The sequence below is a fragment of the Ruegeria sp. C10 genome (genome assembly GCF_056537805.1).
Map to the genome: position 1 here is coordinate 170111 of NZ_JBQFSC010000002.1, position 221577 is coordinate 391687.

The following is a 221577-nucleotide window of genomic DNA, read 5'->3' on the forward strand; positions in this document are numbered from 1 at the left end:
TTGGCCTTGCTTTGTCGCTCGATGAAACCGTCGGCTGAAAAATGCTCCATGATCGCGCGCCCGGCATTGTCAGGCACGGCGCGGCAGATGCGTTTGACCTCGGCCTCGGGCAGGTCTGGGCAGGTGAGTTTCAGGTTGCGGCGCACGCGGGTTCGAAACCCGACAATAGGGGCAAGCCAGCGCACAATCGCGCCCATCGCTCCGATGCGGCGCTCATATGGCAGCAGGCGCATGCCGCGGATTACGCCGGTCAGAAACAGGTTGGCGACGTAGTATTTTCCAAGCTCAAATCGGCTTAGTTCCGACTTTTCGACGGGCATGGGGAGAGACACCTGAGCGTTGTGAACTGCGCGACGAGACATACAGGCCCCATCGTGCGATCACAAGTGGTCGCGCCTTGCCGGACTATTCTGCATTCTCCTCCGCCTCGACCAATGCGATCGCGCCCTCGTCCAAAAGCGCGCGGATGGCTGCAACGATCTGCGACATCGCGTCTTCACTGTCGGATTGTTTGACCTTGCCACGATCGGCCATTTCTTCCCGTAAGTTGTCCGCCATGCGAGAGGACATGTTGGCTAGGAAGAACTCGACCGTGGCGAGGTCTTCGTCGCTATTGGCTCCGGCCAACGCCGTGATGAGAACGGGTTGATCCACACCGCGCAGAATCGCTGGAACATCGCGGGGTTGGATGCGCGAGGGCACATGCGAAAAGATGAAGATCGATTGCCGGACGGTATCGGCAAAATCGGAGTCTTCTTCGTCCAGCGCGGTCAGCAAACCATCACGCGTCGCCGCGGCCGACTGGTTGAGGATCGCGCCCACACGCTCACCCGGCCCATCCCGAAAGGCGGGCTCGGGGCGTTGATCCAGCTGAGCGGCCAAGGACCATCCGATCCGCTCTACCGCCTCGGGCGTCACGTTGGCCGTTTTCGATACAGCATAGGTTATCCGTCGCGCTGTGGGGCCGGGCAGGTGGCCCAACAACTGGGCAGCCTTGGCGGTTTCGAGTTTCGACAGCATAACGGCGGCGACTTCGGTGCTTTCAGCTTTGGCCATCTCGGCCAGATCTTCTGAGGGTACTTCGCGCAAACGCTGCCATGGGTCACCGATCTGCCTCACGCCAGCTACCTTGCGCAGCCGGGCGGCGGTGGCTGGGGCGATCTTGCCGTTCACCGCGTCCAGAGCACCGGCTAGCCCATGGGGAAATGCAAGCCCTACGCCATCCAGCGCATCGGCAAATTCCTGCGCGACGGCGGCCAGCGTTACCCGGTCAACCAACCCCATCTGTCCAAGTTGGTGGGTAAGTTGTTCCTGCAGTGAATCAGGAAGCTCTTCCAGCGGGATATCCGCCCCCTCGTTCAGCAGCAGCCGAACCACAACTGCGGCTTTCTCTCGGTTGCTGAGGGCGCGCGGCACAACACGTGGCGCATCATCGTCCTGTTCAACGACCGGGGGGTGCGCGCCCGGCGTCATCTGCACCATTAGTTTCGTGTCCTGCATCTGCCTGCAATGCCTCATTCGCGTTGCAGGCAGAATATAGAGAGTCGGGTAAAGAAACCCTGAAACTCAGTAGCTATATGTCAGCCCTGTTCTGATCGCTTCGCGCAGCGATGTCTCAGCCCATGTGCCTTCGCCACCACGCGCCTTGATCTCGCGCCATTGTGCGATGGCCAATTCGGTCTTGCCCTCTGTAACAAATCCCTGACCCATGTAGCTGCGGGCGAGGATGTTGTCGGGATTGGATTCAATTGCTTTCTGGTAAAATGCGTCAGCCATTTTCAGCTCACCCATCTTGCGATAGGTGAACCCCCAATAGGTCTGCACCCGATCATCATCTTGATCCATGATACGCAGAATGCCCTGAGCATTTTCGTACTGCCCGTCGTAAGCCAACTCGCGCACGGCATCATACAGTTGGTCTTCGGTGAAATTCGTCTTGTTGGGTTTGACGCAGCGCCCGGCTGCCTCGTCATAGACGCGGCCAAACAGGCATTTCTTGGTGGTGTTGGTGGGCTTGGGCGGGCTGCTGTCCCCACCACCCGCAGCAATGGCCATGGGCGCGAAGGTAAAGGCCTGAAGAGCGATGGCCGAGGCTAGTACAAGACGCATTTTCCTACTCCGTTGTCAAAGAGACTTGTTACAATCATAGCTTGATCTTCAAAAAAGCTAACGATTGACTGATCGCTTTTATTCACAAGCAGGAAATAAAAATGTCAGCTATTGACGATTTTCATGCAGCTTTGGCTTTCGCTGTCCCAAATTGTGCCTTCAGCACAGGACTGGGTTTGCTTGGTGTTACCGTTACAGGCAAATCCGGCGGTGCCCGCACAGATAAGAGCAATTGCGCATAGAGCAGTTCGTAGCATCGAGTTTTCCTTTCGCGGAAACTGTGCCAACAGATTAACCGATTTTTGCCAATCTGGCAAAGACACAAGGCCCGGCTGCATTGAGCAAACCGGGCCAAGTTTTTAGCACTGTTTGAGTTTGAATTATTCGCCGAATACGCGGGCGAAAATCGTATCTACATGTTTGGTATGGTAGCCGAGATCGAATTTCTCTTCGATTTCTTTCGGGCTCAGCGCGGCGGTGACATCGGCGTCGGCCAACAGTTCCTCTTTGAAGTCGGTGCGATGCTCCCAGACTTTCAGTGCGTTGCGCTGAACCATGGCATAGGCATCCTCGCGGCTTACACCGGCTTGGGTCAACGCCAACAGCACTCGTTGGCTCATGACAAGACCGGGGAACTTGTTCATGTTCTCGATCATGTTCTCGGGGAAGATCAGCATCTTGTCGATTACACCGGTCAATCGCGCGAGTGCAAAGTCCAGCGTGATAGTGGCATCCGGCCCGATCATGCGTTCGACCGAGGAATGCGAGATATCGCGCTCGTGCCACAGCGCCACGTTCTCCATCGCCGGGATCACGGCCGCACGCACCATGCGTGCAAGACCGGTCAGGTTCTCGGTCAGCACCGGGTTCTTCTTGTGCGGCATCGCGGATGAGCCTTTCTGACCCATCGAGAAGAACTCGGCCCCCTCCAGCACTTCGGTACGCTGCATGTGGCGGATTTCGATAGCGATGTTTTCGATGCTGCTGGCGATAACACCCAGTGTGGCGAAGAATGCGGCGTGACGGTCGCGGGGAATGACCTGCGTACTGATCGGTTCAGGCACCAGACCCAGCTTGTCGCAGACATGCTCTTCAACCTGCGGGTCGATATTCGCAAACGTCCCGACCGCGCCGCTGATCGCTCCGGTGGCGATTTCCGCGCGGGCATCGCGCATCCGGGACAAGTTGCGGTCCATCTCGGCATAGAAGCGGGCAAAGGTCAGGCCCATCGTGGTGGGTTCGGCATGGATACCGTGGCTGCGACCGATGCGAACGGTGTCTTTGTGCTCGATCGCGCGGCGTTTCAGGGCAGCCAACAGACCTTCGAGGTCTGCAATCAGCAGGTCGGCGGCGCGGGTCAGTTGCACATTGAAGCAAGTGTCCAGTACGTCCGAGGAGGTCATGCCCTGATGCACGAAGCGGGCTTCCTCGCTACCCACATGTTCGGCCAGATGGGTCAGGAAGGCGATGACGTCGTGTTTGGTGACGGCTTCGATCTCGTCGATACGGGCGACATCAAACTCCACATCCTTGGCTTTCCACACGGCCTCGGCGTTTTCACGCGGGATCACGCCTAGATCGGCCATGGCGTCGCAGGCGTGCGCCTCGATCTCGTACCAAATGCGGAACTTGCTCTCGGGTGACCAGATGGCGACCATATCGGGGCGTGAATAGCGGGGAATCATTGGCGGCAGCACCTTTTTATGATTGGGATGAGGCGTTGGCGCGGGGTTTAGCCGCGCATTGACCAAGGAACAAGGCGCGAGTGCTGGGATGAGACGGTTTGCCCTGATTTTATTGCTTTGGCCCGGATTTGTGGCCGCCGACGAGTTTCAGCAACTGACGGGTGATGAGATTCTGATGGCGCTTGCTGGCAAGAAGCTCGACTATGGCGAGGGGATCACCCAGACCTTCGATAGCAATATGCAAACGCAGTACTTTTCAGGCCGCCCAAGTTCGGGACGATGGGCCGTTCGTGATGATCGCTATTGCTCGGTCTGGCCGCCTTCGGATTTCTGGGCTTGTTATGATGTTGAGCAAAGCGGTGAAACCATCCGGTTTGTGGATGATTCAGGCAATACAACTGACGGAATCTATTTGAAGTGAGCCTGCCCAGAAATATTTATGATTTCCAGGGGGTTTGGGACCTGAGCCGCCTCATCCGGGACGAGCGTGCAGGCCAGATCATTCAGGCCGAGGGTAAGGCAGAGCTTCGGCAAGATACCCAAGGGTTGGTCTATGATGAGACGGTCACGCTGCGTGTTCCGGGGCAGCCTGCAATGACGGGAACGCGTCGATACCTTTGGCGCGACGCCGGTGATCGGATCGCCATTCACTTTGATGATGATCGGTTTTTTCACGCACTTAAACTTGGCCAAACCCGGGTCAAGGATCATCACGATTGCCCGCCGGACAGCTATGATGCAGACTATGATTTCTCAGGATGGCCGCGCTGGACAGTCCGCTGGACTGTATCAGGACCGCGAAAATCCTATGAAATGGAGACCAAATACGCGCTGCGATAGCGTAATCATCTTGCAGCAACGGCCCGGAACGGGCATTGCTGCATGTGCAAATAAGTCCGAATGTGGAGAAATGAGATGAACGCAAACGTACTGGCCAATGCTTTTGGCCCGCGTGAGGGGACGGCGCTGCGCGTCAAGCAGGTGGCTCTGGTTGCCCTGGGCATCGTTGCTCTGGCCGTTGCAGCCAAAATCAAAGTGCCGATGTGGCCGGTTCCGATCACCATGGGCACATTCGCCGTTCTGACCATCGGCACCGCCTATGGCGCGCGCCTTGGCCTGATCACGATGCTGGGTTACCTGCTGGTTGGTGCTCTGGGCTTTGACGTGTTTGCAGGTTCCTCGGCCGAAAAATACGGCCTGACCTACATGATGGGTGGCACCGGCGGCTATCTGGTTGGTTACCTGATGGCGACCATTCTGCTGGGCGCACTGGCCGCGCGCGGCTGGGACCGTTCGGTCGGCAAGCTGGCGCTGGCGCTGGTACTGGCCAACGTGCTGATCTACGTGCCGGGACTGCTGTGGTTGGGTCAGCTGTATGGCTGGGACAAGCCGATCCTGGAATGGGGTCTGACACCGTTCCTGCTGGGTGACGCGATCAAGCTGGCGCTGGCCGCTCTGCTGATCCCTGGCCTGTGGAAGCTGCTGGGCGACGCACGCACCTGATAGCGCGCTCTTGCGCAAGACACACCCGCGTTCGGAGCTTTCCGGACGCGGGTTTTTTATTGTCTGCAGAACAGGATACTGGACAAAGTCAAACTGCATGGGCAACCTGACATCAGAAAACTGATCAGGTTATTGAGATATGCGTATTTTGTTAAGCTTGGTGCTTGCTGCAAGTGCCGTGACTTGGTTGGCTGTAACGCCTGTGCAAGCCGACACGCCCGTGACTTACACCGATGAAGGACGCGCCCTGTTCCGCTTTGAGGTTCCCGACTTTTGGACATTGCGTACCGGTGGCCCGCGTGAAATCGAGGATACCAATCTGGGCGATGCCCGTGCGGTTTCGCGCGTCATGGGGATCAGACCGGTGACCGACGATAATGTCTGGATGGGCTTCGTCTCACCATCACGGGTTTCCAGCATTCAGGGCGGGCTGAGCTATCTTGAGGATATCGACAAATTCCTCGTCAAAGACCCGACCGTGACCAGCACCAGCAATACAAGGATTGGTGGGCGGCCAGCCCACGTTATTCGAGGCACCGGCAATCGGGATGGGCGAGGCGTAAACTTTACCGCCACTGTGATCGACCTGCCGCGAGACCGTGTTGCGATTGGGGTTGCGATCCTGCGTGACGGGGCCGACCCGTCTTATGTTGATGCCTTGAACGCCGTTTTCGCGTCGTTCCGGTCTTTGCAGTAAGGAGGCTCGGATGACTCGCAAACTGTTAAAACGGTCTGTTCTGGCGCTGGGGTTGGGTACTGCAACGTTTACATTGTCCGCCTGCGATGGCGTGTCCGTCGGGGTAGGGTATGGCGTTGGGTATGACCCGTTCTACGACTCGATGCTGTGGAATGATTACTACCACGACCGTAACGTGAATGTAGATGTTGACATAAACCGCCCAGACCGGCCCGACCGCCCCGATCGACCGGTTCGTCCAAACCCTCCACCGCGGCCAAAGCCACCGATCGCCAAACCGCCGTCGCGTCCGCATCCCCCGGTGGCGCGTCCTCCGACGGCACGGCCACCAATTCACCGACCCTCACCGAGGCGCCGTTAGAAAAAGGGGGCAAAAGCCCCCTTCAATCATTATCATAAGCTGACAAAGGTGGTTTTCAGTCCAGCAGCTCAGTCGTGATATGGGCCGAGCCTTCAAGGGTTCGGTGCACGGGACATTTATCTGCGATCTCCAATAGCTTAGTACGTTGCGCGGCATCCAGCGGCCCTTGTAGCCGTATCTTGCGGCGGAACTGATCGACCTTGCCATCGCTGGCCAGTCCGGCGTCCTGCGCGTGTACCTTGTCGTGGCAGACATCGACGGTGATACCCGTCAGAGGCCATTTCTTGCGCCGCGCATACATGCGAATGGTCATCGAGGTACAGGCGCCCAATCCCGAGGACACAAATCCATAAGGGGACATGCCTCGGTCCGTTCCTCCGTACGAAGCGGGCTCGTCAGCGACCGCATGGTGGCGCGGGCCGGACTGGATGTCTTGCAGGAACCCTGCCGGGTCTGCCTCGGTCACGCGAACAACACCTTCCGGGGCACCGGGTGGTGGGGCGGGCGGGCACAGTTTGACGTATCTCGACACCCAAGCCGCAATGACATCCGCCGCGTAATCCGCATCAGCGGCGCGCGTGATCAGATGGTCGGCATCGTCCAGCGTGACAAAACTTTTTGGATGCTTCGCAGCCAGAAAGATGGTGCTGGCGTTGTCAATGCTGACCGTGTCATCGCGCGGTGCGTGCAGGATCAGAAGCGCTGCTTTCAAATCTGAAACGGCAGGGCTAAGCGCGGCCTCTGAAATGTCATCGACAAAAGCTTTGCCAATGCGGAACGGGCGACCGCCAAGCGAAACCTCTGCGCTGCCTTGCGCCTGAATCTGGGGCAGGGCGGCCTCGAAATGGTGTGATACGTGGCCCGGGTCAGCAGGCGCACCCAATGTGACGACCGCCTTGACCGACGGTATGCCAGCGCGTGCGCGCAGTACCGCAGCGCCGCCAAGTGAATGGCCAATAAGCAGGGCGGGGGCCATGTTGCGGCCGGACAGGTAGTGCGCTGCAGCGATCAGATCTTCGACATTTGAGGTGAATGTCGTATTCGCAAACTCTCCATCCGAGTGGCCAAGGCCTGTAAAATCAAACCTGAGCACGGCGATGCCCATCGCCGCCAAACGCGCCGAAATGCGCCGTGCGGCAGGTATGTCCTTAGAGCAGGTAAAGCAATGCGCAAACAAAGCCGTTGCCAGTACCGGCCCGTCCGGCAGATCAAGGCGCGCGGCCAATTGGCTGCCGTCGTGACCGGCGAAAGTAATGCGTTCGGTGGGCATGATGAATCCTTGGTGGTCCAGGTTTCGACAATACTGTGTGCTGTGTGCGGTTCTCTCAACCCCTGTGTCAGTGGCGTAACAGGAAGGTGAGGGGGTGGGACCACGTAGCCCTTGGCGCGTCGCATCAATGCATTGTTGGGGTTGGTATTTGAGCAATCAAAAAATGTGATGATAATTCGGATAAACATTCATTTTACTTATTTATACTTGAACCCCAACTTGCAATCATCCTTCTTATCCAAAGCAGAGGTCAAAATGGCACATACAACATCTGCACCGCTAAGCCCGACACTCCACGCCGGAGTTCTGTTGGCAATTCTCGTGACTGGCGCAATTGGTTTTGCACTGGGACAAAGCTGGCCGCTGACGAATACGTCTGAGGACACGCCAACTCTCACAGTGCCTGAGGATTGGCACGGTAATGTCAGACGGTCCCACTGGTCGAACTAGGCGATAGCGCTTAGCCAGACCCCATCAACTGTGCGTCGAACGGATACTTCGTGAGGTTTTCATAGCCGTCTTCGGTGATCAGCACCTGATCTTCCAGCTTGATCGAGAAATCGCCGCCAACCTCGCCAACTGCCGCTTCGACGCACAACACCATTCCGGGTTCAAGTGGATAATCATAGGATCCCTCGACCGCCTTGTCGGGATAGGCTACCAAGGGCCATTCATCGCACAATCCAACTCCATGCATCAGGCAGCCGTATTTCTGTGCCTGAAACTTGTCATCCAGCCGATGGGCATTCGCAGTTAGTTCCGGGATCATGACGCCGGGCTTCAGCATTTCCATATTGGTCATGATATGCTCATGCGCGTGCTGCATGGCATAGATCATGTCGGGGCGCGGTTTTTGATCGCCGATCCACCAGGTTCGTGAGATGTCGACGCAAATGCCGTAAGACCCGATCAGGTCGGTATCGAACGCGATGATTTCATTTTGCCGCGTGATGCGCGGGCCGCATTCCTGAAACCAGGGATTGGTGCGCTGGCCCGAGGCAAGCAAGCGGGTCTCGATCCATTCACCACCGCGCCGGATGTTTTCAGCATGTAGCACTGCCCAAATGTCATCCTCGGATGTCTTCCCGTCTCCGACATTGACACGTGCGAAGCGCTCCATTTCGGCCACAGCGGTCTCGCAGGCGTGGCTGGCGCAGCGCATGGCGAGGATTTCATCGGGGCCTTTGATGGCACGGGTTTTTTCGGTAAGCTCTTCGCCCTCCATCACCTCGAAGCCCTGCGCCTCGAGCGCGCGCAGGCCGTGCAGCATGATCTTGTCGACCCCCAGCCGCATGTTGCCGCCGCCGTGTTCATCAATCAGGGCGCGCACCTCGTTCGAGAACACATCTGCTGCGATGTCAATCTTGTCACCCCGATCGAAATAGAACAGATCCGCGCCCGAGCGCTGCTCGCGTACCAGCGGGTTGAATTTCGACAGGAACGGAGAGTTCTTGTAATCCCAGATCACCATATACCCGTCAGCGCAAACCAGAACGGCCCGGAACGGGTTATGGGTGTTCCACAGCTGCATGTTGGTGCTGTCGGTCGCGTAGCGAATATTCAGGGGGTCAAACAGCAAGATCCCGCCCCAATCGCGTTGCACGATGGCCTGGGTCAGGCGTTTCCAGCGATACTCACGCATCCGCTCCAGATTGGGCAGGCTCAACCCAGCTGCGGCCCATTCGTCAAAGACAAGCTGTGTCGGTCCGATCTCGATCCTGTCATTGTCGTTCGGTGTCCCGTCCCCGAGGGTGGCGCCCCGGGTCGGGTCAATCTTACGGGTGTCACGATATGGTGTGTTCACGGTTGGACCTTTCTGCTTGCCTGCCCAACCTGCAAATCCAGATGCGCTGCGTCTTCTAGGTTTGCGACCGTCTTCTGGTCGCTTTTTGACCGACAGCGCCAGAGCAGGGTGTTATGCCTCGACTATGACCGTGATATTACAGCAAGCCATTCCCTATGATCCACTCGCCCAAAACCCGCTGCCTGGCATTAAGCCCGCGGACCCCAGGGCTTGGTTGCATCGCGACGATGCATTTTCTGCCCAGATGCAACGACGCGCGGCGCTGTTGGCGCAGCAAAAACAGGATGTCTTGGCGCAAAGCCCCGAGGCGTTGGCACCCGCGCAGGAGTTGCTGGAACTGGTCATTCAGCAAGTTTATCCGAATGTCTCCGATCACGTTGTGCGGCCCGACGGTGTACGGGTTGAGGTTGACCGGGAACGCCCGTTGGAAACGCTATGCCATTTGGTGCAAGAGGATTTCTGCATTCTGCAGAAACACGATGACGAGCATGTTTTGACTGGCGCGATCCTGTGCTTTCCTGCAAGCTGGATGCTGTCGGAAAAGTTCATGCGCCCGTTGATTGGGATCCATGAACCGGTTGATGCCTACGACGCCAATATTGCCCGCAGAGTTCAACGATTGTTTGACGGCATTCAGCCCAACCGGCCACTCTGGCGGTTCAATGCGCTTTGGTACAATGATGCCGAATTGTTCCAACCGCGTAGTCTCATGCAGCGACGCACACCGCGGGATGAAAATTCGGCCCGATATCTGCGTAGTGAACGTCAGACTCTCTTGCGTTTACCTGAGACAAACGCAGTGGTGTTCGCGATCCACACTTATGTAATGGCCGCTGATCAGGTCCTTAAAATGGAAAACCCCGCCTGACGGCGGGGCCTCCAAGGAGGGTCTTGGGTAATTTGATTACATGCCAATCGCGCTGGCGACCTCGGCAAAAGCATTCGTAGCGTTCAGGCCAAAAATCGCTGTGGTAAAAGCCAGAACCTGAGTGTTGAGGCGGAAATCCTCACCCCGGATCAGATTGACTGCTGCCAGGGATATGGCAATCGGTGTCGATATGCTTGCCACAGCACCAGTCATGCCCCAGCTGGTCAGTCGCAGAATATCGCTTGGGCGTTCCGTTTCGTCCTCGGACTGGTGAATGTTGCCGGCGGGCAGGGGAGCATCAGCCTCGGTCCGGAAGGCGATACTGAGCAGTTGGTCGTCACTTAGCTTGATCGGACGCGGCTTGGCGTGTTTGGTCTGTGTATTTTCCGCATCAGGATCGGGCAGATCAAGCCCCGCAAATGGGCCGCTGACTGCTTCGAATATCTGCTTTCGGTTCCGGGCGTTGCGCGGCGCAATTGAATCAAAGGCACTCATGAATTGTTCGATGGTCAGAACCGTTTTGGGCGACAACCATTCGACACGACGGGTCGTACAGATGTCGACCATTCGGTACAGGATCACCACAAGCATCAACTCGGATATTTCACTGTCATCGAGCAGTTTTGACACCGGACAAATCGAGATCGTCAGCCGGTTTCCCGGCAGCGTAACCGCAGCACGCGGCATAGTTTTGAGACCAGCGGTTCGATCCATCCGCTCATGGTGATTGTGATCTACTTGGGTTGGTTCCGAGTCCAATGTCAGACGCACGAGATATTGGCTGCTGACGATACTGGCCTCCGATGCGCTAAGAAGCGTCTTGCGCTCGACCAGATGGCCATAGTCACCCAGCGTCGTCGAGACGACCTCGCACAGACGCTCAAGCGCGCCATCTGCCGACCCGTCAAACTGGAGGCCACCGTGGTAACTATGCTTTGCAGTCACAGCATGTTCCTTTGCTGTCATAATCTTCACAACAAATTAACAGGCGAAATGGCGCAAATTTTGACCAAAATGGAAAAAAGTCGAAATATTCCAAGATTGATTACGCTTTGGAAACCAAGAAAATCGGGGTTTCCTTAAATCTATGTGGCAACAATGTGGCCGAATTCAGGTGCTCTGACGTCAAGCCTATGACTGCCCTAGTTGTCGATTCGCGCCGCCATGATTGCAATGGATTGCTGGTAGACCGAGGCCGCATTCCATTGCTGTATGACCGCAAAATTCGGCTCTCCGGGTTGATAGCCGCGACCGGGCTTCCACCCTTTCTTACGTAGAAAATTCGCGGTCGAGGCGAGCGCGTCGGTCATGTTATAAAAATCGACCCGACCGTCACCGGTGGCGTCCACACCATAGGTCAGGGCGTTGCCGGGCAGGAACTGTGTATGCCCCAGCTCGCCATGTTTTGCCCCTTTTGTCGCCATCGTAAGGGTACCTTGGTCAACCAGTTTTAAGGCGCCGATAGCGTGCGGGATGAAGAATTCGGATCGGCGACAATCATAGGCTAATGTCGTGATTGCGGAAACAACCTGACTATCTCCCATGAAACCTCCAAAGCCGGTTTCCATGCCGTGAATGGCAATCAGCACACCCGCCGGTACGCCATATTGACGCTCGAGCGTGGCGTAAAACTGCGGATTGCGAGCTTTGCGCTTGCGCCCTTGCGCAACGATGGTGTTTGCCCCGCGCACCTGCATGAATTTGTCTAATGAGTATTTAAAGCTCTTCTGATTGCGATCCGCGGCAATCGTACGTGTTGCATATTGCGTCTGCGCGAGCGCTTGCAGACCCTTCTTTTTCACACCCGCCCGTTTGGCGGTTTTGGCAAAGTCGGCTTTCCAGGCCTCAAACCCGCTGCTGGTATTCCCACAAGGGGCGGACAGTGCCACTGAGGGCAGAAGGAACGCGAGTGCAGCGTAAAGGCGAAGACGAGGCATAGAGGAAATCCGAGTGCAAAAAAAAACCATGCTCAGCCTAAGCCGAGTTCGACCTACCGCAAAGTGGTTTAATAGAGATCAAGCTCGTCTGTGCCTTTCAGGGATTCGAACCATTCATCCGGGGTTTTGTCGATCTTGGCATGTTTGACCATCATCGCGTTCATATTTGGCAGACTGGATGAGTCCGGCCATTCATCGGGTTGCCACAGGTTTGATCGAATGATGCATTTGGGACAGTGCGCAAAGACGGTTTCGACATGGATCAACAGGGCCAGCTTGGGCACGCGTCCACCAACGGCCATGTTTGAAAGAAGTTCGGGATCTGCGCTAATTCTCGCGGATCCCCGCAGGCGCAGAGTTTCCAATTTTCCGGGGACAAAGAATATCACGCTGACGCGCTGATCTTTCAGCACATTATGAAACGTATCCACGCGCTTGTTCCCAGGCCGGTCCGGGATCGCAATCATCGAGTTCGAGAGCACCTGCACAAACCCCGCAGGATCGCCACGAGGCGAAATATCGAGATGCCCATCGGGATTGGCCGAAGCGATCAGGCAGAACGAGGACATGCCGATGAAGTCTCGACACATCTCATCAAGTGCAGGCAATTCCTTTGCAATGATCTGCGGCAAGGGTTGCCCGCAAATGCGTTCCAGATCTTTCTCCGAGGTTACAAGTCCTGAATACTCAGAAAAGGGTTTGTCGCTTGCGGGCATGTGCTCTCTCCGCCTGATGTTGAGCTCAAATTTTGAAAGATCATCATCGATCCGTCAAATCTCGCGGAGATACAGAAAAAGGGGCGCCCGATGGGCGCCCCCTGAGAATTTTCGTCGAAAATTCTTAATCAGCAGCTGTAGTACATGCCGTACTCAACCGGGTGAGGTGTGTGCTCGTAGGTTTCTACCTCTTCCATCTTCAGCGCGATGTAGCCGTCGATCTGGTCTTTGGTGAACACGTCGCCTTGCAGCAGGAAGTCGTGATCAGATGCCAGTGCTTCCAGAGCTTCGCGCAGGCTGCCGCAGACGGTCGGGATGTCGGCCAGTTCTTCGGCAGGAAGATCGTACAGGTTCTTGTCCATGGCTTCGCCCGGATCGATCTTGTTCTTGATGCCGTCCAGACCGGCCATCAGCAGCGCGGCGAACGCCAGATAGGGGTTTGCGGCCGGATCGGGGAAGCGGGCCTCGACGCGCTTGGCTTTCGGGCTTTCGGTCCACGGAATACGCACGCAGCCTGAACGGTTGCGGGCCGAATAGGCGCGCAAGACGGGGGCTTCGAAACCTGGGATCAGACGCTTGTAGCTGTTGGTCGCCGGGTTGGTGAAGGCGTTCAGCGTTTTGGCGTGCTTCAGGATGCCGCCGATGAAGTACAGCGCCTCATCAGACAGGTCGGCGTATTTGTCGCCCGCGAACAGCGGCTTGCCGTCTTTCCAGATCGACATGTTCACGTGCATGCCGGTGCCGTTGTCACCTGCGATTGGCTTCGGCATAAAGGTCGCCGATTTGCCATAGGCATGTGCAACGTTGTGGATCACGTACTTGTATTTCTGAAGCTCGTCGGCCTGCTTGGTCAGGCTGTCGAAGATCAGGCCCAGTTCGTGCTGACACGATGCAACCTCATGGTGGTGCTTGTCGACCTTCATGCCCAGACGCTTCATGGTCGACAGCATTTCCGAGCGCAGGTCCTGCGCTTCGTCAACGGGGTTTACGGGGAAGTAACCACCTTTGACGCCTGGACGATGGCCCATGTTGCCCATCTCGTATTCGGTGTCGGTGTTCCACGATGCATCAGTCGCATCAACTTCGTAGGATACCTTGTTGATACTGTTAGAGAAACGAACGTCATCAAAGAGGAAAAATTCGGCCTCCGGACCCATGTAGGCCACATCACCAATACCGGAAGCCTTCAGGTACGCTTCGGCTTTCTGAGCGGTGCCTCGCGGGTCACGTTCATAGGCTTCACCAGTGTCAGGCTCCACAACCGAGCAGTGCAGGCAGATGGTCTTTTCCGCATAGAACGGATCGACATAGGCGCTGTCGGTGTCGGGCATCAGTTTCATGTCGGAAGCTTCAATCGACTTCCAGCCCGCGATGGACGAACCGTCGAACATAAAGCCCTCTTCCAGGAAGTCCTCATCGACCTGATCGGACATGATGGTGACGTGCTGAAGTTTGCCGCGCGGGTCGGTAAAGCGGATGTCGACGTATTCGGCGTCTTCATCACGGATCAGCTGAAGAACTGCGTCCTTGCTCATACTATTTGTTCCTCTGATTTGAAGATTGCTGTGTTACAGGGCTTCCGAACCGGTTTCGCCGGTGCGGATACGAATGGCTTGTTCGATAGGTGAGACAAAGATTTTTCCGTCCCCGATCTTGTCGGTCTTTGCGGCGCCAACGATGGCTTCGATCGCAGCGTCAACCTGATCATCATCCAGGACGACCTCGACCTTTACCTTGGGTAGAAAGTCGACAACATATTCTGCGCCGCGATAAAGTTCGGTGTGACCTTTCTGGCGACCAAAGCCTTTCACCTCGACCACGCTGAGGCCCTGGACTCCCACGTCCTGCAGCGCCTCTTTCACTTCGTCCAGTTTGAACGGCTTGATGATCGCTTCGATCTTTTTCATTCCGGTTCACCTTGTATGGTTGTCTTGATGGCAATGATCACGTCTAAGATCGGGCGGCAATGGAACCGCGAATTTGGTCGCCTTGTGGTGCTGCGAAATCGTGCAACGGGTTAAATTTTGATCGATGTGCACAAAATGTAATCAGAATTGAATCGCGTGAGGGCGCAATATGGCAGAGTTGCTGACAGCGGCACAGATGCGGACGATCGAAAAGTCCGCGATTGAGTCCGGTGACGTGAGCGGGCTGGAGCTGATGGAGCGGGCGGGGCGCGGTGTTCTTCAAGCCGTATTTGAAGAATGGCCAGAGCTGCAGCGGGGGCCAGCCCCCGCACCCCCGAGGTATTTGGGGCCAGATGAAGAGGATCCGCTGCGTGCGGTAATTCTTTGCGGGCCGGGAAATAACGGGGGGGATGGATTTGTTGTTGCACGCTTGCTGCGGGAGCGCGGCTGGGAGGTGGCGGCATTTCTTCTTGGTGATCCGGCGAAGCTGCCACCAGATGCGCGTGTGAATCATGACAGGTGGGGCGAATTGGGGGAGGTTCAACCATTTTCCGAAGTGTTTGCCGCGCATCAAGGGGCTGACCTTTATGTCGATGCGTTTTTCGGGACGGGCTTACAGCGACCGCTTGAGGGTGATGTTCTAAAATGGGCAGAAATGACTGCCTCGGATCCAGCCATCGCCGAAAAGACAGTATCCGTTGATATGCCGTCTGGCCTGTGTTCCGATAGTGGGCGTGAGCTGGCCCCGGGGACCGCGACGGTTCAGGCCAGGCTCACGGTATCGTTTCATACTGCAAAGCTGGGGCATTATCTGGGGCTGGGGCCGGTCAGAAGTGGCCGATTGGTCGTCAAGGACATTGGTTTGGAGGAGGGAGTTCAGGGTGCGGTCAAACTGGTGACCGCCCCGGATGCTGATTTTTCGAAGGCAACTGCCTTACACAAATATGCGCATGGGCATGCCTTGATTATTAGCGGAGGTGCGGGGGCAACCGGCGCAGCAAGGCTGGCGGCACGTGGTGCATTACGCATCGGGGCCGGATTGGTGACGCTGGGTGTTCCACCCTCGGCTCAGATGGAGGTTGCCAGTCACATCACTGCGCTGATGCTGCAGCGGGTCCAGAGCGGCGATGATCTGTTGGAAGTCCTGATGGATGCGCGGTTGAATGCACTATGCCTCGGTCCTGGTTTGGGGCTGGCGCGTGCGCAGGAGCTGGTTCCTGCGGCGCTGGCCTCGGGGCGTCCCGCGTTGCTGGACGCGGATGCTTTGACGGCTTTTGCTGATGCGCCAGAGGTGCTGTTGGACATGCTCCATGACAGATGTGTTCTGACACCGCACGGGGGCGAGTTTGCGCGATTGTTCCCGGAGATCACCGAAAAGCTCTCGGTCAAGCCGGGCAGAGGGCCGGCTTATTCCAAAGTGGATGCCGTGCGTGAGGCGGCCAAGCAGGCTGGCTGTGTGGTACTATACAAGGGCCCTGACACGGTGATTGCTGCACCGGATGGGCAATGTGCGATCAATGCGGCGTTGTATGACCGGGCGGCACCCTGGCTGGCGACCGCAGGATCGGGTGATGTGCTGGCCGGGTTCATAACGGGGCTTTTGGCGCGTGGGTTCAGCCCGCTGCGTGCTGCCGAGGCTGCAGCTTGGTTGCATGTGGAATGCGCCAGGCAATTTGGTCCGGGGCTGATTGCCGAAGATCTGCCGGAACAAGTGCCAGCGGTATTCGCACGGCTTGAAATAAATGGGTCATAGGCAAATATTGGCCGATCGCGGGTCAAAGCGGCAATGTTTCGCCTTATGATTTACCTGTGCGCATAACGGGTGTTTGCAAGCTGCAACACGCAGCGCAAGAATTGTCTTGCAGGTTAGCAGGGTGCTGCTTTCGAACTAGGTCAAAATATTGATTATAAAACGCTTTCCCTGAAGGCCCCCGCTTCCGCCTGTGGCAGAAATGCAATGCCGGGCTAATAAGCTTTAGCAATCATTGGAACCGTTAATCCAGGTGCGCATATCGGCAATATCAAAAAAACTGACCCATCTATGGTGAATGACATGACAGTGAATTTTAAGCTGACTTCGATAGCCGCGGCGCTTGTCGCAACAACGGCAATCCCCGCCGCCGCCGAACTGAAATACGAAAACAACACGGGCGGTTATGTCCTGCTTTATGGTCAGTTGCACCCGGCCTTAATCTCGGTTGACGACGGTGAAGAGACCGAAACGCGCGTTCTGGACAATGACCTGTCAAACAGCCGCGTCGGTTTGGAACTGTTGCAGCCCTTCGGCAACAACGATTTCACCTTCCGTTTTGAAACCGGGCTTGGTCTGCCGAGCTCGAGCGAGTGGAACCAGCTGGGCACAGATTTCAGCGGCTGGACCCGTGAAGATATCCGTCACGTGGATTTCGCACTTGCCGGTGACTGGGGTAAATTCTCGGCCGGTCAGGGCAGCATGGTGGCCGATGGCGCTGCCGAAGTGGATCTGTCTTACGTTGGAACTGCGCTGTATTCCTTTACCAACGATGAAAATGGCGGGTTCTTCTATCGCGGTACTGACGGTTTGCTGAGCGACATCACCGTTGGCGATTCCAGCAGCAACTTTGACGGTGCGCGCCGTGGCCGCGTTCGGTATGACACGCCGGAGTTCAGCGGTTTTAAGGCCGGCATCGCCTATGGTCAGAACATTCTGTCCAGCAGCGATGACGATGACTATTACGATATCGGCCTTCGCTATAACAACACCTTCGGTGGCGGGGTCGAATTTGCAGCGGCGGTTGCATACTCGGTGCGCTCGGCTGACGATGGATCGGGGGACCGCAAGGATACGATCGGGTCGGCCTCGGTTATGCTGCAAAACGGCCTGAGCTTCACCGTAGCCGCCGGGACGCGGGACAATGACGCGGATGGTGCGTCTGACCCGAACTACTTCTACGGCAAGATTGCCTATGAGGATCAGTGGGTATCCTGGGGTAAAACCGGTATCGGGATCGACTATTACTCGGGCTCGGACTTCGTAAATGACGGTTCCAGCACCGATGCTTGGGGCATCGCTGTTGTTCAGCGTATCGACAGCATCAACACAGATGCGTATCTGAAATACCGCAATCACGATTTCGAAGATGGCGCTTCGTTCGACAACAACGAGGCGTGGGTGCTGGGGGCCCGCTGGAGGTTCTGATTTCTCAGCTTTCGATGATCGAACGCTCCGGCCTGTGCCGGGGCGTTTTTTCGTCTGTAATAGGGGTAAAACCAGCCTGAAAGGGCCTTTGCCTCTTGCACGCAGGCGGCTGTGCAAATAGAAGGCGTCAAATTTGCCCGGCGCGCCCGTTTTGCGCGCCCCGAATCCTATGGGGACTACCAAAATGCAGGTTACCGAGACGCTGAACGAAGGTCTGAAGCGCGGCTACAACATCGTTGTGACCGCAGCCGAGCTGGACGACAAGGTCAACGAGAAACTGACCGAAGCGCAGCCCGAGGTTGAAATGAAGGGTTTCCGCAAAGGCAAGGTGCCGATGGCTCTGCTAAAAAAGCAGTTCGGCCAGCGCCTGCTTGGCGAAGCGATGCAAGAAACCATCGACGGTGCGATGAACAAGCACTTTGAGGACAGCGGCGAACGTCCTGCTTTGCAGCCCGAGGTCAAGATGACCAACGAGGACTGGAAAGAAGGCGACGACGTAGAAGTTGCGATGTCCTACGAAGCGCTGCCCGAGATTCCGGAAGTTGACCTGAAATCGGTCGAACTGGAGAAGCTGGTTGTCAAAGCGGACGACGCAGCCGTGGAAGAAGCGCTGAACAACCTGGCTGAGACCGCGCAGAACTTCAAAGCGCGTCGCAAAGGTTCGAAAGCCAAAGACGGTGACCAGATCGTGTTCGACTTTGTTGGTAAGGTTGACGGCGAAGAGTTCGAAGGCGGTTCGGCTGAAGATTACCCGCTGGTTCTGGGCTCGAACAGCTTCATCCCCGGCTTTGAAGAGCAGTTGGTTGGTGTGAAGGCCGAGGAAGAAAAAGACGTCAACGTCACCTTCCCCGAAGAATACGGTGCTGAGCATCTGGCCGGCAAAGACGCCGTTTTCACCTGCACCATCAAAGAGGTGAAAGAGCCGGTCGCGGCTGAGGTCGACGACGAGTTGGCCAAGAAATTTGGTGCCGAAGATCTGGCTGGGTTGAAGGCACAGATCGCCGAGCGTCTGGAAGCCGAATATGCTGGTGCGTCCCGTGCAGTTATGAAGCGCGCTTTGTTGGACGTGCTGGACGAGAAAGTCTCGTTCGACCTGCCGCCGTCACTGGTAGAAGCCGAAGCCAAGCAGATCGCACACCAGCTGTGGCACGAGGAAAACCCTGACGTTGAAGGTCACGATCACGATCCGATCGAACCAACCGACGAGCATAACAAGCTTGCCGAACGCCGCGTGCGTCTGGGCCTGCTGCTTGCCGAACTGGGCCAGAAGGCCGAGGTTGAAGTGACCGACTCGGAAATGACACAGGCGATCATGAACCAGGCGCGTCAGTACCCGGGCCAGGAGCGCCAGTTCTTTGAATTTGTGCAGCAGAACGCCCAAATGCAGCAGCAGCTGCGTGCGCCTATCTTTGAAGACAAGGTTGTCGACTACGTCTTCGAACTGGCTCAGGTTGCGGACAAAGAAGTCAGCAAGGACGATCTGCAAAAAGCCGTTGAGGCACTGGAAGAGGAATAATCCTCTTCCTTCCCCCTTTAGGGGTCAAAAAAAAGCGGAGCCGTCTCGAATTAGACGGCTCCGCATGGGTGGCTTTGTACTATGAGGTGAGGGGGTCAGGCCTCATGAGCAAAAGCACGGGGGGTCTGTAACAGAGCGGTCTTCTGCTCTGGGGTGAATGTGTCGGACAGCGCTTCGATCAGTTTCAGCACTGCCTGCCTTTCTTCTTCCGTCTTGGCCGCACTCATCTGTTCGACAAAGTACTTCTCAAGATCGGTGAGCGGCTTGTGGTCACGATTTGCCGGGCTGAGTTTGGAGGCCTTTTGGGCCTCGAAGAACTCCAACGCCTTTTCTTCTTCGATAAAGACATCGTGGTGAATGTCTGCGAATTCGCGAAGACCCGAAATCCTCTCTTCTGTGCAATCCAGCAACGCCGCCATGGCCGGTACCTTGCCCATCGGAACGGTTTCGCCCACATAGTCGTAAGGCGCACAGTTCGAGCGTTTGAGAACGCGGTTCATAACCGGGTCAATCACGGTGATGATGTCCTGGATACCCGCGCTGCGGCAGTATTCCAGAGATCCGATCATCAGCTCACAGGTCGCGTAAGAAACCGAGTTCTTCTCTTTTCCTCGGGTCAGTCGCTGCGTGTCGACGCAGAAGCGGGTGGATTCCCACATGGTCGCGCTGCGCATTGGCGCTTCGCCGCATAAGATATCCGAGAACACATCTGAAAGCATGTGCGGGCCGGTTGTCTGGAGTGCACGTACTGCGGCTACGACGTTCCCCTCATCGTCGAGACCAATTACGTATGCAGGATCCAGATGATCGAACTGATCGATTTCTTTGCCGTCTTCGATGTGGACGTCCCATCCAAGTCGCCCGCCAAAAACCCGAGCGCGCAGTTCGAACATATCGTCAAGAACTTCGGTGAACAGATGTCTGTTCAGCCCATCAACTACCAAAATCATGTTAACCCCCTTCGAGTGATCTGTCTGTGGATAAGACGTTACCCGGTTTCCACAGCGAATCTATTGGGGGTTTCCCGTAATATTGGCTTTTTTTAGCCCAATTTCGGCAAAATTTGGCTTTATCCTGGGTAGATTAAGCCGATTCCGATGGCCCGACCGACAGCCTGCGGAGTCGTCAGTGCATTAAGCTTTTCGCGAGAAGAGCGCAAGTGCACCTCAACCGTGCGGTGCGAAATCGACAGTATATCGCCGATATCTTGTTGCGATTTACCCGCTGCGGCCCATTGCAAAATCTCCAATTCTCGGCTGGAGAGGGTCGGGTGGTACAGCATCCGGCTGATCGTATCCGATGTCATGACATTGTCATGGATGTGTACGGCCAATGATTGCAGGTCACTTATCACGTTGGGCACCAGTTTCTTCCACTCATCCCGGCTGCACTCGCGCACTGCGCTAAGCAAGCCGATATCTCCGTACGGCCCGCGAACCGGAATCGTAATGCCTTGATCTGGAATGCCAAAATCATGTGCATCGCGAAAAACGCGCTGGAAATCTTTACCGCGTTCCAGACGGCTCCAGTCGACCGGAGCGATACTGCGCTGGCTCATGTGCAGCGTCGGATCGATCAGGTGCAGGCCTTGCTCTTGATAGTGGGTTTTCCAGTCGTCCCCATAAGTCACATGGCCGTGAATCGTACCTGCAGCAGGATTCATACCCGCATAGGCTGCGTGGTCCATTTCATATTTGTCACAGACCTGACGCAGGAACTCGTCATACCGAGTATCCTGTTCGGGAAGAGTGCTGAGATCAACAATATCCATACGGTAACGACCAGTTAGACCCGAGTGAGCGGGCGGATCCCCTTGGCCAGGAAAATGATACTGTCTTCCCTGACGTCAAGCAGGACACCACATTTCGCTTGTAAAGACAAGAAGATGTGGGAAATGTCTGCCTTTTATAGGTAAATGTGCCTTTCGGGCACACAATTACGCACCTTTAAAAGATTTAACGTCAGAGTTGTGCAGTAGGTCATGGGATTCGCCGTGGCATTTCGAAGGTTATGTATGTGCATTACAATCGAAATGCGAATTAAACATGCCTATTCTGTGGCAGAAACCAGACCCGTCTCGACGAGCATGCCCCTGGCCTTTGCTTCGGGCCAATATCCTTTGGCATAAAGAAAGATGGCACGCTGCTGATCTCCATCAGACAAAAGCCAGGCGCCTCGCAGGTATTTTCCGGCAAACTCCAGATTGGTATCGGCGTCCAGCAGGCCTTTGGCATTTCCAGTATAACCCATTGATCGCGCAGTGGCCGGGAGGATTTGCAGAAGCCCATAATAGGGGCGGTTCACCGCCCACGGCCGATGTGTGCTTTCACGGATCGCCAGCTTGTGCACCAACTCCCGCGGGAGCTCGTAGTGGTCAGCCCATTTATTGATCGAGGCGCGAAGCTCGGGTGTTTCATTGGGGTAGAGGGGGGGATCGAACGTATCGCCGGAACCCGAGCTGCCAGGACTGCCACAAGCTGCAAGCGGTGCCATAAGCAACAAGGTTAAGACGCGGCGACGAAGGAGGGGGGTCATCAAAATACTCCTGATTGCGAATGGCGATGATATGAAACCCTCGCCGGTCTGCAAGGCCAGGCGAACAATCGGGCCGAATTTTGCTTGCGATGTAACAAAAAGAAAAAGGGCCGCGTAAAAGCGCGGCCCTTTGATATTGGATATGCAGCCAGATCAGGCTTTTGCTTCGTCTTCTTCGACCGGAGCTTCTTCGGCAACCAGATCTTCGTCTTCCGAAGCGGCAGAGCCTATGTCGTCGAACAGTTCGGCGATTTCGAATTCGGCAGCGGCTTCTTCTTCAGCAGCCAATTCCTGGATCGATTTGCCCGATGCCTGCAGTTCGGCTTCTTCTTCCGAACGTGCGACGTTCATCTTGATCTCGACTTCTACCTCGGGGTGCAGGTTGACTGCGACCGAGTGCAGACCCAGTTCCTTAATCGGAGCGATCAGGGCAATCTGTTTCTTGTCGACGGTGAAACCAGCTTCGGTTGCAGCGTCTGCGGCGTCACGCGGGGTGACCGAACCGTACAGAGCGCCGGCATCCGATGCCGAGCGAATCACGATGAACTGCTGACCGTCCAGCTTTTCAGCCAGCGCTTCAGCTTCTTTCTTAGTTTCCAGGTTGCGTGCCTCAAGCTGCGCTTTCTGGGCTTCGAACGACGCGATGTTGGCGTTCGATGCGCTCAGCGCTTTGCCTTGGGGCAGCAGGAAGTTGCGGGCGTAGCCGGGCTTGACGTCAACGACATCGCCCATCTGACCCAGTTTCGCAACGCGTTCCAGAAGGATAACTTGCATGTCAGTCTCTCCTTACTTCACGGCGTAGGGCAGCAGGGCGAGGAAGCGGGCGCGCTTGATAGCACGGGCCAGTTCACGCTGCTTTTTCGCCGAAACGGCGGTGATGCGCGAAGGTACGATCTTGCCACGCTCAGAGATGTAGCGCTGCAGCAGACGAGTGTCTTTGTAGTCGATTTTCGGCGCGTTCTCACCCGAGAACGGGCAGACCTTGCGGCGGCGGAAAAATGGTTTTGCGGCCATGGTTTATGTCCTTTCGTCAGGCGTTGATCAGCGGCGCTCGCGGCGGCCTTCGCGCTCATCGCGCTTCTGCATCTGGACCGAAGGGCCCTCGGCATGCTCGTCGACCTTGATGGTCAGAACGCGCATCACGTCATCATGCAGGCGCATCAGGCGTTCCATTTCCTGAACCGCACCCGAAGGGGCATCGGTTTTCAGGAAGGCATAGTGGCCTTTGCGGTTCTTGTTGATCTTGTAAGCCATCGTCTTGACGCCCCAGTACTCGCTTTCGACGACGTTGCCGCCGTTGTCAGCCAGAACGGTGCCGAAATGTTCGACAAGGCTTTCTGCCTGCGCGTTGGACAAATCCTGACGCGCGATCATTACATGCTCATACAGTGGCATGTGCACTCCTGTTTATATCAAGGCGCATTTCAAAGGCGGGGCCATATGGTCCTTCGCGACCCTGCCACGAGAGGCTGCGCGATTCATAACTTCTGCGAAGGATGGCCCCGTATACACGTTTGAGCGGGCGGGGCAAGCCCTGCCACATATGCCTTTGTGAAGTCGCCCTATTTCCACTGGTGCGCCCAATTCCTGACGCTTTTCGCCCCGAGGTTGTTCATGAAGCCGGGAGAACCCGGTAGATTGGAAAACATAGACAGGGCAAGACAATGGCCGTCATGAACACAAACACTTTTGAACAATCGACGCCTGCTGCGGTATTTGATAAATCCGTCCCCGTTCTGATTACGTTTGCGCCGAATTGGCGGGCTCGGATGTTTCTTCTGCGTGCCGTTGGTGTCTTTCTGATCGTGTCGGCCTTTTCGATGTGGTTGATGCCGGGTTCGGTTATGGGGGCCGAGGTTTGGCCTATCAAGTTGGTCGCTTCGCTGATGTTCCTGATTGTTGGCGTCAGCCTGCTGACCATCGAGGTGATGGATGCGCGCCCAGACGCCTACTTTGACCCAATCCGCCGCGAGGTTCGCATTCTTCAGAAAAACGAAAACGGTCGGCCGCAAACGGTATTGCGCCGCAGCTACGACTCGCTGGGTGGCGCGCGTTTCGCTGACGACCAGGTCGAACTGTACGATGTAGACGGAAGCCTGCTGATGAAGCTGCCACTGGAATCGGCGGATGTTGGCTCAGCGCTCAAAGGTCAACTCAGCCAAAACGTAACAATTTTCGCCTGACTTTTATTCTGTTCAAAAAGGCACAGAAGTTGTGAATCAAAAAAACTTGTGTGCTGCCCTTGGGCAGCACATTTTTGTTATCGAGCAACCCATTCGGTTTGCATTCACAAATTTGCGGAGATTGTCATGAAATCCACCCTTCTTGCTGCTGCTTTGGCCGTATCAGCGACCTCGGCGTTTGCCAGCGCCGAGAAATACGTTCTGGACCCCAGCCACAGCCAGGTCATCTTCAGCTATAACCACCTTGGCTTTTCGACCACCACGGGCATGTTTTCGGGCTTTGAGGGCGAAATCATGTTTGATCAGGAAGACCCGGCAGCATCGAGCGTGACTGTTTCGATGCCGGTCGTTGAGATGATCACCGGTTGGAAACCGCGCGAAGATCACTTCATGACCGAAGATTTCTTTGGCGCAGCCGAAGGTGATCTGGTGACCTTCACTTCAACTGGTATTGAGGTCACTGGCGAAAACACAGCCAACATCACCGGTGATCTGACCATGAATGGTGTCACCAAATCCGTGGTTCTGGATGCCAGGCTTAACCAGGTGGGTGAGCACCCGATGGCGGGCAAGCCATGGGCCGGATTTGACGCCACCACAACGCTGGTGCGCAGCGATTTTGATTTGGGCCAATTCGCTCCATTCGTGGGTGACGAGGTCGAGGTCAAGATTTCGATCGAGGCACAGAAGGCCGACTAATCCCTTCATGATCCCAAAAAGAAACCGTCGGGGTTATGCGCCCCGGCGGTTTTTTATTTGTTGTCGCGTTCTGCCGTCAATTCGACTGCCACGATAACCGTGAACCCCAACGAGTCTTCGGTGGGTTGCGATGTTCCAACGTCGAAATCCATTCGGTTGAGTTCCAGTTTCCCCGACATCGTCGCTGCATCGTCGGCCAGTTCCAGCGTAAATGGCAGGACGACATCGATAGATTTGTCCCGGATTGTCAGAGGTCCTCGCGCCTCATAACCCGCATCCGTTTTGAACAGGTCGGCCTTAAATTGAGCCGTAGGAAACTGCGCACTGTCAAAGAAATCCGTACCCATCGCTTGGTCGGTGACTGTGCCGAGGCTGAGTGAGCCAATGGCAATCGTTACATCGACGGAACCGGCCAACCCCGGCTCGGCGGGATCCTCAAACGCTATCGCTGCAGTCCAGTCAGCAAACTCGCCGCTTACGGGACTGCCCAATTGCGAGATAGTAATCGACAGGGATCCGTCTTCGACCTCCCATTCCGATTGAACTTGCGCAAGTTCGGCCGTTTCTTCGGTTGCTTTGGACTGGTCGTCAAAGACACCGGTGGACCAACCTCCGACCAGCACCGCGCCCCAGATTGCCAAGGCGGCGAAGGCGGGAACAATGGAATGGTGCTGTGCCGGGGGTTCCGGCGCGTCCGATTGGCCGGGCAGCATACGGCGCAGGGTACTGTCTTTGTCCACGACATGGTGTTTCAGCGCGCCCGCTATGTGCAGCACGAGTGCCACACCCAGGGCCCAGACGAAAAGCCAATGCAGGCTGGCGCTGATGTCGGCAAGGAAAGCTGACTTCGGAATAAGCGGCAGGTTCTGACCAAGGGGCCATAGGATCGGCGCGAAGCCGTCGGTGGCGGCGTGGTGGATCCAGCCGCTGAGCGGAGCCAGAACAAGCGAGCCGTACAGCAGCCAGTGCACAGTTTCGGCGGCGAAGGCCTCGGGTTTGTTTTCAGCGTTCAGCAAGCCCGGCTTCTTCTGGGTAACAGCCCAAAGGATTCGGGCCAGTGCGACGAAGAACACGGTAACTCCAATGGTTTTGTGCAGTGAAAACAGCTGGGCGGCGCGGGCGATGTCATCCTCGGTCGTGGGAATGCTCGGATCGTAAATCGCATGGGCCAATTGGTTCGCGAACCAGCCCAGCGGCAGAGCCGTCAGGATCAATAGCGCGGTCAGCCAGTGAAATGCTTTGGTTACACCACCATAGCTGGACCGGGTGTTGGTAAGGGGCATCGATTGGCTCTCCGAGTTTCTGAATTGAGGGTAAGTTAAATGGATGCCGTGTGGACACAAGACAGAGAAATGCACAGTAAAGGTGTCCTGATGCAGAATGCATGCAATGCTTGTGCCGCGCCGATTGTCAGTTTAAACCCCGCCGAAATCTGACGTCACGCAAGAGGCACCAATGACACGCGCGTTTGTTTTCCCCGGGCAGGGCGCCCAGACCATCGGAATGGGCAAGGCCTTGGCTGAGGCATATCCAGCCGCCCGCGCCGTTTTCGATGAGGTCGATGAGGCCTTGGGCGAAAAACTGAGCGATCTAATCTGGGACGGCGATATCGCAGAGCTGACCCTGACTCAGAATGCACAGCCCGCGCTGATGGCAACCTCGATGGCCGCAATGCGCGCACTTGAGGCCGAAGGCGTTTTGATTTCAATGGCATCTTATGTGGCGGGTCACTCGCTGGGTGAATACTCGGCGCTGGCTGCGGCCGGAGCCTTGACGGTTGCCGATACTGCCCGCCTGCTGCGGACGCGCGGGCAGGCGATGCAAAGTGCAGTGCCGGTGGGCGAGGGCGCAATGGCCGCCATTCTGGGGCTCGATCTTGAAGCGGTGCGCGCCGTTGCAGAAGAGGCCGCGCAAGATGAGGTCTGTCAGGCTGCCAATGACAATGACCCAACCCAAGTAGTCGTTTCTGGTTCAAAAGCCGCTGTTGAGCGCGCAGCCGAGATCGCCAAGGAAAAAGGTGCCAAGCGTGCAATTATGTTGCCGGTAAGTGCTCCATTTCACTGTGCGCTGATGCAGCCAGCGGCAGATGTAATGGCAGAGGCATTGGCTTCGGTTGAAATCAAAGCGCCTGCCGTGCCTTTGGTTGCGAATGTTCGCGCCGAAGCTGTGGCTGATCCAGATATGATCCGTCAGTTGCTGGTGGAACAGGTCACCGGCTCGGTTCGGTGGCGTGAGAGCGTACAGTACATGGTCGCGCAGGGTGTGACCGAAGCGTGGGAGATCGGCGCGGGCAAAGCTCTGTCGGGAATGATCCGCAAGATCGATCGAGCATTGGCGTGCACAGCGGTCGGGACGCCTGAAGATGTACAAAAAGCCGTTAACCCCGGCGCATGAACAAGGGACAGCCGCCGGATTCGGCGGCCAGAGAGGAAACATAGATGTTTGATTTGACAGGTAAGAATGCGCTAATCACCGGTGCTTCGGGTGGTATTGGCGGCGATATCGCCCGCGCGCTTTACGACGCTGGTGCAACTGTTGGCCTTTCCGGAACGCGCGTGGAGCCTCTGCAAGCTCTGGCCGACAGCCTTGGCGATCGTGCGCATGTCTTGCCGTGTAACCTGAGCGATCCCGAAGCCGTCGAGGCCCTGCCGAAACAAGCGGCTGAGGCGATGGGCTCGGTTGATATTCTGGTGAACAACGCAGGCATCACACGCGACAACCTGTTCATGCGCATGTCGGATGAAGAATGGCAGAGCGTGATCGACGTGAACATGACCGCAACGATGAAGCTGTGCAAAGGCGTGATCCGGGGCATGATGAAGGCGCGCTGGGGTCGGATCGTCAATGTCTCGTCCGTTGTGGCCGCGATCGGAAACCCAGGCCAGGCGAACTATGCTGCCTCCAAGGCCGGCATGATCGGCTTTTCCAAGGCGCTGGCGCATGAGGTTGCGACCCGTGGCATTACCGTTAATGCGGTTGCGCCGGGCTTTATCACAACCGCGATGACCGAGAAGCTGACGGATGAGCAAAAGAAGGGTCTGCTGCTAAAGGTTCCGGCCGGTCGTATGGGTGATCCGCAGGAAATCGCAGCCGCTGTGCTGTATCTGGCAAGCCCTGAAGCAGGTTATGTTACCGGAAGCACCTTGCATGTGAATGGCGGTATGGCCATGTTGTAATCGCAATTCAGGGTGGGCGCGAAAGCGTTTGCCTTGTGCGTTGTCTGTGCTATAGGCGGCGCATATGCGCAGGAACCGGTCCAAGGGCCGGTTCTCTGATTTCCCGGGGACCCGGGACCCAAACCGCCCGGAAAGGGCAAAACAAGTCCACCCCGAACGGGCAAGGGCAGAACCGGGCGGACAGCCCTGAAATTGAAATGAGGAATAGACATGAGCGACGTCGCAGATCGCGTAAAGAAGATCGTTGTTGAGCACCTGGGTGTTGAAGAGGACAAGGTTGCCGAAAACGCCTCGTTCATCGACGATCTGGGCGCAGACAGCCTGGACACCGTTGAGCTGGTAATGGCGTTCGAAGAAGAGTTCGGCATCGAGATTCCGGACGACGCAGCCGAGACCATCCAGACCTTTGGCGACGCGGTCAAATTCATCAGCGAAGCTTCCTAAGCTGACCTGACTGAGACAAAAACGGCGCTTCCGGGCAACGGAAGCGCCGTTTTTTTATGCTCTGCCACATTTCGCGCTTGCTTTGAGGCGTTGAGGCTCCGCACTCTGACACCTGAGGCAAGTTTCTGAGCGGGCAAGGGCATGATAAGATCCACCCCGATGATCAACACGGCGCGTCTGACCTTGTGTGCAATGCGCCCCGAGGATTTCAACCGGTTCGCCGAAATCTGGCGCGACCCCGAAGTTGTACGCCATATCGGAGGCACCCCGAAAACGCGCGGCGAGGCGTGGGATTCTTTCCTGCGCAACGCTGGACATTGGCAGATGACCGGGTTCGGTCAATGGGGCGTGATGCTGCAGTCGAGTCGTACTCTGATCGGGCAAGCCGGGTTCTTCTATGGCAACCGGTCTCTGGGCGATGATTTCGATGGTTTTCCCGAAGCCGGGTGGGTTCTGGCCCCGGACATGCAGGGGCAAGGATACGGGTGTGAGGCCGCGCAGGCGGCGCACGACTGGTTCGACCGGATCATTCCGGGCCCGTTGGTTGCGCTGATCGACGCGGACCATGAAGCCTCACAGCGATTGGCTGAAAAGCTGGGCTACAAGCTGTTGCGCGAAGCTGAATACCGCGACACCCCCGTTCATCTGTTTCGCCGTGACGGACCTCCTACACGGGTGTGAAACGCATTAGGCAATGCGATGCCGCAAAATGGACGAGCTTTGCCGATCTTGTGAAATAAAGCGGCAAACTGAGACTCTATGCTATCGTGGAATTACGGAATGATTCAGCGGAGGATATGAATCATGATGATTTACCCCACGATGGAGTTGCAGAACGGTCGGTGCGTTACGCTGGACAAGGGGCGTCTGGATGAAGCGATGATCTGGCATGTCGATCCGGTCGAGACCGCGCGCGGCTGGTCTGCGGCTGGAGCGGAATGGATGCAGCTTACGGATTTTGACGCGATCGAAGGTCGGGATACCAATTCCAACCTGATCGAAGAAATCATTCGCTCCTCTGAAATGTCAGTACAGTTGGCAGGGGGGATGCGGACCCGCGAGCATGTTGAACATTGGATCAACAAAGGGGCTGGCCGAATCGTGATTGGCACACTTGCGGCTTGGGACCCACAGTTGGTTAAGGAATTGGCTAAGCTTTATCCCGATCAGATCGTGTTGGCGGTCGATGTTTGGCAAGGGCAAGTGATGACCGAAGGTTGGCGTAGCCAAAGTGCGTTTACCCCGGAAGCCTTCATCGAAGCTTTCGCGGATACGCCTCTTGCAGCAATTTTGGTGACCGATATCGATAGTGATATGGAAGATGTCGAGGCGCAGCTGGGTCTGATTTCAGGACTGGCCGAAAAATCGCGTACACCGATCATAGCCAGCGGTGTCGTGCGTACCAGCGACGATATCTCTCGTCTCGCCTATATCTCGAATATTTCGGGTGCGATCGTTGGCCGGGCACTGTTCCGCAAGTCCGTCGATCTGTCCGAAGCATTGGAAGTCGCCCAATCGGCACACGAGCCAGTCGCCGAGTTCCAGTAAACTTCAGTACCAGACGACCCGCCTTTCCCGTTGAAGGAAGGGCGGGTTTTTGCTTTTCAGGCATCGTTCAACTCAATCGACAGAGGATTTGAACAGGTTACGGCACAAGGATGCCGGTTCAGAATATGCCGTTGCTCTTGCCCCCGCACCCCGGGCCGGGGTATGAGCGGTTCTCATAACAGGAAGCAGGCAAGAGGCACTTCATGCGCAGAGTCGTTGTAACCGGTCTTGGATTGGTCACTCCTTTGGCCAGTGGGGTTGAGGAAACATGGTCACGGCTGCTGGATGGAGAATCCGGCGCAGGACCAATCACGCAGTTTGATGCCGAGGCAAGCGGGGTCACCACGACCTATGCCTGCGAAGTGCCGCGCGGAGATGGCACCAATGGGACATTCAACCCCGACGACTGGATGCCGCCGAAAGAACAGCGCAAGATCGAGGATTTCATCCTATATTCCATCGCTGCAGCCGAGATGGCTTGCAAGGATGCCAATTGGCTGCCCGAAGACGAAGAAGACCGCCTGCGCACTGGCGTTCTGATTGGGTCCGGTATCGGTGGGCTGGGATCAATTGCCAACACGGCCAACCTGATCCGCGACAAAGGTCCGCGCAGGGTTTCTCCGTTCTTTATCCCGGGCGCGCTAATCAATCTGGCCTCGGGGCAGGTTTCGATCCGTCATGGGTTCAAGGGGCCGAACCACTCGGTCGTGACTGCTTGCTCGACCGGTGCCCATGCGATCGGTGATGCCAGCCGCATCATCCGCGCCGGGGATGCAGACGTGATGATCGCAGGCGGCGGCGAGGGCTGTATTTGCGAAATCGGTATCGCCGGCTTCAACGCCTGCAAGGCGCTGTCGACCAAATACGCCGATGATCCGAAGAAAGCGAGCCGCCCCTATGACATCGACCGCGACGGTTTCGTCATGGGCGAAGGTGCAGGCATTGTAGTTCTTGAGGATTACGAACACGCCAAAGCGCGCGGTGCCAAGATTTACGCCGAGGTTCTGGGCTATGGCATGTCGGGTGACGCTTATCACATCACCGCGCCGTCCGAGGATGGCGATGGGGCCGAACGCTCGATGAAAGCAGCGCTGCGTAGTGCGGGGCTTGAGCCGAAGGATCTGGATTATATTAACGCGCATGGGACCTCGACCATGGCGGATACGATTGAGCTGGGCGCGGTAGAACGCCTGCTGGGGGATCACGCCAGCAACGCGACGATGACTTCGACCAAATCGGCCACTGGTCACCTGCTGGGCGCCGCTGGCGCGATTGAGGCGATCTTTTCGATCCTTGCGATCCGCGATCAGGTTGCACCACCGACGATCAATCTGGACAATCCAGCAGTTGAAACTCCGATCGATTTGGCCCCGAATGCCAAGCGCGAGCGTGAGATCAACGTGGCCTTGTCAAATTCGTTCGGCTTCGGCGGCACCAATGCAAGTGTGATCTTCGGAAAGGTCAGCTAAATGTGGCGAGCGCTCGCTTCGAATGCGTTGACAATACTGATCGTTGGGCTGTTCCTGATGGGCGGTGTCGTCCTGTGGGGGCAGTCGCAATACAAGTCCGAAGGACCGCTGGAAACCGCGATCTGCCTGCAGGTAAAGCCGGGCTCCAACATGACACGGGTCAGCCGTGACCTCGAGGATCAAGGTGCGATCAGCAGCGGGTTGATTTTCCGCTTAGCTGCTGATTACACAGACAAATCTCAGCAGCTGAAAGCGGGTAGCTTTCTGGTTCGCGAAGGCGCGTCGATGGAGCAAATCGTCGACGACATAACTCATAGCGGCGCCAGCACTTGCGGGACCGAGATCGAATACCGCATTGGCGTGACCCGTATGCAGACCCGCGTGCGTGAGCTGAACCCGGCGACTCTGGATTTTGATGAGGTGGCTTCCTTTGTGATCGGCGATGAGGACGCCCCGGAAGTTTATGCAGAAAAACGCGGTGAGGCGGATACGCGTTATCGCATCTCCTTAGCTGAAGGCGTCACCAGTTGGCAGATTGTCGAGTCGCTGAAGGCGATGGATTTGCTAACCGGCGAAGTAGCCGAATTGCCAGCTGAAGGGATGTTGGCCCCTGACAGTTATGAGGTCAGACCCGGTGAAGATCGGAATGCAATTCTTGCTGAAATGCAGGAAAAACAGCAGCTTAGAATCAACGCGGCGTGGGAGGGGCGTCAGGATGGTTTACCTCTGAACAGCCCCGAAGAGATGCTGATTTTGGCTTCGATCATCGAAAAAGAAACAGGTCAGCCGGAAGAGCGTGGCCAGGTAGCCAGCGTTTTCGTTAACCGTCTGAACCAAGGTATGAGGCTGCAGACAGACCCGACGGTGATCTATGGTGTAACCAAAGGGCAGGGTACTTTGGGTCGCGGTTTGCGGCAAAGCGAACTGCGCCGTGCGACGCCTTGGAACACCTATGTCATCGAAGGGCTGCCACCCACCCCGATTGCCAATCCGGGTCTCGCGAGCCTTGAGGCTGCGGTGGCACCTGACAACACGGATTTCATCTTCTTTGTTGCGGACGGAACCGGTGGTCATGCCTTTGCCGAGACCCTGCAAGAGCACAATCGCAACGTCGCAAAGTGGCGTGAGATCGAGGCTGAGCGGAATTCCGGGAACTGATTCAATCGTCCGTGTTGTACAGGTTTGAAACGGCTCTTTGTCCGACTTGTACAACACGAACCTCTGACCCCGATAAAGCAACGGCCCGGTCAATCGACCGGGCCGTTTCTCATTCAGGCCGCTTTCGCGCGACGCGGTCGGCGGCGTTTCTGACCGCCCGGTTTGGGCGCACCAGAGTGCTGAGGTTTCGGGCCGCGACGGCGGTTGCTTGGGCGGCGCGGGGTTTTCTTTGGTGAGATTGCTTCAGGCATCTCACCGCTGGCGACCGGGATTTCGATCTTCATCAGTTTCTGAATCTGACGCAGCAGGTCGACCTCTTCCGCCGAGCAGAAGGCAATGGCCTCGCCCTCGCGGCCTGCACGAGCGGTGCGGCCGATGCGGTGGACATAGTTGTCCGGTACCTCGGGCAGGTCGTAGTTGATCACATAGGCCACGCCCGGAATATCGATGCCGCGCGCGGCGACGTCGGTAGCGACCAGAACATTGACCTCACCGGCGCGGAACGCCTTGATGGCGCGGTCGCGTTGGCCCTGACTTTTGTTGCCGTGGATCGAGGCTGCATTGTAGCCATCGGCGACAAGCCCCTTCATCAGCTTTTCGGCCCCGTGTTTGGTGCGGGAGAAGACCAACGTCAGCGCGTCCATGTCAGCCGAGAGGATCTCGCGCAGTTTGGCGGGTTTTGCAGGCTTTTCAACAAAGTGGATCGACTGCGTGATCTTGTCGGCTGCTTTGCCGGGGGGCGAGACCTGCACCCGTTGCGGGTTGGTCAAATAGGCACGGCTGAGCTCTTCCATTTGCTTCGGCATGGTGGCTGAGAACAGCATGGTTTGGCGCGGCGTGCCCAGTTCCGGCGCGATCCGACGCAGGGCATGGATGAAGCCCATATCGAGCATCTGGTCAGCCTCGTCCAGCACAAGGTGCTTGACTGAACCCAGATTAACCGCACCGCGATCCATCAGGTCGATCAGGCGACCGGGGGTGGCAACAAGAATGTCGGTGCCGCGCGCCAGAAACATGATCTGCTTGTTGATCGACTGACCGCCAACCACGGTCGCGACGCGGATCTTGGTTTTCTTGGTCAAGTTGCGAAGGCTGTCGGCGATCTGGTTGACCAACTCGCGGGTGGGCGCAAGGATCAGCGCCTTGGCGGTTTTGGGATCGGGCTTGCCGGGCTGGGCCAGCAGATGGTCGATCAGCGGCAGGCCAAAGGCCAATGTCTTACCTGTACCGGTCTGGGCGAGGCCAAGGATATCGTGACCATTCAGGGCCAGCGGGATCGCCTGGTTCTGGATCGGGGTCGGTTGAGTGAAGTTGGCGCGTTTGAGCGCATCATTTAGAGCGGGCGCAAGGCCCAGCATATCGAAGTCGAACAAATATCTATCCTTTACAGCCCGAGGCAATGGCCCACGGGCAAGTCGTGATGGGCCGCATCCGCGACCGGCAGGGGTTGTGCGAAACCTCAGGACGTGCAGGCGTTCCCTGCAGCATCTGGTTGTCGCGTCAAGAACCCTGCGTGATGGGGAACTATGGGTGAATCGGGCGCTGTTGGGGGCGGTGTCGCCCACGTGCTCACGCGGTAGCGCTGTTTGAGGGGCACATGCGCCTTGCGGTCGCGATTGTCAAGCGCCGTGTCGGCCATAAGCTTGCGCGGGTTGCGCGTTTGCCAGATACGGTTCGGAAGGTTTTATGAGTCGGGTCATGACATTCAGAGCTTTACACGGAGCGGATTTGAGGACCGCCAGCGTCGCCCTTGTCATCGGCGGGATGATGTGGGGGCTGTACTGGATTCCGGTTCGCTACTTTGTCGACCAAGGACTGGATGGCCCATGGCCCGGTATTGTGATGTACACCTCGGCGTTGATCGTACTGACGCCTTTCCTGATGCGCGAACGGCAAGCGCTTTTGAAAGACTGGCGCGGGCTGATCTTGAGCGGGATGTTCACCGGTGCTGCGTTCAGCTTGTTTACCATCAGTCTGGTTTACACAGATGTCGTCCGGTCAATCCTGCTGTTCTATCTGACACCGGTCTGGGGAACGATCCTTGGAATGGTGTTTCTGGGTGAACGTCTTGGCCCGGCGCGCGTGCTGGGCTTACTCTGCGGTCTGGGTGGCATGTTCATCGTGCTTGGCGGAGAACAGGGGTTTCCCTGGCCGCGCAATACTGGAGACTGGCTGGCCCTGATCTCGGGGATCACTTGGGCGATGGGATCTCTGGGGCTTTATCGGACGTCCGGTATCTCTGTTCCGGGGCAGGTTTTTGCCTTTGTTTCAGGCGCTTTGGTGTTGTCTCTGCTGAGCCTTCCATTCGGCGGCGGTTTGGCGTCATCAGAGGCAGTCGGCGAGATGGTTATACGAATCGGCCCGGTCGCGTTGCTGTCGGTCCTGTACACCTTGCCGATGTTTTTTCTGACGATTTGGCCCGCAACCAAGCTGACCCCGGCACGCGTTGGTCTACTGCTGATGAGCGAAGTTGTGGTGGGCCTGATCTCGGCGGCGGTCTTCTCGGGCGAGCCGTTTGGGATGAGAGAAGTATTGGGTGCGGCTTTGATCGTAAGCGCTGCGTTTCTTGAGGTCATGCGGGGCTGATCGTTAACGGATCGGACGCCGGGTGTTGCGTCCGCGTTGCGTAACGCATTGACTTTGCGCGCTTTTCTTGGTATGAATTGTGTCATGCTAGAAGAGGTGGGCAACGGCCCCGGGGCGACCCGGCGGCCGTTTTTCGTTTCTCTCGTGCGGAAAAACTCACGCATGAGGTCACAGGCAAACATGACTTTGATTACCCCGGAAGAGCGGATTTCTCAGACGGCTGATTTATTGCAGTCGCTTGAGAGGTCCATTCGCGATCTGCGTCAGGCAGCGGAAGAACTGCGAAAACAGATCGGTGCCGGGGAGGATGCAGACCTTGCCGGAACAGGCAAGCAACTGGGTCAGCTAGAGGGGCTGATCCGCAGTTGCCAGAAAGTGGAGACAAGCTTTGTCGAACAACATCACAGACAAGCCGGAATTGCCCAAGGGGGCTATGCGCTCGACCTTGATCGGGCACGATCTGAGATCGGGTGCAGGCTGGCTCGCCTCCGCGCCTGCTGCGGTGCAGGACAGATTTCTGAGTGAGATCGGGGAGGGGGGGCTGTGTGCCCTCCCTTTCCTGTTCGAGTTCTGGGCACTACCGCATCAGTTGCCGCCCGAGGGTGACTGGCGCTCGTGGGTGATCATGGGCGGGCGCGGGGCCGGTAAAACGCGGGCGGGGGCCGAATGGGTGCGGTCGGTGGTCGAGGGGTCATTGCCTCTGGATCGGGGGCAGGCGTGTCGCGTGGCTCTGGTCGGTGAGACATTCGATCAGGTGCGCGATGTGATGATCTTTGGGGATAGCGGGATATTGCAGTGTTCACCGCCGGATCGGCGGCCTGTTTGGAAGGCGTCTGAACGCAAGCTGGTTTGGCCTAACGGAGCTGAGGCGCAGGCGTTTTCGGCGCATGATCCCGAGGGGCTGAGGGGGCCGCAGTTTGATGCGGCCTGGGTGGATGAGCTGGCCAAGTGGAAGAAGGCTGGAGAGACCTGGGATATGCTGCAATTTGCACTGCGTTTGGGGGAACGGCCGCGGGTCTGTGTGACGACGACGCCGCGCAATGTGAAGGTTTTGAAGGATTTGCTGGCGTCGCCGTCGACCGTGCAGACCCATGCGCCGACCGAGGCGAACCGGGCCAATCTGGCAGAGTCCTTCTTGGACGAGGTGCGCGCGCGTTATGCAGGTACGCGGCTGGGGCGGCAGGAGTTGGACGGTGTGTTGCTGTCGGATGCCGAAGGGGCGCTGTGGACCGGCTCGATGCTGGAGGCGGCGCGCTGTGCGCAGGTGCCCGCATTGGACCGGGTTGTCGTGGCGCTGGACCCGGCGGTGACGGCGGGGTCGGATGCGGATGCCTGCGGGATCGTGGTCGTTGGTGCTCAGCTACAGGGGCCACCCGAGGACTGGCGGGCCTATGTACTGGCTGACAGGACGGTGCAGGGCGTTGGCCCGGCTGGCTGGGCGCAGGCGGCGATTGACGCGATGGATGAGTTCGGGGCCGAACGGTTGGTGGCCGAGGTCAATCAGGGCGGGCAACTGGTGGAAGAGGTCGTGCGGCAGGTGGACCCTCTGGTGCCTTATCGCGCAGTGCGAGCGTCTCGCGGCAAGGTCGCGCGGGCCGAGCCGGTGTCGGCGCTGTACGAGCAAGGGCGGGTGGCGCATGTCGCCGGACTGGATTCGCTGGAAGAGCAGATGTGCCAGATGACCGCGCGCGGGTTCGAGGGGCAGGGCTCGCCCGACAGGGTCGACGCGCTGGTCTGGGCGCTGCATGAGTTGGTTGTGGGGCCTGCAGGGGCATATCGGCGGCCCAGGGTGCGGAGTTTGTGAGTACTTTGAGGATTGCTCTACAGACAATCATATTTCGCCTAAAGGACTGATCTTTCGCTGAGCGCATTCAGGTTCAGGACGTTGGGTACTCTTGATTCCAACTGTCCTCGTATTCGCCGAGCAACCTCGACAACGTCAGCAGCGAAGAAAACAGCCTTGCGTGGACATCCGGCGACATCATGGTTTTGTAGTCATCAAGTAGCTGCACAAGAACGACTACGTTGGAGGCAAACACCTCGTAGACGTGTTTGTCGGCAGCAGTAGGTTCCTTGGTCCAGTTATTGTTCGTATCGGAGTGTCCGGACGGTGCAGGTTCGTTTTCAGTCATCGGGTGGCCTCTTCAATTTGAAGCACACGTGGGGGCATGTGAAACGCAGACAATTGCCGTGGCATGAAATCACAAGAACTTGGCGGCGATTGCAAAGGAATTTGGTCGGACGTTGAGCGCGCCGCGGCTATTGTAATAGTCCAAGCTGGAGTCAGGGCCAGGGCTCGCCCGACAGAATAGATGCGTTGGTATGGGCGCCGCATGAATTGATTGTGGTGCCTGCGGGAGCGTATGGTCGGCGTCGGGTGCGAAGTTTGTGATTAAAACGCGTATTTCGAAGCTAGTGGCTCTACGACAATGCTTAGCCTTTAGCAGGCCTGTTTCCAGACCAACGGAAAAGAACAATAGGTCAAACCGGCGTGCTAACCGCAGACCAACGATCAAATTGCGACACTGGTTTGAAGTTTCAATTCATGCCAATACCAGCCGATACTACTTGAGAGTATGGAGAAGGCATTTGAGCAAATACCCCAAATTAAACATAGCTCTCGAGTACTTAGAAGCAGCTATTGAAGAAAGAGAGTTGCGTCAAAGATATTTCGCCGCAATGAATTTGGCCGGAGTGGCAGAGGAGCTTCTTGGCAAGCTTATTCGTGCAAATGGCGATGTGGACCAAATGACTGAAACAGTTAATCGTTTGAACGTCATCCAAAAAGTGGGCGTGGAGCAACTCGGCTGGAAGAAGTTGAGTGAAAAAGAGCTCAGAAAATTACTTGTGCGCCCCAAAAACAGCATCAAGCATATGGATAGTGTTGCATCTGAGAATAGTGCTGAGTTGTTCTTTGAGGTGGAGGATGAGTCAAAGTGGCTCATTCAATCAGCTATCCGCAATTTGGACATTCTCAATATTGATTACTCAAACGTCGTAAAAGAGTTTGTAAATAAGCACGCAGCAGACGTATGAAAGCTGCAACAATTGCTCTTTGGGATCGATACCCACCCTAGTGATTTAGCCAAAATGTCGTGGACATCACATGTCGGTCATGTTTGTTTTCGAGGCGTGGGCAGTGCAGATCGTAAACTTCGAAAGTCCGGAGCTGCCGATTAATTGTCTTGTTGCCTGATGGCAGTCGGAGAATGGTCGCTGACCCGTTGCCCACCCCCCGAACGCCCCATTCCCAAGGCTTAAACTTCTTTCCCTCATAACTCCTTTCAACAAGCCGGGCAGAGCGGCGGCAGAAAGGAGCACAGATGGTATTCGATTTCTTGCGTCGTGGATCGGCTGAGGCAACGCCCGAGGCGAAGGCGAGCACGGCGGGGCCTGTGGTGGCGTGGCAGACGGGCGGGCGCGTGGCGTGGAGCCCTCGGGATGCGGTGTCGCTGACGCGGACGGGGTTTTCGGGGAACCCGGTGGGGTTTCGCTCGGTCAAACTGATTGCTGAGGCGGCGGCGGCGTTGCCTTTGGTGTTGCAGGATCAGGCGCAGCGGTTTGATATGCATCCGATCCTGTCCCTGATGCGCCGTCCGAATGCGGCGCAGGGGCGGGCGGAATTGATGGAAGCCTTGTTTGGGCAGTTGCTGCTGTCGGGCAATGCCTATGTCGAAGCGGTGCAGGCCGAGGAAGGGCTGCCGGTTGAGCTGCATGTCTTGCGCTCGGACCGGATGAGCGTGGTGCCGGGGGCCGATGGCTGGCCCAAGGCCTATGACTATGCGGTGGGCGGCAAGAAGCACCGGTTTGAGGCGGAAAATATCTGCCATATCAAGTCGTTCCATCCGCAGGATGACCATTACGGGTTCTCGCCCATGCAGGCGGCGGCGATGGCGATTGATGTGCATAACAGTGCGTCGCGGTGGTCTAAATCGTTGTTGGACAATGCAGCGCGGCCTTCGGGGGCGCTGGTGTGGAAGGGTGACGGCCATGGGGTGATGGCCGAGGATCAGTTCCGGCGTTTGTCGGATGAGATCGAGCAGAACTATCGCGGGGCACGCAATGCCGGGCGTCCGATGGTTCTGGAAGGGGGCTTGGATTGGAAGCCGATGGGGTTCTCTCCGTCCGATATGGAGTTTCAAAAGACCAAGGAAGCCGCCGCCCGCGAGATCGCGCTGGCCTTTGGGGTCCCGCCGATGCTGCTGGGGATCCAGGGCGATGCGACCTATTCGAACTATCAGGAGGCCAACCGGGCGTTTTATCGCCTGACCGTGCTGCCCCTGGTGACGCGGGTGGCGGCGGCGGTGTCAGAATGGCTGGCGGGCTTTATCGGTGAGGATCTGATGCTGAAGCCTGATCTGGATCAGGTGCCGGCGCTGTCGGCGGAACGGGATGCGCTATGGGCGCGGGTCAACGGGGCGGATTTCCTGACGGATGCGGAAAAGCGCGCGTTGCTGGGGCTGCCGGAGCGTGGCGATGGGTGACGGTTATCCTCCGTTCGACTGCGCGCCGGGCTTGCGTCTGGCCGCACATGAGCGGGTGGCCGAGATCCAGCACGCCCACCTGTGTCGGCGGTTGGATCAGATCGAAGAGATGATGGAGCGGCTGGAGAAGCGGTTGTGGCTGACGGTTTACGGCGTGGCGGCGGTGATTTTGGCGCAGGCGTTTCAGTCATTCCTTGTGGTAACACCATAATGTCAGTGGGTTACATGGAGAAGTTCATGGATTTGGAACACAAATTCGCACAGTTCGGAGACAGCTTGTCGGTAACCGACAATGCGGTGATCGAAGGGTATGCCAGCCTGTTTGGGCAGGTCGATCAGGGCAGCGATGTGGTGCAGCGCGGGGCGTACAGGGGCTCGCTTGACGGGCTGTCCAAGGCGGGCCAGCGGGTCAAGATGCTGTGGCAGCACGATCCGGCGCAGCCAATCGGCGTCTGGGATGAGGTGCGCGAGGACGACAAGGGCCTGTGGGTCAAAGGGCGTCTGCTGGAGGCCACGCAAAAGGGCCGTGAGGCGGCCGAGTTGATCCGGGCGGGCGCTATGGACGGCCTGTCGATTGGTTATCGCACCAAACGGGCCGTGAAGAATGACAAGGGCCAGCGGGTCCTGACCGAACTGGAGCTATGGGAGGTGTCGCTGGTGACTTTCCCGATGCTGCCCAGTGCGCGGGTGGCGGCGAAGGGCGTTGAGCCTGACGTTGAAAACACCTGGCGCAGTATTGCTGAGGTGTTCAACGACGCCCGGCAGGAGCTGGCGCGGACCTAGCGCGCCTCAATACCCACCCAAAAAGGAAGTGCTGATGAGCAAGACCGAGACCCCGGCCTTGACCGGAGAGGGTGCGCCCCTGGTTCAGGAGGTGAAGCAGGCGATGGCTGGCTTCGTGAATGAATTCAAGGACCTCAAGGCTGAAGTTAAAACCCAACTGCAACAGACAGAAGAGCGACTGACCATGCTGGATCGTAAATCAACCATCGCGGCGCGTCCGCATCTTGCGGCCTCGATCGAGGACGGCGCACCGCATCAGAAGGCCTTTGACGCCTATGTGCGTTCGGGCGAGGATGACGGGTTGCGCGGGCTGGAGATGGAATCGAAATCTTTGTCGACGGCGGTGAACAGTGATGGCGGATTTCTGGTTGATCCGCAGACCGCTGAGGCGATCAAATCGGTACTGAATTCAACCGCTTCGATCCGTTCGATTGCGTCAGTGGTAAATGTCGAGGCGAACTCATTTGACGTTCTGATTGACCACACGGATGTGGGTGCGGGCTGGGCTGATGAAAACTCCGCCACAGCGGAAACTGGTACGCCGTCGATTGATCGGATTTCGATCCCGCTGCACGAGCTGAGCGCGCTGCCCAAGGCGTCGCAGCGTCTGTTGGATGACAGTGCGTTTGACGTCGAAGGCTGGCTGGCCGGTCGCATCGCCGACAAGTTTGCACGGGCCGAGGCGGCGGCGTTCATCAATGGTGATGGTGTGGACAAGCCCAAGGGTATCCTGACCCACCGCATGATGGAAAACGGCAGCTGGGGCTGGGATAGCCTGGGTTATGTCGCGTCGGGCATTGATGGTGGCGTCGATGCCGATGCGATTGTGGACGTGGTCTACGCGCTGGGCGCGCAGTACCGGGTGAACGGCACTTTCGTGATGAACTCGAAAACCGCTGGTCTGATCCGCAAGCTGAAGGACAGCGATGGCCGCTTCCTTTGGTCGGATGGCTTGGCCGCTGGTGAGCCTGCGCGTCTGATGGGCTATCCGGTACTGATCGCCGAGGACATGCCGGATGCGGCGACCGACAGCTATTCGATTGCCTTCGGTGACTTCCAGTCGGGCTACACCATAGCCGAACGTCCCGATCTGCGCGTGCTGCGCGATCCGTTCAGCGCCAAGCCGCATGTCCTGTTCTACGCGACCAAGCGCGTGGGCGGCGACGTAAGCGATTTTGCTGCAATCAAGTTGGTGAAATTCGGCACCGCCTAAAGCGGGCTGAATCCGGGGGGCCTTGGGGCCCCTCGGGCGGCGGGCGCGGGCCGGGGTGAGATTCCCCGCGTTGTCTAGCTGCTCCCCTCCGTCCGAGCAACGTGGGGCGGCGCGTGCCCGTCATTTTCCAAGGATACGGCCCCGGAGGGGTCCGAGATTGCGGAGTGAATGGATGATGTTGATCGAAGAAACCGCCATCGCGGATGCGGCGCTGCCGGTGGATCAGTTCAAGGCGCATCTGCGGCTGGGCACGGGGTATGCCGAGGGCAATGTGCAGGACGAGGTGTTGAATGGCTTTCTGCGTGCGGCCATTGCGGCGATTGAGGCGCGCACCGGTAAGGTGCTGATAGAACGGGATTTCTCGTGGAGCCTGAACGGTTGGCGCGATCCAGCAGGTGAAGTGCTGCCGGTGGCCCCGGTGGTCTCGGTTGCTGCGATCACGCTGACGGATGCGGCGGGGACCGACACGGTTGTGGATGCCGAAGCTTACCGTTTGGAGCGCGACATGCAGCGCCCTCGGTTGCGTCCGGTTGGGGCCTGCTTGCCAAGGGTGCAGACCGGCGGCTCGGTGAAGATTGCCTTCACTGTCGGGATGGCCACGGATTGGGGCGGGCTGCCCGCTGACCTTGGGCAGGCGGTGCTGCTGCTGGCGGCGCATTACTACGAATATCGCGATGAGACGGCGCTGGGCGCGGGGTGCATGCCATTTGGTGTCACCAGTCTGATCCAGCGTTATCGAACTGTGCGCTTCGGGGCAGGGGTGACGCAATGAGCGCGCCGCGATTGAACCGCAAGCTGGTGCTGGAGGCTCCGATCCGTAGTGCCGATGGTGCGGGCGGCTATACCGAGACATGGGCTGCGCTGGGCGCGCTTTGGGCCGAGGTGACGGCACGTAGCGGGGCGGAACGCGCGGTCGGTGGCGCCTCGGTGTCGCGGGTTGGCTATCGGATCGTAGTCCGGGGCGCACCTGAGGGATCATCCATGCGGCCTGCGCCGGATCAGCGGTTTGCAGAAGGGACGCGCCGGTTTGTCATCCGCGCGGTGGCCGAGCGTGATGGGCGCGGCCAGTACCTGACCTGTTTCGCAGATGAAGAGGTGGCGGCATGAGCTATGGCGTTGCAGCCGCGTTGCAGGCGGCGGTGTTTCAACAGCTATTGGGGGATGTGCAGGTAAGCGCCCTGTCAGGCGGTGCGATCTATGACGCGGTGCCATCGGGAGTGCTGCCTCAGACCTATGTGACGCTCGGGCCGGAGGAGGTGCGGGACGCCTCGGACCGGTCGGGCGCGGGTGCGGTGCATCGCTTCACGGTGTCGGTGGTGTCCGAGGCGGCGGGCTTCAGTGCGGCCAAGACATTGGCGGGCGCGGTGTGTGACGCGCTGGAAGGTGCGGCGCTGAGCTTGGACCGGGGCCATCTGGTGGGGCTGTGGTTCGAACGCGCTAGCGCCCGACGCACGGGAACCGGCGGCGCGATCCGCCAGATCGATCTGAGATTCCGCGCCCGCGTGGAAGACGACTAAGCAATCAACGGAGAGAGCATATGGCTGCCCAGAACGGAAAAGACCTGTTGGTCAAAGTGGATATGAACGGCACCGGCCTGTTCGAGACCATCGCGGGGCTGCGCGCCACGCGTATCAGTTTCAACGCGGAAAGTGTGGATGTGACCAGCCTGGAAAGTCAGGGCGGGTGGCGCGAGCTGCTGTCGGGGGCCGGGGTCAAATCGGCCGCGATTTCGGGCTCGGGCGTGTTCAAGGATGCGGGCACAGATGAGCGTGCGCGCCAGCTGTTCTTTGACGGTGAGACGCCCGGCTTTCAGGTGATCATCCCCGATTTCGGTATTGTCGAAGGCCCGTTTCAGGTCAGCAGCATCGAATATGCGGGCTCGCATAACGGTGAGGCGACTTATGAGATGAGCATGGCAAGCGCCGGTGCACTGAGCTTTACGGCGCTCTGATGGCCAATCCGTGGACGGGCGAGGTGGCGCTGACCATCGATGGGGAGCAGCGGGTACTCAAGCTGACATTGGGTGCTTTGGCGGAATTGGAACAAAAGCTGCAGGCCGGGTCTCTGGTCGAACTGGTGCAGCGGTTTGAAGGCGGGGCTTACTCCAGCGGTGATGTGCTGGCGCTGCTGGTTGCCGGGTTGCGGGGCGGCGGAGCGCAGGTCACGCGCGATGATCTACTGCATGCCGAGATTGCGGGCGGGCCGATGGCGGGGGCCAAGGCGGCAGCCGAGTTGCTGGCGCGGGCCTTCATGGTGCCCGAGTGAGCGGGTTTGACTGGCCCGTACTGATGCGGGCCGGGTTCCTCGGCCTTCGCCTGACGCCGGATCAGTTCTGGCGTCTGACCCCGGCTGAGCTGCGGCTGATGCTGGGGCAGGGCGCCGGGATGCCCGCGATGAACCGGGCAGGGCTGGATGCGCTGCTGGCGGCCTATCCGGACAAGACACAAGGAGAGCGTAATGACGGATCGTGATGGTTTTGACGACCTGCAGGAGCGGGGAGAGGCGCTGGGTGATGCGCTGGGCGATGCGGCGACCATGGCCTCGGCATTTGATGGCCAGATGCGGCGGATCAAGGCCGCGTTTGAAGAGACCGGCAAGGATGTGGCCACGCTCGAGCGTGGCATGTCCGGCGGGTTGCGCAAGGCGTTTGATGGCGTGGTGCTGGACGGAATGAACCTTTCAGGCGCGCTGGATGTGCTGAAGAACTCGATGATCCGCACGGCGTATTCGGCGGCGATCAAACCTGTGACGGATCATTTTGGCGGCATGCTGGCCAACGGGGTTGGTGGGTTGGTTCAGGGGATTCTGCCCTTCGCGGATGGCGGCAGTTTTTCTCAGGGCCGTGTGATGCCGTTTGCCAATGGTGGGGTCGTTAGCAGTCCAACCATGTTCCCGATGCGAGGCGGCACCGGGTTGATGGGTGAGGCGGGTCCCGAGGCGATCATGCCACTGGCGCGCGGGGCCGATGGCAAGCTGGGTGTGCGGTCACAGGGCGGCGCGCGAGCGGTCAACGTGGTGATGAATATCTCAACACCGGATGTGCAGGGGTTCCGCCGCTCTCAAGGCCAGATCGCGGCGCAGATGAGCCGGGCATTGGGCCGCGGCAATCGCAACAGATAAGGGGAGCAGGCGATGAATTTCCACGAGGTGAGATTTCCCGCCAGCCTGAGCTTTGGCTCGGTCGGTGGGCCGGAACGGCGCACGGATATCGTGACGCTGGCCAACGGGTTCGAAGAACGCAACACGCCCTGGGCGCATTCGCGCAGGCGCTATGATGCCGGGCTGGGGATGCGGTCGCTGGACGATGTCGAGACGCTGATCTCGTTTTTTGAGGCGCGGCAGGGCCAGATGTTTGGATTCCGCTGGAAGGATTGGTCGGATTTCAAGTCGGGCGCAGCAAAGGCTGAAGTCGACAAGGGCGATCAGGTGATTGCGCGCGGGGATGGCGAGACGACCGATTTTCAGCTGATCAAGAGCTACAGCTCGGGTGGATTCAGTTATGTAAGGCCGATTTTGAAGCCGGTACTGGGGACCGTGACGCTGGGGCTGGATCAGGACGCGCAACGCGAAGGCGTGGACTTTGAGGTCGATCTGGCGACCGGACGCGTGATGTTCTCGGCCCCGCCGCCTGAGCAGGTCGAGATTACGGCCGGGTTTGAGTTCGACGTTCCGGTACGGTTCGACACCGACAAGATCCAGACCAGCGTGGCCAGCTTTCAGGCCGGTGACGTCCCGAACGTACCGGTGGTCGAGGTGCGGGTCTGATGAGCGGGGACAAACAGGCGCTGCAGGCGCATTTGCAAAGCGGGCTGACCACCACCTGTCGTTGCTGGGCAATCACGCGCAGCGACGGGCAGGTCTATGGTTTCACGGATCACGATATGGAGTTGCGCTTTGACGGGCTGGTGTTCAAAGCCAGCACCGGTCTGACCGCTGCGGCGATCGAGCAGGCAACCGGCCTGTCGATCGATAATACCGAGGCGATGGGCGCGCTGTCTGATGCCTCGGTCCGGGAAGAGGATATCGAGGCGGGGCGCTTTGATGGGGCCGAGGTGCAGGCCTGGCTGGTCAATTGGGCCGATCCTGAGCAGCGGATGCTGCAGTTTCGTGGTTCGATTGGTGAGTTGCGTCGCGCTGGCGGGGCGTTTCATGCGGAATTGCGCGGGTTGACCGATCTGCTGAACCGGCCTTTAGGGCGGATTTATCAGAAGCCCTGTACGGCAGTGTTGGGGGATAAGGCGTGCCGCTTTGCCCTGGAGACGCCGGGTTATCGCGCTGAGGCTGAAATTGTCGCGCTGGACGGCGCGGCTTTGCGTTTGCAGGGCGCGGAGAGTTCTGATGCGGGTTGGTTTGAACGCGGCAGGCTGGATGTGCTGGATGGGGCTGCGCAGGGCCTGTGGGCCTCGATCAAGCTGGATGAACAGGTCAGAGATGGCCGCTATGTCACGCTGTGGTCGGCGATTGGCGGCGGACTGGCGGTTGGGGACCGGGTCCAGCTGATCGCCGGGTGTGACAAGCGTATGACCACTTGCCGACTGAAGTTCAACAACATGCTGAATTTTCAGGGCTTCCCTGACCTGCCGCACGAGGATTGGGTCATGGCCGTACCCAAGCGCAGTAGTCAACACAAAGGGGGAAGCAGGCGATGATGCGGACAAAACAAGATATCTTGGACGAAGCGCGCGGTTGGCTGGGCACACCTTATGTTCATCAGGCCTCTGTTCGGGGTGCAGGCGCTGATTGTCTGGGCTTGCTGCGGGGCGTTTGGCGCGCGGTGATGGGGCATGAGCCTGAGGCGGTGCCGGTCTACAGCATGGATTGGTCCGAGCCGCAGCGTGAGGAACGCATGTGGGCCGCAGCCCGTCGCCATCTAGTCGAGAAATCGCCCGATGATTTGGCCCCGGGGGATGTATTGCTGTTTCGGATGCGGGATGCGGCAGTGGCAAAGCATCTGGGCATCGTCAGCGCCCAAGACCCGATGCGATTCATCCACGCCTATACCGGGCATGGTGTTGTTGAAAACACGCTGAGCGAGCCTTGGCGTCGCCGCGTGGTCGCTTGTTTCGAATTCCCGCTGGAGGGTTTCTGATGGCCACAATAGTTCTGTCTGCTGCAGGTGCGGCAATAGGTGGTTCGATCGGGGGCTCGGTTGCGGGTCTGTCCACGGCGGTGATTGGCCGCGCGGTCGGGGCGACGCTTGGGCGGGTGATCGACAACCGGCTGATGGCCAGCCAATCCGTAATGGGTGGCGGTAGCGAGGTGGTCGAGACCGGGCGTCTGGATCGTTTCCGTCTCACCGAAACCGGTGAGGGTGCGACCGTCGCGACGGTCTACGGCCGGATGCGAGTTGGAGGACAGGTCATCTGGGCCTCGGACTTTCTGGAAACCCGATCGACCTCGACGACGACGCAAACATCAGGCGGGGGCGGTGGCGGCAAGGGGAAACCCAAGCCCGTTGAAGTGACGACGACCACGACGACGCATAGCTATAGCTATTCGGTATCTCTGGCGATTGCCGTGGGCGCAGGCAAAGTTGCGGATATCACACGCATCTGGGCCGATGGTGAAGAGGTCGAGCGCCGAACGCTGAACATGCGGATATATCGTGGCGATCACGAGCAACTGCCCGATCCTCTGATGGAAGCGGTTGAAGGCACAGGTACGGTGCCCGCTTATCGCGGCACGGCTTATGTGGTGATCGAAGATCTGGCGCTGGGCCCCTTTGGCAACCGTGTACCGCAATTCTCGTTCGAGGTGGTGCGGCAGGAGCAAGATGAGATGCCGGATGCGGCGGGCGCGCTGTCTCGGATCATCAAGGGGGTGGCCTTGATGCCGGGTACGGGTGAATTCGCGCTGGCTTCATCTCAGGTTAACTACACCAAGGGCCGGGGGCGCAGTTGGGCGGCGAATGTCAATTCACCATCGGGCAAGTCCGATCTGGTGACCTCGACGCGGGCGCTCGGCCAGGAATTGCCGGGCTGCGAGGCGGCTTCGTTGATCGTGTCGTGGTTCGGCGATGATTTGCGCTGCGGAGAATGCCAGATCCGCCCCAAGGTTGAACGCAAGAATATCGAGGGCGCAAACATGCCCTGGAGTGTTTCAGGTCTGTCCCGAACTGCGGCGGGGCAGGTGAAATGGCAGGATGGGCGTCCGGTTTATGGCGGCACACCGGCTGATGCGGCCGTAGTGCAGGCGATCCGGCACCTGAAGAACTCGGGCAAACGGGTTATGTTTTACCCGTTCATTCTGATGGAGCAGTCCGAGGGCAACGGCCTGCCTGATCCGTGGTCCGATGCGCCGGATCAGCCGCATTTGCCATGGCGTGGGCGGATCACTTTGGATGTTGCTCCGGGACGGCCAGGCTCGCCGGATCAAACTGCCGATGCGGATGCGCAGGTGGCGGCGTTCTTTGGTACGGCGCGCGCGTCACATTTCTCGACCAGCGGCAGCAAAGTGGCCTATCGCGGCCCAAGTGAATGGGGATTACGGCGGTTCATTCTGCACTATGCGGCCCTGTGCAAGGCGGCGGGCGGCGTGGAGTCCTTCTGCATAGGGTCCGAGATGCGCGGGCTAACGCAAATCCGCGGCGCGTCTGGCTTCGCTGCAGTTGCGGGGCTGCGGTCTCTGGCCGCGGAAGTACGCGCGATATTGGGGCCGGAAACTAAGATCGGCTATGCCGCAGACTGGACCGAGTATTTCGGGTATCAGCCGCAAGACGGCACCGGAGACCGGTATTTCCACCTCGACCCGCTTTGGGCCGATGAGAACATAGATTTTGTCGGCATCGACAACTATATGCCGCTGTCCGACTGGCGGGACAGGGCCTCGCATCTGGATGCCGAGGCGTCGAACGGGTCGATCTACGATCTGGACTATCTGCGCGGCAATATCGAAGGTGGCGAGGGGTATGATTGGTACTATGCCTCACCGGAGGAAGCTGAAGCGCAGATCCGAAGCCCGATCACTGATGACGATCATGGCGAGCCGTGGGTCTGGCGGTACAAGGACCTGCGCAACTGGTGGGCGAACCGACATCATGAGCGGATCGGGGGCGTGCGGCAGCAAACACCCACGGGTTGGGTTCCGGGGTCCAAGCCAATCTGGTTCACCGAACTGGGCTGCGCGGCCATCGACAAGGGCACGAACCAGCCGAACAAATTCTTGGACCCAAAGTCGTCTGAATCGAATTTGCCGCGCTATTCCAACGGAGTACGGGATGATTTTATCATGGTTCAGTACCTTCGGGCCGTCCTTGGCTATTGGGGTGATGCTGAGATCAACCCGGTTTCAGATATCTATGACGGCCCGATGGTGGACCTTTCGAACGCCTTTGTCTGGGCTTGGGATGCGCGTCCGTTCCCGACTTTCCCGAACCTGCGGACGCAGTGGTCGGACGGCGATAACTATGCACGTGGGCATTGGCTGAACGGGCGGTCCGGGTCGCGGACTCTGGCCTCGGTCGTGACAGAAATCTGCCATGAGGCAGGGGTGACGGCGATTGATGTGTCCGAGCTCTACGGCGTGGTACGCGGTTACGCGGTTGAGGACGTAATGAACGCTCGGCAGGCCTTGCAGCCGCTGATGCTGCGCTATGGGTTCGACGCGATCGAGCGGGACGGGGTGCTGAGGTTCAGAACCCGCGACGGGCGTCGGGCCGTTGACATCGACCCCGAGCAGATCGCCATCAGCGCGGATATCGACGGGCCAGTGGAACATCGCCGCGAGGCAGAGGCCGAGATGACCGGTCGCGTGCGTCTGCGGTTCGTCCAGTCGGATGCAGATCACGATGTGGTCGCGGAAGAGGCTGTTTTGCCGGATGACAAAACCCATGCGGTTGCGGTCAACGAAATGCCCCTGTCGATGACCCGCGCCGAGGGGCGGCAAACGGTCGAGCGCTGGCTGAGCGAATCCCGCATTTCGCGAGAGACGGCGCGTTTTGCGCTGCCGCCGTCGCTGTTGAACGTTGGGGCCGGGGATGTGGTGCGTCTACCGGATGCCGGGGACGGAGCTCTTTATCGGATCGACCGGTTGGAACAGGCCGAGATGCAGCTGGCGGATGCGGTACGCATCGAACCCGGCGTTTATACCCCTTCTGATGTGCTGGATGATGTGGCGGTGGCCAAGCCGTTCATCGCTCCGGTGCCAGTTCTGCCGGTGTTCATGGATCTGCCGCTGATCACTGGATCCGAAGCGCCCCATGCGCCGTATCTGGCGATATCGGCCGAGCCCTGGCCCGGTAACGTGGCTGTCTATTCGGCTGCACAGGATGAGGACTATACCTTGCATCAAGTGATCGCGGGGCAGGCGGTGATTGGCTTCACCGAAACACCCCTGCGACGCGCAGGCGCTGGGATCTGGGACGAAGGGGCCGCGTTGCGTGTCAACCTGATCGATGGCGTGTTGGAGTCGCGTCCACGCTCGGCGTTGCTGAGTGGTGCCAATCTGGCTGCCATCGGTGACGGAACACCGGGCAATTGGGAAGTGTTCCAGTTCTCGGATGCGGTCTTGCAGGAGACTGGCGTTTACAATTTGTCAGGCCGCTTGCGTGGTCAGCTGGGTACGGATGCCCTGATGCCGGATGTATGGCCTGAAGCGTCTACCTTTGTCCTACTGGATGAACGTGTTTATCAGACCGGATTGCTGCGCACCGAACGCCGCGTGGCCAAGCATTACCGTATCGGCCCTGCAACGCGCGGCTACGAGGACCCGGCATATGTGCATCTGGTTGAAGCGTTCGTTGGCAATGGGCTGAGACCTTATGCGCCAGTGCATTTGCAGGCTTCTGCGTCGGCTACCGGGGACAAGATCTCGTGGGTGCGCCGCACCCGGATTGATGGCGATGACTGGAGCGCATTGGATGTGCCTCTGGGCGAAGAAAGCGAATCCTATCTGATCCGCGTCTTCACTGAGGGTGCTTTGTTGCGCGAAACTGTCTCCAGTGATCCGGTTTGGCAGTATTCTGCCGCGATGAAAGCCGATGACGGGCTGGCCGGACCCTACGATATCGCAGTCGCGCAGGTTTCGGCTACCTATGGACCCGGGGCGTTTGCGCGCCTTTCGGTCGGCTAGCCGTGCGGCCAGTCCTGCACGGAGATCTCAGCGCGGCGGCGCGGGCTTTGCTGGCCGCGCCGCGAACCGACCGCGATAGGATAAGCACCCTCCTGATTGCTGAGGCCGAACTGGCGGATCGACATGTCGCCAGAACAGGGCGGTTGCATCCTGTTTATGGAAATGGCTCGTTGATGGCAGCCGCGCGCTGCCGGCCCTTGGCAGACGAGCCAAATTTCGACGATCTGCAATATTGCCAATGTTTCGAGATGGTTCTGCGAAAACTGATCCGGTTCCAAATCAGCCAGATGCGCAGCTGACACATTTTGAGGCGGCAAGGTCCAGCTCTAGCCTTCCGTGCGCTATTTCCTCGCCGCAATCTTCGCAATAGCCGAATTCGTCTTCGTCCATCCGGTTCAGCGCGGCCCGAAGCCGATGCGTTTCGGTGTCGCGCCGGGCCTGTTGCGCCTTGGCCATTGCTTGATTTTGCAACGCATCCATCCGGCTGAGCCGACCCACTGCCTGTTGATCCAGCTCCACAACTGATTGCGCATCCTGACCGGCGGCGGATTGCGCGGCGAGATCGCGAAGGCGCTGGTGAATAAGCTTCCGAAAATGGTCCAGATCGGCTGAGTTCATTTTTTGTTGTAGTGCATATCAAGGGTTTGCGTTTGGTAATTTTACGACTAGATGGCTATTCTAAGCGCAGCAAAGGATGAAAAGCCATGTTCGAAACGCGCAGCCAAGTGACACCTGTGGACCCGGTTTGGGACCGCATCACCTCGGAAGCCCATGCAGCCGTCGAGAAAGAGCCGCTGATGGGCGGGTTGGTACACGCCTGTATCTTGCATCACCGCAGTCTTGAGAGGGCATTGTCCTATCGCATCTCGGCCAAGCTATGCTCGAATGAGATGTCGATGATGGTACTGCGTGAGATCGTGGATGAGGCCTATGCTGACGACAAAGCGTTGATTGAAGCCGCGCGCGCGGACCTGATGGCTGTTTATGAACGCGATCCGGCCTGCCACCGCCTGCTGCAACCGATCCTTTATTTCAAAGGGTATCAGGCGATGCAGGCTTATCGCGTGGCCCACTGGCTTTGGAACAAGGGGCGCCATGATCTGGCGTATTTCTTCCAGATGCGATCTTCCGAGATATTCGGCATTGATATCCATCCAGCTGCCCGCATCGGTAAAGGCATCATGATCGACCATGCCCATTCTATCGTGATCGGTGAAACCGCTGTGGTTGGGGACAATGTTTCGATGCTGCATTCAGTGACGCTGGGCGGGACCGGCAAGGAAGAAGAACAGCGCCATCCAACCATTGGTGACGGCGTTCTGATCGGCGCGGGTGCTAAGGTTCTGGGCAATATCGAGGTTGGCCATTGCAGCCGTATCGCCGCCGGATCAGTGGTGCTGCAGGAAGTGCCACCGTGCACGACGGTCGCTGGCATTCCCGCCAAGATCGTGGGCGAGGCCGGGTGCGATCAGCCGTCAATCTCGATGGATCATATGCTGGGGAAAGACCAGTAATTCGGAGTGAATAGACGAAAAAGGCCGCCTCGGGGTTCGAGGCGGCCTTTTTTGTGCATGATCTTCTGAGCTTAGGCCAACATGACCATCGGATTTTCCAGGTTGTCGACGATGGCTTGTAGCAGCTGAGCGCCAAGCGCGCCGTCGATGACCCGGTGATCGACCGACATGGTGACGGACATGACGGTTGCGACCGTCAGTTCTCCGTCATCGCCCACGATGGGTTTTTTGAGGCCGGTACCAACTGCGAGGATACCTGCATGCGGCGGGTTCACGATGGCATCGAAATTGTCGATGCCGAACATGCCGAGGTTCGAGACTGCGAAAGTACCGCCTTGGTACTCGTGCGGGGCCAGCTTGCGCTCGCGGGCGCGTCCGGCGAGGTCTTTCATCTCGGTCGACAGCGCCGACAGCGATTTGGTGTCGGCATCTTGCAGGACCGGAGTGAACAGACCGCCCTCGATGGCGACGGCAACAGCCACATCCGAAGGTTTCAGTTGCAGAACCCGGTCGCCCGCCCAGACGGCGTTGCATTCGGGAACCTGCTGTAGTGCGTTGGCGACGGCTTTGATGATAAAGTCGTTGACGCTGAGCTTCACACCCCGGCCTTCGAGTTGCTTGTTCAACTGGCTGCGGAACTTGAGTAGCGCATCCAGCTTAATGTCGCGACGCAGGTAGAAATGCGGGATGGTCTGTTTGGCCTCAGACAGACGCGCGGCGATGGTCTTGCGCATGCCATCGAGTTTGATCTCTTCGTATTCGCGGCCTTCGTACATCTTGGCCACGGCGTCCGCCGATGGACCTGCGGGAGCGGCGGCGGTTTGGGCGGCTGCAGCAGCAGGCGCAGGTGCCGCTGCAGGTGCGGCTGTGGCGCTTTCCACATCGGCTTTGACGATACGGCCATGCGGGCCAGAACCTGAGATTTGAGCCAGATCTAGACCCTTTTGCGCGGCAATCCGACGAGCAAGGGGGGAGGCAAAAATACGACCACCATCCGCTTTGGCCGGTGCCGCTGGGGCAGGGGCGGGCGCCTCGGGTGCCGCCGGTGCGGCAGCCTCGTTGCCCGCTGCGGCAGCTGGCGCAGCCGCGGGAGCAGCGGTTGGCGTTGCACCGATATCATCAGCGCTTTCTCCATCTTCCAGCAGGACTGCGATGGCGGTGTTGACTTTAACGCCTTCGGTTCCCTCAGGAATAAGGATCTTGCCGACGGTGCCTTCGTCAACGGCCTCGAACTCCATTGTTGCCTTGTCGGTTTCAATTTCGGCCAGCAGATCGCCCGAGGAGACGGTGTCGCCTTCCTTGACGAGCCATTTTGCAAGTGTGCCTTCCTCCATCGTCGGGGACAGGGCAGGCATCAGGATTTCGGTGGGCATTTCAGCGCTCCTCAATCAGAGTAATTTGGTCAAAGGGCGCTTTGGGGCGCCCGGTGCCGCGTGCGAGTGTCGCAATCGCAGCCTCGATTTTGTCTTTGTTCTCCGCCATCCAGACATAGGCGGTCTGGTGTGAGGGGCGCGCGCCGATCAACCGCATATCCGCCGCCAGTCGCTCGGGTACAAGCGCCCGCACGATGCGGTTGTCGATGTCAATCTCGACACGGTAGCATTCGGTTGCTGGATCGCGGCCCCTGATCTCCATTACCGGTAGGTCACCTGTTTCACCGCAGCGATCACCTCATCAGTGGTGATCAGCGCCAGCTTTTCGAGGTTCGCCGCATATGGCATCGGAACATCTTTGCCGGTGAGGGTGATGACCGGGGCGTCGAGATAATCGAACGCTTCCTGCATGACCACCGAGCTGATGTAGCTACCGACGGAACCTTGCGGCCAGCCTTCTTCGACAGTCACAAGACGGTTGGTTTTCATCACCGAGTTGATGATCGCACCGGTGTCCATCGGGCGGATAGTGCGCAGGTCGATCACTTCGGCGCTGATGCCGTCTTCGGCCAGTTTGTCTGCGGCTTCCAGCGCATATTGCATGCCGATGCCGAAGCTGACGATGGTCACGTCAGAGCCTTCGCGCCAGATGCAGGCCTTGCCCAGCGGGATGGTCAGGTCATCCACTTGCGGCACGTCGAAGGAGCGGCCGTAGAGGATTTCGTTTTCCAGGAACACAACCGGGTTCGGGTCGCGGATGGCTGATTTCAGCAGACCTTTAGCATCGGCTGCGGAATAGGGCATCACCACTTTGAGACCGGGCACCTGCATGTACCATGCGGCGTAGTCCTGCGAGTGTTGCGCGGCCACGCGGGCAGCGGCACCGTTAGGGCCACGGAATACGATCGGACAGCCCATCTGACCGCCAGACATATAAAGCGTTTTGGCGGCAGAGTTGATGATCTGGTCAATCGCCTGCATGGCGAAGTTGAAGGTCATGAACTCGACAATCGGTTTCAGCCCGCCAAAGGCCGAGCCGACGGCGATGCCAGTGAAGCCGTGTTCAGTGATCGGGGTGTCGATGACACGTTTGGCACCGAATTCATCGAGCAGGCCTTGAGAGATTTTATAGGCGCCCTGATATTCAGCGACTTCTTCGCCCATCAGATAGACATCTTCGTCGCCACGCATTTCTTCGGCCATCGCGTCGCGCAAGGCTTCGCGGACGGTTTGCTGCGCCATCTCGGCGTCGGCAGGCCAATCGGGCGACAGATCCACAACCGGAGCAGCGGGGGCTGCTGCGGCAGGAGCGGGGGCCTCAACCGCCGCAGGGGCGGCTTCGGCCTCCGCTGCGGCTGCGGGCGCAGCCACGGGCAGGGCGGAGGCGTCTTCACCATCTTCGACCAGGATCGCGATAGGGGTGTTTACTTTGACCCCTTCGGTGCCCTCGCTGATCAGAATCTTACCGACGATGCCTTCATCGACGGCTTCGAACTCCATCGTCGCCTTGTCGGTTTCGATCTCGGCCATGATGTCGCCCGAGGATACGGTGTCGCCTTCCTTGACCAGCCACTTGGCCAATGTGCCCTCTTCCATCGTGGGCGAAAGGGCGGGCATGAGAATTTCGGTTGCCATGTCTTATTCGTCCTCTCAGGCGTAGATATCAGTCCAGAGCTCGTGCAGCGACGGCTCGGGGCTTTCTTTCGAGAATTCGGCGGCCTGATTGACGACCTCTTTGATCTCTTTGTCGATCGCCTTCAGGTCATCCTCGGTCGCGTGTTTGCCGGTCAGCAGCAGCTCGCGCACGTGCTCGATCGGGTCGCTTTGTTCGCGGACCTTCTGAACCTCTTCGCGTGTGCGGTACTTGGCCGGGTCAGACATCGAGTGGCCGCGATAGCGGTAGGTTTTCACCTCGAGGATGTAGGGACCTTTGCCCGCACGGCAGTGGGCGACCGCTTTTTCACCTGCGGCTTTGACGGCCAGCACATCCATGCCGTTCACCATTTCACCCGGTATTCCGAAGGCTTGACCGCGGTGGTAGATGTCGGCCGAAGAGGTCGAGCGTGCTTGCGCGGTGCCCATGGCATACTGGTTGTTCTCGATCACGAATACCACCGGCAGTTCCCAAAGAGCAGCCATATTGAAGGTCTCGTAGACCTGACCCTGGTTGGCCGCGCCGTCACCGAAATAGGTGAAGGTGACGCCGCCGTTTTCTTTGTACTTGTCAGCAAAGGCCAAACCCGCACCCAGCGGAACCTGTGCGCCGACGATGCCATGGCCGCCATAGAAATTCTTCTCTTTCGAGAACATGTGCATCGAGCCGCCTTTGCCTTTGGACAGCCCGCCTTCGCGACCGGTCAATTCGGCCATTACGCCGCCCGGGTCCATTCCACAGGCCAGCATGTGGCCGTGATCGCGATAGGACGTGATGCGCTTGTCGCCTTCTTTGGCCGCGGCCTCAAGGCCGACAACAACCGCTTCCTGACCGATGTAGAGGTGGCAGAAACCCCCGATCAGACCCATGCCGTAGAGTTGACCTGCCTTTTCCTCGAATCGGCGGATCAGCAGCATCTCGCGGTAATATGTGGTCAGTTCTTCCGCAGAAACATTTGGTTTCTTTGTGGTTTTTCGCGCAGCCATAGTGGCGATCTCCCCCTTTCGGCAAGATAGTTTAGCGTTAAACTATCTCATAGAGCATTTCACACGTTCTGGCGAGTACTAATGTTACGCGAGGGCAGGATACGCGAGTTGCGGCCTGCCACAGCTTATCTTCCGGGCGTTAAGGTACAGAGATTCTTAGTCAAAAATTTCGTCAGCGGATGACGATCTCATCCGCGCGGATCATGCCGAGCACTGAGCGGGCCTGTTGATCCAGCAGATCGAGATCCAGATAGGTGTCTGACAGTCGGCGGGTCAGGTTCTCCATCCGCTCGATCTCGGCGTTCAGCTGCGCCAGATCGCGAGACAAAACATCGCGTTCGGCGGCAATCTCGACTCGGCGAAACAGACCGTAATCCCCTTGAACGGCGGCAAAGGTGAAATACACCCCCAGCATGAAGGCGATTGAGAAGAAAATGAAAGCCCCTAAACCGGGCCGATTGGAACGGGACACTGTGTTAACCGCCGTGTGAAATACTGCCTCAGAAACGCACCCTTTTTGGATGTCTCGACGCACTATGTCACAGGTGATTCGGGTTGTGAATCCCCTGAGTAGAAAAAGCTGAGACCTGAGGTTTGAGCGCTTATAGTTCCAGCGCAGCCACACCCGGCAAGGTCTTGCCTTCCATCCATTCAAGGAAGGCACCACCAGCAGTAGAGATATATGAGAAATCCGTTGCCGCGCCCGAGGCGTTCAGTGCGGCCACCGTGTCACCCCCACCCGCGACCGAGGTCAGCTTGCCATCGCGGGTTAGTGCAGCCGCCTTCAGCGCCGCCGCATTGGTTGCGGCATCGAACGGGGTCAGCTCAAACGCCCCCAGTGGGCCGTTCCAAATCAGGGTCTGGCTTTTTTCCAGCACTTCGGACACGGCTGCGACGCTTTCGGGACCGGCGTCCAGGATCATCGCGTCCGAAGGGCACTGATCAGCGGGCAGAACCTGATGCGGCGCGTTGGCCTCGAACACTTCGGCCACGACGATGTCGCGCGGCAGGACGATCGTACAGCCTGCGGATTCGGCCTTGCCGAGGATTTCGGCGGCGGTATCGGTCATGGCGTGCTCGGCCAGCGATTTGCCGACATCGATCCCCTGCGCCAGTAGGAATGTATTCGCCATCCCGCCACCGATGACCAGATAGTCAACCTTCTCGATCAGGTTGCCCAGCAGGTCCAGCTTGGTCGACACTTTGGCGCCCCCGACAACCGCTGTGACAGGCCGCTTGGGCGCGCCCAGGGCGGCCTCAAGTGCGCTCAGTTCCTGCTGCATCAGGCGTCCGGCACAGGCGGGCAGCAGACGGGCCAGCGCCTCGGTCGAGCTGTGGGCGCGGTGCGCGGCCGAGAAGGCATCGTTGCAATAGATGTCGCCCAGCTTTGCCATGCCTTGGGCAAGTGGGACGCTGTTCTTGGTCTCCTCGGCATGGAAGCGGGTGTTTTCCAGCAGCAGAACCTCACCTTCCGCCAGGGCGGAGGCTGCGGTTTCAGCCTCATAGCCTACGCAATCATCGGCAAAGCGCACGGGAACCCCGAAAGCGGATTCAAGTGCTGGCACAAGCTGCTTCAATGACAGCTCGGGTACATGCTGACCACCGGGGCGTCCGAAATGGGCCAGCAGGATGGGTTTACCGCCTGCGGCGAGGATATCGCGCACGGTTGGCACGATCCGTTGAATGCGGGTGTCGTCGGTCACCACGCCATCCGCGACCGGTACGTTGATATCCACGCGCACCAGAACCCGCTTACCGCCAAGATCCATATCGTCCAGAGATTTCCAGCCCATCGCGCTCATCCTTGCCCATTGCATCCAGTTTCAGCGGTTCTTTTCCTGCATTTTGCGTTCAGGTCAATGCGTCACTTGGCATTCGCGCGCCCGCGTCATAGGTATTTGCGCAAGTTTCAAAGACAGGAGAGCCAGATGGCCGAGATCAAAGACCCCGAAAACACGATCATCATTGAGCTGAAAGACGGGAATGTCGTTATCGAACTGCTGCCCGACGTGGCCCCTCAGCACTCGGCCCGCATGAAAGAGCTGGCGCGTGGTGGTGAATATGACAACGTCGCCTTCCACCGTGTGATCGACGGGTTCATGGCGCAAACCGGCGATGTGCAGCATGGCGACATGGAAGACGGGTTCAACATTCGTATGGCGGGCACCGGTGGATCGTCGCTGCCGAACGTACCTGCCGAGTTCTCGAAACTGCCCCATGATCGCGGCACGTTGGGTGCGGCACGCTCGGCCAACCCGGATTCGGCCAACTCGCAGTTCTTCATCAACTTCAAGGACAACCATTTCCTGAACGGTCAATATACCGTGTATGGCCGCGTCATCGACGGGATGGAGCATGTAGACGCGATTGTGCGTGGTGAGCCGCCAGCGAGCCCCGACCGCATGATCAGCGTTAAGGTGGCTGCTGATGCATAAGCTGGCTGCAGTTTTTGCCTTGCTGGCCAGCCCTGCGCTGGCAACCGGGCTTGAGATTGAGATCGAGGGCGAGGGGGCCAATGGCACCGTCACCGTCGACCTGTTCGAAGATATTGCGCCCAAGCATGTGGAGCAGATCACCGCTCTGGCCTCTGCTGGTCAGTACGATGGGGTTGTGTTCCATCGTGTGATCGATGGGTTCATGGCGCAGACCGGCGATGTTGAGTTTGGCCGTGTCGGTGGCGACATGCGTCGTGCGGGTACGGGTGGATCGGATCGCCCTGATCTGCCTGCTGAATTCTCGGATTTCAATTATGACCGGGGCGTCGTGGGTATGGCGCGGGCGCAGGACCCAGACAGCGCGAACTCGCAATTCTTCATTATGTTCGAGCCCGGCCCGTTCCTGAATGGTCAGTACACGGTTGTCGGTCAGGTGACAGAAGGGATGGACGTGGTCGATGCGATCAAGCGGGGCGATGGCCCTAATGGCGCAGTGATCGGACAACCGGATGCGATGAAAAAGGTCACTGTGACCGAATAAAAGAAAACCCCGGCGCGCTTCTGCGGGCCGGGGGTTCTTGATGCGGCCGGGTCAATCGTCCTCCGACATCGCCCGCCAGATCAGTGCGCCAATCGCACCGCCGATCAAAGGTGCCACCCAGAAGAGCCACAGCTGCGCCAGTGCCGGACCATCAGCAAACAACGCCACGCCGGTTGACCGGGCAGGATTTACGGAGGTGTTGGTCACCGGAATCGAGATCAGGTGGATCAGCGTTAACCCCAAACCAATCGCAATCGGGGCGAACCCGGCAGGCGCGCCGCTGGAGGTCGCACCGAGAATGATCACGATGAAGAACGCCGTCATGACGATTTCGATCACCAAGGCCGACATCATCGAATAGCCTTCGGGTGACGCCTCGCCATACCCGTTCGACGCGAACCCTCCAACGCCCTCAAAACCCGGCGCTCCGCTGACGATCAGATAGAGCACGGCTGCTGCGGCGATCGCTCCGATCACCTGCGCGATCCAGTAGGGGATCAGATCTTTGGCATCGAACCGCCCTCCGATCATCAGCCCAAGACTGACCGCCGGGTTAAAGTGCCCGCCCGAGATATGACCGACCGCATAAGCCATGGTCAGCACCGTCAGGCCGAAAGCAAAAGAAACGCCCAGCCAGCCGATGCCGACATCAGCAACACCTGCAGCCAGCACCGCGCTGCCACAGCCACCCAGTACCAGCCAGAATGTACCGAAGAATTCGGCCATGAGTTTTGATGACATGAAAAGCCCTCCAGAAATCAATGACTTTAAGGTTAATTCAAAAAACGCCTTTTGTGAAACTGTGAGAATGCGGGGAATTTTCCTTCAAGACACGTCAGATAGGGGGACTGTTAGGGAATATGCTTTTTCCGGTGAGCTGGCGATTGAGAACGACACACTCGGCCCAACTTGCGTTTTTCTCCTTTGCGCCCCAATGTCCGGTATCGGTTGTGGGCTTGCGATGTGGTGGGGGTATCAAGGTGAAGTTCAAAAAACTGTATTCGGATGCTCAAGGCGAAAGCCATTGGAAAGACATCGAAGTCGAACTTGAAGAGCAAAGCTTTGCACCACCTGCGAAAGCAATGGAGATTTCAAAGCCAGAAGCTGTCAAGCAAACCATGTTCTTGAGACTCAAGAAGGGTTGGGATGAGCCAATTCATCCCACACCTGTCGCTCAAAAGCTCATTTGTCTTTCTGGTTCAGTGCGCGTGACCGCGAGCGACGGGGAATTCAGAGATATTGGTCCGGGTGACGTCTGGCATATGGAAGACAAACACGGCAAAGGCCACCACACAGTAGTAACAAGCGATGATGATTTTCTTTCGGTGATCGTTCAGTACGAGTAGCGGGGGCAGCGCAGACCAAGCCCTCCTGATCAACCAAGCGCATTGCGGCACTTGCGCGGTGTAAGGCCGCTTCGTCCCGCATTGAGGTCATTGTTAGATTTAGACGAACACCCCAAAACAAAAAAAACGCCGCAGTGTATCCTGCGGCGTTGCTGATTGGTCTTGCCGATAAGTGTTTACTGCTTCACTTCCGCCGCCGGGTTGGCACCCGATTTGCCGCTGCGGCCCGGGTTCAGCGGGTCGTCCTGACGCTGCACCGAACCTTCGAAATGCGCGCCGCTTTCAATGGCGATGGTCTTGTGGATGATGTCGCCTTCGACGCGGGCGGTCGAGGTCAGGCGGACCTTCAGCCCGCGGACGCGGCCCACGATACGGCCGTTGACCACTACGTCATCTGCAGTGACTTCGCCCTTGATGGTGGCAGTCTCGCCGATGGTCAGCAGATGGGCGCGGATGTCGCCTTCGACGGTGCCCTCGACCTGGATATCGCCCGAGGTCTTGATGTTACCGGTAATGTGCAGATCCGAGGACAGCACCGATGCCGGTGGCTTGGGCTTGGGAGGGGTGCTGGCCTTTGTTTCAGCCGGTGCAGGTGTTGCCGGAGTGGCCGGAGTGGCCGGTTTTGCTGCCTCAGTCTCTTTCGACCCGGGTTCGTTGATTTTGCTCTTAGAAAACATTTCTCGCAGCCTTGATGTAAGTCATTGGGTTCATGGGTTTTCCGTTCACGCGCACCTCATAGTGCAGATGCGTGCCGGTCGATCGTCCGGTGGTACCCATATCAGCAATATGGTCCCCGCGCGAGACCCTTTGGCCAACCTTAACGCGAAGATTGCTGTTATGAGCGTAAAGTGTCTCAATCCCGAAGGCGTGTTTGATTTTCACCAGCTTTCCGAAACCGGATTGCCAGCCCGCATGGGTGACAACGCCATCGGCGGTCGCAAAGATATCGGTCCCGCGAGGACCGGCGAAATCCGACCCGTTATGCATGCGCCGGCCGCCGGTTTTGGGGTCGCGGCGGGTTCCGTAGCCACTGGTATAACGGACAGCGGCGCGCACCGGGCTGGCGAAGGGGGCCTTTTCCGCAGCGATGCGATAGAGGTTCAGCTGGTCCATCTGTTCCAGCAGGATATTGGCGCGGATCTGGTCGGGGCTCAGTTCCTCACCGCGGGTGCTGAAGGATAAAGGGGTCAGCGGACCGCCCATACCGCTATATCCGCGCCGAACTTCGTCGAGGATACGATCTGTTGGCATGCCCGCGCTGCGGAACATCTTGTCGAGAGGTTCGACCGAGATCAGCATCGCCTCTTCCAACTGGCGGAAAATCTCGTCGCTGCGCTCCTGCATCAGGCGGATTTCAAGCTCGAGCTCGTCACGCTGGTCCAACGCGCCTTGCGCATCGGCAGCGATCTGGTCGCGCTGCGCCGCGGTCCGGGCCAGGGCATCGGTCATAAATGCCATCTGTTCCGGGTTTGCCGATGCCATCGCATAAGCCGCGTCCGCATCAGTGCTGGGTTGCAGTTCGGCCAGTTTGGTCCGCGCGTCTTCGCGCTGCTTCATAGTGGCACGCAGCGTGGTTTGGATCACCTCGATGCCGGTTTCCAACTCGCGCCGGCGGTTCTCGGATTCCAGCAATTCGGACTGCATGACCGAAATCTGTTCCAGAGCTGCGTTAAACCTGTCATGTGCAGCCAGCGCTTCGGCCGCACGCGCATCGCGCTCTTCCGACAGGATGTTCAGACGTTCTTGATACGTAGCCTGATCGCGCTTGGCCTGTTCCCGGAAATTGCCCGATCCGATGCTGTCCATCAACAGAACTGACGTGGCAATCGCGGTCCAGGCGACCATCACCGACACACCGGCGACTGCAGCGATCTGAGTTTCAGAACTCAGTCGGATGAACCGCGTGTCGTTGTCAGATTTCAGAAAAACACGGCGCTCTGGAAAGTGCCGCTCGAGCAGTGAGTGTAGTTTAATTGCCAGACGTGTCCGCACGCGTCCTACCTCAATTGTCCCCATATCTCGGAGCCGGTCGTGAGTGAGTAGCCGCTCCTTGACGCGATTGCATAAAGCGGTCGAGGCATTCGGGCAAGTTTGTTAACCAATCAAGAGCTATGAACGGAGAATTACCGCACGTGATCGGCGAGAACTTGCCGATAGCGAGCATTTGCTGTCAGTCCGACACAACTCCGGGTGGTGGCAGGTCTTCGGTCAGGGGCCAATAGAAATCTGGCGGCAGTCCGGCCTCGGCCCGTTTCTCTTCGTTAAATGGTGGTTTCAGCGCGCCGTGGAAATAGCGGCGGACGAGGGCGTGGAATACATCCTTGGGGTCGGCATTCTCGCGCCCGCACAAGAAGTGGAACCATTTCGAGCCATAGGCGACGTGACCAACTTCCTCGGCATAAATCACTTCCAGTGCAGCGACTGCGTCGTCAGCCTTGGCCTTGCGGAAGATGTCGATCATTCCGGGGGTCACGTCCAACCCACGTGCCTCAAGCACCATTGGGACGACGGCAAGACGACCCATAAGATCCTGTGCGGTGTCCTCGGCGGCGCGCCACATGCCTGCATGGGCGGGCAGGGCGCCATAGTGGCTGCCCATCTGTTCGAGGCAGTCGCAGACCATCTCAAAATGGCGCGATTCTTCTTCGGCGCATTTCACCCAATCGTCATAGAAGCCGATGGGCATGGGCACATCCCCGAACCGGGCGATGATGTCCCAGTGTAGATCAACGGCGTTCAACTCTATATGCGCGACAGCGTGCAACAATGCGATGCGGCCGGCCTCGGACCCCGCCCTTCGGCGCGGTACATCACGAGGCGACAACAGTTCGGGCTTTTCAGGTCGCGCAGGGTATAGCGGTGGCTTTGCGGTGCCCACTTCGATCTTGGGCGCGTCGCCCTGCCGGGCTGCGAACCAGGCAGCGGCGTATCGTTTGGACAGGGCGGTTTTCTCGCGACCGACTGATGTGGTCAAAACCTCGGTCGCCATTTCGGTCAGTGTTTTTGACACGCTTGCCCCCTTACGCTGCACTCCGCGTGGGTCATACCCTTGATGCCCGCGCGGGTCGAGAGGGCTAGAGCGCGCGTGCGGCCTCCAGCACTTCGTCCACATGACCCGGCACTTTCACCTTGCGCCAGACGCGGGCGATTTTTCCATCCGCATCAATCAGAAAGGTCGAGCGTTCGATGCCCATGGATTTGCGTCCGTACATGTTCTTTTCGACCCAGACGCCATAATCTTCGCACACGCTCTGACCCTCATCGGACAAAAGCGGTGTCGTCAGGCCGTGCTTGGCGACAAATTTGTCATGCTTTGCCACGGTATCGCGCGAGATGCCGAAAACGTTAGCACCCGCATCCGCAAAGGCTTGTAGTTGTTCCGAGAAACCGATGGATTCCTTGGTGCAGCCCGGCGTATCATCGCGGGGATAGAAAAACAGAACGACCGCGCGGCCACGCTGTTCCGACAGGGTCACCTCGCCGCCGCCGTCGCGAGGCAGTGTAAAGTCGGGTGCGATGTCTGAGACTTCGGGCATATTCAAACTCCGGCTGAGAAATTAACGGTTGCCGCATATCATAGGGCTCCGTTGACAGGTTGAAAGGCGTGAGACGCAAATTGGTCCAGCAAGAACAGCAGGATGACACGAAGGCGGATAAGAAACCCCGCCGTCGGTCGCGGCGTCGGACCGCAGGCCTGTGGACATTGCGCGGTGTCTTCATCCTTGGATTTCTGGCACTGGTCACCGGCTTTATGGTTGTCGGCCAGCGCATGCACGCGCCGGATTGGTTGCGCGACCGGGTCGAGGCGCGCCTTGATCAGACATTGGGTGGCGTCAAAGTTCGGTTCGGCGATGTCAGTTTCATCATTCATGAAGGCTGGCGTCCGCGACTGCGACTGACCGATGTTCGTATCAGCGATGCGGACGGACGGCAGATTGCCGAAGTGTCCGACCTGCGGGCCAGCCTGTCGATGCGCCCGTTGTTGCGCGGGCATGTGCGTCCGAAGCGGATCATACTGCAAGGCGCGCAGATTGCACTGACACGAGGTGTCGATGGAGCGCTGTCGCTGACCGTCGGTGCCGGAAGTGCGCCGGTCGGTCAGGCCCGGAACCTGGCGCAGCTGATTGAATCATCGGACGAGGTGTTCCAGGCGCCTATTTTGTCAGCCCTGACCTCGGTCGAACTGGATGCAATCACGCTGGACTATCAGGACCTGCGGTTGGGCCGGTCCTGGGTGCTGGACGGCGGGCGCATTCAGGCCAACCGCAGCGCGGGTGAGGTTCGTCTGGCCACCAATTTCTCGGTGCTGGCCGGTCGCGATTATGTCAGCACGATCGAGGCCAACTATACCAGTTTGCTGGGCAGTCCCGCTGCGCAGTTCGGCATCTCGATCACCGATCTTCCCGCCGAGGATATCGCAGGCCACAGCCCGGCGCTGGCATGGATGCAGGTACTTCGCACACCGATCTCAGGTGCTTTGAGGGGTGGCATTGATACTGAGGGCGCGCTGGGGCCGGTCTTTGCCACGTTGAATCTGGGTGCAGGCGCCGTGCAGCCCACGCCTGAAACAACACCGATCAAATTCGACGCGGCGCGGACGTATTTTACCTACGACCCGAAACAACAGGCGCTGGATTTCAATGAAGTCTCGATCCAGTCTGCCTGGGGTACGGTGCAGGCAGATGGCAAGGCCTTTCTACATGGGGTCAAAGCTGGCGGGTTGGACAGTATGTCGGGGCAGTTCCGCCTCAGCGGGATTGAGATCAACCCGGCCAATCTGTTCCCCGAAGCACTGAATCTGACGCGGGCCGATGTTGATTTCCAGATGAAACTTGCGCCGTTCCGTATACAGCTGGGGCAAATGACGGTTGAAGACGGTGCACATCGCGCACGGCTCAGCGGGTCTCTGGCTGGTTTGACCGACGGCTGGGTCGCAGCCATTGATGCACAGATTGATCGGATGAGCTCTGATCAGCTGTTGAACTACTGGCCCGAACGACTTGCCTCGAAACCGCGCCTTTGGGTCACCGACAACCTCTATCACGGAGAAATGTCCGATCTGGATTTCGCCCTGCGTCTACGGCCCGGCGAAAAGCCGGACATCTATGCGGATTTCGAATTCGACGAGACCGAGATTCGGTTCGCCAAGACGTTGCCAACTATCCAAGACGCGCAGGGGCAGGCCAGCCTGCTCAACCGGCGCTTTACCGTCTCGGCGCAAAAGGGGATTGTGATCGCGGATGAAGGAGGTACCGTTGATGCCTCGGGCACCTCGTTCATCATCCCCGATACCGGCATCAAAAAAACCACCCCGGCCATTGCGCGGATTAAGGCCAGCGGCAGTGTAACCGCAGCCATGTCATTGCTGGACCGGCCGCCGCTGCAACTGCTGACCAAGGCCAATCTGCCGGTGGATCTGGCCGACGGTCAGGTCAGTCTGAGTGGAACGCTTTCCTTGCCGTTGATCAAGGGCCTGAAGCTGGAAGATACCAGGTTCCATTTCGTTGGCGAGTTGTCGAATTTGGACAGCAGCAAGCTGGTACCCGGATTTGAAGTCAGCGCAGACCGATTGGACCTGAGCGGCGACCAGACGCAAGTGGCCATCCAGGGCGAGGGGCTGTTTGGTGTGGTACCGGTTGAAGCGCTTTGGCGGCAGCCGATCGGAGGCGAAACCCCGCAGCAAAGCGAACTGACAGGTCAAATCGAATTCTCCCCGCGTCTGATGGAACAAATCAATGCCGGACTGCCGCGCGGCATGTTGACCGGAGAGGGGATCGCCGATTTCAGCCTGAGTCTTGGTGCGGGTGAGCCCCCGCGCTTGTCGGCACAGTCCGATTTGGTTGGCGTCGCGTTGGCGATCCCTGAGCTTGGATGGCGCAAATCAGCCAGCACTGGCGGCTCTCTGACTGCCGAGGCCACGCTGGGCGCTCAGCTAAGTGTCGATTCCCTTCGGATCAACGCTGCTGGTTTGCGGACAACTGCAGCGATCTCGTTCCGGGATGGCGGGTTCGAAAGGGTACGGTTCAGCACGTTCGAACTGGGCGACTGGCTTGCAGTTCCGGCGGAATTGATTGGGCGTGGTGCCGCGCTGCCAGATATCCGTGTGTTGGGCGGCGTGCTTGATCTGGGAAAATCCACCATCGGTGAGGGAGGTAGCAGCGGAGGTGCTGCCGGGCCCGGGCCAAAGCTGGATGTGAAGCTGGACCGACTACAAGTCACTGAATCCGTTGCGTTGACCGGGTTGACTGGCTCGTTTCAAACCACTGGCGGACTGACCGGCAGCTTTGCGTCGCAAGTCAATGGCGGTGCAGCGATCCGCGGACAGGTCACCCCGCGCGCGTCCCGATCTGCGGTTGGTCTAACCTCGGACGATGCGGGGGCAGTTCTGCGATCAGCGGGGGTTCTGACGCAGGCACGCGGTGGAACAATGCAATTGCAGCTGGATCCGATCGCAGAGCCTGGAAATTATGACGTCGACCTGAAAATCAAAAATACGCGGATCACGGACGCCCCGGCCATGGCAGCGATATTGAACGCGATCAGTCTGGTGGGGTTGCTGGATGAAATGGCGGGGCAAGGTATTTTCTTCGCAGCCATCGACAGCAAAATGCGTATCACTCCGACCGAGGTGAAGGTGCTGAGCGGTAGTGCCGTAGGTCCATCAATGGGGCTGTCCTTTGATGGTACGGTCGATACTGTAGCCGGGATGCTGAACCTGCGCGGCGCGATTTCACCGATCTATCTGGTCAATGCTATTGGCAGCGTTCTGACCAAAAAGGGGGAAGGCATCTTTGCCTTCAACTACACGCTGTCCGGACCGCTGTCCGACCCGCAGGTTTCGGTCAATCCTCTGTCTGGGCTCGCACCTCTGTTTCTGCGCAACCTGTTGCGCGAGCCTGCGCCAACGGTCTCGGATGGCCCGAATGCCACACCGGATCGATCTGGCGAACCCAATCCCGCCTTCCAGACACGTGGTGAGGATCGCTGATCTGAGCTGTGGCCGAATCTGTCGGGCCGATGTATGGCGCGGCCATGAAACTCAGCGACTTTGACTTCCACCTGCCCGAACACCTGATTGCCACGCGTCCCGTCAGCCCACGCTCGTCAGCGCGACTGCTGCTTGAGCAGGGTGATGCTGTTCAGGACCGGCACGTGTTCGATCTGCCGGACATATTGCAGCCCGGGGACCGTCTGGTGCTGAACGACACCCGCGTCATTCCCGCTCGCCTCAGCGGTCGCCGCCACCGTGACAGCGCGCAAGGGCCGGTATCTGCCGCGATTGAGGCAACGTTGCTGGACCCGCAATCTGATGGTTGTTGGGCCGCGCTGATCAAGCCGCTTAAGAAGATCAAACCGGGCGAAGAGATCGTATTCTCAGACGATCTGAGCGCAACCCTGGACCGAGTTGCCGATGGCCAAGCCTATCTGCGCTTCAACCTGACCGGAGAGGATTTCGATCAAGCGTTGGAGCAGGCCGGCGCGATGCCGTTGCCTCCCTACATCGCAGCGAAACGCGCGGCGGATGAACAGGACAAGACCGACTACCAAACTGTGTGGGCGCGAAACTCCGGAGCCGTAGCGGCCCCAACCGCGTCCTTGCATTTTGATGATGCGCTTTTGCAGGCGCTATCGGAGCGCGGTGTCGAGTTCACGCATGTCACGCTGCATGTGGGGGCAGGCACATTTCTGCCGGTCAAAGTGGAAGACGTGACCACCCACAAGATGCACGCCGAATGGGGACGGGTCAGCGCGCAGGCCGCTGCCGAGATTGCGGCAACCAAAGAAGCAGGCGGGCGCGTTATCCCGGTGGGCACAACCGCCCTTCGACTGATCGAAAGCGCAGCACGACGCGGCCGGATCGCGCCGTGGGAAGGCGAGACCGATATCTTCATATACCCAGGTTTTGAATTTCACGTCACTGATGCGCTGATGACCAACTTCCACCTGCCGAAATCCACATTGCTGATGCTGGTTTCGGCGTTGATTGGGCAGGATCGGGTCAAGTCGGTCTATGACCACGCTATCGCAGAAGAATATCGCTTTTTCTCATACGGCGACGCGTCTCTGCTGATACCATAGTCGTATCTTGGCCATCTGCGCCCTTACAATGTCGTAGACAAGCGCGACGTGCTTCGTCATTGACGGCAAAGCGGACAAAACACACCAGCAATTTTGGATAGGCAGAATGCTTCAGGTTCTTTCCAGCGCTTGGGCGCTTCTTCTGGGAATGGGGTTGCTGATGGTCGGCAATGGCCTGCAGGGCACGTTGCTGGGGGTGCGTGGAGAAATTGAGGGATTCTCGACCCTAGAGATGTCCTTTGTGATGTCGGCCTATTTTCTTGGGTTCCTTGGCGGCTCGCGTCTGGCACCGGAAATGATCCGCCGCGTGGGGCACGTGCGCGTGTTTGCGGCGCTGGCCTCGTTCATCTCGGCGGTCATGATCATGTATCCGATGCTGACCGATCCAATTGCATGGTCGATTGGCCGCGTGATTATCGGGTTCTGTTTTTCGGGCGTGTATGTGACCGCGGAAAGCTGGCTGAACAATGCCGCAAACAACGAGAACCGAGGGCAGGCGCTGTCGCTTTATATGATGGTGCAGATGACAGGTGTGGTGAGTGCCCAGGCCTTGTTGCTGGTCGGTGACCCGGCAGGATATGAGACCTTTGTCATCGCTTCTATACTGGTTTCGATCTCATTTGCGCCTATCCTGCTGTCCATTTCTCCGACCCCGGCGTTCGATACCACCAAACCGATGACATTGCGCCAGCTGATGGAAACATCGCCGCTGGGCTGCGTCGGCATGTTCTTGCTTGGCGGGATATTTTCAGCGCAATTCGGGATGAGCGCCGTTTATGGCGCTCAGGTTGGATTGAGTCTGGTCGAGATTTCGACCTTCGTAGCGGTGTTTTATATCGGCGCCGTAGTCCTGCAATATCCGTTGGGCTGGATGTCCGACAGAATGGACCGCCGTCTGCTGATCATGCTGGTGGCCGCTGTTGGTGGGGTAGGCGCCGTGATAGGCATGATACTGGGCGTCACTTTCACCATGCTTCTCGTAGCTGCCTTTATCATCGGCGGCATGACAAGCCCGCTCTATTCTCTGTTGATCGCGTATACCAATGACTACTTGGAGTATGACGATATGTCGGCGGCTTCGGGCGGTCTGGTTTTTATTAACGGCTTGGGCGCAATCGCAGGTCCAATTATCACCGGTTGGCTGATGGGGGCTGGCGTGCTCGGCCCACAAGGCTTTTTCCTGTTCATCGCGGCGCTGATGTTCATCATGGCCGCCTATGCGGCCTATCGTATGACCCAGCGCGTCTACAAACCCGTGGATGAAACCGGATCGATTGCCCCGATTTACCCGACATCTTCGCCCGTTGCTCTGGAAGTTGCGCAAGAGGTCGCCATTGAGGCAGCCCAGGACGAGCAGGATACGCAAGAACCCGCCTGAGCGCCGGAAATGTGACTTTTGTGTTGCAATATGTTACTGTCACAAATCTGTAAAAGTGATTTTAATGACGTTACGTCCTGGGGAGGGCAATTACGGAGTCTAGGGCAATGGTAGGTCCTGAAGAAGTATTGAGTTTTTGGTTAGATGAGGTTGGCCCCGAGGGGTGGTACCTGCAGGATGAAGCGCTGGATGCGCGGATCCGGGATAAATTTCTTTCAACATGGGAAGCCGCGTGTGAGGGTAAATTCTCGCTTTGGCTGACCTATCCTAGCGGTTCGCTGGCCTATATTATTCTTATGGATCAGTTGCCTCGCAACATGTTCCGGGGAAGCAAACAGGCCTTTGCATCGGATCGGGCAGCACTGGCTGCAGCGAAATGCGCGGTCGACAAAGGCTGGGATCTTAAGATCGACGAACCGGCGCGGCAGTTCTTTTATTTGCCGATGATGCATTCGGAAAATCTGTGCGATCAGGAGCGCTGTGTGCGCCTTATGATCGAACGGATGCCGGAAGGCGGCGAGAGCAATCTGCTTCATGCGCGCGCTCATCGTGAAGTGATCCGCAAGTTCGGTCGTTTCCCGTATCGAAACGATGCGCTGGAACGCGCGACCACTGAACACGAAGCCGCATATGTCAGTAATGGCGGATATGGTTCGACTGTGCGCGAGTTGCAGGCCGCGACCTAGGTCGCGGGCTCACAGCCTTTTAGGATCAGAAGGCGGTCGGTGACAGTGTCGGCGGATGTCGTGATGGCATAGTCGATCAAGTCTTCTGGTTTTTCGACCAGGCCCGCCAATCGGGCCTGAGTGTCTTCCAGCTTCCCCTCCAGATCACCCAAACGTCGCAATGCCGCATTCAACTGTTGGCGCGTGACCGCATCGAGCTGCGTGCCCTGACTGCCAAGGGTCGCAAGATCGCTGCGCAACGCGGCCAGTTCCCCACGAATTCCCTGCGCCTGATCTCGTAGCGGCGCCACGACCTGCAGGTTCTCAGCAAACCCGACCCGGATCTGATCGACAGACTGCGCAAGTTTCCACCCCAAAAACAGGCATAAAGCCAACAATATCAATGTCGCGTTCAAAAGAGCGAGCAGTAAATCTTTGAGCGTTTTAGCCATGATACGCCTTTCGAAAATCGGGAAGGTCAAAAACTGGTAGTGCATATTCGTCAGTTCTAGCCTTTGCGGTAACGTGGGTATAGGCTGAATTCAGCTCCAAATACCTGATTTGACCCCGCGTCACATATGTCGCGGGCTCTGATGTTGATGCGTTGTAAAAAATAGTTTAACGGTAAACTAGTTTTTGAACTGACCTGTGCCGAGAGGGAAACATGGCTGCACAATCTTATGATCTGATCGTAATCGGGGCTGGCCCCGGTGGCTATGTAGCCGCTATTCGCGCGGCGCAACTGGGCCTGAAGACCGCTGTTGTCGAGCGCGAACATCTGGGTGGTATCTGCCTGAACTGGGGCTGTATCCCGACAAAGGCACTACTGCGATCATCGGAAGTGTTTCACCTGATGGAGCGTGCCAAGGATTTTGGCTTGAAAGCAGACAAGGTCGGCTACGATCTGGATGCGGTTGTGAAGCGCTCGCGCGGTGTTGCCGCGCAGTTGTCCGGCGGCATAGGTCATCTGCTGAAAAAGAACAAAGTCGCTGTTGTCATGGGCGAGGCATCGATCCCCGCCAAGGGCAAGGTCAGCGTCAAAACAGACAAAGGCACGGAAGACCTAACCGCTAAGAATATCGTTCTGGCCACCGGTGCCCGGGCGCGCGAACTGCCGGGCCTTGAAGCGGATGGCGATCTGGTCTGGACGTATAAACACGCGCTGCAACCGCCGCGGATGCCCAAGAAACTGCTGGTCATCGGCTCGGGTGCGATCGGGATCGAATTCGCCAGCTTCTATAACACTTTGGGCGCGGACACGACCGTGGTCGAGGTGATGGATCGAGTGCTGCCTGTAGAAGATGCCGAGATCAGTGCATTTGCCAAGAAAGCTTTCACCAAGCAGGGCATGACCATCATGGAAAAGGCGATGGTTAAACAATTGGACCGCGCCAAGGGCAAGGTGACTGCGCATATCGAGGTGAAAGGCAAGGTTGAGAAACACGATTTTGACACGGTGATCTCGGCCGTGGGCATCGTCGGCAATGTGGAAAACCTCGGGCTTGAAGCCTTGGGTGTGAAGATCGACCGCACGCACGTGGTCACCGATGAATACTGCCGCACTGGGGTAGACGGGCTTTACGCAATAGGTGATATCGCCGGGGCGCCCTGGCTGGCACACAAAGCCAGCCACGAAGGCGTGATGGTCGCGGAACTGATCGCGGGCAAACACGCACATCCGGTCAAGCCTGAAAGCATCGCGGGCTGCACCTATTGCCAGCCTCAGGTCGCTTCGGTTGGGTATAGCGAAGCCAAGGCCAAAGAGCTGGGCTATGAGATCAAGGTCGGACGCTTCCCGTTCATCGGCAACGGCAAGGCCATCGCGTTGGGTGAGCCCGAGGGACTGATCAAGACCGTCTTCGATGCCAAGACTGGGGAACTGCTAGGTGCACACATGATCGGTGCCGAAGTCACAGAGCTTATTCAGGGCTATGTGGTCGGTCGCCAGTTGGAAACCACTGAAGAAGACCTGATGAACACCGTCTTCCCGCATCCGACGCTGTCTGAGATGATGCATGAAAGCGTGCTGGATGCCTATGGACGCGTGATCCACATGTAAGGACAGGGGGCTCTGCCCCCGCCGCGGCAAGCCGCGACTCCCCCGAGATATTTATAGCCAGATGAAGCAGGGGATCCGTACTTCATCTGGCCGAAAATACCTCGGAGCGCGAGGCAGAGCCTCGCAAAGGATCCTCATTTATTTATTGCTTCCAATATGCGGGCCCACGAGCGGATGCCTTTGTGGAAGCTTTTGACGTCGTATTTCTCGTTCGGCGAGTGGATGGCATCATCGTCATTGGCATACCCAACCAGCATCGAATCCAGCCCCAACACTGTATTGAAATATCCAACCACCGGGATTGATCCGCCCATCCCGGTGAAAACGGCCTCGCGATTCCACTCGTCCGAAAGTGCTCCGCGGGCCGCTTCGAATTCTGGGCGGCTAAGGTTCATCACCGAAGCAGGCGAGCCTTCGAGATCACTGTCCCAGACCACTTTAGCATCCGTAGACAGGCGCTCTTCGACATGTTTGCGGATCCTTTTGCGGAGCGCGTCCGGGTCCATGTCGCCGACCAGGCGGCAGGTGATCTTGCAATGTGCCTCGGACGGGATAACGGTTTTGGAGCCCGCGCCGTTGTAACCTCCCCAAAGGCCATTCACTTCGAGCGTGGGTCGCGCCCATTGTTGTTCCAGCGTGGAATAGCCTGTTTCACCGTGCGGCTCGGTATAGCCAACCGAATTCAAGTATTCCGCTTCATCGAACCCGCAATTCTCCCATTGGCGCAACTGCTCGGCCGGGACTTCGTGTACGCCTTCGTAAAAACCTTCGACTGCGACGCGGCCGGTTTCTTCATCATAGAAGGATGCGACGATGCGCGACAGTTCCCGCAGCGGGTTCAGACCCGGCCCGCCATAGTGGCCCGAATGCAGGTCGATGCGGGGACCGATGATTGTGAATTCATCCTTGAGCATGCCGCGCAATTGCGACGCTATCGAAGGCACCCCCCGCGACACCATCGAAGTATCACAGACCAGCGCGAGATCCGCCTGAAGCTCGGATTTGTTTGCTTTGAGAAATGGCACGAGTGAGGGCGATCCGGATTCTTCCTCACCTTCGAAGAAAAACGTGATGCGGCAGGGCAGGGTGCCATGCACTGCTTTCCAGGCGCGGCAGGCCTCGACGAAGGTCATCAGTTGGCCTTTGTCGTCAGAAGCACCGCGCCCGCGTATCACCTGTCCGTGTGGAGTGTCTTCCAAAGCCGGATCGAAAGGATCGCGTGTCCAAAGCTCCAGCGGATCGACAGGTTGCACATCATAATGCCCATAGAACAGAACATGCGGCCCACCGCTGTCCTCACCGACATGGCCAACGACCATGGGATGTCCCGGAGTTTCGCGCTTTTCGGCTGCAATACCGATACTTTTCAGATCCGCCACCAGCCAATCGGCAGCCTGGTCGACTTGGTCCTTGAAGGCCGGGTCAGTCGAGATGGAGGGAATGCGCAGAAACTCCATCAGGCGGTCGATGGAGGTGGTCAGATCGGCGTCGATCCGGCTCAGTACAGCGTCAAGCGACATAGGGGTCTCCTGGGAAGGTCTTGAAATTGGACAGAGCCTATCAGCATGGGCGGTACCGTCCAGCAGGTTTCTGTGCTGGATCTGGGGGAAAGGCCTGCGGCGTTTCCTCGCGTCTTGTGGTCGTAACTTTGCTTGTCGGTTTAGGCGTTTGGCGTTATTTGATGCAAATCAAAGTTGGGTTCGGCTGTTCGGCTGTAGGCCAGTTGGACAGATTAACGCGACGCCATACTTCCAGCCCGGCTTGTGAAGTGGCGAAAAAAGTCGCCCGGGGCTATAATAACCGGGCATCCAAGGAGGGTCCGTTGGACTATACTGCTCAGCTCGATACAGCGATTGCCAGGCTGCATGACGAAGGACGTTATCGGACCTTTATCGATATTGAACGTCGGAATGGTCATTTTCCGCATGCGGTACGGACTTGTCCCGATGGTTCGCAGCAGAACATCACCGTGTGGTGTGGCAATGATTATTTGGGCATGGGTCAGAATCCTGTTGTTTTGGAGGCCATGCACGAGGCGGTGGAGGCCGCAGGCGCAGGCTCGGGCGGGACGCGCAACATTTCAGGCACGACAGTCTATCACAAACGGCTGGAAGCTGAATTGGCGGACTTGCACGGCAAAGAAGCCGCACTGCTATTCACCAGTGCCTATATCGCCAATGACGCGACACTCAGCACTCTGCCAAAATTGTTCCCCGGCCTGATTATATATTCCGATGCACTGAACCATGCGTCGATGATCGAAGGCGTGCGCCGCAACGGGGGTGCCAAACGCATCTTCCGCCACAATGACGTGGCACATCTGCGTGAGTTGCTTGAGGCTGATGACCCTGCAGCCCCCAAGCTGATCGCGTTTGAGTCGGTCTATTCGATGGATGGCGATTTCGGACCCATTGAAGAGATTTGCGATCTGGCCGATGAATTCGGTGCTTTGACCTATATTGATGAGGTTCACGCAGTTGGCATGTACGGCCCCCGCGGCGGGGGTGTAACCGAGCGTGATCGGTTGGCGCATCGCATTGACATCATCAACGGAACGCTTGCCAAAGCCTACGGTGTCATGGGCGGCTACATCGCGGCGAGTGCCAAGATGTGTGACGCCATCCGGTCCTATGCGCCGGGCTTTATCTTTACTACCTCGCTGCCACCTGCGGTTGCGGCAGGGGCGGCAGCCTCGGTGGCCTATCTCAAGCGCGCGCCTGAACTGCGCGAGCAGCACCAGACCCAGGCCAGCATTCTTAAGCTGAGGCTGAAAGGACTTGGCATGCCTCTGATTGATCACGGCAGCCACATTGTGCCGGTGATGGTTGGCAACCCCGTCCACACCAAGAAGTTGAGCGATATGCTGCTGGATGACTATGGTATCTATGTGCAGCCAATCAATTTCCCGACCGTTCCGCGCGGCACCGAACGTCTGCGGTTTACGCCATCTCCGGTGCATGGACCCGACGAAATGAACCGTCTGGTGCAGGCGATGGACGAACTTTGGTCACATTGTGCGCTAAATCGCGCCGAACTTGCTGGATAACCTCACGCTAAAGTGTGCAACGAGTTTGCTGCGTGTTAAGCTTACGCTAACAAAAGAAGCGGACGAATCGTTATAGGGGCGATTCGACGTTTGCGCGTAACACGCGACAGGCAAAGATGGGGCAGCAGGAATGATTGGGCGCAGATCACAGCGCGATTCCGAAGAAGAAATGGACGTCAGACCCAAGGGTTTTGATGACTATGAGGTACGGCTTGGCGATGTCATGCGCGGCGAACGTGCAACGATGGGCAAGTCGCTTCTGGATGTGCAGCGTGAACTGCGAATCAAAGCCAACTACATCGCCGCCATCGAAAATGCAGATCCCGATGCCTTTGACACACCCGGCTTCATCGCCGGGTATGTGCGTTCATATGCCCGTTATCTGGGCATGAACCCCGATGAGACTTTTGCGACCTTCTGTCAGGAAAGCGGTTTCGAGGTTGCGCATGGCATGTCGGCTGAGGCGTCGGTGGTCAAAAAGGCGCAGGGTGGTTTGCCTTCACGCGGGCCGATGGGGCGTGATCCGTTTGTCTCGCCCAGTACGCCTTATATTCCGGGCCGCGAATCCGTAGTCAGCCAGATTGAACCGCGTGCTATTGGATCGACGCTGGTGCTGTTGGCCGTAATTGGCGGCATTGGTTATGGGGGCTGGTCGGTTCTGAACCGCATTCAACAGGTGCAGGTCAGCCCGGTTGAGCAGGCCCCCGTCGTGCTTACAGACCTTGACCCGCTGGATGCCGCACAGGCCCGGCCCGAGGGAACCGAACTGGCCAGCGCCGAGGTGCCAAGCTCTGAAGCGCTGGATCGTCTGTATCGTCCGCAGGCGCTTGATGTGCCGGTGCTGGTGGCGCGGGATGCGCCGATTTCCACCCTTGATCCGCGCAATGTCGGAACGTTCCGCGCGCCTGAACCTCCGCAAATCAAAGTGACCGAAGTTCATACGGTTGAACGCCCGGCCTTGCCTCAAGTGGTTGAAAAGCTGGATACGACGCTGAAGATCGTGGCCGTGAACCCTGCTTGGATGCGTGTCACGGCAGCCGATGGCAGCGTGATTTTCGAAGGAACTCTGGGCACCGTTGAGCAGGGCAGCACGTTTGAAGTGCCGCTCACCGAGGAACCCCCGCAACTGCGAGCAGGAGCTGCGGGGTCGGTCTATTTCTCGATGAATGGCGAACATTTTGGTCCTGTGGGCGCGCCGGGTACGGTGGCCAAAGGTGTTGTTCTGTCAAAAGATGCCGTTGCAGAAACCTTCGCAGTTGCCGATCTTGAGGCTGATCAGAACAGCGCGCTCAAGCAACTGGTGGCCGAGTTGCAGACCGAGGCGGCAGAAGCGCCCGCCGAGTGATCTTGGCATTGCTCCCCAAGGGATGGCGAACTATCTAAGGGTCAATTCAGGCTGATCCGGATCGATCCTCATGTCGCTCAATCACGTGCGCCCCTGGCGCAATATCTATCGCCGCAAATCCCGCCAGATCATGGTTGGCAATGTGCCCGTCGGAGGTGACGCACCGATTGCCGTGCAGACCATGACCAACACGCTGACCACCGACGTGGCTGCGACCGTGGCACAGGTGCAGGCGGCAGCAGAGGCGGGGGCGGATATCGTGCGGGTCTCGGTCCCGGATGAGGCCTCGTCAAAAGCGCTGAAAGAGATCGTGCGCGAAAGCCCTGTTCCTATCGTGGCTGATATTCATTTCCACTACCGTCGCGGAATCGAATCCGCCGAGGCCGGTGCGGCCTGCCTGCGGATCAATCCGGGCAATATCGGCGATGAAAAACGGGTGAAAGAGGTCATCAAAGCCGCGCGAGACCTCAATTGCTCGATCCGGATCGGGGTGAACGCAGGGAGCCTGGAAAAGCACCTGCTTGAGAAATACGGCGAGCCGTGCCCCGAAGCGATGGTCGAGAGCGGGTTGGAGCATATCCGTATTCTCGAAGACAACGACTTTCACAATTTCAAGATCAGCGTGAAGGCCAGCGACGTATTCCTGTCAGCCGCGGCTTATCAGGGCATTGCCGAGGCGACGGATGCGCCCATCCATCTGGGCATCACCGAGGCCGGAGGGCTGGTCAGCGGCACCATCAAATCGGCCATCGGTCTGGGCAATCTGCTGTGGATGGGCATTGGCGACACGATCCGCGTCAGCCTGTCTGCTGATCCGGTGGAAGAGGTCAAGGTCGGCTATGAGATCCTGAAATCTCTGGGCCTGCGCCATCGCGGCGTGAACATCATCTCATGCCCCTCCTGCGCGCGACAGGGTTTTGACGTAATCAAAACGGTTGAGGCGTTGGAGCATCGCTTGGAACACATCAAGACACCCATGAGCCTGTCGATCATCGGCTGTGTCGTGAACGGTCCGGGTGAGGCGCTGATGACCGATGTCGGTTTCACCGGTGGCGGGGCAGGCTCGGGCATGGTCTATCTGGCAGGCAAAGCCAGCCACAAGATGTCAAACGACCAGATGATTGATCACATCGTTGAAGAGGTCGAAAAGAAGGCAGCAGAGCTGGATGCGGCAGCTGAAGCTGCTGAGTAACAAGGCCTAAGCAACAGGCATTTGCTGTGTTGCGCAGTGAATGCCGCCGCCCAGCTCGCCCAATACGTCGACATTTAATGCAATGATCTCGCGCCCGGGGTAGTGACGAGCTAGGGCCATCTGTGCAATCTCATCGGTTTCGCGGTCTCCGAACTGGGCCATCACGATGCCGCCATTACAAACATAGTAATTCGCATAAGACGCCACGAATTCGGGATCGTTAACTCGGCGCCTATTGGGTTCAGGGATCACCTCAACCTGCAATCCTTCGGCGACGAGACGGTCATGAGTATCAAGGGCCGCGACATGAAACGGATCATCCATATCCGGCTCGTCTGGCAGGTTGATCAAAACGCGCCCAGGGCCGGTGAAGCGCGCCAGACTGTCGATGTGGTAATCGGTGATATCCTCGCCCCAGACCCCATCAGACCAGACCATGCGGTCGGCCCCATATGCAGCCAGTAATCGAGATTCAATTTCATTGCGTGACAGGTCTGGATTGCGGTTCTCATTCACCCACGAGCTTTCATGGGCCATGATCAACCCATGACCGTCTTGTTCTACACCGCCGGCCTCGCCTTTCAAGCCGGTCGGAAGCAGGGGCAGACCGAGATGGTCGGCAACCTTGGCAGCGATCCGCGCATCGTGTTTGTGCACCTGTTTCCGGCCCCAGCCATTGAACTGGATACGAGTGACCGCAATCCCGCCTCGATTGTCGATCACGAAGATTGGACCTGCGTCGCGGCACCACAAATCTTCGGTTGGAACATCCCAGAGCTCGACTGATGAGGAAAGTTTTTGACGTGCATCCACATGGTGCTTTCCCGCCGCAAGCATCGTCACGGGTTCAAAGGCGGAAATGGCGTTCGCGATTTCCGCGATGGTTTGTTGCACCATATCCAGAAAGATCTGGTCACGGTAAACTTTGCGGCTGACCGGCCATTGCATAAATGTGCGTTCGTGGGGCGCTTCTTCCGCCGGTACAAAGAAGTTTGAGGTGCGCTGAGCGAGGGCTTGCTTAGACAGGCCCATAAAACTCAGCGCACCTCCAGTGAGTAAGAGGTTCCGTCGATCCATGCTGGAAACCCACAGTGATGACTTAACCCTGTTCTGCCCGAACACCATTTGCGATCTGGAGCATTTGGTCTGCGGGCAGGTACCCGCGCATCATTTCGGTGCCCAGAACAAAGGACGGTGTGCCTGAAATCCGCAGCTTTTGCGCCAGATCGCGGGTTTTTGCGATTTCTTCGGTGACCTCATCGCTGTTCATTGCCGCGATGATCGCGTCGCTGTCCAGACCCAGCCCATCTGAAATCCGGCGCAGGGTCACCTCGGAGGGCTCGCCGCTGAATTCCAGCAGAGCGTCATGGACCTGCTTATAGGCATCGTCTCCGGCTACCTGTTTTGTTGCGATGGCAAAGCGGGATGACGCGACAGAGGCATCGCCCAGGATCGGCAATTCCTTGATCACAAGACGGATATTGCCGTCCTCGGCCAGCAGGGTGGCCACTTCGGGCACGGCGCGCCGGCAGTAACCGCAACGGTAGTCCATGAACTCGACCAGAGTAATATCGCCGTCCGGATTGCCACCGACCCAGCTGTAACCGTCATTAAAAAGCTCGTCAGCGTTGGCCGCGACGAGCTCCTTGTCAGCCTGAGCCTCGGCAACGGCATTGCGTTCCTCAAGGATGTTGATCGCCTCGAGGATCACTTCGGGGTTTTCCAGAAGGTATTCGCGCACTTGTGCGCCAAACTCGGCCTTCTCGGCGTCGCTCATCGCGTTCAATTCCAGCGCCTGCGCAGGACCAGTGATCAGGGAAAGACCCAATAGGGCCGGTGCAGCATGTCTCAGGATCATTTCCGTTTCCTCTTTTTCTTCTTCTTTGCGCGCTCCGAGGCAATCAACACATCCTGTGCCCTTTGCCAACCCGGAGAGCCTTCGGGGAGCTGTGCAACAGCCCGTTTAGCATGTATGCCCGCATCATCAAGTCGGCCCTGCAGCGCATAGCGTTCTGCAGTCACCGCAGACGCCATTCCGTTGTTGCCCACCTGCGAATAGGCAGAACCCAGATCCTGCATCAGCCGGGCATTGCGATAGTCGCGTGCGCGCGCCTTTTCAAGCACTTGCAGGGCTTTCTTCGTCTTGCCATCCGCCAGCAAAGCACGTCCGTAACCGGCGAGGATCAGGGCATTGTTGGGCGCCATATCAACGGCTGCACCGTAGGCATCCACAGCTTCGGGTACGCGCCGGTTCTCCAATAGAATCTGGCCCTTCAATTCATAAAAAAACGGATCGTCAGGGCGAATCTCAAGCGCACCATTGATTGCGGCGCGGGCACGGGCGAGATCGCGATTTTGATGATGGGCCGATGCCTCGCGCATCAGGCGTATGTCACGATCTTTTTCTTCGCCCGCGCGACGCATGGTCCAGGTCGGGGATCGAAGAAAGGCTGACAACTTACCTTTGATCCGCGCGAACCAGTAATCGGCATTTGCGTTTTGCTCTGCCTTGTCGCCGAATTCGTTCAAAAAGGCCTCGGCGGCGCGCAAACGTTCGCGGCTGGTAGGGTGTGAGCGCATGTAGGGGTCTTGATTGACGGGGTTCAACAGCTCTTGCCCCGCGAACTTACGGTGCAGGTTGACCATCCCGCGCGGAGATACTCCCGCCCAACGCAAATAGCTGGCAGCACTTCGATCCGCCGAGGCTTCTTCAGCCCGCGTATGGCCCAGAAAGCTGCGCAGCGCCGAGGCTTGTGTGCCCGCTGCAATTCCTGCAGCAGCTTCTCCGCCACCTGCGGCTGCGGCTGCAAGCGCTAAAAGCGTCCCAAGCTGCGCGTTACGTTGTGCCGCTCGCAGGTTCTCTGAGCGTCTGGCCAAGTGGCCGTTGGCGATGTGCGCGGCCTCGTGTGCGATCACCGCTTGCAGCATCTCGGGCGAATCGACGCTCAGGATCAAGCCATAGTTGATATAGATCGTGTTGTAATCGATCACGAAGGCATTGAACGTACCATCATTGACGATCAGTACGCGCACCCGGTTGGTGTTCAGGCCAGCGGCCCGCAGGATCGGAAAGGCGAGCTCTTGCAGCCCGTGTTCAATGTCGGGATCGCGGATAAGGCTTTGCGCGCTGGCCTGCATGGCGCTGATCGACCATGTCACTGCCAGCAGCAACACGGCCGGGATTGACGCCAGCCGGGATAAGCGTTCAAAAGCCATGGCTGCAACATGGGAGATGGCCATGAGAAACTCAACCCGTTCCGGGGTCGATCCCTTCATCGTGATGGACGTGATGGAGGCCGCGCGCAAGGCGGAAGAAGCCGGGCGGCATGTCGTTCACATGGAAGTAGGTCAACCGGGGACCGGCGCACCCAAAGGGGCAACCGAAGCATTGGCGAAGGCCATGGAACAAGGGCCGCTTGGGTATACGGTGGCTTTGGGTTTGCCCGCTCTTCGTCAGCGGATCGCGCAGATGTATGGTGAATGGTATGGCGTTGATCTCAATCCAGAACGGGTGGTCATCACACCGGGATCATCGGGCGGGTTTTTGCTCGCCTTTACCGCTCTGTTCGACAGCGGTGATCGGGTGGGGATTGGTGCCCCGGGATATCCCTCATATAGGCAAATCCTGAAAGCATTGGGTTTGGTGCCGGTAGACTTGCCGACAGCACCGGAAAACCGGCTACAGCCGGTGCCCGCCGATTTCACGGGGCTTGATTTGCAGGGATTGATGGTTGCATCGCCTGCCAACCCGACTGGGACAATGCTGGATCATGCGGCGATGCAGGCGCTGATCGAAGGCGCACAGGGGCAGGGCGCATCTTTCATCAGTGATGAGATTTATCACGGGTTGGAATACGAAGCCAAAGCCGTCACTGCGCTGGCGCTGACGGATGAGTGCTATGTGATCAACTCATTCTCCAAATATTTCTCGATGACCGGTTGGCGCGTTGGCTGGATGGTTGTGCCCGAAGATCAGGTACGGGTGGTTGAGCGGATTGCCCAGAACATGTTCATCTGCGCGCCTCACGCCAGTCAGGTGGCCGCATTGGCAGCTATGGATTGTAACGACGAAATGCAGGCAAATCTGGATGTATACCGCCGCAATCGTCTGTTGATGCTGGACGGGTTGCCCAAGGCCGGTTTTACCAATATCGCACCGCCGGATGGGGCGTTTTATGTTTACGCGGATGTCTCAGACTTGACCGATGACAGCCGGGCATTTGCAGCCGAGATTCTCGACAAAGCCGGGGTTGCCGTGACGCCGGGGCTGGATTTCGACCCAGTGCGCGGGCACACGACGCTGCGATTTTCCTATGCGCGATCGACCGAAGACATTCAGGATGGGCTGGATCGGCTGCAACGTTTTATGGCCAAGCGGGGTGCGATCCCGCAATCGGCCTAAAGCGTTCACAAAGGCGGCGTCATGCGATAGGCTCTGCCTCAAACGATCTCGGGATAACTTGAGGCCATGAGCAGGATTTTCTACGCAATCGCCCTGATATGGGCGCTGACTGGTGCTGCTGTCGCGCAGGACTTTAGCGCGCTTGCACGCGTCCTTCCGGACCAGAGCGGAATCGTCGATGATGGCAATACCGGCGTAAGGGTCGAACTTGGGTTGACTCAAGGCGTGCCATACCGCGTGTTCACACTGCGCGATCCATACCGCGTGGTGCTGGATTTCCAAGAGGTCGACTGGTCTGGCCTGAACCGCGAGACCTTTCTGCAAACCAGCCGGATCAGCGGTGTTCAATTCGGCGCATACGTGCCCGGTTGGTCGCGTCTGGTGTTGGAGCTGGGCGCTCCGCTGGCGGTGGAAACAGCTGATCTACGGGTTGATCAGGCGACGGGCACTGCTCAACTATCGCTGCACCTGAAAGGCACTGATTTTGACAGTTTTGCAGCCAGCGCAGGTGCCCCCCGTCAGCCCGGCTGGGATTTGCCGGAACCCGCAGTGACACCGGCACTGCCGCGGCGCGACGGTGTGCGGGCGGTACGGGTCATGCTGGATCCCGGGCATGGCGGCATTGATCCCGGGGCAGAATTCGCTGATACCAATGAGAAAACACTGATGCTAACGTTCGCGCGAGAGCTGCGAGAGGCGCTGCTGCGTACCGGCGGTTTCGAAGTGGTGATGACGCGTGTTGACGATCAATTCGTCTCGCTCGAACGCCGTATCTCGCTGGCACATCAGGCCGGGGCCGACGTGTTTATCTCACTGCACGCGGATTCGCTTTCCGAAGGGCTGGCGCATGGGTCGGTCGTCTACACTCTTTCAGAGGAAGCTTCAGACGTTGCCAGTCAAAAGCTGGCCGAACGGCATGACCGGAGTGATTTGATCGCAGGTATTGATCTCAGCGGTGCGGACGATCAGGTCGCTGATGTGTTGCTGGATCTGGCTCGGCAAGAGACTGTGCCACGCAGTAGCGCACTGGCGCGCTCGCTGGTGGATGGAATGACGCAGCAGGGAGGCCCGATGAATCGTCGTCCGCTACGTTCTTCGTCGTTTTCGGTGTTGAAGGCCGCAGATATCCCGTCGGTTCTGGTTGAGCTGGGTTTTTTGTCTAGCCCGCGCGATTTCAAGAACATCTCTGATCCAAACTGGCGCGCATCCATGGCGCATGGGCTTGTGCAGGGGCTTGAGAACTGGCGTCGGGACGATCTGGTGAAGCGATCTCTGATCGGACAATGACGCAGCGGCGCAAAACAGCCATTGTAGCCTTTCGTGTTTTGACCCTGCGCGGGGGCGACACTATATAGGCGTCATCGCGAGTAAAAGGCAGTAACGTGATCCGGTTCATTCTTTCGTTCTTCGGGGCAATTTTCAGTCTCGTGACCTTAGGTATTTTTATGGCCGCGCTGGTCGTTGGCGCGGTGTTCTGGATGTATGGCCGAGACCTGCCCAGCCACGAGTCATTGGCGCAATACAAACCACCGACGATCAGCCGGATTTACTCGGGTGAGGGCCAGCTGATCGACGAATTTGCACAGGAGCGCCGCCTGTTCACGCCGTCCGAGGAAATTCCCGATCTGGTAAAACAGGCGTTTATCTCAGCGGAAGACAAGAATTTCTATACCCATCAGGGCTATGACCCGCGGGGTATCATTGCTGCCGGGGTCGAGGCCGTGCGCACTAAAGGCGAAACCGTTCGTGGTGCGTCAACCATCACGCAGCAGGTGATGAAGAACTTCCTGTTGTCCGGTGACCGCCGGGCCGAGCGCAAGATCAAGGAAATTATCCTCGCCACCCGGCTTGAGGATACCTTGGACAAGGAACAGATCCTCGAGCTGTATATGAACGAGATCTTTCTGGGTCAGAACTCTTATGGTGTGACCGCTGCTGCGCAGACCTATTTCAACAAAACTCTGCAGGAACTGGCCCCGCATGAGGCCGCGATGCTGGCGGCGATGCCCAAGGCTCCATCGGACTACCATCCTGTGCGGCAGAAAGAACGTTTGCTGAACCGCCGCAACTATGTGCTGCGCGAGATGCAACAGAACGGCTATATCGATCAGGCCACCTATGAGACCGAAGTCGAGATGCCTTTGCGTTCGGTTCAGAACGGCGATTTTGAGAGCTTCCGCACTGCACTGCCGCCGCGTGACTATTTCACCGACGAAATCCGTCGCCAGTTGAGCGAGGATTTTGGCGAGGGTGAGTTTTTCACTGGCGGTTTCACCGTACGCGCCTCGGTGGATGAGGAAATGCAGGTCGAAGCGGCGAAAGCCCTGCGCACGGCGCTGCAGAAATACGACCGCTCTCGTGGGCGGTGGCGCGGCACAGGCGAGGTCATCGCCGAGGAGAAGCTGGCGGATGAAGCACAGTGGCGCGAGGCGCTGGCGATCATGGAAATCCCCCGCGACGTGGTGCTGCCGACGCAGTGGTATCCTGCCGTTGTTCTGAACGTGGCCGACCAATCCCTGACCGTCGGGATCGAAGATGGCCCAGCAGATGGCACAATCCCGCGCGAAGACATCAAGTGGATGCAGGGCAATTTCCAGGACAATTTCAAACGCGGCGATGTCATTCTGGTAATGGCTGGCGAAGAGGGGCAGTGGTCTGCCCGTCAGGTGCCAGAAGTGCAGGGCGGCTTTGTCGCGATGGACGTAAATTCGGGCCGTGTTCTGGCGATGCAGGGTGGGTTCTCGTATCAGGACACCGTGTTCAACCGCGCCACTCAGGCGCAGCGCCAGCCCGGGTCCAGCTTCAAGCCATTCGTTTATGCAGCTGCTCTGGATAGCGGATACAGCCCCGCGACGATCGTTGTGGATGCGCCGATTGAAGTGAATACACCGCAGGGGCTGTGGCGACCCAAGAACTCGACGAACAAGTTTTACGGTCCAACGCCCTTGCGTACCGGGATCGAACAGTCGCGGAACCTGATGACCATCCGTCTGGCGCAAGAAGTCACAATGCCCGTGGTCGCAGGCTATGCCGAGCGGTTTGGCGTTTATGACCGGATGGGTGCGTTCCTTGCGAACTCGCTAGGGTCTGAAGAGACTACGCTGTACAAAATGGTCGCTGCCTATGCGATGTTCGCCAATGGTGGCGAGCGGGTTGAACCCACACTGGTTGACCGTATTCAGGACCGGTTTGGCAAGACCATCTATCGCCATGACGATCGCCAGTGCGTCGATTGTAACTCTAGCTGGCTAGAGCCTGATGAGTCGCCCACGATCCTCACCGATCGCAGCCAGGTCATGGATGCCATCACCGCCTACCAGTTGACGTCGATGATGAAGGGCGTGGTTGATCGCGGCACTGCATCACGTGTTGTGAACCTGCCCGTGCCCACAGCGGGCAAGACCGGCACCACGAACGAATCCAAGGATGCGTGGTTCATCGGTTTCACCTCAAATATCGTGGCCGGTTGCTACATCGGTTATGACCGCCCGCGCCCGATGGGCCGGGGGGCCTACGGCGGCACCTTGTGCGGTCCTGTGTTCCAAAGCTTTATGGAAAAAGCAGTCGAGAAATACGGCGGTGGCCCGTTCGAGGTGCCTCCAGGTGGCCATTTCATCAAGATTGACCGTTTCAGCGGTGCACGCCTGCCAGAAGACGCGAGTGGAGAATATGTGGTCGCCGAGTATTTCCGTGATGGCGTGGATGGTTTTATCGATCGCGTCTTTGACGGTGGCTTCGCGATGGGATCTGACCTGCCGTTGTTTGAAGAGGCAAGTTCGGGCCGTCAGGTGACCACCTCAACCGGGGATACGATCACGGTTGGCCCCAATGCCAGCCAGGGCGATCTGCAGGGCGGCGGGCTTTACTGATCCGCCCAAGTTTCCCGGCTCAGTCGTCTTGTGGTGCCTCGCACCTCTTGCTATCACGCACACCTGATTGAGCAAGTTGGGACCTGACCATGCGCGCCGAAACCCAGAATATTGTGGCGGAAATCGAAAAGTCGCTGGAGCTGCTGGCGCAGCGCATGGACTATGAAACAGCGCCGCACCGGTTGGAGGAATTCAACGCGCGTGTTGAAGATCCGAACCTGTGGGACAATCCTGAGAACGCGCAGAAATTGATGCGCGAACGGCAGTTGCTGGTCGATGCCATCGAGACCTACGAATCCATCAAGACCGATCTCAGCGACAATATCGAGCTGATCGAACTGGGCGAGATGGAAGAGGACGAAGAGGTCGTAACCGACGCCGAAGAAGCGATCAAAAAGCTGCAGACCAAGGCCGCAAAGAAAGAGCTTGAGGCGCTGCTTGATGGCGAAGCGGACGGCAATGATACCTTCCTTGAGATCAACTCGGGCGCGGGCGGTACGGAAAGCTGCGACTGGGCCTCGATGCTGGCGCGGATGTATGTCCGCTGGGCCGAGAAAAAAGGCTATACGGTCGAACTGCAATCCGAGACAGCGGGGGAAGAGGCGGGGATCAAGTCCGCCGCCTACAAGATAACTGGCCACAACGCCTATGGCTGGTTGAAATCGGAAAGTGGCGTGCACCGTCTGGTGCGTATCTCTCCGTTCGACTCGGCGGCCAAGCGTCATACCTCGTTCAGTTCGGTCTGGGTTTATCCTGTGGTGGATGACAATATAGAGATTGAGGTGAACCCGGCCGATATCCGCGTCGACACCTATCGCTCGTCCGGCGCGGGCGGTCAGCACGTGAACACGACGGACTCGGCCGTTCGGATCACGCATATTCCAACCGGAATCGTGGTGACCAGTTCCGAGAAATCGCAACACCAGAACCGAGATATTGCCATGAAGGCGCTCAAGTCCCGGCTGTACCAGCAAGAGCTGGATCGCAGAAACGCCGAGATCAACGCCGCCCACGAAGCAAAGGGTGATGCGGGCTGGGGCAACCAGATCCGGTCTTACGTGCTGCAGCCCTATCAGATGGTCAAAGACTTGCGGACCAATCACGAGACATCGGATACCAAGGGTGTGCTGGATGGCGATCTGGATGGTTTCATGGCGGCGACACTGGCCCTGAATGTCTCGGGCAAAAGCCGGTCCGAGGCACAGGGCGAGGGCTAATTGCGGCAGTCCCTGACCTCGGCTGTGAACCTGATCAAGGGCCACTGGCAATTGATCGCAATTGTCGCGTTGGTGTTTGTGTTCTGGAACACGATGCTGGTGCTTCCGTTGAAAATCCTGGTTGTGTTCCTGCATGAGCTTTCGCATGCAGGTGCCATTATACTGACCGGTGGTTCGGTTGAAAGTTTCTCGGTCTCTCCACAACAAGGTGGTCTGGTTATTGGCCGAGGAGGCAATCGGTTTGTCAGTCTCTCAGCGGGATATCTTGGGTCCTTGATGCTTGGGATGGGCCTGCTGATGATCGCCCTGCGCACCAATGCCGATCGGGCTGCGCTTGGTCTCTTTGGGGGAGTCATGCTGATTATTGCGCTCCTGTATATCCGGGAACCGTTTGCCATGGCGTTCAGCGCGGGCTGTGGAGCGGTGATGCTGGCCACCGCGTGGTTCCTGAACCGCAACCTGTGTGATCTGATTCTACGGGTCATCGGGCTGACCAGCATGATCTACGTTCCGTTTGACATTTTCGATGACACGATCCGACGCGCGGGATTGCGATCAGATGCATATATGCTGGCTGAAGAATTCGGCGGAACCACCATGATGTGGGACGGGTTGTGGCTGGTGCTTAGTCTGGTGATGATCGTCTTTGGTCTGAAGAATGTGCTGGGCCGCAATAGCAATGTGCGGATCGACCTCAGGATCAGATGATGCGCGCTCTTGCGCCGCTCTTCTTCGCGAAATTCTAAAAAGATACATTTAAACAGTGGCTTTAAATGGTCCGAGCACGTCGTTAGGCTGATGACGAGCAGCCAAAGGACCAAACCGCATGGATTTGACCAGAGCATCCGCGACGGACATTCTTGACGCCTTGTCCCGCCGACAGCTTTCAGCTGCAGAACTGATGCGCGCGACGCTGGATCGGATCGCCCAGGTGAACGGTGAGGTAAACGCGATTGTCGCGCTGTGGGATGAAGACGCTTTGATGGCCGAGGCGCGGGCGGCGGATGCCGCGTCACCTCGCGGCGCGCTGCACGGGTTGCCGATAGCGGTGAAAGATCTGGTAAATGTGGCAGGGATCACTTCGACGCAGGGTTCGCCATTGTTCAAGGATCATGTGCCGCAAACTGACGATCTGCTGGCCGCCCGGCTAAGGGCTGCTGGGGCAATTCTGATCGGTAAGACCAACACGCCAGAATTCGGACTGGGTTCGCACACGTTCAATCCTGTCTATGGTGCAACACGCAACCCTTATGATCCCACGAAAACCTGTGGAGGTTCGTCGGGCGGTGCAGCAGTGGCGTTGGCGACGGGAATGCTGGCGCTGGCGGACGGCTCGGACATGATGGGCAGCCTGCGCAACCCGGCCGCATGGAACAACGTATACGGGTTCAGGCCAAGTTGGGGGCGCGTTCCGTCTGAGCCAGTGGGGGACGGTTATCTGCATCAGCTTTCAACTCTGGGGCCTATGGCGCGCAGCCCTGAAGACATCGGGCTATTGCTTGACGTCATATCCGGCCCCGATCCAAGGATGCCATTAAGCACAGAGGTCGAGCGCGTGTCGCCCGTTCAAGCGGCTGATCTGACAGGGATGCGCATAGGCTGGTTGGGCGACTGGGGCCGGGCGTTTCCGTGCGAAGAGGGTATCCTCGCGCTATGCCGCGATGCGTTGCACGTTTTCGAAGAACGCGGTGCGCGCGTTGAGGCGCTTGCCCCCCCGTTTGACGCGGACCTGATCTGGGACAGTTGGATTACTCTGCGCTCCTGGTCAGTGGCCGCAGGGTTAGAGCCTTTGGCCAAGAAGAAATCATCACTCAAAGACACCGCGCAATGGGAGTTGGAGCGCGGCCTGGCGCTCAGCGCGATGGATGTGCACCGGGCCAGTGTGAACCGGTCTGACTGGCACAAGCGGGCGGTGGAGCTTTTCGAAGACTATGACGCCTTGGTGTTGCCCGCAGCGCAGGTCTGGCCGTTCGAGCTCGAAACGCCGTACCCAACCGAAATCAAGGGGCAGGGGATGGATACCTACCATCGCTGGATGCAGGTCGTGACACCCGTTAGCCTTTTAGGGTTGCCCTGTCTGGGTGCGCCTGTCGGTTTCGGACCAAAAGGGCTGCCGATGGGAATGCAGCTGTTCGGTCCGCGTGGTGCAGATGCGCGGATCTTGTCGAATGGGGCGGCATATCATTCTGCAACGCTTTGGCCTCAGAAACGACCCGCCATGTAGAACAACCGCCCGGGAGGAGAAAACAAGAATGGACAAACCCTTTGGTGTGCCGACGCTGAAACCCGTTGATACCGCGATGCTTAAAGAGGCACTGCGTCGAGCGTGGCAGGATTATCGCCGCGCGCCGCTTTTTGGGCTTCTGTTTGCGGGCTTCTACGTGCTGGCCGGGTGGCTGATGGCGTGGGTCACGCTGCAGACGGGAACGTCGTTCTGGCTGGTTTTGGCCGCGATCGGCTTTCCCCTGATCGGGCCGTTTGCTGCCGTGGGATTATATGAGGTCTCGCACCGGCTGGAACAGGGTGAGCCGTTGAATCCCGGTGCGATATTCGGTGTGGTCATACAGCAAAGCCGAAGGCAACTGCCGTCGATCTGCGCCATTATCGTGGTGATCTTTCTGTTCTGGTTCTTTCTGGGCCACATGATCTTTGCGCTGTTCATGGGGCTGTCGACGATGACCAATATTTCAACATCATTTGAGGTGTTCCTGACACCCAATGGGCTGAGCATGTTGGTACTGGGCACACTGGTCGGGGCCGTATTTGCAATCATTCTGTACATGATCACCGTGCTGTCGATTCCTATGCTGCTGGATCGTGAGCTGGATTTTGTGACCGCGATGATCACCAGCTTTGCCTATGTCAAAGCGAACATTGGTGTGATGCTGGCGTGGGGGGCCTTCATCGCGATCATCACTTTTTTGGCGATGATCCCTTGGTTCCTGGGCCTGTTTATCGTCCTGCCTTTGCTGGGGCATGCCAGCTGGCATCTTTATCGCTTGATCTTGGACAACGATCCGTCCGGGGCTGCTCAGCCGACACCCTCTTAAATCTGTCCGTTTAAGTCAGGCCCTGATGAATTGTGCGCCTTTCGGGCCGATTGCAGTGCTGCGGACAAATTATGCCCAAGGTGATGCAGCGTAAGCCGTCTTACATCGGATCCACTGCCACCGGCCAACCGATACACATAACCCGACCATTCCTGAGGTGCCCATTCAGGCGGAAGGTTCAGAACCATCATTCTGCAATCCTGTGCGCCGGGCCGGGACATCAATGCGCAGACTTGTCCGCCGATGTGAGAAACGATGCCCTGAACCTCACGCATCGGCGCGGAGCATTTCGGCATATGCGACAAGGGTTCATAGCTGCGCAGCAAGGTGCAATGCCGAATGCGGCGCATAAACAGTAGCCGGTGAAGTGTTGGTTCGCGTCGGTTTGGTGAGGCCTCAGCGGCGTGATAAAATCCGGTCGCCATAGTTTTTTCTGACCCGGTGACGAGAAATCGATCGATGATTTCTGATGCGGGATGAGCGGCGACCGGTTCTATTTCATCCAAAGGTTTCAGCAGGATACGCGCGTCGATATCGAAGAATCGACACATCCGGTCCAGCACATCCGGCCTGGGAAAGCTTTCACCCGACAGATAGCGATTAAACTGAGTTCGATTGATACCCAATTGGCGGCAAAGCTCTGAAACCGACCGATAACTGTTTGCGAGCTGCCTGAGGTTGGCTCCGAACATGCTGCGCAATTCTGCGGGGCTGCGATTGATGTCGGTCACTTCTGTCCCAGATTTCCGTTTGTATCTTCAGCAAAAACAGGTTTGCGGCGGCACAGCGGCCGCGCAGTATTCAGAAATCGTAAAGTTGACCCCAACGGGCGCTGCAAAGCGCCTCGCTACGCGTCACAGGCTAGTCTGATGATAAGCAAAATCAATAGGCTTTCAGCCTATTTGCATGATCTTTTTCATGCTGTTGCTCATATTTGATGAACGCATTAAGCCTTTTTGAGGTTAGCAGGGCACAATGGCCAAGCAGGCCGCCGCCCCGAGAATGAATTCAGTCCCGGGGCGGAAATGGGGCTTAGTCACCGCGCAACAGGGCTGCAACTCCGGTACGGGCGATTTCAATCAAGCCAAGAGGGCGCATCAGATCGGCAAAGGCATCGATCTTGTCCGGTGCACCGGTGATCTCGAAGATGAACGAATTCAGCGTACTATCGACGACATTGGCCCGGAAAATGTCGGCCAGTCGCAGGGCTTCGACCCGTTTGTCGCCTTCACCGACAACCTTTATGATCGCCAGCTCGCGCTCGACCGAAGCACCTTCGACGGTCAGATCATGCACGTCACGGACCGACACGATGCGTCCAAGCTGCGCCTTGATCTGCTCAATCACTTGCGGGGTGCCGGTGGTGACGATGGTAATTCGGCTGAGATGCCCGGTATGGTCAACCTCGGCAACCGTTAGACTTTCAATATTATAGCCACGACCCGAGAACAGACCAATTACGCGGGCCAGAACCCCCGGTTCGTTTTCAACCAGCACCGCGATCGTGTGTTGTTCCTGCACGTCCGAGAATGTTGGGCGTAGGTTATATGCAGAATGGCGGGTGGAGCCTTTGACGATGTTTAGCGGAGTCATTGATAGACCTCATCTTGGACATAAGTTTCTTCGGGCTTTCGTAGCGCAGAGATCAGCGCTTGGAGGCAAACTACGCAAGCCAGTATTAGGATCGGGGCAAACACGAGGCGCAAAGACAATATCTCGGTCATCTTGAAAAGCACCATATGTGTTGCTGGTCCGATACCGATCCACATTGCGGCGGCCAGTACCAGACGCCATGGAGAAGTTGTCAGGACGCCAGCTCGAAGCAGGAACAATGCAACGATTGCAAGCAGCCCAGATTCATAGAACCAGAAGTACGGTGTAGACATGGAAATACCCAGAAAGAGCACCGCTACCCGCAAGTCAAAACCTACCCTTGGGCTGCGCCATGCAACGAAGACTGCAATTCCAGACAACACTGTCAAAGTCCATTGCATCGCAAGCGCGAGCGTTTCTGGCACACCAATGCTGGCCAGCAAGGAATAAGGGCTAAGCATGACCGTATTCAGGTGGATTGAGCTTCGTATCTCTTCAAAGTGAACGCCCATCATGTTGCGCATTTCGGTCCAATATTCGACGCCAACGACCAGAGTGGCCAGAACGGACAAGACCACCGTCGTGACCGTTGCTGATATGATCGTCTTCCACGCACCGCTTGCCAAAAGCGCAAGCGGTATGAGCAGGCCGAGTTGGGGTTTAAGCGTCAGCAATCCAATAAAGAACCCTGCTAGTACGAAGCGGTCGTTCTTTAGCGCCGCTAGTGCGGCCAGAAGGCCTGCTGCCCAAAGGGTTGTGGTCTGCCCCATATACAAGTTTGGCAACATGGCGGGGGAGAGTGCAAAAGCAAACCAAACCGGTACGATTCCGCAGGAAAATGGCCGCACAGCAAGAAACATCGCGACAATTGAAATCGCTGTGAAAATCGCCCAAGCCGGAGAAAACGACAATGCCCCGAGTGGTTGGAGTGCGACAAGGAATGAGGGAGGATAAGACCAAGGCATCCAATCGTCTTCCTTGGACGCTTCGTGTATTTCCGACAATCTGTCGATATCAAATGCCGCAAGCGGTTCGCCTAAATGCGCGAGGTGACCTGCAGCCCAGAACACCTTGAAATCAACGGATAACGCCATTTTTCCTTGATCAACAACGGCATACCAGCCTGTGCCGACCCAGAACAATATCAACGCGAGAACGAAGAGTGGAACCATGAGCCCCACTTGCCAACCGCGACGGCCGGTGAATATCGACAAATTCTCTTCCGGGCTCGAAGCTCTGGCTGAGAACTGACTGCTGAGATCACGCATGATCTAACCCTTTTTCATGTCACGTGCGGCGACCTTAGCTCCGGCATTTGACTTAGATGTGGCAAAGCGGTGCTCAAACAAGCACAGCTCCACCAGCTTGGATAACGCCCTGCGTTTCGGCTTCGCCCAGCAGCATCTCATTGTGGGCCTTGCCCGATGGGATCATCGGGAAGCAATTCTCGTGCTTTTCGACCACGCAGTCGAAGATGACCGGACCGTCGTAATTGATCATCTCCATGATCGCGTCGTCCAGATCAGCTGGGTCGGAACAAAGAATACCCTTTGCGCCGAAAGCTTCTGCGAGTTTAACGAAATCGGGTAAGGCCTCGGACCACGAATGCGAATAGCGTTCGCCGTGCAGCAGTTCTTGCCACTGTCGTACCATTCCAAGCCGCTCGTTATTCAGAATGAACTGTTTCACGGGCAGGCGGTATTGCGCGGCCGTGCCCATTTCCTGCATGTTCATCAGCCACGAGGCCTCACCAGCCACGTTGATGACCAGCGCATCGGGATGTGCCATTTGCACACCGATCGAGGCGGGGAAACCATAGCCCATAGTGCCCAGCCCGCCTGATGTCATCCAGCGGTTGGGGTCCTCAAAACCCAGGTATTGCGCCGCCCACATCTGGTGCTGTCCAACCTCGGTCGTGACATAGCGGTCATATTTCTTCGTCAGCTCTTCAAGCCGTTGCAGCGCGTATTGCGGCTTGATGGTCTTCTCGCTGTTTGTGAAGGCAAGGCAGTTGACGTTGCGCCATTCGTTAATCTGGTCTTGCCACTGCTTGATATTGGCAGCGTCTGTTTTGCGACCGCGTGCTTTCCAGACTTTCAGAATATCCTCAAGCACGTGGGCAACATCGCCAACTATTGGGATGTCGACGCGGATAACTTTGTTGATCGACGAAGGGTCGATATCTACATGGGCTTTGATCGAGTTCGGCGAGAACGCATCGATCCGGCCGGTTATACGGTCATCAAATCGCGCGCCGATGTTTATCATCAGATCGCAATCATGCATCGCCATATTGGCCTCGTAGAGCCCATGCATCCCAAGCATGCCGATCCAGTTTTCGCCCGAGGCCGGATAGGCCCCAAGCCCCATCAGGGTCGATGTGATCGGAAAGCCGGTTGCGTCCACCAGTTCGCGCAGCAGCTGGCTGGCAGCCGGGCCCGAGTTGATGACGCCGCCGCCGGTGTAGAACACTGGCTTCTTCGCGGTCTCGATTGCTGCAACAAGCTCCGTGATTTCTTCCAGATCGCCCTTCAATACTGGCTGATAGTGAGAGGTCGACGGTTTTGGCGTCGTGTATTCACCCGAGGCGAACTGAACGTCTTTCGGAATGTCAACGAGCACGGGGCCGGGGCGACCGGAAGTGGCCACATGGAAGGCTTCGTGCATAGTTGCCGCCAGCGAGTCCGTATCCTTCACCAACCAGTTGTGCTTGGTGCAGGGGCGCGTGATGCCCACAGTGTCTGCTTCCTGAAAGGCGTCAGAGCCAATCATGAAGGTCGGAACCTGACCGGTCAGAACAACGATCGGAATTGAATCCAACAACGCATCGGTCAAGCCGGTCACGGCATTGGTCGCGCCAGGACCGGATGTGACCAAAGCAACGCCCGGCTTGCCGGTCGAGCGGGCATAGCCTTCGGCAGCATGTACCGCACCTTGCTCATGCCGTACCAGAATGTGACGGATGTCATTTTGCAGAAAGATCTCGTCATAGATCGGTAGGACGGCGCCACCTGGGTATCCGAATACCGTGTCCACGCCCTGATCCTTGAGGGCCTGAACAACCATCTTTGCGCCGGTCATCTCACGTGTCATCTGCTTTGCTCCGTTCGCGACATGTGTCTTGCGTGTTGCCAAAAAAAAGCCCCCGAGATTTTCGGAGGCGCATGGGTTCGATTATGGTTTACCGTTACCGGCCCATGCGCGTGTTTCCTACGATTACGACTAGCGCTTTCATCGCCAGAGGCTCCTTCTTTGCGTGCAGGGACATTATGGTTGAGGGGAAGGGGCGTCAACAGGCAAATACAAAAATATTGTAAGTCTGGGCTTGTGGGATTTGATATTTTGTTGCGCAAAATGACGCAGGTCGAGAAATATCCGCGAAAATTCGCCGTAAATTGGTGGGCGATCGGGTGATCAACAGTGGTCTGATTGCGTCAGGCCCATGTCTGAAACAGACCAGAGCAGCGCCCGATGCTGAGGCAGGCTGGTGAAAACAGCGCTAAATCGGGAGGTCAGACATGCTGCACGATCTTGTGGATCTGGGGCGTTATCCGATCGATCGGCCTGATTCATACGGGTACAGGCAGCTGATCGCGGACCTGAGGCGGGACCTGGAAGTTGATGGATGCGCGGTCCTCCCCGGCTTTGTGCACGAAGATGGCCTTGGGAAACTGATCGCTGAGGCCGATCACGTCGCTCCCAAAGCCCATCGATCGTTCAATCGCACGAATGCCTATTTTACGCAGGATGATCCCAGTTACGGGATCGGTCATCCAATCCGACGGTTTTATGACCGATCCAACGCCTTTGTTCCGGCTGACAACTTCCCTGTCACAAGCCCGTTGCGGCGTATTTATCAGTATGAAGGTTTCATGCCTTTCATCCGCACGGCTTTGAACGAGCCGGAGGATCGGTTCTTCCGATATGATGACCCGTTGGCGGATGTGATCATCAATGTGGTCGAGAAGGGAGGCGGCTTTCCGTGGCATTTTGACACCAATAATTACACCGTGACGCTGGCAATCCAGAATGGCGAGGAGGGCGGTGCATTCGAATACGCACCCAATCTGCGGACCAGTGAAGACGAGAATTTCAAAGGCGTCGCTGCGATTTTGGATGGCAGCAGGAGGGGCGTACACCAACTGGAACTGCAACCGGGCGACCTGCAGATTTTCAAGGGCCGCTATGCCTTGCACCGGGTAGCGCCGGTCGAAGGACAACGGAAACGCTATGTTGGTATCTTTTCGTTTGTCGAAACCGAAGGCATGTGTGGTGGGGTGGAGCGGACCCGTCAACTCTATGGCCGTGTGCTGCCGCATCATTATGAGCGTGAAGGGTTGCGGGGTGATCAACTGCTTGACTGATATGTGCTAGTCTCGGACCCGAGGTTGGAAGAGGGCTGTTTTGATGCAGATATTACAACTTACACCATTTGTCCTTTGTTCTTCTTTGGACGCGCAGATTGAGTTCTACACTCAGCGGCTTGGGTTTTCCTGCACATTCAGGCAGGACAATTATGCCTTCTTGCGCCGTGATCCTGTGGCGATCCGATTATTGGAATGTCCACCGCGTCAGGATGGGCGCGCATTGGGGGATGAGCAGTCGTTTTATGTTGACGTCAAAGGAATCGACAGCCTGTTCGAAAGCCTGCGCCCCGGGTTGGAGGAGCTGCCTGAAGGGCGGGTGCGCCCGCCATTCGATCAGCCGTATCAGCAGCGCGAATTTCATGTCCTCGATGAAGACGGGACTTTGGTGTTCTTTGGTGAAGATATCAGTGAACGCGGCAGCGGGTAGTGCTCCCGCCCGACTTCAATGTGCCGTTGGCACATCTCTTTCGGTTGGGCCGGGCAGCGCGTTTCGCGCTGCGGTCATAGCCCGGGGCTGGTGCCCTGCAGGACGCCATGCTCCAGGGCATAGCGGGTCAAGCCGGCGGTGGAGGAGATGCCAAGTTTGCGCTTGATGTTCTTGCGATGCGTCTCAACCGTGCGCACCGAAATGTCCAGCGCCAGTGCCACCTCTTTGTTGGATTTACCTTGCGCCAATTCCAGCAGGATTGTCTGTTCCCGGCCGGTCAGCGCCTCGCGCGTGTTGCCGTCCTTGGGCTCCAGCGAGCCGCTGGCCCCGGTACAAAGATACCGCTCGCCCCGCATCACGGCATCGATGGCTTGCTTGATCTCTTCGGTGGGAACGTCCTTGAGGATATAGCCTTTGGCGCCGTGGCTGAGCGCGGTTGAGATGTATTCGGGACTGTCATGCATCGACAGGATCAGAACGCGGGTTTTGGGCAGGCGCTCTAAAATGATCTCGGTGGCGTTCAACCCGCTCAGGCCGGGCATGTTGAGATCCATCAGGATCACGTCCGGCTGCAGGTGGGTTGCTCGATCGACAGCTTCTTGTCCGTTGGAAAGTGTGCCGACAACTTCGATCTCATCATAGCTTTCCAGCAGAGACTGAATGCCTTCGGCGACCATGGGGTGATCGTCGACAATAAGGACCCGGATGATTGAGTCGGACATCAGATACCGGCCTTTCGTTTTGGCGTTGGGTCTTCCTGTGGTGGCAGCATATGACTGAGCGGCAAGCTGACCTCAATCACGGTGCCGCTGCGCCCGCCGCGCGATGAGAGGATGCGTAAAGTGCCGTCAAGCTGTTCGATCCGTTCCTGCATGTTGCGTAGCCCGATCCCGGTGCTGACATGGCCTGGTTCGTTCCGCAACCCGCGACCATTGTCTGTAATCCGCATCGTGGCGCCTTTCTTATGACCCCGCAGGTCAATGGTAACACGGGTTGCTCCCGAGTGGCGCTCGATATTGGTCAGGGCTTCCTGCGCAATACGGTAGAGGGCGATCTTGCTGTCTTGATCCAATCGGTTTCGGAACACCACGGTTGAGAAATCGGTTTCAATACCCGTGCGTTCACTGAAATCGTCGGTCAAAGCCTTGAGCGCTGGCCCAAGCCCAAGATCATCCAGAACACCAGGACGCAGGTCGCGGCTGATGCGGCGAACCTCGGTGATGGCGGTGGCCAGATTGTCGATACCTGTTTGCAATGGTTCCTGCGCCGACTCGTCATCCCCGCGGATCAGACGTCGTCGGGCGTTGTCCAGTGCATAGCGCACCCCAACCAGAATCTGGCTGATGCCGTCATGCAATTCGCGGGCGACGCGCCCGCGCTCTTCTTCCTGAGCGTCCAATACCCGCTGTGTCAGTTCCTTAAGCTTGGCATCAGCCAGCCGCCGTTCGCGGAAGTTCAGCAACATGCCCGAGGCAAAGACGATCAGAACAGCGGCCAGAACAATGCCTCCGATATAAAGGAAGGTGCGCTGCACGCGCGCCTCAACCTCAGCACGGGCATTGGCGACGGTGGCGACGATGTCATCGATGAACACACCCGTGCCCACCACCCAGCGCCAGTCCTGCAGGCCAACAACATAGGCGATCATCTGAGCCTCTTCACCGGTCGATGGTTTTTGCCACATAAAGCTGTGCCAGCCCGCGCCCTGTCGGGCGAGCGTGATAAACTCATCCACAATCGGGGTGCCATCGCTGTCGGTCAGATCGGCCCAGTTGCGATTGATGAATTCAGTCTGGCGCGGGCTGACGAGGTTGTTGCCGTCATAGTCATAGACAAAGAAGAACCCGTCCTTGCCGTAAATCATCGCCGACAGAATCTGGGTCACGAGGTTTTTTGCGATTTCGTCATCCGGGGAGGCGCGACCGTAAATATAGGCAAACCCATTCCGCGCCTGGGTCACGTAATTACGCAGCTCTTCTTTTTTGGCTTCGATCAGGCGGCGCTCGAGGGCCTGTATCTCACTCTCGGCGGTCGCGCGGGATTCATAAGCGACCACCATTGCAATGGCCGCAACCGCTGCGATCAGCGGGATTGCGGCAACCAGCGACAGTTTTTGCGCATAGGTTAGCGAGATTAGGTTCCGGATTCCTCCCATGTTCGAATCGATACGCAAGCTGCCGGCAAATTGCAAAAAATTTGGAAGAACACAGTGCTCGGCCACAGTGATTTGGGCGCGAGCGGGTAAAATCAACCGGATTTGTGCTTTTGAATGTGGAAAAACCCGACTGGCTACGTAGTAGTAGGTATTCACATTCATGTGTGTGGAACTAGGCTAACGCGCACTAGAAACGATCGACCCGGCATCACCCGGGGAATGAATATGAAGGGGAGGATCACTCATATGGATCGTCGTAAGTTTCTGAAAACATCAGCACTGGGCGGCTCGGCCGCTGCAGCCACCACGCTGGCAGCGCCCGCCTATGCGCAAGGCAAGCGCACGCTGACTATGGTCACCTCGTGGGGCCGTGGCCTCGCAGGTGTGTTCGACAGCGCGCAGCGTTGCGCCGACAGCATTACCACAATGTCGGATGGCGACCTGAACGTTGAAATCAAAGCCGCTGGTGAACTGGTTGGTGCCTTTGAGGTGTTTGACGCGGTATCGTCCGGTCAGGCCGATATGTACCACGCGGCAGACTACTACTTTGTGGGTCAGCACCCGGGCTATGCGTTCTTCACCGCTGTTCCATTTGGCATGACCGCGCAGGAACTGGTGAATTGGTACTACCATGCCGGCGGCATGGAGCTGCATGATGAGCTGGGCGAAATCTTCGGCCTGAAATCCTTCCTGGCCGGTAACACTGGCGCGCAGGCAGGTGGCTGGTACTCGAAAGAGATCAACAGCCCCGAAGACTTTAACGGCCTGAAATTCCGCATGCCGGGTCTGGGTGGCAAGGCGCTGGGCAAACTGGGCGCATCCGTTCAGAACATTCCGGGTTCGGAAGTGTATCAGGCGTTGTCGTCCGGTGCGATTGACGGAACCGAGTGGATCGGTCCCTGGGCTGACGAAAAAGCGGGCTTCCAGGAAATCACCAAAACCTACTACACCGCGGGCTTCCACGAGCCGGGTGCGGGTCTGTCGCTGGCCACCAACCGCGAGGTTTATGACAGCCTGTCCGCCGCGCAGCAGAAGATCATCGAGATCGCAGCTGCCGAGTGCCACCAGTGGAACCTGGCACAATTCCTGGCCAACAACGGTGCAGCGCTGCAGCGTCTGCAGGCCGGTGGTGTCAAGGTCATGGAATTCCCGGACAGCGTTTGGGACGCGTTTGGCGCAGCCAGCCAAGAAGTTCTGGACGAAAACATGGGTGATGAGCTGTTCAAGCGCATTCACGACAGCGCTATGGAGTCGATGGCAGCATCGTCGGCATGGAACAACCTGTCGTCGGGTGTCTACACCTCGCAGCGTGACCGCGTACGCGGCTAAGCAATCCGCTCAATGCAATCGGTTCCCCCGTCAGCGGGGGAGCCTTTCCTGTTGCACATAAGCGGCCCGGACATGCCGTCATAACCAAACGTGCAACCGATGCGACCTGGGGACAACATGCAGGACGAAAACGGTATCTCGTTCTTCGGCGCCCTGTGGAATGGACTGGTCTGGTTCATTCAGAACATTGCCGAAGCCTTCTATAATTTCGGATACGCCATAACGCATCCGCAGCTCTGGCTGGACTGGTCGAACAAAGAAGCAATCATGCGCTTTGTTTATTATGGCGGGTCTGTCGAGTTCTTCTTCGTGATCTTCGCGCTGTTTCTGGTGCTGACGGCCATTGGTCTTTACTATCGGAACTTCATGTGGGGAATGGTGCGCGGGCTCGAGGGCTTCGCCAATACCACTGGCCGCTTCTTTGCGTGGGCGGGATTGCTGATGGTAATTCAGCAGATCGTTATCGTCTTCATGCAGCGGGTGTTCACACGGCCGGATATGTCCTTTGGGCTGGGTATCCCTTTTCAAATGGATATCAGTTGGTTCGCCGAAGAACTTAAACTCTACAACGCCATGGTTGTGTGCCTTTGCTGCACCTACACATTCGTGCAGGGCGGCCATGTGCGCGTTGACCTGATTTATGCGGGCATCAGTCACAAGGCCAAACGCGTCGTTGATATGTGCGGGGCGGTTCTGTTCATGATGCCCATGGCCGTTCTGACGTGGATGTATGGATGGTACTTCATGTGGCGGCACCTGATCGTGCCGAAACCCTCGGCCAGTGACACGCTGGATAGGCTTGTGGCCAAGTCCCGAGCGCTGCGTTGGAACGTGGAAACCATCGGGTTTAGTCCTAACGGGTTCAACGCCTACTTCCTGTTCAAAATCCTGCTGGTGGCCTTTGCCGCCATGGTGTTCCTGCACGCGATTGCGTTCCTGTATCGCTCGTATCTGGAATACGTGGAAGGGCCGGAAAGTGAAGGAAAATACCTCGACAAGGACAGCCTTGGCGAGGGTGAAGAAGCCTACGAAGGCGCGCATTAGGGACGGAGAACCAGACAATGCTATTCGGACTTGATGGCGTCGAGATAGGCCTCATTATCGTATTTTTCTGCCTCTTCGGAGGCATTCTTTCGGGTTTCCCCGTGGCCTTTGCCATTGGTGGGGCCGGGGTGATTTCGTTCGGGATTATCGCTGCATTGGATAGTGCCGGACTGTTGATCCACCAGGCGATCGACACCGGCTCGCAAGCCTACCGCGACGTGGTGAATTCTGGCGTCAAACCTGACGTGATATCCGTGTTCCGATACCCGGATTTGCCAAGGATCGCCGAGCCGGTCTTTGTACAAGGCTGGGAAACCGCGCTGGACCGGAATGTTTCCTTCATCGTGAACCGCATGAACGAACGTGTTCTGGCCGGGCAGTCGATCGAGACGCTGCTGGCGGTGCTGATGTTCGTTCTGATGGGCATCACGCTGGAGCGTTCAAAAATTGCAAACGACCTGCTGACCACGATGGCGCGCGTCTTTGGCCCGCTGCCCGGTGGCCTTGCGGTCTCGATTGTGGTCGTGGGCGCGTTCCTTGCTGCCTCGACCGGAATCGTCGGCGCGACCGTTGTTACCATGGGACTGTTGGCCCTGCCGACCATGCTGCGGAACAACTATTCGCCGGAATTGGCGACAGGTGTGATCGCGGCCTCGGGTACGTTGGGGCAGATCATTCCACCCTCCATCGTGATCGTTCTGCTGGGTACACTGGCTGGTGACCTCTATTCGACCGCGCAGGAAACGCGCGCGGTTGAAGCCGGGTGCACCGATGCGCTGACCTATCTGGGCGAACCAGCGGTTGTTTCGGTGGGTACATTGTTCCAGGCGGCGTTGCTGCCTGGGATCATGTTGGCGCTGCTCTATGCGCTCTATGCCTTTGGCTATGCGCTGTTGAACCCGGAAAAGGCCCCGGCAGTTGAACTGTCGGGAGGCTCGGGTGAAACCATCACGCGCTCGGAAGGGCTGACCTGGCTGCTGGGTGCTCCGGTTGCTCTGATTGTTGGCGCGGTGCTTTTGGGAAGCGCGGGAGTGATTGGCAGCCAGAACATCTCGGTCTCGGCATTTACGGATATCGGGCAGGGCGCCTCGCTGCGCACGAACGTGTCCGAAGAGTGTAAGGCTTCGATGATCGAACTGCATGGGCAATCAGCCTGGGATCAGGCCGTGGCCGAGCAGGAAGCGATTGACGAAGCAGGTGGTTCGTCCGAAGCCCAGCGTCTGAGCGAAGAGGAACTGGCTGCTGCGCAAGAGGCCAAGATTGCCGCTGCAGCGCCAATCGGCAACGGCGTCGCCGTTATTGTGGTACTGCTGGGTCTGACACTGGTGCTGGGTCGCGGGATTGCACCGTCGCAAGCGCCGCAGCCTCTGATCGTCGGAGCGATTGGCCTGTTGCTGATGCTGTTGGTCGACGTGTTGCTGATCGCGCCAACGACTTCGTCCGGGGCTACGTTCCTGATACTCGCCATACCTTTTGCGCTCGCAATGCATGGGTGCAAAGAAGCTGCCGCCCGTTGCGCGACCAATGATCTGATCCGTGTGGTCTTCCCACCGCTGGTGCTGATCATCGCGGTGTTGGGTTCGATCCTTGGCGGTGTCACCAACCCTACGCCGGCTGCGGCACTGGGGGCGGGTGGAGCGATCATGCTAGCGGCCTATCGGAAACTTCAGGATCAGAACCGGTCGGGCAAAGTGATCATCTGGTCAACCTTCGCAGTGATCATCGCACTGGTGATGGGAGTGAACTTTGATCTGCGCATCAATCAGGGCAATGTTTCAGTTGAAAGCTGGATCGCGTTCATCATCGCCTATTCGGCCTACCTCTATGCGCTGTTCGGCTTGATCTACGGTTGCTGGGTGCTGTTCTCAAGTGGGGTTCTGACACCGGTGGTGCGTGAGACAGCGAAGGTGACGTCAATGGTCTTCACCATCCTGATCGGATCGCAACTGCTGAACCTGGTGGTGATTTCCTTTGGTGGAGAGCACTATATCCAGCAGTTCCTGCGCAGCTTTGATAATGAATTCACGGTTTTCCTGATCGTGATGTTGGTGCTGTTCATTCTTGGCTTTGTGCTGGATTTCCTTGAGATCATCTACATTGTGATCCCGATCGTGGGCCCCGTGATCTATGGCGGATCGTTTGATCCGAAATGGGTGACCATCATGGTGGCGGTGAACCTGCAGACCTCGTTCCTGACGCCTCCGTTCGGATTTGCGCTGTTCTATCTCAGGGGTGTTGCGCCGAAAGAGGTCACCACTGGCCACATCTATCGCGGCATCATACCGTTCGTGATCATTCAGGTTGTGGGCATCGCAATCCTGTGGTTCTTCCCGTCGATTGTAACCATCGTTCCTGACCTGATCCCGAACTGATCTGTCGCTTAGACTGACGAATACGGAGGCCCATTAGGGCCTCCGTTTGTTTTTCAGGAATTCGGCTGTGGGTGTGTCAGCCTTTCAAACTCCGCTTCAGTGGCATGATCGATTGCAAGGTCTGTGGTCTCGACAAGTCCGGCATTGGGATTGTCGAACGTGGCCTTGTCCAGCTTGCCGACCTTTTGCCCGACAATGGTGGTCACCACCGCATCGCCCGTGACATTCACTACCGTCCGCATCATATCGAGGATCCGGTCGACGGCCAGAATGATGCCGATGCCTTCCAGCGGCATACCCAACTGGTTCAGAACCATCGCCAGCATCACTATCCCCACACCGGGCACACCTGCCGTGCCGATTGAGGCCAGAACCGAGATTGAAATCACGGTCAGATAACCGCTCAACCCCAGATCGATGCCATAGGCGTTGGCCAGAAATACCGTCGCCACACCATGCATGATTGCGGTGCCGTCCATGTTGATCGTCGCCCCTAGGGGAATACCGAACGACGCCACGGAACGGTCAACGCCGACGCGCTGAGTCACGCATTGTAAGCTGGCCGGAATTGTCGCGTTCGAGCTTGAGGTCGAGAACGCAAACACCTGCGCCGAGCGCATCTTGCGCAGGAATACCCGAGGGCTCAGCCCGGTCGTAAAATACAGCAGCGCCATCAACGTGACACACAGATGGAATACCAGCGTCAGGCTGATCGTGGTCAGATAGCCGATCACCGGTCCGAATAAGCCAAAGCCCTCCATCGCAAAGGTTTTGGCAATCAGGCTGAAGACGCCGATGGGGGCGAAGGCCATGACGATATTGACGATCTTCATCGCCAGTTCATTCATGAACTCGCAGCCTTCCACAAAGGCCTTGGCGCGGCTGCCCATCATTAGCACTGCAATACCAACGACCATTACGTAGAAGATGATCTGCAGCATCTCACCATTGGCCAACGCGTTGATCGGGTTCTTGGGAATGATGTTTGCCAGTATTTCCCAAGTGGTCAGTGGGTTGGCGACGCTTACGCTGTCACCGGCCAGATGCAGGCTCGTGAATCCTGTGCCCGGCCCAATGAGGCCCGCAAAGATCAAGGCAGTTGTCACGGCCAAGGCCGTGGTGGCCAGATAGGTGACGAAGGTCAGCCCTCCGACACGGCCCAGCAATTTGACATCGCCAATGCCGACAACGCCGCACAGCAGTGAGAACACAACCAGCGGCACAACAAGCATCTGAAGTGCATTAAGGAACATTTGCCCAAACATGGACAGCACACCCTGCACAAGTGTTGCGTTGAGCGCAGCGATATCGAGATAGTTCAAGACCAGACCAAAGATCGAGCCCAAGGCGAGCGCGACCAGAATCTGGGTCGTCAGCGTGGCCGAAACCAGTCGGCGTGCGGCATATGTCATTTTCCCCCTCCTTCAGAACCTCTGCGACAGGGTGGGAGGCCTGCCGTAGCGACAATAAAGCCAGCCCGGTCAGCGTCTGATTGAGCTACGGGTTTCAGGTTTGGGCTGGACGTTTAGAAGTGCGGCTAATTTGGTGACCTTGCGTCAACTTTCAATCGCACGGGCGGGGGAAGGTCGATTAAGATTGCTTAACAATTGGGCGCAGCATGGCGGAAGGTAGTTTAAAGCGATGAAAAAAATGTATTTATTTTGTCGATACAGGTGCTGAAAATTCGATCAAATCCCAACGATTTCCGAAAGGATCCCGCCAGACGGCGACAATTCCATAGGGTTCATGGCGCGGGCGCTCTTCAAACCCTACGCCTGCTTCCAGCATCGCTGCGTGATCGCGGTAGAAATCATCTGTTTCGAGGAAAAAGCCAACGCGCCCACCGGTTTGATTGCCGACCGATGCGATCTGTTCCGCGCCCACCGCCTTGGCCAGCAACAACGAAGCACCATCCGAGCCCGGAGGCGTGATCCGCACCCAACGTTTACCATCGCCCAGATCAATATCCTGCGTCAGAGTAAAGCACAGCACTTTGGTGTAGAACGCGATCGCTGCGTCATAATCCGGGACGACCAGCGTCACCGCATGAAGGCTCTGACGCATGATAGATTAACCTTTGGTGGGGTGGCGGTCAGGCAGTTGGATGTTGGCCACCTGCTCGGCAATCGGGGCCGACGAAAGGGGGTGGTGGGCCGTATGGTCACACTGCTCGGGATTTTTAATTCGCTGCCATTCACCCTGCATATAGACCTGCAAGCCCGCGAATTTGGCCTTGTACCCCATCTTGGGGCTGCCGGGCACCCAATAGCCCAGATAAATATAGGGCAACCCAGCCTCGCGCGCGATCTCGATATGGTCGAGAATCATGTAAGTGCCCAGCGAGCTTTGCTGGAACTCTGGATCGTAGAATGAGTAAACCATGCTCAGCCCGTCATCCAGTACATCGGTCAAACTGACGGCGATCAGCTCGCCGGTTTCAGGATCGGCATATTCTACGACCCGGCTGCGGATCGGGGTTTCCTCGATCATCGCGGCGAATTCGAAGACATCCATATCGGCCATGCCGCCATCCGCATGGCGCGCGTCCAGATACCGACGGAACAGGTCGAACTGTTCATCCGTTGCCCAGGGCGATGTTGCACGTCGGATCAAGTAGGAATTGCGCTTGTGGGCCCGTTTTTGGCTTTTGCTTGGCTGAAAGGCTGACACATCGATACGGGCAGACAGACAGGCGGCGCAGTCGGTGCAGGACGGGCGATACAGTACGTTCTGCGAGCGGCGAAATCCTTGTTGCGAAAGGCAATTGTTCAATTGATCCGCACCTTCCCCCTGTAGGGCGGTGAACAGTTTGCGCTCCATCCTGCCCTCAAGGTAAGGGCAGGGCTGGGGTGCCGTCACATAGAATTGTGGCGCAATTGGCAGCGTGTGTCGCATGAAGGTCCCGCATTTCCTCGAAACCGATGATAGCAACGGTTTTTGGCGCAGCCAAGTGTTTCACTCAGGTGTTTTTAGGCACGCTGGTTGATCATCACGGTGCCGAGGAAGGCATCGGTCAGGCCCTGACAGCGGGCGCTGGTCATCATCATGATGACCGAAATGATCTGTAGTACCGGGATCGCCATGCTGACAAAGTAACCTGCCGTATGTGCAATGGCTTTCCCCGTATCCATTCGGGCGCCAAAGGCGTCACGCAATTCTATCCCCATGAAGCGCATCCCCAGCGTGGCCGAGCCGTTGGCGATGGTAACAACGCGATAGACAAAGCTGATGACTGCGTAGATCAGCGCCAATATGAAGAAGCCCATGCCAAAGGTCAGCAGAATCGCAACTGTACAGAGCAATGAGATAAAGGCGATGTCGAACAGCCACGCGAAAAAGCGCTTGGTCGCTACGGATTGGTAGAATTCGGGTTGGCTGTCGGGGTCAGGCAGATGAGACATAGACTGTAATCCGGGTATTGTGCAGAAACACCCTGTCCCGATGGGCGGGACAGGGCAAGCCGCAATTAGGCAGGTTGTTCGCCGTTTTCGTCATCACGATTATCGCGGGCGCGTTCGTCCATGAACTCGTCGAACTCGGCCTTGTCCTTGGCTTCGCGCAGGCGGTGCAGGAACGCCTCAAAGTCTTTCTGTTCGCGCTCCAAACGCGCCAGGGTGTCGGCCTTGTAGGCGTCAAACGCGCTGTTGCCCGAAGGTTTCATGGCGCTCATGTGGCTGTTCCACGACGAACGGCGGCTGCAGGATTTGCTGAACATGCGTTTGCTCCAGATCATATAGGCAAGAAAGGCCAGGCCGATGGGCCAGAAGAAGATAAAGCCAAGGACCATTGCGGCGATCCAGGCGCCTTTGCCCTTGCTATCAAGCCAGGCTTCGCTTCGGTGCAGCCATCCCGGATTTTGGGGAACGGCGTGGTCGGACAATGCGGTCATGTGCTCTCTCCAGTTAGGATGTAAATGCTTTTCACATTACCAAGATGGGAGGGGGGATAGGTGGTTGCAAGGGGGTATGTGAAAAAGATTTACATTTTTCGGAATCCAGCGTCTGACCGGGCGGATCAATCAGCGGGGTGAAGCGCGCCATGGTTTTATTCAAATTTCGACATGGATAATTGCAGCAAGTCGTTTTCTGGTTTCTTCGCTCACTGGTCCCCGGATCAAAGCCGCCTATCTGGGCGGAGAAGTGTGAGGACGCTGTGAAACTGCTTGTTGTAAATCCCAACACCACCGCCTCCATGACGCGAAAGATCGAAGAAGCTGCACGGGCCGCTGCGCATTCCGAAACCACGATCATTGCCGCCAATTCGCAAGAAGGCCCCGCCAGCATTCAGGGCTATCTGGATTTCTCTACCTGTGTTCCCGGTCTTCTGGAGGTCGTGAAGGCGCATGCTGATGCGGACGCAATTGTTGTTGCTTGTTTCGATGATACCGGAGTCGACGCCGTGCGCTGCGTCACTTCGGCGCCAGTCATCGGCGTTGGGGAGGCGGCCTACCACGCGGCTTCCATGATCAGTCCAAAATTTAGCGTCATCACCACTTTGTCCCGATCTCTAGCAGGGCTAGAGGCAAACTTGATGCGATACGGCTTAGATCGCAGATGTGTCAGGGTTCGGGCTTCGGATGTGCCGGTTTTGAAGCTGGAGGAAAACGACCCCAAGATCATCGATATAATACGGGCAGAAATACGCGCCGCAATCGAAGAAGACCGAGCGGAAGCGATTGTTCTGGGCTGCGCTGGCATGACAGATCTGATGTCACAACTGTCCGAAGAGTTTGGCCTGCCGGTGGTAGATGGCGTTGCATGTGCCGTCACTTTTGCCGAAGCCCTTGTCAAATCCAGATTGACGACGTCAAAGCTTTGTTCTTATTCCTAGCCGGTTTTTTTACTAGTTGCGTCAGAGGTCGAGTGGTAGCAATGGCATGTTGCTTATCAAAATTGTTAATTGATGCGTTCAATCGTTGAAACTAGTTGATGCACAAGATCATTTGCCGCGGCGGATGGCAGGCAATGCGCAGGGCGCATGATTGAAATATTCAGCGCAACCTCGGGAAAGAATGCTCGAAAAACAACCGAAGGCGATTATTACTGCCCGTTGATGTATCCGCTCACGGTGGTCGGGTCGCAAAGAAAATGGCAAAGCTCTTTTTCGACCAGTCAAGTCAGGGTGAAAGGCTCTGAGTTCGAAGCCGTGTTCGAACCGAGCTTACTACAGAACGAAGGCAACGAGGGTTGCGATCGGGTTCGGGTCCCCCAACTGAATCGCTGCCCTTGGGCGGCCCAATAGCGATTTGGTGTCCCGTGTATATCCGAGAATTACGGGCACAAAATCTAGGCTAGAGCATCTGCGTATATCTGCGTCCAGAAATTCAGGCACAGCAACAACGCCTCAAAGTAGGCATAGCCCGCTGGTTTGCCCCTGATCTACGCCAGCCGGTCCGACGCGATGTCCATCGCCCAGATGTCATTCATACGCTCAACTTCTGATCGGCTGGAGCAGCGCGCTCAAATCAGCGGGGGTAACGCTCGGCGAAAAGGTAAGTGACGCATTTGATCCGCAAAGGTCAAATCATACCCGGAATCTGTCCGTTTCATCAATTCGCTGAACCAGCCGCTTAACAATCTAAACCTTAGTAACGGACGCCACGAGGTTTCGCAGTTCACGAGTTTCCGTTGTCCAGTTTTGAAGCGTAATAGAAGGCAATCGCCTGCGCGCGGTTCTTGATCGACAGCTTGTCGTATATGTTCGACAGATGGAACTTTACCGTGTTGGTCGAAATCTGCAGCTCTTTCGACAATTCCTTGTTAGACATGCCCTGCGCCAGCGCCTCAAGGATAGCGAGTTCTTTGCGCGACAAAGTCTGCAACGGGTTTTGATGCATTTTGCGCACGTCGATATAGGGAAATACCATTTTGCCCTTAGCGACATCGACACAGGTTTCCAGCAAGCCTTCGACCTCGCCCGAACGCGGCGCGAACCCTGCGGCCCCGGCCTGCATAGCCTGACGCGGTACGTCCCCAGCCTCGTCCCCATAGACCACAAAGCGTGGCGCGTTGGTCTGCTCGCGCAGAACCTCAATCAGTTTTGCCGCGCCCAAAGCAGGAAGTTCCCAGGACACGATCCCCACCTGAACCGGCACCCGCATGACTGTGCCCAGAAATCCCTCGGCGGTCGCTGAAGTGGCCACCAGAGAGAATCGCGGGTCGCGCTCGAAGATCTCGGACATGGCCGACAGCACCAAAGGGTTGTTGTTGGCCAGCATGACATCAATGGGGCGTTGAGATGTGTCGGACATTGTTTTCCCGTCTGATTTTATCTAAACCTACCCATTTTGGTAGGGATGTTTTCGGTATACATTGGCATATTTACCAAAATGGGTAGGTTAATACCCACCTAACAAGATATGCTAAAGCTGTAGTAAGTTACGTTGCGCCCCGGCGCAAGTTTCAGTTTTCCTCTGGGTCAAGGCGATCGGCGGTATCGAACACACCCGACGCATAGGAGGAGCACATGACGTTTCAGATCTATCCAACGCTCGACATCCCCGAGACGCTGGCCGCTGGCCCAGGACCGGGAAACACCGACGCACGTGTTTTGCAGGCGTTTGTCAGCGCCGGCGTTGCCGACCACATGCAGAGCGACGTGCTGCGTGGCATGATCGAATGCAAGCACATGCTGCGTCAGATCTGGGGCACCGCCAACACCCATACCTTCGCGGTTGCTGGCACCGGATGGAGTGGGCTGGACACCATGTTCTCGGCGGTTATGCCGGGTGACAAGGTTGTGGCATTCACCAATGGCACCTTCTCGGGCATCGATGCGATGACTCTGCGGATCAAGGCTGCAACACCGGAAGAGCACGCGACCAACCCTCTGGACCCACAAGCCGCGAGTGTCGCCGTTATTGAAGTTCCCCACGGCCAGCCCGTCACAGGCGAGATGGTCGAAGAGGTGTTGGCCACGCACAAACCGAAGTGGGCCTTCATGACGCATTGGGAAACCGGGTCGGGTCGGGTCAACGACCTGCGTGGCTTCTCGGATGCCTGTGAACGCCACGATGTGATGGGTTTGATCGATGCCGTATCGTCGTTGGGTATCGCGGATTTCCGCATCGATGACTATCCGGGTGTCGCGGGATGGGCCTCGTGCCCGCAAAAAGGGCTGTGCTGCCTACCGCTGACCTATGCGCCGGTCAGCTTCACCGACGCCTATATCTACGCGCTGAAGACCTCCGGCGCCTATACATACGTCCACAACCCGATTTTCGAAGCACGCCACTGGGGCATCGTTGACGGGCAAGACGTGGAAAAGGGCACCTATCACCGCACCCATTCGGGCTATGCGGTCGCCGCCTTCCATGAATCGCTACGCCTGACTCTGCAGGAGGGATTGGCCAAACGTGCGCATTCCTATCGCACGCATGAGGCCGTCCTGCGCGACGCCGTCACCGCGATGGGTTGCCAGGTCACATCGGACATGCCCAGCCTTGTGGTGCTGAACCTGCCCGCAGAGCTGGCGGGTCGTGAGATGGAGTTGGTACAGAACTGCCGCGCCCGTGGCTTTGGCATCTGGCCGACGCTCAGCGCCCCGGTTCAAGTCCGTATCGGCATCCTAAACCAGCTAACCCACCAATCGGTCAGTCGCATCGTCAGGCTGTTCGCCCAGGCCATCCGCGAGATGGGCGGCTCGGTTGATTTCGAAGCCATCGAAGCACTTTTGGAAAGTCGCTACGGCACATCTATCGCTGCATAACGGGAGGGAATGCAGATGGATATCCATGAATATCAGGCGAAAGAACTTCTTTCGAATTTCGGCGTCGAGGTCCCTTCGGGGGCTTTGGCCTACAGCCCCGAGCAAGCGGCATATCGCGCGCGTGAGTTGGGTGGTGACAAGTGGGTCATTAAGGCGCAAGTCCATGCCGGCGGGCGTGGAAAGGCCGGTGGTGTAAAGCTGTGCAACTCGGAAAGCGAAATATACGAGGCTTGTGACGAGATGTTTGGCCGCAAGCTGGTGACGCACCAGACCGGCCCCGAGGGCAAAGGCATCTACCGCGTCTATGTGGAGGCCGCCGTACCGATTGATCGCGAGATTTATCTGGGCTTTGTGCTGGATCGGTCCAGTCAGCGGGTGATGATCGTGGCCTCTTCGGAAGGTGGGATGGAGATCGAAGAAATCTCATCTGAGCGCCCCGACAGTATCGTACGCTCAATCGTTGAACCTGCCGTTGGACTGCAGGAGTTTCAGGCCCGCGAAATAGCGTTTAATCTGGGGCTGGAACCTCGCCTAATTCAACACATGGTCCGTACCCTGCAGGGTTGCTATGCTGCGTTCAGCGAGCTGGACGCGACTATGGTCGAGATCAACCCGCTGGTCATCACTGGTGACGACCGTGTGCTGGCGTTGGACGCGAAGATGAGCTTTGACGACAATGCTCTGTTTCGCCATCCGCAGGTTGCTGAATTGCGAGACAAAAGTCAGGAAGACCCGCGCGAAAGCCGCGCGGCGGATCGCGGTCTGTCTTATGTCGGACTGGACGGCAATATCGGCTGTATCGTGAACGGTGCCGGTTTGGCCATGGCCACGATGGACACCATCAAGCTGGCTGGGGGTGAACCTGCGAACTTTCTGGACATCGGTGGCGGTGCCTCGCCCGAGCGGGTGGCCAAAGCATTCCGACTGGTACTGTCCGATGACAACGTTCAGGCGGTGCTGGTCAATATCTTCGCAGGCATCAACCGCTGTGACTGGGTGGCCGAGGGCGTAGTACAGGCGCTGCGCGAGTTGGAAATCGACCTGCCGGTCATCGTGCGTCTGGCGGGCACCAATGTCGAGGAAGGTCAGAAAATCCTGGCCAAATCGGGCCTGCCAATCATCCGCGCGACAACCCTTATGGAAGCCGCTGAACGCGCTGTGGGTGCATGGCGCAACGATCTGTCCCAAAACACCAAGATGAGGGCTGTGTAATGAGCATTCTTCTGGACCGCGACACCCGCGTCATCGTTCAGGGCATCACCGGACGCATGGCGCGCCTGCATACCAAGGATATGGTGCAATATGGCACCAACGTCGTTGGCGGCGTTGTTCCCGGCAAAGGCGGAGAGACCGTCGAAGGCGTACCCGTATTCGACACTGTCAAACAGGCGGTTGAGGCCACTGGCGCCGAGGCTAGCCTTGTCTTCGTGCCCCCTCCGTTCGCGGCGGATTCGATCATGGAGGCCGCAGATGCCGGTATTCGCTATTGCGTCTGTATCACCGACGGTATCCCCGCGCAGGACATGATCCGCGTAAAACGCTACATGTACCGCTATCCTAAGGACAAGCGCATGGTGCTGACCGGTCCGAACTGTGCCGGTACCATCAGCCCCGGCAAGGCGCTGCTGGGCATCATGCCGGGACATATCTACCTGCCGGGCACTGTGGGGATCATCGGACGCTCGGGCACGCTGGGTTATGAGGCTGCGGCGCAGTTGAAAGAGCGCGGCATCGGTGTCTCAACCAGCGTCGGCATTGGCGGCGATCCAATCAACGGCTCGTCCTTCCGCGATATCCTTGAGCGGTTCGAACAGGACGAAGACACCGAGGTCATAGCTATGATCGGCGAGATCGGTGGCCCTCAGGAAGCCGAGGCTGCAGAATATATCCGTGACCACGTCACCAAGCCTGTTGTGGCCTATGTCGCGGGTCTGACCGCGCCTAAGGGCCGGACCATGGGCCATGCTGGCGCGATCATCTCGGCCTTTGGCGAAAGCGCCAGCGAGAAGGTGGAAATCCTGTCGGCGGCTGGTGTGACGGTTGCTGAAAACCCCGCGGTGATCGGCGAGACTATCGCCCGTGTCATGGGAAAGGCTGCGTGATGGTCAAACCTTCGGTCCTTGTCACCCGTCGCTGGCCTGCCGCCGTCGAGGCGCAACTGGCCGAAAACTACAACGCCGTGCTGAATACCGGGGACAATCCGATGTCCCCGGCTGAACTCCGCGACGCGTTGAAGACATACGACGCGGTTCTGCCCACCGTCACCGACACGCTTAGCGCCGAGGCGCTGGACGTGGCCGCAGCTCAGACCAAGATTTTGGCCAATTACGGCGTCGGGTACAGCCATATCTGTGAACCGGCAGCCCGTGATCTGGGCATGACAGTGACTAACACGCCCGATGTTCTGTCTGAATGCACCGCTGATCTGGCCATGACCCTGCTTCTGATGGTCGCCCGTCGCGCCGGTGAGGGCGAGCGCGAGCTGCGCGCGGGCGGCTGGACCGGCTGGCGTCCGACCCATTTGGTCGGCACCAAGGTCAGCGGCAAGACGCTGGGCATCATCGGCTTTGGCCGCATCGGTCAGGAAATGGCCCGCCGCGCTCATCACGGTTTCGGCATGAAAATTCTCGTACAGAACCGCAGCACCGTGTCGCCAGACGTACTGAAGCAATTCAACGCCACGCAGGTCGAGACAGTGGACGATCTGTTACCGCAGTGCGATTTCGTCTCGCTGCATTGCCCCGGCGGGGCCGCGAACTGGCACCTGATCAACGGGCGCAGGCTGGACTTGATGAAACCCGACGCCTTCCTGATCAACACCGCGCGCGGTGAGGTGGTGGACGAGTGTGCTTTGGTACAGTCGCTGATGTTCGACACGATCGGCGGCGCTGCGCTGGATGTGTTCGACGGCGAGCCGCGCATCAACCCTGACCTGTTGCAATGCGACAACTTGGTGATGCTGCCGCATCTGGGCAGCGCAACAAAAGAATCGCGCGAAGCCATGGGCTTTCGCGTGCTGGACAATCTGGGCGACTTCTTCGCTGGTCGCCCACCCCGTGACCGCGTGATCTGACGCACCCTTCTTCAAAGGAGCAAAACCCATGAGCTTTTATGCCATCGAACAGGCCCCCGCGCGCCTGAACCGCAGCGAACTCGCCGTGCCGGGCAGCCAGCCCGGCATGTTCGAAAAAGCCGCGAAATCGGATGTGGACGTGATCTTCCTAGATCTCGAAGACGCGGTAGCCCCGGATGAAAAAGAGCAGGCCCGCAAGAACATCATTCAAGCCCTGAACGATATCGACTGGGGCAGCAAGACAATGTCGGTGCGCATCAACGGGCTGGATACGCATTACATGTATCGCGACGTTGTGGATGTAGTCGAACAAGCCGGTGCGCGGCTGGACCTGATCATGATCCCCAAGGTAGGCACAGCAGCAGATGTCTATGCCGTCGATATGATGGTCACGCAGATCGAAGACGCGATGGGTTATAAGAAACGCATCGGGTTCGAGCATATCATCGAGACCGCTCTGGGCATGCAGAATGTCAGCGAAATCGCGGCGGCCTCGAGCCGCAATGAGAGCCTGCACTTCGGTGTGGCGGACTATGCAGCCTCGACCCGCGCACGGACCACGATCATCGGTGGTGTGAACCCCGACTATTCGGTTCTGACCGACCCGGATGGCGATGCTGCGCGCGCGACCCATTGGGGCGATATGTGGCACTACGCGCTCGCCCGCATTGTTGTCGCCGCCCGTGCCAACGGCCTGCGTCCGATTGATGGTCCGTTCGGTGATTTCCAGGATCCTGAAGGCTATAAGGCAGCTGCCAAAAGGGCGGCGGTGTTGGGCTGCGAAGGCAAATGGGCCATCCATCCCAGCCAGATCGCTTTGGCGAACGAGGTCATGTCACCCAGCGATGCCGAAGTCACCAAGGCGCAGAGTATCCTCGTTGCTATGGCCGAGGCCGAGACCGCAGGTAAAGGTGCGGTGTCTCTGGATGGTCGTCTGATCGACTATGCCTCGATCCGCCAGGCGGAGGTCATGGTCGAAAAGGCTCGCCAGATCGCGGCAGCGTGATTTTAGCCCGCATTGGGCACTGAAGTAGGGGTGCGCGCGCTTGCCTCGGCAGGTCCGGGGCAGGCAACATCTGCAGACTTCGGTGGTCATTCAATCGATATGGCTGAAGTCTGCAACACAATACCCTGAACACTCACAGCCTTGCCTGAAAACGATGTTCTTCGGACCAAACCAGATAGGTTCTGTCGCAATCTACGATCCCAACTGTCGCTTGCAAGGTAGTTCTTTTGGCGGCGTTCGCAAAACAGACAGGAGCGGTATGTACTGATCTTACTCAAGGGAGCACATTTTCCTGATGAAGTGATCTTCCACGCGGTTTTCCACTACCTGCGTTAGCGTGTTTCTTGCCGGGACCCAGAAGAAACCATGTCGGAGCGGAGCGTAGTCTTGGACCACGCTGCACTGAACCGCCTTTTGAACGAGACCAATAGCAGACCGTCAACTGGATAATACTTTTCGCCAAACTGACGCTAGATCCGCCAAGGTCAATGGTCAAAAGATTGCAACGGGTCCCGTTACGACAGAACCGGCTTCTATAAAGTGGCAACGGCGCAAACGCGGTTTTGAACCATGTCAATTTTGACGACGACAGCAGGGGGCCAAGACGTTCAATCAGTGTCGCATGATAGGTATTAAGCCAGATGACCTAAGCCTCGGTCAAAAACTGAATCTGCAGCATGGTGGTTTGAACAGGGCACCATGTCAGGTTCGAAAACTGCATGAACCCGTCATCGACTCTTACGATCTCGAACAGGTTTTCGATCCGGACACCGAACTATTCGGGCACATAAGAGCCTGGTTCGCAAAGAAGGGCGATCTTGTGACCGAACCTGATGCCGAGTACGCGCATTCTGCGCTTCCGACAAGCGTCATCAGCTCATTTTATACTGACTCACAACTACACGGGTTATCCAATGGTTCGTCAGGCACGTGGCATGGTGCGTGCGGGCGAGTTGGGCAAGCTGCGGTTGGTGCAAGTGGAATATGCGCAATACTGGCTGGCCGTACCCACCGCATCGGACAACAAGTAGTCCGACCGGCGCACCGACCCAATTCGGTCCGGTGCTGGTGTAATTGGTGATATCGGTACTCACGCGTTCAATCTGGCACATTTTGTAACGGGCGAAGTGCCATCGCACCTTGCCGCCGACCTTTCAAGCTTGGTTCCGGGCCGCCAGGTGGACGACAACGCCCACGTCTTGATGCGCTATGCTAGTGGCGCGCGTGGAATGCTATGGGCCAGTCACGTGGCCGTGGGAAACGAAAACGGTCTGCGTTTGCGGGTTTATGGCGAACGTGGTGGTCTGGAGTGGTCACAGGAACACCCTAACCACCTACAATTCACCCGCTTTGGCCAACCTATGCAGCTCCTGACACGTGGATCAGGATCGGTGCTCCCGCAAGCCGCCCAACGAGCAACTCGTATCCCTCCGGGCCACCCTGAAGGATATTTGGAAGGCTTTGCAACCTTCTACGCCGAGGCCGCCGAACTGATCCGATGTGAGGATAAGGCGGACCACTTACTGCCCGGTCTTTGTGACGGTTTGTTGGGTATGGCGTTAATCTCAAGCGTACTGGCATCGGTCAAGACGAAGGCCGATGGTGCCGCATGAATGCATAAGGGTTCTACAGCGAAGCCTCCTGAAGTTCTAATAAATGCATCTGACCTGCGGTATAAAGTGGTCAGTTCTTTGAGCTTTTGAAAGGAACAGACTCCAAGCGTTAGCTGACCTTTACGGATCATGTGCGCGACCTCGATTGTCGGCAAAAAAGTGCGGGGCGATACTTGTAGTAAAGCGTCCACATTGGCCGACATTGTCGCAAACAACTTCAAACTGGAATACAGATTTGAATCAGTTTCAGTTTGCTCACACCTTTGATGGGTTGGCATTGAGGGCCAGACAGAAAATGGCCTCCGAAATACCGGAGGCCAATCAAAGATATTAGCTCAACCTCTACTCGGCCGGCATAGTCGTTGCGTCAGCTGAGATTGTTGTCGCGATGCCCGCTGCTTCGCGCCGCCCATCATTCCAGATTGCTTTGATCAGTGCGATGCACATCAACGCCATTACAATAGAGAAGGGCAGTGCACCTATCACCATTGCGGTCTGAATTGCTCCGGTACCACCTGAGACAAGCAAGCCCCCGACAACAAGTGCCAGAGCTGCGCCCCAGAACATGATGTGAGGCCTTGCCTTGGGACCTTCGTCGCCAGCTGCGTTGATCGTATTCACGATCAGCACGGCCGAGTCTGCAGACGTGACAAGGAAGGTCATCAGCAGGACAACGATCACAGCGGCCATTGCCCACGCCAATGCTTCTGCAATCGGAGCAAGCATGTGTTCTGTCATCGCGAAGATCTTGTCGCCGTTCGCCGCATCCAGGATGACGCCGTTTGCGTCTCCGTTCAGTTCCAGGTCGATTGCCGTGCCTCCGGCCCAGGCGAACCAGACAAAGCACATTAGTGCGGGAACAATCATCGCGCCCAACACGAACTCACGGATTGTCCGGCCTCTGGAAATCCGCGCCAGGAACAAACCGACGAAAGGTGCGAACGCGATCCACCACGCCCAATAGAAGACCGGCCACCAGCCTTGCCACTGCGCAAGAAGGAACGCTTCCGACCCTTCAACACCATCAGATGTGTATACGTTGAAGCTCAGCCATGGCAGCGCGACCACATAGTCCCATATGCCTACAAAAAACGCTTTGGCGCCAAAGAAGGTCGCTCCGAACAGGATGAAGAACCCCAGAAGGAAGATCGACAGGCCCATATTGATGTTCGAAAGCCATTTGATGCCCTTGCCAACACCGGACAGGGCCGACAAGGTCGACGCGCCCATGATGACAAGCAGAGCGACGACGATACCCAAGTTTGTCGCAGAACCATCGGGCTGTGCGAGGCCACCGATGCCGATGCGTGTGAGACCTGCAACGAACTGTTCAACACCGAAGCCGAGCGTCTGGGCTACCCCAAGAATAGTGGCGACAACGGCGACGATGTCGATCAGATGACCGAGGTTGCCCGACAGTGATTTACCAAACAGTGGGGTCAATGAGGAGCGGATCGTTAGCGGCAGTCCGCGACGATAGCTGAAGAAAGCAAGCGCCAAGCCAGCTATCGCATAGCATGCCCACGCCCCGAAACCCCAATGTAGGTATGACCAAACATACGCCGTTCGGACATTGTCTGCATCCAGTGCAGTCGTCACCCCCTGAATAACGGACGGATTGTTCTTGAAATGCGCGACAGGTTCGGCGACCGCCCAAGTTAACATTCCGACACCGATGCCCGCGCCAAACATCATCGAGAACCAGGAAAAGTTAGAGAACTCGGGTTTCTCGCCCTCTACGCCAAGTTTCATACGTCCTGCAGTTGGCCAGATGGCCAGCCCAATACAGACGATGACAAACCCGGTAACAACCCAGATATACCAGGCAGCAAACTGCGAAAGAATGGCGGCATTCCAATCGCCAAGAATTCTACCCGCCTGTGTTGGCCAGACTATGCACCAAACAACCAGCAGGCTGATGACGATCTTGCTGATCACCGTCACGTTGACGCTGAACCCCCGGTAAAAACCGTTGTCAGCGGTTTTTATCGGAAGTTCCGATAGTGGTGGTTTCATTGACATTTGTATTCCTCCCTTTGAATCTCCGCTTCACGCGTCGAGCGCGACCGGGCCTTTCGGCCAACTGCAACAGGCCAGCACATACCCTTGCTCGGTATCACCGGGTTGCAGGCCGCCCATGTCCTGCATCTCAACATCGCCCTGAGTGAGGCGCACTTTGCAGTTGCCGCAAACGCCCTGCTGGCAGGCCGAGTCGATCCAGACGCCTGCGTTCAGCGCAGCCTCTAGCAAGGTCTCGCCCTCGGCGGCATGTCCTTGCAGACCGCTGAGTGAGAAATAGACCTCGCCCCCCGTGCCGCTGCTTTCTTCGATAGTGATCTTTTCGCCAAAGCTTTCTTCGTGGACAGCGGCAAACGGAATGAAAGAAGCCACATCACGGGCTGCTTTCATGAACCCTTCGGGACCGCACATGAAAATGCTGCGCTCGGCGTGATCAGGCACAAGTCGCTGCAGCAGATCTGCCGATATCTGACCGATTTCACCCTCAAACCCATCATTCGCTTCATCCACAATGGTATGGATGGTCACGTTGGTGAAGCGTCGGTTCAAAAACTCAAGCTGGTCGCGGAAAATGATGTCCCTAGGCGATCGTGCGAAATGCACGAAAACGATGTCTTTCGGCAAGGTCACGTCGGTGACGTATTGCAGCATCGACATGACCGGGGTGACACCCGAGCCACCGGACAGGAACAATGGCTTATCGCTGGGGATATCCACCCAGTTGAAGCCACCGGTGATATCTGCAATCTCGATCTCTGTTCCGGGGACCATCTGATCGTTCAGATAGTTGGAAACAATCCCACCGGGCACGCGCTTGACGGTGACCTGAATGTTGTGGGGCCGGGTCGGCGTGGACGAGATCGAATAGGCGCGTACATGCTGCTTGCCCTCGATCTCGAAACAGAAGGTCACGTATTGGCCTGGTTTGAAGTCGAAGCTGCGGCTTTGCGTGTCTTCAAAGACGAAGGTCTTGCTGTCATGCGTTTCATCGATCACCGCTTTGCAGGTCAAAGTGGCAGGCCCACCTGCGTAGCAGGGTTGGTTGTTGGCTGAACTCAGGGAAAACGGACTGTCCGTCGCAACGAGCATCTTGCGGAAACCTCCAGAATAGGGTTCGCGCGAGGATAATGGTGCGAGGGGAGTGAAAAACGGTGCAGAATTGCGGTATCAATCGGTTAGAGCGATTGATCTGTGTTGGATTAGTTCTTTGAACAGGGTGACAGCTTGCGCCACCAGCGGGTCATGGCGTTTTCGAACGTGCACGATGGAATAGATGGGCTGTGGGATCACCGGTGCGTCAGTAACCTGTTGCAATGTTGGATACTCGGCACACAGACCCGGTGCGGCAAATCCGGGGAAATATGCCGTTCCGCCGTTGGCTTTTAGGAAATCCAAAGCCAGATCATTGCTGCCCACCAGGGTCGAGCTTTGCGGCTGATCCAAAAACGCCTCGTCATGCTGGCGGTCAAAATATGATGTGTAGGCCACCTGAATGTAGCGCGTCCATGGAACGTCCTCGATACGGTCACAATCGGTGGACAGCATTACATAGCTTTCGCTGCCCAATTCGCTGACAAACATGTCAGGCGCCCGCTGCGGGACAAAAACAATACCGATATCGGTCTCGCCGGTCAGAACATCCCGCTGTATCTGTTGTGAGAAATTCGCCTCGAGATACAGGTCAAGATACGGGTTTCTTTCCCTGACTGCCTTAGTCCAGTCTATCAGCACGGATCGGGCCAAACTGAACTGAACTGATATACGCAAGCGTTGCCTGTTGCCGCTGCCACCCGCCTCAACATCGCGTCGTGCCAGACTCCAAGCAGCCAGAAGTGACCGGCAATGGGTCTCAAAGCGGCGCCCGGCGGCCGTGGGTTCAGCCCCGCCGCGCCCCCGTTCGAACAGACGTGTGTCCAGCTCCTGCTCCAACTGACGGATGCGAGCGCTGACCGTGGATTGGGTCACATTCAGACGTTCGGCGGTGCGGTTGAAGTTCCGCGTTTCCAGAACATCCATGTAGGTCACTAAAAGCTGGCGATTCATTTAATCGGTAATCCCGATTGATAGGTGCGTTTCAATTGTATTTATTTGCCAAAGTTTCGCAGATATCAAGCATCGTTGAACAAGATGTAAGCCCGCCCTTTTGGCGCCAGCAACAGGAGAAGTTCATGTTCATCGTCGATTGCGACTGCCACAACTATTGGTGCAGCGCCACGGTTCTGGAACCCTACATGGAAGGTCTTTTCAAGGACATGTTCGTCCGGGGTGAACGCACCGGCCCACGTGGTGCATTCCCACATGGCCATCGTCCCTGGTTCCACCCCGAAGGATTTGCCCGCCATGACGTGAACCCGGTTGAGGAAGACGACAACTACTTGATAATGAAGGAAAAGCACCTCGATAAATACAATATCGACGTTGCGATCCTGACCGGCGACGAACCGATCGAAGCCTCAACGCTGGCCAACCCTTATTACGCCAATGCGCTGTGCAAAGCCTATAACGACTACATGATCGACTACTGGCTGCCCAAGGACGAGCGGTTCTGGGGCTCGATCGTGGTGGCACCGCAGGACCCGCATCTGGCCGCCGCTGAAATCCGCCGGGTTGGCGGCCACCCCCGTGTCGTTCAAGTTTTGGTGAGCCACGGTGCCGCGCGCCCTTATGGCGACCCGTTCTATCACCCGATCTATGAGGCTTGCGCCGAAATGGGCTTGCCATTCGCTATGCATCTCGGCGGACAGGGCGGCATCAACTCGACCCCCATCGGGGCCGGGCCTTCGACCTTCTTTTGGGAAACCCATGCGATCCTGCCACAGACGGCCATGACCCACATGGCCAGCTTGATCGCCCACGGCGTGTTTGAGAAATGGCCCGAGCTGAAGGTGGTGATCATCGAATGCGGCGTCGCATGGGTGCCATCGGTTCTGTGGCGTCTGGACGCGAACTATAAGGCACTGCGCAAGGAAACACCGTGGCTGAAGCGTCTGCCTTCCGAGTACTTCAAGTCGAACATCCGCATGTCGACTCAGCCACTGGAGCAGCCCGAGAATATCCAGCACCTGTGGGCCACTCTTGAGGCGATGGATGGTGAGAACACATTGATGTTCGCATCGGACTATCCGCATTGGGATTACGACGACGTCAACAAGTTGCACGTCCCGCCCGCATGGCGCGAGAAGATTTTTGGGCTCAATGCACTTGATGTCTATACCCGCCTGCCGCGCCCGATGGCGCATGCCGCCGAATAAAGAAGGAGACATCGACCATGGCAAACAAGTATTTCGCCTGCAAAACTGATGAAGTCCCCAGCGACGCGGCAAAGATCGTCACAGTTTCGAACATGCCCATCGGCGTTTTCAAACTCGACGACGGTTATCACGCTTTGCTCAACATCTGTCCTCACAAAGGTGCGGCCCTCTGCGAAGGCCCGGTCTGCGGTACGACCCGCCAAACGGACTCAACCGAATTTGTCTATGATCGCGCCGGTGAAATCGTCCGTTGCGCCTGGCACGGTTGGGAATTCGACATTCGCAGCGGTGAGTTTCTTGTGGACTCGTCCATTAAAACGAGACGCTTCGATGTATCAGTAGAGGGCAGTGATCTCTTCGTGCATCTGTAAGAAGCGGGTTTCACGACGAAGGTCAGAAATATTAGGCAGTTCAATCTTTCCTCCCAGCTGCCTGCGCTGGCATTGTCTAGGCATAGGCAATGCCAGTTTTATTTTTGAAACCGGAGATCTATCGCTGTGCTTTTCGTATTGGCTTGGAGGATGGCTATATGCACGTTCTGATTGGCCTACAGGAGGGCGCTCACCCTGGCCAGATATTCAATGAAAACAACTCATGGCTTGGCTAAGCCATTCTTAGCAGCGCCCAAAACTATTTGTTTGATTGGCTTCATGAGGCATTGGGCATTTGCCACTTTTATGTCCCAGAAAACAGCAGACCGCGTAAATAGCTGTTCAAGGCCTTCTTGAAAACCATTGGGCTCATGAGATTTTCAAACTAAGGAAATGCATTTGAGCCCATATTTTACACGCCAATTCAGGTCCATTCGCAATTATCCCGCCTCCTCTGATCTACTGCAGTATAGAGTATTCAACTACAGCGGATTTACGTCTCAGTAATTCAGGCCGAGCGACGCAGCCCATCGATTAAACGTTTCATTAAGAAGGCTTAATAATCAAACCCTTCCATAGGGTTTGCGCAATGGCTGCATACATAGTTTTCCGAGGAGTAATCAAGGGAGGTCGCTGAAATGAATGTTGTGAACACAACTCATTGGCCGTTCGGGTCAGAGGAGAGTTTCATCTTGTCGACCGAACCAGGCCTAGCTTCGCGAGGCGGCGTATCTAGTTCGATTGATCAAGTCGATTTGCCTTTTTTGAACCTCGATCCCCATGATCTCGAAGGGAAAGAAGATCTGCCGGATATCGAACTGCGCGGGTTTTGGGACGGGGTGATCGACAGCACGGTCAGCGCGTATCAAGTTGCTGGGTCTCACGAGGTTGAGTTCAATCTTTCGATGGTGAACCACGAGATCGCGACACGCGGAAGCGCCACGCTCATTTCCGAGCTGTACCATACACAGCAAGTCGCGCTTGAAACCATAAGCATGAATGGAACGGACATACCTGTTTCTTATGAGGCCCGGTCAGCCTTTGGATTTGAGGGCGTTCACATTAGTAGGCAGCACAGTTTCAGCATCTGTCTATAGCCAGCGAACAGGGGGAGATGTTCGATGTGCATGGGTTCGATACAAATGGCGATCTGGTATTGGCGTCATACGGCTATTACGAGGTCGTCGAGATCGCAGGCAAGCTTCACCAAAACGGAATTTCTGATTTTGCACTTAGTTTCGAGGTGTCGTTCGAGCTCGAAATGAATGAGACCGGTCTTTATGAAGTATTTGCTGCGGTCTCGTTCGATGGCCAAATTGACTTTAACGACGGAATGTCGCGCTACTTTGAGTTTGAAGAGGATATGTATTTCCCAGCTCGCGATCTGGGGAGTGTGGAATTTGGCCCTTTGCCAGATGGCTTGTTCCAACAACTGGCGATGTTCCAGGCTCATATGGGTGACGCCTGGGACGAGTTGGTGAGTTTGAACGATCAGCTTGAGGCGGTGTTTTTGCAGCTTCGTGAAGACGAGCACTATGATGAGTGGGATTTGGCCGGGCAGGGGATTGAAAATCCGTTCACTTTCGATTTGCCGCCAGTGGATCAGTGGCTATAACGATTTGGACATTCGGCCCTTTCTGCTGTTCAATCGGACAGGGCTAAGCCAACTCTGTCCGATCATGTGCGCTGGCCGCATCTGATTTTCGGCCGTCACAAGTCATAGGCAAATGGAAGATATTGAAAACACCAGCCCACCGTCACTCGATCAGATACTCTCGCTGGAAAAACAGGTATGGACTGCGCTGGTTGAAGGCAATGCACAGGCGGACCGGGCACTGTTGAGCCCCGATTTTCTGGGCGTGTATCCAACGGGTTTTGCCAATCGCGACGATCATGTTGGCCAGTTCGCCGATGCGCCTACGATGGCGCAATATGAACTCAGCGATACCAGGTTGCGCGTCTTATCGGCGGATGTGGTTTTGCTCTCATACAGGGCAGATTATCTGCGTCCCGAAGCACAGGAATGGGAGGCGATGCTGATCTCATCCCTGTGGGAGCGGCGTCACGACGTCTGGATCAACAGTTTCAGCCAGGACACGCCACTGGAACGGTCATGAGCCAGCCTCTTGTTATCAACCGCTTGCCGCGCGCTTTTCATACCGATCTGGGTGACGAAACCCGCGCGGCGCTGCCCGATTTGACTGCCGAGCAGGGGGAGTTGATCGCGGGAACTGCGGGCTCTAGCCCCTACCTGAAAGGTTTGATTGACCAAGAAAGGGACTGGTTGCCGCACGCGTTGCAGCAACCGGACCAGGCATTGGCGGATGTGATGGGCGCAGCGCGCGCGCTGCCGCCGGATCAGTTGAAACCCGGTTTGCGGCAAGCGAAGAGGCGCATGGCCTTGCTGACGGCGCTGGCCGATCTGGCAGGTGCGTGGCCGTTGGAAAAGGTAACTGCCGCGCTGACCGACTTTGGCGCTTTGGCCGCAGATGTGGCAGCGAAGGCCGAAATTGCTGCGCTGATCCGGCGCGGCAAGCTGCCGGGTATGACCGAAGATGATGTCGAAACCGCAGCTGGTATGGTCATTCTGGCGATGGGCAAAATGGGCGCGTATGAGCTGAATTATAGCTCAGATATCGATCTGATCGTGCTGTTCGACGAAACCCGCTTTGATCCCGATGATTTCTACGAAGCGCGACAGGGCATGGTGCGCGCCACGCGGAATTTCTGTGCCACGCTCAGCGACAAGACGGCGGATGGCTATGTGTTCCGCACCGATCTGCGATTGCGCCCCGACCCGGCGGTGACGCCTGTGTGTCTGGCGATGGAAGCGGCTGAGCGCTACTATGAAAGCCTTGGGCGCACGTGGGAACGCGCGGCCTATATCAAGGCACGCCCCTGCGCCGGGGACATCGCGGCAGGTCTGAGATTCCTCGATGCATTGCGCCCGTTCGTCTGGCGGCGGCATCTGGATTTTGCCGCCATTCAAGACGCCCATGACATGCGACTGCGTATACGCGAGAACAAGGGAACGGGCGGAAGCCTCTCGATTCCCGGTCACGACATGAAGCTGGGGCAGGGCGGTATTCGAGAAATCGAGTTTTTTACTCAGACCCGCCAATTGATCGCGGGCGGACGTGATCCAGACCTTCGTGTACGGGGCACCGTTCCCGGTCTGGCGGCGCTGGCCTCAAAAGGCTGGGTGCCCGAAGATGTCGCCGAGAAGCTGACTGACCACTACCGCGCCCACCGCGAGGTCGAGCATCGCATCCAGATGGTGCACGACGCACAGACCCATAAGATGCCAAATTCAGAGGACGGTTTCGAACGGGTCGCGTGCCTGATGGGGATCAGCAGCGCCGAACTGACCGCCGAACTGACCCGCCGCCTGACCGAAGTGCACGAACTGACCGAAGGGTTCTTCGCCCCTGGACCAGGCGCGGCACCCGTGCCGCTTCAGGAGGTTGAGTTTGACAAGGGTGTGCTGGCCCGCTGGCCGACTTACCCGGCGCTTCGATCGCAGCGTGGTGCACGGATATTCGAGCGGCTCAGACCGGAACTTTTAGCGCGATTGGCTAAAACTGCGAAACCCGACGAAGCATTGCTGGCACTGGATGGGTTTTTGGCAGGATTACCCGCTGGAGTGCAGTTGTTTTCCCTGTTCGAAGCGAACCCGCATCTGATTGATCTGCTGGTCGATATCGTTGGGACGTCACATGCGCTCGCCACCCATCTGTCGCGCAACTCCTCGGTTTTTGATGCGGTGATTGGTGGCAGTTTCTTCAGCGATTGGCCCGGGCAGGCGACCTTGCAGTTGGACTTGACGCAGGCCCTGGCAGAGGAAAGCGACTATGAAACACAGCTCGATTTCGCTCGTCGCTGGTGCAAGGAGTGGCACTTTCGCATCGGTGTGCATCATCTGCGCGGACTGATCGATGGGGCGCAGGCCGGGCAGCAATATGCCGAACTGGCGCAGGCCGTGATTGCGGCGGTTCTGCCCTGCGTTGTCGACCAGTTCTCCAAAAAGCATGGACCGGCGCCCGGGCGCGGCGCCGCGGTTTTGGGCATGGGGTCACTTGGGGCAGGGCGCATCAACTCGCAATCCGATCTGGACATGATTGTCATCTACGATCCTCAGGATCAGGACATGTCCGATGGCCCTCGCCCGCTGGCAACGCGGACATACTACGCTCGTTTCACCCAGGCTCTGATCACGGCGCTCAGCGCGCCAATGTCGCAGGGACGGCTTTATGAGGTCGACATGCGTCTGCGCCCGTCGGGCAATCAGGGGCCGGTGGCTACAAGCTGGGTCAGCTTCACCAACTATCAGCAGAATGAGGCCTGGGTGTGGGAACACCTTGCTTTGACCCGCGCCCATGTGGTCGCAGGCGACGCCGGTCTGGCCGAGGATATCGAAAACTTCCGCGCTGAATTCCTGTCGCAAACGCGCGACCGCCAGAAGGTGCTGAAAGAAGTCGCCGAGATGCGCGAAAGACTGGCCGCAGCCAAAGCACCAGCGGGCGTTTGGGACGCAAAAAATGGGCCGGGTCGCATGATGGATATCGAACTGATGGCAGAGACGGGCGCATTGCTGGCCGGATTGCCCCAGCGCGATGTACACTCGGGTCTGGACGGGGCGGTCGCTGTCGGGCTGCTGGATGTCGCGCAGGCGCAAACCCTGAAGGGTTGTTACGATTTATGCTGGTCGGTGCAATGTGCGGCGCGTCTGCTGTCGGGAAAGGTGATCGAGGCCGACAAGATCGGTGAAGGCGGTACGGCCTTTCTGTGTCGGGCGACCGGGTTCGATCAGGTCGAACAGCTGCAATCCGCGTTGCAAGACAATTACAGCACTGCGGCCTCGTTGATTGGCGCAGTTGTCGGAGGGGTTGAAGATGGCACGCAGTGATGATCCGAATGACCACAAAGGCCTGATCCGCGAGGCGTATCGCATTGAAGGCATCACCTTGCCCGAGTGTCGCAGCATCTTTCTGGATTGGGCGCTGAGCCTGCCTGGAGAGCTTGACCAAAATCAGGCTCTGACCAACCTGCACGCAGTCTATTCGGAACAGGCTGCTGATCATCCGATGACGCAGGTCCTGACCGAGGGTTTGCAGGCGGCCCATGCCCCCAAGCGTCGTGGCGGCTGGCGCAAGCGCAACCGTTAACGGGGCTTTCACCCACGCGCATTCACGATTATGAGGGCGCCATGACACCCGTAGCTGACCGCCCCCGTATCCGTTTGAAACCCAAGGCCAATGCGCGTGGCCTGCGCCACGGGTTTCCCTGGGTCTATGCCAATGACATCGTCACCGACCGCCGGACCCGCAAAATCGGGCCGGGGTCCTTGGCTGTGCTGGAAGACGAGAAGCGCGCGCCAATCGCTCTGGTCGCGGTGAATCCGGCCTCAAAGATCATGTGCCGGGTGCTGGATCGCGACATTAACGCGCAGTTGGATGCGGACTGGTTTGAAACCCGTCTGCGCCGCGCGCTTGAGATGCGCGAGCGACTGTTCGATGCGCCTTACTATCGCCTGATCCATGCCGAGGCGGATGGGTTTCCCGGGGTGATCATCGACCGGTTCGGAGACGCCTGCGTGATCCAACCCAACGCAACCTGGGCTGAGGCACATCTTGAATCTCTGACCGACGCGCTAGTCAAGGTGACCGGGGTCGACACAGTGTTGAAGAACGCCTCGGGGCGCACGCGTGTGCTCGAGGGGTTGGACGACACCAATCTGACCTTGCGCGGCATCGCGCCCGATAAGCCTCTGCCGGTGCCAATGAATGGCGCAACCTACATGGCTGACCTGACTGGTGGACAGAAAACCGGCCTGTTCTATGACCAACGCCCCAATCACGCGTTTGCCGCCAAGTTGGTTCACCCCGAGGCGCAGGTGCTGGATGTATTCAGCCACGTCGGAGGCTTTGGTCTGGCCATGCTGGCGGGCGGCGCAGCACAGGCGTTGTCCGTTGACGGCTCGGCAGCGGCGCTCGAACTGGCGGCGAAGGGCGCTGAAGCCTCAGGATTTTCTGCCCGTTTCCAGACCCGACAAGGCGACGCCTTTGATATACTGACCAAACTCGGCGAAGAGGACGCGTTGTTCGACGTCGTCATCTGTGATCCCCCGGCTTTTGCACCTTCGAAACAGGCGTTGGATGCAGGTTTGCGCGCCTATGAGCGTACCGCACGTCTGGCGGCTCCGCTGGTCAAACCGGGCGGGTATCTTGGCCTCTGCTCCTGTTCTCATGCCGCTGATCTGGGCCGTTTCCGCGATGCCTCATCCCGTGGGATCGGACGGGCAGGACGACAGGCCCAACTGATCCGAACTGGCTTTGCCGGGCCGGACCATCCACAACTGCCGCAGCTGGCAGAAAGCGGCTACCTCAAAGCCGTGTTTTACCGTCTGTGAAGGTCGTTCTGGATACCTGCGTCATCTATCCCACGGTGATGCGAGAGATGCTGTTGGGCGCTGCGAGGCTTGGTTATTTCACGCCCGTCTGGTCTGCACGTATCCTCGAAGAATGGGCCCGCGCCGCCCGCAAGCTTGGCCCCGAGGGCGAGGCGCAGGCGCGCGCCGAAATCGCGCTGGTTCAGGCCCAATGGCCAAATGCCGAGCAACCAGCCAACCTCGGTGTTGAACAGCGCCTATGGTTGCCGGATGCCGCCGACATCCACGTTCTCGCAACGGCGGTCACAAGCTCGGCAGATGTCATTGTCACCGTCAATGCCAAGGACTTTCCCAAGAATATGTTGGCCGACGAAGGGCTTGAGCGGCGCGATCCGGACGGGCTGCTGCATGAACTCTGGCTGTCCGACCCCGAAGGCATGACGCAGGTTTCCAAAGCGGTCCTTGCTGAAGCCAACCGGCTATCCGGTGCTCAATGGACCTTGCGCAGCTTAATGAAAAAAGCCCGCCTGCCGCGCCTTGGCAAAGCCCTGAGTACTTAATTCGGGATCCCATTCATCTGGCCAAAAATTTCTCGGGGAGCGCGAGGGGCTGGCCCCTCGCTCCTATCCTAAACTCCCACGCCCCACTTTTGTTCAAGTACTTCCAGAGCTGCGATCCGCTCATCCGTCTTTGGATGACTCATCAACCAAGCGGGCACAACGCCCGCGCGCTGCTGTGTCAGATCCTCAAGCTTGTGGAACAAAGACTTCTGTGGACCAATCCCGATCCCGGCTTTTGTCAAAAGCGCAGCCGCATATTCATCCGCCTCATATTCATCACTCCGCGACAGGCGGGAGGCCAGCAAATGAGTCAGCATATTTGCAATCCAGGCTCCAATGAACGGGATGAAGCGGTTCAATAGCATCATCAGCGCAGCACGCAGGGCGTTTTGACCCGAGAAATCAATCATCCGCCGCCGGGCGTGGCCAAGGGCGACATGGCCCAATTCATGCGCGATTACGCTTGCCATTTCTTCCGCTGATACTTCGCCGTTGCCAAATTTGCGATAAAAACCGCGAGTGATGAAAATACGCCCATCCGGCGCTGCCAGCCCGTTCACCGGATCGATCTCGTAGATGTAGACTGGGACCCGATCAATCTCCAAGGCTGCAGCCAGCCGGTCCGTCATGCGTTTTAGCGCAGGATCGGCCAGTTCGGTGGACTTCGCATCCAACTCACGATGTGTGCGCCAGACGGATATCCGGTACATCACAACGGCATAGGCTATGGCCAGCAGGATGGGTGTTAAGCGAAGCATGAGTTAGATATGGGCGGCCCACCCCGAGGAGGCAAGCGGTAACTCGCCCTTCACGTCCGATCAGTTATGCGGCTCAATCCAGCCTTACCTGCCTGGCGAGGGCAGGTGCAGGTTCGAATGAAACTCGGCAAGGGACTGCTTGATTAAGACCTCGCCCTTCGAAGCCTCAAAAAATGCGCGTTCAGCTTCCTTTTCTGCGACCAGAGCATCAACTCTCAGGTCCCTCACATCCGCGCGCAGAGCGTCGCGCGCCTCCTCGTAGGTTTCAGCATCGCGCAGCTCATCCTCAAGCGCACTCAGCTTGTCATCATAGTCCGGGTCCGCAGGATCAAGTGCGGCGATATCATCGGCGATGTCTTCGCTGCTGCGGCCATCGTAGTCTTCGTTCAGATCACGCAGTTCACGGCGCGCCTCATAGAGGTCACCGCGTAAGTCGTAATAGGTTTCCGCCGCCGCCTGGTAGGTCGCGATTTTGCCGACATTGCTGTTGGGTGAAGCATTGCGGAACGCCGGGGCCGCTGCCTTAGACGCATTCAGGTTACGCAGCTTGTCCGAGCCATAGGGATCGGTGATCGCTGCAACAAGCGGGTCGCGGTAATAGCGGTAGCGGTCCTTCTTGCGATCGGAATATGGCTTTTCGTAGCGCAGTCGATAGTCGGTTTCATCATAGATCTTCTTATCGTCCGAATAGCGGTAGCCGTCAGGATCGTAAGGCACCGGCTGGATCGTTGCCCAGTCCTTGTGCCGGTGGTTTGGCTGTGGCAGATCGAGATTGCCGTGGAACTCGCCCAGCGTCGCTTTGGTCAATGTACGCCCTTTCGAAGCGTCATAAAAGGCAGCCTCCGCATCTTGCAACGCGTCGCGGGTTTCGTATTTCAGATCCCTCAGATCAGCGCGCAGATCGTCGCGCGCCTCCTCATAGGTTTCTGCATCGCGCAACTCATCCTCAAGCGCACTCAGCTTGTCATCGTAGTTCGGGTCCGCAGGATCAAGCGCGGCGATATCATCGGCGATGTCTTCGCTGCTGCGGCCATCGTAGTCTTCGTTCAGATCACGCAGTTCACGGCGCGCCTCATAGAGGTCACCGCGCAGGTCGTAATAGGTTTCTGCCGCCGCCTGATAGGTCGCGATCTTGCCGACATTGCTGTTGGGTGAAGCATTGCGGAACGCCGGGGCTGCTGCCTTAGACGCATTCAGGTTACGCAGCTTGTCCGCGCCATCGGGATCGGTGATCGCTGCAACAAGCGGGTCGCGATAGCGACGCTTGCTGGGCTTCTTACTGTCATAGTGCTTGGATTTATAATCTGTGCGAGCAACAGGTCGCGGGGAATACTCAACAGGAGCAACCGACGCCTTGCGATACGTTTTCGTTACGCGGTTCGCGCTTGACTTGGTTTTTACCGGCGAACGCTTGCCAAATAGTTGCTCGACATCGCGTTTAAACTCTCTTCCAAAGCCCGCCAGTGTGGTCTTTTGTACCTTGCCGTTCCGTCCCTTAGCTTTAGCAGAGGTTTTGGCTGACCGGTGGTGTTTTGCCTTTTGCTTCTTGTTGAACCCGAAAGCCTTTTCCACGCGGTGCGTTTTGGACTTGGCCTTGCCGGCATCTTTACCCGCGCTTTTGGAACCCTTAGCTTTGCCAGATTTTCCCTTTTCGCCACTTTTGTTGCCGTCGTTGCCTTTTCCGGACTTACCCTTGCCTTTGTTGCCATCGTTGCTTTTTCCAGAATTACCTTTGCCGCCGCCGCGGCCCTTTCCATTGCCATTATCATTCTTGGCATAAGCGGCGTCAGGGGAAAGTACCAATGTCGCGGTCGCACCCGATGCAATTGCGAACGCTGTAATGGTCAAAACAGATGTCAGGATATTTCGTAGTTTTGAAATGGTCATCTCAGCCCCCCAGCTTCAATCCCTTTGCCGTATATCACGAATTCGAGAGAGGCAGGGAATTTTGCCGAGATTGTTTCTTTGATGGTTCTTTTGACGCGAATATCTCTGAAAAATGGGCCTATTGTTTCCGGTTTCTGAAACAACAAGGACTCCGACGGTGACTATCGCGTCAGTTCCCGCATACCTTGTTCTAAACCCGCCAGCGTCATGGGTACCATGCGATCTTCGAATATCTCACGGATCATGCCGATCGAATGGGTGTATTCCCAATACTTCTCTGGCACTGGATTGATCCACAGGTTCGATGTCCACTGTTCGCGTGCACGGCCCAGCCAGACTTGGCCAGATTCCTGATTCCAATGCTCATTTGCACCACCGGGATAAGCGATCTCGTAAGGACTCATCGAGGCATCGCCGACAAAGATGCATTTGTAGTCCGGCCCGTATGTGCGCAAGACCTCGTGCGTCGGAGTTTGCTGATCCCAGCGGCGGCGATTGTCGCGCCAGACGCCTTCATAGAGGCAATTGTGGAAGTAGTAGTATTCCAGATGTTTGAACTCGGTCCGGGCCGCCGAGAACAGTTCTTCCACAACCTTGATATGCGGATCCATCGACCCGCCCACGTCCAGAAACAGAAGCACTTTGACGGCGTTGTGACGTTCGGGACGGGTTTTGACATCCAGATAGCCGTGTTCAGCCGTAGCTCTGATCGTTCCATCCAGATCAAGCTCTTCCGCTGCACCTTCACGCGCCCAGCGGCGCAGGCGTTTCAAGGCAACCTTGATGTTCCGGGTACCCAGTTCAACAGTGTCATCTAAGTTCTTGAATTCGCGCTTGTCCCAGACCTTTACGGCACGCTGATGGCGGCTTTCTTTCTGGCCGATGCGCACGCCTTCGGGATTGTAGCCATAGGCGCCGAAAGGTGAGGTGCCTGCGGTGCCGATCCACTTGTTACCGCCCTGATGGCGACCCTGTTGGTCCTTGAGGCGCTCGCGTAGCGTCTCCATCAGTTTATCAAAGCCACCAAGCGCCTCGATCTCGGCTTTTTCTTCATCCGAAAGGTGCTTTTCGGCCATCTTTGCAAGCCACTCGGCGGGAATATCGACCGCCTCGAGTACTTGATCGAAACTGATTTCACCCAACCCTTCGAAACTGGCGGCAAAGGCACGGTCGAACTTGTCGATGTTGCGCTCGTCTTTCACCATCGAAACGCGGGCGAGATAGTAAAACGCCTCGACATCGTATGTCGCCAAGCCCTTTTTCATCCCTTCCAGAAACGTCAGGTACTCGCGCAGAGATACGGGAATGCCAGCGTTTCGGAGGTTTTCGAAGAAGGGCAGGAACATCGTTCTATACCAGGCGGACAATGACCAGTGAAATCACCAGCCCGACCAACGCAAAGGCAATGCCGTAACCTGCAGCGTATTGAGCCATATCAGCACCGCTTCCGTTACGTTTGCGTGCTGTCAACGCGCCCAGAATCGCGCCCAGAATAGCCATGCCCAGAACCACTATCATGTGACGTTATCCACCCGTGCTTGTGGCGGCTGACTGCGCGATGTCTTGTGTGACCGAGCGCACCACCAAATCCGAGCCGAAGCCGTAACGTGCCCATCCGATACTGTCCAGCCGAACGCGACGTGCCTGATCTAGTTGACCGGACTGCCGCAGTGCCTCGGATTTGAGCAGCAGCAGGGTGGCCAGAAGGGCGGCGTTCTCGGCCTTGGTCATGACATTGATTGCTTTGTTCAATTCGGGCAGGGCCTCGGTGCCCTGACCCTGTGCCAAAGCAAATGCTGCGGTTTGTGCCGTGATATGAGCGCGCTGAATTTCCGTTCCCGGGGTGGCGTTCAGGTATTTCAGGGCAATTTCATATTGCTGCTGCGCCGCCTCGGGGTCGTCGAATTGCCCCATGCGCCCCAGCAGATAATGCGGATAGGCGCGGCGGTGGTCGGTCCAGCCTTGCTGTTGACCAATTCGCGCTGCCTCGTTCGCAGCGTTAACGCGCTTGGCCGTACCAGCGCCAGCCCCCAAAGCGCGTTGAACTGCATTAATCCACGCCCGAGGTGTCTCAGTAACCTGTTGTGGCGCAACCCGATCCCCTCTGGGGTTCAGCCGGCTGAGTACGCCGGGCAGAACCGCCGCCACCTGTTCACGTGTCATGCCATTTTGCAGCTCAGGCGCATAGGCTGCGCGCAGGATCAACATGTCGAATCCGGTCAGAACCGTGTGGAAATTGTCGTCGTTGAATACTGAATCGGTTAGGCGATAGAGGTCGTTCAGAGGTCCAAGTGCCTGAGCCAATTCTTCATGCAGGCAGTCCCGAATTTCCTGTGGGCTGGCATCGTAGGGGATGAATATCCCGATCCGTTCACGTTTTCGCAGTTCGGTCCAGTTGCTTTTGCTTTTGCGCCTGTCACGGCGGTATTCTTCCAGACTTGAAGAGTTGGGCACGACGAAACAGGCGGCCTGCGGCAGGATGCGGCGGATCTGTTTCTGGCTTACAGCCTCGATCGTGATGCTCGCCTGACCCTCTGGAATCTGCCGGATGTCGATCTTCGCCTCACGTTGCAACCGGGTCAGCAGCCGGCTCAGGTCGGTCTGCATCGTTGGTGGCGGTGTCCCAGTCAGACGCACCGTGATGGGTCCATCAAACCGGGTGAAAACGGGCAACTCTGCGCCGCTCTCAAGTGCGAAATGCAGCGATAGGAAATCTGCGGCGATGTTCTTGTTTGAACGGGCAGGCGGGCTTGGACGAGCAGCGCCGAAGGATTTAGACGGCGGCAGCGAAGCTTCAATCACCTGGGTACGGGTCGGCGTCTCGATCCGGTCGACCGTGGTGCAGGCAGACAGCGCCGCCAGAAGTAGGGTTGCGCCTAGAAGCCTCATGGTCGCTGATACTTCAGGAACGGCGACAACTTGCCGATGCGGTCATAGAGTTTGCGTGCGGTATGGTTGTTTTCCTGCGTCAGCCAATAGACTGAGGGGGCTTTCTGCCTGTCCGCTTCTTCATAGACGGCCTCAATCAGGGCGCGTCCAACTCCGGTGCCTCTCGCTTCTGGGCGGGCATAGAGATCCTGCAGATAGCAGACACTTTCTTCCTTCCAGGCGTGGCGATGAAACAGGTAGTGGGTCAGTCCAAGCAGTTGCCCATCCAAATCCGCGACAAAACAGGAAAAGTCATTCGGATCATCACCTAAGAGCCGCGCAAAGGTGCTTTGGAAAGTCGAATCCGGCACTTCGGTTTCATAAAATGCCAGGTAGTCACGCCACATTTCGGCCCATTGATCCCGGTCTTCTGGTCGCAAGGGGCGAATTGTGAGGGCGTTAGACATTTTATTTTTTCCTGCTCTGGAGGCCCGATTGGCGCGGGGTCTTTCGTTGATGTAATGCTGACACTCGACCGTACCGATGACAAGCTGTGATCACCGCTTGCTACGCGCCATAAAGGCCAGCCTTTCAAACAGGTGTACGTCCTGCTCATTTTTTAGAAGCGCACCATGTAGCTTGGGCAGTGCATTCACACCGTCGCGTTTAAGGTCCTCAGCGCTCAAGTCCTCAGCCAAGAGCAGTTTCAGCCAGTCCAGCACTTCCGAGGTCGAGGGCTTTTTCTTCAAACCCTGCGTTTCGCGGATTTCGTAGAACTGGGTCAGCGCGGTGGTCAGCAGCGCATCTTTGATGCCGGGGTGATGGACTTCGACGATACGGCGCATCGTGGCTTCGTCTGGAAAGCGGATGTAGTGAAAGAAGCAGCGGCGCAGGAATGCGTCAGGTAGCTCCTTTTCGTTGTTTGAGGTGATTATGACGATCGGGCGGTTCTTGGCCCGGATCGTCTCGCCAGTCTCGTAGACGTGGAACTCCATCTTATCGAGTTCTTGTAATAGATCGTTGGGAAATTCGATATCAGCCTTGTCGATCTCGTCGATCAGTAGCACAACCTTTTCATCCGCATCGAATGCCTGCCATAGCTTCCCCTTGCGAATATAGTTCGAGACATCATGCACGCGCTCATCACCTAGCTGACTGTCACGTAGACGGCTGACCGCATCGTATTCATACAACCCCTGCTGCGCGCGCGTTGTGGATTTCACGTTCCACTCAATCATCGTCAGCCCCAGCGCGCCTGCGACCTGTTTCGCCAGCTCGGTTTTGCCGGTTCCGGGTTCGCCCTTGACAAGCAGCGGGCGTTCCAGCGTGACGGCGGCGTTCACGGCAATGTTCAGATCGTCGGTGGCAACATATTCTGCGGTGCCTTGAAAACGTGCGGTCATGGGACCCCTCATGTGGTTTCCGCGGAATGCGGGCTGGGTTTGCTCTGCTCGGGTTACAGAGAGGCAAGGTTATTTACAAGCCGGGCCGCAGCGTCGCGAAAGGATGGAATGGGCTGTAAGTCCAATCTGTTTTGGGCGATTCGTTCGGGACGGGGTATCGCAGGGGTTGAAGCTGCCTGAAAAACGCCTTGCGAGAACCACAGAAAAACAAGGTTTTGTTGTTACAAGTCTCAATATTAGAGCAGTCGGAGTGACGCGGCGGCGAGGCATACGTTTGTGTAGTGACAATCTTTGCCCCGTCGGATAAACGCTCCGCAGAAGGGGGTGCCGAATGTCAGGTAATACAATCGCAACCGACGTTTCAGGCCATACCGAGGGAGCAAATATGAAGCAGGAAGTTTTTCTGCCGGAAGATTACCGTCCGGCTGAAGATGAACCTTTCATGAATGATCGCCAGCTTGAGTATTTTCGCCGCAAGCTGATGGATTGGAAGACAGAACTACTCGCAGGCAGCCGTGATACGATCGAAGGTCTGCAGGACAACACCCGAAACATTCCCGATGTCGCTGACCGCGCAAGCGAAGAGACCGACCGTGCGCTGGAACTGCGCACCCGGGATCGTCAGCGCAAGCTGGTGGCCAAAATCGACTCGGCCCTGCGCCGGATCGAAGAAGGGGAGTATGGATATTGCGAGAAGACCGGTGATCCGATCTCGCTCAAGCGCCTGGATGCGCGCCCTATCGCGACTATGACGCTTGAGGCGCAAGAGCGTCACGAGCGCCGCGAAAAGGTCCACCGCGACGATTGATCGCTGGGAAATTGCAACAAAACAACTGCGCCGGGGCCTGTCGCTTCGGCGTTTTTGCGTTATGGCAGGTCCATGAATATCAATGGTCTGAATTTCTGCGTCATTGGCGGCGGCATTGGGGGCATGGCGGCGGCACTCGCACTGCGAAGTCAGGGTGCTCAGGTGACGGTTCTGGAGCAGGCCCCAGAACTGACCGAAGTTGGTGCTGGATTGCAAATCAGTGCGAACGGGATGGCGGTACTGCGTGCGCTAGGCGTAGCTGGTAAGGTCCCGGAAGCTGGACAAATCTCGGGTGGGACCGTTCTGCGCGATTACCGTAATGGGCGCGTGATCAGTCGGGTCCCGGTCCCTGCCGCTGGGTCGACTTACTATTATCACCGGGCAGATCTGCTGGACCTGTTACACAAAGCCGCCTTGCGCTCTGGGGTGGATATTCGGCTGGATGCACCTGTCGCCACGGTTCATAAACACCCAAGCGAAGCCGAGATCGTTCTGGAAAGCGGCGAAAGGCTGCGTGCGGAATGCGCGATCGCCGCAGACGGTGGGCGCAGCGCTATCCGCCCGATCTTGAATGGCCCCGAGGTCCCGGTTTTCACCCATCAGGTTGCCTGGCGAGCAACGATCCCCTGGACCCAGCGAGAAGAACTGCCATGCGCGTCCTTGACGATGGGGCCAGGCCGGCACGTGGTAACCTACCCGCTGCGCGATCAACGCCTCGTGAACATCGTGGCCATAGAAGAGCGTTCCGACTGGAAAGAGGAAGGCTGGCGTCGTCAGGGTGATCCCGACGACCTGCGAACCCGGTTCGCCGAATTTGGCGGACCGGTTGGTGACATATTGTCAAAGATTGACGAGGTTCACCTTTGGGCGCTGTTTCTGCGCCCCGTGGCGCAAATCTGGCAGAATGGGCGATTGGCCTTACTTGGGGATGCGGCGCACCCGACGTTGCCTTTTATGGCCCAAGGAGCTTGCCTGGCACTGGAAGATGCCTGGGTCCTGACACGCGCGTTCCAGGACAACTCAGGCGTCGCCCGCGCATTGGCTACCTATGAAGCCACTCGACGACCGCGTGCCAGGCAAGTGGTTGGCGCCGCAGGCGCAAATGCTCGTAATTTCCACCTTCGTGGGCCAATGAGGCTGGCCGCACAGGCCGCCTTAATGGCGGTTGGTCCACGCTTGGCGCGGCGCTACGAGTGGATCTATAGCTACGACGCGACCGCGTAAGCGTTCACAGGTCGAGATCAATCCAGACCGGCACATGGTCCGAAGGTTTTTCGTGCCCCCTCACTTCGGCATCGATCCTGCAATCACGCATCAAATCTGCAGCTTGCGGCGTCAGAAGAAAGTGATCGATGCGAATCCCGTCGTTTCTGTTCCACGCACCGGCTTGATAATCCCAGAATGAGTAATGACCGGGGCCTTGCGTTCGAGCGCGAAATGCTTCGGTAAAGCCCAGATTCAATACCTTGCGGAATGCAGCACGACTTTCGGGTCGAAATAGCGCATCCTCGCGCCAGGCGTCGGGGCGCTTGGCATCTTCGGCCTGCGGGATGATATTGTAATCCCCGGCCATCAACGCGGGTTCCTCTGATGCCATCAAATCGCGGGCACGATCATAGAGGCGCTCCATCCACTCAAGCTTGTAGTCATATTTCGGCCCCGGCACCGGATTGCCATTTGGCAGATACAATCCGCAGATGCGCAGTGCTCTCTTTCCTATGACAGTAGCTTCGATCCAGCGCGCCTGCTCATCACTTTCATCACCGGGCAACCCACGGGAGACATCCTCAAGCGGCAATTTCGAAAGGATTGCAACGCCGTTGAAGCTCTTTTGCCCGTGGGTTTCAACGTTATATCCGCGCTCCTCGAAAATCTCGCGGGGGAAATTCTCATCGATTGATTTGATTTCCTGCAGCAACACGACATCGGGCTGCGCCTCATCCAACCAGCGAGGTAACGCCTCGGCGCGTGCCTTGATACCGTTGATGTTGAATGTGACGATTTTCATGCGTGATCCTCCGGTGCCATTGGCAACCTATCGCGCAGAATACACGCAACGGCAAGTTGCCGTACAAGTTAGCGAGGCTCTGCCTCGCGCTCCGAGGTATTTTGGGCCAGATGAAGAAACGGATTCTTAACCATATTCGTCAAAACTGAGTATGCGGTACAGGCGGAGGCGCCGATGACCGCGCCAGGTGAAGCTCTCTGACTTTGACTTTCAGAGAGTGGATCCCTCTTCATCTGGCTAAAAATACCTTGGGGGTGTGGGGGCAAAGCCCCCACTGGCGCTACATCGAGAACGATGTGCCGCAGCCGCAGGAAGACGTGGCGTTGGGGTTCTCAATCACGAAGCGCGCGCCGATGAGTTCCTGTGTGAAATCAATTACCGCGTTCTCCAGAAACGGCAGAGAGATCGAGTCGACGATGACCTTTTGGCCTTTGCCCTCTAGCACCAAATCGTCCTCTTTCGGCTCATCCAGGGCGATCTCGTATTGAAAACCGGAACATCCGCCACCCTCCACAGCGACACGCAGGGCCTGGCCCTGATCTGCGGCACCGATTTCGGCCAGGCGTTCAAAGGCGCGTTCTGTGACTGTTGGGGGCAGATTCATGCCGGTCTCCAAAGGTTTATTTCCTTAGCATCGTACAATATATGGAACCTGACGACAGGCGACAAGGACAAGACCTTTGGACAGAGCGGGTTTTGCCTCGGACCCAGGCCGCGCGAGGGGGCGGCTTGTACCTGAGGAGGAAAGCAGTTTTCGGTCATGCTTTCAGCGCGACCGTGACAGGATTATTCATGCCAGCGCGTTTAGGCGCCTCAAACACAAAACTCAGGTGTTTGTTGAGCATGAGGGCGACAGTTATCGAACCCGCCTGACGCATTCCATAGAAGTGGCTCAGGTGGCTCGAACGATTGCCGGGGCCTTAGGCTTGAACGGCGAATTGACCGAAGCGGTCGCGTTGGCGCACGACCTCGGGCATACGCCGTTTGGCCACACGGGCGAGGATGCTCTGCATGCGTTGATGGAGCCATATGGTGGCTTTGACCACAACGCACAGGCCATTCGGATCGTAACCAAACTTGAGCGTCACTACGCCGAGTTCGATGGGTGCAACCTGACCTGGGAATGTCTGGAAGGGATAGCCAAGCACAACGGGCCGGTCACTGGTGCATTGCCTTGGGCATTGGCCGAATGCAACCAGGGCTTTGACCTCGAACTCCATACTCATGCGAGCGCTGAGGCGCAGGTCGCGGCGTTGTCGGACGACATTGCCTACAACAATCACGATCTGTTTGACGGATTGCGGGCGGGATTGTTCAGAGATGAAGACATTCAGCAGCTTCCCATAATTGATGCCTGTTTCGCCGAAGTGGATGCCAATTATCCGGGTCTTGACCCTTATCGCCGTCGGCACGAGGCGCTCAGACGGGTATTTGGCGTCATGGTTTCGGATGTTATCGACACCTCACGCGCGTTGATAGCGGCCTCGGGGGCGCAGTCGGTCGAGGATATCCGCCATCTGGGTTATCCGGTCATTCAATTCTCGGATGATCTTTGGGCGAAGCTCAAACAGATCCGCGCCTTCCTGTTTTCGCGCATGTATCGCGCACCGAGCGTGATGGAAGTGCGCGCCAGTGTCAGCAAGGTGGTTGAGGAACTGTTTCCGATTTACCTGTCCGACCCGAAACAGATGCCCAGGCACTGGCATGTCGATATCGAGATGGCAAAGGATGAGACCGCGCTGGCCCGCATCGTCTCGGATTATATCGCGGGCATGACCGACAGGTTTGCGCTGCAAGACCATGCCCGGCTTACCGGAGATCACTCGATCGCAATATAGGCGATGGCCCAGACCTGTTGGCTGGCTTGTGTTTGAGCCAGTTCAGCATCATTCGTGGGCGGGAAAACGATCATCGTGGGGCCGTAACTACCAATGCCCATCGGCACGCCATCCGCGTGGGTGGCCACGATGGGTTGATGTGTCTCGATGCTTTCCCATGGGATTTCAGCCTGATAGCCATCCATAGCCATGGGCAGAGCAGATTTGCCCCTCGCACCTGCCATCGTCATCACGTCGGACAACAGTGGGCCGGAAAAGGTATAGTCGCGCTGGTTCTCTGGCGGGCCGTAGGGGATGGTGATTTCGATCTGTTCCAACCCGTCCAGCATGGCAGCGTCAAAGCCTGCTGCACCGTCATGTGTGACTTCGAGAAAACCCAACAGCCCACCGTCGTTCTCAGCGCGCGCGGGCAGATTGGTTTCGGTGATGGCGCCACCGAGCGTCAGCAGTACGTGGCCTTGAGGTGAGGGCATCTCGGCCCATGTGGGCAGGGCGGTGGTCAGCAACAGGGCGAAGGGCAGGGTAAGGCGCATTCAGGGGCTCCGGTCACGGTTTTCCCCGACCTTAGCCCTGATAGCGGTTAATCCAAGCGCAAAATTTAGGCGTCCATTGACCTTGGCGCTTTGCGTGGTAAACCCCGCGGCAAGCAAAAGGACATCCGAAATGAACCTGTTCTCCGAGATCCGCGGCCTGGTACTGGACGCGCTGGCGCAGATGCAGTCCGAAGGCGCGCTGCCTGAGGGGCTGAGCTTTGACAACGTGGCAGTTGAGCCTCCGCGCGATGCGGCGCATGGCGATATGGCGACCAATGCGGCGATGGTACTGGCGAAACCGGCGAAGATGAAGCCGCGGGACATTGCGGATGTGCTTGCGGGCAAGCTGTCTGCAGACAACCGGATCACCAGCGCCGAGGTGGCGGGCCCGGGTTTTCTAAACCTGCGGCTTGCGTCTTCGGTTTGGCAGGGAGTGTTGGCTGCGGTGCTGGAAAAGGGCACCGATTATGGCCGTTCGACCATGGGACATGGTCAGAAGGTGAACGTGGAGTATGTCTCGGCCAACCCGACCGGCCCGCTGCATGTGGGCCACACGCGGGGAGCTGTGTTCGGTGATGCGCTGGCAAGCTTGCTGGCCTATTCGGGCCATGAGGTGACCCGCGAATACTACATCAACGATGGCGGCGCGCAGGTGGATGTGCTGGCGCGGTCGGCATATGAACGGTATCGCGAGGCTAACGGGCTGAGCCCTGAGATCGCCGAAGGTCTCTATCCCGGCGATTACCTGATCCCGATCGGTCAGGCGCTGAAAGAGAAATACGGCGACAGCCTGATCGACAAGCCTGAAAGCGTATGGCTGGAAGAGCTGCGCGAGTTCTCGACCAACGCTATGATGGACCTGATCCGCGCCGACCTGAAGGCGTTGGGTGTTGAGATGGATGTGTTCTTCTCAGAGAAGTCGCTCTACGGCACAGGGCGGATCGAGGCTGCGCTTCAGTCGCTGACCGACAAGGGCCTGATCTACGAAGGCGTTCTTGAGCCGCCCAAGGGCAAGAAGCCCGAGGATTGGGAACCGCGCGAGCAGACCTTGTTCAAGTCGACCGAACACGGGGATGACGTCGACCGCCCGGTCAAGAAATCGGACGGCAGCTGGACCTATTTCGCCCCGGATATCGCTTATCATTATGACAAGGTGAGCCGTGGGTTTGACGCGCTAATCGACGTGTTCGGTGCGGACCATGGCGGCTATGTCAAACGGATGAAGGCGGCGGTTTCGGCCCTTTCCGATGGTAAGGTGCCGCTGGATATCAAGCTGACCCAATTGGTGAAGTTGTGGAAGAATGGCGAGCCATTCAAGATGTCCAAGCGGGCAGGGAACTTTGTCACGTTGCGCGATGTAGTCGATCAGGTCGGGCCTGATGTAACCCGTTTCGTGATGCTGACCCGCAAGAACGACGCACCGCTGGATTTCGATTTCGACAAGGTGCTGGAACAAAGCCGCGAAAACCCGGTGTTCTACGTCCAATACGCCCATGCCCGCGTCATGAGTGTGCTGCGCCGCGCCGCTGAGGCCGGGATTTCTGCCGATGATACTACGCTATCAGGGGCAGATCTGGGCAAGATCGACCACGCCTCTGAGCTGACCGTTGCCAAGAAGCTGGCAGAATGGCCACGTCTGGTTGAAATCGCCGCTCGCACAAATGAACCGCACCGGGTTGCCTTCTATCTCTATGAATTGGCAGGAGATTTCCACGCGCTGTGGAACAAGGGCAATGACGAAACCCAGTTGCGCTTCATTCAGGATGGCGATGTTGCCACAAGCCAATCGAAAATCGCACTGGCCCGGGCTGTTTCTGTTGTGATTTCAGCGGGCTTGGGTATTCTTGGCGTTACCCCGGCGCAGGAGATGCGATAACAAATATCGCCCGAACCGCCGGTCTGAGGCAGACAAGATATGACCCGCGCGCCACTTTTTACGGCGCAATCGGGCGGTGAGGCGGAAATGGCACGTTACGATTACTCGGGGCAGCATAGCCCCGAGCAGATGCATTACTCGAATCAATCGCATCCTGAAGATGCGTATGATTATCCTGATGAAAGCTATAGCTATGATGACGCCCCGCGCGCAGGCGCTGGGCTGGGCCGCATTGTCAACGTGCTTGGGGCGGTTGCGTCTTTGGCGCTGGTCGCCGGAGTCGGCGTTTGGGGCTACCAACTGATCATGCGCGACGTCAGCGGGGTACCGGTCGTGCGTGCCGCCGAAGGACCCATGCGCGTGCAGCCCGAAAATCCCGGCGGGACGCCTGCTGATCATCAGGGTCTAGCGGTGAATGCAGTTGCCGCTGTCGGGACTGCTGCACCGCCGGCAGATCGTCTGATCCTTGCACCGCGCCCCGTGTCTCTGACTGATGAAGACACGCCCATGACCGCGCTTGAGGCCACAAATGCAGTGCAAGTGATTGAGGAACCCGCCACTGATCAGGCGATCGTGAACGCTCTGGCCGAAGGGCTCGCCGCCGAACCTCTGCCTGAACAGACGCCTGAGCAGGGCGTGCAATTGGCTTCCCTGGTCACGCCCGAAGACGAGCCCGCGATTGATCCGGCTGATTACGCCGCGCAACAGCCCGACCCTAAGATTGCTGCACTGCCTGGTGTGCGCCGGTCGCTGCGTCCGCATGTGCGTCCAGCCCGCGCTACGCCAAGTTCTATTTCGTCCAACAGCGCTACGGAAGCTGCGATCAATGCTGCAGTAAAGGCTGCTGTTGGTCTGGATGTTGATCCCGATACATTGACCAAAGGCACGCGACTTGCTCAGCTTGGGGCATACGAAAGCGCCGATGTGGCGCAGGCCGAATGGGCACGTTTGAATGGCCGATTTGGAGAATATATGGATGGAAAACAGCGTGTTATTCAGAAGACCTCAAGCGGAGGGCGAACCTTCTATCGCCTGCGTGTCATGGGGTTTGATGATCTGAGCGACTCGCGCCAGTTTTGCGCGGCCCTAGTCGCGCAGGGTGCAGACTGTATCCCGGTCGCCGTCCGGTGAGATTTGGCGCGGTTATCACCGATGCCGAAGGGCTGCGCCTGACGCCGGATGAAAAAGCTTTGTTCAAAGAGATGAACCCGTTCGGGTTCATTCTGTTTGCCCGCAACATCGAATCCGCTGATCAGACCCGCGCCTTGTGCGAGGACTTCCGCGAGGCGGTTGGCCGAAATTGCCTAATCACAGTCGATCAGGAAGGTGGCCGCGTACAACGTCTGCGCGCACCTTTAGCCCGTGAATGGTTGCCCCCTTTGGATCATGTCGCGCATGCCGGAGATCAGGCCGAGCGCGCGATGTATCTGCGCTATCGTCTGATCGCGCATGAACTGCTGGAATTGGGCATCGACAGCAATTGTGCGCCGATGGTCGATCTGGCCCGCGAGGGTACTCATGCGTTCCTGAAGAACCGCTGCTATGGGTCCGATCCCGAAAAGGTTTCCGCGATTGGCCGAGCCGTTGCCAACGGACACTTTGATGGCGGAGTGTTGCCGGTAGTAAAGCACATGCCCGGCCACGGTCTGTCGACGCTCGACAGTCATCACGAGTTGCCGCATGTGGATCTTTCTCTAAGTGCACTGGAAACAGCAGATTTTGCACCATTCCGCGCGCTGAACGACTTGCCGATGGGGATGACGGCGCATTTGGTTTATGACCAGATCGATCCACGGCCCGCAACGATTTCTGCTGGAATGATGACGATGATTAGGGAGCGCATCGGTTTCGACGGTCTGATTATGACCGACGATATCACGATGAAAGCCCTGAACGGCGCGCCCGCCGACTTGGCCCGACAGGCACTGCACGCCGGATGCGATGTGGCCTTGCACTGCAACGGGGCCTTTGAAGAACGCGCGCAGGTGCTCGAAGCCGCTGGTGAGATGTCGGATGCGGCACAAGCCCGCGCAGATCGGGCGCTGGCCCGGAGACAACCGCCACAGGAACTTGACATCCAAGCCGCCGAGGCGGAACTATCTGCCCTAATGGGCGGGCAGGTATATGCAGGATAACCTTTTCAGCGAAGACCCGGTCTCGGTTGCCGATCGGCTGGCCGCCGAGGCTTTGATTGTGGACGTCGATGGGTTTGAGGGTCCGCTCGATGTGCTTTTGACACTTTCGCGTACGCAAAAAGTGGACTTGCGCAAAATCTCGGTTCTGGCGTTGGCGCAACAGTATCTGACCTTTGTCGAAAAAGCGCGGCAATTGCGGATTGAGCTGGCGGCGGATTATTTGGTGATGGCGGCCTGGCTGGCCTTCCTCAAATCACGCCTGTTATTGCCTCCAGACCCGGATGACGAAGGCCCATCGGGCGAGGAACTCGCCGCGCACCTCGCATTCCAATTGGAGCGTCTGCAGGCCATGCGCGATGCCGCTGCGCGCCTGATGGCGCGTGATCAATTAGGCCGCGATTTTTTCAAACGCGGGCAGGGTGAGGATGTTACGCGTATCCGCACCGTGACCTATTCCGCCACACTGCTGGACCTGATGCAGGGCTATGCGCGTATCCGCACGCGCGACGAGTTCCGCCCCTTCGTCATGGACCGCGACGCCGTTTTCACCATGGAACAAGCGCTTGAGCGGATGCGGCCCCTAATAGGCTTTGCCGGTGCGTGGACGGATATGGAGACCTACCTGCCCGAAGGCTGGGATGCTGATCCGGTTCGGCGACGCTCTGCCACGGCTGCAACCTTCGCAGCCTCGCTTGAGCTGGTGAAAGAAGGACATATGGAGATCAAGCAAAGCGAGACCTTTGCGCCGATCCATCTGCGTAAGAGGACTGAGACACGTGACTGACGCCAACGAAGAGACAGGCACACTGTTCGAAGCGCCGCCCTTGGCGGAACAGGAACGTATGGTCGAGGCCGTGCTGTTTGCCAGCGCCGAGCCAGTGACGATTGGTGATCTCGAAGCGCGTATGCCCCATGGCAGCAATGCCGCGCAAGCTGTTGAATCGCTTCAGAAACGGTACGAAGGGCGCGGGGTGCGTGTGGTGCGCGTTGGTGAGGCCTGGGCAATCCGTACCGCCCCTGATTTGGGCTTCCTGATGCAAAAAGAAACTGTCGAGACCCGCAAACTCAGCCGGGCGGCCATCGAAACGCTGGCGATCGTGGCTTATCACCAGCCCTGCACCCGCGCCGAGATTGAGGAAATCCGGGGCGTGTCCGTTTCGCGCGGCACCATTGATCAACTGCTTGAGATGGAGTGGATCCGACTGGGCCGCCGTCGCATGACACCAGGCCGTCCGGTGACATTCGTCGTAACGCCTGAGTTTCTGGATCATTTCGGGCTGGAAAACGCCCGTGACCTGCCGGGCCTGAAGGAGTTGCGCGCAGCCGGACTGTTGGAGAATCGCCCACCCCCTGGTGCTGTGCCGCTGGGCGAAGGAAAGGGTGATGACGAGGACGAAGATCAAACCGAGCTGTTCGAAGAAGAGTGATCGGACGGCCCTTTTATTGCCGCAGATCGCACCTATCCTAGGGTGCACATAACGGAGTTGAGCCAATGAATGCCAATCGGATCATCGATATGATCGTGCGCCGGGTGATGCGTCGCCTGGTGAACCACGGTGTGGACAAGGGTATTGATATGGCCAGCAAGGTGGGCCGCAAACCGGGGCAGTCTGATGTTGAGAATGGCCCCGAGGCGGATCGCCAGATGCGCGATGCGACCAAGCGCCAAAATCAAAGCGCAAAGCAGATGCGGCAGGTGTCGCGTCAGATGCGTCGGTTCATGAAGTTCTGAAACTCAGCCCACAGCTTTGAAATGCTTGGACAGTTTCAGGCCTTGACCCTGATAGTTCGAAGCAATACCCGCGCCATATAGTTGCGTCGGCATTTCGGCCATCTTCTCATAAACCAGGCGCCCGACGACTTGTCCGTGTTCCAACACAAATGGCGCTTCGTGGCAGCGCACTTCCAGCACCCCGCGTGATCCGGCACCGCCTGCTTCGGCATGTCCAAAGCCCGGGTCAAAGAATCCGGCGTAATGTACCCGGAACTCGCCGACCATAGCGAGATATGGGGCCATTTCAGCAGCATACATTGGCGGGATATGCACCGCTTCGCGGCTGACGAGAATGTAGAACGCGCCGGGGTCGAGGATGATGCGACCGTCCTTGGTATGCACCTCTTCCCAGTATTCCTGCGGGTCGTATTCGCCGATCCGATCCAGATCGATCACCCCGGTATGGGGCTTGGCACGATAGCCGACCAGATCGGTATCGGGCAGTTGCAGATCGACCGAAAACCCCAACCCGTCCTGAATGACGGCTGGCCCATCAACCAACGGCGTTTGACCATGCAACGCGGTCAGTTCGGCGTCGCTGAGTACCGCCTGACCTTTGCGGAAACGGATCTGATTCAGACGCATTCCGGGGCGCACCAGAACCGAGAACGATCGCGGGCAGATCTCGGCATAAAGCGGACCTGTGTAGCCTGCGGGAACCCGATCAAACTCGGTTCCGCCATCGGTGATCGTGCGCGTGAGCAAGTCGAGCCGGCCGGTCGAGCTTTTGGCATTGGCCACCGCACTGACGTCATCGGTCAGGGCGAGCGATTCCATCAGCGGCACCAGATAGACACAGCCCTTTTCCAGAACAGCGCCTTCAGTGATGTCGATGCGGTGCATCTCAAACTCGGCCAGCCGGTCTGCGACAGAACGCCCTTCGCCCGCCAGAAACGACGCGCGCACCCGGTAAGCCACTGTTCCCAAACGTAGATCAAGGCTTGCCGGCTGCACCTGTGCAGGGATGATGTCAGGGCTGGCGGTGATCTCACCGCGTGCAATCATCGCCTCAAGCTGTTGGTTTGGGCAAACACCTGTCATCTCGATCCCCTCTGCTGCCAGAGCGGGATCTGGCCTATGTGCCATAAACGTCGGTGTGATTTGGTCGGGCTAGCAGGACTCGAACCTGCGACCTTCCGTCCCCCAGACGGACGCGCTACCAGGCTGCGCCATAGCCCGACGTTGAGGTGTTCATAAAGACTTTCCCGGCGGGGGCAAGAGGAAATCATCGCCTTTTTTGCTATCCCGCCGTGTGGTGTTCGACGCGATCCAGCCACCTGCGCAGGTCCTTGGCGATGGGTGCAATCTGGTGCAACAGCTCATCGTCATACTCGTCACGATTCCATGCCAGCGAGGCAATACCACCCATCAGCGGCGCTGCATCCAGCTCAGCCGGTATCGGGTTGGGTTCGGGGGTTGCGACGGGTTTCGGAGCCCTCGGGGCAGGGGAATGGGCGGGTTCGCCCAAATCCATGTCGATCTGGTTTGCGGATGGTTCCGGCGCTGAAGCGAACGGAACCACAGTATCGTCGATGCTGGGTACGGGCGCGTTTTCATCCAGGCTAGGTGACAGCGAAGCAACATGCGCAACGCCCTGTTCCCGAAGGATACGCTGAACACCTTTGATGGTAATCCCGTCCTCGTGCAGCAGTTTCTTAATACCGCCCAGCAGACGCATATCATTGGGGCGATAATATCGCCGTCCACCGGCGCGTTTGACGGGTTTGACTTGGGCAAACCGGCTTTCCCAGAAACGCAGCACATGAGCCTGAACTCCGAGCCAGTCCGCAACTTCACTTATGGTGCGAAAGGCATCGGGGGACTTACTCATAACCTGGATGTCCTGAACTTACTTGCGGTTCCCTGCGGCGACGCGATCCTTCATCAGGTGCGACGGACGGAATGTCAGTACACGACGGGGCTGGATCGGAACCTCTTCACCGGTTTTAGGGTTGCGACCGATACGGGCAGTTTTGTCCCGAACGCTGAAGGTGCCGAAGGACGAAATCTTGACCTGTTCGCCACGCACCAGCGCGTCAGACATGTGGTTCAGAACGCTTTCGACCAGCTGTGCGCTTTCATTGCGTGACAGGCCAACCTCACGAAAGACGGCCTCGCTCAGATCCATTCGGGTCAGTGTTTTGTCGCCCATGCTTTTTCCCCTGTTGATGTCTGAGCATATGGCTATGCAAAATTCGCTGTCAATATCAATGAATTGCAGGAGGCTCTGTAAGCCGGATTGTGCCGGTCACCAACGCAGTGCGACCGCACCCCAGGCCAGACCGCCACCAATCGCCTCTGTAACGATCAGATCGCCGGTTTTGATCTGGCCGTTTTGCTTGCCCACCGACAGGGCCAGAGGGATGGAGGCTGCCGATGTGTTGCCATGGTCCTGAACGGTGACCACAACGTTATCCATCGGCAGGCCCATCTTCTTGGCGGTGCCCTGAATAATGCGGATATTGGCCTGATGCGGCACGATCCAGTCAACATCGTCGCTGGACAGACCTGCACGCTCCAGCGCGACTTCTGCGGTTCGGGCCAGTTTTTCGACCGCATGACGGAAGACCTGATTGCCCTGCATCCGCAAGTGGCCGGTGGATTGGGTCGAAACTCCGCCATCAACATAGAGCAGGTCTTTGTAGCGTCCGTCCGAGTTCAGGTCGGTCGCCAGAATGCCGCGATCGTCCGAAGTGCCCTGACCCTCTTGCTCTTCCAGAACCAATGCGCCCGCGCCATCGCCAAATAGCACACAGGTCGACCGGTCGGTCCAGTCCATGATTCGCGAAAAGGTCTCGGCGCCGATCACCAGTACGCGCTTGGCCTGACCGGACAGGATCAGGGCGTTGGCGTTGCTGAGCGCAAAGACAAACCCAGCGCAGACCGCCTGTACATCGAAGGCAAAACCTTTGGTCATGCCCAACCGGGCCTGAACCATGGTTGCCGCCGAAGGAAAGGTCAAATCAGCTGTGGAAGTTGCCAGCACAATCGCGTCGATATCATCCGCCGTCAGTCCGGCATCAGCCAGTGCGGCTTCGGCCGCTTTGGTGGCCAGATCGGAAGTGGTTTCGTCCTCGGCCGCGAAATGTCGCCGCTCGATCCCGGACCGGGTGCGAATCCATTCGTCCGTCGTATCCAGCGTTTTCTCGAACTCAGAGTTCGGTACAACGCGCTCTGGCAAATAATGCCCGACACCTACAACAACTGAGCGGCCTGCCATGCTGGGGTACTGCCTTTTTTGTTATTATTCCGATTGAGACACGGAATGGGCCGCATCTTGTGCAAGTGCGGCTGTTGATGCAACCCGTGCCGCCAATTTTTCGGAGAAACCGGATTCAGCCAATGTGAAAGCCAGTTTGACCGCTGCGGAAACGCCGGTTGCGTCCGCTCCGCCATGGGATTTCACCACGGTTCCATTAAGCCCGAGGAACACGCCTCCATTGACGCGGCGCGGGTCTATCCGCTTTTTCAGACGATTCAACGAGGTGATTGCCAGGATCGAGGCCAGCCGGGATAGGGGCGAGTATTTGAACGCCTCACGCAGCAAATCACCGATAAGGTTCGCGGTGCCTTCACCAGTTTTAATGGCGACATTTCCAGTGAAGCCGTCAGTCACGATCACGTCAGCTTTGTCGCCGGGGATATCGCTGCCCTCGACAAAGCCCACGAACTCGAAATTCGCCTGATCGGCAAAGTCCGAGATCATCGCGTGGGCTTCTTTCAGTTCGGCGCGGCCCTTGTGTTCTTCGGTGCCGACATTCAGCAACCCGATCCGAGGGCGGCTGAGCGCCATACCGTTGCGCGCGTATGAAGCCCCCATCAGCGCGTATTGCAAAAGGTCCTTGGCATCAGCGCGCACATCTGCGCCGACGTCCAGCATCACGTTGAACCCATGCGGATTGCGCGAGGGCCACAGGATCGCGATGGCAGGTCGGTTCACGCCGGGCAGCTTGCGCAGCCGCAACATGGACATGGCCATCAGCGCGCCCGTATTGCCGCAGGACACCGCGCCGTGCGCTTCACCTGCACGCACCGCTTCCAGAGCGGACCACATCGATGTGCTCTTGCCGCTGCGGACAACCTGGCTTGGTTTGTCTTCCATCGTGACCACGTCCGGGCAATCACGAAAAACGACGCGCCCATCAAGGACACGCCGTTTGGCAACCAGCTTGCGTAGTTCCTGTTCCTGACCGTGCAGGATGAACCCGATCTTCGGGTTCTTGTCCGCAGATTTTGCAATGCCCGCCACAACGACGGCAGGGCCCGAATCTCCGCCCATAGCGTCAACCGAGATGATGATCCGTCCGGTCTGCGTGGGCTGATCCGTCATGCCTTGGCCTGCGTCCAATCAGGCTTAGGCCGCGTCTTCGTCCAGGTCGATTTCGTCGGCCTGAGCGACGACTTCACGATCGTCATAGTGGCCGCAAGATGCGCAAACGTGGTGTGGGCGCTTCAGCTCGCCGCAGTTCGGGCATTCGTTCGGGTTTGCAGCAACCAGAGCGTCGTGTGCGCGGCGGTTGTTGCGACGCGACTTGGAAACTTTGTTCTGTTGGACGGCCATGGTCTCAACCTTTGTCTGATATGGGCTGACAGATTCGCTCTCAGCCGGGTTACGTACTTTGTTTTCTCGTGGTTTGACGCGCGTTTAAGGGGCTTGCCCCGCAATGTCCAACCCAAATTCCAATGAGCGCGCGAAAATACTGCGATTCTCGTCATGTTCAAGCGGTTTTTCTGACGGCCTGCTATGACAGGAAATCCCTCGCCTGTCACTCGTCTTTTTTCATCGCATCCCGCAGCCCGGCCAAACCAGCGAAGGGTTTTACATCCTCATCCGTGAGGGCCTGTTTGCCCGGTTCGGTATAGTCTATCTGGCCCAGCTCGACTCCATCCTTCCGTGGGTATTGGGGCAGGGCCAGCGACAGCGCTTCAACCATGATCAGCGCAGGATCGATCTCGGGGCCAAGCGGTTCGGTTTCGTCATCCTCGGGGATTTCGAACTCGGGCTCCTCCGGATCGCTCCAATCAGCCACAAAGACGCGACTCACCGGGGTGTCGATGCGTGTGGTCACAGGTTCCAGCGTCACGACACAAGGTTGGATCACCGTTGCGCCCAGCTTGCCTGAAAGCGTCCAATCCCGTTTGCCCTGCGCGCGCAATTCGCCGACAAAGCTGAGCTTGCGGAGGCCAAGCAGGCCGAGCTCTTGTTTTATGGCCTCCAGCGCCTCGCCGGTCGGGCGCAACTCAAACGGGGTCGGAGCGTTTTGCGGCAGGTCTGCGACGCGTAAAGATGTCTGGTTGCTCATTCGTGAGGTTTTCCTGTGTTGAACCGGAGCCTTGGTTTCTGTAATCGGATAGGGTCCGCAAGGGGCCATGGCAAGAGGATGTGCATGTTGAAGGGTTTGAACAGGTTGAAACCAGCGTCGAAAACGCTTGTCTTTGCGGCCTGTCTGGCGGTCGTGGGCGCATGTTCACCAATCTTCAAGAATCACGGCTACGTGCCTCCGCCAGAGGATCTGGCCAAAATCAAGGTCGGCGTCGATACCCGCGATAGTGTTGAAGAAACCATCGGCGCGCCCAGCTCGGCGGGCGTGGTGCGGGATTCGGGCTATTACTATGTCGCCTCGCGCGTCCGTCATTATGGGCCCAAACGACCCGAGGTCGTTTCACGTGAACTGGTCGCGATCAGCTTTGATCAGCGCGGTGTCGTTCGCAATATCGAGCGGTTCGGCCTGGAAGACGGCTATGTCATCGTGCTGGATCGTCGCGTGACCGATTCCAACGTGGAAGACAAAGGCTTCCTGCGTCAGCTTCTGGGTAACATCGGCAACTTCAACCCGGCAAATATTCCTGGCGCAAACAACTAAAGCGACCAATTCTCTTGCAGTGGTCACAGGACAGTCACACATTCTGTAGTAAGGACCAGACAGATGTGACCGGTCAGCAACCGCAGGAGGATGCGACCATGGCGGTTTTGTTGGACAAGGGCCGATATCGCGCCCGCTTGGCGCAAACCGAGCAAGACGTGGCGGCGGCGCAGACGCTGAGGATGCTGACCTTTGCTACTGATGGTCAGGATTGTGATGCTTTTGATGCACGCTGCGCCCATGTTCTGGTCGAAGATCTGCAGGCCGGTGGGGCGTTGGTGTGCTGTTTCCGTATGCTGACAATGCAGGGCGGCTTTGAAATCGGACTCAGCTACTCGGCACAGTTCTATGATCTGTCGGCACTACGCGATTTTACGGGACCGATGGTTGAGATGGGCCGGTTCTGTATCCACCCGGACTACAATGATCCGGATATCTTGCGTGTCGCGTGGGGCGCAATGACGGCGTATGTCGATCAGAACGGGATCGAAATGCTGTTTGGTTGTTCGTCATTCGCTGGAACAGAAACTGCCGAATATCTTGACGCTTTTGCGATGCTCAAACACCGACATCTGGCACCAAGGCGATGGTTGCCGCGAGTCAAGGCGCCGGATGTGTTTCGCTTTGCGGCGCGCTTGCGCCGACGCCCTGATGTAAAACAGGCGATGCTTCGGATGCCTCCCTTGTTGCGCACCTATCTGATGATGGGGGGGTGGGTCAGCGATCATGCGGTGGTAGACAGGCACATGAACACCCTGCATGTGTTCACCGGCCTTGAAATCGGAGCAATTCCCCCAGCTCGTAAACGGTTGCTGCGCGCGGTGGCTGGGTGATTTGAGTATCTGGGAAAAGGTGAAGTTGGGGCGTTGACGCCTTGCTTTGGCCGGTTTAGCTGGCGGGTATGGCGAGAATTCCTTTATTGCAGATGTCCGGTATCTCTCTGACGTTCGGGGGTGATCCGGTGTTTTCCGATCTGGACCTTGTGGTTCAACCCGGTGATCGCGTCGCGCTGGTCGGGCGGAACGGGTCTGGCAAATCCACTTTGATGAAAGTGATGGCCGGGCTGGTCGAGGCCGATCAGGGTGAAATCGTCATCCCTCCTGGTAAATCAGTGGGTTACATGGAGCAGGATCCCGGAATGCAAGGATTCGCGACGCTTGGAGACTATGCCTCAAGCGGGTTGGAACCGGGTGAGCTGTATAAGGTCGAACGCGCGGGCGAAGGGCTGAAATTCGACCCTGAGCGCGCGGTCGAAACCGCTTCGGGTGGGGAAAGGCGACGCGCCGCCTTGGCCAAGCTGATGGCCGAAGCGCCGGACCTGATGTTGCTGGACGAACCGACGAACCACCTGGATATCGAGGCGATTGCGTGGTTGGAGCGTGAGTTGGGCTCGACCCGCGCCGCCTATGTTTTGATCTCGCATGATCGCGCATTCCTGCGTGCGTTGACCCGTGCGACGCTGTGGATCGATCGCGGAGTTGTGCGGCGGCAAGAACAGGGCTTTGCGGCCTTTGAAAACTGGCGGGACAAGGTCTGGGAAGAGGAGGATCAGCAGCGCCACAAGCTGAACCGCTTGATCAAGTCCGAGGCGCGATGGGCCGTCGAGGGTATCAGCGCCCGCCGCAAGCGCAATCAGGGTCGTGTTCGGGCGCTACAAGCCTTGCGCGCCGAGCGTGCAGCGCAGATCAAACGTCAGGGATCGGCTGCCATGACGTTGGAATCCGGTCCGAAATCAGGCCGCAAGGTCATCGAGGCCACTGGCGTTTCAAAGGCATTTGACTCTCAGCAGATCGTGCGCAATTTCGATCTTCTGGTTCAGCGCGGTGACCGTGTGGCCTTTGTTGGGCCGAACGGTGTGGGCAAAACGACGTTGCTGAAAATGCTGCTGGGTCAGGTCGAACCGGACGAGGGTTCGGTGGTGCTGGGTACTAACCTTGAGATCGCCGTGTTCGATCAGGCGAGGGCACAGCTGGACCCGGAAATGAGCCTGTGGGACAGCTTGACCGGCGATCCCGAGATGCGGGTCTCGGGCAAGGCCGATCAGGTGATGGTGGGCGGCCAACCCAAGCATGTAGTGGGCTATCTCAAAGAGTTTCTGTTCGATGACGCGCAGGCAAGAGCGGCTGTTAAGTCCTTGTCCGGTGGGGAAAAAGCCCGGTTGCTGCTGGCGAAACTGATGGCGAAAACATCGAACCTGCTGGTGCTGGACGAACCGACCAACGATCTGGATGTCGAAACGCTGGATCTGCTGCAGGAATTGCTGGACGACTATGATGGCACGGTGCTGCTCGTTAGCCACGATCGGGATTTTCTGGATCGTGTTGCGACCACAACCATCGCGATGGAGGGCAATGGGCGCGCAACGGTCTATGCCGGTGGTTGGTCCGATTATATCGCTCAGCGAGGTGATGTGGTTGCGAAAAAGGAAGAAAAAGCAAGGCCTTCAAAGCCGAAAGTGAAGCAAGAGGCGAAGCAGAAGGCGGGGCTTTCATTTTCGGAGAAACACCGACTTGAGAAGCTACCAGCAGAGATCGCGCGCCTTGAAGCCGAGATCGCCAAGCTCGAAGAACTGATGTCTGATCCTGAGCTGTTCACACGCGAACCGATCAAGTTCCAGAAGGCAACCGATGCCCTGGTCGAACGGCAGGAAAAACTGTCAGAGGCTGAGGAAGAGTGGCTGATGCTTGAAGAGAAGGCCGAAGCCGGTTGAGTCCGAGTTGTACAATCTCAATCGACTAGATTGTCTGAGTTGTACAAACCTATGCACCGGTTTGCGCGTGCTCAAATGGGGCGGGCGGGGTTACCGACAACAGTTGCTCCGGCGGGGACGTCCTTCGTGACGACACTGCCCGCGCCGACGATGGCGCGGTCTCCGATAGTAACGCCGGGCATGATGATCGCGCCACCGCCGATCCAGACGTTTTCGCCGATTGTCACCGGGTGGTCGATTTCCAGACCCTGTGCGCGCAGGGCTGGGTCTTTGGCGTGTTGGGCGCAATAGATCTGTGCCGTGGGGCCGAGCATCGAGTCACTGCCGATGCGAACAGGCGCGGTGTCGAGAATGACACAGCCCGCATTCAGATAAACCCGGTCGCCCAGCGACAGGTTCATTCCATAAGCGCAGTGGAACGGAGCCTCAAAATAGCAATCTTGCCCGATCCCCGCAAAGAGCGTCGCCAATTCGGGAGCTATAGCCCCTCGGTCATCGGGCGGGCAGGTGTTGTGAGCATGAACCGCGCGGCGTGCTTTCATGCGAAGCACTTCCAGTTCGGGGTCGAGGCAGCAATACCACTCGCCTGCCGCCATTTTCTGCCGCTCGGTCATGAAACCCGTCTTAGCGCATCCGCAGGGCACCGTCGATGCGGATGACCTCTCCGTTCAGGTAGCCCATCTCGACGATGAACCCGGCCAGACGACCGTATTCGCGCGGGTCGCCGAGGCGAGCAGGGTTGGGGACGTCCGCCGCAAGCTGTTGCTGCACCTCTTCAGGCAGGCCGGCCAGCATCGGGGTCATGAAGATGCCCGGTGCGATGGCCATCACACGGATACCAGTCGAGGCCAGATCGCGTGCCATGGGTAGGGTCATGCCGACCACGCCGCCTTTCGAGGCTGCATAGGCCGCCTGACCCTTTTGCCCGTCAAAGGCGGCGATGGAGGCGGTGTTGATAATCACGCCGCGCGCGCCATCCGGTTCGGGGTCATTCTTTGCCATCTCTGCGGCAGCAAGACGCGAGACGTTGAAGGAACCGACCAGATTGATGTCGATGGTACGCTGGAACGCCTCCAGAGGGTGGGGGCCGTCTTTGCCCACAGTCTTAGCTCCAATCGCGATTCCGGCGCAGTTCACTGCGGCGGTGATGCGACCCATCTTGTCCATCGCATGTGCAATCGCTGAAGCGACCGAGGCCTCATCCGTCACATCGGCTTGTGCGAAATGTCCGCCGATTTCAGCCGCGACTTGCGGGCCACGCTCGGCGTCGCGGTCAAGGATTGTGACCTGCGCGCCGTTCTCGGCAAAGTGACGGGCTGTGGCTTCACCCAGGCCGGAGGCTCCGCCGGTGATCACCGCAGCTGTGGTTGAGAGTTGCATGGCGGGTTCCTTCCTGATCTGAACACTTGTTCAGATAATCCCAACCATGGCCCTCTGTCCAGTCACAGCTTTGATCAATCAAGCCTGCTGCGCTGCTGCATTGGCGTGACACCAAAGGCGGCCCGGTATACGCGCGAGAAGTGACCGGCGCTTTCGAAACCGCAGGCAAAGGCGACTTCGGTCACCGAAGATTCGGTCTGCAGTAGCAGATTGCGGGCGCGGTCCAGCCGCAACTCCATGAAGTATTTTTTGGGCGAGGTGTTCAGGAATTTCCCAAACAGGCGCTCCAATTGTCGGGTTGAGATGCCGATATCGCTGGCTATGACCGAGGGCGACAGTGGGCTTTGAATATTGTCGGTCATGATGTGGATCGCCTTGGCCAGATGCGCGTTCCGCATCCCGTTGCGCGATTGCAGCGAGACGCGCTGATCGGCGGTGGCGTTGCGCACGGCGTTATAGACCATTTGATCGGCCACTGCGACTGATAGATCGTGACCGTGGTCGCGTTCGATCAGGTGCAGCATCAGATCGGCGGTCGCGGTGCCGCCCGAGGCGGTCATGTGTTTTTCGTCGGCGACAAAGACGCTGCGAACAAGGTTTATCTCGGGGAAGGCCTCCATGAAAGCATCATGGTATTCCCAATGGATCGCCGCCTGCATCCCATCCAAAAATCCGGCCTCGGCCAGCAGCCATGCACCGGAACACAAGGCGCTGATATTGGTGCCCCGCGCCCGCTCTCGGCGCAGGGATGCGAGCAGCGGACGCGAGACGTGATTGCGCATGTTTATTCCTGACAGAACAAACAGTTGGTCGCATTTTGGGATAGATCCGAATCCACCATGCACCAAAGTGACCGATCCGTTTGAACAGACCGCATGCTCAGCGTGTTCGGACAGGAAGGACCATCGATAAAGATCTTCCTCGGCCAGCAAATTTGCGATCCGCAATGGCTCGACCGCGCAGGAGAAGGCGAGATGCGAGAATTCCTCGACCAGTATGAAGGCGTAGTGCTGTGTTTGGCTCATCGATAGTCCGGAATCAGGGCGTTCTGACAGTTTTCTGCATGCTGCACGAAAACTAACTGTATACAACATGTATTTTTATACGATACCAGAGGGCAAGCTATCGATTCGCGGGATCGTGATGAAGGGGATCGGATGAGGGACGAAGGGAAATCACCAAAAGAGGCGTTGGCTGAGCATCTGAAGATGTCGGTTCTGACCCTGCGTTTGCGTCCCGGAGAGGATTTGGACGAGGCGCAGCTTTCGCAGGCCTTCGGCCTGTCGCGCACGCCTTTGCGCGAAGTGTTCCGGCAGTTGGCCGGTGAGGGGTATCTGGACCTGCGCACCCATCGCGGGGCGCGGGTGTCAGAGATGTCTCATACCACGCTACGCGATTTCTTTCTGGTTGCGCCGATGGTCTATGGCGCGGTGCTGCGTCTGGCCGCGGCGAATGCGACGCACGATCAGATCGATCAGTTGAAAGAGGCGCAAGAGACGTTTCGGCAAGCCTTGCGTACAGGCTCGGCTGAGGAGCGGACGCTGGCCAATACCCGGTTTCACGAGGTGACCGGAGAGATGGCGGGGAATGTCTATTTATCCCCATCGTTCAACCGGTTGCTGATCGATCACGCGCGGATCGGGATGACATTTTATCGCCCGCAGACCGCACGAATGGCTGAGAACCTTTCAGAGGCGAGCGACCAGCATGACGCCATCATCGCCGCCATCGAGGCGGGCGATGAGGCGGCTGCTGCGCAGCTGGCCGACGACCACTGGACCCTGTCACGCGATCAGATCGAGCTGTTCGTGATGCCCGAGGGGTTGGATTTTCCGCTGGGGCAGGTCCCCGGTAAGACTTCTGCATGAGGGACACATGACTCCGATCTTCAGATTTGAGGGTATTTATACGCCGGTGGTGACACCCTACGCGGCGGATGGTGGCGTGAACTGGGACGCGTTGGCCGAGGTGATCGAGTACCTGATCGAGAATGGTGTGCACGGGCTGATCTCGGGCGGGTCCACCGGCGAAAACTATGCGCAGACCGTCGATGAGCGGCTGGAACTGGCGCGCTTTACGCATGAACAACTAAAGGGGCGTGTGCCTCTGGTTGTGGGAACCGGAGCGATGCTGACCGAAGATTCCATTGCGTTGGCTTCAGGCGCGCGCGAGTTGGGCGCGGATGCGATCCTGTTGGCCAGCCCGCCATATTCGGTGCCGACAGACCGTGAGAATGCGCTGAACGCTCTGGCGATTGACAAGGTGGCTGACCTGCCGGTGATGCTGTATAACTATCCGCATCGGACTGGCACGATGATGGGGGAAGAGTTCCTGGACCGTGTCGGGCGCAGCCGGAACTTCTGCGGCATCAAGGAAAGCTCGGGCGATATCAACCGGGTGCATCTGCTGGCGCGGGATTACCCGCATATTCAGCTGGGTTGTGGCATGGATGATCAGGCGCTGGAGTTCTTCGCCTGGGGCGCGCCGTTCTGGGTGTGCGGCGGGTCGAACTTTCTGCCCGCCGAGCATGTGGCGCTGTATCAGGCTTGTGTGATCGAGGGCAATTTTGCCAAAGGCCGCCGCATCATGAGCGCGCTGATGCCGCTGATGCGGGTGCTGGAGCAGGGCGGCAAATTCATCCAGACGATCAAGTATGGGGTGACCATGAACGGGATCGATGCTGGGATGGTGAGACCGCCTCTGAAAGGTTTGAACAAAGATGACAAACGCGCGCTGGAGCAGGTGACGCGCGTTCTGAAACGCAAAATCGCAGATATTTTGGCGGAGGGTTAAGGCATGGGCTTGTTGACGAAAGACGAATACGAATCCATCGCTGCGCATCTGGATCTGCCGACGGGCGCTTTCATCGACGGCGGTTATCGCCCCTCGATCTCGGGACAGGTGTTCGACACTATCAATCCAGCCACCGGGGCTGTGCTGACCAGCATTGCTGCCTGCGGATCGGAGGATGTGGATTTTGCGGTCGAAAAGGCGCGAGAAGCCTTTGACGACGGGCGTTGGTCAAAGATGCACCCCTCGGATCGCAAGGACATTCTGATCCGCCTGTGCAAGCTGCTTACCCGCAACGCGCGGGAACTGGCGGTGATGGAGAGCATCGATAGCGGCAAGACCATCTTTGATTGCGAAACCGTTGATGTTCCCGAGACGATCCACTGCCTGAAATGGCATGCCGAGGCGATCGACAAGATCTATGATCAGGTCAGCCCGGCCAGTGATGACCACATCGCCATGGTCGTGCGTGAGCCCATCGGCGTGGTTGGGCTGGTCCTGCCGTGGAACTTCCCCTTGCTGATGCTGGCGTGGAAGATCGGGCCGGCGCTGGCGGCGGGCTGTTCGGTGGTGCTGAAGCCGGCGGCCGAGACTTCTCTGACCGCATTAAAGGTGGCGGAGCTGGCGTCTGAGGCCGGGTTGCCGCGCGGTGTGCTGAATGTGGTGCCCGGCGGTGGCGCCGAGGTGGGCGAACCCATCGGGCGGCACATGGATATCGACATGGTGTCCTTCACCGGCTCGACCGTGACGGGCAAGAAGTTCCTGAACTATTCCGCTGAAAGCAATGCCAAGGAGGTGGTGCTTGAGATGGGCGGCAAGAACCCGGCCATCGTGATGGACGATGCGGAAAATCTGGATCGGGTGGCGGCGCATGTCGTCAATGGCGCATTCTGGAACATGGGCGAGAATTGCTCGGCCTCATCGCGGTTGATTGTGCATAAAGACGTGAAGGCAGAGTTGTTGGAACGGATCGCGCATCATGCGAAGCAATGGAATGTCGGCGAACCGCTGGACCCGGAAACTCGGATGGGCGCGCTTGTTAGTGAAGGGCATTATTCCAAGGTTTGCGGATATCTGGACAAGGCCGAAAACGTGCTGATTGGCGGAAAGGCCGAGAATGGATTCATCGAGGCCACGGTGGTCGAAGTGCCCGGAAACGATGCCACGCTGGCGCGCGAGGAAATCTTTGGCCCGGTTCTGTCGGTGATCGAAGTCTCTGGCTTTGACGAGGCGATCAGCATTGCCAACGACACTGAATATGGCCTGTGTGCTTCGATCTTCACAGCCAACGCCAAACGCGCCATCCGAGGCGCGCGGGCGATCCGGGCGGGTACCGTCACGATCAACAGCTTTGGTGAAGGGGATATCACCACACCCTTTGGTGGCTACAAGCAGTCCGGGTTTGGTGGCCGGGACAACTCGGTTCACGCCCATGATCAGTATACCCAGCTGAAAACCATCTGGATTGATCTGGCCGATGACGAAGATGAGGCGGTAGATTGACGATCTACACCGCCAAACGTTTGCCCCGGCAAACCGGCGTGGCAGGATGGAATGCCATCCTGCCTCTGCAGCAAGACCTGCCTCGGCTTGAGCAAGACCAGACCGCAGATGTGACCATCATCGGCGGTGGTTTTGCCGGGCTGTCCGCAGCGCTGAGGCTGCATCAGCTTGATCCGACGCTGAAGGTTGTGGTGCTTGAGGCTGGGCGCTTTGCGGAAGGCTCTGCCGGGCGCAACTCAGGGTTCATGATCGATCTGCCGCATGACTTGGCCTCGGACAATTACGCCAGCGATGGGCTGGAGGCAGATCGGGCCACAATCGCGCTGAATCGCCAGGCGATTTCCTTTGCGACCCGGGTAGCCGCTGAGTGCGACCTGTCGCCGGAGATGTTCGACCCGTGCGGCAAGATCAACGCTGCTGCGACCGCAGCGGGTGATCGGCACAACGCAGACTACGCAGTGCATCTGGCGCGATTGGGAGAGCCCCACGAGCTTTATGATGCACAGCAGATGCAGGCGCTGACAGGCAGCCCGCATTACACATCTGGTCTGTTTGCGCCCGGGACGGTGATGATCCAGCCTGCAGCCTATGTGCGGGCTCTCTCAACGCATCTGGCTGGGCGGATCGGTGTTTATGAAAACTCTGCCGTGACCGGGTTTCGCAAACAAGGCGGTGGCTGGTTGGTCGAGACCGAACAGGCGCGGGTTTCGACGGGGCGGATCGTGATGGCAACGAATGGTCACCTGGAAAGCTTTGGGTTTTACCAGCGGCGTCTGATGCACATCTGCCTCTACGCGTCGATAACGGAAACGCTGACACCAGATCAGATCGCCACGCTGGGCGGACAGCCACGCTGGTCGGTAACGCCAGCGGATCCGATGGGCACTTCGGTCCGGCGGGTTTCGGGCAGTTATGGGGATCGCATTCTGATCCGGACCTGTTCAAGCTTTCATCCTGAAATCCACAGCGGCGACAGCCATTTGAAACGGGCAGGCGCGGTGCACGATCGTAAGTTTCAGGAGCGATTTCCCAACTTGCCGAATGTACAGATGCAGCACCGTTGGGCTGGGATGCTGTGCCTCAGCCGCAATGGCTCGGCCGCGTTCGGTGAGATCGAGCAGGGTGTATATGCCGCCTGCTGTCAAAACGGATTGGGTATAGCGCGAGGAACATTGCAGGGAATGGGCGTGGCAGAGCTTGTACTGGGGAAAGACTCCCAGATTGCAGATCATTTTCTGGCGCAACCGATGCCACCGCGTTTGCCACCCGAGCCCTTCGCATCGGTTGGGGCCAATGCGTATCTGCGCTGGAAAGAGTGGCGATCAGGGGCGGAATAGCTTGCAGGCTGGTCAGGGCAGGCTGAGCTTTGCCATCCGTCCGCCATCGATCGTGTAAATTTGACCGGTGACAAAACCCGCTTCCTCCGCTGCCAAGAACGCGACCAGTGCGGCGACTTCTTTCGGGTCGCCGGTGCGGCCTACGGGATGAATGCGGGCGATATCCCGGCGGAATGCGCCGGGGTCGTTCATGCTCTCGATGAAATCGATGTTGAGGTCTGTGTCGATCCAGCCCGGTGCCACTGCATTGCAGCGAATGCCTTCTGCTCCGTGATCCACGGCAACCGCGCGGGTCAGCCCATGCAGCCCGGCCTTAGAGGCGCAGTAGGCGGCGTGGCCGGGGTTGCTGCCCAACCCCTCGACCGAGCCGATATTGACGATGCTGCCCTTGGTTTTGCGCAGATGTGGCAGTGCAGCCTGGATCAGCAGGAACGGGGCGGTCAGGTTGACCATGAGGTTGCGTTGCCAATCTTCAAGCGGCATGTCGTTGACGGAAGCCTCCTGCATCATGCCTGCATTGTTGATCAGTACGTCCAGCTGGCCCGCGCTGTCCACAACCTGCTTGATGATCTGCGCCGGGCATTCCGGGTTGGCAAAATCCGCTGGGATAGAGGGGAACTCATCATCTTTACCGCGCTGCGCAGTGTAGACATTTGCCCCTTCTTCGCGCAGCCGCCGGGCGATGGCTTGTCCGATGCCACTGCGGCCACCGGTCACGAGCGCTGTTTTTCCTGCAAATCTGTTCATTGCACAGGCTTGCCCCCATTCACTTCGACCAGAGCACCACACATGTAGCGCGCCGAATCCGAGGCGAGAAAAAGGATCACTTCGGCTATATCTTCGGGTTCGGCGATACGCCCTAAAGGCACCGACTTCCCAAGCTCGGCAATCGCCGTATCAGGATCGAACCCACGTTTGGCAAAGCCCGAACGCAGCATCGGTGTGTTCACCTCGTTCGGGCAGACGGCGTTGATGCGGATGCCCTGATGGGCGTGATCGTGCCCCATGCATTGGGTGAGGCTGGCAATGGCCGCTTTGGTCATGCAGTACACCGCATGATCCGGGCCAGGTCGAAGGCCCCAGCACGAGGCAGTGTTCACAATAGCACCGCCACCCGCCGCCGCCATGATTGGAATCGCAGCGCGGCAGATACGGAAAGGGGCCTCGACATTCACTCCGACGGACAGGGCCCAGTCCTCATCGGATGTTTCAGTCACCGGGCCGCGGGTGATCACGCCTGCATTGTTGATCACGATATCAAGACCACCCAGCGCCTGATGCGCGGCCAAGGCCAGCCCGTCGCAATAGTCGGGATCGCGCAGATCGCCGGGCAGATGCGCCTCGGCTTCAAGGCTGCCCACATCGCGGTCAGCAACAGCCACACGCGCGCCTTCGGCCCGCAACTGGCTGACGATGGCGCCCCCGATCCCGCCCGACGCCCCCGTGACGAGTGCGGTTTTTCCGGCGAACTTCATTCGTGTACCTCCCCGGGATTTAGTAGGATTGGTTCAGCTCATCCGCAGCCGGTATTTCACGCTCGCGCCGGGCGATGTAATCCAGCAGCTCTTCGTTCTTGGCGATATCGAGCGTTGGTTCCTGATACTCGGCCAGCAGCTTGCGGGCGTGTTTCAGGGCGCGTTCGGTGATTTCAACACAACCCTCAGCCTGCCATTGTTCGATCGAGTTGTTGTCGAACATATCCGGCATGAAGAATGCGCTCTGGAAATTGTCCTGCGTATGCGGATGCCCAAGGTAATGCCCGCCCGGACCGATATCACCGACTGCCGAAACGGCCTGATCGAAATCGCCCCATTTCGGGCCCTCGGCCATGCGATAGGCCATGGCGCATTGTTCCGCGTCAACGATGAACTTGGCGGTCGAGCAGTGCATCCCGGCCTCGTTCCAGCCTGCCGAGTGCCAGATGTAGTTCGCACCAGCATGGATGACCGCCTGCAAGGTGGTGGCAGATTCATAGCCTGCCTGCGCGTCGAACGTCTTGGCTCCGCCCAGAGTGTTTGAGGTACGCCAAGGCACTTCGTAGTGCCGCGCCATCTGGCCGATCATGAAGTTCATCAAGCTGATTTCGGGCGTGCCTGCCATCGGTGCGCCGGATTTCATCGAGACGGTCGACAGGTAGTGCCCGTAGATCGCGGGCGCGCCCTTGCGGATCACCTGCGTATAGGCAAGCGCGCTGAGCGCCTCGGCATTCAGTTGCGCCACGGTCGCCGGAACGCTGGCAGGCGTATTGGCCCCGCCCAGAACGAAGGGCGAGCACAACACCGGCTGCTTTCGGCGACAGAAGGCACGCATCGCGCCCAGCATGGTTTCATCCCAAACCAGCGGCGAATTGCCGTTGCAATTACCAGTGGTGACCGGGTGATCTTCAAGGAAATCCTCGCCGAACAGGATGGCACACATCTCCATGACATCTTCGGCATTCTTGGGGCTGGTGGTCATGCCCATGAAGGTTTTGTCAGAGTGCTTCATTGACGAATAGGTAATCCGCAGATGCCGCTGACTGATCGGGTGATCATAGGGCTCCACGATGTGATGGGCCGAGGAATGCAGCGCGGGCAACATATGGCTGAGCTTGTGGAACATCGCCAGATCGTCCAGCGTCGGGTTGCGGCGCACATCTTCCAGATCGCGCAGGAAGGGCGCACCGGTCATCGGCACGAAGATCGAGTGTTTACCGCCCAGCCGCACGTTCTTTTTCGGATCGCGCGCGTGGTAGGTGAAATCTGACGGAATGGTCGCGATCAGCTCACGCACCAGACCGCGGTCCAGATAGACGAGCTCGCCTTCGACCTTGGCACCAGCCTTCTTCCAGTCTTCCAGCGCGATGGGGTCACGGAACTGAACGCCTACGTTTTCCAGAATATCCATCGAGGCCGCATCAATGCGTTCAACCTGGGCGCCGTCCATCACTTCGCATAACGGAATGCCGCGGGTCAGCCCCGGCAACATCTCGAAGTTTGGAGCGGTGCGCATGGCGCGGCGGGCAGAGCGCCCTCCGGTACGTGTGGCTGTGGCAGTTCTGGTCATATGGTGCCTCCTTCCGGTTCAGAGTGGAACGGAAAGGGTGAGGTCCACATGCAGGAATGCGAAAGACTGTTGCGAAATGCGACGTTGGGGTTTCGTCAAATAAACGGCAACTCGAAGGAGGTTCACTAAAGTATCTCAAACGCATCTTTGTGGGAGTTTGTGTTTAACATCATGCAATGGCAGCGAAGCAGACGATCTGGCCAAAGAATTGCGGCCAAAAGTGACTAGTCCGCCCGCAGACTGTATTCTGATTTATGTATCGGCACCATTCGAGACGGGCTTAATCCATGTGGGAGCGGGGCATTAGGAACTCTCAGCAACCAAATCTGATCGTAAGGAGCGTGGCAAAAGCTGCCCTGTCTGTGCGGGTGAAACTGCTGATGGCGTTTTTGGGTATCACCTTGTTGCTTTTGGGATTGGCGCTTTTTGCGGTGTCGGCCTTGCAGCAATCGAACAGGCGTGTCGATGCGATGATCCATGATCAGGAGAGGATTGCATATTTCAACGAAATCCATTTGGCGCTGAGCGAGTTGAACCTGATGAACTTGTCCTTGGTCATCGATCAGACGCCCGGGGACGACTCGGACGAAATTTTTGCATTTTCAACCGGCAATTTCATCGGTCAGATCGAGAACCTGCAACATCACATTGCGCAAGGGATACGTCGATTCCTGCAGGCGGGCAGCAAAGAGTTCCAAACCATTGATGAAATCCGCGCAGATTTGGGCGACATCAAAACCAAGGCCGCCGCCATGGTGCGGTTTCGAAGAGACGGAGACATGCAGAATCTCGCCGAATTGGGATTGGATCAGATTTTTCGCCAAGTTCGTTCACTGCAAAGCGATGCGTACAATCTTGTGCAGGGCGCCGAAGCAGAGATGCGTGACCGGGCAAATAGGAATGCCGAAGTTTACCAATCGACGCGCAAAATGGTCGTGGCGGCGGCAACAATTGCAATGGGGGCAGCCCTTTTTCTTGGCTACGCAATCTCTTCGTCACTGATCTGGCCAATGCGCCGAATTGGCCAAACACTTAGCGTTGTCGCCGAAGGAGATTTCGCGGCGCGAGTTGATGTCCCCAATCGCGACGAGCTTGGCAAATTGGCAAACGACGTGAATGCAACAAGTGCGCGTCTGGGTGATCTTTATGAACAGGTAGAGACCCAGCGAGCCGAATTGGAAGCCGAATACGACCGGTCGGAAAAGTTGCTTTACAATCTGCTGCCAGAAGACATTGCGGTAAGATTGAAGCTTGAGCCAGACCAGACTATCGCTGACAGTTTGCCCAAGGTTGCAATACTATTCGCTGATATCGTGGATTTCACGCCACGGGCATCGAAACTGCCACCGGAAGATGTAGTCGGGTTTCTGAACAAGATCTTTCGTCTATTTGATGAATTGGCCGACAAACACGGATTGGAAAAGATCAAGACAATTGGTGATGCCTATATGGCCGCGGCAGGTATGCCTTCTCCGGTCGGCGACCCGGTGCATCGCGTCGCCGAGATGGCTCTGGACGTGCAGCGGTCGGTTGCGGAAATGTCACCTGATTTTCCGGATGGGCTTCAAGTAAGAATCGGACTTCACGCAGGGCCTGCTGTCGCCGGTGTCATTGGAAACCAGAAGTTGTTCTATGATGTTTGGGGGGAAACGGTGAACACCGCCAGCCGGATGGAGAGCCACGGTGAACCGGGGAGGATCCAGGTAACGGGTGCCGCGAAAGAGGAGCTTGAAGCGGACTACGACTTCGAACCCCGAGGCGTGGTGGAGATAAAGGGATTGGGTTCTGTGAAAACGTGGTTCTTGATCGGTTCTAAAACCAAAAGCTGACCACTACGTCTCGACCTAATTAATCTGCCACTTCTACTTCAATGGACGGCCACCCGGCGGCGACCGCCCAATTTGGATCAGCCCAATTGAACCAGTGCGTGGCGCTTCTTGCCCGCGCTCAGCTTGATCGGCGATGACAACGCGCCTGCGTCGATCATCAAGCCCGCATCTGTCAGCGGGGCATCGTCCAGTTTGGCGCCGTTTTCGGCGATCAGGCGCTTGGCCTCTTTGCCGGATTTGGCGAGGCCGGATTTGACGATCAACTGCACGATGGACATGCCGTCACCCAGCTCTGATGCGCTGAGGGTCAGGGTCGGGAGGTCTCCGCCAACGCCGCCCTTTTCGAACACCTCGCGCGCGGTCGCCTCGGCGGTTGCAGCGGCTTCTGCACCGTGCAGCAGAGTTGTGACTTCGTTGGCGAGGCGGATTTTGGCCTCGTTGATTTCGGACCCTTGCAGCGCGGCCATGCGGTCGCATTCGTCCACCGGAAGCTCGGTGAAGATTTTCAGGAACCGGCCCACATCGGCGTCGGTGGTGTTGCGCCAGAACTGCCAGAACTCATAGGCGCTCAGCATGTCGCCGTTCAACCAAACCGCACCGCCCTGTGATTTGCCCATCTTGCGGCCATCGCTGGTGGTCAACAGGGGGGTGGTGAGGCCATAGATCTCGTGATCCAGCACCCGGCGGGTTAGGTCGATGCCGTTGACGATGTTGCCCCACTGGTCCGAGCCGCCCATCTGCAGAACGCAGTTGTATCGGCGGTTCAGTTCGAGGAAGTCATAAGCCTGCAGGATCATGTAGTTGAATTCGAGAAAGCTCAGCGACTGTTCACGATCCAACCGCGATTTCACCGATTCAAAGCTGAGCATCCGGTTGACCGAGAAATGCCGCCCAATATCGCGCAGGAAATCGAGGTAGTTCAGGCTATCCAGCCATTCGGCATTGTTCAGCATCAGCGCGCCGGTCTCGCTGTCATCGTAAGACAGGTATTTCGAGAACACCTGTTTCATGCCTGCGATATTGGCGTCGATCTGTTCGGGTCCCAGCAGGGGCCGTTCGTCTGACCGGAACGAGGGGTCGCCCACCTTGGTGGTGCCGCCACCCATCAGGGTGATCGGTTTGTGCCCGGTCTTTTGCAGCCAGCGCAGGACCATAATGTTCATCAGGTGACCTACATGCAGCGACTGTGCGGTGGCGTCATAGCCGATATAAGCCGTCTGCACCCCAGAAATCAGAGCGTCGTCAAGGCCTTGATAATCGGTGCAGTCGGCGAGAAAGCCGCGCTCGATCATCGTGGCGATGAAATCCGATTTGGGGTGGTAGGTCATGACACTCAACAGGCCTTGTGTTCTGGCCCTCTCTGCAAGGGCTGGTGTAAGTCATAGGTCAGTAGTTTCAAAACCAGACCCGCTAGGTCGCACGACGGAAGGTACATTCATGCGACTGGCTTTCTAATTCCCTAAGTCTCGCGGAATGTCCAGTCATTGGCGAGCAAGTGCAGTCCGCACAAAAAGAATCTTGCGGATAAGCTTTATGAGGGAAACGCGAAGAAATAACGCATAGCGAAACACAGAATATCGCGTCAGTTTTTGAAGCGTACCAAGTCCTGCCGGATAACCTCTGGTTCTAGCGTGCAGTGTGTCTGGACAGAAGCGGCTTTTCATTCTTGATGTGGCGTTCAATCAGTTGCTTTTGCAGCTTCCCGGATGGGATCGGGCAGGCGGGCTTGGGGGCAAATTCCAGTTCTACTATCTCGGGGAATATGCTCAGGATTTCTGTTCGTGCTTCTGCACTGATGGCCTTGAGCACTTCCGGTCCGGTAAACAGGCTTTCCGATGGTGCGCCTTCGGCATAGACTACCTCGTGCTGTCCAAAAAGAAGGTGAAAATACTCGACGCTCTGGGCATCCTGATCGATGAAAATACCGGGCAGCGAAGTCAGATTGACGGCGGGTACCAGAACTTCGGAAGTCCTGAACATCCGCTCGACAATCTTTGAAGACACCAGCATCCGGTGCTGCCGGGACACCACAAGATCACGCTGAGGCAAGCCCAGACCTAACGCTCCGGCGCTGATACGAACTGGGCGCAGTTTGGGGTTTGCGGCCAGTTCCGGGGCAGATATCGTACGGCGAAACACCCGCAGCAGGGTGGCAAATCCGGGCCCATCACCTGTGGGTTCAAACACTTCGACGTCATCGCTGGCTTTCAGATCCTCGACCGCCTTATGACCACCCCTTACCCGAATATTCGTGCCACTGGTGAAACAGGGAACAAAGTCGTCAACGGGCAGATTAACGACTGGACTGGCGAAGGCACCGTCACCCAGCGCCGTGATCGTCAGTGTTGTGTTGAGCGGGGGGACATCCCCCAAAAAGCCGATGAAGAATCCTTGCTCGGCTCCGCCGCCAAACGCGCCGTTGCCGCTGGAATCATAGTCGAAAACGCCAATCGTGTAGGTATTGGTGCCATCCGTGACTATGTAATTGTAGTCCCAGGCAATTGCATTCCCCAGATAGGTTTGCGTGGGATCGTCTGGGAATTCGTTGTTTACACCGTCTCCTTCGATGGTGTTGGGGTCAACACCATCAGTAATTTCGATCGTATTGTACGCGGAGATCTGAAATGTCGTTCCAACGCCGCCGAATTGGGCCTGGTTCGTAGTCAGAGTCGTGTCCGTCCGAAATGCACCGTATATGTTTGGCATAAACCCTGTTCAGGCCAATTCACTGCCGCTTTTTACTAAGCGGTATGAACCTACTCACCCGTCCTCAATTTGTTGTCTGTGCTTTGCTGCATATTAGTATCTCATCTATAAGCATTGGTGCAACATTTGCGAATATCCGGGGTTTTGAGCCTGCGCTTTTATTGCACTCAACATCCCAAAATACCTGCCATTATTCAGTCGCTTTGTTTCAATGAAAATCTGACGAAGCTGAGCTATATGGAATGATCGTAGGTGCTTCAGATCAAGTGGAACACTGAAACCGGCGACGGGCATTCTTGGGAGAGCTTGGCAGCTGCTGTAGCGATCTGCGAACATGTGGTAATGGACTTTGTACAGCTCTTTCATGAGCACTCGGAACTGCGCTGCGTTTGGGAACGCCTTGTCGCCTTCATTCGCGGTCTCGTACCTTTCCGAATTCTGTAGCGGCGCACGGTACAGGCGGGGGCAGAGGCAAGGAAAAGGCACCTTTTCCAAGAAAAATGAAGCTCGCGCATGATGTGTCTTGCCTTGGCTTTGCATTACCGTGCAGGTTGTGCTCAGAACCCGGCGAAACGGGTGGAGAGACGCAATACGAGGTCGGCGTGGGCAGGGTCATCAGCAAATCGGGGGCGATCAGAGCGTTGGGGGCCATGTCGGGCACATCGCTGGACGGTGTGGACGCTGCGGTCGTTGAAACCGATGGGCAGCAGATATTCGGCTTTGGTCCCAGCGGGTATCGCGCTTATTCCGAAGAAGAGCGTGCCACACTGCGCGCGGCGCTGGGGCTTTGGCATGGACCAAAGGTTGATATTTCGGCTGAATTGGTGACCCGGGCACATGCCGAGGTTCTTGCAGAGTTCGAAGAGGTCGACCTGATCGGCTTCCACGGTCAGACATTGGCACATGAGCCGCGTGGGCGTGGCACGTTGCAGGTGGGTGACGGGCTGGGTCTGTCGCAGGCTTTGGGGCTGCCGGTGGTCTGGGATTTTCGCAGCGATGATGTGGCGCTGGGCGGAGAGGGTGCGCCTCTGGCCCCGTTCTTTCATTTCGCCTGCGCCAAATGGATCGGGGCGGAAGAGCCGCTGTGTTTCCTCAATCTGGGCGGTGTTGGGAACCTGACCTATGTTGACCCGTCTTTTGACGGGCCTGAAGCGCCAGGGGCGTTGCTGGCTTTCGACACCGGACCTGCCAACGCGCCGGTTGACGATCTGATGCAGGCGCGGTTGGGGTTGCCGATGGATCGGGACGGCGCGCTGGCCCGAGAGGGTACGGTCGAGACCGGCGCACTGGAGCTGTTTCTGGCCGAGCCCTATTTCAACCGAATGCCGCCCAAATCGCTGGACCGGAATGATTTCTCGGAAATGATCGGTCTGGTGACGGAGCTGAGCGATGCGGATGCGGTGGCTACGTTGACCGGGATGAGCGCTGCGGGTGTGCTGCAGGGGATGGAGCATTGTCCCAAGCCGCCTGTGCGCATGCTGGTTACCGGTGGCGGACGTCACAACCCAGTGCTGATGGAAATGCTGCGCGTGTCGCTGGATTGCCCGGTCGAGCCGGTTGAGGCGGTTGGGCTGGATGGCGATATGCTGGAGGCGCAGGCCTTTGCCTATCTCGCCGTGCGTGTGGCGCGGGGATTGCCGACCTCATGCCCGGGTACCACCGGGGTAAGTGCGCTGGTCGGGGGCGGTGTCGTGTCGTCTCCGGCGAAGGGTGTCGTGGTGAGCGGGTAGGGGGCTCTGCCCCCGTCGCTGCGCGACTCCCCCGAGGTATTTTTGGCCAGATGAAGGGACGGATCTAGCGATTTAGGGCACGCGCGTAATCCAGGGTGAATTCGGTGTAGCCGTCCGAGGTGGATTGCAGGTGTGCCTGGGTCCAGCGGTGGAAGGCTGGAAGGTGGTGGAAAGGCACGTTTGGAAAGGCGTGGTGTTCCGCGTGGTAGGGCATGTTCCAGGCCAGAAATCGGATCATTCGATTGGTAAAGGTGGTACGGGAGTTTTCGAGCATATTTGCCACCGGCGGGCAGAGGCCGTGTTCAGCCAGCAGGTATAGGCGCAGGAAAGGCTGGCCGATAAGGGCGGGCAGAAGCCAGAGCCAGAACAACAAGGGGCTGAAGAACAGGCTGAGTGCGGCCAGGGCATATAGTGTGGATAATATTCGGGCTTCAGTTCGTATGGCGTGGTGCTGGCGGGTTGGCAGGTAAGCGGCGTCAATCCTGCCGCGCGCGTTGTCGGTCAACACACGGGCCATACCCGTCCAATATGGCCAGCCGCTGAGATAGATCGCAAGGCTGCGCCAGTTTTCGGGGCGGGGTTTGCCGCCAAGTTCCGGGTCTTTGGTCGGGTGGTTTGTCCATTTGTGATGGGCAAGGTGAAAGTAGCGAAACCATGTGAATGGCAGGCAGATGGGAATTGAGACAAGGTGCCCAACCGCTTCGTTGATCCAAGGGGTTTTGAACGGCGTCTTGTGGGTGCATTCGTGGCTGAGCGTAAAGAGGAAAACCAGCAATAGGCCTTGCGGCAGGAGCAATAGTGGCCAGAGGGGAACCTGTAGGATGATACCGGTGCTGGTTGCTGTCAAAGCGCCGAAATAGATCGCTAGATGTCTGAGACCTGCCGTGTCTGACCGCTGTTGCAGCCTGTCCTTGGTCTCGGGCGGGATCGCGGCGATCAGGGCGCGGTGGTCCATGGAATTACACTCTTGGAATATCAAAGCCGGGTGGCGCGAGTTCAAATCCGTCAAAATCAAATCCCGGTGAAACAGTGCAACTGACCAGCGTGTAGTCTCCACTGCTGCGCGCCGCCTGCCAATGGCCCTTGGGTACAATAAGCTGCGGTGCGCCTTGGGTCAGATCAGGTGTGAGGGTGTGGTCTTTGGCAGGGCCTGTATCGGAAGCGCTGAGCGAGAGGATCAGCGGAGCGCCGGAATGGTAGAGCCAGATCTCGGTCGCATCTACCTTGTGCCAGTGGCTGCGCTCACCCTCTGCCAGTAGGAAGTAGATGCAAGTGCCGGTGGCACGTCCGGGATTGTCGGCGCGCCAGGTCTCTTTGAACCAGCCGCCTTCGGGGTGCTGCTGCAGGTTCAGGTGTTGGATGATGTCTTGCGCGGTCATGGAAGCCTCGGGTCTGTTTGTGGGATTATGCACGCACGCGCACGATCTGCTATGGCAATTGTGTATGCAGAGCATATGTTTGCCGCATGACTTTGACGATCCCGTTTGACAACAGCTATGTTCGCCTGCCGGACACCTTCTTTGCGCGGCAGGGGCCTGTGCCTGTGCGTGCACCAAAGCTTGTTGCCTTCAACAGTGATCTGGCGCGACTGTTGCGGATTGCGCCGGGCGACGTAGAAGAGATGGCGCAGGCTTTTGCGGGCAATACTGTGCCCGAAGGGGCCGAGCCGCTGGCGCAGTTATATTCCGGGCATCAGTTTGGCACCTATAACCCTCAACTAGGAGATGGGCGCGCGGTTTTGTTAGGTGAGACGGTCGGAACCGACGGGATTCGGCGGGATATTCAATTGAAGGGCTCAGGGCAGACACCTTTCTCGCGCCAGGGAGATGGACGTGCCTGGCTGGGGCCGGTTTTGCGCGAATATGTGGTTTCCGAGGCGATGCATGCGCTGGGCATTCCCACCACGCGCGCCTTGGCAGCGGTTGAAACCGGAGAGATCGTGCTGCGCGAGGGTCCGATGCCCGGGGCGGTACTGACACGTGTGGCGCAAAGCCATTTGCGGGTAGGCACGTTTCAGGTGTTTGCAGCGCGAGGGCAGTTAGAGAGCCTGCAACGGCTAACTGAATATGCCATTCAGCGCCACTATCCTGAGGCGGACGGGGCTATGGGTTTGTTGCGCGCGGTTCGGGATGCGCAGGCCGGGTTGATCGCCCGATGGATGAGCGTGGGTTTCATTCACGGGGTCATGAATACTGACAACAGCTCGATCGCCGGTGAGACGATCGACTATGGCCCATGTGCGTTCATGGACAGCTATCACCCGAATACAGTCTATAGCTCGATCGACCGGATGGGGCGGTATGCCTACTCGAACCAGCCTGAGATTGCGGTTTGGAATCTGGCGCAGCTGGCAACGGCCCTAATTCAGCAGTTTGGGGACAAGGACGCAGCTGTCGAAGAGGCCACCGAAATTGTCCATGCCATGCCTGCGTTGATGCAGGCACATTGGCTGGAACGTTTCAGGGCCAAGATCGGATTGGTTCGGGCAGAGGAGGGGGATCTTGAAATGATCTCGGATCTGTTGACGCGGATGGCGCAGAATCAGGCGGACTTCGCAAACACGTTCCGCGCGCTGGGCAGCGACCGCGCGCGAGACCAGTTTGCCGACCCGGCGGCTTTTGACGAATGGGCAAAGGGGTGGCAGGAACGCTTGGCGCGTGAGGATGCGCCTTTGGACGTGATGGCTGTGGCCAATCCGGCCTTCATTCCACGCAATCATCGGGTGGAGCAGATGATTCAGGCTGCGGTGCAGGGCGATTACGCACCGTTCAATCGGCTGAATGAAGTGCTGTCACGGCCGTATGAGGATCAACCAGAATCAGCTGACCTGATGCGCCCTCCGGCGAAGAACGAGGTCGTACACGCGACATTCTGCGGTACGTAACAAAGAGACGGTTTCTTATGAAGAAACCGAGCCTGAAACTTTTGAAGTTTCAGGTTTCGAGGCTATCGGGGCGTGTCTGCAAAGGGTTCGGCGATCACCTGACACGCATCTTCATAGACAACGTAGCCGATCCGGTCTGATCGCAGAGTATCGATCTGATATCCGTTTTCTTTGAGCAGTGCGACCATCTCATACGACTTGCCCAAAACCTCATTGGCTTCGGGTTTGAACCAGCTGAGGCCTTTGGTATTGCGCTGAAAGGCGCCTTTAGATTTTGTCCTGTTGAACCGATAGGGGATTTCAAGGTTTTCCCGGAACCAAACCAGCAGCGCCTCAATTCGATCGAATGTGTATTTATCCAGCGCGGCAGTGTCGCGCAGGTCGTAGGCCGCGCAGAAGAACCCCTGACGCGCGTCCATATCTTCTATCTTGATCGGGTGGACAAACCTTATGAACATGATCGTGAAGGTGGCCGAGGGGCTGCGCGGGCTCAAGGCCGTTTTGCACAAATGTTAGCGGAGCAGGCGGCGCGTTGCCATTCAGCGCTGGGTTCAGCTTGCACTTGTCCGACCAGTTGGCGATCTTGGGTTAAATCAGTTTAAGTGTGCCGATGACCTACCGCTCGACCTTGCGCCTTGCCAGTTACAACATTCAGAAATGCGTGGGACTCGATTTCCGGCGGCAGCCGCAGCGGATATTGCAGGTCATCGAAAGCATGCAGGCCGATATCGTTGTTCTGCAGGAGGCGGACAAACGATTGCCGCCCCGTCCTGCCGCTTTGCCACATTTCATGTTGGATGAGGCCGGGTGGCAGATCGTGGACCTGGGCGGTGCCGGTAGTCTTGGTTGGCATGGCAACGCGGTGATCTGGCGTGGGGACGCCATTCAGGTGCGTCAGGCAGGTCATCATGATTTGCCGGGTCTGGAGCCCCGCGGCGCCGTGCGGGTCGAGTTTGATACGCAGATCGGGCCTTTACGGGTGATGGGCATGCATCTTGGGCTTTTGCCGGCGTCGCGACGCCAACAGATCAGTCATATCCGTCGATGTGATTCTGATCTGGAACACATGCCCACCGTCTGGGCCGGGGATTTCAACGAATGGTCACGCCAGCCTGTTCTAGATCATTTGGCCCCGGACATGCGGTTTCTTCCTCCGGTTCCAAGCTTCCCGGCCGCGCAGCCATTGGGGGCACTGGACAGAATCGCGGTGGGGCAGGGGCTTGAGGCTGCACTGCACGGGGTGCATGATGCGCGGCCCGCGCATATCGCCTCGGATCATTTACCCGTCTGGGCCGATCTGCGACGCATCGCCTGACCGCAAAATCGTCTGTGGCGCAGGGCGCGTAGACATATTAAGACAGAACACCGAACAGTTCCGGGGGTCACCATGTCCGACACGATTATCGCCCGTTGCGAAGCCAAGGGCCTGCGCATGACCGGCCAGCGGCGGACCATCGCACAGGTCTTGCAGCAAAGCGAAGATCACCCGGATGTAGAAGAGCTTTATGCCCGTGCTTCAGCCGAAGATGCGGGAATTTCGATCGCGACAGTCTATCGTACCGTGAAGTTGTTCGAAGAGGCCGGGATACTTGAGCGGCTGGAGTTCGGCGACGGGCGCGCGCGATACGAAGATGCAGAGCGTGATCACCACGACCACCTGATCGACATGCAGTCAGGCGAGGTGATCGAGTTTGTCGACCCTGAGATAGAAGCGCTGCAAGAAAAGATTGCAGCCAAGCTTGGCTACAGGCTGAAAGGCCATCGCCTAGAATTGTACGGCGTACCGTTGGAAAAAGACTGACACATCACGAAAATCGATCGGTCGGTGAACGCGATTTCATCGAACATGTCGTAATACTGCTTGCGACGTCGCAAAGGTTGCGGTTTTGCTGCCGGAAAGGTCCGCCCGTCAGCGGCCTGTTCCAATGGAAACGCGCATGAACAACGTAAACGGCATTTTGCTGATCATCGGCTCGATGGCGGCCTTCGCGCTTGAGGACATGTTCATCAAGCATCTCTCGGTCAGTGTGTCGACCGGGCAGATCATGATCGCATTGGGTCTGATCTGCGGGGCTGTGTTCACGCTTATGTCTATGGCAACACGCAAACGCATCTTCGACCCGGTCGCGTGGCAACCTTTGCCGCTGATCCGTGCCGGGACCGAAGCCTTTGGTGCACTCAGCTTCGTGACCGCGCTGTCACTTGTTGATCTGTCGACTGTGGCGGCGGTTTTTCAGGCGATGCCACTATTCGTCACGATGGGGGCAGCACTGTTTCTGGGTGAGCAGGTCGGTTGGCGCCGTTGGAGCGCCATCGGGATCGGCTTTGTCGGCGTCTTGATGATCATCCGCCCCGGGTTCGAGGGATTCCAGCCGGAATCATTGTTTGTTTTGGTCTCGGTCGTTGCAATTGCCGCGCGCGATCTGATCACGCGTAGGTTGGATGTTCGTGTGGCCTCGTCGGTCGTCGCATTGCAGGCCTATATCGGAGTGGCGCTGGCCGGTGCGGCCCTTATGGTGTTCACAGCACAGCCCGTTGTGCCGCTGCAAGCTGCGCAGATCGGGCCTTATCTGGGTGCCATCGGGTTCGGCGTATTGGGCTATTACGGCATCGTAACCGCGATGCGGATCGGCGAAGCCTCAGCGCTGACGCCGTTTCGGTATACTCGGTTGGTGTTCTCGATCACGGCCGGGATGCTGATGTTTGGCGAACGCCCCGACAGCATGACGTTGGCCGGTGCCGGTCTGATTATCGGATCAGGTCTGTATACTTTCATCCGAGAACGCCAGCTGTCGCGGGCATTAGCAGTGGCCTAAGCGCCCGCGACCTGTTGGCGCAAACAGCAAACTGTTAGCCCTAAAGGCCGAAAAATATAAGTGTTAGCGATAACGGAAACGGTTTACTTTTCGCCGCGTGCTGGTATGAGGCATGCAACCGTTGGCATCATTGGGACCCGTATCATGAGCACGATCATCGACATCCACGCACGCGAAATATTGGACAGCCGGGGCAACCCGACGGTCGAAGTGGACGTGATTCTGGAAGACGGCACCATGGGCCGCGCCGCAGTGCCTTCAGGGGCGTCGACCGGCGCCTACGAGGCGGTGGAAAAGCGCGATGGTGACAAATCTCGTTACATGGGAAAGGGCGTACTGGAAGCGGTTGCTGCCGTTAACGGCGAGATCGCCGAAGAACTAGTGGGCTTTGACGCGACCGAGCAGGTGGCCATCGATCAGGCGATGATTGAACTCGACGGGACCGAGAACAAGGGCCGTCTGGGCGCGAACGCTATCCTGGGTGTCTCGCTGGCGACGGCCAAGGCGGCGGCGGATTTCACCACGCAGCCTCTGTATCGCTATGTTGGCGGTACTTCGGCGCGCGTTCTTCCGGTTCCGATGATGAACATCATCAACGGGGGTGAGCACGCCGATAATCCGATCGACATTCAGGAATTCATGATCATGCCGACCTCGGCCGCGAATATCCGCGAAGCCGTGCGCATGGGGTCGGAGGTGTTCCATACGCTCAAGCGCGAACTGTCGGCTGCCGGACTGGCCACCGGAGTGGGGGACGAAGGTGGTTTTGCCCCTAACATCGCTTCGACCCGTGAGGCACTGGATTTCATCCTGCAGGCGGTCGAAAAAGCGGGCTACAAACCCGGAGAAGAGATCCATCTGGCGCTGGACTGCGCCGCCACCGAATACTACCGCGACGGAAAATATGTTCTGTCGGGTGAAAACATCTCGCTGACCTCAGAGGAAAACGCAGAGTATCTGGCGACATTGGTCAAAGATTACCCAATTATCTCGATCGAAGACGGTATGTCCGAGGACGATTGGGATGGCTGGAAAGCGCTGACTGATGCCATCGGCAACGAAGTACAACTGGTCGGCGACGACCTGTTCGTAACCAACCCAGAGCGTCTGGCCGAGGGAATCGATCGTGGCTGTGCCAACTCGATGCTGGTTAAGGTGAACCAGATTGGATCACTAACTGAAACCCTGCGCGCCGTCGATATGGCCCACCGTGCACGGTATACCAACGTGATGTCGCATCGCTCGGGCGAGACCGAAGATGCCACCATTGCCGATTTGGCTGTGGCGACCAACTGCGGGCAGATCAAAACCGGCTCGTTGGCGCGGTCGGACCGGTTGGCCAAATACAACCAGCTGATCCGCATCGAGGAATCGCTGGGTGAGGTCGCAGAATACGCCGGCGCGTCGATCCTAAAGCGCTGAGTTTGGCGTACTTGGTAAAACCAGATCAGGCCCCGGTAGAACGCCGGGGCCATTTTTTTCTTTGAGTCATTACCGATCCGTCTAAGCTGGGCATCGAAGGCCAACATGGGAGAGGGCGATTTATGACAACATTCAAACGCATCGTTGGCGCTGGGGCGCTATTGATCCTGCCTCAGCTTGCAGGGGCTGATCGTCCGCCTCAGGCAGTGTGCCAGAAAATGGTGGAAGGCGATCCCAGCGGGCAGGTCACGATGGAGGAATGCCTGTGCACCTATAACGTCGCCAACACGGTTTTGGACGATGACATCAAAGAATTATTGTTCGAGTCCTGGTACACCGGTGAGAACATAACTGAACAGTTGAATGCGCTGCCCAAACCCAAACGCGTGCCCCGGCAGTTCAAGACCATGGAGCAGACGTTCAATAAGAACTGCCGCTGATCGTTAAGCTAAACAAACATAAATGTCGTTATGTGTGAACTTGTTCCTATTGCGGCGCTGTGACTCCCGATAGTCTGCAAGCATTGCAGAAAGGGGGACGATATGTCTGCTTCAAAGGTCTTTCTCGTAATTTCAATGCTTTGCGCGGGGATGCTGGCCGCATGTTCAGAGCCTGGGACCTATCCGATCACAGGGATGCAGGTTTCGCAGGATGATCCGGTGCAGGAAATGGCAAATCCGGCGGTAATCTTCCGGGGGGAATCGCGCTAAAGCGATTTGCTCATCAGCATGTAGCGATCGCGCGGTTTAAAACCTGACCGCAGATATAGTTTCTGCGCGGTTTCGTTGGTCCGGTCGACCTCAAGATGCAGGGCGGTCAGACCGGCCTCGGCCAACGCCTTGGGGAGATCATGCAGCACTTCGGTGGCGATACCGCGTCCGCGGACGGCGGGGCGGATGTAAATCTCATCTACAAAGGCATCCATGCCACCAAACTCGACCGACCAGCCGAAGGTGAGGATGACATAGCCCAGCGGTGCGCGGCCCGGACCGATCAGATATATGCACCCATGGGGAATTCCATCCAGTAGAGGGGTCAGCGCGTTGCGACGTTTCTCGTCATCCTGCGCGATGCCGGATTCCGAGTGAAACGCTGCGACCAGCGCCATCAGTCGGTCCAGATCGTCGGGGCGGGCAAGGCGGAGTGCGGCGGTCATAGGCGGGCAAGTCTTTCTGTGAGCAGGTCGAAGAAACCTTGGGCATCCATGTCACCCATGAACATGGCGTTTGGTGCGCGATCAGTGACCCGCCACCAGTCGGCCACTGTCATGCCCAACGTCAATTCTGATTGGGTTTCGATCTCAACATTGATGTGGCGGCCCGAGAACAACTCGGGTCGGATCAGATAGGCGGTGACGCAGGGGTCGTGCAGCGGTGCGCCCTCCGATCCGTATTTTTCCTTGTCGAAACGTTCGAAGAAATCGGTCATTTCTGCGACCGCATGACCAACCTTGCTGTCCAATGCCCGGAATGCATCGTTGCGATGGGGCGTGACCAGCGCGTCGTGGGTGACATCCAATGGCATTACGACGACATGAATGCCGGATTTAAACACAATATCAGCGGCTTCCGGGTCGACATAAATGTTGAATTCGGCTGCTGGTGTGATGTTTCCAACCTCAAAATACGCACCACCCATCAGCACGATTTCCTGCACCCGGTTGATGATGTCGGGCGCTTTCTGGAACGCTGTAGCGATGTTGGTCAGCGGCCCCAGAGGGCAGAGCGTCACCGTGCCGGGCTCATGTGCGCGTAGGGTATCGATGATAAAATCGACCGCGTGACCTTCGGCCAGAGGCATTTCAGGATCTGGCAAAACAGGGCCGTCGAGCCCTGTTTTACCATGCACATGCTCGGCGGTGACGAGCGGGCGTTTCAGGGGGCGATCGCATCCGGCGTAGACGGGGATTTCGGTGTGCCCCGCCAACTCGCACACGATGCGGGCGTTTTTGGCGGTCAGCTCCAAAGGCACGTTTCCAGCGACGGCGGTGATACCCAGAACCTCGATCTCTTCGGGGCTGGCAAGCGCCAGAAGAATGGCGACGGCGTCGTCCTGTCCGGGATCGGTGTCGATTATGATCTTGCGGGGCATGGGGGTCTCCGGGGGCGGTGAAGGTCGGACACTTGCAATTGTCGCGGGTCTTGTCTAGCCGAATTACGTGCCTGCCGGAGCATCCACCGGCGGGAGTTTGCCGTTGGCGCGGTGTTCCTCGATTTTCACCTCGTCCCACAGTGCGTCCATTTCGGCCAGATCACTTTGGGTGGGCGTTTTTCCGCGTTCGGCCAGCCGGGCTTCGACCTTCTCAAAACGACGAGTAAACTTGGCGTTTGTGCGGCGCAGGGCGGCTTCGGGTTCGATGCCTAAGTGGCGGCCGAGGTTGACAATCACGAACAGCAGATCGCCGAATTCATCCTCAAGCGCGTCGGCATCCATGCTGTCGCGCGCCTCTTCCAGCTCAGCGGCTTCCTCGGTGATCTTGGCGAGCACATGGCTGGCGTCAGGCCAGTCGAACCCTACGCGCGCGGCACGTTTCTGCAGCTTATGTGCGCGTAGCAGGGCGGGCAGGTTGGCGGCGACACCGTCTAGTGCACCTTTTTGTTCTTTGCCCGCACGTTCGGCGGCTTTGATGGTTTCCCAGTCCTTTGTCTGTTGATCCGCCGACTTCTCGCGGGACTCATCACCGAAGACATGTGGGTGACGGGTAACCATCTTGTCCGACATGGTGCGCACCACGTCCTGAAAGGTAAAATGCCCAGCCTCTTCAGCCATTTGCGCGTGGAAGACGGATTGGAACAGCAGGTCGCCAAGCTCTCCCTTCAATTCGTCATAAGCCTCGCGTTCGATGGCATCGGCGACTTCATAGGCTTCTTCGATCGTATAGGGCGCGATGGTCGAAAAATCCTGTTCGATATCCCACGGGCAGCCGGATTGAGGGTCGCGTAAGCGGCGCATGATTTCCAGCAAACGCTCGATACCTGCGTCCGTGTCGTGGATCAGAGGATTTTCGGCCATTGCGAACCCTTTCGTTCCGGTGTCAGATGCATCCATCCCGCAGTCAGGATCAGGAGTCCACCCCAGATGCCCGTCGTCAACCGAATTGCCGATTACGCCGCTGATATGGCCAAGTGGCGCCAGCACCTTCACACCATCCCCGAATTGGAATTCGAATGCTATGAGACCGCCGCCTATGTGGCCGAGCGTCTGCGCGAGTTTGGGGTAGATGAACTGCATGAGGGAATCGCCAAAACCGGCATGGTCGCGATCATCAACGGGCAGGGCGAGGGACCGACTATTGGTCTGCGCGCTGACATGGATGCTCTGCCGATTACCGAGGAGACGGGCGTGGACTACGCCTCGAAAAACCCCGGTAAGATGCATGCCTGCGGTCATGACGGGCATACAACCATGCTGCTGGGTGCTGCGCGCTATCTGGCCGAAACGCGGAATTTTGCGGGCCGGGTTGCGCTGATCTTTCAGCCTGCCGAGGAAGAGGGCGGCGGCGCGGGCGTGATGGTTGAAGAAGGCATCATGGATCGGTTCGATATCTCTCAGGTTTACGGTATCCACAACACTCCGGGTCGGCCCGAGGGGCTGTTCGAAACCACGCCGGGGCCGCTGATGGCCGCAGTAGATACGTTTGAGATCCATATTCAGGGCGTGGGCGGCCACGGGGCAATGCCGCATGAGACGCGCGACCCAGTGATGGCAGCTTGCGGGATGGCGCAGGCGATCCAAACCATCGTCAGCCGCAACCACTATGCGCTGGACGATCTGGTGGTGTCGGTGACGCAGATACACACCGGAACAGTGAATAACGTGATCCCTGACACCGCTTATCTGAATGGCACCGTTCGCACCTTTGATCCGGCCGTGCAAAGGATGGTCAAAGAGAGAATGGCGCAGATCGTGGCGGGGCAGGCGGCCTCGTACGGTGTCGAGGCCAAACTGGACTATCAGGAGGGTTATCCTGCCACCATCAATGACGCCGACAAGGCGGCATTCGCGGCTGAAGTGGCGCGGGATGTATCCGGCGCGGAACGCGTGAAAGATGATGCTGGGCGTGAGATGGGGGCAGAGGATTTTTCCTACATGCTGCAGGCCCGACCTGGTGCTTACTTGTTCATGGGGCAAGGAGATGGCGCGGGGCTGCACCATCCGAAATACAACTTCAATGACGACGTCGCGCCGATCGGAGCGTCCTTCTTCGCACGGATCGTCGAAAAGGCACAGCCGTTGGGCTGACAGGGAAAAGACATGGCACTGGAAGATGCAAAGAACCAGGTGGATGAGGCATTCACCAACCCCGATCTTAAGGGGCTGTCCTATGAAAACACCTTTGGCGGCGCGACTTCATTCCTGCGGCGGCTTTATACCAAAGACCTGACGGGTGCGGATATTGCTGTAACCGGCGTGCCTTTCGATCAGGCGGTGACAAACCGCCCCGGAACCCGGCTTGGCCCTCGTGCGATCCGCGAGGCCAGTGCCTTGCAATCGCCTGATGCGCCTTATGGCTGGCCCTTTGACGCGCTCAGCGAGCTGGCGATCGTGGATTATGGAGATATCGCCTACGACTATGCCAATATCCCGGCCTTTCCCGACACGCTGACCGATCATATCCGTACCATTTTGGCGGCGGATGTGGCTTCGGTCACGCTGGGAGGGGATCACTATATCAGCTTCCCGATCCTTAAGGCCTATGCCGAGAAATATGGGCCAATGTCACTGCTGCAATTCGATGCGCATACGGACACCTGGGCCGATGACGACATGTCCCGCGTGGACCACGGAACGATGTTCTACAAGGCGGTAAAATCGGGGTTGGTTGATCCGAAACGCTCTGTTCAGGTGGGCATTCGCACTACAAACGAAGACACGTTGGGCGTCAACATCATCGACGCGCGCGAGGTTTACGAATCCGGCCCAGCCGCCGTGGCGCAGAAGATCAGGGGTATTCTGCGCGACAGCCCCGTGTACCTGAGCTTCGACATCGACGGTCTGGACCCTGCTTTTGCGCCCGGTACTGGCACGCCAGTCTGGGGCGGGCTGAGTTCGATTCAGGCGCAAATCATCCTGCGCGACATTGCCGGGATCAACCTCAAAGGTGGCGACGTGGTCGAGGTTTCTCCGCCCTATGACACCTCTGGTGCGACGGCGATTGCGGGGGCTCATGTGGCAACACAGATCATTTGCCTTTTGGGGTGGAACAAGCTGGTGAAGCCTTAACCTTTGGTTAGGCATAATCCCGGTATCTGCTTGGTTAAGGCACCGGATCGGAGACATCACATGACCCAATACAACCAACCGATTGGCGGCAATGATCTGGCTCGGTTTTCGGGGCCGAACACGTTTATGCGGTTGCCACAGGCGTCGTCGCTGGACGGGCTGGATGTGGCGATCCTGGGGGTTCCGATGGATATCGGCACTTCGTGGCGGTCGGGCACACGGTTCGGACCCAAGCAGATTCGCAGTGAAAGTGCGATGATCCGGCCCTATAACATGTCCAATGGCGCGGCGCCCTTCGACCATCTGCAGATCGCAGATATCGGCGATCTGGCGATCAACACTTTCTCGCTCGCCGATAGTCTTAAGATCATCAAGGAAAGCTATGACGGCATTTTGGCGCAAGGTGTTGTTCCAGTGGCGATGGGTGGGGATCACTCGATCACTTTGCCGATCCTGCGGGCGATGGCAGCCAAGCACGGGCCTGTGGCTCTGGTGCACGTGGACGCCCATGCCGACGTGAATGATGAGATGTTCGGTGAAAAGGAAACCCACGGCACTGTCTTCCGCCGCGCCTATGAGGAAGGGCTGATTGTCCCTGACAAGACCTTTCAGATCGGCATTCGAGGCTCGGGTTACGCCGCCAGCGACTTTACCGAGGCACAAGGTTGGGGGTTCCGTCAGTACCCGGCGTGGGAGCTGTGGCAACAGAACCTGACCGAAATCGGCTCTTTGATCCGTAAAACTGTTGACGATCACCCGGTCTATATCACCTACGATATCGACAGCCTCGATCCGGCCTATGCACCCGGAACAGGCACGCCCGAGATCGCAGGTCTGACCACTCCGCAGGCGCTGCAGTTGATCCATGCGCTGGCAGGCATGAATGTGGTGGGCTGCGATCTGGTCGAAGTATCTCCACCCTATGATCCGTCGGGCAATACGGCTCTGACCGCAGCCAATCTACTGTTCGAGATGCTGTGCATTCTGCCCGGAGTGACGTCACGATAGGGGTGCGACGCCATCCTCTGACCGAGTAAGCAGGGCATAGCGGGAATGAATGGGCAGATGAAAATGGTGCTGTGGCTGTTGATTGCGGTGGGCCTTGCAATGGGTGCTTATATCCGACTTGCGCCCTCAGATCCTGTGCGCTGGCATGTGGCCCATGAAGACGCGGAACGAGACCTGAAGGGTGGTGTCGTTCGGGTCGTCGAAACCGGTCCTGATGGGCTGGCGCGTCTCGACAAAATTGCGCGCGCAACACCACGCACCAGTGTGCTGGCCGGATCTCTAGAAGAGGGCATGATCACCTATATCACCCGTACCAAGGTGTTCGGGTTTCCCGACTACACCACCGTGCAGCAAGACGGTGATACGCTGCGTATCTATGCCAGATTAAGATTTGGCCGGAGAGATTTCGGCGTCAATCGGGACCGGGTCACCCAGTGGCTTGCTTTGCTGCAACCCTGACGACAAACAGCCCTCTTGCACCTCGCGCCACATGGGCACGTTCAGCGACATCTGGCATTGGGCCATGAACATGCGGCCGTCGACCTGCAGGCATATCATTTCTCCCAACTCGATGCGGGTGCCGGATTTGTCGGTGCAATAGCAGTCTTGCACTTTGCCTCCGGGGCCAACAACATCGGCCATTCCGGGCGTCGCAATGAGTGTCAGGGCTATTATCAGTCGCTTCATGGTCCAAGCCTAGCACAAGGCAGGGCCTTGACCAAAGCCTCTGGATGATAGACACCGCGCGGATGATCCCCGAAGAACGCCTTGAACAGATAACTCAGCGATTCCAATACCTCGAAGCGGCCATGGCGGATGGTGCCTCGGGCGGGGATATTGCAGCTTTGGCAAAGGAATATTCCGACCTCAAGCCGGTGGTCGATCAGATCATGGCGTGGCGTCAGCTGGTTTCTGATCTGGCCGAGGCCGAGGCAATGCTGTCCGACCCGGACATGAAAGAGCTGGCCGAAGAGGAAATTCCAGAACTGCAGGCGCGTATCCCCGAGGCGGAGCATGCCTTGCAGCTGGCGCTGTTGCCCAAAGACGCGGCTGATGCGCGCCCGGCAATGCTGGAAATACGCCCCGGCACCGGCGGGGATGAGGCCGCGCTGTTCGCCGGAGACCTGCTGCGCATGTATCAACGCTATGCCGAAGCGCGGGGCTGGCAGTTCGAGATCATCGAGGAACAAGCGTCTGATCTTGGTGGGATCAAAGAGGTGGTGGCACATATCAAGGGCGACAATGTCTTTGCGCGGATGAAGTACGAATCCGGCGTGCATCGCGTGCAACGCGTGCCCGAAACCGAAAGCGGTGGGCGCATTCATACCTCGGCGGCGACGGTGGCGGTTTTGCCTGAGGCCGAGGATGTGGACATTCAGATCGATGCCAATGACATCCGAATTGACACGATGCGCAGCTCGGGCGCGGGGGGGCAGCACGTGAACACGACGGATTCGGCCGTACGGATTACTCACTTGCCCAGCGGTATCGTGGTGACCAGTTCCGAGAAATCCCAGCACCGAAACCGTGAGATAGCGATGCAGGTGCTGAAAACGCGCCTTTATGATCTTGAACGGCAGCGGATCGACAGCGAACGCTCGGCGGATCGCGCCAGTCAGGTCGGTTCAGGTGACCGATCCGAACGGATCAGGACCTATAATTTCCCGCAGGGCCGCATGACCGATCACCGCATCAACCTGACGCTTTATAAGCTGGATCAGGTGATGCAGGGCGATCTTGATGAGGTGATCGACGCGCTGACCGCAGATGATCAGGCTCGGCTTCTGGCCGAAATGGCGCAATGATTGCGGCGCTGACAGCCGCGCAGGCCATGGTCGCTGCAACCGCACGTTTGCGCGCAGCCGGTGTGCCTGATCCAGCGCGGGATGCGCGGGTGCTGCTGGCGCATGCGGCGCGGATCGAGGCCAGCCGGGTGACGCTGATCGCGCCCGAGGAGCTGCCGGTGGATATCGCGGAACGCTACGATCAATTGATCTCGCTAAGGGCCATCCGAGTGCCGGTATCGCATCTGCTGGGCGAGCGTGAATTCTATGGTCGGCGGTTTCGGGTCAGTCGCGATGTGCTGGACCCGCGCCCGGAGACCGAAGCATTGATCGAGGCGGCGCTGAGCGAGCCGTTTGATCATGTACTCGATTTGGGTGTGGGCTCGGGCTGTATCCTGATCACCTTGCTGGCCGAGCGGGCGAGTGCCTCGGGCGTCGGCGCCGACCTCAGCGAAGCTGCCTGTCTGCAGGCCAGCGCCAATGCAGTACAGCATCAGGTGCAGGCGCGCGTCGAGATTCGGCAATCTGACTGGTTCGAAAACATTGAAGGTCAGTTCGATCTGATTGTTTCGAATCCGCCCTATATTTCAGCGGACGAGATGCATGCGCTTTCCCCTGAAGTGCGCGAGCATGAGCCGCGCATGGCGCTGACGGATGAGGGCGACGGTCTGGATGCCTATCGCCGTATTGCGGCGTCGGCCCCGGATTATCTGATGCCCGGCGGACGTATCCTGGTTGAAATTGGCCCGACACAGGGCGCTTATGTTTCTGCCCTTTTTGATGCCGCTGGTTTGACCGGCGTAAAGGTGATCCCAGATTTGGACGGGCGTGATCGTGTTGTGGGGGCCAGAATGCCGCCTTCTAAGCGAAACTGAGGCCGAAAAATGCCGATTGATGTAAAAAAGCTGCGACATTTTCGAGAATCCCCTTGTCTGAACGCTCAGGACATGTTTACTCAGGATTAGTCGGCGAGGTTGACGCTGTTTCAGCGCACCCCTGACGCCAAGCCCAAAAAGTCGATAGCGCGTAACGGCACAAGCCACTGAGCAGCGTTAGATACGGGTTGATCGACAGTGAATTGATAAGGCTGACGTAAAGTAAGATGAGATCTTCCAAATCCCGCTCGCGGGCCAAGAACAACCGCAATCGTCCTTCTGGCGGAAACGTCGTAAACCGGGTTTTTGACAGCTCGGGCCCCGAAGGCAAGGTGCGTGGCACACCGCAGCAGATCATTGACAAATACAACCAATTGGCGCGCGACGCTCAGCTGTCGAATGACCGCGTGGCAGCTGAGAACTTTCAGCAACACGCCGAGCACTATCTGCGCATGCTAAGCGAAGCGCAGCGCGAGATCGAAGCGCGCCGCGAAGAGCAAGAGCGTCAGAACCGCGAACGACAGGCCGAGCGTGATCGTGAACGCGCGGAGCGTCAGGAACGCGAAGCAGCCCGTCAGGCCGATCCGGCCGAGGCTCCGCAGCCGGACGTTGTGGATTTCGGGAATGAGGCGGCTGCGCCCGATACAGGGCTGGTCGAGACGCCGGAAAGCAAGGATGCCGAGCAACCCGAAGCGACCGAGCGTAAGGAAAAGCCGCGCCGCCCGCGCACCCGGAAGCCAAAGGCTGCCACCCCTGCGGCTGAGGATGCACCCGCTGACAAGGGCGACGCACCCGAGGCAGCTGAATAAGCGCTTTTCGATCATGAATTTAATGAAAACCCCGGGCAAAGGCCTGGGGTTTTTTCGTTCAGGGTTTGCGAATTTCGCGCGCGAGCGCGCAGAAGGCTTCGAGCGGGATCTGCTCGGCCCGGTCGGTGGGTTTGATTCCGGCTGCGATCAGGCGGTCCTCGATATCTGGCGCTGCCCCTTTCAGTGAGGCCCGCAGCATTTTGCGGCGCTGATTGAAGGCTGTGGCAACCACGCGCGACAGGGTTGCGGCGTCAGCGGGATAGCGGGGTTCGGGCAGGGCAGTCAGGTGAACCACGGCGCTTGAGACCTTGGGCGGTGGAGTGAAGGCTCCGGGTGGCAGGGACATCGCAATGCGCGCTTCGGCCCGCCATTGGGCAAGGATGGCGAGGCGGCCATAGGCCTTGTTGCCGGGTTGGGCCACGATCCGCTCGGCCACTTCACGTTGAAACATAAGGGTCAGGCTCTGCCAGAAGGGCGGCCATTCGGGCGGGGTGAGCCAGCGGACCAGAAGCTCGGTCCCAACATTGTAGGGCAGGTTGGCGGCCACCCGGATCGGAGGCGTCAGATGGGCCAGCGGCTCGATTTCCAGCGCGTCGCCGTTGATCACTTCCAGCTGGCCCGGATAGGCGGCGGCGATGTCGTTCAGGGCGGCGATGCAGCGGGTGTCCTTTTCCACGGCCACGACCTTGCGCGCGCCTTCGGACAGAAGCCCGCGAGTCAGACCTCCGGGGCCTGGGCCGATTTCAAGGACATCGCATTGAGTCAGATCACCCGCCTGCCGCGCGATCTTGGCGGTCAAGTTGAGGTCGAGCAGGAAGTTCTGGCCCAGCGACTTGCGGGCCGAAAGCTGGTGAGTTGCGATAACCTCGCGCAGCGGGGGGAGGGAGTCGATGGCGCTCATGACTTTAGCGTTGTTCGGAATGGAGGGGGAGCGCCAGAGATTTTTTGCCTCCGGCGGAGGTATTTGGGGCCAGATGAAGCATTAGCGGGACTGCGCCATTCGCTGGGCGAGCTTCAGGGCCTCGATCAGGCTGTTGGGGGTCGCGCTGCTTTGGCCCGCGATGTCCAGAGCGGTGCCGTGATCCGGCGAGGTCCGGACGAAGGGCAGGCCCAAGGTTACGTTCACACCGCGGTCGAAATCCAGTGTCTTGATCGGGATCAGGGCCTGGTCGTGATACATCGCGATCGCGGCATCATATCGCGTGCGCGCCGCGGCGTGGAACATAGTGTCTGCCGGGTGGGGTCCGGTCACGGTGCAATCGACTGGATTGAGGTCTGCGATCAGTGGCGCGATCCAATCGAGTTCTTCCGTACCCATTTTCCCGCCTTCGCCAGCATGGGGGTTCAGCCCCGCGATGGCGATACGAGGATGGTGGATACCGAATTGGGTGCGCAGGCCTTGGGCGGTGATCTCGATGGTTTCACGCAGCACTTCTGGGGTGAGTGCGCTTGGGACCTGGGAGAGCGGGATGTGGATGGTGGCCGGAACCACGCGGAGCTGTTCGCTGGCAAGCATCATTACCACGCGCGACCGGCCTGCCAACGCCGCAAGAAATTCGGTATGGCCATGGAAGGCAAAGCCCGCACCGTCGATCAGCGCCTTTTTGTGGATCGGCGCGGTACAAAGTGCAGAAGCTGCACCGGAACTCACCAACTCAACACCCTTTTCAATAGAATCGATGACCGAAAGTGCGTTAGCCGGATCAGGGTGGCCGGGCATGTTCGGGGCGGGGAAGTCGAAATGCAGCACCGGGAGAGCCGAGGCGCTGGCCGGTGTGGCCTCTGACGGGTCGGCGATCCGGGTAATGGGTGTTCCATCGGGCAAATGTGATGCGTCGCCGATGTAGAAGAACGGACAGGTATCGCGCAGGGCTGCCCAAGCTTTGGCTGCGATTTCGGGTCCGATCCCGGCGGGCTCACCACAGCTTAGCGCGATTGGGGCGATCATTGTTCGATGATGACAGCGTCGGCCCTCAGCTGTTCCAGCAGGCTGTTTGCAAGGGCCTGTAACCGTTGCTGGGTCAGTGCGTTTGCCACGTCCACACGGGTGGTATCTTCGCCCAGGTTGCGGGTGCGATTGCACAGCATCAGGAACATCAGCGTCTGCCCGTTGTTGCGCGTCAGCGTGGCCGATGCCTCATTTGGATCAAGCTTGGCCAGCTCAAACGCTACGTCGCGTGGAATCGCCGAGGGGCTTTGGGTAAGGCGTTCCAGCACGTCGGGCGTTTGATCTTTGGCGATGCCGTAGAGGTCATCGCAGGTGTCGATCTCTTCCTTGAGCTTTTCAGCTTTTGCAAGCGTTTCGGCGCTGCGGCCACCGGGAAGGTAGTAGATCGCGTAGTCGATCTCGGAATAGGTTGGGGCACCTGCGGCAACTTCGCGGATGCCGCGCATCTGGAACAGAGCCACGGCGTTCGGGAGCGAAAGTGGGTCGGTGATCTCACCGTTTTTCAAGCCCAGAATGACGGGTTGCAGGGCCGGAGGCAGGTTGTTGAGCGACAGCCAATCCAGTCGCCCGCCATTCTCGCGTGTGGCAGCGGCAGAGTATTGCGTAGCAGCCGAAGAAAAGCTGTCTTGATCGGGAAGTTGTGAGATTTCATCGGCCAGGGCTTCAGCCTGCGCCAGGGTCTGCGGTGTTACCGGAATGATAATTTCGGACAACAAAACCTGCAGGCCGCCGCCGCCACCCTGACCCAAAGCACGGTTGATCTCATCTTCCGAGGGGCGAGCCTGCGACAGAAAGCGGGTACTGACAAAGTCGCGCCAGGACAATTGATCGGCGACAAAATCCCGTACGGTTTCCTTTGATACGCCCGCATCGTTGAGCAGCTGCAGAAACTCTTCGCTGCTGAGGTTGCCGCGCGAGGCGAATTCATCAATCCCGGTCTGGATATCTTCGGGCGCGGCTTCGATGCCGGCATCGCGCATCGCCTGTTTGCGCAAACGATCCTCGATCAAGGCTTCGCGGACTTCGCGCTCGGAACTGCCCGGAACGCCGAGCAGTTCGAGAAACTGCTGACGTTGTTGAAGCTCATACCAGGTGACAATGTCCTGATTGACCCGGATTGCAGGCGAGAACAGGCTTTGAGCCTGGACCTGTGGTGTGGCCATTGCAACAAGCGCGGCAGCCAGCACCGGCAGCACCGATCTACGGCAGCCAGAGCGGAGAGATTTTGTGAAACCTGAGATCAACTGCATCTTCTCTTAAACTTCTGTCCATCGCCTTCGACGGAATACCCTGTCAGGGCAACGGTAAAGCCGAATTCTGTCGAAGGCTCAATACTTGATGTGGAGGTAAAGCGTCTGTTGACGTTCACATTTACCTGCACACACTCATTTTCGTAGGTCACGCCGAACCCAAGGCGGAGTGGTTCGGATTCGCTGAAATCATAGCGTGCGCTGGCAAGGGTTAGCCAATTTTGGTCTACGCGGTAGCGGCCACCGACCCGTAGTTCCGAGATTTCATCATTATTTGCTTCAGCAGGATCAGGTTCGAGCCAGATGTACCCGCCGGAGATTGCCGTATCTCCATTAGACCAGCCTGCACGAATTTCAGCTTTGGTAAAACTGAAATCGCTGTTTAAAAGCCCACGCGCGGCCAATGTCAGCCCCTTGCCGTTATTCAATTGCCCGGCAAGCAGAATGTCGGACTTGGTACCCTGCAGCCCCGATGTGAGCGTGAAATCCGGATCCGCATCGGACCGGAAGACCTGTCCGATTGTCGCCAGCGCCCGCCAGCCGTCAGCGTTGTACCGAGACCAGTTCAGGCCCACAACGGCGGTTGCACCGTCTTCGCGGCGGTCGGGGGCCGGAAAGCGCGAAAGGGACAAAAGATTGCCCTGATCGAGTTCCTGAAAGGTACTTTCATCGTTGGGAACGTCATTGTTCGAAACATGCGTCCAACCAATTTGCGCGATTGGCTCAAGGATTTGTGTTGCACCGGACTGCTCGCGGCGCAGCATGGGGTAGCGCAGGGTAAAAGCTGCGCGCGGGGTCGAGCGGGTTACATTGTTCGGAAACTCGCTGTCATTGCGGATATTGAACGTATCCACTGACGCGCCCACCAATGCCTCTGCACGTAATCCGGTCGCAAAGGTCCAGTTGCGCAGCCATTCCGCATCGAATGTTGCCCTGGCGACGTCGCGACCAATAATATCTTCGTCACTGGTTCGCGTGTGGGTGTGACCATCGAGGCTTAGTTCAACTTCACCCCCTAAGGTGCTGGGGAAGAATCGCTTTCGATAGTTGATGTCGAAGACACGCGATGGGATTTCATCCTGATTTTCGCTATCCCGAAGGGACTTGTAGTGGATGAAGCTGGTTCTGAACGCCGTATCACGCTTGATCCGCTCAAGTGCAATTTCGCTACGCAGGCGGTCAAAATCGGGCAAGCCGTAATCTGCCAGATACGAGTCATCCGAAGTTGTTTTGATATCGAATGTCAGCCGGTAGTCATTTCCAAGACCGAACCGGCCATCGGCGAAGAAATACCCCCGATCCTGACCGGGCTGCAGGTCGTCGCGTGTATAAGAGCCTCGCAGCCGAATGCGCCCGCGTTTGAATGCCTGCCGGTAACGAAACCCAAGTGTGCGGGTCTTGGACGACAGATAGGGCGTTAGAGTCAGGTCCTTGTGATCTCCGATCTTGAAGAAATACGGCACCTGAACTCCAGTGCCCAGTTGCGAAGTGGTGCGGATCGACGGCACGAGAAAGCCGGTCGCCCGCTCAAGTGTCGGGTCGGGTAGGCGTAGCGTGGGAAAGTAGAAGACCGGGACATCGAGTATTCGGAACTGTGCGCCTTCGAAATAGAGCTGCCGTTCAAGCTGGTCATGGGTCACTTTCCGGGCGCGAATTTGCCAGATCGGGGGTCTGCCATTCGCGCAGACATGACATGAGGTTGCAGCGACCTTGCTGAATTGCGTATAGCGACCTGCCGCACGGGTGGCCTGGACTGAGGCGATCTGCACTTGCTGGTCAAAGACCATGCGCGCGCCCATCAGAAGTCCATTCTGTATCCCGCTGTCCAACTGCGCGGAATCGGCCAGCAATGTGCTGTTCCCGCCTTGATCGATCCGGATTGGGCCGGTCAGGGTCAGCTCGCCGGTTTCGCGATCATAGGTGACGCTTTGCGCTGTCAGTTTGACGTCGCCTTGGAAGGCCTCGACATTCCCCTCTGCGACCAGTTTGCGATCCGGGGTAATGAATATCTCATCGGCCACCAGTAGGGCGGGTTGATTCTGTTCAGTCGCGTCAGCCTCGCTGGCGGCACCTTCTGGTTCGGACTGTGCGGCAACTGCTGCAGGCAGCGAGAGGATTAGTGCGCTCGACAGCAACAAAGACAGGACGGAGCGCATCAGCCATCCTCCGCATGGAGCAACAGGCCCAGAGACAGTAGAATGCCCGCAAAGGGTGGGGCCCAGGCCGAGACCAGAATAGGTAATTGCCCGTTTTCGCCAAGAATTTGGGCGAAATTCCGGATGAAGTAGATACCGAACCCCAGCAATACAGCGGTCAGCACGGCAACTCCGGTGCCGCCGAACCGGACATGGCGCATTGTGAAGGCGGCCCCGATCAGAACCATCGAAACCAGAAACAGGGGTCGCGCAAGTTGTACCTGCAGCCAGACCTCATATTGCTTGGTTGAAAATCCCGCCTCGCCCAGATCACGAATCAACTGGGGCAGATCATAGACCGAAACTGAATCCTTTTGCCCGAGAGTGTCCAGAATCCGGTCTCTGGTCAGCGTTGTGGGTAGGTTCAGGATCTCATGGCTGGTGGCATTTGCTTCGGGATTGAGATCGTCCTGAATGGGCCAGATTTTGGCCTGATGCAAGGTCCAGAATCCATCCTCCAGATCAGCTTGCTGGGCCGAGATTTGCTGGTTCGGCTTGCCGTCGGATGAGAACGTTGTGATGGTCACGTTCCGCAGGGCGAACCGGTCGCCGTTGACAGTGCCGGTTGCGTGAATCACCGACTGACCGTTGGCTGAGCTCTGGCGCAGCCACAACCCCTCGCGGCTGATGGACAGGGCTGAGCCACCCTGGTTGCGATAGCCATCGGACAAGCGTTGGAACTCTTCCGACGTCGCGGCCGCGATGGGATTCAGCAAAGTCACAGCAAGTGCGCCGATGGTCAGCGCAAGCAACACGGGCGCCAGCAGGGCTCGGATACCGGATCGCCCGATAGCGCGGGTCACCACCAGTTCGGAGCTGCGGGCGAGGCCGACAAACAGCGCGATCGTGGCCAGGATCATCAGCAGGGGCAACATCTCGCTGATCGCGGCCGGTGTGTTCAGCAACGTCAGTTGCAGCAACTGGCCAAAGGATAGGTCAACACCATCGAACCGCCGCACCTGTTCGATCAGATCGATCAGGATCATCAAGGTCAGAAAAATACCGCCGATTACAAGAAAGCTTTGAATAAAGCGGCGGGCAAAATAGCGGTCGAGGATCACTTGGGCATCCCCGTCAAACCCCGGCATCCAAGAATCACAATCGGGCATGGAATCATGCGCGACGGCCTGTAACTGCCGATTGGTGTCACGTTCTCTCCCCCGAGCCTGCCGTTATTTTCGCGCGACCATAATGCAATTGCCCGGCGGGGAAAACTGCTATCTGGTCAACGGTGGCTGCGCGGGCTAGGTCTTGGGCAACGCATTTTTTAGGAGAATGATATGAGCAGTCTTGTGCCCGTCCGATTCACCCCCTTTGACCTTGATGCGATAGCGCAAACCGAAGGGCGCGTGGCCATACTCATTCCCGCCGATGGCAAGATGAGCCCCGCCGCGCGTCGAGCCAATCGCCTGACCAAAGGCGCGGTTGCGCGGCTGGTCGAAAGCGAGCGGTTCAGCAAGGTCAAATCGGGTAATGTTATTTCGCTGGCCTGGCCTGCCGGAATGGTGGCCGAGGCGCTGGATATTCTGGTGTTGCCGCGTCGCCCCGACTCTGACGAGGCACGCAAGGCCGGGGCCAATCTGGCGAAAGCTGCAGCGGGCAAACCCGTGCTGGTCATGGCCGCCAATCACGCGCGTATCGAAGAGGTAGCCTTGGGCATGGTACTGCGGGCCTACGATTTCGATGTCCACAAATCCAAGGACTCAGACCCGGCGGGTGAGATCACCATCGGTCACTCCAAGCCAGAGGAGGCCGAAGCTGACTTTGCGCCGCTCTATGCCGTCGCAGACGGTGTGCGCATGACACGAGACCTGACAAATGAACCCGCGAATGTGCTGACGACAACTGAGTTCGCGGACAGGTTGGTCGAGATGGAATCGCTGGGCCTGAAGGTCGAGGTTCTGGAAGAGGACAAGCTGGCCGAACTGGGCATGCGTACGCTGCTGAGCGTCGGGCAGGGCTCGGTCAGCCCCTCGAAAGTTGTGGTGATGCAATGGGACGGCGGCGACAAGGATGACGCGCCGCTGGCCTTGGTCGGCAAGGGCGTCGTGTTCGATACCGGCGGTATCTCGCTTAAGCCGGCCGGAGGCATGGAAGACATGACCATGGACATGGGCGGCGCGGGTGTTGTTGCCGGAACCATGCGAGCGTTGGCCAAGCGCAACGCCAAAGCCAATGTCGTGGGGCTGGTCGGGTTGGTTGAAAACATGCCCTCGGGCAATGCGACCCGTCCGGGCGATGTGGTCACTTCGATGAAAGGCGACACTGTCGAGATCATCAACACCGATGCCGAGGGTCGTTTGGTTCTATGTGACGTCATGTGGTACGCGCAGGATCGGTTCCAGCCGGTGGGCATGATCGATCTGGCCACTCTGACGGGCGCGGTCATCATTGGTCTTGGGCATGAGAATGCCGGTGTGTTTTCAAACAATGACACCTTCTGCGACGCCTTCCTGAAGTCGGCCAAGGCCGAGGACGAGGGCGCATGGCGGCTGCCCTTGGGTGAAGGCTACGACAAACAACTTAAATCGCGCATTGCGGATATGAAGAACGTGGGCGGGCGGCCCGCAGGTTCGATCACCGCAGCGCAGTTCCTGCAGCGTTTCGTCAAGGAAGAGACGCCGTGGATTCACTTGGATATCGCAGGTGTGGCCTCTGTCTCTTCCGAGACCTCTTATGCGCCGAAAGGGGCCACGGGCTGGGGCGTCCGCGCGCTAAGCCGGTTCGTGCAGGACAATTTCGAGTAAGCGCATGGGTGCCGTCTATTTCTACCACCTGACCCGTCAGCCGTTGGAGCACACATTGCCTGTGCTGCTCGAAAAGGCACGGCAGGCCGGATGGCGGATTGCCGTGCGGGGTGTCGACCCTGCGCGGATGGACTGGCTGGATGAGAAGTTGTGGCTGGGACCTGAGGACGGGTTCCTGCCGCATGGCCGCGAAGGTGGCCCGCACGACGCGGCACAGCCCGTTCTGCTGACGACCGGCCAAGGGGCAGCAAATGGCGCGACCTGTGTAATGGCTGTCGATGGGGCAACGGTTGAGGCGGAGGAAGTTTCGACCATGGAGCGTGTCTGCATTCTGTTCGACGGGAATGATCCGGAGGCGGTTCAACATGCGCGCGGGCAGTGGAAGGCTCTGACCGGGGCGGGGTGTTCGGCACAGTATTGGTCCGAGGAATCCGGACGATGGGAGAAAAAGGCCGAGGCTTGATCGGCCACAAATATATTTTAGGAGATTTCAAATGGATATGAAGCCTTTGGGCCGCACCGGGATCATGGTGTCGGATTTATGTCTTGGGACAATGACCTTTGGTACTCAGACCTCGGAAACTGAGGCGCACCGCCAGATGGACATGGCGCTTGCGGGTGGGATCAACTTTGTCGACGCGGCTGAGATGTATCCGGTGAACCCGATCTCGGCAGAGACGGTCGGGCGGACCGAGGAAATAATTGGCAATTGGAATGCCGCCAATCGTTCGCGTCGAGGGGACTATGTGCTGGCCACGAAACACTCCGGTGAAGGGTTCGTGCATGCGCGCAATGGCGCCCCAATCTCGAAAGAGACCATACCTGAGGCGATAGAGGGTTCACTGCGTCGTCTACAGACTGATTGCATAGATCTCTATCAGTTCCACTGGCCAAATCGTGGCAGCTACATGTTCCGACAGAACTGGGACTATGCGCCCTTGGGTCACAACCGTGACGAGATTATGGACGAGATGCGCGAAAGCCTGATCGCTCTGCAGGCGCAGGTGGACAAGGGCAATATCCGTGCCTTTGGTCTGTCGAATGAAAGCGCTTGGGGTACCGCTCAGTGGTTGCGGGCGTCGGATGAGGTTAGTGGACCTCGGGTCGCGTCGATCCAGAACGAGTATTCTTTGCTCTGCCGGTTATTCGATACCGACCTGGCTGAATTGTGTCTTCTGGAAGATGTCGGGTTGCTGTCCTTTTCGCCTTTGGCTGCGGGTTTCCTGACCGGGAAGTATCAAGGCGGGGCTATTCCAGAAGGGTCGCGCATGGCGCTGGTGCCGAATATGGGCGGACGCAAAACGGATCGCGTGTATGATGCCGTGGCTGCTTATCTAGAAATCGCGCAGCGACACGGGTTGGACCCCGTGCACATGTCCTTGGCGTGGTGTTGCAGCCGGCCGTTTATGGGATCGACCATTTTCGGCGCGACGACTGTGGCGCAGCTAGAACATATTCTGGCGGGTAAGGATTTGAAGCTGTCGTCCGAAGTGATGGCCGAGATCAGTGCGGCGCATCGGGCGTTTCCGATGCCATATTGAAGGGATGGGGGCTCTGCCCCCGTCGCCTTTGGCGACTCCCCCGAGGTATTTTAGGCCAGATGAAGCTGGATCGTGTCAGTGATGGGTGGGTTGCGTACGGTCTTGCCTGAGGTCGCGAGCCGTGAGGCCGTGGGCGGTTCGGAACGCGCGGGCGAAGCTGGATTGCGAGGCGAAGCCGGTGGCCAGCGCCACGTCCATCAGCGGCAGGTCGGTATCGGTAACCAGACGGCGGGCCTCGGCCAGTCTGAGTTGCAGGTAATGATCCTGTGGAGTTGTATTCAGGCGCAGGCGGAACTGCTGCTGCAGGGTGCGTGTACTAGTGCCGAGTCTATCGGCGATGTGCGCAAGGGACAGCGGGTCGTCCAGTGAGGATTCCATCAATGAGTTGGCTTTGGCTGTGAGCGCGGTGTGACGGTGCGGCGCACCGGTGCGGCTTTGTGGTTTTGAGGGCTGAGACGCACCTTCATAGAGGAATAGCCCGGACACGCGGGCGGCAAAGCCCGCGCCATGACGTGCAGCAATAATATGGAGCATCATATCGATCGCCGGGACGGCGCCGCCGGAGGTTAGGCGTGTATCGGAGACGGTAAATCGGTCAGGGCGCACATCGACATTGGGAAAGCGCGCAGCGAAGTTATCCAAATCCTCCCAATGGGTCGTCGCCGCGTGACCGTCGAGCAATCCAGCCTCAGCCAGTAACCAGGGGCCGCCATCTATCCCGGCGATTGTTGCACCGGTGGCCGCGATCCTGCGGAGCCCGGCGAGCAGGCTGGGCGTCGCATGACGGGCCAATTGGAATCCGGCAACTACGATCAACAGATCGCAGCCCTGCAACCGGGCCAGGGGAATGCCCTGCACATTCAGAGCGCTGGTCAGCAACGCGGGTTCTGCGGTTGCCGTGACGTAGTCCCAATCAAAAGCGGGCCGATCCGCTAGTCGGTTGGCAGCACGCATCGGATCGACGGCGGCCGCGAAGCTGAGTGTGTTGCATTCGTCCAGCACCAGCACCGCCGTTTTCAGGGCGCGATGTTCGGGCTGCAGTATGTTTTTTGCGGATTTCATCAAGTCTGATTCGCATTTTGCTAAGTGGTTCCCTCAAGGCTGCGTCAGAGTTGGCGTTGACGCAAATCGGAATCCGGGGAGAAGCCTGGGGAAAACCCACGGTAAAACCGGGTATAAGCTGGGGATAACGCCATGCCTTTGGAAATGAACCGCGAAGTCTTTATCACCTGTGCCGTCACCGGCTCGGGCGGGACACAGGATCGCAGCCCACATGTGCCGCGTTCGCCGAAGCAGATTGCCGATAGTGCAATTGCTGCAGCGAAAGCCGGTGCGGCCGTGGTGCACTGCCATGTGCGCGACCCCGAGACCGGTGCGCCTTCACGCGATCTGGCGCTGTACCGTGAAGTCACGGACCGCATTCGCGATGCCGAAGTAGACGCGGTTCTGAACCTGACGGCGGGCATGGGCGGAGACATGGTGTTCGGCGGGATCGAAAATCCGCTGCCTTTGGCAGAGGCCGGAACAGATTTGGTCGGCGCGACTGAACGTGTTGCACATGTAGCGGAGTGCTTGCCTGAAATCTGTACTCTGGATTGTGGCACGATGAACTTTGCCGAGGCCGATTATGTGATGACCAATACGCCCGGCGCCTTGCGGGCGATGGGGCAGATGATGACCGATCTGGGCGTGAAGCCCGAGATCGAGGCCTTCGACACCGGCCATCTGTGGTTCGCCAAGCAGCTGGTGAAAGAGGGTGTTCTGGAACCGAACGCTCTGGTCCAGCTATGTATGGGGGTGCCGTGGGGGGCTCCGGATGATCTCAACACCTTTATGGCGATGGTGAACAATGTGCCGGAGGACTGGACGTTCAGCGCGTTTTCGCTGGGGCGCAATGAGATGGCGTATGTCGCGGCCTCGGTTCTGGCGGGCGGTAATGTGCGCGTCGGGCTGGAGGACAACCTGTGGCTGGAAAAGGGTGTTCTGGCCGAAAACTGGCAGTTGGTCGAGCGTGCAGGCAGCATCATCGAAAACATGGGCGCGCGGGTGATCGGGCCGCAGGAAGTACGTGAGAAGCTGGGGCTTACTAAGCGGGCTCCGGTTGCGAAGTAGTCGTGGATTGGGGGCCAGCCCCCAAACCCCCGAGATATTTTTGGCCAGATGAAGAGGCGGATCGTGGGCAAAGAACAGCAAGCAAAAGCAGCAGCAATCATCGGAGGCGGTGTGATCGGTGGCGGGTGGGCTGCCCGATTCCTGCTGAACGGATGGGATGTTCGGGTATACGATCCCGACCCAGAAGCCGAGAGGAAGATCGGTGAGGTGTTAGATAACGCGCGCCGTTCTTTGCCGGGGTTGAGCGATGTACCTCTGCCTCTAGAAGGGACGCTGAGCTTTCATGACGATCTCGGTGAGGCAGTTCAGGGTGCGATCTGGATTCAGGAGAGCGTACCGGAAAGGCTCGATCTGAAGCTGAAGGTTTACAAGAGCTTGCAGGGGGCTTGTGATCCAGATGCAATCATCGGGTCCTCGACCAGCGGGTTCAAGCCCTCGGAGTTGCAGGAAGGCGCTTTGCGACCCGAGCAGATCGTGGTGACCCACCCGTTCAACCCGGTCTACCTGTTGCCACTGATCGAACTGGTTCCGACCGACAAGAATTCACCTGACTTGATCGCGCGGGCCAAAGATCTTTTGACCTCGGTGGGGTTCTTCCCGCTGCACATCAAGAAGGAAATCGACGCGCATATTGCTGACCGGTTCCTCGAGGCGGTGTGGCGCGAGGCGCTTTGGCTGGTGAAAGACGGCATCGCAACGACCGAAGAGATCGATGAATCCATCCGCATGGGTTTTGGTATCCGTTGGGCCCAGATGGGACTGTTCGAAACCTATCGCGTGGCCGGTGGAGAGGCCGGGATGCGGCATTTCATGGCTCAGTTCGGCCCAGCGCTGAAATGGCCCTGGACCAAACTGATGGATGTGCCTGAGTTCACCGATGAGTTGGTCGACATGATTGCGGATCAGTCGGATGCGCAGTCTGGCAAGTACTCGATCCGCGAGTTGGAGCGTATCCGGGACAATAACCTCGTTGGTATGATGCGGGCGCTGAAGTCCCAGAACTATGGTGCAGGGGCGGTATTGAACCAGCATGATGCGGCCTTGAAGCCCGGAGCGCTGCCGACGCTGGACGAGGCGGATCTGAGCCAGCCGATCCTCACGCTGTCGCGCGCCGTTCCGCTGGATTGGACCGACTACAATGGCCACATGAATGAAGCTAAATATCTGGAGGCCTTTGCAGCGGCCACGGATCGTTTCATGGAAATCATTGGCTGCGATATGGAGTATATCGCGACAGGCGGCAGCTATTTCACTGCCGAAAATCACATCCGTTACATGCAGGAGACCCATGCGGGGTCGCGGATCGAATGCCGTACGCAGATGCTGTTGGGGCAGGGCAAGAAGCTGCATGTCTTCCACAGCATGTACGAGGGTGAAACGCTGCTGGCCACAGGCGAAAGCTTTCTTCTGCATGTCAGCCTTGAGACCCGACGCCCCAGCCCACCTTCACCCGAGATCGAGGCCGCGATGGCACGGGTTGCCGAGGCGCAGGCCGGGTTGCCTTATCCCGAAGGCGCGGGCGCGGCGATCCGCAAGCCCGCATGAGCAGCCGGGTCTTGATTACCGCAGGTGCCTCTGGCGTCGGCAGGGCCATGGCTGAAGCGTTTGATGCTGCCGGGGCTCAGGTCTGGGTTGCGGATGTTGATGCGGATGCGTTGGCGGATTGCCCGGCGCATTGGAAGCAAAGCCAGCTTGATGTGTCGGATGAGGATGCTGTCGCGGCTGCGTTTACTGACCTTGAGACCGAATGGGACGGGCTTGATGTGCTCTGTGCGAATGCAGGGATAGCGGGTCCCACCGCAGCGGTTGAGGACGTTTCCCTGACGGATTGGAGGTCATGCCTTTCCATCAATCTAGAGGGGTCATTTTTGTGCTCTAAATACGCCGCACCTCTGATGAAACAGCAACGCAGCGGCGCGATCTTGATCACTTCATCGACTGCAGGCCAGTACGGATACCCCAACCGCGCGCCGTATGCGGCGGCCAAGTGGGGCATGGTGGGATTAGGCAAAACGCTGGCGATGGAGCTTGGGCCGCACGGTATCCGCTGCAATGTGATCTGCCCGGGTTCGGTTGAAGGACCACGCATGGAGGGCGTACTGCAGCGCGAGGCCGATGCCAAGGGCATGACCCGGGATCAGGTTTACGACGGCTATGCCTCGGGCACGTCCATGGGCCGCTTTGTAGAGGCGCAGGACATTGCGAACATGGCTGTATTCCTGGCTTCAGATGCAGCGAGGCTGGTGTCGGGTCAGGTAATCGCGGTGGATGGCCATACGGTCAATCCTGACCCGAAACTGTGAATCAACCCTGATTTGGCCCCCGAATCTGGCGGATGGCGCTGCGGACGGCTTGCCAGTCCTGCGCCTCCTGCTGATTTCCGGCGGCTTCGCATTCGCGCATTTTCTGCGCAGCTTCGGCTTCGGCCCGATCGCCATGGGCCGTATAAAGGGCACGTGCGTATTCAGCGGTTTTGAGTGCGTCCATTCCCGTCATCCTCCATCTCAGATCGGAATGTCTGTAGTTTCGCGCCAAGTGACTATACTACAGCTTTCAGCCCAGGTCATGTCTGAGAGATTTCTGCCCGCAATTGCTGCAGATGGTCCGGGAAATCACGCGCGGTCATATCCGCCTCTCGAACCAGCCGGTCGAAATGGAGCGTAAAGACCTCAATCCGGTCGCGGTCTCGGAAAGCCATGTAGTGGCTTCCGGCATAGAACACGCATAGAAGTGGGCCGAATATCGTAACGGGGGCAGAGTAAAGACGTTTTGCATCAAATAGATAGATGCGCAGACGTGGATAAAGCTGCTCGCACACCGACAGCAGGTGATCGATCTGATCCAACCGGACCTGAAGCGGTAGTCCCTCGTAGTAACCGGTGGCATAGGCAAAGCTGTGAAGCTCGTACAACGGCATGGCAATCTCATAGTCGGACTGGGCGCTGCGCATCCATGCCAGCCGGTCTGCCGAGGCGCCAATGGCTTGATCTGCAGTACGGCCGAGATGCGGAGCGTATTCCCATTCAAGCACGGCGCGGGTCTTGAGCATGTCGGGCAGGGTAGCCGGAACGTAGCGTATCTTGTAGCCGGCGGCCTCTTGATGCCATTCAAAAATGCGCTCATCAACCAATGCCCGGGCGGCCTCGGTTAGGGTGAGGGAACTGGCCAATAGTTCTGCCGCGCTTTCGGGTCGGTTGGAAAGCCCAAGAAGCCAATCGGCGGAAACCCCAAGCGCCGAGGCGCAGCTGCCGACGACATGAGCATTCGGAAGGCGTGCCCCCGCCCCGGTCAGCAATTGCGAAACGGTAGATCGGTCAACCCCGATGCTGCGTGCCAGGGCGCTTTGGCTGACATTGCGCTCTTGCATCGCTCGGGCCAGGCGCTGGCGAAAATGCAGGGCGCGATCCCGTTTGTCGATTTTATCAATCATGTGATGATTAATATCACCTTTGGTGAGAATTGTTAATCATATTCAGAATTCACGACCCTTGGCTCTGTCTGTAACGCTGGTGTTACAAAAATAAGAATGGGGTCTGGAATGGAAACGCGACGCAGGTCGGTCGTGAAGGCGCTGGTGTGGAATGCGATGGGGCTGGCGATGATGACGCTGGTTGGTTTGATCGCCACGGGTTCAGCAGCACTTGGAGGGATGGTTGCACTGGTCAATACGGCCATTGGTTTGACCATGTATGTGATTTACGAGCGTATCTGGGCCGGAATTTCGTGGGGCCGCAATGGCTGAGCCGGTCACACCCAAATCGCCCGAATGGGCGACATTTGCCCTGATTATCGCGTGTTATTCCGCTTGGCTTGCTGCGATTTTCTGGCTGGCAGGCATATTATTGTGGCTGGCGATCCTCTTCATGGGGCTGGTAGCCGCTCTGCATTCCTCGCTGACGCATGAGGCGCTGCACGGGCACCCCTTTCGCCAGAAATGGCTGAATGAGGCACTGATGGCGCTGCCGCTGACTTTGTTCATTCCTTACAATCGGTTTCGGGACCTGCATCTGGCGCATCACTGTGACGCGAACCTAACCGATCCCTATGATGACCCTGAGACCAACTATCTCGACCCGCAGGTCTGGGCGTCTCTGGCTCGATGGCAAAGACGGATGTATCAAGTGAACAATACTTTGCTGGGGCGGATGGTTCTGGGGCCTGCGATCGGGCAGGTTGCGTTCTTGCGGGATGAACTGCGTGGTGCACTTCGCGGAGATCGGGCGATTTTGTTGGCATGGGCGCTGCATATGCCAGGCGTTGTCGCGACTCTTTGGATCGTCGCGCTTTCGCAAATGCCGATCTGGGCCTTCGCCCTTTCAGCATATATCGGGCTGGGACTGGTCAAGATCCGCACATTCCTGGAACACCGCGCGCATGAGAAATCGCGCGCGCGCACAGTGATCGTAGAAGACCGTGGCATCCTTGCATTTCTGTTTTTGAACAATAACTTGCACGTCGTTCATCATATGAACCCATCAGCACCTTGGTACCGATTGCCGGCACTCTACCGCACGGGCAAGGAAAGATACTTGGCCTGTAACGAGGCTTATGTCTACCGTTCGTACGGGCAGATATTCCGAGAGTATTTCTGGCGCGCCAAGGATCCGGTGGCGCATCCGCTCTGGCCAAAGCCTTGATTTAACGACAGAAGGGAAGCCATGAGTTTATGGATTCCCGTCACCATCGCGGCCGCATCGTTCCAGACGGTGCGGTTCATGCTGCAGAAATCCCTGAGCAGCGTGAAGCTTTCGGCTGCCGGGGCGACATTTGCACGATTCGCCTATTCCATGCCATTGGCCTTGCTGGGGCTTTTCATTGCTTTGGCCGCGACGGGGTACGAACTGCCAGCGCTGACGGCGAAGTTCTGGATATTTGCTGTCATCGGCGGGACCACACAGATATTGGCCACGATCTGCGTTGTGGCATTGTTCAAGCAGCGCAACTTTGCGGTAGGGATTACGTTTAAGAAAACTGAGGTGATTCAAACCGCTATTGTGGGGTTCCTTGTCCTCGGCGATCAGGTCTCTACCGGGGCGCTGGGGGCAATACTGCTTGGGTTGCTGGCCGTCCTGTTGTTGTCAAAAACGCCCGGAGGCAGCGGCGCTTGGTGGCAACATCTGACAAACAAAGCCTCGCGTCTTGGACTGGGGTCAGGCGTGTTATTCGCATTCTCCTCGGTCAGCTATCGCGGTGCCTCTTTGCAATTGGGCGACATCGATGCGTGGTTCCGAGCACTTGTGACGCTGGCCGTCGTGGTAACGTTCCAATTTCTCAGTATGTGGCTGTGGCTGCTTTGGCGAGACAGGGCCGAGCTGCGCGCGGTGTGGGAGACTCGCCGGACCGGTGTTTTTGTCGGCCTGACCAGCCTCTGTGGTTCGTTTTGCTGGTTCTTCGCCTTCACGTTGCAGAACGCAGCCTATGTAAAGGCCTTGGGTCAGATCGAACTGATCCTCAGCCTGATCGCATCGCTGCTGTTTTTCCATGAAACCATCACCCGTCGCGAGATCGCCGGGATGACGTTGCTTGGCTTGTCGATATTGGCGCTTGTGCTGACAATCTAGCCAGCGCGACGCTCATCAAAGCTGAGAGCGATAAAGCTAGGGAGGTGATCCCCCATGCCTACAACTGCTGGCCCGCCATCGTCGCGACGCCCACGACCACGGGTTTTGGGCTCTCGCTCTTTGCGGCTCTCGCTCTTTTTGTTGTCCGACGCTTTGGCCTTCTTCTCTGGCTTTGGCGCCTCGGGCTTGGGCTCATCGGCCTTGACCGGATTGTCGATGCGCGGAATGTCCTTTTGGATCAGGCTCTCGATCGCGGCCAGCGCCTTTTCATCGCGGCCCGAGCAGATCGTGATTGCCTTGCCTTCGCGCCCGGCACGGCCCGTGCGGCCGATGCGGTGGACATAATCTTCGGCATGGCCGGGAACATCGAAGTTGAACACGTGGCTGACCGAGGGGATATCCAGACCCCGTGCAGCAACGTCCGAAGCCACCAGCAGCCGCAGTGATCCATCGCGGAATCCGTCCAGTGTTTTCATCCGCTGCGACTGATCCAGATCGCCATGGATCGCAGCGGCGTTATAGCCGTATTTCTTCAGCGATTTGGCGCAGATATCTACATCCGTCTTGCGGTTGCAGAAGATAATCGCGTTGGTGCAGGCGTCGCCCTCGGCATCGATCAATGCGCGCAGGGTCTTGCGTTTCTGGCTGGCTTCGCGATCACGACGACCGCCTTTGAACATCACCACGCCCTGTTCGATGGTTTCCGACGCGGTGGCTTGGCGCGCTACTTCAACCCGGGTGGGGGCCGACAGGAAGGTGTCGGTGATCCGCTCAATCTCGGGCGCCATGGTGGCTGAGAAGAACAGGGTCTGCCGGGTAAATGGCGTCAGCGAGAAGATGCGTTCGATATCGGGGATAAAGCCCATGTCGAGCATCCGGTCGGCCTCATCCACCACCATGATCTGAACACCGGTCAGCAACAGCTTGCCGCGTTCGAAATGGTCCAGCAATCGGCCCGGAGTGGCGATCAGCACGTCAACACCGCGGTCGATCAGGGCATCCTGTTCCTTGAACGAAACGCCGCCGATCAGCAGCGCTTTGGTCAGCTTGAGGTGCTTGGCGTAGGTATCGAAATTCTCGGCCACCTGCGCTGCCAGTTCCCGCGTCGGGCACAAGACCAGCGAGCGTGGCATACGTGCGCGGGCGCGCCCACGGGCCAGCAATGTGATCATCGGCAGGGTGAAGCTGGCGGTTTTGCCGGTGCCGGTTTGGGCGATCCCCAGAACATCGCGCCCTTCCAGCGCGGCTGGAATTGCGCCTTCCTGGATCGGGGTCGGAGTTTCGTATCCGGCTTCCTCAATTGCTTTGAGGACCTTCGGGTTCAGGTTCAGTTCGTTAAACTTTGTCATGTATGTCCGGTTCAAGCGGACACTAGACCTGGCCCGCGCGTCTGAAAATGCCGGGCCCGGATGGCCATACGCCCCATGCGCGTTTCGGCTGTGGCGCGGGCATAACAAAAACGTGGGGCAGGGTCAAATGAAGTCGGTTTAATCCGTGGCAAATCTGCCGGTAACAAGGATTTCCGCAACAATTCAGATGGTTCCGGGAAAGTGTTTCGCGACTTTTTGGTCCAGATCAAGCGGCCGGTGACGGATCAATTCGTTATCCTCAAGCCGTTCCAGCACTTCCGGGTCAGCAGCGCTGATTTCATCGTAAAATTCCCGCAGGCCATCGAGCCCGTATTCGGTTTCCAGAAGGGTGATCAATTCGTACCTGTCTAGCGCACCGATCTTTCGCGGCCGATCCGGGCTGGCCTGGTACGAGCCGCGTTCGAGGCGGAAACGATAATGCGCCAGCCAATGCTCCCAATCCGGGGCGTGGCGATGACACAGATCGATCTGAGGAAGCTCGGTTCTGACTGGCAGAAACTCACCGTGCTGATAGAGGTTGTGGATACGGTCGCTCAGTTTTTTCAAACCGCCGCGTACGAACAGTTTGCCCTGAATGTGGCTCATGAAACCGGCCAGAACGTAAGTGCCGAAATTGGGATAGAGCGCTTCGACCAGCGCTTGTCGATTCTGACCTTCGGGAATGAACGCTTTGTAGAGGTCCTGGCCACCCGCCAGCGCCTCAATCGGGCGGACGCGGACGGCGGGGATGTCATCGGGAATGTCGCGCAGCAGGTCTGGGATCGGGGACATCGGCCACAGGAACTCATCGACATCGATATGTGCGACCCAGTCCAGATCAGTCCTGTTGTAGATCAAATTCGCGTTCGAGGATTGTCGAACCTGATGTTTGTCCGGCCTCTCACGCCTGCGACGCTTCCAGAACGCCGCATCGCAGGTACGCACCCGGATCCGGGGATGCTCGCGCAGGGCTGAGATGTCCCCCTGGACCGGCTCGTCTAGAAAGATGTGAATCCGGTCCGCGCCGATATCGAGGTGGTGGGCGGCAAAGCGCAAAATATCCTCACGCGGGGCGCGGATCGTGGACACTATCCCCCATGTGGTCACTTCTGGATTGCCCGCAGAGTCCGTCAGGTCATCATTTCCTTCGTCGCGGTCAGGCTCAGCTCGGGATAATCGCGGACGACCCGGTCGATGTCCCACTGCAGCCGCGTTAGATAGACGATATCTCCATCGTGATCATGGGCAATATGCTGCTTGTTGGCGTTGACGAATTTGTCGATCTCAACCTTGTTGCCACTGACCCAACGGGCCGAGGTGAACTGAGACGCCTCAAACCGCACAGGCAGGCCGTATTCCATCTCAATCCGGCTGGCGAGCACCTCGAATTGCAGCGCACCGACGACTCCGACGATGAAGCCCGACCCAATCGAAGGTTTGAATACCTTCGCGGCACCTTCCTCGGCGAACTGCATCAGGGCCTTTTCCAGATGCTTGGCCTTCAATGGGTCACCCGCGCGCACCGTTTGCAGCAATTCCGGTGCGAAGGAGGGGATGCCGGTCACCCGGATCGCCTCACCTTCGGTCAGCGTGTCGCCGATGCGCAACTGACCGTGGTTGGGAATGCCGATGATGTCTCCGGCCCAGGCTTCCTCGGCCAGTTCCCTGTCAGAGGCGAGGAACAGCACGGGGTTCGATATTGCCATCGGTTTCTTCGATCGCACATGCGTTAGCTTCATGCCGCGTTTGAAATGGCCCGAGGCCATGCGGACAAAGGCCACCCGGTCGCGGTGTTTGGGGTCCATATTGGCCTGCACCTTGAACACGAAACCGGCAACCTTCTTTTCATCGGGCGCGATCTGACGGGGCTCAGCCGACTGAACCTGCGGCTGCGGACCATAGGCGCCGATACCCTCCATCAGTTCCTTGACGCCAAACGAGTTGATGGCCGAACCAAACCAGATCGGGGTCATGTGCCCCTCAAGCACCGCCTGAGGGTCGAGCTTGGGCAGCAATTCGCGTGCCATCTCAACCTCTTCCAGCAGCTTGTCGAGCAATTCAGCGGGCACATGCTCGGCCAGCTTAGGGTCATCCAGACCATTGATTTGGATGCTTTCGGCCACCTTGTTGCGGTCGGCGCGGTCCATCAGCTCAAGCCGGTCGCGCAGCATGTCGTAGCAGCCGATGAAATCGCGACCCACGCCGATAGGCCACGCGGCTGGCGTGACGTCGATCGCCAGCATTTCCTGAATTTCGTCTATGATCTCGAACGTATCCCGGCTTTCGCGGTCCATCTTGTTACAGAAGGTCAGGATCGGCAGATCGCGCAGGCGGCAGACCTCGAACAGTTTCTGCGTCTGGCTTTCCACACCTTTCGCACCGTCAATGACCATGACGGCGGCGTCTACGGCTGTCAGGGTGCGATAGGTGTCTTCGGAGAAATCCGAGTGGCCGGGTGTGTCCACAAGATTGAACCGGAAGTTCCCGTAGTCGAATGACATGGCCGAGGCTGAGACCGAGATACCGCGATCTTTCTCCATCTGCATAAAGTCCGACCGCGTCCGCCGTGCCTCACCCTTGGCCCGTACCTGTCCAGCCATCTGGATCGCGCCGCCGTACAGCAGAAACTTTTCCGTCAGCGTCGTCTTGCCCGCATCCGGGTGCGAGATGATAGCGAATGTCCGGCGACGAGCGATCTCGGGCGGCAGGGTGGGTTGGTTCGAAGTATCAAGCATAAGCGCGCGTATAGGCGGGGAATCCAACTGAGGCAAGACAAAGGGGGTGGTTCGAATCATGTGGCTGTGGCAATAAGAACATATAGTGAACAAAATATGGAGTGAACCAATGAATTTGAAAGAAATCGCAGACGAACTGGTTGCTGGATGCCGCGAGAACCGGGCCAAGGAGAACCTCGAGAAACTTTATGCCTCGGATGCTGTTTCTGTTGAGGGACAGGATTTTGCGGGCATGGGGCGCGAGACGCACGGATTGGAAGCCATTCGTGGCAAGCACGAATGGTGGGAAGGCGCTCATGAAGTATCGGGCGCGTCCGTCAGTGGCCCGTACCCGCATGGTGACGACCGCTTTGCCGTGATCTTTGAAGTGCAGGGCAAGGTGAAAGAAACCGGTGAAAGCTTTGATATGCGTGAGGTCGGTGTCTATCACGTCGCCGATGGCAAGATCGTGCGTGAAGAGTTCTTTTATTAATCCGCGAGATCCCATTCTGGCCTTCTTTGCCGGGCCGATGTTAGATGTGTGCCGAAGATAGGGAGGGCCAGAATGGACTTGGGAATTCGCGGAAAACGTGCGCTGGTTTGTGCCAGCAGCAAAGGCTTGGGATTGGGCTGTGCCGAGGCGTTGGCCGAAGCCGGCGTTGATCTTGTGATGAACGCGCGCGGAGCCGAAACGTTGGAGGCTGAAGCCACGCGTTTGCGATCATCATATGGCGTTGCCGTGCAGACAGTGGCTTGTGATGTTACCACACCAGAGGGTCAGGCCGAGGTGATAAGTGCTGCGCAGGGTGCTGATATCCTTGTCACAAACGCGGGTGGCCCTCCGCCCGGCATGTGGTCGGACTGGGAGCGTGATGATTTCATCAAAGCACTGGATGCCAATATGCTGACACCCATAGCTTTCATGAAGGCTCTGCTGCCGGGCATGATGGATAAGGGCTGGGGTCGCGTGGTGAATATCACCTCGCAGTCGGTACGCGCGCCGATTGCGGTGCTGGGCCTGTCAAATGCGGCGCGAACTGGATTAACCGGCTATGTTGCGGGCACATCGCGCCAGGTGGCACCACATGGCGTGACGATCAATAATCTGCTGCCAGGTATCCACGCCACCGACCGCGCGAACGCGCTGGATGGCGGGGTGTCAGAGCAGAAAGGTATTTCGATGGCCGAGGCACGGGCTGAACGCGCTGCAACCATCCCAGCGAGACGCTATGGCACGAGGGAAGAGTTTGGGGCGACCTGCGCGTTTCTATGCTCGCAACACGCCGGGTTCATTGTCGGGCAGAACATTTTGCTGGACGGTGGTGGCACCAATCTGACGATGTAGGTATGGCACAGAACTTTTCTCTGAAAGATCAGTTGTTCAACGCGGAAAAGGTGAGCTTTCTTGCGGGCTTGTTCGCCAATGCTGTTTCCGATTTCAAAGAAGAAGCATTCGCGGCGAAAGTGATGTCGCGTTTGCCCGAGCTTGAACTGAAAGAGCGTATGGCGTGGATTGCAGAGTGTCTGCAAGAATCGGTGCCTGGCGATTTGCCGGCAGTGGCACCGATCATTCTGCGGGCGCTGCCGCCTCCGCTGGACCCCGCCAAAAGTGATGATGACTTCGGAGACTTTATCTTTGCGCCCTTGGGCGATTGGGTTTGTGCAATCGGCCTGGATCATCCCGCTTTGGCGCTGGATGTATTCGAAGAGCTGACCCAGAGATTTTCGATGGAATGGGCGATCCGCCCGTTCCTCAATCACCACTCCGAACTGGTCATGGCGCGGATGCAGGGCTGGTGCACCCATCCCAGCTATCACGTGCGTCGTCTGGTCAGCGAGGGCACGCGGCCGCGTTTACCGTGGGGGCAGGCCGTTGGCTTAGCAATGTCAGACCCATTGCCGTTATTGGACCGGTTGCACGGGGATCGGACGCGCTATGTGACGCGCTCGGTCGCCAATCATCTGAATGATATCACCAAGAAAGACCCCGATCTGGTGCTGGAACGTCTGCGGGATTGGGGCAAGGCAGCGCGGCAGGACAAGGACGAACTGAACTGGATGACATCTCATGCATTACGAGGCCTTGTGAAATCTGGGCATCCCAAGGCGATGAAGGTGCTTGGATACGATCCCGATGCAGATATTGCGGTTGAGATTCAGGTAAACGGTCCGGCCCGGATTGGTGAAGCGCTGGAGTTTGAAACCCGCCTAAGCGGCGCAGAAGATCAGCCAGTCTTGGTCGACTATATCGTTCATTTCCAACGACCTGGCGGAAAGATCTCACCCAAGGTTCACAAGTTGAAACAGGCCGAGCTTACAGGTGGTCAGTTGACACTTAGAAAGCGACACAAGCTGAAGGGCAATGCAACAACATTCAAGTTGGTTCCTGGGCCGCATCGGTTGGAGATTCAAGTGAACGGCCGCGTGCACGCAGGCGTCGATTTCGACCTGCTCGCCTGAGCCCTGTCACGGTTTCGTCAGATCGGGCGCTGGTGGATTGCGTGGTGTGGATTGCTGCACTAGCTGCAAAAGACCAGTGACAAAAGGATTGCCCCGATGAAGCACGAGGCTGTGCAGAACTACTATGGTGAGGTGTTGCAAGGCAGCGCGGATTTGCAAACAAATGCCTGCTGTACTCCGGATGATATGCCGGATCACTTCAAGAAAATTCTGTCGCAAATTCATGATGATGTGCTGACACGTTACTATGGATGCGGGCTGATTGCTCCGTTGGATCTGGAGGGAATGCGTATCCTGGATCTGGGCTGTGGTGCGGGGCGCGATGTGTATGCTTTATCCGCGATGGTCGGTGAAAAGGGCCGTGTTGTCGGCGTTGACATGACGCCTGAGCAGCTCGACGCGGCGCGTTCGCATCAGGACCATCACGCGCTGGCATTCGGACATTCGGCCAGCAATGTCGAGTTTCACCAAGGCTATATCGAAAAGCTGGATGAGCTGGACCTCGAACCGGGATCGTTCGATATCATCGTCTCAAACTGCGTGATCAATCTGGCGACCGACAAGGCTGCTGTGCTGCGCGGTGCGCATCGGCTGCTGAAAGAGGGTGGCGAGATGTATTTCTCGGACGTCTATGCCGACCGCCGGGTGCCCAAGGCGATGGCCGAGGATGAGATCCTGTATGGCGAATGCCTGTCGGGTGCGCTCTATTGGAACGATTTTCTGTCGATGTCGCGCGCGGTCGGGTTCAGCGATCCCCGTCGGGTGACGCATCGTCCTTTGACGATCGAAAACCCAATTCTTGAAGAACGGGTCGCACCGCTGAGCTTTATCTCGGCCACCTACCGTCTTTTCAAGCTGCCGGAGTTGGAGCCTGCGTGCGAGGATTACGGTCAGGCTGTGATCTACAAGGGCACAGTGCCGCATGCGCCGCATGAATTTGTACTGGATGACCACCATACGATCGAGGTCGGCAAAGTATTCCCGGTCTGTGGCAACACGTGGATGATGTTGCAAGACACCCGTTTTGCACGGCATTTTGAGTTCATCGGCGATTTTTCGACCCATTACGGGATTTTCGAAGGCTGCGGCGGGGATAGCCCGTTTGTTGTACAGGGCGAAGCTGCCTCGACCGGGTGCTGCTGATCCCTTGCGCCTGATGGGCGGGGTTGTTATCCCCGCCTAAGCCCGATGGATTTGATCGGGAAAGGCAATGGGGTCCATCGGTGACAGTGACGACAACTCCTCCTCGATTGGAAATCCGCAATCTGATTGCGCGCTTTGGCGGGCGGACGGTCGTGGATGATGTATCGTTGACCGTGCACGCAGGGCAGGTGACTTGCCTGCTGGGGCCTTCGGGCTGCGGAAAGTCGACCACCTTGCGGATGATCGCGGGGGTCGAAATGCAGACCTCGGGCGAGATTTACGTCGATGGCAAGCTGATCTGTGACACGGTATTCCGCGTACCGCCCGAACGGCGCGAGATTGGGCTGATGTTTCAGGATTTTGCGCTGTTTCCACATCTCAGCGTAGCGGATAACGTCGCGTTCGGCCTGAAAGGCAGCAAAGAGCAGAAACGCGCGCGGGTCGAGGAACTGCTGACCAAGGTCGATCTGATGCGGTTCATCGATGGATTTCCGCATCAGTTATCTGGGGGTGAGCAGCAGCGGGTTGCTCTGGCGCGTGCGTTGGCCCCACGCCCGCGGATCATGCTGATGGATGAGCCGTTCTCGGGCCTCGATAACCGTCTGCGCGACGGCATTCGGGACGAAACGCTCGCAGTCCTCAAAGAAGAGGACGCTGCTGTTCTATTGGTCACGCATGAGCCGGACGAGGCGATGCGAATGGCTGATGAAATCGCGCTGATGCGGCGCGGCAAGATTGTGCAGCAGGGGGCGCCATACAATGTCTATACCCGGCCTGCAGACAAGGCAGCAGTTTCGTTTTTTAGTGATATCAATGTGTTGAAGGCTCAAGTTAATGGTGCGTTGGCGCATACTCCGTTTGGCCGTTTTCTTGCGCCCGGTGTGCCGGACGCGACCGATGTTGAAATCGTGTTTCGACCCCAGCACGTCAAGCTGGACTTCGACCGCAATGGCAAAGGGCCTGCGCCGACGCCGACAGACGGCATTGCCGCCCGAGGCGTGGTTGAGCGTGCTCGGTTTTTGGGAAATGAAAGCCTTGTCGAGTTTCGCATGGACTATGATGGCTCGATCCTGAAGGCGACGGTCCCGAACGTCTTTGTGCCCAAAGAGGGCCGTGTCATGTGGCTGACCATTCGCCGCGACCGGTGTTTTGTATTCCCGGCCTGACGCTCAAATCCTGCATTTTCATCCAAGTGGTGCGTGAAAGCCTCAGATTGCGCATGTGCATTGCTTGTCGCAGCGCTGAGGCGGGTCTATCAAGGGCAAAACGAGGGGTGGACCGGGCATGCGAATTCTTCTGACCAATGATGACGGCATCAATGCGCCGGGACTGATTGTGCTTGAAGCGATCGCGGCTGAACTGGCCGGTCCCGATGGCGAGGTCTGGGTCGTCGCGCCTGCCTTTGAGCAGTCAGGCGTGGGCCATTGCATTAGCTATACCCACCCAATGATGGTCGCCAAACTAGGCGAGCGTCGCTATGCCGCCGAAGGGTCTCCGGCGGATTGCGTGTTGGCCGGTTTGCACGATGTGATGAAGGACGCCCCGCCCGATCTGGTGTTGTCAGGGGTGAACCGGGGCAACAACTCGGCTGAAAACACGCTGTATTCGGGTACTATCGGCGGCGCGATGGAGGCGGCGTTGCAAGGTGTGCCCGCGATTGCCTTGTCTCAGTATTTCGGGCCGCGCAATCTGGGGCTGGACGATCCGTTTGAGGCGGCTGCCAAATTTGGGGCCGATCTGGTGCGCCGCATTCTTGATGCGACACCCGAGCAGCAGGGCGACTATCGTCTGTTCTATAATGTGAATTTCCCTCCGGTTCCCGCAGATGAGGTGCTGGGTACGCGCGTGGCCCCGCAGGGGTACCGACGCGATACACATTTCTCTGTCGAGCCGCACAGCTCGCCCTCGGGTCGCCGGTTCCTTTGGATTAAGGGCGGGTATCAACATAACCCGACTGCTCCGGGCACGGATGCGGCGGTCAATCTGGAAGGATATATCTCGGTCACTCCGATGCGCGCTGATCTGACTGCATACGACACGCTCGAGGCGCTAAAGGTCATCGAATGACTGGACCAAGCGCAGAAACCATAATGCAGTTCCTGTTTGCCTTGCGCTCGCGCGGGGTGACGGATGCACGTGTACTGGCGGCGATGGAGCAGGTTGACCGGGGGCAGTTTGTGAAAGGCCTGTTCGCGGACCGGGCCTATGAGGACACTCCGCTGCCGATTGCCTGTGGACAAACCATCAGCCAGCCTTCGGTTGTGGGGCTGATGACGCAGGCGCTGCAGGTGCGTCCGCGTGATACGGTTCTAGAGGTCGGCACCGGCTCGGGCTATCAGGCGGCGATCCTGTCCAAGCTGGCGCGCCGGGTCTACACGGTTGAGCGGCACAAGAGGCTGGTGCGCGAAACGGGAGAACTGTTCCGTGAGCTGGGGCTGACGAATGTGACCGCGATGCTGTCGGATGGATCATTTGGACTGTCCGAGCAGGCCCCGTTTGACCGTATCATTGTGACCGCGGCCGCCGAAGATCCTCCGGGGCCGCTCTTGGCGCAGTTGAAAATCGGCGGTATCATGGTGTTACCCGTGGGCCAGTCGGACGCGGTGCAGACCCTAATCCGGGTCACGCGCACTGAAACCGGTCTGGACTATGACGAATTGTTGCCGGTTCGTTTTGTGCCCTTGCTTGAGGGGCTGGGAAAAGACGGAGCGTAAAGGTATATTAGAGGCGCCAGAACCCCGGAGAACAGGGGCAGGTGTTGAGGACAGTAAAATGAGAGCAGTTTCCAAATCAGCAATGCGCCGCTATGCGACAGGTGTTGCAGCGCTGGCAATTCTGGCCGGGTGTGAAGGGCCATATGACTATGACCTGCGCGGCAATGTCGGCGGGTTTTCCACTGCAGATGCCGCCCTTGCAGCGACCGCCAACCGCCCGACGCCGGATGCGCGTGGCGTGATCACCTATCCGAACTATCAGGTCGCGGTAGCCCGCCGTGGGGATACAGTTGGCGATGTCGCCACCCGGATCGGCATGCCGGTGGCCGAATTGGCCCGGTTTAACGGATTGCAGCCAAATGACAGCCTGCGTGACGGTGAAGTTCTGGCCTTGCCGCGCTCGGTCGGTGGGACGAGCAATGTTGATATTGCGACCATTGCCGGAACCGCGATTGACGAGGCACCGGACACAGGATCTGTTCAGACATCGACATTGGAGCCCGCGCAACCTGCTGCGGCTCCGGCACCGGTTGCTACGGGGCCTGAGCCGATCCGGCACAAGGTCAAACGGGGTGAGACAGCCTATACAATTTCGCGGCTCTATCAGGTGCCTGTGGAGTCTCTGGCAGAATGGAACGGTTTGGGACCAGACTTTATGGTGCGCGAAGACCAGTACCTGTTAATCCCGGTCAAGAATCAACCGGCACCTCGGGCAGCAGCGCCGGCCGCCACGGCAACTGCGGTAACCCAACCGGGGGAAGGCTCACCAACTCCTACGCCGCCGAGCGCGACGCAGCCATTGCCGGATGAGAAAGTTGCCGCGGCAACGCCTGCGCCGGATATCACAGCCGAGGCCCCGACCAATTCGGGAAGCTCGGCGCTGGCAAGCCCGGTGAGCGGCACCATCATTCGGACCTACAAGAAGGGTAAGAATGAGGGGATAGATATCGCCGCAGCGCCAGGCGCGTCGGTCAGTGCGGCCGAGGCAGGCACGGTCGCCGCGATCACCGCGGATGCGGATCAGGTTCCGATCATCGTTGTGAAACACAACAATGACTTGCTGACTGTTTATGCCAATGTCGACAATATCACCATCAAGAAAGGTGATCGGGTGCGACGGGGACAAAAGATCGCCTCGCTGCGCGGAGGCGACAATGCATATGTGCACTTCGAAGTGCGCAAAGGGTTCGAGTCGGTTGATCCCGAGCCTTACCTGAAGTGACCGAAATGGCCCGTTCCGGGCCATGCCTCCGGCGGAGGTATTTGGGGCCAGATGAAGGACGGATCACGCATTGGGATCGTAGTCGCTGAGCCGTTTACCCGGTTCGTCGATAAAGAGTTCCGGTAGAGGCGTGACGTTTTCTATCAGGTCGATGCGGAAGACGCGGAAGTCGTTGCGCAGCTCGCACCAGGTAGTCAGTGTCCAGACACGGCCCCAGTATTCCATATGCAGCGGTCGGATGGTGCGTTCGGTCAGCGCGCCGTCAATGCGACGGTAGCTGAGCTGCAATTTCTGGCGCGATTTGATCGCGGCGCGGATCGGGGCCATATGTGCCATTCCGCGTACGACATCAGCGAAGGGATAGACCGCGAATTTCCAGCTGTCGGCCTCGGCAATGACCTGCGTGGGCAAGACGGCGTCGATTTTCTCGGCCAGAGATTCCGCGGCGGATTTAAGATCGGGATCGGCGGCCTCGGCAACGATCGCCATGCCGAGGTTCAGAGCCTCAAGCTCGGCGGGTGTCAGGTTTAGCGGGGGCAGCGTGATCTGTTCACGCACCATGTAACCTACGCCGCGTTCGCCTTCTACAGGAACGCCCGAGGCCACCAACGTGTCCATATCGCGATAGATCGTACGGACCGACACCTCAAGTCGGTCCGCGATGTCCTGCGCGCGGTGCAAGTTACCATCGCGCAGGATCTGTATGATGTCGAACAGGCGGTCAGTGCGGCGCATGACACGCCGTCTGAGCCGCCCTTAGGCGGTCATGTTCCATAGCACGGTCTCGTGACGCATCTGGGCGCTGTCGGGGTTGATTGCCGCCATCAGAGCGGGTGCAAAATCCTGTTGCATGAATGCAGCAGCGGCATCCTTTGCGGATTTCATATCGGTCCAGACGACATAGTCGGTCCAGCGGCCATCTTCGCCATGGCTTAGCTGGCGGTGGGTAAAGCCGGGAGCCGCGCGGACGAAGGCTTCGGAGGCTTGGCTTAGCCTGACGAACTGTTCGGGCTTTGTGCCGTCGGCAAGGGTAAAGGTGACGATTTCTGCGACATGGGTCATGTGGTTCTCCGTAGACCAGGTTTCGATATCGTCCTTCTAGGTGATATCAACTGACATAAACCTGTCAGTTGAGAAATGCGAGTCCGCAAAAAACGCATGATCCGTTCAATTTTGCGCGCGGATTTGATCTGTCGCACTTTTGCTGATGCCCGTACGGGCGTAGACACGGGGCCAGACATATTCACGGCGCGCTGCGCCGACGTAGAAGGAGACAAGTCATGCTCAACAATATTGGCCTTCCGGGTATCCTGCTGATTGCTGTTGTGGTTCTCGTCCTGTTTGGACGCGGCAAGATCAGCTCGCTGATGGGTGAAGTGGGTAAAGGCATTACCTCGTTCAAAAAAGGCATCAAGGAAGGTTCGGAAGAACTGGAGCAGGATGCGTCCGAGCTGGCCAAGGACGTCACGCCTGAGACTGACAAAGACAAGGTCTGAGCCTAGATGTTTGATCTGGGCTGGACCGAGCTTCTGGTCATCGGCATCGTCGCGTTGATCGTGGTGGGACCAAAGGACCTGCCTTTGCTGTTCCGCAATGTCGGACGGTTCGTCGGAAAGGCGCGCGGCATGGCGCGCGAATTCAGCACTGCAATGAACGAGGCTGCGGACGAAGCAGGCGTCAATGAGATCAAGAAGGGCCTGAACGCGGCGACCAACCCGGTTAGTACAGCGATGGACGGGATCAACGAAGCCGCGCGCGACGTGGCCAAATCCATCGACCCAACCAAGTTCGACCCTGACAGCGAGACCGGCAAGCTGGCCACCGAGCGAGCAGAGCAAGCCAAGAAGATCCAAGCCACAACGGCCCGCGCTGCCGCTGAGCGCAAGGCCAAGGAAGCCGCGGATGCGCTGGCCAAGGCGGAAGAGGCCGAAGCAGCGCTGAAAACCGAAAGCAAAACATGACCAAGACCGACGAGATCGAGGACAGCTCGGCACCCCTGATCGAGCACCTGGCCGAGCTACGTACGCGGCTGATCCACTGCGTTGTGGCGTTTCTGATCGGCATGATCATCTGTTTCACCGTGGCCACGCCACTGTTCAACTTCCTCACGCAACCGCTATGTGAGGTGTTGACCGAGCGTGGACAGGATTGCGGGCTGATCTTCATCTCGCCGCAGGAAGGGTTCTTTGTAGCGATCAAGGTTTCGCTGCTGGGCGGGTTCATTCTGGCCTTTCCCTATATCGGGATGCAGATGTGGAGGTTCGTGGCGCCGGGCCTGTATAAGTCGGAAAAGAACGCGTTTCTGCCGTTCATGCTGGCCTCTCCCTTCATGTTCCTGCTGGGCGCAAGCTTCGCTTTTTATGTGGTCACGCCATTGGCCTATGACTTCTTCCTCGGTTTCCAGCAATTTGGAGCGGAAGGGGAAGCTGTAGCAGAAGGCGCAACCGCACCTTTGAGCGTGGTGTTTCAGGGTTCGGCGCAGGAATATCTCAACCTGACCATCAAGTTCATCGTGGCCTTTGGCCTGTGCTTTCAATTGCCCGTATTGCTGACACTGATGGGTAAGGCCGGACTTGTCAGTGCCGAAGGTCTGGGGGCAGTGCGTAAATATGCGGTGGTAGGCATTCTGGTGTTGGCTGCGATTGTCACACCGCCGGACGTGATCACCCAGATCATCCTCTTTGTCGTGGTTTA

General features: G+C 57.9%; 226 protein-coding genes, 1 tRNA gene and 1 pseudogene (2 of these 228 only partly in view). 130 read left to right on the forward strand and 98 right to left on the reverse strand.

Features of this window, described 5'->3' with window-relative positions; genetic code table 11:
- The 4 genes from ACR0DE_RS09200 to purB all read right to left on the reverse strand — a co-directional run.
- Positions 1 to 320: the start of a lysophospholipid acyltransferase family protein gene (locus ACR0DE_RS09200; protein WP_170396406.1), read on the reverse strand. Its footprint begins 604 nt before the window's first position; 320 of the gene's 924 nt are visible here — the first part of the coding sequence; it begins with the start codon at positions 318 to 320; its stop codon lies beyond the left edge, outside the window.
- 85 nt (positions 321 to 405) lie between these two features.
- Positions 406 to 1482 (reverse strand): flagellar motor switch protein FliG, encoded by a 1077-nt coding sequence (locus tag ACR0DE_RS09205; protein WP_480753769.1) that lies wholly within the window; start codon positions 1480 to 1482, stop codon positions 406 to 408.
- Positions 1483 to 1566: 84 nt separating this feature from the next.
- On the reverse strand, positions 1567 to 2109 hold the full coding sequence (locus tag ACR0DE_RS09210; protein WP_480752793.1) for a hypothetical protein: 543 nt from the start codon (positions 2107 to 2109) through the stop codon (positions 1567 to 1569).
- A 380-nt stretch (positions 2110 to 2489) separates the two neighbouring features.
- On the reverse strand, positions 2490 to 3794 hold the full coding sequence (gene purB / locus ACR0DE_RS09215; RefSeq protein ID WP_170396410.1) for an adenylosuccinate lyase: 1305 nt from the start codon (positions 3792 to 3794) through the stop codon (positions 2490 to 2492).
- Between the two features lie 88 nt (positions 3795 to 3882).
- Here purB and ACR0DE_RS09220 point away from each other — a divergent pair, with 88 nt between their 5' ends.
- The 5 genes from ACR0DE_RS09220 (at position 3883) to ACR0DE_RS09240 (ending at position 6355) form a co-directional block, all read left to right on the forward strand.
- Positions 3883 to 4215, forward strand: a complete 333-nt coding sequence (locus tag ACR0DE_RS09220; protein ID WP_170396412.1) for a hypothetical protein — start codon at positions 3883 to 3885, stop codon at positions 4213 to 4215.
- Positions 4212 to 4634, forward strand: a complete 423-nt coding sequence (locus ACR0DE_RS09225) for a DUF6314 family protein (RefSeq protein ID WP_170422260.1) — start codon at positions 4212 to 4214, stop codon at positions 4632 to 4634. Before ACR0DE_RS09220 ends, ACR0DE_RS09225 begins: the two co-directional genes overlap by 4 nt.
- Positions 4635 to 4709: 75 nt before the next feature.
- Positions 4710 to 5297, forward strand: a complete 588-nt coding sequence (locus ACR0DE_RS09230) for a biotin transporter BioY (protein WP_170396416.1) — start codon at positions 4710 to 4712, stop codon at positions 5295 to 5297.
- Between the two features lie 139 nt (positions 5298 to 5436).
- Positions 5437 to 5994, forward strand: a complete 558-nt coding sequence (locus tag ACR0DE_RS09235; protein WP_170511968.1) for a hypothetical protein — start codon at positions 5437 to 5439, stop codon at positions 5992 to 5994.
- Positions 5995 to 6004: 10 nt separating this feature from the next.
- Positions 6005 to 6355: a hypothetical protein gene (locus tag ACR0DE_RS09240; RefSeq protein ID WP_170403183.1), complete on the forward strand. Its 351-nt coding sequence runs from the start codon at positions 6005 to 6007 to the stop codon at positions 6353 to 6355.
- A 55-nt stretch (positions 6356 to 6410) separates the two neighbouring features.
- Here the strand turns inward: ACR0DE_RS09240 and ACR0DE_RS09245 are convergent, their stop codons facing one another.
- Positions 6411 to 7625 (reverse strand): bifunctional alpha/beta hydrolase/OsmC family protein, encoded by a 1215-nt coding sequence (locus tag ACR0DE_RS09245; protein ID WP_480752797.1) that lies wholly within the window; start codon positions 7623 to 7625, stop codon positions 6411 to 6413.
- 255 nt (positions 7626 to 7880) lie between these two features.
- Here ACR0DE_RS09245 and ACR0DE_RS09250 point away from each other — a divergent pair, with 255 nt between their 5' ends.
- Entirely contained in the window at positions 7881 to 8075 is a 195-nt protein-coding gene (locus ACR0DE_RS09250; protein ID WP_480752799.1) for a hypothetical protein, read from the forward strand.
- 10 nt (positions 8076 to 8085) lie between these two features.
- Here the strand turns inward: ACR0DE_RS09250 and dddP are convergent, their stop codons facing one another.
- Entirely contained in the window at positions 8086 to 9429 is a 1344-nt protein-coding gene (dddP, locus tag ACR0DE_RS09255) for a dimethylsulfonioproprionate lyase DddP (RefSeq protein WP_480752801.1), read from the reverse strand.
- A 124-nt stretch (positions 9430 to 9553) separates the two neighbouring features.
- On the opposite strand from dddP, the gene ACR0DE_RS09260 reads away from it, so the two are divergent.
- Positions 9554 to 10297: a heme-dependent oxidative N-demethylase family protein gene (locus ACR0DE_RS09260; RefSeq protein WP_170396428.1), complete on the forward strand. Its 744-nt coding sequence runs from the start codon at positions 9554 to 9556 to the stop codon at positions 10295 to 10297.
- A 36-nt stretch (positions 10298 to 10333) separates the two neighbouring features.
- On the opposite strand, the gene ACR0DE_RS09265 is transcribed toward ACR0DE_RS09260, so the two are convergent.
- The 5 genes from ACR0DE_RS09265 to ACR0DE_RS09285 all read right to left on the reverse strand — a co-directional run bounded on the left by ACR0DE_RS09265 (position 10334) and on the right by ACR0DE_RS09285 (position 14857).
- Positions 10334 to 11242, reverse strand: a complete 909-nt coding sequence (locus tag ACR0DE_RS09265; protein ID WP_480438669.1) for a hypothetical protein — start codon at positions 11240 to 11242, stop codon at positions 10334 to 10336.
- A gap of 197 nt (positions 11243 to 11439) precedes the next feature.
- Positions 11440 to 12234, reverse strand: a complete 795-nt coding sequence (locus ACR0DE_RS09270; RefSeq protein ID WP_170598005.1) for a lytic murein transglycosylase — start codon at positions 12232 to 12234, stop codon at positions 11440 to 11442.
- 68 nt (positions 12235 to 12302) lie between these two features.
- Positions 12303 to 12950: an MSMEG_1061 family FMN-dependent PPOX-type flavoprotein gene (locus tag ACR0DE_RS09275; RefSeq protein WP_170565886.1), complete on the reverse strand. Its 648-nt coding sequence runs from the start codon at positions 12948 to 12950 to the stop codon at positions 12303 to 12305.
- A 128-nt stretch (positions 12951 to 13078) separates the two neighbouring features.
- Entirely contained in the window at positions 13079 to 14485 is a 1407-nt protein-coding gene (glnA, locus tag ACR0DE_RS09280) for a type I glutamate--ammonia ligase (RefSeq protein ID WP_170396436.1), read from the reverse strand.
- A gap of 33 nt (positions 14486 to 14518) precedes the next feature.
- Positions 14519 to 14857, reverse strand: coding sequence for a P-II family nitrogen regulator (locus ACR0DE_RS09285; RefSeq protein WP_170422248.1), 339 nt, complete (start codon positions 14855 to 14857; stop codon positions 14519 to 14521).
- A gap of 169 nt (positions 14858 to 15026) precedes the next feature.
- Here ACR0DE_RS09285 and ACR0DE_RS09290 point away from each other — a divergent pair, with 169 nt between their 5' ends.
- The 3 genes from ACR0DE_RS09290 (at position 15027) to tig (ending at position 19551) form a co-directional block, all read left to right on the forward strand.
- A complete protein-coding gene (locus ACR0DE_RS09290; RefSeq protein ID WP_480752810.1) occupies positions 15027 to 16610 on the forward strand; it encodes an NAD(P)H-hydrate dehydratase in 1584 nt (527 codons plus the stop codon).
- A 300-nt stretch (positions 16611 to 16910) separates the two neighbouring features.
- Positions 16911 to 18035, forward strand: a complete 1125-nt coding sequence (locus ACR0DE_RS09295; protein ID WP_170422244.1) for a porin — start codon at positions 16911 to 16913, stop codon at positions 18033 to 18035.
- A gap of 184 nt (positions 18036 to 18219) precedes the next feature.
- Positions 18220 to 19551, forward strand: a complete 1332-nt coding sequence (gene tig / locus ACR0DE_RS09300; protein WP_170396960.1) for a trigger factor — start codon at positions 18220 to 18222, stop codon at positions 19549 to 19551.
- Between the two features lie 95 nt (positions 19552 to 19646).
- Here tig and ACR0DE_RS09305 read toward each other — a convergent pair whose 3' ends face one another.
- From ACR0DE_RS09305 to rpsF, 6 genes are all read right to left on the reverse strand, one after another.
- A complete protein-coding gene (locus tag ACR0DE_RS09305; RefSeq protein ID WP_223117885.1) occupies positions 19647 to 20501 on the reverse strand; it encodes an acyl-homoserine-lactone synthase in 855 nt (284 codons plus the stop codon).
- A gap of 119 nt (positions 20502 to 20620) precedes the next feature.
- Positions 20621 to 21322: an autoinducer binding domain-containing protein gene (locus ACR0DE_RS09310; protein WP_170396446.1), complete on the reverse strand. Its 702-nt coding sequence runs from the start codon at positions 21320 to 21322 to the stop codon at positions 20621 to 20623.
- Between the two features lie 278 nt (positions 21323 to 21600).
- Entirely contained in the window at positions 21601 to 22086 is a 486-nt protein-coding gene (locus ACR0DE_RS09315; RefSeq protein WP_170396448.1) for a lytic transglycosylase domain-containing protein, read from the reverse strand.
- Between the two features lie 153 nt (positions 22087 to 22239).
- Positions 22240 to 22860: a 50S ribosomal protein L9 gene (rplI, locus tag ACR0DE_RS09320; protein ID WP_170396450.1), complete on the reverse strand. Its 621-nt coding sequence runs from the start codon at positions 22858 to 22860 to the stop codon at positions 22240 to 22242.
- Positions 22861 to 22872: 12 nt separating this feature from the next.
- Positions 22873 to 23100 (reverse strand): 30S ribosomal protein S18, encoded by a 228-nt coding sequence (gene rpsR, locus ACR0DE_RS09325; RefSeq protein ID WP_005608650.1) that lies wholly within the window; start codon positions 23098 to 23100, stop codon positions 22873 to 22875.
- Between the two features lie 27 nt (positions 23101 to 23127).
- Positions 23128 to 23481 (reverse strand): 30S ribosomal protein S6, encoded by a 354-nt coding sequence (rpsF, locus tag ACR0DE_RS09330; RefSeq protein WP_068332653.1) that lies wholly within the window; start codon positions 23479 to 23481, stop codon positions 23128 to 23130.
- Positions 23482 to 23750: 269 nt separating this feature from the next.
- Between rpsF and ACR0DE_RS09335 the strand changes: the two genes are divergently transcribed.
- Complete coding sequence (locus ACR0DE_RS09335) at positions 23751 to 24269, forward strand: hypothetical protein (RefSeq protein WP_170422242.1); 519 nt, start codon at positions 23751 to 23753, stop codon at positions 24267 to 24269.
- Between the two features lie 126 nt (positions 24270 to 24395).
- Positions 24396 to 24968: a YceI family protein gene (locus tag ACR0DE_RS09340; RefSeq protein ID WP_480752814.1), complete on the forward strand. Its 573-nt coding sequence runs from the start codon at positions 24396 to 24398 to the stop codon at positions 24966 to 24968.
- Between the two features lie 53 nt (positions 24969 to 25021).
- Here the strand turns inward: ACR0DE_RS09340 and ACR0DE_RS09345 are convergent, their stop codons facing one another.
- Positions 25022 to 26251, reverse strand: a complete 1230-nt coding sequence (locus ACR0DE_RS09345) for a cytochrome b/b6 domain-containing protein (protein WP_480752817.1) — start codon at positions 26249 to 26251, stop codon at positions 25022 to 25024.
- A 172-nt stretch (positions 26252 to 26423) separates the two neighbouring features.
- Between ACR0DE_RS09345 and fabD the strand changes: the two genes are divergently transcribed.
- From fabD to mltG, 7 genes are all read left to right on the forward strand, one after another.
- A complete protein-coding gene (gene fabD / locus ACR0DE_RS09350) occupies positions 26424 to 27362 on the forward strand; it encodes an ACP S-malonyltransferase (RefSeq protein WP_170733385.1) in 939 nt (312 codons plus the stop codon).
- A 44-nt stretch (positions 27363 to 27406) separates the two neighbouring features.
- Positions 27407 to 28144 carry a 3-oxoacyl-[acyl-carrier-protein] reductase gene (gene fabG, locus ACR0DE_RS09355; RefSeq protein ID WP_170396459.1) on the forward strand — a complete coding sequence of 246 codons (738 nt, stop codon included), beginning with the start codon at positions 27407 to 27409 and terminating at the stop codon, positions 28142 to 28144.
- Between the two features lie 210 nt (positions 28145 to 28354).
- The gene (locus ACR0DE_RS09360; protein WP_008756330.1) at positions 28355 to 28588 is read left to right on the forward strand and encodes an acyl carrier protein; all 234 of its coding nucleotides are present in this window, start codon (positions 28355 to 28357) and stop codon (positions 28586 to 28588) included.
- Positions 28589 to 28729: 141 nt separating this feature from the next.
- A complete protein-coding gene (locus tag ACR0DE_RS09365; protein ID WP_480752820.1) occupies positions 28730 to 29269 on the forward strand; it encodes a GNAT family N-acetyltransferase in 540 nt (179 codons plus the stop codon).
- A gap of 123 nt (positions 29270 to 29392) precedes the next feature.
- Positions 29393 to 30136: a 1-(5-phosphoribosyl)-5-[(5-phosphoribosylamino)methylideneamino]imidazole-4-carboxamide isomerase gene (locus tag ACR0DE_RS09370; protein WP_480752822.1), complete on the forward strand. Its 744-nt coding sequence runs from the start codon at positions 29393 to 29395 to the stop codon at positions 30134 to 30136.
- A 203-nt stretch (positions 30137 to 30339) separates the two neighbouring features.
- A complete protein-coding gene (fabF, locus tag ACR0DE_RS09375; protein ID WP_170396465.1) occupies positions 30340 to 31605 on the forward strand; it encodes a beta-ketoacyl-ACP synthase II in 1266 nt (421 codons plus the stop codon).
- A complete protein-coding gene (mltG, locus tag ACR0DE_RS09380; protein ID WP_480752824.1) occupies positions 31606 to 32763 on the forward strand; it encodes an endolytic transglycosylase MltG in 1158 nt (385 codons plus the stop codon).
- Positions 32764 to 32876: 113 nt separating this feature from the next.
- Here mltG and ACR0DE_RS09385 read toward each other — a convergent pair whose 3' ends face one another.
- Entirely contained in the window at positions 32877 to 34136 is a 1260-nt protein-coding gene (locus ACR0DE_RS09385; protein WP_170512921.1) for a DEAD/DEAH box helicase, read from the reverse strand.
- Positions 34137 to 34461: 325 nt separating this feature from the next.
- Between ACR0DE_RS09385 and ACR0DE_RS09390 the strand changes: the two genes are divergently transcribed.
- Together ACR0DE_RS09390 and ACR0DE_RS09395 are read left to right on the forward strand one after the other, a co-directional pair.
- Positions 34462 to 35349, forward strand: coding sequence for a DMT family transporter (locus tag ACR0DE_RS09390; protein ID WP_480613231.1), 888 nt, complete (start codon positions 34462 to 34464; stop codon positions 35347 to 35349).
- 433 nt (positions 35350 to 35782) lie between these two features.
- Positions 35783 to 37153, forward strand: a complete 1371-nt coding sequence (locus tag ACR0DE_RS09395) for a DNA-packaging protein (RefSeq protein ID WP_480753771.1) — start codon at positions 35783 to 35785, stop codon at positions 37151 to 37153.
- Between the two features lie 73 nt (positions 37154 to 37226).
- Here ACR0DE_RS09395 and ACR0DE_RS09400 read toward each other — a convergent pair whose 3' ends face one another.
- Entirely contained in the window at positions 37227 to 37481 is a 255-nt protein-coding gene (locus tag ACR0DE_RS09400; protein WP_170422230.1) for a hypothetical protein, read from the reverse strand.
- Positions 37482 to 37938: 457 nt separating this feature from the next.
- Here ACR0DE_RS09400 and ACR0DE_RS09405 point away from each other — a divergent pair, with 457 nt between their 5' ends.
- The 17 genes from ACR0DE_RS09405 to ACR0DE_RS09485 all read left to right on the forward strand — a co-directional run bounded on the left by ACR0DE_RS09405 (position 37939) and on the right by ACR0DE_RS09485 (position 51197).
- Complete coding sequence (locus tag ACR0DE_RS09405) at positions 37939 to 38385, forward strand: hypothetical protein (protein ID WP_480752827.1); 447 nt, start codon at positions 37939 to 37941, stop codon at positions 38383 to 38385.
- 287 nt (positions 38386 to 38672) lie between these two features.
- Positions 38673 to 39833 (forward strand): phage portal protein, encoded by a 1161-nt coding sequence (locus ACR0DE_RS09410; RefSeq protein WP_480752829.1) that lies wholly within the window; start codon positions 38673 to 38675, stop codon positions 39831 to 39833.
- Positions 39826 to 40044 carry a GTA head formation protein, RCAP_rcc01685 family gene (locus ACR0DE_RS09415; RefSeq protein WP_010442100.1) on the forward strand — a complete coding sequence of 73 codons (219 nt, stop codon included), beginning with the start codon at positions 39826 to 39828 and terminating at the stop codon, positions 40042 to 40044. Before ACR0DE_RS09410 ends, ACR0DE_RS09415 begins: the two co-directional genes overlap by 8 nt.
- Positions 40045 to 40058: 14 nt before the next feature.
- The gene (locus ACR0DE_RS09420; RefSeq protein WP_170612646.1) at positions 40059 to 40616 is read left to right on the forward strand and encodes an HK97 family phage prohead protease; all 558 of its coding nucleotides are present in this window, start codon (positions 40059 to 40061) and stop codon (positions 40614 to 40616) included.
- 34 nt (positions 40617 to 40650) lie between these two features.
- A complete protein-coding gene (locus ACR0DE_RS09425) occupies positions 40651 to 41829 on the forward strand; it encodes a phage major capsid protein (protein WP_480752833.1) in 1179 nt (392 codons plus the stop codon).
- A gap of 172 nt (positions 41830 to 42001) precedes the next feature.
- Positions 42002 to 42601, forward strand: a complete 600-nt coding sequence (locus tag ACR0DE_RS09430) for a head-tail connector protein (RefSeq protein ID WP_480752835.1) — start codon at positions 42002 to 42004, stop codon at positions 42599 to 42601.
- A complete protein-coding gene (locus ACR0DE_RS09435) occupies positions 42598 to 42936 on the forward strand; it encodes a head-tail adaptor protein (RefSeq protein WP_480752838.1) in 339 nt (112 codons plus the stop codon). The genes ACR0DE_RS09430 and ACR0DE_RS09435 overlap by 4 nt, the downstream gene beginning before the upstream one ends.
- A complete protein-coding gene (locus tag ACR0DE_RS09440; protein WP_480752840.1) occupies positions 42933 to 43346 on the forward strand; it encodes a DUF3168 domain-containing protein in 414 nt (137 codons plus the stop codon). Before ACR0DE_RS09435 ends, ACR0DE_RS09440 begins: the two co-directional genes overlap by 4 nt.
- 20 nt (positions 43347 to 43366) lie before the next feature.
- On the forward strand, positions 43367 to 43780 hold the full coding sequence (locus ACR0DE_RS09445; RefSeq protein ID WP_170396490.1) for a phage major tail protein, TP901-1 family: 414 nt from the start codon (positions 43367 to 43369) through the stop codon (positions 43778 to 43780).
- Positions 43780 to 44094: a gene transfer agent family protein gene (locus ACR0DE_RS09450; protein WP_170800427.1), complete on the forward strand. Its 315-nt coding sequence runs from the start codon at positions 43780 to 43782 to the stop codon at positions 44092 to 44094. The genes ACR0DE_RS09445 and ACR0DE_RS09450 overlap by 1 nt, the downstream gene beginning before the upstream one ends.
- Positions 44091 to 44300, forward strand: coding sequence for a rcc01693 family protein (locus ACR0DE_RS09455; protein WP_170422216.1), 210 nt, complete (start codon positions 44091 to 44093; stop codon positions 44298 to 44300). Before ACR0DE_RS09450 ends, ACR0DE_RS09455 begins: the two co-directional genes overlap by 4 nt.
- On the forward strand, positions 44287 to 44949 hold the full coding sequence (locus tag ACR0DE_RS09460; protein ID WP_170403101.1) for a phage tail tape measure protein: 663 nt from the start codon (positions 44287 to 44289) through the stop codon (positions 44947 to 44949). The genes ACR0DE_RS09455 and ACR0DE_RS09460 overlap by 14 nt, the downstream gene beginning before the upstream one ends.
- Positions 44950 to 44961: 12 nt before the next feature.
- A complete protein-coding gene (locus ACR0DE_RS09465; protein WP_480752845.1) occupies positions 44962 to 45594 on the forward strand; it encodes a phage distal tail protein, Rcc01695 family in 633 nt (210 codons plus the stop codon).
- Positions 45594 to 46478, forward strand: coding sequence for a DUF2163 domain-containing protein (locus tag ACR0DE_RS09470; RefSeq protein WP_480752846.1), 885 nt, complete (start codon positions 45594 to 45596; stop codon positions 46476 to 46478). The genes ACR0DE_RS09465 and ACR0DE_RS09470 overlap by 1 nt, the downstream gene beginning before the upstream one ends.
- A complete protein-coding gene (locus ACR0DE_RS09475) occupies positions 46478 to 46918 on the forward strand; it encodes an NlpC/P60 family protein (protein ID WP_480753773.1) in 441 nt (146 codons plus the stop codon). Before ACR0DE_RS09470 ends, ACR0DE_RS09475 begins: the two co-directional genes overlap by 1 nt.
- Positions 46918 to 50898, forward strand: coding sequence for a baseplate multidomain protein megatron (locus tag ACR0DE_RS09480; RefSeq protein ID WP_480752849.1), 3981 nt, complete (start codon positions 46918 to 46920; stop codon positions 50896 to 50898). The genes ACR0DE_RS09475 and ACR0DE_RS09480 overlap by 1 nt, the downstream gene beginning before the upstream one ends.
- Positions 50899 to 50900: 2 nt before the next feature.
- Positions 50901 to 51197 (forward strand): DUF7742 family protein, encoded by a 297-nt coding sequence (locus ACR0DE_RS09485; RefSeq protein ID WP_170403088.1) that lies wholly within the window; start codon positions 50901 to 50903, stop codon positions 51195 to 51197.
- Here the strand turns inward: ACR0DE_RS09485 and ACR0DE_RS09490 are convergent.
- The gene (locus ACR0DE_RS09490) at positions 51178 to 51516 is read right to left on the reverse strand and encodes a TraR/DksA C4-type zinc finger protein (RefSeq protein WP_170396506.1); all 339 of its coding nucleotides are present in this window, start codon (positions 51514 to 51516) and stop codon (positions 51178 to 51180) included. The genes ACR0DE_RS09485 and ACR0DE_RS09490 overlap by 20 nt on opposite strands.
- A gap of 86 nt (positions 51517 to 51602) precedes the next feature.
- On the opposite strand from ACR0DE_RS09490, the gene cysE reads away from it, so the two are divergent.
- Positions 51603 to 52412: a serine O-acetyltransferase gene (cysE, locus tag ACR0DE_RS09495; RefSeq protein WP_170396508.1), complete on the forward strand. Its 810-nt coding sequence runs from the start codon at positions 51603 to 51605 to the stop codon at positions 52410 to 52412.
- Between the two features lie 71 nt (positions 52413 to 52483).
- Here the strand turns inward: cysE and ACR0DE_RS09500 are convergent, their stop codons facing one another.
- The 6 genes from ACR0DE_RS09500 to ACR0DE_RS09525 form a co-directional block, all read right to left on the reverse strand.
- Positions 52484 to 53785 (reverse strand): pyruvate dehydrogenase complex dihydrolipoamide acetyltransferase, encoded by a 1302-nt coding sequence (locus tag ACR0DE_RS09500; protein ID WP_170646353.1) that lies wholly within the window; start codon positions 53783 to 53785, stop codon positions 52484 to 52486.
- A 1-nt stretch (position 53786) separates the two neighbouring features.
- Entirely contained in the window at positions 53787 to 54047 is a 261-nt protein-coding gene (locus ACR0DE_RS09505; RefSeq protein WP_170403080.1) for a hypothetical protein, read from the reverse strand.
- Positions 54047 to 55420, reverse strand: coding sequence for a pyruvate dehydrogenase complex E1 component subunit beta (locus tag ACR0DE_RS09510; RefSeq protein WP_480752852.1), 1374 nt, complete (start codon positions 55418 to 55420; stop codon positions 54047 to 54049). Before ACR0DE_RS09510 ends, ACR0DE_RS09505 begins: the two co-directional genes overlap by 1 nt.
- Positions 55421 to 55435: 15 nt before the next feature.
- Positions 55436 to 56425, reverse strand: coding sequence for a pyruvate dehydrogenase (acetyl-transferring) E1 component subunit alpha (gene pdhA / locus ACR0DE_RS09515; RefSeq protein ID WP_480752855.1), 990 nt, complete (start codon positions 56423 to 56425; stop codon positions 55436 to 55438).
- A 172-nt stretch (positions 56426 to 56597) separates the two neighbouring features.
- Positions 56598 to 56897, reverse strand: coding sequence for a septum formation initiator family protein (locus ACR0DE_RS09520; RefSeq protein WP_170403077.1), 300 nt, complete (start codon positions 56895 to 56897; stop codon positions 56598 to 56600).
- Between the two features lie 130 nt (positions 56898 to 57027).
- Complete coding sequence (locus tag ACR0DE_RS09525) at positions 57028 to 58218, reverse strand: phosphoglycerate kinase (protein WP_480752859.1); 1191 nt, start codon at positions 58216 to 58218, stop codon at positions 57028 to 57030.
- A gap of 135 nt (positions 58219 to 58353) precedes the next feature.
- Here ACR0DE_RS09525 and ACR0DE_RS09530 point away from each other — a divergent pair, with 135 nt between their 5' ends.
- A complete protein-coding gene (locus ACR0DE_RS09530) occupies positions 58354 to 58860 on the forward strand; it encodes a peptidylprolyl isomerase (protein ID WP_170396522.1) in 507 nt (168 codons plus the stop codon).
- A complete protein-coding gene (locus ACR0DE_RS09535) occupies positions 58853 to 59401 on the forward strand; it encodes a peptidylprolyl isomerase (protein ID WP_480561360.1) in 549 nt (182 codons plus the stop codon). The genes ACR0DE_RS09530 and ACR0DE_RS09535 overlap by 8 nt, the downstream gene beginning before the upstream one ends.
- A 51-nt stretch (positions 59402 to 59452) precedes the next feature.
- Here the strand turns inward: ACR0DE_RS09535 and aqpZ are convergent, their stop codons facing one another.
- On the reverse strand, positions 59453 to 60142 hold the full coding sequence (aqpZ, locus tag ACR0DE_RS09540; RefSeq protein ID WP_480561361.1) for an aquaporin Z: 690 nt from the start codon (positions 60140 to 60142) through the stop codon (positions 59453 to 59455).
- Positions 60143 to 60381: 239 nt separating this feature from the next.
- Between aqpZ and ACR0DE_RS09545 the strand changes: the two genes are divergently transcribed.
- Positions 60382 to 60747, forward strand: coding sequence for a cupin domain-containing protein (locus ACR0DE_RS09545; protein WP_480752862.1), 366 nt, complete (start codon positions 60382 to 60384; stop codon positions 60745 to 60747).
- 176 nt (positions 60748 to 60923) lie between these two features.
- Here ACR0DE_RS09545 and ACR0DE_RS09550 read toward each other — a convergent pair whose 3' ends face one another.
- From ACR0DE_RS09550 to ACR0DE_RS09565, 4 genes are all read right to left on the reverse strand, one after another.
- Positions 60924 to 61424 (reverse strand): bactofilin family protein, encoded by a 501-nt coding sequence (locus ACR0DE_RS09550; protein ID WP_480752864.1) that lies wholly within the window; start codon positions 61422 to 61424, stop codon positions 60924 to 60926.
- Complete coding sequence (locus ACR0DE_RS09555; RefSeq protein ID WP_170512951.1) at positions 61414 to 62739, reverse strand: DUF5930 domain-containing protein; 1326 nt, start codon at positions 62737 to 62739, stop codon at positions 61414 to 61416. The genes ACR0DE_RS09550 and ACR0DE_RS09555 overlap by 11 nt, the downstream gene beginning before the upstream one ends.
- 178 nt (positions 62740 to 62917) lie before the next feature.
- Positions 62918 to 63736, reverse strand: coding sequence for a ferritin-like domain-containing protein (locus ACR0DE_RS09560; protein WP_480753776.1), 819 nt, complete (start codon positions 63734 to 63736; stop codon positions 62918 to 62920).
- Positions 63737 to 63821: 85 nt separating this feature from the next.
- Entirely contained in the window at positions 63822 to 64283 is a 462-nt protein-coding gene (locus ACR0DE_RS09565) for a peroxiredoxin family protein (protein WP_170396533.1), read from the reverse strand.
- Positions 64284 to 64351: 68 nt separating this feature from the next.
- Between ACR0DE_RS09565 and ACR0DE_RS09570 the strand changes: the two genes are divergently transcribed.
- The 4 genes from ACR0DE_RS09570 (at position 64352) to ACR0DE_RS09585 (ending at position 70890) form a co-directional block, all read left to right on the forward strand.
- Positions 64352 to 67735, forward strand: a complete 3384-nt coding sequence (locus ACR0DE_RS09570) for a YhdP family protein (protein WP_480752868.1) — start codon at positions 64352 to 64354, stop codon at positions 67733 to 67735.
- A 44-nt stretch (positions 67736 to 67779) separates the two neighbouring features.
- A complete protein-coding gene (queA, locus tag ACR0DE_RS09575) occupies positions 67780 to 68826 on the forward strand; it encodes a tRNA preQ1(34) S-adenosylmethionine ribosyltransferase-isomerase QueA (protein WP_480753778.1) in 1047 nt (348 codons plus the stop codon).
- A 106-nt stretch (positions 68827 to 68932) separates the two neighbouring features.
- Positions 68933 to 70204 carry an MFS transporter gene (locus tag ACR0DE_RS09580; RefSeq protein ID WP_170422201.1) on the forward strand — a complete coding sequence of 424 codons (1272 nt, stop codon included), beginning with the start codon at positions 68933 to 68935 and terminating at the stop codon, positions 70202 to 70204.
- 107 nt (positions 70205 to 70311) lie between these two features.
- A complete protein-coding gene (locus ACR0DE_RS09585; protein ID WP_170396541.1) occupies positions 70312 to 70890 on the forward strand; it encodes a DUF924 family protein in 579 nt (192 codons plus the stop codon).
- Here the strand turns inward: ACR0DE_RS09585 and ACR0DE_RS09590 are convergent.
- Entirely contained in the window at positions 70887 to 71321 is a 435-nt protein-coding gene (locus ACR0DE_RS09590) for a hypothetical protein (RefSeq protein WP_170565982.1), read from the reverse strand. The genes ACR0DE_RS09585 and ACR0DE_RS09590 overlap by 4 nt on opposite strands.
- Before the next feature lie 212 nt (positions 71322 to 71533).
- On the opposite strand from ACR0DE_RS09590, the gene lpdA reads away from it, so the two are divergent.
- A complete protein-coding gene (gene lpdA / locus ACR0DE_RS09595) occupies positions 71534 to 72928 on the forward strand; it encodes a dihydrolipoyl dehydrogenase (protein ID WP_170663673.1) in 1395 nt (464 codons plus the stop codon).
- 134 nt (positions 72929 to 73062) lie between these two features.
- Here the strand turns inward: lpdA and ACR0DE_RS09600 are convergent, their stop codons facing one another.
- A complete protein-coding gene (locus ACR0DE_RS09600) occupies positions 73063 to 74448 on the reverse strand; it encodes a dipeptidase (protein ID WP_170403049.1) in 1386 nt (461 codons plus the stop codon).
- A 302-nt stretch (positions 74449 to 74750) separates the two neighbouring features.
- Here ACR0DE_RS09600 and hemA point away from each other — a divergent pair, with 302 nt between their 5' ends.
- The 3 genes from hemA to ispG all read left to right on the forward strand — a co-directional run bounded on the left by hemA (position 74751) and on the right by ispG (position 78511).
- Positions 74751 to 75974 carry a 5-aminolevulinate synthase gene (gene hemA, locus ACR0DE_RS09605; RefSeq protein ID WP_480752874.1) on the forward strand — a complete coding sequence of 408 codons (1224 nt, stop codon included), beginning with the start codon at positions 74751 to 74753 and terminating at the stop codon, positions 75972 to 75974.
- A 130-nt stretch (positions 75975 to 76104) separates the two neighbouring features.
- Positions 76105 to 77319 (forward strand): helix-turn-helix domain-containing protein, encoded by a 1215-nt coding sequence (locus ACR0DE_RS09610; protein WP_480752876.1) that lies wholly within the window; start codon positions 76105 to 76107, stop codon positions 77317 to 77319.
- 70 nt (positions 77320 to 77389) lie between these two features.
- A complete protein-coding gene (gene ispG / locus ACR0DE_RS09615; RefSeq protein WP_480752877.1) occupies positions 77390 to 78511 on the forward strand; it encodes a flavodoxin-dependent (E)-4-hydroxy-3-methylbut-2-enyl-diphosphate synthase in 1122 nt (373 codons plus the stop codon).
- Positions 78512 to 78517: 6 nt separating this feature from the next.
- On the opposite strand, the gene ACR0DE_RS09620 is transcribed toward ispG, so the two are convergent.
- Genes ACR0DE_RS09620 through ACR0DE_RS09630 form a run of 3 tightly spaced genes read right to left on the reverse strand, consistent with a single transcriptional unit; the run spans position 78518 to position 81751 of the window.
- Positions 78518 to 79588, reverse strand: a complete 1071-nt coding sequence (locus ACR0DE_RS09620) for an agmatine deiminase family protein (protein ID WP_480752879.1) — start codon at positions 79586 to 79588, stop codon at positions 78518 to 78520.
- A gap of 22 nt (positions 79589 to 79610) precedes the next feature.
- Positions 79611 to 80369, reverse strand: a complete 759-nt coding sequence (locus ACR0DE_RS09625) for a DsbA family protein (RefSeq protein ID WP_170396556.1) — start codon at positions 80367 to 80369, stop codon at positions 79611 to 79613.
- On the reverse strand, positions 80366 to 81751 hold the full coding sequence (locus ACR0DE_RS09630; RefSeq protein WP_480752881.1) for a M48 family metalloprotease: 1386 nt from the start codon (positions 81749 to 81751) through the stop codon (positions 80366 to 80368). The genes ACR0DE_RS09625 and ACR0DE_RS09630 overlap by 4 nt, the downstream gene beginning before the upstream one ends.
- On the opposite strand from ACR0DE_RS09630, the gene ACR0DE_RS09635 reads away from it, so the two are divergent.
- The 7 genes from ACR0DE_RS09635 to ACR0DE_RS09665 all read left to right on the forward strand — a co-directional run bounded on the left by ACR0DE_RS09635 (position 81750) and on the right by ACR0DE_RS09665 (position 91049).
- On the forward strand, positions 81750 to 82913 hold the full coding sequence (locus ACR0DE_RS09635) for a pyridoxal phosphate-dependent aminotransferase (RefSeq protein ID WP_480752883.1): 1164 nt from the start codon (positions 81750 to 81752) through the stop codon (positions 82911 to 82913). The genes ACR0DE_RS09630 and ACR0DE_RS09635 overlap by 2 nt on opposite strands.
- A gap of 66 nt (positions 82914 to 82979) precedes the next feature.
- Positions 82980 to 84200 (forward strand): N-acetylmuramoyl-L-alanine amidase, encoded by a 1221-nt coding sequence (locus tag ACR0DE_RS09640; protein ID WP_170512067.1) that lies wholly within the window; start codon positions 82980 to 82982, stop codon positions 84198 to 84200.
- A gap of 95 nt (positions 84201 to 84295) precedes the next feature.
- Positions 84296 to 86782: a penicillin-binding protein 1A gene (locus ACR0DE_RS09645; RefSeq protein WP_480752886.1), complete on the forward strand. Its 2487-nt coding sequence runs from the start codon at positions 84296 to 84298 to the stop codon at positions 86780 to 86782.
- A gap of 89 nt (positions 86783 to 86871) precedes the next feature.
- Entirely contained in the window at positions 86872 to 87999 is a 1128-nt protein-coding gene (gene prfB, locus ACR0DE_RS09650) for a peptide chain release factor 2 (protein WP_170403025.1), read from the forward strand.
- The gene (locus ACR0DE_RS09655; protein WP_480752890.1) at positions 88000 to 88707 is read left to right on the forward strand and encodes a M50 family metallopeptidase; all 708 of its coding nucleotides are present in this window, start codon (positions 88000 to 88002) and stop codon (positions 88705 to 88707) included.
- Positions 88708 to 88825: 118 nt separating this feature from the next.
- A complete protein-coding gene (locus ACR0DE_RS09660) occupies positions 88826 to 90223 on the forward strand; it encodes an amidase (protein ID WP_480752892.1) in 1398 nt (465 codons plus the stop codon).
- A gap of 28 nt (positions 90224 to 90251) precedes the next feature.
- Positions 90252 to 91049, forward strand: coding sequence for a DUF2189 domain-containing protein (locus ACR0DE_RS09665; RefSeq protein ID WP_170422180.1), 798 nt, complete (start codon positions 90252 to 90254; stop codon positions 91047 to 91049).
- Here the strand turns inward: ACR0DE_RS09665 and ACR0DE_RS09670 are convergent.
- The 4 genes from ACR0DE_RS09670 to ACR0DE_RS09685 form a co-directional block, all read right to left on the reverse strand.
- On the reverse strand, positions 91046 to 91741 hold the full coding sequence (locus tag ACR0DE_RS09670; RefSeq protein ID WP_170396965.1) for a helix-turn-helix domain-containing protein: 696 nt from the start codon (positions 91739 to 91741) through the stop codon (positions 91046 to 91048). The genes ACR0DE_RS09665 and ACR0DE_RS09670 overlap by 4 nt on opposite strands.
- A gap of 340 nt (positions 91742 to 92081) precedes the next feature.
- On the reverse strand, positions 92082 to 92642 hold the full coding sequence (ilvN, locus tag ACR0DE_RS09675) for an acetolactate synthase small subunit (protein WP_170396580.1): 561 nt from the start codon (positions 92640 to 92642) through the stop codon (positions 92082 to 92084).
- The gene (locus ACR0DE_RS09680; protein ID WP_170626685.1) at positions 92639 to 93910 is read right to left on the reverse strand and encodes a glycosyltransferase family 87 protein; all 1272 of its coding nucleotides are present in this window, start codon (positions 93908 to 93910) and stop codon (positions 92639 to 92641) included. The genes ilvN and ACR0DE_RS09680 overlap by 4 nt, the downstream gene beginning before the upstream one ends.
- A 73-nt stretch (positions 93911 to 93983) precedes the next feature.
- A complete protein-coding gene (locus ACR0DE_RS09685) occupies positions 93984 to 95735 on the reverse strand; it encodes an acetolactate synthase 3 large subunit (protein ID WP_170598101.1) in 1752 nt (583 codons plus the stop codon).
- Positions 95736 to 96160: 425 nt separating this feature from the next.
- On the opposite strand from ACR0DE_RS09685, the gene ACR0DE_RS09690 reads away from it, so the two are divergent.
- Together ACR0DE_RS09690 and ACR0DE_RS09695 are read left to right on the forward strand one after the other, a co-directional pair.
- Positions 96161 to 97006, forward strand: coding sequence for a HalD/BesD family halogenase (locus ACR0DE_RS09690; RefSeq protein WP_170663662.1), 846 nt, complete (start codon positions 96161 to 96163; stop codon positions 97004 to 97006).
- Positions 97007 to 97049: 43 nt separating this feature from the next.
- A complete protein-coding gene (locus ACR0DE_RS09695; protein WP_255612071.1) occupies positions 97050 to 97436 on the forward strand; it encodes a bleomycin resistance protein in 387 nt (128 codons plus the stop codon).
- 74 nt (positions 97437 to 97510) lie between these two features.
- Here the strand turns inward: ACR0DE_RS09695 and ACR0DE_RS09700 are convergent, their stop codons facing one another.
- Both ACR0DE_RS09700 and ACR0DE_RS09705 read right to left on the reverse strand, forming a co-directional pair.
- Complete coding sequence (locus ACR0DE_RS09700; protein WP_170396590.1) at positions 97511 to 98158, reverse strand: response regulator transcription factor; 648 nt, start codon at positions 98156 to 98158, stop codon at positions 97511 to 97513.
- Complete coding sequence (locus ACR0DE_RS09705) at positions 98158 to 99591, reverse strand: cache domain-containing protein (RefSeq protein WP_170396592.1); 1434 nt, start codon at positions 99589 to 99591, stop codon at positions 98158 to 98160. Before ACR0DE_RS09705 ends, ACR0DE_RS09700 begins: the two co-directional genes overlap by 1 nt.
- Positions 99592 to 99837: 246 nt before the next feature.
- Between ACR0DE_RS09705 and ACR0DE_RS09710 the strand changes: the two genes are divergently transcribed.
- The 3 genes from ACR0DE_RS09710 (at position 99838) to ACR0DE_RS09720 (ending at position 104336) form a co-directional block, all read left to right on the forward strand.
- The gene (locus ACR0DE_RS09710) at positions 99838 to 100920 is read left to right on the forward strand and encodes a TRAP transporter substrate-binding protein (RefSeq protein WP_170396967.1); all 1083 of its coding nucleotides are present in this window, start codon (positions 99838 to 99840) and stop codon (positions 100918 to 100920) included.
- A gap of 117 nt (positions 100921 to 101037) precedes the next feature.
- The gene (locus ACR0DE_RS09715) at positions 101038 to 101964 is read left to right on the forward strand and encodes a TRAP transporter small permease subunit (RefSeq protein ID WP_170396594.1); all 927 of its coding nucleotides are present in this window, start codon (positions 101038 to 101040) and stop codon (positions 101962 to 101964) included.
- Between the two features lie 17 nt (positions 101965 to 101981).
- Positions 101982 to 104336 carry a TRAP transporter large permease subunit gene (locus tag ACR0DE_RS09720; protein WP_170396596.1) on the forward strand — a complete coding sequence of 785 codons (2355 nt, stop codon included), beginning with the start codon at positions 101982 to 101984 and terminating at the stop codon, positions 104334 to 104336.
- A 53-nt stretch (positions 104337 to 104389) separates the two neighbouring features.
- On the opposite strand, the gene ACR0DE_RS09725 is transcribed toward ACR0DE_RS09720, so the two are convergent.
- From ACR0DE_RS09725 to ACR0DE_RS09745, 5 genes are all read right to left on the reverse strand, one after another.
- Positions 104390 to 105748, reverse strand: a complete 1359-nt coding sequence (locus ACR0DE_RS09725; RefSeq protein WP_480752894.1) for a dicarboxylate/amino acid:cation symporter — start codon at positions 105746 to 105748, stop codon at positions 104390 to 104392.
- Positions 105749 to 105992: 244 nt separating this feature from the next.
- On the reverse strand, positions 105993 to 106400 hold the full coding sequence (locus ACR0DE_RS09730; RefSeq protein ID WP_170396600.1) for a VOC family protein: 408 nt from the start codon (positions 106398 to 106400) through the stop codon (positions 105993 to 105995).
- Positions 106401 to 106406: 6 nt separating this feature from the next.
- Positions 106407 to 107231, reverse strand: a complete 825-nt coding sequence (locus tag ACR0DE_RS09735) for an arginyltransferase (RefSeq protein WP_170396602.1) — start codon at positions 107229 to 107231, stop codon at positions 106407 to 106409.
- A 74-nt stretch (positions 107232 to 107305) separates the two neighbouring features.
- Positions 107306 to 107737 (reverse strand): RDD family protein, encoded by a 432-nt coding sequence (locus ACR0DE_RS09740; protein WP_170396604.1) that lies wholly within the window; start codon positions 107735 to 107737, stop codon positions 107306 to 107308.
- A 65-nt stretch (positions 107738 to 107802) separates the two neighbouring features.
- Positions 107803 to 108225: a DUF2852 domain-containing protein gene (locus ACR0DE_RS09745; RefSeq protein ID WP_170396606.1), complete on the reverse strand. Its 423-nt coding sequence runs from the start codon at positions 108223 to 108225 to the stop codon at positions 107803 to 107805.
- Between the two features lie 263 nt (positions 108226 to 108488).
- On the opposite strand from ACR0DE_RS09745, the gene ACR0DE_RS09750 reads away from it, so the two are divergent.
- Positions 108489 to 109166 carry an aspartate/glutamate racemase family protein gene (locus ACR0DE_RS09750; protein ID WP_480752896.1) on the forward strand — a complete coding sequence of 226 codons (678 nt, stop codon included), beginning with the start codon at positions 108489 to 108491 and terminating at the stop codon, positions 109164 to 109166.
- Positions 109167 to 109950: 784 nt separating this feature from the next.
- Here the strand turns inward: ACR0DE_RS09750 and ACR0DE_RS09755 are convergent.
- A complete protein-coding gene (locus ACR0DE_RS09755; protein ID WP_255612072.1) occupies positions 109951 to 110586 on the reverse strand; it encodes a response regulator transcription factor in 636 nt (211 codons plus the stop codon).
- A 215-nt stretch (positions 110587 to 110801) separates the two neighbouring features.
- Here ACR0DE_RS09755 and ACR0DE_RS09760 point away from each other — a divergent pair, with 215 nt between their 5' ends.
- The 6 genes and pseudogenes from ACR0DE_RS09760 to ACR0DE_RS09785 all read left to right on the forward strand — a co-directional run.
- On the forward strand, positions 110802 to 112043 hold the full coding sequence (locus tag ACR0DE_RS09760; protein ID WP_480752899.1) for a pyridoxal-phosphate-dependent aminotransferase family protein: 1242 nt from the start codon (positions 110802 to 110804) through the stop codon (positions 112041 to 112043).
- Between the two features lie 15 nt (positions 112044 to 112058).
- Positions 112059 to 113255, forward strand: a complete 1197-nt coding sequence (locus ACR0DE_RS09765; protein WP_170396612.1) for a malate--CoA ligase subunit beta — start codon at positions 112059 to 112061, stop codon at positions 113253 to 113255.
- On the forward strand, positions 113255 to 114145 hold the full coding sequence (gene sucD / locus ACR0DE_RS09770; RefSeq protein WP_170424786.1) for a succinate--CoA ligase subunit alpha: 891 nt from the start codon (positions 113255 to 113257) through the stop codon (positions 114143 to 114145). The genes ACR0DE_RS09765 and sucD overlap by 1 nt, the downstream gene beginning before the upstream one ends.
- A complete protein-coding gene (locus tag ACR0DE_RS09775; protein WP_480753779.1) occupies positions 114145 to 115116 on the forward strand; it encodes a 2-hydroxyacid dehydrogenase in 972 nt (323 codons plus the stop codon). The genes sucD and ACR0DE_RS09775 overlap by 1 nt, the downstream gene beginning before the upstream one ends.
- Positions 115117 to 115144: 28 nt before the next feature.
- The gene (locus tag ACR0DE_RS09780; RefSeq protein WP_480752902.1) at positions 115145 to 116122 is read left to right on the forward strand and encodes an HpcH/HpaI aldolase/citrate lyase family protein; all 978 of its coding nucleotides are present in this window, start codon (positions 115145 to 115147) and stop codon (positions 116120 to 116122) included.
- A 1046-nt stretch (positions 116123 to 117168) separates the two neighbouring features.
- Positions 117169 to 117735 (forward strand): annotated as a pseudogene (locus ACR0DE_RS09785) (Gfo/Idh/MocA family oxidoreductase); the annotation flags it as partial.
- A gap of 342 nt (positions 117736 to 118077) precedes the next feature.
- On the opposite strand, the gene ACR0DE_RS09790 reads toward ACR0DE_RS09785, so the two are convergent.
- From ACR0DE_RS09790 to ACR0DE_RS09800, 3 genes are all read right to left on the reverse strand, one after another.
- Positions 118078 to 119757 carry a BCCT family transporter gene (locus ACR0DE_RS09790; RefSeq protein ID WP_170566031.1) on the reverse strand — a complete coding sequence of 560 codons (1680 nt, stop codon included), beginning with the start codon at positions 119755 to 119757 and terminating at the stop codon, positions 118078 to 118080.
- A 27-nt stretch (positions 119758 to 119784) separates the two neighbouring features.
- Entirely contained in the window at positions 119785 to 120843 is a 1059-nt protein-coding gene (locus ACR0DE_RS09795; protein ID WP_480752905.1) for an FAD-binding oxidoreductase, read from the reverse strand.
- A gap of 78 nt (positions 120844 to 120921) precedes the next feature.
- Positions 120922 to 121797, reverse strand: coding sequence for a LysR family transcriptional regulator (locus ACR0DE_RS09800; RefSeq protein WP_170566036.1), 876 nt, complete (start codon positions 121795 to 121797; stop codon positions 120922 to 120924).
- A gap of 125 nt (positions 121798 to 121922) precedes the next feature.
- On the opposite strand from ACR0DE_RS09800, the gene ACR0DE_RS09805 reads away from it, so the two are divergent.
- The 9 genes from ACR0DE_RS09805 (at position 121923) to ACR0DE_RS09845 (ending at position 130324) form a co-directional block, all read left to right on the forward strand.
- The gene (locus ACR0DE_RS09805) at positions 121923 to 123005 is read left to right on the forward strand and encodes an amidohydrolase family protein (protein WP_170817893.1); all 1083 of its coding nucleotides are present in this window, start codon (positions 121923 to 121925) and stop codon (positions 123003 to 123005) included.
- Between the two features lie 17 nt (positions 123006 to 123022).
- Positions 123023 to 123376, forward strand: coding sequence for a Rieske (2Fe-2S) protein (locus ACR0DE_RS09810; protein WP_170396629.1), 354 nt, complete (start codon positions 123023 to 123025; stop codon positions 123374 to 123376).
- Between the two features lie 692 nt (positions 123377 to 124068).
- Entirely contained in the window at positions 124069 to 124473 is a 405-nt protein-coding gene (locus ACR0DE_RS09815) for a hypothetical protein (protein ID WP_480752908.1), read from the forward strand.
- Between the two features lie 17 nt (positions 124474 to 124490).
- The gene (locus ACR0DE_RS09820; RefSeq protein WP_480752910.1) at positions 124491 to 124991 is read left to right on the forward strand and encodes a hypothetical protein; all 501 of its coding nucleotides are present in this window, start codon (positions 124491 to 124493) and stop codon (positions 124989 to 124991) included.
- Positions 124992 to 125103: 112 nt separating this feature from the next.
- Positions 125104 to 125493 carry a nuclear transport factor 2 family protein gene (locus tag ACR0DE_RS09825; protein WP_170396632.1) on the forward strand — a complete coding sequence of 130 codons (390 nt, stop codon included), beginning with the start codon at positions 125104 to 125106 and terminating at the stop codon, positions 125491 to 125493.
- Positions 125490 to 128282: a [protein-PII] uridylyltransferase family protein gene (locus tag ACR0DE_RS09830; RefSeq protein ID WP_480752912.1), complete on the forward strand. Its 2793-nt coding sequence runs from the start codon at positions 125490 to 125492 to the stop codon at positions 128280 to 128282. Before ACR0DE_RS09825 ends, ACR0DE_RS09830 begins: the two co-directional genes overlap by 4 nt.
- Complete coding sequence (locus ACR0DE_RS09835; RefSeq protein WP_170513003.1) at positions 128269 to 128541, forward strand: hypothetical protein; 273 nt, start codon at positions 128269 to 128271, stop codon at positions 128539 to 128541. Before ACR0DE_RS09830 ends, ACR0DE_RS09835 begins: the two co-directional genes overlap by 14 nt.
- Positions 128542 to 128582: 41 nt before the next feature.
- The gene (locus tag ACR0DE_RS09840; RefSeq protein WP_480752914.1) at positions 128583 to 129785 is read left to right on the forward strand and encodes an RSP_2647 family RNA methyltransferase; all 1203 of its coding nucleotides are present in this window, start codon (positions 128583 to 128585) and stop codon (positions 129783 to 129785) included.
- On the forward strand, positions 129782 to 130324 hold the full coding sequence (locus ACR0DE_RS09845) for an RSP_2648 family PIN domain-containing protein (RefSeq protein WP_480752915.1): 543 nt from the start codon (positions 129782 to 129784) through the stop codon (positions 130322 to 130324). Before ACR0DE_RS09840 ends, ACR0DE_RS09845 begins: the two co-directional genes overlap by 4 nt.
- Positions 130325 to 130392: 68 nt before the next feature.
- Here ACR0DE_RS09845 and ACR0DE_RS09850 read toward each other — a convergent pair whose 3' ends face one another.
- The 7 genes from ACR0DE_RS09850 to ACR0DE_RS09880 form a co-directional block, all read right to left on the reverse strand.
- Positions 130393 to 131082 carry a M48 family metallopeptidase gene (locus ACR0DE_RS09850; protein WP_170396642.1) on the reverse strand — a complete coding sequence of 230 codons (690 nt, stop codon included), beginning with the start codon at positions 131080 to 131082 and terminating at the stop codon, positions 130393 to 130395.
- A gap of 84 nt (positions 131083 to 131166) precedes the next feature.
- A complete protein-coding gene (locus ACR0DE_RS09855) occupies positions 131167 to 132969 on the reverse strand; it encodes a hypothetical protein (protein WP_480752917.1) in 1803 nt (600 codons plus the stop codon).
- Positions 132970 to 133130: 161 nt separating this feature from the next.
- Complete coding sequence (locus ACR0DE_RS09860; protein ID WP_223117923.1) at positions 133131 to 134315, reverse strand: vWA domain-containing protein; 1185 nt, start codon at positions 134313 to 134315, stop codon at positions 133131 to 133133.
- A gap of 4 nt (positions 134316 to 134319) precedes the next feature.
- Positions 134320 to 134487, reverse strand: a complete 168-nt coding sequence (locus ACR0DE_RS09865) for a hypothetical protein (RefSeq protein ID WP_170396648.1) — start codon at positions 134485 to 134487, stop codon at positions 134320 to 134322.
- 6 nt (positions 134488 to 134493) lie between these two features.
- On the reverse strand, positions 134494 to 135858 hold the full coding sequence (locus tag ACR0DE_RS09870; RefSeq protein ID WP_480752919.1) for a DUF2927 domain-containing protein: 1365 nt from the start codon (positions 135856 to 135858) through the stop codon (positions 134494 to 134496).
- A complete protein-coding gene (locus ACR0DE_RS09875; RefSeq protein WP_170422139.1) occupies positions 135855 to 136304 on the reverse strand; it encodes a GNAT family N-acetyltransferase in 450 nt (149 codons plus the stop codon). Before ACR0DE_RS09875 ends, ACR0DE_RS09870 begins: the two co-directional genes overlap by 4 nt.
- A gap of 90 nt (positions 136305 to 136394) precedes the next feature.
- Positions 136395 to 137240, reverse strand: a complete 846-nt coding sequence (locus tag ACR0DE_RS09880) for an AAA family ATPase (protein ID WP_170406386.1) — start codon at positions 137238 to 137240, stop codon at positions 136395 to 136397.
- Between the two features lie 385 nt (positions 137241 to 137625).
- Here ACR0DE_RS09880 and dksA point away from each other — a divergent pair, with 385 nt between their 5' ends.
- Entirely contained in the window at positions 137626 to 138048 is a 423-nt protein-coding gene (gene dksA / locus ACR0DE_RS09885; RefSeq protein ID WP_074736317.1) for an RNA polymerase-binding protein DksA, read from the forward strand.
- A gap of 72 nt (positions 138049 to 138120) precedes the next feature.
- A complete protein-coding gene (locus tag ACR0DE_RS09890) occupies positions 138121 to 139272 on the forward strand; it encodes an FAD-dependent monooxygenase (RefSeq protein WP_170595322.1) in 1152 nt (383 codons plus the stop codon).
- A gap of 4 nt (positions 139273 to 139276) precedes the next feature.
- On the opposite strand, the gene xth is transcribed toward ACR0DE_RS09890, so the two are convergent.
- The gene (gene xth / locus ACR0DE_RS09895) at positions 139277 to 140056 is read right to left on the reverse strand and encodes an exodeoxyribonuclease III (protein ID WP_480752921.1); all 780 of its coding nucleotides are present in this window, start codon (positions 140054 to 140056) and stop codon (positions 139277 to 139279) included.
- 280 nt (positions 140057 to 140336) lie between these two features.
- On the reverse strand, positions 140337 to 140660 hold the full coding sequence (locus tag ACR0DE_RS09900) for a HesB/IscA family protein (protein WP_170406378.1): 324 nt from the start codon (positions 140658 to 140660) through the stop codon (positions 140337 to 140339).
- A 76-nt stretch (positions 140661 to 140736) separates the two neighbouring features.
- Here ACR0DE_RS09900 and ACR0DE_RS09905 point away from each other — a divergent pair, with 76 nt between their 5' ends.
- Positions 140737 to 141894 carry a deoxyguanosinetriphosphate triphosphohydrolase gene (locus ACR0DE_RS09905; RefSeq protein WP_480752925.1) on the forward strand — a complete coding sequence of 386 codons (1158 nt, stop codon included), beginning with the start codon at positions 140737 to 140739 and terminating at the stop codon, positions 141892 to 141894.
- Here the strand turns inward: ACR0DE_RS09905 and ACR0DE_RS09910 are convergent.
- A complete protein-coding gene (locus ACR0DE_RS09910; RefSeq protein ID WP_170422124.1) occupies positions 141876 to 142427 on the reverse strand; it encodes a molybdopterin-binding protein in 552 nt (183 codons plus the stop codon). The two genes, ACR0DE_RS09905 and ACR0DE_RS09910, sit on opposite strands and share 19 nt — an antisense overlap.
- Positions 142428 to 142557: 130 nt before the next feature.
- Between ACR0DE_RS09910 and argS the strand changes: the two genes are divergently transcribed.
- The 6 genes from argS to ACR0DE_RS09940 all read left to right on the forward strand — a co-directional run bounded on the left by argS (position 142558) and on the right by ACR0DE_RS09940 (position 148170).
- Complete coding sequence (gene argS / locus ACR0DE_RS09915) at positions 142558 to 144303, forward strand: arginine--tRNA ligase (protein ID WP_480752928.1); 1746 nt, start codon at positions 142558 to 142560, stop codon at positions 144301 to 144303.
- A gap of 39 nt (positions 144304 to 144342) precedes the next feature.
- Positions 144343 to 145434 carry an SPOR domain-containing protein gene (locus ACR0DE_RS09920; RefSeq protein WP_480752930.1) on the forward strand — a complete coding sequence of 364 codons (1092 nt, stop codon included), beginning with the start codon at positions 144343 to 144345 and terminating at the stop codon, positions 145432 to 145434.
- Positions 145431 to 146438 carry a beta-N-acetylhexosaminidase gene (gene nagZ, locus ACR0DE_RS09925; protein ID WP_480752932.1) on the forward strand — a complete coding sequence of 336 codons (1008 nt, stop codon included), beginning with the start codon at positions 145431 to 145433 and terminating at the stop codon, positions 146436 to 146438. The genes ACR0DE_RS09920 and nagZ overlap by 4 nt, the downstream gene beginning before the upstream one ends.
- Complete coding sequence (locus ACR0DE_RS09930) at positions 146428 to 147222, forward strand: segregation and condensation protein A (RefSeq protein ID WP_170509855.1); 795 nt, start codon at positions 146428 to 146430, stop codon at positions 147220 to 147222. The genes nagZ and ACR0DE_RS09930 overlap by 11 nt, the downstream gene beginning before the upstream one ends.
- A complete protein-coding gene (gene scpB, locus ACR0DE_RS09935) occupies positions 147215 to 147865 on the forward strand; it encodes an SMC-Scp complex subunit ScpB (protein WP_170422113.1) in 651 nt (216 codons plus the stop codon). Before ACR0DE_RS09930 ends, scpB begins: the two co-directional genes overlap by 8 nt.
- Positions 147866 to 147930: 65 nt before the next feature.
- Entirely contained in the window at positions 147931 to 148170 is a 240-nt protein-coding gene (locus tag ACR0DE_RS09940) for a hypothetical protein (RefSeq protein WP_170396673.1), read from the forward strand.
- A gap of 3 nt (positions 148171 to 148173) precedes the next feature.
- Here the strand turns inward: ACR0DE_RS09940 and ACR0DE_RS09945 are convergent, their stop codons facing one another.
- The 8 genes from ACR0DE_RS09945 to ACR0DE_RS09980 form a co-directional block, all read right to left on the reverse strand.
- Positions 148174 to 149253, reverse strand: coding sequence for a 2'-deoxycytidine 5'-triphosphate deaminase (locus ACR0DE_RS09945; RefSeq protein ID WP_480752935.1), 1080 nt, complete (start codon positions 149251 to 149253; stop codon positions 148174 to 148176).
- A gap of 61 nt (positions 149254 to 149314) precedes the next feature.
- Positions 149315 to 149391 (reverse strand) — tRNA-Pro (locus tag ACR0DE_RS09950).
- 61 nt (positions 149392 to 149452) lie between these two features.
- Positions 149453 to 150043 carry a MerR family transcriptional regulator gene (locus ACR0DE_RS09955; RefSeq protein ID WP_170406352.1) on the reverse strand — a complete coding sequence of 197 codons (591 nt, stop codon included), beginning with the start codon at positions 150041 to 150043 and terminating at the stop codon, positions 149453 to 149455.
- Between the two features lie 18 nt (positions 150044 to 150061).
- Positions 150062 to 150364 carry an integration host factor subunit alpha gene (ihfA, locus tag ACR0DE_RS09960; protein ID WP_008755922.1) on the reverse strand — a complete coding sequence of 101 codons (303 nt, stop codon included), beginning with the start codon at positions 150362 to 150364 and terminating at the stop codon, positions 150062 to 150064.
- A 96-nt stretch (positions 150365 to 150460) separates the two neighbouring features.
- Positions 150461 to 151432, reverse strand: coding sequence for a beta-ketoacyl-ACP synthase III (locus ACR0DE_RS09965; protein ID WP_170406350.1), 972 nt, complete (start codon positions 151430 to 151432; stop codon positions 150461 to 150463).
- Positions 151433 to 151456: 24 nt separating this feature from the next.
- Positions 151457 to 152542 (reverse strand): phosphate acyltransferase PlsX, encoded by a 1086-nt coding sequence (gene plsX, locus ACR0DE_RS09970; RefSeq protein WP_170626811.1) that lies wholly within the window; start codon positions 152540 to 152542, stop codon positions 151457 to 151459.
- Between the two features lie 24 nt (positions 152543 to 152566).
- On the reverse strand, positions 152567 to 152773 hold the full coding sequence (gene rpmF / locus ACR0DE_RS09975) for a 50S ribosomal protein L32 (RefSeq protein ID WP_008756996.1): 207 nt from the start codon (positions 152771 to 152773) through the stop codon (positions 152567 to 152569).
- A 205-nt stretch (positions 152774 to 152978) separates the two neighbouring features.
- On the reverse strand, positions 152979 to 153515 hold the full coding sequence (locus ACR0DE_RS09980; protein WP_170509414.1) for a DUF177 domain-containing protein: 537 nt from the start codon (positions 153513 to 153515) through the stop codon (positions 152979 to 152981).
- 84 nt (positions 153516 to 153599) lie between these two features.
- Between ACR0DE_RS09980 and ACR0DE_RS09985 the strand changes: the two genes are divergently transcribed.
- From ACR0DE_RS09985 to ACR0DE_RS09995, 3 genes are all read left to right on the forward strand, one after another.
- A complete protein-coding gene (locus ACR0DE_RS09985; protein ID WP_170509417.1) occupies positions 153600 to 154076 on the forward strand; it encodes an outer membrane protein assembly factor BamE in 477 nt (158 codons plus the stop codon).
- Between the two features lie 98 nt (positions 154077 to 154174).
- Positions 154175 to 154909 (forward strand): GNAT family N-acyltransferase, encoded by a 735-nt coding sequence (locus ACR0DE_RS09990; protein ID WP_170510766.1) that lies wholly within the window; start codon positions 154175 to 154177, stop codon positions 154907 to 154909.
- A 68-nt stretch (positions 154910 to 154977) separates the two neighbouring features.
- Positions 154978 to 156786: an ABC-F family ATP-binding cassette domain-containing protein gene (locus tag ACR0DE_RS09995; RefSeq protein WP_480752938.1), complete on the forward strand. Its 1809-nt coding sequence runs from the start codon at positions 154978 to 154980 to the stop codon at positions 156784 to 156786.
- A 71-nt stretch (positions 156787 to 156857) separates the two neighbouring features.
- Here ACR0DE_RS09995 and ACR0DE_RS10000 read toward each other — a convergent pair whose 3' ends face one another.
- The 3 genes from ACR0DE_RS10000 to ACR0DE_RS10010 form a co-directional block, all read right to left on the reverse strand.
- Positions 156858 to 157400, reverse strand: a complete 543-nt coding sequence (locus tag ACR0DE_RS10000; protein WP_170636216.1) for a sugar O-acetyltransferase — start codon at positions 157398 to 157400, stop codon at positions 156858 to 156860.
- A 10-nt stretch (positions 157401 to 157410) separates the two neighbouring features.
- Entirely contained in the window at positions 157411 to 158166 is a 756-nt protein-coding gene (locus tag ACR0DE_RS10005) for a 3-hydroxyacyl-CoA dehydrogenase (RefSeq protein WP_480752939.1), read from the reverse strand.
- 74 nt (positions 158167 to 158240) lie between these two features.
- Positions 158241 to 159191 (reverse strand): GlxA family transcriptional regulator, encoded by a 951-nt coding sequence (locus tag ACR0DE_RS10010; protein ID WP_480752940.1) that lies wholly within the window; start codon positions 159189 to 159191, stop codon positions 158241 to 158243.
- Positions 159192 to 159323: 132 nt separating this feature from the next.
- Here ACR0DE_RS10010 and ACR0DE_RS10015 point away from each other — a divergent pair, with 132 nt between their 5' ends.
- Genes ACR0DE_RS10015 through ACR0DE_RS10030 form a run of 4 tightly spaced genes read left to right on the forward strand, consistent with a single transcriptional unit; the run spans position 159324 to position 163796 of the window.
- Positions 159324 to 160034, forward strand: coding sequence for a GntR family transcriptional regulator (locus tag ACR0DE_RS10015; RefSeq protein WP_170396695.1), 711 nt, complete (start codon positions 159324 to 159326; stop codon positions 160032 to 160034).
- Between the two features lie 7 nt (positions 160035 to 160041).
- A complete protein-coding gene (locus tag ACR0DE_RS10020) occupies positions 160042 to 160959 on the forward strand; it encodes a dihydrodipicolinate synthase family protein (protein WP_480752942.1) in 918 nt (305 codons plus the stop codon).
- A gap of 3 nt (positions 160960 to 160962) precedes the next feature.
- The gene (locus ACR0DE_RS10025; protein ID WP_480752944.1) at positions 160963 to 162459 is read left to right on the forward strand and encodes an aldehyde dehydrogenase; all 1497 of its coding nucleotides are present in this window, start codon (positions 160963 to 160965) and stop codon (positions 162457 to 162459) included.
- Positions 162456 to 163796 (forward strand): NAD(P)/FAD-dependent oxidoreductase, encoded by a 1341-nt coding sequence (locus ACR0DE_RS10030; protein WP_480752946.1) that lies wholly within the window; start codon positions 162456 to 162458, stop codon positions 163794 to 163796. The genes ACR0DE_RS10025 and ACR0DE_RS10030 overlap by 4 nt, the downstream gene beginning before the upstream one ends.
- A gap of 12 nt (positions 163797 to 163808) precedes the next feature.
- On the opposite strand, the gene ACR0DE_RS10035 is transcribed toward ACR0DE_RS10030, so the two are convergent.
- Genes ACR0DE_RS10035 through ACR0DE_RS10045 form a run of 3 tightly spaced genes read right to left on the reverse strand, consistent with a single transcriptional unit; the run spans position 163809 to position 166841 of the window.
- Entirely contained in the window at positions 163809 to 164543 is a 735-nt protein-coding gene (locus ACR0DE_RS10035) for an SDR family NAD(P)-dependent oxidoreductase (protein ID WP_480752948.1), read from the reverse strand.
- Positions 164540 to 165271 carry an SDR family NAD(P)-dependent oxidoreductase gene (locus ACR0DE_RS10040; RefSeq protein ID WP_480752952.1) on the reverse strand — a complete coding sequence of 244 codons (732 nt, stop codon included), beginning with the start codon at positions 165269 to 165271 and terminating at the stop codon, positions 164540 to 164542. The genes ACR0DE_RS10035 and ACR0DE_RS10040 overlap by 4 nt, the downstream gene beginning before the upstream one ends.
- Positions 165272 to 165290: 19 nt before the next feature.
- Complete coding sequence (locus ACR0DE_RS10045; protein WP_170406312.1) at positions 165291 to 166841, reverse strand: trimethylamine methyltransferase family protein; 1551 nt, start codon at positions 166839 to 166841, stop codon at positions 165291 to 165293.
- Between the two features lie 341 nt (positions 166842 to 167182).
- Between ACR0DE_RS10045 and ACR0DE_RS10050 the strand changes: the two genes are divergently transcribed.
- Complete coding sequence (locus ACR0DE_RS10050; RefSeq protein ID WP_480752954.1) at positions 167183 to 168670, forward strand: adenylate/guanylate cyclase domain-containing protein; 1488 nt, start codon at positions 167183 to 167185, stop codon at positions 168668 to 168670.
- Between the two features lie 77 nt (positions 168671 to 168747).
- On the opposite strand, the gene tyrS is transcribed toward ACR0DE_RS10050, so the two are convergent.
- Together tyrS and ACR0DE_RS10060 are read right to left on the reverse strand one after the other, a co-directional pair.
- Positions 168748 to 169998, reverse strand: coding sequence for a tyrosine--tRNA ligase (gene tyrS, locus ACR0DE_RS10055; protein WP_170595380.1), 1251 nt, complete (start codon positions 169996 to 169998; stop codon positions 168748 to 168750).
- A gap of 298 nt (positions 169999 to 170296) precedes the next feature.
- Complete coding sequence (locus ACR0DE_RS10060; protein WP_480752957.1) at positions 170297 to 171376, reverse strand: Hint domain-containing protein; 1080 nt, start codon at positions 171374 to 171376, stop codon at positions 170297 to 170299.
- Between the two features lie 602 nt (positions 171377 to 171978).
- Between ACR0DE_RS10060 and ACR0DE_RS10065 the strand changes: the two genes are divergently transcribed.
- Positions 171979 to 173106, forward strand: a complete 1128-nt coding sequence (locus ACR0DE_RS10065; RefSeq protein ID WP_480752959.1) for an anhydro-N-acetylmuramic acid kinase — start codon at positions 171979 to 171981, stop codon at positions 173104 to 173106.
- Between the two features lie 64 nt (positions 173107 to 173170).
- On the opposite strand, the gene ACR0DE_RS10070 is transcribed toward ACR0DE_RS10065, so the two are convergent.
- Together ACR0DE_RS10070 and ACR0DE_RS10075 are read right to left on the reverse strand one after the other, a co-directional pair.
- Entirely contained in the window at positions 173171 to 174061 is an 891-nt protein-coding gene (locus tag ACR0DE_RS10070; RefSeq protein ID WP_480752961.1) for a fatty acid desaturase, read from the reverse strand.
- A 4-nt stretch (positions 174062 to 174065) separates the two neighbouring features.
- The gene (locus tag ACR0DE_RS10075) at positions 174066 to 174485 is read right to left on the reverse strand and encodes a cupin domain-containing protein (RefSeq protein ID WP_170626825.1); all 420 of its coding nucleotides are present in this window, start codon (positions 174483 to 174485) and stop codon (positions 174066 to 174068) included.
- 86 nt (positions 174486 to 174571) lie between these two features.
- Between ACR0DE_RS10075 and ACR0DE_RS10080 the strand changes: the two genes are divergently transcribed.
- Complete coding sequence (locus tag ACR0DE_RS10080; RefSeq protein ID WP_170567060.1) at positions 174572 to 175990, forward strand: protein adenylyltransferase SelO; 1419 nt, start codon at positions 174572 to 174574, stop codon at positions 175988 to 175990.
- A gap of 62 nt (positions 175991 to 176052) precedes the next feature.
- Here ACR0DE_RS10080 and ACR0DE_RS10085 read toward each other — a convergent pair whose 3' ends face one another.
- Entirely contained in the window at positions 176053 to 176484 is a 432-nt protein-coding gene (locus tag ACR0DE_RS10085) for a hypothetical protein (protein WP_480561400.1), read from the reverse strand.
- Positions 176485 to 176600: 116 nt separating this feature from the next.
- Here ACR0DE_RS10085 and ACR0DE_RS10090 point away from each other — a divergent pair, with 116 nt between their 5' ends.
- The 6 genes from ACR0DE_RS10090 to ACR0DE_RS10115 all read left to right on the forward strand — a co-directional run bounded on the left by ACR0DE_RS10090 (position 176601) and on the right by ACR0DE_RS10115 (position 180938).
- On the forward strand, positions 176601 to 177305 hold the full coding sequence (locus tag ACR0DE_RS10090; protein ID WP_170396721.1) for an endonuclease/exonuclease/phosphatase family protein: 705 nt from the start codon (positions 176601 to 176603) through the stop codon (positions 177303 to 177305).
- A 72-nt stretch (positions 177306 to 177377) separates the two neighbouring features.
- Positions 177378 to 177791 (forward strand): Fur family transcriptional regulator, encoded by a 414-nt coding sequence (locus tag ACR0DE_RS10095; RefSeq protein WP_170396723.1) that lies wholly within the window; start codon positions 177378 to 177380, stop codon positions 177789 to 177791.
- 136 nt (positions 177792 to 177927) lie between these two features.
- Positions 177928 to 178806: a DMT family transporter gene (locus tag ACR0DE_RS10100; protein WP_480752967.1), complete on the forward strand. Its 879-nt coding sequence runs from the start codon at positions 177928 to 177930 to the stop codon at positions 178804 to 178806.
- 144 nt (positions 178807 to 178950) lie between these two features.
- Positions 178951 to 180228 carry a phosphopyruvate hydratase gene (gene eno / locus ACR0DE_RS10105; protein ID WP_170406273.1) on the forward strand — a complete coding sequence of 426 codons (1278 nt, stop codon included), beginning with the start codon at positions 178951 to 178953 and terminating at the stop codon, positions 180226 to 180228.
- A gap of 122 nt (positions 180229 to 180350) precedes the next feature.
- On the forward strand, positions 180351 to 180668 hold the full coding sequence (locus ACR0DE_RS10110; RefSeq protein WP_170422059.1) for a hypothetical protein: 318 nt from the start codon (positions 180351 to 180353) through the stop codon (positions 180666 to 180668).
- A 102-nt stretch (positions 180669 to 180770) separates the two neighbouring features.
- Positions 180771 to 180938, forward strand: a complete 168-nt coding sequence (locus ACR0DE_RS10115; protein WP_170396730.1) for a hypothetical protein — start codon at positions 180771 to 180773, stop codon at positions 180936 to 180938.
- Here the strand turns inward: ACR0DE_RS10115 and ACR0DE_RS10120 are convergent.
- The 3 genes from ACR0DE_RS10120 to mazG all read right to left on the reverse strand — a co-directional run bounded on the left by ACR0DE_RS10120 (position 180935) and on the right by mazG (position 183240).
- Positions 180935 to 181384: a GNAT family N-acetyltransferase gene (locus ACR0DE_RS10120; protein ID WP_170396732.1), complete on the reverse strand. Its 450-nt coding sequence runs from the start codon at positions 181382 to 181384 to the stop codon at positions 180935 to 180937. The genes ACR0DE_RS10115 and ACR0DE_RS10120 overlap by 4 nt on opposite strands.
- On the reverse strand, positions 181381 to 182319 hold the full coding sequence (locus tag ACR0DE_RS10125; protein ID WP_480752969.1) for a nucleoside hydrolase: 939 nt from the start codon (positions 182317 to 182319) through the stop codon (positions 181381 to 181383). The genes ACR0DE_RS10120 and ACR0DE_RS10125 overlap by 4 nt, the downstream gene beginning before the upstream one ends.
- Before the next feature lie 63 nt (positions 182320 to 182382).
- The gene (gene mazG, locus ACR0DE_RS10130; protein ID WP_480752971.1) at positions 182383 to 183240 is read right to left on the reverse strand and encodes a nucleoside triphosphate pyrophosphohydrolase; all 858 of its coding nucleotides are present in this window, start codon (positions 183238 to 183240) and stop codon (positions 182383 to 182385) included.
- Positions 183241 to 183306: 66 nt separating this feature from the next.
- Here mazG and ACR0DE_RS10135 point away from each other — a divergent pair, with 66 nt between their 5' ends.
- Genes ACR0DE_RS10135 through ACR0DE_RS10150 form a run of 4 tightly spaced genes read left to right on the forward strand, consistent with a single transcriptional unit; the run spans position 183307 to position 186918 of the window.
- Entirely contained in the window at positions 183307 to 184470 is a 1164-nt protein-coding gene (locus ACR0DE_RS10135; RefSeq protein ID WP_170636205.1) for a M20 aminoacylase family protein, read from the forward strand.
- 12 nt (positions 184471 to 184482) lie between these two features.
- Positions 184483 to 185451 carry an agmatinase gene (gene speB, locus ACR0DE_RS10140; RefSeq protein WP_480752974.1) on the forward strand — a complete coding sequence of 323 codons (969 nt, stop codon included), beginning with the start codon at positions 184483 to 184485 and terminating at the stop codon, positions 185449 to 185451.
- 60 nt (positions 185452 to 185511) lie between these two features.
- A complete protein-coding gene (gene speB, locus ACR0DE_RS10145) occupies positions 185512 to 186459 on the forward strand; it encodes an agmatinase (protein ID WP_170396741.1) in 948 nt (315 codons plus the stop codon).
- Between the two features lie 45 nt (positions 186460 to 186504).
- Positions 186505 to 186918 carry a DUF1499 domain-containing protein gene (locus ACR0DE_RS10150; protein ID WP_480459319.1) on the forward strand — a complete coding sequence of 138 codons (414 nt, stop codon included), beginning with the start codon at positions 186505 to 186507 and terminating at the stop codon, positions 186916 to 186918.
- Here ACR0DE_RS10150 and ACR0DE_RS10155 read toward each other — a convergent pair.
- The gene (locus ACR0DE_RS10155; RefSeq protein WP_480601409.1) at positions 186844 to 187146 is read right to left on the reverse strand and encodes a hypothetical protein; all 303 of its coding nucleotides are present in this window, start codon (positions 187144 to 187146) and stop codon (positions 186844 to 186846) included. The genes ACR0DE_RS10150 and ACR0DE_RS10155 overlap by 75 nt on opposite strands.
- A gap of 62 nt (positions 187147 to 187208) precedes the next feature.
- On the opposite strand from ACR0DE_RS10155, the gene prfA reads away from it, so the two are divergent.
- The 3 genes from prfA (at position 187209) to ACR0DE_RS10170 (ending at position 189927) form a co-directional block, all read left to right on the forward strand.
- Positions 187209 to 188264, forward strand: a complete 1056-nt coding sequence (prfA, locus tag ACR0DE_RS10160) for a peptide chain release factor 1 (RefSeq protein WP_170396981.1) — start codon at positions 187209 to 187211, stop codon at positions 188262 to 188264.
- Positions 188261 to 189118 carry a peptide chain release factor N(5)-glutamine methyltransferase gene (gene prmC / locus ACR0DE_RS10165; RefSeq protein ID WP_480752979.1) on the forward strand — a complete coding sequence of 286 codons (858 nt, stop codon included), beginning with the start codon at positions 188261 to 188263 and terminating at the stop codon, positions 189116 to 189118. Before prfA ends, prmC begins: the two co-directional genes overlap by 4 nt.
- Positions 189119 to 189345: 227 nt before the next feature.
- On the forward strand, positions 189346 to 189927 hold the full coding sequence (locus ACR0DE_RS10170; RefSeq protein WP_170396747.1) for a DUF4167 domain-containing protein: 582 nt from the start codon (positions 189346 to 189348) through the stop codon (positions 189925 to 189927).
- A 58-nt stretch (positions 189928 to 189985) separates the two neighbouring features.
- On the opposite strand, the gene rsmA is transcribed toward ACR0DE_RS10170, so the two are convergent.
- The 5 genes from rsmA to lptG all read right to left on the reverse strand — a co-directional run bounded on the left by rsmA (position 189986) and on the right by lptG (position 196381).
- Positions 189986 to 190828, reverse strand: a complete 843-nt coding sequence (rsmA, locus tag ACR0DE_RS10175; RefSeq protein ID WP_170396749.1) for a 16S rRNA (adenine(1518)-N(6)/adenine(1519)-N(6))-dimethyltransferase RsmA — start codon at positions 190826 to 190828, stop codon at positions 189986 to 189988.
- 81 nt (positions 190829 to 190909) lie between these two features.
- Positions 190910 to 191875, reverse strand: a complete 966-nt coding sequence (pdxA, locus tag ACR0DE_RS10180) for a 4-hydroxythreonine-4-phosphate dehydrogenase PdxA (protein ID WP_480752980.1) — start codon at positions 191873 to 191875, stop codon at positions 190910 to 190912.
- Positions 191872 to 193125, reverse strand: coding sequence for a peptidylprolyl isomerase (locus tag ACR0DE_RS10185; protein WP_480752981.1), 1254 nt, complete (start codon positions 193123 to 193125; stop codon positions 191872 to 191874). The genes pdxA and ACR0DE_RS10185 overlap by 4 nt, the downstream gene beginning before the upstream one ends.
- The gene (locus ACR0DE_RS10190; protein WP_170406233.1) at positions 193116 to 195281 is read right to left on the reverse strand and encodes an LPS assembly protein LptD; all 2166 of its coding nucleotides are present in this window, start codon (positions 195279 to 195281) and stop codon (positions 193116 to 193118) included. The genes ACR0DE_RS10185 and ACR0DE_RS10190 overlap by 10 nt, the downstream gene beginning before the upstream one ends.
- Positions 195281 to 196381, reverse strand: coding sequence for an LPS export ABC transporter permease LptG (gene lptG, locus ACR0DE_RS10195; protein WP_223118273.1), 1101 nt, complete (start codon positions 196379 to 196381; stop codon positions 195281 to 195283). Before lptG ends, ACR0DE_RS10190 begins: the two co-directional genes overlap by 1 nt.
- A gap of 219 nt (positions 196382 to 196600) precedes the next feature.
- On the opposite strand from lptG, the gene ACR0DE_RS10200 reads away from it, so the two are divergent.
- From ACR0DE_RS10200 to ACR0DE_RS10210, 3 genes are read left to right on the forward strand one after another with little or no spacing between them, the layout of a single operon-like run.
- Positions 196601 to 198067 carry a leucyl aminopeptidase gene (locus ACR0DE_RS10200; protein ID WP_170626835.1) on the forward strand — a complete coding sequence of 489 codons (1467 nt, stop codon included), beginning with the start codon at positions 196601 to 196603 and terminating at the stop codon, positions 198065 to 198067.
- A 4-nt stretch (positions 198068 to 198071) separates the two neighbouring features.
- Positions 198072 to 198530, forward strand: coding sequence for a DNA polymerase III subunit chi (locus ACR0DE_RS10205; protein WP_480752984.1), 459 nt, complete (start codon positions 198072 to 198074; stop codon positions 198528 to 198530).
- Between the two features lie 31 nt (positions 198531 to 198561).
- Positions 198562 to 199608 carry an aldo/keto reductase gene (locus ACR0DE_RS10210; RefSeq protein WP_170636199.1) on the forward strand — a complete coding sequence of 349 codons (1047 nt, stop codon included), beginning with the start codon at positions 198562 to 198564 and terminating at the stop codon, positions 199606 to 199608.
- Positions 199609 to 199683: 75 nt separating this feature from the next.
- On the opposite strand, the gene ACR0DE_RS10215 is transcribed toward ACR0DE_RS10210, so the two are convergent.
- Positions 199684 to 200670: a GlxA family transcriptional regulator gene (locus tag ACR0DE_RS10215; RefSeq protein WP_480752989.1), complete on the reverse strand. Its 987-nt coding sequence runs from the start codon at positions 200668 to 200670 to the stop codon at positions 199684 to 199686.
- Positions 200671 to 200802: 132 nt separating this feature from the next.
- Here ACR0DE_RS10215 and bcoG point away from each other — a divergent pair, with 132 nt between their 5' ends.
- The 3 genes from bcoG to ACR0DE_RS10230 all read left to right on the forward strand — a co-directional run bounded on the left by bcoG (position 200803) and on the right by ACR0DE_RS10230 (position 204023).
- A complete protein-coding gene (bcoG, locus tag ACR0DE_RS10220; RefSeq protein WP_170509547.1) occupies positions 200803 to 201720 on the forward strand; it encodes a 3-dehydrocarnitine:acetyl-CoA trimethylamine transferase BcoG in 918 nt (305 codons plus the stop codon).
- A 63-nt stretch (positions 201721 to 201783) separates the two neighbouring features.
- Positions 201784 to 203265, forward strand: a complete 1482-nt coding sequence (locus tag ACR0DE_RS10225) for a carnitine 3-dehydrogenase (protein WP_480752994.1) — start codon at positions 201784 to 201786, stop codon at positions 203263 to 203265.
- Positions 203262 to 204023 carry an SDR family oxidoreductase gene (locus tag ACR0DE_RS10230; protein WP_170396769.1) on the forward strand — a complete coding sequence of 254 codons (762 nt, stop codon included), beginning with the start codon at positions 203262 to 203264 and terminating at the stop codon, positions 204021 to 204023. Before ACR0DE_RS10225 ends, ACR0DE_RS10230 begins: the two co-directional genes overlap by 4 nt.
- A gap of 1 nt (position 204024) precedes the next feature.
- Here the strand turns inward: ACR0DE_RS10230 and ACR0DE_RS10235 are convergent, their stop codons facing one another.
- Both ACR0DE_RS10235 and ACR0DE_RS10240 read right to left on the reverse strand, forming a co-directional pair.
- Positions 204025 to 204207, reverse strand: a complete 183-nt coding sequence (locus ACR0DE_RS10235; protein WP_170396771.1) for a hypothetical protein — start codon at positions 204205 to 204207, stop codon at positions 204025 to 204027.
- 76 nt (positions 204208 to 204283) lie between these two features.
- Positions 204284 to 205150, reverse strand: a complete 867-nt coding sequence (locus ACR0DE_RS10240) for a helix-turn-helix domain-containing protein (RefSeq protein WP_170422004.1) — start codon at positions 205148 to 205150, stop codon at positions 204284 to 204286.
- A 108-nt stretch (positions 205151 to 205258) separates the two neighbouring features.
- On the opposite strand from ACR0DE_RS10240, the gene ACR0DE_RS10245 reads away from it, so the two are divergent.
- From ACR0DE_RS10245 to ACR0DE_RS10255, 3 genes are read left to right on the forward strand one after another with little or no spacing between them, the layout of a single operon-like run.
- Positions 205259 to 205462 (forward strand): DUF2061 domain-containing protein, encoded by a 204-nt coding sequence (locus ACR0DE_RS10245; RefSeq protein ID WP_039535902.1) that lies wholly within the window; start codon positions 205259 to 205261, stop codon positions 205460 to 205462.
- A complete protein-coding gene (locus tag ACR0DE_RS10250; RefSeq protein WP_480704997.1) occupies positions 205455 to 206357 on the forward strand; it encodes a fatty acid desaturase in 903 nt (300 codons plus the stop codon). Before ACR0DE_RS10245 ends, ACR0DE_RS10250 begins: the two co-directional genes overlap by 8 nt.
- 21 nt (positions 206358 to 206378) lie before the next feature.
- On the forward strand, positions 206379 to 207281 hold the full coding sequence (locus ACR0DE_RS10255; protein ID WP_480753000.1) for an EamA family transporter: 903 nt from the start codon (positions 206379 to 206381) through the stop codon (positions 207279 to 207281).
- Here the strand turns inward: ACR0DE_RS10255 and ACR0DE_RS10260 are convergent.
- From ACR0DE_RS10260 to ACR0DE_RS10270, 3 genes are all read right to left on the reverse strand, one after another.
- Positions 207278 to 208630 carry a DEAD/DEAH box helicase gene (locus ACR0DE_RS10260; RefSeq protein ID WP_170626843.1) on the reverse strand — a complete coding sequence of 451 codons (1353 nt, stop codon included), beginning with the start codon at positions 208628 to 208630 and terminating at the stop codon, positions 207278 to 207280. The two genes, ACR0DE_RS10255 and ACR0DE_RS10260, sit on opposite strands and share 4 nt — an antisense overlap.
- Before the next feature lie 183 nt (positions 208631 to 208813).
- Positions 208814 to 209719, reverse strand: a complete 906-nt coding sequence (locus tag ACR0DE_RS10265) for a glycosyltransferase family 2 protein (RefSeq protein WP_170662732.1) — start codon at positions 209717 to 209719, stop codon at positions 208814 to 208816.
- Positions 209720 to 209760: 41 nt separating this feature from the next.
- A complete protein-coding gene (locus ACR0DE_RS10270) occupies positions 209761 to 211365 on the reverse strand; it encodes a peptide chain release factor 3 (RefSeq protein WP_170396785.1) in 1605 nt (534 codons plus the stop codon).
- A gap of 109 nt (positions 211366 to 211474) precedes the next feature.
- On the opposite strand from ACR0DE_RS10270, the gene ACR0DE_RS10275 reads away from it, so the two are divergent.
- The 8 genes from ACR0DE_RS10275 (at position 211475) to ACR0DE_RS10310 (ending at position 218883) form a co-directional block, all read left to right on the forward strand.
- Positions 211475 to 211837 carry a SnoaL-like domain-containing protein gene (locus ACR0DE_RS10275; protein WP_170396787.1) on the forward strand — a complete coding sequence of 121 codons (363 nt, stop codon included), beginning with the start codon at positions 211475 to 211477 and terminating at the stop codon, positions 211835 to 211837.
- Positions 211838 to 211909: 72 nt separating this feature from the next.
- Complete coding sequence (locus tag ACR0DE_RS10280) at positions 211910 to 212689, forward strand: SDR family oxidoreductase (protein WP_170396789.1); 780 nt, start codon at positions 211910 to 211912, stop codon at positions 212687 to 212689.
- A gap of 2 nt (positions 212690 to 212691) precedes the next feature.
- On the forward strand, positions 212692 to 213804 hold the full coding sequence (locus ACR0DE_RS10285) for a hypothetical protein (RefSeq protein WP_170567097.1): 1113 nt from the start codon (positions 212692 to 212694) through the stop codon (positions 213802 to 213804).
- 96 nt (positions 213805 to 213900) lie between these two features.
- The gene (locus ACR0DE_RS10290) at positions 213901 to 214947 is read left to right on the forward strand and encodes a methyltransferase domain-containing protein (protein ID WP_480753009.1); all 1047 of its coding nucleotides are present in this window, start codon (positions 213901 to 213903) and stop codon (positions 214945 to 214947) included.
- Positions 214948 to 215027: 80 nt separating this feature from the next.
- Positions 215028 to 216113, forward strand: coding sequence for an ABC transporter ATP-binding protein (locus tag ACR0DE_RS10295; RefSeq protein WP_170396795.1), 1086 nt, complete (start codon positions 215028 to 215030; stop codon positions 216111 to 216113).
- A gap of 118 nt (positions 216114 to 216231) precedes the next feature.
- Positions 216232 to 217014 (forward strand): 5'/3'-nucleotidase SurE, encoded by a 783-nt coding sequence (gene surE, locus ACR0DE_RS10300; protein ID WP_170406170.1) that lies wholly within the window; start codon positions 216232 to 216234, stop codon positions 217012 to 217014.
- Positions 217011 to 217661: a protein-L-isoaspartate(D-aspartate) O-methyltransferase gene (locus ACR0DE_RS10305; protein WP_170509978.1), complete on the forward strand. Its 651-nt coding sequence runs from the start codon at positions 217011 to 217013 to the stop codon at positions 217659 to 217661. The genes surE and ACR0DE_RS10305 overlap by 4 nt, the downstream gene beginning before the upstream one ends.
- Positions 217662 to 217719: 58 nt before the next feature.
- On the forward strand, positions 217720 to 218883 hold the full coding sequence (locus ACR0DE_RS10310) for a peptidoglycan DD-metalloendopeptidase family protein (protein WP_170406164.1): 1164 nt from the start codon (positions 217720 to 217722) through the stop codon (positions 218881 to 218883).
- Between the two features lie 63 nt (positions 218884 to 218946).
- Here ACR0DE_RS10310 and ACR0DE_RS10315 read toward each other — a convergent pair whose 3' ends face one another.
- Positions 218947 to 219618, reverse strand: coding sequence for a helix-turn-helix transcriptional regulator (locus ACR0DE_RS10315; RefSeq protein ID WP_480753011.1), 672 nt, complete (start codon positions 219616 to 219618; stop codon positions 218947 to 218949).
- Between the two features lie 21 nt (positions 219619 to 219639).
- A complete protein-coding gene (locus ACR0DE_RS10320; protein WP_170406158.1) occupies positions 219640 to 219945 on the reverse strand; it encodes a hypothetical protein in 306 nt (101 codons plus the stop codon).
- A 218-nt stretch (positions 219946 to 220163) separates the two neighbouring features.
- Between ACR0DE_RS10320 and ACR0DE_RS10325 the strand changes: the two genes are divergently transcribed.
- The 3 genes in view from ACR0DE_RS10325 to tatC are tightly spaced (at most 6 nt apart) and all read left to right on the forward strand, a layout consistent with a single transcriptional unit that may run on beyond the window.
- Positions 220164 to 220379: a twin-arginine translocase TatA/TatE family subunit gene (locus tag ACR0DE_RS10325; RefSeq protein WP_010440381.1), complete on the forward strand. Its 216-nt coding sequence runs from the start codon at positions 220164 to 220166 to the stop codon at positions 220377 to 220379.
- A 6-nt stretch (positions 220380 to 220385) separates the two neighbouring features.
- Entirely contained in the window at positions 220386 to 220844 is a 459-nt protein-coding gene (tatB, locus tag ACR0DE_RS10330) for a Sec-independent protein translocase protein TatB (protein WP_480753014.1), read from the forward strand.
- Positions 220841 to 221577 carry the 5' portion of a twin-arginine translocase subunit TatC gene (gene tatC / locus ACR0DE_RS10335; RefSeq protein WP_170396809.1) on the forward strand. It continues 142 nt past the right edge of the window, so the window shows 737 of its 879 coding nt (coding positions 1-737); it begins with the start codon at positions 220841 to 220843; its stop codon lies beyond the right edge, outside the window. Before tatB ends, tatC begins: the two co-directional genes overlap by 4 nt.

Excerpts from the sequence above, each read along its gene's own strand:
- ACR0DE_RS09900 (WP_170406378.1), bottom strand. The coding sequence starts at position 140,660 with ATGAATCTGCCCCCAACAGTCACAGAACGCGCCTTTGAACGCCTGGCC.
- ACR0DE_RS09205 (WP_480753769.1), bottom strand. The coding sequence starts at position 1,482 with ATGGTGCAGATGACGCCGGGCGCGCACCCCCCGGTCGTTGAACAGGAC.
- fabF (WP_170396465.1), top strand. The coding sequence starts at position 30,340 with ATGCGCAGAGTCGTTGTAACCGGTCTTGGATTGGTCACTCCTTTGGCC.
- ACR0DE_RS10280 (WP_170396789.1), top strand. The coding sequence starts at position 211,910 with ATGGACTTGGGAATTCGCGGAAAACGTGCGCTGGTTTGTGCCAGCAGC.
- ACR0DE_RS10125 (WP_480752969.1), bottom strand. The coding sequence starts at position 182,319 with ATGCCCCGCAAGATCATAATCGACACCGATCCCGGACAGGACGACGCC.
- bcoG (WP_170509547.1), top strand. The coding sequence starts at position 200,803 with ATGCCTTTGGAAATGAACCGCGAAGTCTTTATCACCTGTGCCGTCACC.
- ACR0DE_RS09630 (WP_480752881.1), bottom strand. The coding sequence starts at position 81,751 with ATGGCCATCTCCCATGTTGCAGCCATGGCTTTTGAACGCTTATCCCGG.
- ACR0DE_RS09695 (WP_255612071.1), top strand. The coding sequence starts at position 97,050 with ATGCAGATATTACAACTTACACCATTTGTCCTTTGTTCTTCTTTGGAC.
- rpsR (WP_005608650.1), bottom strand. The coding sequence starts at position 23,100 with ATGGCCGCAAAACCATTTTTCCGCCGCCGCAAGGTCTGCCCGTTCTCG.
- ACR0DE_RS09890 (WP_170595322.1), top strand. The coding sequence starts at position 138,121 with ATGAATATCAATGGTCTGAATTTCTGCGTCATTGGCGGCGGCATTGGG.
- ACR0DE_RS09800 (WP_170566036.1), bottom strand. The coding sequence starts at position 121,797 with ATGAATCGCCAGCTTTTAGTGACCTACATGGATGTTCTGGAAACGCGG.
- ACR0DE_RS09840 (WP_480752914.1), top strand. The coding sequence starts at position 128,583 with ATGACACCCGTAGCTGACCGCCCCCGTATCCGTTTGAAACCCAAGGCC.
- ACR0DE_RS10090 (WP_170396721.1), top strand. The coding sequence starts at position 176,601 with ATGACCTACCGCTCGACCTTGCGCCTTGCCAGTTACAACATTCAGAAA.
- ACR0DE_RS09735 (WP_170396602.1), bottom strand. The coding sequence starts at position 107,231 with ATGCGACACACGCTGCCAATTGCGCCACAATTCTATGTGACGGCACCC.
- ACR0DE_RS09880 (WP_170406386.1), bottom strand. The coding sequence starts at position 137,240 with ATGACCGCACGTTTTCAAGGCACCGCAGAATATGTTGCCACCGACGAT.
- ACR0DE_RS09865 (WP_170396648.1), bottom strand. The coding sequence starts at position 134,487 with ATGATAGTGGTTCTGGGCATGGCTATTCTGGGCGCGATTCTGGGCGCG.
- ACR0DE_RS10305 (WP_170509978.1), top strand. The coding sequence starts at position 217,011 with ATGACTGGACCAAGCGCAGAAACCATAATGCAGTTCCTGTTTGCCTTG.
- ACR0DE_RS09510 (WP_480752852.1), bottom strand. The coding sequence starts at position 55,420 with ATGGCAACCGAAATTCTCATGCCCGCCCTTTCGCCCACGATGGAAGAG.
- ACR0DE_RS09550 (WP_480752864.1), bottom strand. The coding sequence starts at position 61,424 with ATGTTTTCTAAGAGCAAAATCAACGAACCCGGGTCGAAAGAGACTGAG.
- mltG (WP_480752824.1), top strand. The coding sequence starts at position 31,606 with ATGTGGCGAGCGCTCGCTTCGAATGCGTTGACAATACTGATCGTTGGG.
- queA (WP_480753778.1), top strand. The coding sequence starts at position 67,780 with ATGAAACTCAGCGACTTTGACTTCCACCTGCCCGAACACCTGATTGCC.
- ACR0DE_RS09505 (WP_170403080.1), bottom strand. The coding sequence starts at position 54,047 with ATGGAGATCAGGGGCCGCGATCCAGCAACCGAATGCTACCGTGTCGAG.
- tig (WP_170396960.1), top strand. The coding sequence starts at position 18,220 with ATGCAGGTTACCGAGACGCTGAACGAAGGTCTGAAGCGCGGCTACAAC.
- ACR0DE_RS09680 (WP_170626685.1), bottom strand. The coding sequence starts at position 93,910 with ATGCGTGATCTCAGCAGTCAGTTCTCAGCCAGAGCTTCGAGCCCGGAA.
- ACR0DE_RS09580 (WP_170422201.1), top strand. The coding sequence starts at position 68,933 with ATGCTTCAGGTTCTTTCCAGCGCTTGGGCGCTTCTTCTGGGAATGGGG.
- ACR0DE_RS09965 (WP_170406350.1), bottom strand. The coding sequence starts at position 151,432 with ATGGCAGGCCGCTCAGTTGTTGTAGGTGTCGGGCATTATTTGCCAGAG.
- ACR0DE_RS09795 (WP_480752905.1), bottom strand. The coding sequence starts at position 120,843 with ATGCTCGTTGCGACGGACAGTCCGTTTTCCCTGAGTTCAGCCAACAAC.
- rpsF (WP_068332653.1), bottom strand. The coding sequence starts at position 23,481 with ATGCCACTGTATGAGCATGTAATGATCGCGCGTCAGGATTTGTCCAAC.
- ACR0DE_RS10110 (WP_170422059.1), top strand. The coding sequence starts at position 180,351 with ATGACAACATTCAAACGCATCGTTGGCGCTGGGGCGCTATTGATCCTG.
- ACR0DE_RS09660 (WP_480752892.1), top strand. The coding sequence starts at position 88,826 with ATGGATTTGACCAGAGCATCCGCGACGGACATTCTTGACGCCTTGTCC.
- ACR0DE_RS09940 (WP_170396673.1), top strand. The coding sequence starts at position 147,931 with ATGAATGCCAATCGGATCATCGATATGATCGTGCGCCGGGTGATGCGT.
- surE (WP_170406170.1), top strand. The coding sequence starts at position 216,232 with ATGCGAATTCTTCTGACCAATGATGACGGCATCAATGCGCCGGGACTG.
- ACR0DE_RS10000 (WP_170636216.1), bottom strand. The coding sequence starts at position 157,400 with ATGACCGAGCGGCAGAAAATGGCGGCAGGCGAGTGGTATTGCTGCCTC.
- ACR0DE_RS09980 (WP_170509414.1), bottom strand. The coding sequence starts at position 153,515 with ATGAGCAACCAGACATCTTTACGCGTCGCAGACCTGCCGCAAAACGCT.
- ACR0DE_RS09725 (WP_480752894.1), bottom strand. The coding sequence starts at position 105,748 with ATGACATATGCCGCACGCCGACTGGTTTCGGCCACGCTGACGACCCAG.
- ACR0DE_RS10115 (WP_170396730.1), top strand. The coding sequence starts at position 180,771 with ATGTCTGCTTCAAAGGTCTTTCTCGTAATTTCAATGCTTTGCGCGGGG.
- ACR0DE_RS09585 (WP_170396541.1), top strand. The coding sequence starts at position 70,312 with ATGGTAGGTCCTGAAGAAGTATTGAGTTTTTGGTTAGATGAGGTTGGC.
- ACR0DE_RS09490 (WP_170396506.1), bottom strand. The coding sequence starts at position 51,516 with ATGAACTCAGCCGATCTGGACCATTTTCGGAAGCTTATTCACCAGCGC.
- ACR0DE_RS10185 (WP_480752981.1), bottom strand. The coding sequence starts at position 193,125 with ATGCAGTTGATCTCAGGTTTCACAAAATCTCTCCGCTCTGGCTGCCGT.
- ACR0DE_RS09240 (WP_170403183.1), top strand. The coding sequence starts at position 6,005 with ATGACTCGCAAACTGTTAAAACGGTCTGTTCTGGCGCTGGGGTTGGGT.
- ACR0DE_RS09390 (WP_480613231.1), top strand. The coding sequence starts at position 34,462 with ATGACATTCAGAGCTTTACACGGAGCGGATTTGAGGACCGCCAGCGTC.
- ACR0DE_RS10100 (WP_480752967.1), top strand. The coding sequence starts at position 177,928 with ATGAACAACGTAAACGGCATTTTGCTGATCATCGGCTCGATGGCGGCC.
- ACR0DE_RS09930 (WP_170509855.1), top strand. The coding sequence starts at position 146,428 with ATGCAGGATAACCTTTTCAGCGAAGACCCGGTCTCGGTTGCCGATCGG.
- ACR0DE_RS09790 (WP_170566031.1), bottom strand. The coding sequence starts at position 119,757 with ATGTCAATGAAACCACCACTATCGGAACTTCCGATAAAAACCGCTGAC.
- ACR0DE_RS09305 (WP_223117885.1), bottom strand. The coding sequence starts at position 20,501 with ATGATTTTGGTAGTTGATGGGCTGAACAGACATCTGTTCACCGAAGTT.
- ACR0DE_RS09500 (WP_170646353.1), bottom strand. The coding sequence starts at position 53,785 with ATGCCCACCGAAATCCTGATGCCTGCCCTGTCCCCGACGATGGAGGAA.
- ACR0DE_RS10235 (WP_170396771.1), bottom strand. The coding sequence starts at position 204,207 with ATGGACGCACTCAAAACCGCTGAATACGCACGTGCCCTTTATACGGCC.
- ACR0DE_RS10005 (WP_480752939.1), bottom strand. The coding sequence starts at position 158,166 with ATGCAACTCTCAACCACAGCTGCGGTGATCACCGGCGGAGCCTCCGGC.
- sucD (WP_170424786.1), top strand. The coding sequence starts at position 113,255 with ATGAGCATTCTTCTGGACCGCGACACCCGCGTCATCGTTCAGGGCATC.
- ACR0DE_RS09335 (WP_170422242.1), top strand. The coding sequence starts at position 23,751 with ATGGCCGTCATGAACACAAACACTTTTGAACAATCGACGCCTGCTGCG.
- ACR0DE_RS09250 (WP_480752799.1), top strand. The coding sequence starts at position 7,881 with ATGGCACATACAACATCTGCACCGCTAAGCCCGACACTCCACGCCGGA.
- purB (WP_170396410.1), bottom strand. The coding sequence starts at position 3,794 with ATGATTCCCCGCTATTCACGCCCCGATATGGTCGCCATCTGGTCACCC.
- ACR0DE_RS09805 (WP_170817893.1), top strand. The coding sequence starts at position 121,923 with ATGTTCATCGTCGATTGCGACTGCCACAACTATTGGTGCAGCGCCACG.
- ACR0DE_RS09690 (WP_170663662.1), top strand. The coding sequence starts at position 96,161 with ATGCTGCACGATCTTGTGGATCTGGGGCGTTATCCGATCGATCGGCCT.
- ACR0DE_RS10155 (WP_480601409.1), bottom strand. The coding sequence starts at position 187,146 with ATGAAGCGACTGATAATAGCCCTGACACTCATTGCGACGCCCGGAATG.
- ACR0DE_RS09425 (WP_480752833.1), top strand. The coding sequence starts at position 40,651 with ATGAGCAAGACCGAGACCCCGGCCTTGACCGGAGAGGGTGCGCCCCTG.
- ACR0DE_RS09985 (WP_170509417.1), top strand. The coding sequence starts at position 153,600 with ATGTTGAAGGGTTTGAACAGGTTGAAACCAGCGTCGAAAACGCTTGTC.
- ACR0DE_RS09365 (WP_480752820.1), top strand. The coding sequence starts at position 28,730 with ATGATAAGATCCACCCCGATGATCAACACGGCGCGTCTGACCTTGTGT.
- ACR0DE_RS10310 (WP_170406164.1), top strand. The coding sequence starts at position 217,720 with ATGAGAGCAGTTTCCAAATCAGCAATGCGCCGCTATGCGACAGGTGTT.
- ACR0DE_RS10040 (WP_480752952.1), bottom strand. The coding sequence starts at position 165,271 with ATGAAGTTCGCCGGAAAAACCGCACTCGTCACGGGGGCGTCGGGCGGG.
- ACR0DE_RS10070 (WP_480752961.1), bottom strand. The coding sequence starts at position 174,061 with ATGGACCACCGCGCCCTGATCGCCGCGATCCCGCCCGAGACCAAGGAC.
- prmC (WP_480752979.1), top strand. The coding sequence starts at position 188,261 with ATGATTGCGGCGCTGACAGCCGCGCAGGCCATGGTCGCTGCAACCGCA.
- ACR0DE_RS10095 (WP_170396723.1), top strand. The coding sequence starts at position 177,378 with ATGTCCGACACGATTATCGCCCGTTGCGAAGCCAAGGGCCTGCGCATG.
- ACR0DE_RS10275 (WP_170396787.1), top strand. The coding sequence starts at position 211,475 with ATGAATTTGAAAGAAATCGCAGACGAACTGGTTGCTGGATGCCGCGAG.
- ACR0DE_RS09445 (WP_170396490.1), top strand. The coding sequence starts at position 43,367 with ATGGCTGCCCAGAACGGAAAAGACCTGTTGGTCAAAGTGGATATGAAC.
- ACR0DE_RS10075 (WP_170626825.1), bottom strand. The coding sequence starts at position 174,485 with ATGACCGCGCAAGACATCATCCAACACCTGAACCTGCAGCAGCACCCC.
- ACR0DE_RS09310 (WP_170396446.1), bottom strand. The coding sequence starts at position 21,322 with ATGGATATTGTTGATCTCAGCACTCTTCCCGAACAGGATACTCGGTAT.
- ACR0DE_RS10320 (WP_170406158.1), bottom strand. The coding sequence starts at position 219,945 with ATGACCCATGTCGCAGAAATCGTCACCTTTACCCTTGCCGACGGCACA.
- ACR0DE_RS10245 (WP_039535902.1), top strand. The coding sequence starts at position 205,259 with ATGGAAACGCGACGCAGGTCGGTCGTGAAGGCGCTGGTGTGGAATGCG.
- ACR0DE_RS09430 (WP_480752835.1), top strand. The coding sequence starts at position 42,002 with ATGATGTTGATCGAAGAAACCGCCATCGCGGATGCGGCGCTGCCGGTG.
- ACR0DE_RS09245 (WP_480752797.1), bottom strand. The coding sequence starts at position 7,625 with ATGCCCACCGAACGCATTACTTTCGCCGGTCACGACGGCAGCCAATTG.
- ACR0DE_RS10135 (WP_170636205.1), top strand. The coding sequence starts at position 183,307 with ATGCCCGTCGTCAACCGAATTGCCGATTACGCCGCTGATATGGCCAAG.
- ACR0DE_RS09400 (WP_170422230.1), bottom strand. The coding sequence starts at position 37,481 with ATGACTGAAAACGAACCTGCACCGTCCGGACACTCCGATACGAACAAT.
- glnA (WP_170396436.1), bottom strand. The coding sequence starts at position 14,485 with ATGAGCAAGGACGCAGTTCTTCAGCTGATCCGTGATGAAGACGCCGAA.
- ACR0DE_RS09560 (WP_480753776.1), bottom strand. The coding sequence starts at position 63,736 with ATGGCGACCGAGGTTTTGACCACATCAGTCGGTCGCGAGAAAACCGCC.
- ACR0DE_RS09640 (WP_170512067.1), top strand. The coding sequence starts at position 82,980 with ATGAGCAGGATTTTCTACGCAATCGCCCTGATATGGGCGCTGACTGGT.
- lpdA (WP_170663673.1), top strand. The coding sequence starts at position 71,534 with ATGGCTGCACAATCTTATGATCTGATCGTAATCGGGGCTGGCCCCGGT.
- ACR0DE_RS09345 (WP_480752817.1), bottom strand. The coding sequence starts at position 26,251 with ATGCCCCTTACCAACACCCGGTCCAGCTATGGTGGTGTAACCAAAGCA.
- ACR0DE_RS09435 (WP_480752838.1), top strand. The coding sequence starts at position 42,598 with ATGAGCGCGCCGCGATTGAACCGCAAGCTGGTGCTGGAGGCTCCGATC.
- ACR0DE_RS09995 (WP_480752938.1), top strand. The coding sequence starts at position 154,978 with ATGGCGAGAATTCCTTTATTGCAGATGTCCGGTATCTCTCTGACGTTC.
- ACR0DE_RS09370 (WP_480752822.1), top strand. The coding sequence starts at position 29,393 with ATGATGATTTACCCCACGATGGAGTTGCAGAACGGTCGGTGCGTTACG.
- ACR0DE_RS10020 (WP_480752942.1), top strand. The coding sequence starts at position 160,042 with ATGACTCCGATCTTCAGATTTGAGGGTATTTATACGCCGGTGGTGACA.
- ACR0DE_RS09420 (WP_170612646.1), top strand. The coding sequence starts at position 40,059 with ATGGAGAAGTTCATGGATTTGGAACACAAATTCGCACAGTTCGGAGAC.
- ACR0DE_RS09715 (WP_170396594.1), top strand. The coding sequence starts at position 101,038 with ATGCAGGACGAAAACGGTATCTCGTTCTTCGGCGCCCTGTGGAATGGA.
- ACR0DE_RS09285 (WP_170422248.1), bottom strand. The coding sequence starts at position 14,857 with ATGAAAAAGATCGAAGCGATCATCAAGCCGTTCAAACTGGACGAAGTG.
- plsX (WP_170626811.1), bottom strand. The coding sequence starts at position 152,542 with ATGACGGATCAGCCCACGCAGACCGGACGGATCATCATCTCGGTTGAC.
- ACR0DE_RS09855 (WP_480752917.1), bottom strand. The coding sequence starts at position 132,969 with ATGACCATTTCAAAACTACGAAATATCCTGACATCTGTTTTGACCATT.
- ACR0DE_RS09210 (WP_480752793.1), bottom strand. The coding sequence starts at position 2,109 with ATGCGTCTTGTACTAGCCTCGGCCATCGCTCTTCAGGCCTTTACCTTC.
- ACR0DE_RS09340 (WP_480752814.1), top strand. The coding sequence starts at position 24,396 with ATGAAATCCACCCTTCTTGCTGCTGCTTTGGCCGTATCAGCGACCTCG.
- ACR0DE_RS09270 (WP_170598005.1), bottom strand. The coding sequence starts at position 12,234 with ATGCCTCGTCTTCGCCTTTACGCTGCACTCGCGTTCCTTCTGCCCTCA.
- prfA (WP_170396981.1), top strand. The coding sequence starts at position 187,209 with ATGATCCCCGAAGAACGCCTTGAACAGATAACTCAGCGATTCCAATAC.
- ACR0DE_RS09920 (WP_480752930.1), top strand. The coding sequence starts at position 144,343 with ATGACCCGCGCGCCACTTTTTACGGCGCAATCGGGCGGTGAGGCGGAA.
- ACR0DE_RS09670 (WP_170396965.1), bottom strand. The coding sequence starts at position 91,741 with ATGTTCGGAGCCAACCTCAGGCAGCTCGCAAACAGTTATCGGTCGGTT.
- ACR0DE_RS09295 (WP_170422244.1), top strand. The coding sequence starts at position 16,911 with ATGACAGTGAATTTTAAGCTGACTTCGATAGCCGCGGCGCTTGTCGCA.
- ACR0DE_RS09730 (WP_170396600.1), bottom strand. The coding sequence starts at position 106,400 with ATGCGTCAGAGCCTTCATGCGGTGACGCTGGTCGTCCCGGATTATGAC.
- dksA (WP_074736317.1), top strand. The coding sequence starts at position 137,626 with ATGAAGCAGGAAGTTTTTCTGCCGGAAGATTACCGTCCGGCTGAAGAT.
- ACR0DE_RS09775 (WP_480753779.1), top strand. The coding sequence starts at position 114,145 with ATGGTCAAACCTTCGGTCCTTGTCACCCGTCGCTGGCCTGCCGCCGTC.
- ACR0DE_RS09610 (WP_480752876.1), top strand. The coding sequence starts at position 76,105 with ATGATTGGGCGCAGATCACAGCGCGATTCCGAAGAAGAAATGGACGTC.
- ACR0DE_RS09230 (WP_170396416.1), top strand. The coding sequence starts at position 4,710 with ATGAACGCAAACGTACTGGCCAATGCTTTTGGCCCGCGTGAGGGGACG.
- ACR0DE_RS09810 (WP_170396629.1), top strand. The coding sequence starts at position 123,023 with ATGGCAAACAAGTATTTCGCCTGCAAAACTGATGAAGTCCCCAGCGAC.
- eno (WP_170406273.1), top strand. The coding sequence starts at position 178,951 with ATGAGCACGATCATCGACATCCACGCACGCGAAATATTGGACAGCCGG.
- tyrS (WP_170595380.1), bottom strand. The coding sequence starts at position 169,998 with ATGACCTACCACCCCAAATCGGATTTCATCGCCACGATGATCGAGCGC.
- rsmA (WP_170396749.1), bottom strand. The coding sequence starts at position 190,828 with ATGAGCGCCATCGACTCCCTCCCCCCGCTGCGCGAGGTTATCGCAACT.
- ACR0DE_RS09530 (WP_170396522.1), top strand. The coding sequence starts at position 58,354 with ATGGCCGAGATCAAAGACCCCGAAAACACGATCATCATTGAGCTGAAA.
- ACR0DE_RS09410 (WP_480752829.1), top strand. The coding sequence starts at position 38,673 with ATGGTATTCGATTTCTTGCGTCGTGGATCGGCTGAGGCAACGCCCGAG.
- ACR0DE_RS09220 (WP_170396412.1), top strand. The coding sequence starts at position 3,883 with ATGAGACGGTTTGCCCTGATTTTATTGCTTTGGCCCGGATTTGTGGCC.
- ACR0DE_RS10060 (WP_480752957.1), bottom strand. The coding sequence starts at position 171,376 with ATGCCAAACATATACGGTGCATTTCGGACGGACACGACTCTGACTACG.
- ACR0DE_RS09260 (WP_170396428.1), top strand. The coding sequence starts at position 9,554 with ATGACCGTGATATTACAGCAAGCCATTCCCTATGATCCACTCGCCCAA.
- ACR0DE_RS09315 (WP_170396448.1), bottom strand. The coding sequence starts at position 22,086 with ATGACCCCCCTCCTTCGTCGCCGCGTCTTAACCTTGTTGCTTATGGCA.
- speB (WP_480752974.1), top strand. The coding sequence starts at position 184,483 with ATGGCACTGGAAGATGCAAAGAACCAGGTGGATGAGGCATTCACCAAC.
- ACR0DE_RS09740 (WP_170396604.1), bottom strand. The coding sequence starts at position 107,737 with ATGTCTCATCTGCCTGACCCCGACAGCCAACCCGAATTCTACCAATCC.
- ACR0DE_RS09700 (WP_170396590.1), bottom strand. The coding sequence starts at position 98,158 with ATGTCCGACTCAATCATCCGGGTCCTTATTGTCGACGATCACCCCATG.
- ACR0DE_RS10200 (WP_170626835.1), top strand. The coding sequence starts at position 196,601 with ATGAGCAGTCTTGTGCCCGTCCGATTCACCCCCTTTGACCTTGATGCG.
- ACR0DE_RS09745 (WP_170396606.1), bottom strand. The coding sequence starts at position 108,225 with ATGACCGCATTGTCCGACCACGCCGTTCCCCAAAATCCGGGATGGCTG.
- ACR0DE_RS09860 (WP_223117923.1), bottom strand. The coding sequence starts at position 134,315 with ATGTTCCTGCCCTTCTTCGAAAACCTCCGAAACGCTGGCATTCCCGTA.
- ACR0DE_RS10170 (WP_170396747.1), top strand. The coding sequence starts at position 189,346 with ATGAGATCTTCCAAATCCCGCTCGCGGGCCAAGAACAACCGCAATCGT.
- ACR0DE_RS09415 (WP_010442100.1), top strand. The coding sequence starts at position 39,826 with ATGGGTGACGGTTATCCTCCGTTCGACTGCGCGCCGGGCTTGCGTCTG.
- ACR0DE_RS09835 (WP_170513003.1), top strand. The coding sequence starts at position 128,269 with ATGGCACGCAGTGATGATCCGAATGACCACAAAGGCCTGATCCGCGAG.
- ACR0DE_RS10315 (WP_480753011.1), bottom strand. The coding sequence starts at position 219,618 with ATGCGCCGCACTGACCGCCTGTTCGACATCATACAGATCCTGCGCGAT.
- ACR0DE_RS10035 (WP_480752948.1), bottom strand. The coding sequence starts at position 164,543 with ATGAACAGATTTGCAGGAAAAACAGCGCTCGTGACCGGTGGCCGCAGT.
- ACR0DE_RS09780 (WP_480752902.1), top strand. The coding sequence starts at position 115,145 with ATGAGCTTTTATGCCATCGAACAGGCCCCCGCGCGCCTGAACCGCAGC.
- ACR0DE_RS10080 (WP_170567060.1), top strand. The coding sequence starts at position 174,572 with ATGACTTTGACGATCCCGTTTGACAACAGCTATGTTCGCCTGCCGGAC.
- ACR0DE_RS09990 (WP_170510766.1), top strand. The coding sequence starts at position 154,175 with ATGGCGGTTTTGTTGGACAAGGGCCGATATCGCGCCCGCTTGGCGCAA.
- ACR0DE_RS09850 (WP_170396642.1), bottom strand. The coding sequence starts at position 131,082 with ATGCTTCGCTTAACACCCATCCTGCTGGCCATAGCCTATGCCGTTGTG.
- ACR0DE_RS09460 (WP_170403101.1), top strand. The coding sequence starts at position 44,287 with ATGACGGATCGTGATGGTTTTGACGACCTGCAGGAGCGGGGAGAGGCG.
- ACR0DE_RS10270 (WP_170396785.1), bottom strand. The coding sequence starts at position 211,365 with ATGCTTGATACTTCGAACCAACCCACCCTGCCGCCCGAGATCGCTCGT.
- ACR0DE_RS09705 (WP_170396592.1), bottom strand. The coding sequence starts at position 99,591 with ATGGGAGGAATCCGGAACCTAATCTCGCTAACCTATGCGCAAAAACTG.
- ACR0DE_RS09830 (WP_480752912.1), top strand. The coding sequence starts at position 125,490 with ATGAGCCAGCCTCTTGTTATCAACCGCTTGCCGCGCGCTTTTCATACC.
- ACR0DE_RS09910 (WP_170422124.1), bottom strand. The coding sequence starts at position 142,427 with ATGCGCCTTACCCTGCCCTTCGCCCTGTTGCTGACCACCGCCCTGCCC.
- ACR0DE_RS09480 (WP_480752849.1), top strand. The coding sequence starts at position 46,918 with ATGGCCACAATAGTTCTGTCTGCTGCAGGTGCGGCAATAGGTGGTTCG.
- ACR0DE_RS10010 (WP_480752940.1), bottom strand. The coding sequence starts at position 159,191 with ATGAGCCAAACACAGCACTACGCCTTCATACTGGTCGAGGAATTCTCG.
- ACR0DE_RS09235 (WP_170511968.1), top strand. The coding sequence starts at position 5,437 with ATGCGTATTTTGTTAAGCTTGGTGCTTGCTGCAAGTGCCGTGACTTGG.
- ilvN (WP_170396580.1), bottom strand. The coding sequence starts at position 92,642 with ATGACTCCGCTAAACATCGTCAAAGGCTCCACCCGCCATTCTGCATAT.
- ACR0DE_RS09945 (WP_480752935.1), bottom strand. The coding sequence starts at position 149,253 with ATGACAGGTGTTTGCCCAAACCAACAGCTTGAGGCGATGATTGCACGC.
- ACR0DE_RS09685 (WP_170598101.1), bottom strand. The coding sequence starts at position 95,735 with ATGACACGTGAGATGACCGGCGCAAAGATGGTTGTTCAGGCCCTCAAG.
- pdhA (WP_480752855.1), bottom strand. The coding sequence starts at position 56,425 with ATGGCTGCGCGAAAAACCACAAAGAAACCAAATGTTTCTGCGGAAGAA.
- ACR0DE_RS09825 (WP_170396632.1), top strand. The coding sequence starts at position 125,104 with ATGGAAGATATTGAAAACACCAGCCCACCGTCACTCGATCAGATACTC.
- ACR0DE_RS10255 (WP_480753000.1), top strand. The coding sequence starts at position 206,379 with ATGAGTTTATGGATTCCCGTCACCATCGCGGCCGCATCGTTCCAGACG.
- ACR0DE_RS09625 (WP_170396556.1), bottom strand. The coding sequence starts at position 80,369 with ATGATCCTGAGACATGCTGCACCGGCCCTATTGGGTCTTTCCCTGATC.
- ACR0DE_RS09290 (WP_480752810.1), top strand. The coding sequence starts at position 15,027 with ATGGCAGAGTTGCTGACAGCGGCACAGATGCGGACGATCGAAAAGTCC.
- xth (WP_480752921.1), bottom strand. The coding sequence starts at position 140,056 with ATGAAAATCGTCACATTCAACATCAACGGTATCAAGGCACGCGCCGAG.
- ACR0DE_RS10240 (WP_170422004.1), bottom strand. The coding sequence starts at position 205,150 with ATGATTGATAAAATCGACAAACGGGATCGCGCCCTGCATTTTCGCCAG.
- ACR0DE_RS09755 (WP_255612072.1), bottom strand. The coding sequence starts at position 110,586 with ATGTCCGACACATCTCAACGCCCCATTGATGTCATGCTGGCCAACAAC.
- fabD (WP_170733385.1), top strand. The coding sequence starts at position 26,424 with ATGACACGCGCGTTTGTTTTCCCCGGGCAGGGCGCCCAGACCATCGGA.
- ACR0DE_RS09565 (WP_170396533.1), bottom strand. The coding sequence starts at position 64,283 with ATGCCCGAAGTCTCAGACATCGCACCCGACTTTACACTGCCTCGCGAC.
- ACR0DE_RS09635 (WP_480752883.1), top strand. The coding sequence starts at position 81,750 with ATGAGAAACTCAACCCGTTCCGGGGTCGATCCCTTCATCGTGATGGAC.
- ACR0DE_RS10015 (WP_170396695.1), top strand. The coding sequence starts at position 159,324 with ATGAGGGACGAAGGGAAATCACCAAAAGAGGCGTTGGCTGAGCATCTG.
- ACR0DE_RS09665 (WP_170422180.1), top strand. The coding sequence starts at position 90,252 with ATGGACAAACCCTTTGGTGTGCCGACGCTGAAACCCGTTGATACCGCG.
- ACR0DE_RS10250 (WP_480704997.1), top strand. The coding sequence starts at position 205,455 with ATGGCTGAGCCGGTCACACCCAAATCGCCCGAATGGGCGACATTTGCC.
- ACR0DE_RS09465 (WP_480752845.1), top strand. The coding sequence starts at position 44,962 with ATGAATTTCCACGAGGTGAGATTTCCCGCCAGCCTGAGCTTTGGCTCG.
- ACR0DE_RS10260 (WP_170626843.1), bottom strand. The coding sequence starts at position 208,630 with ATGACAAAGTTTAACGAACTGAACCTGAACCCGAAGGTCCTCAAAGCA.
- ACR0DE_RS09275 (WP_170565886.1), bottom strand. The coding sequence starts at position 12,950 with ATGCCCGCAAGCGACAAACCCTTTTCTGAGTATTCAGGACTTGTAACC.
- ACR0DE_RS10325 (WP_010440381.1), top strand. The coding sequence starts at position 220,164 with ATGCTCAACAATATTGGCCTTCCGGGTATCCTGCTGATTGCTGTTGTG.
- ACR0DE_RS09525 (WP_480752859.1), bottom strand. The coding sequence starts at position 58,218 with ATGGGCTGGAAATCTCTGGACGATATGGATCTTGGCGGTAAGCGGGTT.
- ACR0DE_RS10045 (WP_170406312.1), bottom strand. The coding sequence starts at position 166,841 with ATGACCAGAACTGCCACAGCCACACGTACCGGAGGGCGCTCTGCCCGC.
- ACR0DE_RS09535 (WP_480561360.1), top strand. The coding sequence starts at position 58,853 with ATGCATAAGCTGGCTGCAGTTTTTGCCTTGCTGGCCAGCCCTGCGCTG.
- ACR0DE_RS09360 (WP_008756330.1), top strand. The coding sequence starts at position 28,355 with ATGAGCGACGTCGCAGATCGCGTAAAGAAGATCGTTGTTGAGCACCTG.
- mazG (WP_480752971.1), bottom strand. The coding sequence starts at position 183,240 with ATGGCCGAAAATCCTCTGATCCACGACACGGACGCAGGTATCGAGCGT.
- ACR0DE_RS09875 (WP_170422139.1), bottom strand. The coding sequence starts at position 136,304 with ATGTCTAACGCCCTCACAATTCGCCCCTTGCGACCAGAAGACCGGGAT.
- ACR0DE_RS09710 (WP_170396967.1), top strand. The coding sequence starts at position 99,838 with ATGGATCGTCGTAAGTTTCTGAAAACATCAGCACTGGGCGGCTCGGCC.
- ACR0DE_RS10120 (WP_170396732.1), bottom strand. The coding sequence starts at position 181,384 with ATGACCGCCGCACTCCGCCTTGCCCGCCCCGACGATCTGGACCGACTG.
- ACR0DE_RS09600 (WP_170403049.1), bottom strand. The coding sequence starts at position 74,448 with ATGTCGCTTGACGCTGTACTGAGCCGGATCGACGCCGATCTGACCACC.
- tatB (WP_480753014.1), top strand. The coding sequence starts at position 220,386 with ATGTTTGATCTGGGCTGGACCGAGCTTCTGGTCATCGGCATCGTCGCG.
- cysE (WP_170396508.1), top strand. The coding sequence starts at position 51,603 with ATGTTCGAAACGCGCAGCCAAGTGACACCTGTGGACCCGGTTTGGGAC.
- ACR0DE_RS09470 (WP_480752846.1), top strand. The coding sequence starts at position 45,594 with ATGAGCGGGGACAAACAGGCGCTGCAGGCGCATTTGCAAAGCGGGCTG.
- ACR0DE_RS09450 (WP_170800427.1), top strand. The coding sequence starts at position 43,780 with ATGGCCAATCCGTGGACGGGCGAGGTGGCGCTGACCATCGATGGGGAG.
- ACR0DE_RS09820 (WP_480752910.1), top strand. The coding sequence starts at position 124,491 with ATGTTCGATGTGCATGGGTTCGATACAAATGGCGATCTGGTATTGGCG.
- pdxA (WP_480752980.1), bottom strand. The coding sequence starts at position 191,875 with ATGATCGCCCCAATCGCGCTAAGCTGTGGTGAGCCCGCCGGGATCGGA.
- rpmF (WP_008756996.1), bottom strand. The coding sequence starts at position 152,773 with ATGGCCGTCCAACAGAACAAAGTTTCCAAGTCGCGTCGCAACAACCGC.
- ACR0DE_RS10150 (WP_480459319.1), top strand. The coding sequence starts at position 186,505 with ATGAATGGGCAGATGAAAATGGTGCTGTGGCTGTTGATTGCGGTGGGC.
- ACR0DE_RS10025 (WP_480752944.1), top strand. The coding sequence starts at position 160,963 with ATGGGCTTGTTGACGAAAGACGAATACGAATCCATCGCTGCGCATCTG.
- ACR0DE_RS10210 (WP_170636199.1), top strand. The coding sequence starts at position 198,562 with ATGGATATGAAGCCTTTGGGCCGCACCGGGATCATGGTGTCGGATTTA.
- ACR0DE_RS10285 (WP_170567097.1), top strand. The coding sequence starts at position 212,692 with ATGGCACAGAACTTTTCTCTGAAAGATCAGTTGTTCAACGCGGAAAAG.
- speB (WP_170396741.1), top strand. The coding sequence starts at position 185,512 with ATGACCCAATACAACCAACCGATTGGCGGCAATGATCTGGCTCGGTTT.
- fabG (WP_170396459.1), top strand. The coding sequence starts at position 27,407 with ATGTTTGATTTGACAGGTAAGAATGCGCTAATCACCGGTGCTTCGGGT.
- ACR0DE_RS09440 (WP_480752840.1), top strand. The coding sequence starts at position 42,933 with ATGAGCTATGGCGTTGCAGCCGCGTTGCAGGCGGCGGTGTTTCAACAG.
- ACR0DE_RS09395 (WP_480753771.1), top strand. The coding sequence starts at position 35,783 with ATGCGCTCGACCTTGATCGGGCACGATCTGAGATCGGGTGCAGGCTGG.
- prfB (WP_170403025.1), top strand. The coding sequence starts at position 86,872 with ATGCGCGCCGAAACCCAGAATATTGTGGCGGAAATCGAAAAGTCGCTG.
- ispG (WP_480752877.1), top strand. The coding sequence starts at position 77,390 with ATGTCGCTCAATCACGTGCGCCCCTGGCGCAATATCTATCGCCGCAAA.
- ACR0DE_RS10230 (WP_170396769.1), top strand. The coding sequence starts at position 203,262 with ATGAGCAGCCGGGTCTTGATTACCGCAGGTGCCTCTGGCGTCGGCAGG.
- ACR0DE_RS09720 (WP_170396596.1), top strand. The coding sequence starts at position 101,982 with ATGCTATTCGGACTTGATGGCGTCGAGATAGGCCTCATTATCGTATTT.
- ACR0DE_RS09590 (WP_170565982.1), bottom strand. The coding sequence starts at position 71,321 with ATGGCTAAAACGCTCAAAGATTTACTGCTCGCTCTTTTGAACGCGACA.
- aqpZ (WP_480561361.1), bottom strand. The coding sequence starts at position 60,142 with ATGTCATCAAAACTCATGGCCGAATTCTTCGGTACATTCTGGCTGGTA.
- ACR0DE_RS09760 (WP_480752899.1), top strand. The coding sequence starts at position 110,802 with ATGACGTTTCAGATCTATCCAACGCTCGACATCCCCGAGACGCTGGCC.
- ihfA (WP_008755922.1), bottom strand. The coding sequence starts at position 150,364 with ATGGGCGACAAAACACTGACCCGAATGGATCTGAGCGAGGCCGTCTTT.
- ACR0DE_RS10190 (WP_170406233.1), bottom strand. The coding sequence starts at position 195,281 with ATGCGCTCCGTCCTGTCTTTGTTGCTGTCGAGCGCACTAATCCTCTCG.
- ACR0DE_RS09475 (WP_480753773.1), top strand. The coding sequence starts at position 46,478 with ATGCGGACAAAACAAGATATCTTGGACGAAGCGCGCGGTTGGCTGGGC.
- argS (WP_480752928.1), top strand. The coding sequence starts at position 142,558 with ATGAACCTGTTCTCCGAGATCCGCGGCCTGGTACTGGACGCGCTGGCG.
- ACR0DE_RS09870 (WP_480752919.1), bottom strand. The coding sequence starts at position 135,858 with ATGAGGCTTCTAGGCGCAACCCTACTTCTGGCGGCGCTGTCTGCCTGC.
- ACR0DE_RS10215 (WP_480752989.1), bottom strand. The coding sequence starts at position 200,670 with ATGAAATCCGCAAAAAACATACTGCAGCCCGAACATCGCGCCCTGAAA.
- ACR0DE_RS09620 (WP_480752879.1), bottom strand. The coding sequence starts at position 79,588 with ATGGATCGACGGAACCTCTTACTCACTGGAGGTGCGCTGAGTTTTATG.
- rplI (WP_170396450.1), bottom strand. The coding sequence starts at position 22,860 with ATGCAAGTTATCCTTCTGGAACGCGTTGCGAAACTGGGTCAGATGGGC.
- ACR0DE_RS09955 (WP_170406352.1), bottom strand. The coding sequence starts at position 150,043 with ATGAGTAAGTCCCCCGATGCCTTTCGCACCATAAGTGAAGTTGCGGAC.
- ACR0DE_RS10205 (WP_480752984.1), top strand. The coding sequence starts at position 198,072 with ATGGGTGCCGTCTATTTCTACCACCTGACCCGTCAGCCGTTGGAGCAC.
- ACR0DE_RS09765 (WP_170396612.1), top strand. The coding sequence starts at position 112,059 with ATGGATATCCATGAATATCAGGCGAAAGAACTTCTTTCGAATTTCGGC.
- ACR0DE_RS10290 (WP_480753009.1), top strand. The coding sequence starts at position 213,901 with ATGAAGCACGAGGCTGTGCAGAACTACTATGGTGAGGTGTTGCAAGGC.